We start from the raw sequence: 224,245 nt of genomic DNA, 5'->3' as shown, positions 1-224,245 counted from the left end.
CCACGGCCGCGCGGCCGCCATCTCGGTGTCGTCCTTCACCAGGAACCGCCGGTACGTGCTCGGCTTGCGGAACAGCAGGCTCTCCAGCGCGAACACCACGACATGGAACAGCCCGGCCACTGCCACGAAGATCTGTGCGATCAAACTCATCCGCGTCCTCGCTTCGCTGCGGGCGCGGCTGAGGCACGAGACGCACTGTGCTTGATGATGAATTCGCTTCGCTCATTCATGGCGGGAACGTACCGTCAAGCCCGCCAATCCGTGGCGAAGGCACGCGCTGGGTTGTCCCGGAACACCGCGTCCGCGACGTCCGCACCGAAGTACCGCGTGATCCGTGGTCGGAGGTGGGTCAGCAGGTACGGCATCCCGGGCCCTTCCCCGGTCGACGCCCGGGCGCGGGCGCTCGTGGTGTCGCCGCCGAGCAGCAGCCGGTCGGTGTACCCGGCGTCGATGAGCGCGGCCAGGCAGTCGGTCAGTCGCGGATCGGTCGCGTTGTTCGCCCGCGACGGCCCGTCGAACGCCAGCCACGCGCCACGCTGCGCCAGTTCGAGATGCACCCGATGATCCGGGAACCGGTTGAGGTGCCCGAGGATGACCGCCGCCGGATGCACCTCGAGCTCGTCGACGAGCAGATCGAGTACGGCGTCCGCCGCGGATCCGAGCTCGTGATGGACAGCGATCGGCGCGTTCGTCGCGTGGTGCGCCTCGGCCGCGGCGCGCATCACGAGCTCCGCGTGCGCGTCGAGCACGTGGAATCCGCCCGCGACCTTGATCAGCCCGGCCCGGACCGGCGTCTCGCCGATACCGGTCGTCAACTCACGGACGAAGATCTCGGCCAGCTGGTCACGGATCTCGTCGACGTGCCCCTCGGGGTAGTGCTCGCGCCGGTGCAGTCCGGTCGCCGCGACGATCGACACCCCGGTGCCGGTGGAGATCCCGGGAAGCGCCTCGGCGCCTTGGTGCAGACCGTGCGGGGTCCATTGCACGATCGCCTGGCCGCCGGCCCGCGCGAACGCCCGCACCTCGGCGACCGCGGCCGCCTCGTCGTCGAGCTCCTGACCTGGTAGGAGCGCGGAACGGAAGAACAGGTGGTCGTGCGCATCGCACACCCCGAGCGCTTCCGGCGCGAGGTCGTTCAGGACCGTTCGAATCCGCATCAGCATCCCAAGGTCAGGTCACGGCACCGCCAGTGGCACCGTAACCCAACCTCGAGATCTGGCTCAGGCCGCCTGCTTGCCCGGCGCCCGGCGGCGCCGGCCGCGACCGGCCGAGCGGCGGGACGGACCCGAGGACCGGCGACCGCCGGCCTTCGGCGTCGTCGACCGAGGTGCCGCCGGCTGCTTGGCCGCCGGGGCCGGCGGGGCGACGTACGTCCGCTCGCCCGGGGCCAGCTCGGACAGCAGCGGGTCGCCGGCGGTGAGCTTGGTGATCTTCGGCGCGATACCGGCCTTGCGGGTCAGGTCGCGGACGTCCCGGACCTGGTCGTCGGTCATCAGCGTGACGACGGTGCCTTCGGCGCCGGCGCGAGCGGTCCGGCCGGAGCGGTGCAGGTAGGCCTTGTGCTCGATCGGCGGGTCGGCGTGGATCACCAGCGTGACCCCGTCGACGTGGATGCCCCGGGCCGCGATGTCGGTCGCGACCAGCGTCCGCGCCGTACCGTCGGCGAAGGCTTCGAGGTTCCGCGTACGGGCGCCTTGGGACAGGTTCCCGTGCAACTCGACCGCGGGAACACCCTGGGCGATCAGCTTCTTCGTCAGCGCCTTCGCGCCGTACTTCGTCCTGGTGAACACGAGCGTCCGTCCGGGCGCCGCGGTCAGGTCCGTGAGCACCGGGAGCCGGGCGTCGGACTTCACGTGCAGGACGTGGTGGGTCATCTTGGCGACCGGCGAGCGGGCCGAGTCGACGCTGTGCGTCACCGGGTCGTTCATGAAGCGCCGGACCAGGACGTCGACGCCGGCGTCGAGCGTGGCGGAGAACAGCAGCCGCTGCGCGGTGGCCGGGGTCGCCTCGAGGAGCCGGCGGACGGCGGGCAGGAAGCCGAGGTCGGCCATGTGGTCGGCCTCGTCGAGCACGGTGATCTCCACCGCGCCGAGCTTCGCGTGACCCGCCTTGACGTGGTCCTCGAGCCGTCCTGGGCAGGCGACGACGATGTCGGTGCCCTTGCGCAGGCCGTTGATCTGCGGGCCGTGACCGACGCCGCCGAAGATCGTCATCGACCGCAGGCCGAGCGCGTCGGCGAGCGGCGTGATCGACGCCTGGATCTGGGTCGCGAGCTCGCGGGTCGGGGCGAGGATCAGAGCGCGCGGCTGATTCGCCCGGCGCTTACCGTTGCCGGTCGCGAGCCGCGCCAGGACGGGCAGGACGAACGCATACGTCTTGCCGGAGCCGGTCCGGCCGCGACCGAGAACGTCCTTGCCGGCCAGGGAATCCGGCAGCGTCGCCGCCTGGATCGGGAACGGCGACGACACGCCGGTCGCGGCCAGCGCCGTCACCAGCCGCTCGGGTACGCCGAGCTCCGCGAACGAGCGGTTGTCGGGGGCAACGGTCTCGGCCGGCTCCTCGAAGTTGCTGACAGCAACTTCCGGCTCCGGTGCGGTGAAGATGGCCGTCTTGGCCGGACCCTGCTGGTTGCGTCCGGCACCGGAACGGCGCCGGCGACGCGGGCGGGTGGATCCGCCGCGGGGGTCACCCTCGGCGGGCGCCGCGTTCGCGGCGGGACGACGCGGATTGCCGGTGGGCTTGCGCGTCTGGGTGGAAGGCTGGTTGTTCGTGCTTGTAGACGTGGGGCGGCGGGCCGCCATAGAAGTACTCCAAAAGTCGGGGGGTCGTCCTGCCCGGCGCGGCCGAGTGTGGCCGCGGCGCGTGGTGGTCGACTGCTGGCGCAGCGTAAGTGCGCACACCGGCCCGAGGCAGAACTGGGCGGGCCGTCTCCTGCATTCTACTGTGCCGGAGGCCACCAGCCGACGGATATTCACCGGATCCTCGTCACACCGGTAGGTTCGGCTCGTGACGACAGACCCTCGGGTGGATCCACCCACGGCGGCCGACGAGCGCGTATTGCTGCAGAGTTTTCTCGACTTCCACCGCGAGACGCTGCTGTGGAAGGTCTCCGAACTGACCGGCGAGCAACTGGTCCAGCGCGCCGTCGAACCGTCGAGTCTCTCGCTGATCGGGCTGGTCCGGCACCTGAGCGAGGTCGAGAAGTACTGGTTCCACCGCGCGCTCGCCGGTCACCCGTCGCCGCCGAAGTACTGGACCGAGGAGCACCCAGACGGCGACTTCGACCTGGCCGACCCCGCGCTGGCCGAGCAGGACGTCGAGGAGTTCCGCGAGATCGTCAAGACGTCGGACGAGCTGGCCGCGAACTACTCCCTCGACGCCACCTTCGTCCGCCCGGGCCACGAAGCGCCGTACTCCGTCCGCTATCTCTACATCCACATGATCGAGGAGTACGCCCGCCACAACGGCCACGCGGACTTCCTCCGCGAACGCGTGGACGGCACCACCGGCGAGTGAGACCTACGGCTTGATGCTGCGGATCAGGCCGACGAGGTCGTTCACCACGCCCTTGACGCCGGGGATCCGGGTGAGCCGGAGCAGCCGGTCGACGAGCGGAACCGACCGGTCGATCAGGGTCTTGGTCCGGCGAACATCGGCGCTCTGGTCGTGCACCCAGAACAGGACGATGCCCATCTGGAGGAGCCAGAGGAGCTCCGGGAGTTCGGCTCGCAGATCGGCGGGCAGCTTGAGGTCGGAGCCGTCGACCACCCGCCGGAAGATCTCCACGCTCGCATCCCGCGCCGGCCGCGACTCGTCGCTGAACGGCGACAGTGGGCTCTGCGGATCGGCCGCCGTCTTGAAGAACGTGCCGGCGAACTCGTGGTACGGCGCGGCCACCTCGAGCCACACCCGCAGTACGCCGGCCAGTCGCGGTACGAACGCCTTCTCGATAGTCAGGATCGGCTCGACGGCCTCGCGGTGCTGGTCCTGGAGCAGGTCGTAGTACGCCTGCATCAGGTGGTCCTTGGAGCCGTAGTAGTAGTACGCGTTCCCCACCGAGACTCCGGCCTCGGTGGCGATCGCGCGCATCGTGGTCTTGCCGTAGCCCTGCTCCCGGAAGAGCCGGAGCGCGGTCGACAGGATCAGCTCGCGGGTCTGTTCACCCTTCGCGGTCGCACTGTCCGTCACATCCGTCAGCGTAGTCACCTCCCGTCCGAGCCAGGCTCCGCAGCCCGGCCGCCGCCTGTACGACGGCCCTCGCCACCGGCCGCATCGCCGGACTCGCCAGCCGTACGGCGGTGTGTCTGTGTTCCCCCGTGGCCCACAGGCACACGATCCACGCGCGATCCCCGACGTACACGGAGCCGTCGTCGGCCACCACCGTCACCTCCCGGAGCGTGGCCGCATGGTCCAGCGAGGGGTAGAGCGCCCGCGCGTCCGCCGACCCCGCCGCGACGAACCGCAACCGCACCACCCCACCTCGCCCGTCCGGTGCCGGGCGCTGCGCGGCCAGCCAGTCCTTGAACCGGCGGCACAGGCCACACCCGGCGTCGTACAGCACCGTCAACTCACGCACGGCCCGGCGGCCTTCAATACCCGTACTGGGCGTTCTGCTCGGTCACCGTGAGCGGCGCCGGCGGGACGGTGTCGTTCGGCGGCACCGGCGGGTTGCTCATCATGTCGAGCCGGCTGCGGGTGCGGATCTTGTTGAAGATCCAGACGTTCGCCAGGTGCACCACGCCGAGCACCAGCATCACGACACCGAGCTTCACGCTCAGCTGCTCGAAGACCCCGCTGGCGTCCAGCACCGGGCGGTCGCCGCGCAGGAACAGCGTCACGAACCCGAGGTTGATCAGGTAGAACCCGACCACCAACAGCCGGTTCACGGCGTCGGCGAAGAACTCGTTGCCGTGGAACACGTCCACCAGGAAGATCCGCCCGTTGCGGCTCAGCGTCCGCGCCACCCAGATCGTCAGCGGCACCGCGATCGCCAGGTAGACCAGGTACGTAGTGACCGTCATGTCCATCTCGTCCCCACCTTCTTGAACACGTTCAAATCCTTGTCGATCTGAGAGTACGGCGATTTTTTGAACATGTTCAAGTCAGTGGTCGAGTGATCTGGGTCTCGGCTGAGGCAGGATGGCGCCATGACTTCCTGGGTCTTCGAGGGAACCGTCCTCCCGACCGGCGACGCCGCCCGCCTGACCTTCGGCGGGGACGCTGGACAGCACCTTCCCGGCCGGTACGCCGTACCCGGGCTGGTCGACTCGCACTGTCATCTGACGCTCGCCGCCGGGCCGAACGGGCCCGATCCGCAGGGCGCCGAGTTCGCGGCAGACCGCCTCGACGAACTGGCGAGCGCCGGTGTCAGCGCGGTCCGGGACGTCGGCGGCAACCGCGAAGTCACCCTGAAGCTCGCCCGCACCACCGACGACAGCCGCCCGCACGTCCTCGCCGCCGGCCGCTTCCTCGCCCCGAGCGGCCGCTACTTCCCGCAGGCGTACGAGCCGGTCGCCCCGGAGGATCTGCTGGCCGCGGTCGAGGCCGAGATCGCCGACGGCGCAACCTGGCTGAAGCTGGTCGGCGACTTCCCCGAGGTGGGTCCGGACGGCCCGATCCGGGGCAGCAAGATCAGCCCGACGTACGAGCTCGACCTGGTCGCGGCGATGGTCGAGCTCGCCCACTCGCGCGACGTCCGGGTCGCCGCGCACGTCAACACCGACCACGTCTCCGGCCTGATCCACGCCGGCATCGACTCGGTCGAGCACGGTACGGCGCTCACCGCGGCGTCGATCGGCGCTCAGGAGTTCCTCGGTCTGACCGGCGCGGGCAACCTGGTCACGTACGACGCGGATCCGCGCGAGGACCCCGCGGTCCTGGCGACGCCGTCCGCGGTGGTCCTGAACAACCGGAGGATCGCATGAAGGAGAAGGACCTGGACCGCTGGGTCGCGCAGTACCGGAAGGCGTGGGAGTCGAACGACCGCGAGGACATCGCCGCGCTCTGGACCACGGACGCCGCCTGGTACCGGCGGCCGGACGAAGACCCGGTGGTCGGCCAGGACGCGATCGTCGACGCCTGGCTGGAGGTCAAGGACGCGCCGGGCGAGACGACGTTCGAGTACGAGGTGCTCGGGTTCGGTGACGGCGTGGCGTTCGTCCGCGGCTGGACGACGTACCTGACGAATCCGCCGAGCGACTTCAGCAATCTCTGGGTGATCCGGATGGACAAGGACCGCGCGTACGAGTTCACCGAGTGGTGGATGGTGAAGCCGAGCTGAGGTACGGTGCCGGTAGGCGCTCAGGGTGCCACCGGTCCGCGGGAAGGGCTCAGCCCACCTGATGGATCTTTGTGATGTGGCACCAGTTCACCTCCTTTCTCGCCTGACGATGCGGACAGCAGGCTCGTAGAGAGGAGGTCGGCGATGCCGACCCGGAACCTTCCGAACGACCCGCACCTGGACCACCTGCGCAAGCAGGCCAAGACCCTGCTCAAGGACGTCCACGCCGGCAATCGCGAGGCACTCGCGCTGGCCGCTGAGTTCCATCCGGTGACGACGCTGGCGGACGCGCAGTTGGTGATCGCCCGCAGCTACGGCTTCCCGAGCTGGCCGCGGCTCGTGCGGCATCTCGAACTGGTCGACCGGTACAGCCGCTCGCCGCACCGGCAGCCGATCGGCGGCCCGCTCGACACCCCCGAGCAACGCGCCGACGAGTTCCTCCGGCTGGCGACGCTGCACTACGGCGAGGACGATCCGGCCCGGCAGCAGTCGGCCGCCGACCTGCTCGAGCGTTTCCCGGAGATTGCCCAGAGCAACATTTGCACCCAGGTCGTGACCGGCGACCTCGACGGCGTCCGCGCGAACCTCGCCCAGGCGAGCGCCGAAGGCGGACCGTACCGCTGGGAGCCGCTGCTTTACCTCACCTACAACCGCCTCGCCGCGCCCAACCAGGTGGAGATCGCGCGCCTGCTACTCGCGAACGGCGCCGACCCGAACGCCGGCTATCTCTGGCAGGGCATGCCGTCACCGTTCACCGCGATCACCGGCGTCTTCGGCCGCGGCGAAGGCGACCAACCACCGCACCCGAACCGGGTCGAGCTCGCCCGGCTCCTGCTCGCCGCCGGCGCCGATCCGAACGACAGCCAGACCATGTACAACTGCGGTCCCGGCTGTCCCCCGCCGTACGACGACGTGCATCTGGAACTGTTGCTGGAGTACGGACTGGGTCGTGGTGACGGTGGGCCGTGGCACGAGCGGATGACGACCGCGCACCCGACACCACGCCAGCTCCTCGAGGACGAACTCGTGTTCGCGTCCTCGGCCGGGCTGCTGCACCGCGTCGAGCTGGTCCTTGCCCAGGGCATCGATCCGGACGAGCGCGGGACGAAGCACCCGGGCTTCGGCGGGCATCGCGCGTACGAACTCGCGGCCGTCCAGGGACACACCGAGATCGCCGAGCTACTGCGAGCTCACGGTGCCGCCCCTCTTGACGACGTCCACGAGGTCCTCGCCGCGGCCTTCCGGGGCGAGACGCCCGTCGTCACACCGGAACTCGCCGCCCGGACCGTCGCCCGCAACCCGTACCTGCCGATCCGGGCCGCCGAGATCGGCCGGACCGAGGCGATGGAACCCCTACGAAACCTCGGCTTCGACCTCAACGTGATGTACGGCTCGGCGCCGATCCACCGGGCCGCGATCAACGGTCACTTAGACACGGTGCGGAGACTGATCGAGCTGGGCGCCGACCCGGAGCTGCGCGATCCGTCGTACAACGGGAACGCTCTGAGCTGGGCCGAGCACAATCACCAACAGGCCGTGGCGGACTACCTCAGGGGCTGACGGCGAGGAACAGGAACGCGCTGAACACCGCGAGGTGGACGGCGCCCTGCAGCAAGGTGGCCTTGCCGGTCGCGAAGGTGATGGTGGCGGTCACGACGGTCAGCGCGAACAGCACCATCTCCTTGCCGCCGAGCCCGAGGACGAGCGGCCCGGTCAGCCAGATCGAGGCGACGGCGATCGCGGGGATGGTCAGGCCGATACTCGCCAGGGCCGAGCCGAGCGCCAGGTTGACGCTGGTCTGGAGACGGTTCCGCAGTGCCGCGCGGACTGCGGCAATCGTCTCCGGCAGCAGCACCAGCAGCGCGATCACGACGCCGACGACGGGCAGCGGCAGGCCGGCCGACTCCACGGCGTGCTCGAGGTTCGGCGAGACGGTCTTGGCGAGTCCGACCACCGACACCAGGCAGACGAACAGCAGCCCGAGGCTGATCATCGCGGTCGCCGTGCGCGGGGCGGCCGCGTGGTGCTCCTCGTCCTCGTCCACGTCGCCGCTCGGGCTGTGCGGGAGGAAGTAGTCACGGTGCCGGATCGTCTGGATGAAGACGAACACGCCGTACATCACCAGCGACGTGACGCCGGCGAACGCGAGCTGCGCCGAACTGAACTGCGGCCCCGGCGCACTGGTCGTGAACGTCGGCAGCACCAAACTCAGCGTGACCAGAGCAGTCATCACCGAGAGAGCGGAGTACGACGCCTGCACGCGGAAACCCTGCACGCGATGCCTCAGCGAGCCGACAACGAGAGACAGACCGAGGATGCCGTTGCAGGTGATCATCACCGCGGCGAACACTGTGTCCCGGGCCAATGTCGCGGCCTTGTCACCGCCGGACGACATCAGCGTCACGATCAGTGCGACCTCGATGATCGTCACCGCCAGCGCGAGGATCAGCGTGCCGAACGGCTCACCGACCTTGTGCGCGACGACCTCGGCGTGGTGGACGGCCGCGAACACGGCAGCGCCCAGACCGGCACAGACCAGGATCAGCAACACCGTTCCCAGGTGCCGGTGCCAGGACAGCACGAGGTCCAGGAAGGCGAGTGCGGGCACGACGAGGGTCCAGCGCGGCAGCCCTTGGAACACGGATCTGTTCATCCCCAGCAAGCCTATCGGCAATCCCCTTGGCTTCCCGTGAAGCGCGGGTGATGCTTCTCCCACTATGACTCTTGAGATCCGTGACGCGACCGACTCCGACTGGCCGGCGATCTGGCCGTTCTACCGTGACATCGTCGTCGCACGGGAGACGTACACCTACGATCCGAACGTGACGGAGGAGGACGCGCGGGCCGGATGGATGCGGCCGTCGAGCTCACCGTTGGCGCGGACCACAGTCGCGGTCGATGCCGACGGCACCGTTCTCGGCAGCGCGAACATGTACCCGAACCGCCCCGGTCCCGGCGCGCACGTTGCCAGCGCGAGCTTCATGGTCGACGGCAAGGCCCGCGGGAAGGGCGTCGGCCGGGCGCTCTGCGAGGACATGATCGACTGGGCGCGGCGGACGGGTTTCCGGTCGATCCAGTTCAACGCCGTGGTCGAGACCAACGAACCCGCCGTGCACCTCTGGCAGGCGCTCGGCTTCCGGATCGCCGGCACTGTTCCCGGGGCCTTCGACCATCCGACGCTCGGGTACGTCGGTCTGCACGTCATGTACCGTCCGCTGCCATGAGGGACAGCCGAGCGCGCCAACTGTGGAAAACTCTCGAACCCTTCCACGCGATCACCTACTTCGCCCCGGAGACCAGGCAGGCGACCGACGTGCTCGGCCTCAAAGGCGGCTGGATGAGCTACTTCGGCTGCCGCGCGGCGCCCCTCGGCGCGGCCGGCCCGGAGCTCGTCGCCGCCGTGTTCTACAACTTCCACCCGGCGATGGTTGCTCGATCCCTCCCGGACGCCTGGACTTACGCGACTCCGGAACAGCTCCTCGACGCCCGCCTCACCGCTGTCGACGACGCCGTACGCCGTTTGGTGCGCGACGCATCGCCGAACGACACCGCATGGTCTGGTGGCGGGTTCGACCGGGCGGCTGAGCTCGGGCGCCGCGCGGCGGAACTCGCGCCGGTCGCCGGCCGGCCGCTGGCGGCGGCGAACTCAGCCCTGGAGTGGCCGACCGAGCCGCATCTCGTGCTCTGGCAGGCGACGACCATCCTGCGCGAGTCCCGAGGCGACGGCCATGTCGCGGCGCTCGTTGCCGCCGGTCTGAGTCCGTGCCAGGCGTTGGTGACGATCTCCGCGGCCGGTGGGCCGGCGAAGGAGGTCTTCCAGCTCAACCGGCGGTGGAGCGACGAGGAGTGGGCGGCCGCGTCCGACGACCTCCGGAGTCGCGGGCTGCTCGATGCGGATGGCGCTCTCACCCCTGCGGGCCAGGCGCTGCGGCAGCAGGTGGAGGACATGACGGACGCGCTCGCAGATCAGGGATGGCAGGCGTTGGGTGACGAACTCACCACCGAGTTGCACGATCTCGTGCGGCCGCTGAGCGCCGTACTGATGGCTGAAGAGTTGATCCCGGCGGACAACCCGATGGCTATGCGCTGGGACTGATCCGGTCCGCGAGTGCGCGGAGCGACTGCGCGAGCTGCTCGCCGGTCGGCGCTCCATCGGGGTCGGACATGCGCTGCGCGACGACGCCGAGGAGCATCGCCTGCAGGAGTGAGCCGATCGCCTGGGTCTCGTCGGCGTCCGCGTCGGGGGCGACGCCACCGAACAGGTGCGCCAGCCCTTCGCGGGCCTCACCCTGCATCTTCGCCAGCTCGGCGACCAGATCAGGCATGCTCGCACCGAGGCTGAGCACCTCGAACTGAGCGGCCCAGAGTGCCCGGAGCCGCGGATTCTCCAGACTCCCGGCGATCTGCTCCCACGTCGCCACGAACTGCTCACGCGGCTGGCGTACGACCGCCCGCACAGCCTGCACGTCGGCGGCTTCCGCGCCGCCGACCGCCGATGCCCACTCGTTGATCAGCAGCTCCCGGAGCGCCTCGTTCAGGAGGGTCTCCTTCGAGCCGAAGTGGTAGCCGATCGCGGACAGGCTGACCCCGGCCGCGGTCGTGCCCCCGCGTCGCGGTCGGGTGGCTACGCGGTCGACTTCCGCGGCGCGTCGATGACGGTGCTCGAGCGGATGGGCATCCTGTCCGCGGTCGAGGAACGCGCCACCCAGATGGGCGCAATGACGTACGTGAAGGGGTCCGGCAAGGTGGCCGCGAAGACCTCGACCGAGGCGTTCAGCGGTGAGCTGGAGATCCTCCGGGGCGACCTGGTCGACATCCTGTACGAGCGGACCGCGAGTACGACGGAGTACCTCTTCGACGACTCGATCGCTGCGCTGACGCAGGACGAGTCAGGGGTCGACGTGGCGTTCGAGTGCGGCGTGACCCGGCGGTTCGATCTGGTCATCGGTGCGGACGGGTTGCACTCGAACGTGCGGCGGCTGGCGTTCGGCGCGGAGTCGTCGTACCGGCACGACCTCGGGTACTACGCGTCGGTGTGCACCGTCGAGAACCACCTCGGGCTCGATCACAGCGGGCAGATCTACAACGTGCCCGGCAAGACTGTCGGGACCTACAGCGCGCGTAACAACACCGAGGCGAAGGCATTGTTCTACTTCGCGTCCGATCCGCTGACGTACGACCGCCGCGACGTACCGGCGCAGCAGGCGATCGTCGAGCAGCAGTTCGCGGGTCTCGGATGGGAGGTGCCGACGCTGCTGGACGGGATGCGGACCGCGCCGGACTTCTACTTCGACTCGATCAGCCAGATCAAGCTGGACAGCTACTCCTGCGGCCGTGTCGCGCTCTGCGGAGACGCCGGGTACTGCGCCTCTCCGCTGTCCGGGATGGGGACCAGTCTCGCGATCGTCGGTGCGTACGTCCTCGCGGGCGAGCTGCACGCGGCCGGCGGCGACCATGCGCGGGCGTTCGCGGCGTACGACGACCGGATGCGCGGGTTCGTGGCGGCGTGTCAGAAGCAGGCGGTCGACGGGGCGATGTGGTTCATCCCGGCGAGCAGGTGGTTCATGAAGCTGCGGAACCTGACCTTCCGGCTGATGCCGTACCTGCCGTGGCGGAACATGATCCGCGACATGTCGCTCAAGGTCGGGAACGCGATCGAACTCCCGGAGTACGCAGACCTTCCTCGGCGGCCCGCAGTACCGCGGCCGTGAGCGCGTCGAGGACCTCGGACCCGAGCTTCCAGTGCTGCCAGTACAACGGCACGTCGATGTATTTGCCTGGAGCAACTTCCACGAGACGGCCGGCGGCCAGCTCGGGTCCGGCCACCTGGTCCTCGATCATCCCCCAGCCGAGACCGATCCGGACCGCTTCGTGGAACGGCGCGGATGCCGGGATCGCGTGCGCCGGTGGGTCGAGCTTCCGCCTGGTGACCTTGCGGATCAGGCGATGCTGCAGAACGTCCTTCTCGTTGAACAGCACCAGCGGTGCCTCGGCGAGTGCCTCCGGCAACGACTTCCCGGCCAGCCACCGCTCGGCGTACTCCGGAGTCGCCAGCGGCAGGTACCGCATCTTCCCCAGCGGTACGACGCGACACCCCTGGACCGGTCGCGGATCAGCGGTCACCGCGGCGAGCACCGTCCCGTTCCGCAGGTACTCCGCCGAGTGCTCCTCGTCCTCCTGATGCACCAGGAACCGGGCGTTGTGGGTCCGGGACAGATCGAGCATCGCCGGCAGGAACCAGTTGTTCAGCGAGTCCGCGTTGACCGCGATCGGGATCCGCTGCGCGTCGATCGTCCCCCGGACGGCGGCGATCGCGTCGAGCTCGAGCAGCGACACCTGACGGGCCAGCCGGAGCAACGCCTCACCCGCGGCGGTCGCCCGCGCAGGCTTGCCGCGCATCACCACGACCTGACCGAGCCGGCTCTCCAGCGCCTTGATCCGTTGACTGACCGCGGACGGCGTCACCCGCAACCGCCGTGCGGCCGCGTCGAAACTGCCTTCGTCGACGACGGCCACGAAGGTCTCGAGCTGCACGGAGTCGAACTGCATGATGAAGCAATTCTAAGGGTGCTTCAGAATCTTTAGCTGGTTTGACGGTGGTCAACTCCCTACCGTCGAAGACATGCCCCTACTCGCCGGATTCGCCACGTCGATGTCCCTGATCGTCGCGATCGGCGCCCAGAACGCGTTCGTCCTCCGCCAGGGGCTGCGCCGCGAACACGTCCTCTCGGTCGTCCTCACCTGCGCGCTGTCCGACGCCCTGCTGATCTCCAGCGGCATCCTCGGCCTCGGCGCACTGATCACCCGCAGCCAACTCGCCCTGGACATCGCCAAGCTCGGCGGTGCCGCGTTCCTCTACACGTACGCGTTCCTCGCCGCCAAGCGAGCGCTCGGCCCCGGCCGCCGGATCACTCCCACCGACCACACACCCATCGCTCTGCGCAGTGTCGTCCTGACCTGCCTGGCCTTCACCTATCTCAACCCGCACGTCTACCTGGACACGGTCGTCCTGCTCGGCTCCCTCGCCAACCAACGCGGCACCGACGGCCGCTGGCTCTACGGCCTGGGCGCCGTCACCGCCAGCTTCACCTGGTTCTCCGCACTCGGCTTCTGCTCCGGCAAACTCGCCCGCCTCTTCGCCCGCCCCCGAGCCTGGCAGATCCTCGACGCCACCATCGCCACCCTGATGACCACCCTCGCCACCTGGATGCTCCTCCCCTGATATCAACAGGCCTGATTCCCCGTTGGTCGCGACCCGCGCTTCCGGATACACTGTGAGTAGCAAGACCAGCCCCTCTGCCCGCTCGGGCACGGGCTGGTCGTCTTTTCTGGGGGCTTTCGCGTGCTTTCCTACGCCAAACCACACCTGTCCTTCGATGCCCAAGTCGAACTGCTGCAAAGCAGAGGCATGGTCATCGACGATCCCGCCGCCGCAGCCGAACTCCTGGGTGCGGTCGGCTACTACCGCCTGAGCGGCTACTGGTATCCCTACCGGCGCCAAGTCGCTCCGAGACAACGCGACGATCAGTTCGTCGCCGGCACCGACTTCACCACCGTCGTTCGGCTCTACGATGCCGACCGACGGCTCAAGCTTCATGTCCTCGACGCGATCGAGCGCGTCGAGATCGCGTTGCGGGTGATGATCGGGTTCACGCTGGGGAAGCGCGGTGCCTACGCACACCTCGACCGGGCGAACCTCGACGGACAGTTCACCCGCCTGGACGGCACACGACGGAGCAAGTACGACGGCTGGATCGCCAAGGTCCGTGACGCCCAGCGCCGGTCCTCCGAGGACTTCGTCGTGCACTTCCAGACCAAGTACGACGGCCGGCTGCCGGTGTGGGTCGTGACCGAGATCCTGGACTTCGGTTCCACCGCGCACCTGTACGCCGGTCTCAAATCCGCCGATCGCAGCGTCATCGCGCAGGAACTCGACATCGTTGACCACCACGGACAGGGCAACGGACACACGTTGAGCAACTGGCTCCGAGTCCTGAACTACGTCCGCAACATCTGCGCACACCACTCCCGGCTCTGGAACCGACACATGGTCAACAAGATCGCGGCGCGACAGTTGGCGAGCATTCCGGAGTTGCAGCACCTGAGCGATCCGATGGTCTCGCACGACCGGATCTACTCGACGCTGTGTGTCCTGGCGTTCTTGATGCAGCGTGTTGGTCGGGGTCCGTGGGCCTCGGAGCTCCGGGTGTTGGTTGCGGGTGAGGTGCCGGCGTGTGGGCGGAGTCTTTCGGAGATGGGGTTTCCGCCGGAGTGGGACGGATGCTGGCCGTGGAGTGTGATGCGGGGGTGAGCCTGTGGACGTGACGGTGTTGTGTGATGCCGTGGCGGTGTTTCCGGAGGCGGTCGGGGATGCCTTGCCTGGTTGGGGTTCTGAGCAGTCGGCGTGGACCGCACGGGTGATGCCGGGGAACGTGCGTGGTGACGGGTGGCTGCTGCATTTCCACAGTTATCTGGTCACGTCGGAATCCGGCGTGGTGCTGGTGGATGCGGGCGTCGGGCCGGCTGGCGGCGAGGCCGCCGAGTGGCTGGGCGTTGCCGGGCGGTTGCCGCAGTTGCTGAGCCAGGTGGGTGTGGCCGCGTCCGAGGTGGACGCGGTCGTGTTGACGCATGTCCATCTGGACCATGTGGGGTGGGCGTCCGACGGTTCCCGACCGGCGTTTCCGCGGGCGGAGTACGTCGTACAGCGGGCTGAGCTGGAGCATGTGCGCGGCGGTACGACCTACTCGCAGCGGATCCGGCCGATCGAAGAGGCCGGGCAGTTGCGTGTGGTCGAGGGTGATGTGGCGCTGCGCGGAATGCGGTTGGTGCCCACGCCGGGGCACACGCCTGGGCATCAGTCCGTGGTGACCGAGCGGGCGGTCCTGGGTGGCGATGTGCTGGTGCATCCGGCACAGGCCCGGTGGCCAGAGCTGACCTACGTATACGAGCGGGACCCGGCGATCGCGGTGACTTCGCGACGCGAGGTACTGGCGATGGCCGCCGCGTCGGGAGTCCCGATCGCGGCGGCGCATCCCCACGGCGCACTGGCAGCCGACGCCACCGGGGCCGCTTCGACCCCGGGCGCCGGCGACGCGGTCTGCCCGCCGTACAGGCTTTAGCGATAGCCAGTGGTGTCGGCGGGTTTGCCTGGGCCTTCGACCTCGGCGATGTACCGCCACGCGTCCGGCCGGCTGCCGTCGACGTCGGTGAAACCGTAGATCTGCGCGAGCTCCCCACTCGACGTCGACTTGCCGTGCCACCGCCGTACGTCGGGATCCGCCGCGAGCGCCGCCACCGCGCGGCCGACGTACGACGGGCTCTCGGAGATCGCGAAGTGCGGGACCTGCTCGGTCGCGTCCCGCCAGTTCTCCTCGCGGACCCCGAATCCCCCGAGCATCGCCTCGGACCGCAACCACCCCGGCGTCAGCAGGACAGCGGTCGCGTCGCGCTTCTCCAGCTCGTGCGCCAGCGCGAACGCGACCCGCCCGACCGCACCCTTCGCGACGTCGTAGAAGAACGAGACGCGGTACGTCTCGGCGTTGTACTCACGCGTCCCGTCGGTCATCTCGATCACCAGACCACCCGGCGACTTCAGCAGCAACGGCAGCGCGTGGTGCGCGGTGATGATGTGCGTGTTCACGCCCAACTGCAGCAACCGCAGACCGGCGTCGAGATCGCTCTCCCACACGGTCTTCTCCCACTCGGGCTCGCCGTGCTGCCCCCAGATGTCGTTCACCAGGATGTGCAGCGCGCCCTGCTCACGCTCGATCCGCGCGACCAGATCCCGCACCTGCTCGGGATCCAGATGATCCACCGGTACGGCGATGCCGTGTCCGCCCGCCTTGTCGACCAGCTCGGCCGTGTCCTCGATCGTCTCGGGCCGGCCCATCTCGGACCGCCGGGCCCGCGTGCTCCGCCCGGTCACGTACACGGTCGCACCGGCCGCGCCGAGCTCGACCGCGATTCCCCGGCCGGCCGCCCGGGTCGCTCCCGCGACCAGCGCCACCTTCCCCGCCAACGGTTTCATCCATCCTCCTGATTCATACGTTGTACGATTATGTACCATACGGCGTATGGTTAATGTCGGCAAGCGGGCCGGACGGCCCCGCGCCGGGGAGGAACGACTGAGCCGGCAGGCGATCCTGGCGACGGCGCTGCGGATCGTCGACGACGAGGGCATCGACGCGCTCACGATGCGCCGGCTCGCGGCGACACTGCAGGTCAACCCGATGTCGCTGTACCACCACCTGCCGAACAAGGCGGCCGTGCTGGCAGGTCTCGCGGAGTTGGTGTTCGCCGGCCTGGAGCTCCCCGACCCGGGCGACACCGTGCCGTGGGACGAGCAGCTCAAACAGGCCGCGCGCGCCTATCGCGACGGCCTCCGCCAGCACCCGAATCTGGCGCTCCAGGTGCTGTCGGACGCGTCCACCGTGTCGGACGTGGTCGTGGTGACGATGGAACCGTTCTACCGGGCCCTCGATCGCGCCGGGCTCACTCCGCGGCAGATCTTCGAGGCCGCGAACACCCTGATCGACTTCATCCACGGCTTCAGCCTCGGCGAGGCGTCCGTCCGCGCGGAGACCTTCGAACTCGCGCCCGACCTGCTGACCCGGGTGCGCGCGCTGCCGGAGGGCAAGGCGCCGATCCTGAGCCGCATCGTCAACGAACTCGGCGCGGAAGGTCTCGCCTACGACTTCGACAGCGGTTTCGAGTCCGGGCTCGGCACCTTCGTCGCCGGCCTCGCGCGATAACGCGAGATCGCCACGCCGACGAGACACAGCGCGCCGCCGCCGTACGCGAGGGGTGCCGGGCTCTCGCCGAGCAGCAGCCAGCCGAGCAGGATCGTGATCGGCGGGACGAGGTACGTCGTGGCGCCCATCCTGCCGGCGGTCGTCCGGGCCAACGCGTACGCCCAGGTTGTGAACGCGATCGCGGTCGGGAACGCGCCGAGGAACACCACCCACCAGATCGTCGACGCCCGCGCTTGCCCCGCCTCGCGTACCAGCGTCGGACCGAACGGCAGACACGCGACCGCTCCGATCACACACGACAGCCACGTCACCTCGAGCGCGGGCAGCCGGGCGAGCAACGGCTTCTGGGAGACCACGCCGATCGCGTACGCCGCCGCGGCGATCAGGCAGAGCGCCACGCCCCACGTCTCGGCGCTGCCGTTCGACGACGATAGTCCGATGAGTACGACGCCACCGAACGCGACGACACTCCCGAGCACCAACTGACGCGGGAAGCCCTCGTGCAGCAGCACGCCCGCGAGCAGCGCGATCAGCAGCGGGCCGATGTTGACCAGCATCGCCGTCGTCCCGGCGTCGAGGTGCCGCTCCGCCTCGTTCAGCGCGAGGTTGTAGACACCGAACCAGAGCAGGCCGCAGAGCAGCAGGAGCTTCCAGTCCCGCTTCGCCGGCCAGCGCCGCGGCCGGGTGAATACGAAGACCCCGAGCAGCACGCTGCCGACCAGCAACCTGCCGAGCGACAACGCCCCGGCCGAGATGTCCTGCCCGACGTGGCGGATCGCGACGAACGCCGACGCCCACAACACCACAGTCACCGCCGCCGCACCCGCGGCCGCCATACCCGGTTTCCTCATGCTGATGGAACGCGTTCGCTGTTCATGATGTGAGGCTAGGTCTCGGACACTTCGGCCGCCGCCGAATCACGCGGCGCCGGCAGCGCGAACGGTACGACGAACGCGGTCAGCAGCACCGGGATCGTCAGGGCCGCGACGAGGATCGCCATTGTGAACCACACCGACCCGACCGCGAACCCGGCGTACACCGCGATCGCGGACACCTCGGAGAACAGCCCGGACACCGACGTCACGGTCGCTCGGGCCGGACCGGTGATGGCGTCCTGCAGTCGCGACTCCGACACCACGATCACCAGCTGCATCACGCCGTACCCGATCGCGATCGGCAGGAAGCCCCAGGCCGAGCCGCTCAGCGCGCCGGTTGCGATCAGCACCGCGGTCGCCGCCAGCCCGACCCCGAAGGTTGCTGCTGGCAACTTGTACGCCGGTCCGGCGAGCGCACCGCCGATCGCCTGGGCCGCCACGGCGCCCGCGATCAGCAACGGGATCACGCCGGTCGCGGCACCGGTCTCGCGGGCGAGCAACGGGAAGTACTCGTCGAAGGCGAGGAAGCCACCGAGGATCGCGACGAGGAAGACGGCACGTCGTACGACGCCACTTGTCAGCACCTCCGACACACCGGCGCGGAGCATGTGGAGATAGTTCCCGAACGCGGCGCGCGCGCCAGGCTCCTCGGACTCCCGAGCGGCCTCGACCGGGCGCGGTTCGGGCAGCGACCACGCGACCAGCGCCTGCGTCAGGCAGCTCAGCACGCTCACCACACCCGCCAGCGTGTAACCGCCGAGGGCGAAGAGCGGGGTCGCGAGCGCCGTCGCGGTCAGGTTCGCCACGAACGACGCGGACCTCGCGCGACCGAGCAGGGTCGCGAAGTGGCCGGTGCGGTTCCGCGCGGCGAGCTCGTCGTACGCGAACGCTTCGTAGGTGCCAGAGATCAGCGCGGACGACGTACCCCAGAGGACGAACCCGAGGGCGAATCCGGCGAACGTCGGGAGCGTGATCCAGGCGGCGTACCCCAGGCCGCTGAGCAGGGCGCCGAACGTCAGCAGCTTGCGGCGCGAATACGTGTCCGCCCAGGCACCGGACGGCACCTCGAGCACGAAACCGGTCGCCGACCAGATGACGAACAGCGTCGAGATCTGGGCAGCCGACAGCCCGTGGTCGGTGAAGAGCAGCTGGTACAGCGGGTAGAGCGGGATGAAGTCCTGCAGCGCCTCGAAGGCGATCAGCCGGACCGACAGCCCTCGGTCAGAGCGTCAAAGGTGCGGGCTCGGAAGTCTCATGTCCTCGACGATACGGCATAAATGAGGCGCGGATCAGCCGGAATTTCGGTCAGAGTAGGGCGATGGGACAAGTCAGCGAACGGTTCTGGGCGAAGCTCCCGGACGGCAGCCGGGACGCACTCGTCGACGGGCTGAGCCAGTCCGAACTGCAGTCCGTCCTGCTGGACGTGACGCGCGGGCGCGCCGCCAAGGTGACGCCGGCGCGGCTCCTGCAGCGCTGGCAGCAGGATCGGTTCGTGCGGCCGTCGGGCATCGATCCGCGGGAACTGGTGAAGACCCAGCACCGGCTGTGGGAGCTGCTGCCGGAGAAGTTCGACGGCGTGCAGCTCTCCCCGATCACCCCGCTCGGCACCTGCTCGACGGTCGCGACGATCAACCAGAACCAGGTGGTCAGCACGGTGCGCGGCACCGAGGTCGCCAGCGACCCGACCAACGAGCTGGCGATCGAGGCCGCCGTACGGCGTCGTGCTGGGCAGGACCGTGTGCACCTGGCGGCCTGTCAGCGCGTCGTCCGGGCGCAAACGTTCGACGGGCCCGGGATGACGGCGCACTTCGAGTTGTTCGTGCTGGTGTCGAGCGCTCGGGACTCCGGATCGTTCCGGACCGAGGCGGAGCTGCTGATCGACCACCTGAACTTCTGGCACGCCGTACTCGGGGAGAAGGCCGAGCTGACCTTCACCGCCTTCCGGGAGAACGGGCTACGCGACCGGATCGAGGACACCGTCCGTCCGGCGCTCGGGGTCGCGTTCACGGAGGACGCGGAGCGGACCAAGAGCGCGAACTACTACGCGGGCCTGGGACTCGGCATCGACCGCGGCGGCGCCGGCCTGGGCGACGGCGGCTTCACGACCTGGACCGCGGACCTGCTCGGGGACGCGAAGGAACGCTGCCTGACGTCCTGCATCTCCACCGAAGGCCTGACCGTCACCGCAGCTTGAGCAGCCCTGCGTCGGTCGGGCGGAAGCCGCAGGCGTCGAGGTAGAACGCGGTCAGGTGCGGCTCGAAGTCCACGTGCAGCCACTCGCACCCGGCCTTCCGAGCCTCCTCGGCAGCGGTCAGCACGAGCTGCTTGCCGATGCCCTGCCGACCGTGCTCCGGATGGACGGCGGTGTCCAGCACGAACGCATGCGCACCGCCGTCCCAGCACACCTGCACGAACCCGACCAGCTGATCGTTGCTGAAGGCACCGACCCAGGTCAGCGCCCACCGCTCCAACCGCTCCGCCCACGCGTGCACTTCGGGCTCGCCCTCGAACGCGGCAGCATGCAACAAGGACAACTCCCGATCATCCACCGGGAAACGTACGACGTACTTCACAGCATCCCCACCGCGGTCTCGAGACGAGCATTCCACGCCGTACCCTCACCGTCGGGCAGATCGGACAACGACAGATACCCCTGCACCATCACGGACGGCAGCACGCTGCGCAGACCGTCGACGGCGCCATACGAATCCAGCGCTTCGGGCCACGCCGTGGGCTCGACGGACGACACCAGGAACCAGGCGAGATCCAGTACGCCGGGAGCCGCCGAGACGTCCTCCCAGTCGAGGAACGCGACCTCCCCGTTCGGCCCGGTCCGCAGGTTCTGCGCGGACGCGTCACCGTGCACGAGCGTCATCGGGCCGGCGGCCGCGATGTCGCGCTCGGCGTCCTGCACCTTGCCGACGAGGCGCTCACCGAACTCCAGCACGGTCGGCGACAGGTCCGACCGCGCCGCGATCGCCGGCCACAGCTCGTCGTACAGGGCGGCGACCAAGTCGTCTCCGGCGCCGATCGGTCGGAGCCAGGGCCATTGATCCAGTTGGCCGGCCCAGCGGTCGTGAAGTTCGTGGAGCGCTCGGGCTCCGGCCTGCGGGGATGCACCCGGGGTCCAGGCGGACAGGTCTTCCAGCACCAGGAGAGTGCCGTCGGCGTTCTGCTCGGCCTGGAAGCACTCCGGCACCCGGACGCCGACGACCGGGGCGATCTCGGTGTAGAACCGGACCTCCGACTCGAACATCTTCAGGACATCCGGAATCGACCCCGGCACCGCGGGCGGCCGGCGCTTCACGTAGTTCGGCACCCGGTCAGGCTAGACACCTACCAGGCCGAACGTGACTGGTTTTTCTAGGCGACGAGCGTGAACGCCTGCGCGGAGGCGGAGTACGCGCGGGGGCCGGACGGGATGCGGTGGGTGGACCGCTCCTCGACCCGGATCGCGCTGGTCTGCAGCCGGACCGGCAGCGTCGAGCGGACCGCGGTGGTGAGGTCGAACTGCACCTCGGCCAGCAGGTCGGTGAGCTCAAGCTCGAGCGCGCGGCAGATCGCGGCGAGGATCTCCGAGGACGGCTCCTTGCGGCCGCGCTCGATCTCGGACAAGTACGGCACCGACACCTGAGCCTGCTCGGCGAGCTCGCGCAGGGTGATGCCCCGCTCGCGCCGCAACCGGCGGAAGACGTTCCCGATCACCTGGCGTAGCAACACGTCCTGGCCCTCCTCGCCTCCGGATGTCCTGTACCGAGTGTGCCATCCCGCACGGGTCCGCCGTACGAAGATCTGCCCTGAGCAGATTCCAGGCGCGGATCTGCTCACGGCGAAGTCAGCGCTCGAGGGCCGTCTGCAGGTCGGCGGTGAGGTCTTCGGGATCCTCCAGACCGAGGCTCAACCGCAGCAGCGCGTCGGAGGGCTTGGCCTCGGAGGCGACGAGGCGGTGGGTGAGCCCGGCGGGGTGCTGGATCAGGGTGTCCACGCCGCCCAGGGATACGGCGTGGGTGATGAGCTTCAGCCCGTCGGCCACCCGGGACGCCGCCTCGAAACCGCCGCTGACCGTGAACGCGAGCACCGCGCCCGGCCCCGACTGCTGACGTCCGATCAGGCCCGCTGGATCGGCGAGGCCCGGGTAGTAGACCCGCTCGACACGCGGCTGCGCCGCCAGCCAGTCGGCGACCTTGATGGCGGTTGCCTGCTGCGCCCGGACTCGCACCGGCAACGTCTGCAATCCCCTGTGCAGTTCGTACGCCGCCATCGGGTGCAGCAGGCCACCTGTCACAGCGCGGATCTGCCGGAGCCGGCCGACCCACTCCACGCCGGCCGCGACGACGCCACCCATCACGTCGCCATGACCGCCGAGGTACTTGGTGGCCGAGTGCAGGACCAGGCTCGCCCCGTGCCGGGCCGGCTGCTGCAGCACCGGCGTCGCGAAGGTGTTGTCCACCAGCACGGGTACGTCGCCGGCCGCGGTGGCGACGGCTGCGATGTCCACCAGCTCGACTGTCGGGTTCGCCGGCGTCTCGACGAGCACCAGGCCCGTGTCCGGACGGATCGACGCCGCGACCTCGGCGGGCTGTGCGTAAGTGACGGTTGTCCCCAGGAGGCCTGTGGATAACAAGTGGTCGGAACCGCCGTACAGCGGGCGGACGGCGACCACGTGGGGGCGACCGGCGGCGACCGTGGCGAGCAGGCACGCGGTGAGCGCGGCCATCCCGGAGCCGAACGCGACCGCGCCGTCGGTGTGCTCGAGTTCGGCGAGCGCGTCCTCGAACCGCGCGACGGTCGGGTTCCACAGGCGCTGGTAGACGAGGCTCCCGCCGTCCGGCCCGCGGCCCTCCGCGAGCGCGTCGTACGACGCTCCGCCGGTGTGCACGCCCGGGAGCGGATAGGTGGTGGACAGGTCGATCGGCGGGACGTGGACGCCGAGGGCGGCCAGGTCGCGGCGACCGGCGTGTACCGAGCGGGTATCGAGCTGGGTCATCAGGCGCCTCCCTGTGGATAACTGAGGTGACTGTGGAATCTTCTGCGAGATCAGCGCAAGAGTTCCGAAGAAAATTCGTCCACAGGGTCGTCCACACGCTGTGGATTCTGTGAACCCGCCCTACAGTGGTGGTATGCCGAAGGATCGTCGGAGCCCGGGACCGGCCCCGCGGCCGCTTCCCGACGGGCTCGACGACGTCGACCTGAAACTGGTCGAGCTGCTCACGGCCGACGGCCGGATGCCGAACAACGCGCTCGCCGAGGCAGTCGGCCTCGCGCCGTCGACCTGCCTGACCCGGGTGCGTTCCCTGCGCGAGCGCGGAGTGATCCGCGGCTTCCACGCCGACGTGGACCTGGCCGCGCTCGGCCGGCCGCTGCAGGCGCTGATCGCGATCCGGATCGGCGCGCACTCCCGCGACGAGATCGACCGCTTCCGCACGAAGGTGCCGCGGCTGCCTGGGGTCCTGTCGCTCTTCCATGTCAGCGGAGCCAACGACTACCTGCTGCATGTGTCAGCCGCGACTCCCGACGCGCTGCGAGAGTTCGTGCTGGATCATCTGACCGCGGATCCCGCGGTCAGCCACGCCGAGACGAGCCTGATCTTCGAGCACGTCCGCGGCGGATGAGTTCTGCCTCGGGCGGAGTTCCGCCTCGGGCTCAAGTGCTACCTCGGCTTGATGCCTACCTCGGCTTGAGGCCCCAGGCTTCGGCGAGGAGCTGGAACGACTGGCGGCGTTCGGCCGGGTCGTGGATGTTCGTGGTGATGATGAGCTCGTCGGCGCCGGCGGTGTTGGCCTTTCGCAGCAGCTCGCCGGCCACCTGGTCCGGCGTACCCACGGTGACCAGGCCGGTCCACTCCTCGACGGCGGCTTCCTCCGCGTCGCTCCACGGGTAGTCGGCCGCCTCCTCGGGAGACGGCAGCGGGCCGGGGCGGCCGGAGCGCAGGCGCAGCGTCGAGAGGGCGTTCGCGCGGGCCAGCGCCTGCGCACGCTCCTCGGTCTCGGCGACGATCGCGGCCAGCGCGAGGATCGCGTGCGGCTGACCCTCGTGCTCGAAGCGCTGGAAGTTCGTCTTGTACGCCGAGATCACGCCGGCCGGGTCGAGGGTCCCGAAGTGGCCGGCGTACGCGAAGCCGGTCCCGAGCGCGGCGGCCGCCTGCCCGCCGTACGTGCTGGAACCGAGGATCCAGATCGGCGGGAGCGGTACGTCGGTCGGTTGCGCGGTGATCGGCTCGAACGGGTGGCCCGCCGGGAAACCGTCGACGTACGCGCGGAGCTCGGCGTACTGCTCGGTGAAGTCGTCGGCGCCGAGGGCCTCCCGGCTACGGCGCAAAGCGAGCGCGGTGCGCTGGTCGGTGCCGGGCGCGCGGCCGAGACCGAGGTCGATGCGGTCCGGGTAGAGACCACCCAGGACCCGGAAGGTCTCGGCGACCTTCAGCGGCGAATGGTTCGGCAGCATGATGCCGCCGGAGCCGACCCGGATCGACGAGGTCGCGGCGGCGACCGCCGCGATCATCACCTCGGGGCTCGAACTCGCCACGCTCGGGATGTTGTGATGCTCCGCCAGCCAGAACCGGTGGTACCCGGCCGCTTCCGCGGTGCGGGCCAGCTCGAGCGTCTCGTGCAACGCCGCCGACGGCCGCGTCCCCGACGGCACCGGCGAGAGGTCAAGCACGGACAGGGGCATCGGGTCAGCGGTCACGTTCAATCGTCAACCGCCGTCCGGGTCGGCGTATTCCGGATCTCCAGCACTCATCAATCGGCCGCGCGAGCGCCGGCTGAGCGTGGAGGGGTCGGCTGAACCGCGATTGTGTAGTGCTGGGGATCCGCTCAAGCCGGGTACGGGGTCGCCGCGCGGGCATCGCGGAGGCTTCGCGCCCACCAGGCGAGTTGGTGGAGGAGCGCCGCGGCGGCCGCGGACGTGCCCGGATCGGTCGGCTCGCCGTCCGCGGTGAAGTCCTCCTCGCGGAACCCGAGGCTGTCGCGGATCGGCACCGCGTGCAGCTCGCCGAAGACCAGCCGCAACTGCTCGGCCGCTCGGAGCCCGCCGGAGCGGCCGCCGTACACCACGAACCCGACCGGCTTCGCGTACCAAGGCCGTCGTACGGCGTCGATCGCGGTCTTCACGTCACCCGGGTAGGCGTGGTTGTACTCCGCGGTGACGATCAGCACCGCATCCGCCTCGTCGATCCGCCCCGGCAACTCGGTGAGCGGCAGCACACTCAGATCGATCAGGTCGAGCTTGAACTCGTCCGCCCGCTCGACTTCCCGCGCGAACCACCGCGTCACCGCCGTCCCGAACCGCCCCACCTCGAGATTGCGCGTCAACACCACGAGCCGCAGCGGATGAACAGTCACAACAAAACACGCTAATACCTCAACAGAACTTGAGGTCAAACCGTCTCATTCACCAGCCGGCTGCTGCTCGGGTGGGAGGGAGGGTGGGGTGGAGGGCTGGAGGTCGGTGTGGGCGGCGTTCATCAAGGGGGTTTGGTCGTCGACTACTCCGACGGTTTGCCAGGCCTTGGTGACGGCGGTGAGTTGGGGGGAGCCGTCACCGTAGAGCTCGCGGGCGGTGGTTCGGGTGGCGTCGGCGAAGTCGCGGAAGGAGGCGGACTTCGGCAGGTGGCCGGAGGTCAGCGTGCCGTACCAGATCTTGCCGGCGTCGTCGTACGCGTTCCCGCCGAGCTCCGTCGCGACCAGGTAGAACGCGTGGTTCGGGATGCCCGAGTTGATGTGGACGCCGCCGTTGTCGTCCTGCGTCTCGACGTACCCGGCCATGGTGGCGGGCTGCGGGTCCTTGCCCAGCCGCGGATCGTTGTACGCCGTCCCGGGTGCCTTCATGGACCGGAGTGCGACCCCTTGCACCCCGGGGAGGAACAGTCCGGCCCCGATCAGCCAGTCGGCGTCCGCCGCGCTCTGACCCAGCGCGTACTGCTTCGCGAGCGACCCGAAGACGTCCGAGATGCTCTCGTTGAGCGCGCCGGACTGACCGTCGTACGCGAGGTTCGCCGTGTGCTGCGTGACGCCGTGGGTGAGTTCGTGGCCGGTGACATCGATCGAGGACGTGAAGTTCCCGAAGATCGCGCCGTCCCCGTCGCCGAACACCATCTGCGAGCCGTCCCAGAACGCGTTCGCGTAGCCCCGGTCGTAGTGCACCGTCGAGGTGAGCACCTGCCCGGCGTCGTCGATCGAGTCCCGCCCGTAGCACTCCTTGTAGAGCGTCCAGGTCGCGCCGGTGCCGTCGTACGCCTGGTTGACCGCCTTGTCCTGGACCGCGTCGTCGCCCTCGGAGCGCACCAGGGTGCCGGGCAGGTCGGTCCCGTTCTCGGCGTCGTACACCTTCCGTTGCCGGCCGTCGGCCGCGGCCACCCGTTGTCGATCCGCCGCGGGCCTGCCACGCAGTACGGCGTCGTGCTGCAACGACTGCCGGATCCGGGCTCGGACGCTGGGGTCACCCGCGGATCGCTCCAGCTGCTCGAGCAGGTACGGCGGGACGATCGAGTGAAACACCACTACAGGAAAACCCGGCCAGGAGATAAACTCAAGGATTTGTGGCTGCCGCGCGCAGTGTCATTTCTGCAAAGAGTGAAATGCGGCCTGAAAACCAACCGGGACGCATTTTAACACAAGGGGTAATGAATTGCCGAATCCGGTCGATGCCGAACAGGCACACCTGACTACGTTCTACGCCGCGCTGGACGCCGAGCGCGAGCGCGCCGAGGCACGCACCGACGACGAGCAGCAGCTGCTAACTCGAAACGCCCAGGCCCTGCACCAGCGGGACGGCCGCATCCGTGACCTCAAACTCCGGCTGGCGCGCCTGAACGCCGCCGAGGAGGGGCTGTACTTCGGCCGCCTGGACACCGCCGACGGCGACGTCCTGCACATCGGCCGGCTCGGCCTGCACGACGACGACTACGAACCGCTGCTCGTCGACTGGCGCGCCCCCGCGGCGCGGCCGTTCTACATCGCCACCGCGGTGGCCAACCACGGCATCGTCCGGCGCCGGCACGTGCAGACCCGGCTGCGGCGCGTCCTCGACGTCCAGGACGAGCAGCTCGACCTCGCCCGCGAGGCGGCCGACCCGTCCAAACCCGGCACCGGCGTGATCGGCGAAGCCGTGCTGATGAAGGCGCTGGAGGCCCGCCGGACCGGCCGGATGGAGTCGATCGTCCAGACGATCCAGGCCGACCAGGACCGGATCATCCGTTCCGAACTTCCGGGGATCCTCGTCGTCCAGGGCGGTCCGGGCACCGGCAAGACCGCGATTGCGCTGCACCGGGCGGCCTTTCTGCTCTACACGCACCGCGAGCAGCTGGAAAAGCGCGGAATTCTCGTCGTCGGGCCGAATGCGGCGTTCCTGCGCTTCATCGGCCAGGTGCTGCCCTCGCTCGGTGAGGACGGCGTCCGGCTCGTCACCATCGCCGAGCTCTACCCCGGCCTGAACGCGACCCGCCCGGAGTCCTCGGAGAGCGCCGAGGTGAAGGGCCGGACGGTGATGGCCGACGTGATCGCGAAGGCCGTCGCCGACCGGCAGTGGATCCCGGAGCGACCGGTGCGGGTGATGGTCGACCGGACGGAGCTCACCCTCGACCCGGAGGTGTGCGCGGCGACCCACGCCCGGGTCCGAAACCGCAACCTCACCCACAACCAAGCGCGTCCGTACGTCCTCAACGAGATCACCGACCACCTGACCAGCCAGTACGCCGACTTGATCGGCACCGACCCGCTCGACGGTGAGCAGCTGCTCGACGAGTACGACCTGGCCGAGCTGCGCAAGGAAGTGCTCGCGGAGCCCGCCGTACAGGCGCTGCTCGAACAGCTCTGGCCCCTGCTCAGTCCGCCGAAACTCCTCGAGGATCTGTACGGCGACGAGGACCGGCTCGCGTCCGCGGCGCCGCAGCTGTCCGCGCTGGATCGCGAACACCTCCTGAGGTACGGCGCCGACTGGAGCCCGGCCGACGTACCGCTGCTGGACGAGGCGGCGGAGCTGCTCGGTGACGACGGGACCGAGGCGGCGCGGGAGCGGGCCGCGCGGGCGCGGGCGGTCGCTTATGCACAAGGGGCTCTGGACGTGCTGTCCGGTTCGGGGTCGACGGACTTCGACGAGGAGGACGAGGCAGAGATCCTGACCGCGAAGGACATCCTGGACGCCGAGGCGTTCGCCGAGCGGTACGAGGCGGACGACGACCGGACGCTGGCCGATCGGGCGGCGGCCGATCGGCGCTGGACGTACGGGCATGTGATCGTCGACGAGGCGCAGGAGCTGTCACCGATGGCGTGGCGGGCGATCGCGCGCCGGTGCCCGCTGCGGTCGATGACCGTGGTCGGTGATGTGGCGCAGACGAGCTCGGTCGGCGGCGGGACGACCTGGGCGAGCGCGCTCGGTGAGACGTTCGGCGATCGCTGGCGCCTCGCTGAGCTCACGCTGAACTACCGCACCCCGGCCGAGGTGATGGAGGTCGCGAACGACGTACTGCGGGCGGTCGACCCGTCGGCGCGGGCGCCGCAGTCGGTCCGTTCGACGGGCGTGCGGCCCTGGCACCTCGACGTCCCGGCGGCCGAGCAGGCGTTGTACGTCTACAAGATGGCGACCGAGGAGACGGCGTACGGCGAGGTCGGGGTGATCACGTCGCGCAGCCGGCTGGAGCTGATCCAGGAGGCGGTCGACGGACTGTCCGGCGTCACCGTCCTCACGGCCCGCGAAGCCAAGGGCCTCGAGTTCGACTCGGTCCTCGTCGTCGATCCCGACGGCATCGTGATCGAGTCCCCGCGCGGCCTGCGCGACCTGTACGTCGCTCTCACCCGGTGCACCCAACGCCTCGGTGTCGTAGGCCAACTACCCGACGTACTCACGGACTCCGCCGCCTGGGCCCGCGATTGAACGACCACGGCTCCGAGGGTTTGTGGGGCAGGTGATCGAGCCATGGACAGCCGATAGCCGCAGAGTTTCAATGGCTAGCGGGGGGAATCATCATGGGGGAACCGTATCCACGCACGCAGTGTGATCGGCGGACCGAGCGGGGTAACGCGGTCCTGGCGGTTCTGGGGGGAATGGCGGTCGGCGTCATTCTGGTCTTGCTGGCCTGGCTCGTGGTGCTGGTGACCAAGGACCCGCCGGCCTCCCACGCAGCCGATACGCCGGCGTCGGCACCGGCTGCGCGAGCAAAGCCCGCGCCTGCCGCCCCCGTGCCGACGCGCACCGTGACGGTGACGCCGTCGGCGAAGGGAACGTCCACGCCGACCTCCGGAGACGTGCGGGAGCTGCCGGCCGGGATGTTCTGCCGGGACCTGAAGGCCCAGGGACTCGGGTACGCCGCGGCCGTCGACTACTGGTACCTGCACGGGCAGCCGAAGCAAATGGATGCCGACCGCAACGGAATTCCGTGCGAGACCGTCTACTCGCGCAGCTCCGTCGCGGCCTACTGGAACGGGCGTGAGGTCAACGGCGTCGTGAACTGGCAGGCCGGGATGTACTGCCGTGACCTCGTCGCGCGCGGAGCGTCGTACGCGGAAGCCGTCCGGTACTGGTGGTACTACGGCATGCCGGCCCGGATGGACGCCGACAAGAACGGCATTCCGTGCGAAACGGTGTACTCGAGCGCGGCGGTCAACGCATTCTGGTACCCGTGACGCGACAGGCTTGGGCCGGATTCCTCGTAGCGATGGTGGTCGTGGCTGGTGGTGGGCTGTTCGCGCTGTCGGCGGCGGGAGTGTTCGACAGCCCGAAACCCACCGCGGCCCCGTCCCCCACGCCGTCACCCAAGCCGACCACCATGCGACGCCCCCACACGACAACACCCGCCAGACCGGAGAGGCAGGCCGCCGTCCGGTATGCGTTCCCGGTAGGTGGCTGTCGGGCGGATGCCTCGCAGAGTCACCACGACTACCCGGCGTCGGACATCTTCGCGAACGTGGGCTGCCTGTTCGTCGCGCCGGTTGCCGGGCGGGTCGACGAGGTCACCCGGGTCGACGCCTGGAATCCGAAGACCAACCGAGGCGCCGACCGTGGCGGCCTGTCGGTCTCGATCGTCGGAGTGGACGGCGTCCGGTACTACGGCTCGCACCTGTCAGCCATCCAGCCAGGCATCAAGCCGGGCGTTGAGGTCAAGGCCGGGCAAACGTTGGGACATACCGGGAAGACCGGGAGCGCACGAGGAACCCCGCCCCACCTGCACTTCGGGATCAGCTGGCCCACCGGGCCCAGCAGGTGGTGGATTCGCCGCGGCGCCGTGCCGCCGCAGGCGTACCTGAACAGCTGGCACCATGGCGGACAGCTGTCACCGGTCGCATTGGTCGCGAAGACCAGGCGCCAGTACGGCGTGGATCGCGGCTGCCGCTCGTACTGCTGACAGCGACCCGTCAGCGAGCGCGACCCTCGCGCAGCATGCCCACCGACTTCTCGATGCGCCGGTCGCGCGTGGCCTCGGTCTTCGCCGACGTCACCTGCAGGACGTGCCACTGCCGGTTGCTGTAACTGAGCGTCTCCCAGAACGCCTGCGCCTTGGCATCCGCGGCGAGCGCCGTCGCCAGCGGTTCGGGGACCTCGAGCTCCCGCGGTGCCGTGTCGAGCTCGACGTCGATCTCGAGCACGTCACCGGGCGCGACCCCGGCCTCGGTACGGCGGTCCGCGCTGACTCCCAGCAGATACCGGCCGCCCATCCGCGCGATCGACGTACGGAACGTGAGTCCGTTGACCTTGACGCTGACCTTCGGCCGGCCGCCGCCACCGAGCGACTCGACGACGGACTCGGGGATCTCGAACCCGGCGGTGTTCTTGCCGGTGGCCAGCAGTTCGGCGGTGATTTTCATCGAACCTCCCTGGTGCGGTCGTCGGCCCAGTCAACCAGGTCGTGTCGAGATCCGCGCGCGAGCTCCGACGTACCGGATGTCAGTGTCAGTGGAAGGAGAGATGGTGGCGAAGCCCGTACTGAACAGCATGTTGCTCGGCAGCACCGACGCCGAGCGGCTCAAGACGTGGTACCGCGACGGCTTGCAGGCCGACGTCGACGGCTACGGGAACCTCGATCTGGGTGGGTTCGGTCTGGTGATCGAGCAGCGCGACGACGTCGCGGCGAAGAGCGCCGAGCCGGGGCGGCACATCGTGAACTTCGCGGTCGACGACATCGAGGCGGCGGCCGCGCACCTGCGCGCGCTGGACGTCGAGTGGCTGGTGCACCCGGAGGACCGCGGCATCGGCTGGTTCGCGACGCTGCTCGACCCGGACGGGAACTACGTCCAGCTCATTCAGATGAAACCGGAGTACTACGCGAAAAAGTGAAAAAAGTTCGCACCGGACCTGGGGGATCCGGTGCGAACATTCACCACGGAATTGCGTACTGCAGTCAGGCGCATTTCGGCAGGGGAGAAAATGGCGGCAAGCGAGGGGCAGAACGCCCGCACTCGCTTGCCGCCCAAACCCGGCCCTTTGATTGATCGAGGTGAGGCGACTCGATCAGGCGACGTTCCGCGTGGGTTGTCTGGTGGGTGCGGAACGCGAAAGGTACCGGAGACTTTCTCAGCGGGGTGCTACGTCCCACATGCGCTCGCCGGGCAGGGGTTCGGGGAGCTTGTCGACGGCGGGCATCGGGTCGTTGGTGACCCGAAGACCGGCGAACCGACGGCTCATGGCGTCTGCGTACCGCTCGGCCAACGCCGGCTCGGCGTTGTAGTCGGCGATGACGTGCTCACCGAACCAGACACGCACGCGTCGACGCGAAATGGTCTGGGTGGCGGTGGCGGTTGTCACTGGTCCTCCTGGCTGTACTTCGAGGGTGAACGGCCTGGAAAACGCGGGCGAGCGCGGTGCCGGTGCGCCGTGTTGTGTTCACCGTCACGTCAGATCCAACGGAGATCGGAGAGCGGAGGTCACGCCCTGTTCCCAGAATTTCTGGGCTTTTCCGGACTTTCCGGAACCGAATTCTTCGCCCGTGTGTTCGATTACTGAAACGGGCCTCGAACGGAGACGCCGCCGTCCAGCACGATCTGCTGCCCGGTGATGTACGACGCGGCGTCCGACGCCAGGTACACGACCGCGTCGGCAACCTCGGCGGACCGGCCGAACCGGCCGACCGGGATCTCCTCGACGACCTCGGCGTCGACGGTCGCGTTCGCCACGGCAGTCGCGATCGCGCCGGCCGCGGCGACGTTCATCCGGATCCCGTCCCGCGCGTACTCGGCCGCGACCGTCCGGGCCAGACTGAGGATGCCCGCTTTCATCACGCCGTACGCCGCCTGCTCGGGTGCCGCCATGAACCCGGTGACCGACCCGACGCTGACGATCGCGCCGCCGGTGCCCTGGTCCAGGAAGACCCGTAGCGCGGCCCGGACCGCGCGGGCGACGTACCGCAGGTTGACCTCGTAGATCGTGTCCCAGTCCGCGTCGGCCATCTCGTGCAGCTTCACCGCGGGCACGAACGCAACCTGCCCGCCGACGACCGTGACCAGCACGTCGAGCCCGCCGAGTTTTTCCACCGCGGCCGCGACCATCGCCTCGATGTCGCTCGCCGAACGAACGTCTCCGGACGTCGGGTACGCCGTACCGCCGCGCTCCCGCACCGCGGCAGCGGCCTCCTCGGCACGCGCCGGATCGAGATCCGCGACCAGCACCGCCGCTCCTTCGTTGCCGAAGGCCTCGGTCGTCGCCCGCCCGATCCCGCCGCCCCCGCCACCGATCACCAGAACCCGTTTCCCAGTCAGCTGCATGAGGCGGAGGCTACGGCAGGAACGTCATGAGATTCACAGGGTTTCCTCAGGAAAGACACGCCGAACCTGTCGGAACGGCTCCGTACGCTGGAGAAGTGACCATCGAAGACGCTGGAATCAGGCCGACGACCGCGGGACCCGAGGGCGAGCAGGTGGCGGCGACCGCCCTCGTGATGCCGGAGCGGGTCATCGGCGGCGTCGTGCCGTCACCGGTTCGCCGCGGACCGACAGGTATCGCGGCCGTGCAGACCGAGCACCTGATCGGCGATGTCGGCGATGCGTTGCGCTTGCTGGACGCGGTGGAGCGGGTTCGCGGTCACGCGCACCCGTTGGTCCTCGGCTTGCAGGAGGCGGTCGGGATCAAGATGCCGGCCGCGCTCGTCCTGAGCGCTATCGCGAACGGTCGCGTCACCGCCGGCGAGGTCGCGAAACAGGTCGGCATCACGACCGGTGAGGCGGAGCTGGCGATCGCCGACCTGGAAACGCTCGGCATGGTCCGGACCGACCCGGCACTGGCCGTCACGGGGATGGGCCAGGCACGGCTGTCCCAGCTCGACGGCCTGACTGTCCGGGTCCTCGACGTCATCACCGGCATCCTCGGCCCCACCGACGCCGCCCACCTGGTCCGGCTCCTGCACACCGTCGCCGACGGGCTCGAGTCCGCCTCGGTCGCGGCGGCCGTCAACGACTCCCTCCCGCAGGTTCTCCACACCTGATCGCGGATATCCCCTCGGGTGGGGGTGTCGAGAATCGCGTTGTTGTGTCGACGTTGCTGGTGTCACGTACTAGAGGAGGCATCAGATGTTGAAGGACAGCAAGGCGTTCAGTGGGTTCTCGGTCGACGACATCCCGCGGGCCAAGGAGTTCTACGGGACGACGCTCGGGATCGACGTCGGGGAAGAGCACGGCATGTTGCATCTGCGGGTCGCGGGTGGGACGCCGGTGCTGGTGTACCCGAAGGCGGACCACGTGCCGGCCGAGTACACGGTGCTCAACTTTCCGGTCACCGACATCGAGGCGACGGCGCGGGAGCTGGCCGGGCGCGGTGTCACGTTCGAGCGGTACAACGACGAGCAGGACGAGTCTGGGATCAACCGCGGGCAGGGCCCGCTGATCGCCTGGTTCAAGGATCCGGCGGGCAACGTGCTCTCGATCATTCAGTCCTGAGGGATCGCGTCGTCGTACTGACCCAGGCGGCCCCGGTAGCGGGCGCCGTTCAGGTAGGGCCAGGCGTACGCGGTGCATCCGTGGAGGCCGAGGGTCTGCTGCTGCATGACCGGCGCCGGCTGGCCGGGGCCCGGGCACAGCTCGTGGCCGCGGCCGAGGCGGTGCCCTGTCTCGTGGTTGATCATGTAGTGCCGGTACGTCGCCAGTGACGCGCCGTACCCCCGTACGCCGTGCACCCAACGCGCGACGTTCAGCACCACCTGGTCGCCGATCCGGCAACTCGTGTACCGGTCCGGCGCGGAGCCGCAGATCGAGTCCCGCGTCTGCGGCGTCACCAGCATCACTGTGAAGTCGGCCGTCTCGCCCGGACCCACCTGCTGGAAGCTCCACTGCCCGCGCGAAGCCCACCCCGCGGGCGCGCCGTACGCCGTCCGCACGAACTGCCCGAACGCGGCCTGATCGACCCCGGTGATCCCGCTCTCGATCGCGATCCGGAACCGCAGCAACCGCCCGCCACGCCCGATCACCGCGGGATTGCCAGGCAGTACGGCGTACCGCCGCGGCCCGGCCACCGGGTACGAGATCGCCTCCGGGACCGTGGCCCGCGTCGGCAGCTCCGACCGCACCGGCGACTGAGCCGACTGCGTGGACTGGGTCGACTGCGTTGACTCGGTTGACTGCGTGGACTCATCGGACCCCACCGCGGCCCGCAGCAGCCGCTCCGGGGACCCGTGCCGGGCGAACGGGCTGGCCGGCACCTCGACCACTGCCCCGATCGCGAGCGCGACCGTGATCGCGAGCCCGGTCCTCCTGACAACACTCCAGCGCCGCATCCGTTGACTCCCCACAGCCCGCCCACGGCGGGCGCGCTCACTCATCACTTGCCACTGTGCCCAGAAAACCTTCTCCGCCCACGGGTGGAGAGCAGATTTCCACCTGCTTTTTCTAACACGCCCGTGTTAGTTTAACTCGAAGAAGCACACCTGTACCAAAAAGGAGAGCCTTCGATGAACCGCTGGACCGCAGGCCTCGCCACCGCGACGCTACTGACCGCCGTCACGCCCGCGCTGACCGCCTGGGGTACGGCCCCGGCGGCGCGACTGACCGCGGACGTGAACCGAGACGGGCTGCTCACCCACGCCGACGACGCCGGCAAGGGCACCTGGACCGACTCGCGTGGCGCGATCTTCCTGCCCAACCTGGACGACGACGAACACCGCTGCACGGTCGACCCGGCCGATCTGAACGCACCCGGCCGCGCGGTCGACGACAAACTTGCCGCCTGCAACGACTCCGCCGACGACCGGATCAACGGACCACGGGACGCGGCAGACCTGGCACCACTAGCGATCGATGCCCAGCGCAACCTCTCGGACAGCGCGACCGGAAACGTCACGATCACCCCCGCGAACAAGGCTCGCGGGTTCGCCAACGGCCGCCCGGTCAGTACGCTGACCGCTCAGGACCTGCGGCGCGGCGTACGGCTGCAGCTCGAAGGGCGCGACATCGTCCGGGATCCGGCCCGGTGGGACGGCCAGATCACCGTCACGTTGTCCGTCACCGATCGCGGCCAGACCAGCACCGACGCCGTCCGGATGCGCGTCGCTCCCTTGATGCTGCAGAACGATCTCCAGCCCGCGCAGACGGTCCTCGCCGGGAAACCGGCCAAGGGGCAGGGATGGTGGGGCAAGACGCCGACGCATGAACCGGGTGAGTGGCAGCCGTTCGCGAAAACGTTGCGGCAGGCAACCATGTCAGCCGGTGCCCGGATGAAGTTCGTGCAGGGTACGCCGGAAGGCTGGCAGGACATGTGGTTGCAGGACACGTTCGAGCCCGCGACCGCGAGCATGCCGGCCGTCGGCAGCGCGCACACCATGCGCATCCTGATCCGCTCGGGCAACGTCTGGGACCTCCCGGACACCGACACCCCACGTCCCGCCGGGCGGTTGCTGTACCGCGACCTGCGCGGACCGGACGTCGGCATCGTCCAGGAGCTCGCCGACAAGGCCTCCCCCGGTCTCGACGACCTGCTGAACATGGGCGGCAACATCGAGTCGCTCCCGCCGTACGCCGGATATCCGCACGGGCGGATCGTCTACGGGTCCGGTGAGCGGCACCCCGATCCGGCGTTCATCACGATGGTGACGAGCCAGGGCTACCAGCCGCCGGTCGTGATCGACACGTCCTGGCTGATGGTCGGACACGCGGATGAGACGACGCACGTGGTGCGCGCGAACAACGCCCGCGGCTGGACACTCGCGGTCGCGGATCCGCGACTCGCATTCCGGCTGCTGCGCGATGTGCAACGGCGGGGTGGTGGCGGTCAGCACCTGTTCGCGGACACCAACTCGCCGCACAAGCCGACCGTCGACGAGGTCCTGAGTGCCGGGCAGGCCGACAACGAGGCGGCGGCGCGGCACATCGACGACCAACTCGAGATCCTGCTGAAGGCGACCGGCCTGCGTGCGGACGAGGTGGTGCGACTGCCCGTGGCCTTCAACAAGGTGCCTGGGTACGGCTTACTCACGGCGCTGACCCCCGGGCTCGTGAACGGACTGTCGCTCACCGAGCATCAGTTCGCCGCGCCGGATCCGCACGGGCCGCGGTTGAACGGGCGAGACGTCTTCCGGCAGGCCACCGAACGGGCCCTCGCGCACAACGGCGTACGGGTGCACTGGGTCGAGAACTTCGCTTGGTCGCACCTCGGTGGTGGCGAGGTGCACTGCGCCACCAACGCGCTCCGCGACACCCGCGGCGCTACGCCTTGGTGGTCCGGAACCGGAGGCTCGGGTACTTCGACTCGATGAATCCGAGGTCGCGATAGAGGTCGATGCCGTCGTCGGTCGCATGCAGCTCGATCTGGCCGACGGCGGTCTCGTCCCGGAACCAGTCCATCAGCGCCACCACGCACGCGCGCGCCAGACCACGCCGCCGGAAGTCCGGTTCGGTGCTGACGTTGTACAGGTGACCGCGAACAGTGCTCAGGTCCCGCGGGCCCGGCGGGTGCGCCCAGACATTGCCGGCCGCGCCCGCGACCACGCCGGCGCTCGGATCGTCGACGACGTACGCCGCGAACGTGTCCGGCGATGCCAGCTGTTCGGTGAACCAGTCGAGCGCGATCTTCTGCCAGGGTCCGTCGAGGTCATTGCCCATGGCAGCGAGCATCAGTCCGCGTAACCGGACCAAGGACTCCGCGTCGTCCGGCGTCGCGCGCCGTACCTGAATGTCGGTCACCTCGCCGATCATGCCAACTTTTTGCCGCGTCAGTGAATCGTAGAGGGCATGGTCCAGACCAGAGCGCGGCGTTCAGCGCGCGGCCAGCGAGCCCGCCGCGTCAGGTCCCGGCAACGATCAACGATCGCCGCGCTCGCGCTCGCGATCCTCGGCGTCCTCGTCCCGGGGACGGCGTACCTCGTCGCGCGCCGGACCCGCCTCGGGTCGGTCGTGACCGCGATCAGCCTCGCGCTCTACGGCACCGCGGCGTACGTCGGTCTGCGGCACCGCGACAGCGTGATCACCTGGGCGCTGGACTCGACCGTGCTGCTCTGGATGATCGCCGGCCTGATCGTCATCGCGCTCGCCTGGGTCGTCGTGCTCGTGACGTCGTACAAGATGCTGCGACCGCTCACCGCCGGACCGGGCATGCGCGTGCTCGGCTCGCTGGTGATCGGCGTCGTGTGTTTCGCACTCGCCATCAGTACGGCGACCGGTGCGCAGACCCTGGTGGCGCAGCGCAGCCTGGTGGACAAGGTGTTCGGCGGCGACGACACGAAGAGCCAGACCCGGCCGACGATCATCCCGAAGAAGGACATCTGGCAGCAGATCCCGCGGCTCAACGTGCTGCTGCTCGGCGCCGACGACGGCGACGGCCGGCAGGGCACGCGCACCGACTCGGTGATGGTTGCGAGCATCGACACCAAGACCGGCAACACCTCGCTGATCTCGCTGACCCGGAACTTCATGCGGATGCCGTTCCCGGCCGACTCGCCGCTGCACAAGAAGTTCCCGACCGGCTTCTGGGATCCGAGCATCGACCCCAGCAAGGAGCAGTCGGAGTTCTACCTGGACGCGATGTACCGCAACATCCCGAAGTTGTACCCCGGCATCCTCGGCCCGTCCGACAACGAGGGTGCCGACGTGCTGAAGGTGTCGGTCGGCGAGGCGCTCGGACTGAAGATCCACTACTACGTGCAGATCGACCTGGCCGGGTTCGCGCAGCTCGTCGAGGCCCTCGGCGGGATCACCGTGAACATCAACTACCCGGTCCCGGTCGGCGGCAGCGACGACGACAAGATCCCGCCGAGCCGGTACCTGCAGCCCGGACCGAACCGGCAGCTGAACGGGACGGACGCGCTCTGGTTCGCCCGCGGCCGCTACAAGGTACCGACCGCGGACCTGGCCCGGCAGGCGCGGCAGCGGTGCACGGTCAAGGCGATCGTCGAACGGGCCACCCCGCAGAACGTGCTGGTCAACTACCAGAAGATCGCGAAGGCCGGCGAGCAGCTGATCCGGACCGACATCCCGAAGGAGCTGCTCGGTCCGCTGGTCGGCCTCGGCGAGCGGGTGAAGACCGCGAAGATCACGAACGTCGACCTGGACAAGAAGAAGAACTTCCCGAACGGACGCAACCCGAACTACGCCGGGATGCGGGCGATCGTGGCCCAGGCGACCAACCCCGCAGGCCGTACGACGACAGCGCCGCGCAAGCTCACCACGGCGCCGCCGACGACCCCGACCCAACCTCGCACGACCCAGCCCCGCACGACCGCCAAGCCGGACACCGGCGACCTGGCCTTGGCGTGCGCCTACAACCCCGGAATGCCCGGATAGCGCCGATAACCTGGGTAGCCCGGTCAGCTCGTCAGGGCGTCAGGCGTCCCGGACGCGTCAGGCGTAGCGGACGCCGAGGCCGCCGTCGACGGCCCAGTTCGCGCCGGTGACGAAGGCGGCCGCGTCGGAGGCGAGGAAGCAGACCACCTCGGCGACGTTCTCCGGCGTCCCGATCCGGCCGAGCGGGTGGACGCCGAGCGCCTTCTCGCGTTCGCCCGGGATGGTGTCGAAGAACTCCTCGAGCAGGTCGGTCGAGATGTAGCCCGGGCTGACCGCGTTCACGCGGACCTCGTGCTGCGCGACGTCGAGGGCGAGCGAGCGGGTCATCCCGACCAGTCCGGACTTCGCGGCGGCGTACGGGAACATGCCGGCCGTGGTGAGCTTCGAGTGGATCGAGGCGATGTTCACGATCGCGCCGTGCCGGCTCTCGATCATCGGCGGCAGCACCTCGCGCGACATCAGGAACGCGCCCTTCAGGTCGACGTCGAACACGTCGTCCCATTCCGATACCGACATCGCGGTCGGGTCGGCGTACGAGTTCTTGCCGGCGTTGTTGACCAGCACGGTGAACGGCCCGCCGAGCTCGTCGGTGAGTCTGCCGACCGCGTCCCGTACCGACGCCTCGTCGGTGATGTCGCCGACGGCCGCGGCGACCTTCGCGCCGGACTCGGCCAGCTCCGCCGTCGTCGCGGTCAACGGGTCCGCCAGGATGTCGATGAGCCCGACCGCCGCGCCTTCCGCCGCCGCCTTCACCGCGACGGCCCGGCCGATGCCACGCGCGGCCCCGGTCACCAGCACAACCTCGTTCGCCAACCGACCAGTCACAAACGTCTCCTCACCTAGGCGTCGGTATCGACCCTAGTGGGAGCCGCAGCCCGGCCAGCACCGCTCTCGCCCTCCGGTCAACCGTCGGCTCAGCGGGCGGCGTGCAGGCTGAACTCGTTGCCGTCCGGGTCGGCGAGCTCGACAGCCCCGTCCGAACCACCGCCGAGCCGCGTGGCGCCGAGCGCGAGCAGCCGCTCGACCTCCGCCTCGACGTCGCCCTCGGTCGTGAGCTCGAACCGCAGCCGGTTCCGCGGCGCCTTCGGGGCGACCGGCGGCCCGCCCCAGCTGATCTTCGAGCCACCCTGCGGCGACTGGATCGCGGTCTCCTCGTCCTGATCCCAGACCAGCGGCCAGTCCAGCGCCTTGCTCCAGAAATACCCGACGGCCTGCGTCCCGTCGGACGACAGCGCCCCGATGAACGCGGTGTCCGCGAGGAACTTGTTCCCCGCCCCGATCACGCAGAACTCGTTGCCCTCCGGATCCGCGAGCACCACGTGCCCTTCCTCGGGCGTCTGGCCGATGTCAATGTGCCGACCGCCGTACTCGAGCGCGCGGGCGACCGTCTCCTGCTGCTCCTCGGGCGTCTGGCTGGTCAGGTCGAAGTGCACCTGGTTCGCCCGATCCTTCGGTACGTCGCTGCGCACGAACCGCACCCGGAACCCGGTGGGGTCCTTCGGCAGCAGCTCGGTCTCGGCACTGACCTCCCGGCCGAGGACGCCGGCCCAGAACCGCGCCAGCCCGGCCGGATCCTTCGCATCGAAGGACAGCGCGTAGAGGTTGACGCTCATCGTGACTCCAATCGACCGGGGCTGTCACCGTAGGTCGGCCGGACGAGCGCCCGCAAAGGATTTACACCGACGCCGCGGCGATTCGCGCGTGCTGGTCGGCGTCGGCGCGGGTCATCGGGCGACGCAGCAGGACGAGCTGGTGGTACAGCGGACCCGTCGCGGTCAGCAGGAGCTGGTGCGCGTCCGTGGCGGGCGGGATGTCGCCGCGGTCGACTGCCCGGCGTACGACGATCGCGGTGCGTTCGTAGCGGTCGATCCAGAACTGGGTGAGCGCGTCGGCGGCTTCCGGCGTACGGAAGGACGCCGCGATCACAGCCTGGGTGACCGACGGGCGGGCGGTGAGGGCAGCGTGGATCTCGCGGTTGACGGCGATCAGGTCACCTTCGAGCGAACCGGTGTCGGCCGGCTCCCAGGAGTCGTCGGCGCCGGCCTGCAGCAGGTCGACGAGCAGGCCGGCCACGGACTTCCAGCGGCGGTAGACGGTGGTCCGATGGACGCCGGACCGTGCAGCGACCGCGTCGATCGTGAGCCCGTCGTACCCGTGCTCGGCCAGCTCGGCCTCGACGGCGGCGAGCACGTCCGAGCGCACTCGGGCGGTGCGTCCACCTGGTCTGCTTGCGCGTTCGTCGTCCGGCATGGCATGATCTTAACGCAACATTCATCGCATTAAGGAGCAGCCAGTGATCTTCTGACCCGCCGTTCGCCAGCCCGAACCCGCGAGAGTCAGGAGGATCCGTATGTCTACCCAGCTGTCCCTGCACGCCGTCACCAAGTCCTACGACCACCACACGGTGCTCGATCAGGTCACCTGCGCGTTCCCACCAGGTCAGGTCAGCGGCCTGATCGGCGAGAACGGCTCCGGGAAGTCGACGCTGCTGCGCGTCGTGGCCGGTCTCGAACCGCCCACGGACGGCACGGTCACCGCGACCGGCAGCCTCGGCTATCTCGCGCAGGACAACCCGTTGCCGCTCGATCTCGACGTGAACGCGCTGGCCGACCACGCCCTCGCCGACCTGCGCCGGATCGAGTCCCGGATGCGGGAGCTCGAAGCCCTGCTCACCGACGGCCGCGTCGACGTCCTCGACGAGTACGGCGAACTGCAGACCGTCTTCGAGATCCGCGAGGGGTACGACGCGGACGCGCGGTTCGCCCGCGCGACGTACGGGCTCGGGTTGAGCACGCTGCCCGGTGATCGGCGCCTGTCCGAACTGTCCGGTGGCGAGTTGGCGCGGCTGCACCTGGCCGCCGTACTCGCGTCGTCGCCGGAGATCCTGCTGCTCGACGAGCCGACCAACCATCTGGATATACGAGCCGCGGTCTGGCTCGAGGACCACCTGCGGTCCCGGCGCGGTACGACGGTGGTGGTCTCGCACGATCGCGCGTTCCTGGAGCGGGTCGCGTCGACGCTGTTCGAGGTCGACGGCGACACCCACCGGGTAACGCGGTACGGGAGCGGTTATCAGGGTTATCTCGAGGAGAAGGCGGCCGAACGAGCGCGGGCCGAACAGACCCGCGCGCAGTGGGAGGAGGACGTCGCCGACCATCGGGTTCTGGTCCGGACGACGGCGGACCGGGTGTCGTACGGGCGACCGATGAAGGACAACAACAAGGTCGCCTACGACCGTCAGACCGGTCGCGTGAACGAGGCCGAGCGCAGCAAGATCCGCAATGCCAAAGAGCGGTTGCGGCGGCTGGAGGAGAACCCGCCGCCGGTGCCCGCCAAGCCGCTGCGGTTCACAGCATCGATCCGCACGGGCGGCGGATCCGGTGGGTTGGAGGCGGTGGGAGTCTCGGTGGCGGAGCGGTTGGCGCCGGTGTCGCTGGACGTGCCGGCCGGTGGTCGGGTGTTGATCACGGGCCCGAACGGGATCGGCAAGTCGACGCTCCTCGACGTACTCGCCGGGATGCTGACGCCCGACTCCGGGTACGTCGACCGTCGCGGCCGCATCGGGTACCTGCACCAGGAGGCGCACGAGCCGCACCCCGATGCCACGCTGCGCCAGGCACTCGCACGGCACCCGGGCGCGGCGGGACTCGGGCTGTTCCGTGCGGACCAACTGCAGACGAAGGTCAGTGCGTTGTCGACCGGTCAGCGCCGCCGGTTGGCGTTGGCACGATTGCTGACCGCGCCACACGACGTACTGCTGCTCGACGAACCCACGAACCACCTGTCGCTCGTACTGGTGGAGGAACTGGAGGCGGCGCTCGACCGGTACGCCGGTGCGCTCGTCGTCGTCACGCACGACCGCCGCTTCATCTCGCGCTGGCGCGGCACCGTTGTCGACCTGAAGGAGCACTCTCTTGTCAGTCACTGAATTCAAGGTCGGCGAAGCGACCGACGGGCCGTACGGCGTCACGGTCGCGGCCGGCGAGGTGTGGACAACCCTCGTCCACACCGGCCGGGTCGCGACGGAGTCCGGGCGGGTCATCGACCTCGACTCCCCCGGCTCCCGACCGAGCGTCATCGTCGAGGGACCGGACCAGGCGGTCTGGTTCACCCGCAACGGCGACGACCGCGTGGGCCGGATCGGGTACGACGGGGTGGTGTCGGCCGTGGAGATCGCCGGGGCGCCGTACGGGATGTGCGTCGGTCCGGACGGGGCGCTCTGGTGCACGCTGATGAGCGTCGACGCGATCGGCCGGGTCAGCGTCGACGGCGAGGTCACCACGTTTCCGATCGGTAGTACGGGAGCGTTCCCCGCGATGATCACCACGTTCGCCGGGGAGCTCTGGTTCACGCTCAACCAGGCCAACGCGATCGGCCGGATGACGGTGGACGGGGCGGTCACCACCTATCCCCTGCCGACGTCAACTGCCGGTCCGGTGGGTATCAGCGCGGGTCCTGACGCCGTGTGGTTCACGGAACTCCTGGCTGACCGGGTCGGCCGGATCACCGCCGACGGGACGATCGAGGAGTTCGCGCTCCCCGAAGGTTCGAAGCCGCACGCCGCGGCCGCGACCTCGGACGGCGGCTGCTGGCTGACCCTTTGGGCCGCCGCATCCCTCGTCCACGTAGATGCCCAAGGCAACGTCACGTCCGAGCATCCACTGGGCGAAGGCTCGGAGCCCCACGGCCTGTCCCTTGCCGAGGACAACTCGGTCTGGGTCGCACTGGAGACGGGGTCTCTCGCAAGAGTCCAGCCGTAGCCGGACGTCCGCCACTCACCAACCACCGCTGCCCCGCTCACCCGGCCGCGGTTCACGCTCGAGCTCGGCCGGCTTGCCGCGGTTGGTGAGTGGCGGACGTCCGCCCCCAGGGTGAGGAGGTTCACTCGGGCGAGGGAGGACGCACGGTCTTCGGCAGGAGGACAGTGGAGCTGTGAGCACAGCGGTGCAGGTTCGGGGTTCTGCAGCTCGAGTGCGTGACATCGTCGCGGTCGGACGACCGGCCTTCTGGGTCGTCTCGATCGTGCCGTACTACACCGGCATCCTGCTCGCGACCCGCCAACTCGTCCCACCCGTCGAGGAGTGGCCGCGCCTGATCGTCGGGGCGGTCGTGATGGGCCCGCTGGTCTGGCTGGCCGTGCTCGCGGTGAACGACGCCTACGACCTCCCGAGCGACCGGCTCAACCCGCGCAAGGCGAAGTCCCCGCTGCTCGACGGCCGCATCACGCTCCGGGCGGCCAAGCGGCTCGCGTTCGCCGCAGCGGTCGCCGCGGTCGGGTTGTCGCTCCACGTCGGCATCGTCTTCGCGCTCGGCGTACTCCTGGCCGTTCTCCTCGGCTACGCCTACTCGGTCCCGCCGGTACGCCTCAAGACCCGCGCCGGCTTCGACGTCGCCGTGAACGCCCTTGCTCTCGGCGCCTTCGGACCGCTCGCCGGCTGGGCCGCGATCAATCCCGACCTGAGCGGCTTCCCCTGGCTGATGGGCCTGCAGGGAACGCTCGCGGCGATCGGCCTCTACCTACCCACCACACTCGCCGACCTGGACGCCGACCGCGCCGCCGGCTACCACACCATCGCGGTCCGCTTCGGCGCGCGAACGACGTACCGCATCGGGTACGCCGCCTGGATCGCCGCCGCCGCGCTCTCGGTCATCCTCGCGGCAACCGGCACGATCATCCCGCGCAGCATGCTCCTGCTCGAGGTCGTCATGGTCCCGGTGCTGATCGTCGCCTACGGCAAACTCATCGGCCCCCACCAGTCGTTCAAAGGCATCATCGCCCTCTCCGCCCTTTTCCTCTTCCCCTGCGCCACCTTCGCCCTCACCTACACCGGAGTCCTCTGAGCCCATGTATCCAGACATCGAGCCCTACGACCACGGCCTCCTCGACGTCGGCGACGGGAATCACGTGTACTGGGAGACCTGCGGCAACCCCGACGGCAAACCCGCCCTCGTCGTCCACGGCGGCCCGGGGTCCGGCGCCGGCGCCTGGTGGCGGCGGTACTTCGATCCCGCGAAATACATGGTCGTGCTGGTGGATCAGCGCAACTGCGGACGCAGTACGCCGGACGCCGCCGAGCCGGAGGTCGACCTCAGCACCAGTACGACGGCGCACCTGATCGCGGACTTCGAACAGCTCCGGCACGAGCTGAACATCTCCCGATGGCTGCTCCTCGGCGCGTCCTGGGGTGCCACGCTCGGACTCGCGTACGCCGAGCAGCACCCGGAGGCGATCTCCGAGATCGTCCTGTTCAGCGTCACGAACACGACCCGCCGCGAGGTCGAGTGGATCACCCGCGACATGGGCCGGATCTTCCCCGAGGAATGGACCCGGTTCCGCGACGGCGTACCGGCGGACCAGCGCGACGGGAACCTCGCACTCGCCTACAGCCGCCTCCTCCACGACCCGGACCCGGCGGTGCGCGATCAGGCGGCGAAGGACTGGTGCGCCTGGGAGGACACCCATGTCCGCACGCATCCGGGCTGGCGGCCGGACTCGCGGTACGACGACCCGGTGTTCAGACTGCGCTTCGCGCGGCTGGTCACGCACTACTGGGGACACGCGGCTTGGCTGGAGGAGGACGCGCTGGTCCGGAACGCCGGAAAGCTGACCGGCATCCCTGGCGTCCTGATTCACGGACGGCTCGACATCAGCAGTCCGGCGGAGGTCGCCTGGCGGATGGCGCAGGCGTGGCCGGGTGCGGAGCTGCACCTCGTCGAGCAGGACGGGCACGGCGCGGGAGGTCGCAGTACCCAGGAGTTGATCGTCGAAGCGCTGGACCGTTTCGCATTACGGTCCTGACCGCTTTGGTTGGCGTTCACGTGCACGTGCACGCCGGGCAAAGATTTGATCACTGATCTTTACAGCGATGGAACGTGCAGGAACCCTTAGGTCCCATGACTCTGACCCGCCCGGAGCTGGAGACCGACTACGCCCTCAGTCGGTCCGATATCGCGCACTTCGCCGAGCACGGTTTCGTGAAGCTGAAGAACGTGCTCAGCCCCGAGACGATCGCGGAGTACGAGCCGGAGATCACCGGCAAGGTGATCGAGCTGAACACCCAGCACCTGCCACTGGAGGAGCGTGACACCTACGGGAAGGCGTTCCTGCAGGTGACGAACCTGTGGCAGGACAGCGAACGCGTCCTGGAGTTCGTGTCGTCGCCGCGGCTCGCGCGGATCGCGTCGCAACTGCTCGGCGTGCAGTCGGTGCGGCTGTACCACGACCAGGCGCTGTACAAGGAGTCCGGCGGCGGAGTCACGCCCTGGCACGCCGACCAGTACTACTGGCCGTTCGAGACCGACCGGTGCGTGACGATCTGGATCCCGCTGCAGGAGACCCCGATGGAGATGGGTCCGCTATCGTTCGCGGCCGGCAGCCACACGTTCGAGCACGGGCGCGACCTGCCGATCAGCGACGAGTCGGAGCGGATCCTGCAGCAGTCGCTGGCCGAGCAGAACTTCACCGAGGTCTCCGAGCCGTTCGAGCTCGGCGAGGTCAGCTACCACCTCGGCTGGACCTTCCACCACGCGCCGCCGAACACGACCGACATCCCGCGCCGGGTGATGACGGTGATCTACGTCGACGCCTCGATGGAGATCTCGCCGCCGGTGAACGACAACCAGATCGCCGACCTGGCCAACTGGATGCCCGGCAACCAGCCCGGTGAGACCATCTCCTCCCCGCTCAACCCGATCCTCTACTGACCGGCGCCGCCCTGTGCGGCGCCGCTTCACGCCCGCGCTCTGTACCTATTAGTATGTACGCCATGAACACACCAGAGTCCCCGATCAGCCGCGTCATCGTGCTCGACCAGCACCTGCCGGAGCCGCTCCCGGTGCAGCGCGTCGAGGCACGCCGGATCACCATCGCCCCGAACACCGCCCTCGGTGCGCACGTCCACAACGGCCCCGTGTTCGGCAACATCGTGTCCGGCTCGGCTCTCTACCAACAGGACGCCGACGACGAGCCGCAGGTCCTGCACCCCGGCGACGTGTTCTACGAGCCCGCGATCGACCGCATCTCCCGCTTCGACACCGAGGACGAGGGCGTCACGTTCCTCGCCTACTTCCCACTCACCGCAGGGCAGGAAGCGACCCTCGACCTGCTCTAGAGCGTCCGCTTCTGCGGGTAGATCGTCTCGCCGCGGCCCAGTTGGTCGACGTACTGGGCGATGCGCCGGGCGCGGGTCTCGGGTTTCTTCGCGTCGTTCACCCGGAACACGACGGCGAACCGGTTGGCGCTGGTCAGGATCTCGAACATCGCCTGAGCCTTCGGGTTCGCGGCCAGCGCCGCCGCGAGATCGTCCGGGACCTCCAGCGCGCGAGACCCGCCGTACGCCTTGTCCCAGCGTCCGTCGGCCTTCGCCCGTTCGACCTCGGCCCGGCCGGCGGGACGCATCCGGCCTTCGCGTTCCATCCGCGCGATCAGGTCGACGTTCCGCTGCGACCACATGCTCCGGACCCGCCGCGGGGTGTACCGCTGGATGAACGTCGTCTCGTCCCGGCTGCGCCGCTGCCCGTCGATCCACCCGTGACACAACGCCTCTTCGAGCGCCTCGTCGTACGTGAGGCTCGTCGGAGTCGTCACGTTCTTCTTCGCGAGCACCAGCCAGATACCGTCCGACGCGCGATGATTCGAGCCGAGCCACTCCCGCCACGCCTCGGCATCCACGACAACGAGCTCGGTGTTCACAGCGCGGCCTCCTGATAACGGGCGGCCAGTTGCGCCGCGGCATCCTTCAACTCCTGCGGTCCGACGAACTCCAGATCGCACTCGAACATCCCGAACGTCGCCGCCAGCCCGGTCCACGACCACGCGGTCAGCACCAGCCGGCAACTCGTCGGCGTCACCTCCTCGACGATCGCGCCACGACCGGCGTACTGCGCGATGACCGACGCCGGCGACTGCAGGATCGCCTCGCCCCGGAACGTGTTCTGGTCCTGCCCGCTGAACTTGCCCGAGATGTACGTCGTGATGTCCGGCGCCGGCAACTCGCGCGGGATGAACCGTGGTCCGGTCGGGATCTTCGGTGTCATCCGGTCCACCCGGAACGTCCGCCAGTCCTTCCGATCCAGATCCCAGCCGACGAGATACCAGCGCCCACCCCACGTGACCAGGTGATGCGGCTCCACCTTCCGCGGCGGCACCCACTCGTCGTCTCGCGCGCCTGGTGACGCGTAGTCGAAACGCAGTACCTCCTGGGCCCGGACCGCCATCCCGACCGCGATCAGCTGCTCGGAGTCCACCGTCGTACGCCGGTTCGCGTACCGGTCGACCGTGGTCACCTGCAGCGCATCGACGCGCTGCCGCAATCGCGCCGGCATCACTTGGCGAACCGTGGCTAGCGCTCGCAGCGCGCCTTCCTCGATCCCGGTCACCGTGGTCGTCGCGGTCTGCAGCGCGACCGCGACGGCGATCGCCTGGTCGTCGTCGAACAGCAGCGGCGGCAGGTCGGCGCCAGCGTCCAGCCGGTAGCCACCGTCGGGTCCCTTGGTGGCACGCACCGGGTAGCCGAGGTCGCGCAACCGGTCCACGTCGCGACGAACCGTCCGCGGGCTCACCTCGAGCCGGTCGGCAAGCAGGGCACCCGGCCAGTCGCGCCGGGCCTGCAGCAGCGACAGCAGCGCGAGCAGTCGAGCAGAGGTTTCGGACATGACTTCAGATTGCCACGGGTAGCGGTCAGAACCTGGCCGCTACCACTGGAAATGTCGGACCCAGAGACCGACCGAAGGAGACATCGTGATCAGCACCCGAGCACTCACCAAGGACTTCGTGGTGAGCCGTACCGAGACCGTGCACGCCGTCCGCGGCATCAGCCTCGACGTCGAACCCGGAGAACTGGTCGCTGTCCTCGGCCCGAACGGCGCCGGCAAGACCACCACGCTGCGGATGCTCACGACTCTGCTCGCCCCGACCTCGGGCACCGCGACGGTCGCCGGGTACGACGTGACCGCCCACCCCAGCCAGGTCCGCCGCCGGATCGGGTACGTCGGCCAGGGGAACGGCGCGGGTCACCACCAGCGGGTCGCCGACGAACTGGTCGGCCAGGGCGTCATCTACGGACTCGACCGGCGGGCCGCGAAGCTCCGCGCCGGCGAACTGCTCGAGGCGCTCGAACTGAAGGACCTGGCGCAACGCAAGGTGTCGGATCTGTCCGGCGGTCAGCGCCGCCGACTCGACGTCGCGATGGGTCTCGTGCACGCGCCGTCGCTGCTGTTCCTGGACGAGCCGTCGACCGGCCTCGACCCGCAGAACCGGGCGAACCTGTGGGACCACATCCTGCGAATGCGCGAGCAGTACTCGATGACGATCGTGCTCACCACGCACTACCTCGACGAGGCCGACTCGATGGCCGAGCGGGTCGTCGTGGTGGACCACGGCGAGGTGATCGCAGACGACACCGCGAACGCCCTGAAGGCGAAGCTGGCCGGCGACCGGATCGCGCTCAGTGTTGGCCCGACCAACATCAGCCGAATGAAGCAGCTCGCCGAGCGGTTGCCCGGCGCCCGCGAAGTGGTTGCCGTTGGCGACGAAATCAGCGTTCGAGTCGCGGACGGTCCGGCGACGCTCCCCGAGCTGATCGCCGCCGCGCAGCGCAGCGACGTACCGATCGCGGCCGCTCAGGTGCATCGGCCGACGCTCGACGACGTGTTCCTCAACCTCACCGGCCGCAGCCTGCGTGAGGACAACCACGGAAAGGCCGCTTGAGATGACCACCCTGACCCTCGAACCCAGCCCCGCCCTGACCACCACTCAGCCGTCCCGCAACCTGCTCCGGGACATCCGGATCGTGATGACCCGCGAACTGAAGCCCGTGCTGCGTGATCCGTTCAGCCTGCTGTTCGGGATGATCCAGCCGCTCGTCTTCCTCGCGCTCTTCGGCCCGCTGCTGTCCGGGTCGATGGGCGGCACGTTCGGCGCCGGCGTCTGGCAGTGGTTCGTGCCGTCGATCCTGGTGATGACCACCCTGTTCGGTACGTCGACCACCGGCGCCAACCTGCTGTTCGAGTTCCAGACCGGCGCTCACGAACGGATGCTGGTCACGCCGCTGTCCCGCTCCTCACTCCTGATCGGGCGTGCACTGAAGGAGATGGTGCCGCTGTTCGGGCAGGCGGTGATCGTGATCGCGGTGATGACGCCGTTCGCGTTCGAGCTGCACGTCGGTGGCGCGCTGATCGGGCTGGCGCTGCTCGCGGTGTTCGGCGTCGGCCTCGGCTCGTTCAGCTACGCGCTGGCGATCGCGGTCCGCAAGCAGGACTGGATGTTCTGGGTGGTGCAGCAGACGTTCCTGTTCCCGCTGATGATCCTGTCCGGGATGCTGCTGCCGCTCGAGACCGGCCCGGAGTGGATGCGGATCGCGTCGAAGTTCAACCCGCTGTCGTACGTCGTCGACGCCGAGCGGACCCTGTTCTCGGGCGACGTGGTCTCGACCGCGGTGCTCTGGGGCTGGATCGCGGCGATCGTCACCGCGGCGCTCGGGCTGACCGTCGGCATCCGCGCGATGCTCCGCTCGGCCGGGTGACCCAATTGGGTCAGGGGCCCCGCTGCGCCGTACTCATGGAGGAATTTCACCTACGGTAGCGCTCAGATCACCCACCGCCCCGAAGGAGATCTGATGAGGCCCCGCCCCGCCTTGTTGGCCGTACTGACGTCTGTCGCCGCCGCCGCGCTCGCTGCCTCGAGCGCGGTGGCGGCGCCGGCTCCGCCCACCGACAGCGCATCCACCGGCAGCGCACCCACCGTGGTGGCTGCGACCGATACCGACGGCGACTCGCTGCCCGACGCCTGGGAGACCAACGGGTACGACGCCAACGGTGACGGCGTCGTCGACGTGGACCTGCCCGCGATGGGCGCGAACCCGAAGAAGAAGGACCTGTTCGTCGAGATGGACTACATGTCCGGACGGCTCGCGACCACCGCGGCCCTCGACCGGATCGTCCAGGTGTTCGCGACCGCACCGGTCAGCAATCCCGACGGCAGCACCGGCATCAAGATCCACCTCGACGCGGGCGCCGCGCGCGGTGCGACGTACAACCTCGGTGGTGGCAACGAGGTCACGTACGACGCGGACCTGAACCCGTCGGCGACCCAGACCAATGCGATCAAGGCGGCCAACTTCGCGGCGGCCCGCAAGGCGGTCTTCCACTACATGATCTGGGGTGACAGCTACGACGGCGGCTGCAGCAGCGGGCAGGCGTTCAACATCCCCAACGACACGTTCATCGTGACGGTCGGACCGAAGTGCAACTGGAACGCCACCGACGACACGAACGTCGGCACGTTCGTCCACGAACTCGGACACAACATCGGCCTGAAGCACGGCGGGACCGACAACCTGAACTACAAGCCGAACTACCTGAGCGTCATGAACTACTCGTTCCAGCTCGGCGGCGTACTCAAGGCCGACGGCACCAAGTACTGGGGCTACTCGAACAGCCAGCCGACCTCGATCAACGAGGCCCGGCCGGACGAGAGGGTCGGCCTCGGCAGCCTGGGCGCCGGGTACAAGACGAGCTGGAAGTGCCCGAACGGCACCACGCGGACGACGGCCGGCGCCGCGAACCAGCCGATCGACTGGAACTGCGACGGCGACACCACCGACACCACCACGGCCGCGGACATCAACGGCGACAAGACCACGTCGATCCTGATCGCGCAGAACAACTGGGCGAACATCGTCTTCGGCGGCGGCGCCGTCGGCGGCGGTACGACGCCCCTCGCCAAGACGCCGGCGTCGGAACTGCAGGAGCTCACCCACGACGAGTGGACGGCGATGCAGCACCGCTGATCGCTGAGGTTGCCTTCGGGGAGGCGGACCGCCAGCACTCATCAATCGCACTTTCGGCGCGGCCGTCAGCGTGAACACGCGCTCTAGGTGTCAGTTGTTGAGTGCTGGCGGTCCGCCTTTCACTCGTTCCACACTCCGGTCGTCGCCGTCTCGCGCGCCCAGTCGCTGAAGTCGCGGGCCGGGCGGCCGAGCACCTTCTCCACGCCGTCCGAGACGTACTCCGAGCGGTGGTTGCGGATCACCGCGAACAGGTCGCGTACCGCGTCGGCGTCCTCCGGCGTCAGGCCCTGCTCGATCAGTTCCGCGACATGCGCTTCCGGGTCGAGGTCGACGTAGGAGATCGGGCGGCCGGTGACCTTGGTGAGTTCGTCGGCGATCTCGGTCATCGTGAGCGTGCGCGGGCCGGAGATCTCGAGGGTCTGACCGGCGTACGACTCGTCGAGCAGCGCCGCGGTCATCACGTCGCCGACGTCGTTCGTGTCGATCCACGCCTCGGCGCCGGTGCCCGCGGACAGGCGGATCTCACCGGCCAGCACGTGGTACCGCAGGAAGTCCTCGCTGAACCCCTGCGCGAACCAGGCCGGCTGCACGATCGTCCAGTCGAGACTGCTCGCCCGAACCACGCTCTCGAGTTCGAGCGAACCGTCGTACACGGCGAAGTCGCGGCCCGGACTGCCAACGCCGCGCCCGGACAACAACACGAGGCGCCGCAGCCCCTTCGCCTGCTGGACGAACTTGCCGGCCTGCGCGAGCCCGGTCGGACCGACCGGAGGCGCGAGGTACGCCGTCTCCGCGCCGCGGACCGTGTCCGCCCAGGTGCTCTCGTCGTACCAGTCGAACCGCTGCTCGCTGGACCGGGACGCGAGCCGGTACGGGACGCCCCGCGCGTCGAGCTGCGCCGCGACGCGACGGCCGGTCTTGCCCTTGCCACTGAGGATCAGAATCTCTGTCATGGCTCCAGTCCACCGGTTCACGGTGAGACAAACCATGGTCGTACGCCGCAATTCGATGTCCGGAACGCTCAACCTGACGTAGGGTCGGCGCATGGACGTTCTCGACGAACTGCTGGCCGGGACCCGCGCCCAGGACGGCGTGTTCAACCTGACGATCCTCGATCCGCCGTGGGCGCTCGAGATCCGCGACGAGGCGCCGCTAGCGCTCGCGACCCTGGTCCGCGGCGCGGGCTGGGTGACTCGCGACGGGATCACCCCGCAGCGGATGGAGGCCGGCGACGTCGCGATCTTCACCGGCACCGAGCCGTACGTCGTGGGTGACACCGCGCAGACCGCACCACAGTTGCGGATCCACCCCGGGGGGATCTGCGAACCGTTGCCCGGGGCACCGGTCGACTACTCGGCCCGGCTCGGCGTCCGCACCTACGGCAGCCGCAAGACCGGCGAAGTGATGGTTGCCAGCGGCACCTATCAGGTCGCGGGCGACGTCAGCCGCCGGCTCGTGACGGCGCTACCGCCAGTGCTCGTCGTACCGGCGGCCGAGGTGGCCGGATCGGTGATGGAGATGATCACCAGCGAGATCCAGCGGGACGCACCTGGACAGCAGAGCGTGCTGGACCGGTGGCTCGACCTGGCGCTGATCACCACGTTGCGCGCCTGGTTCGCGCGGCCGGAGTCGCACGCGCCGGGGTGGTACCAGGCGCAGACGGATCCGGTCGCGGGGTCGGCGCTGCGGTTGCTGCACGAGGATCCGTCGTACCCGTGGAATGTCACCGAACTCGCGGATCGGGTCGGGGTGTCGCGGGCCTCGCTGGCCCGGCGGTTCACGGCGGTCGTCGGCGAGGCGCCGATGAGCTACCTCACCGGCTGGCGGATCACGCTCGCCGCCGATCAGCTGCGGTCGACCCGGGACACGGTCGAGACGATCGCCCGGCGGGTCGGGTACGCGAACGCTTTCGCGTTGAGCGTTGCGTTCAAGCGAGTCCGCGGTGTCACACCTACCGACCATCGCCGGGCGGCGTGAAAGCTTCAACAACGAGGTTCAACGATACGATTGAGGCTCATGGAGATCGCTCTGAGTCTCGACGAACTGCGGGTGCTGGGCTTGTGGACAGCGGACTGCGCGGAACAGGTGCTGCCGTTGTTCGAGGCGGTAGCTCCGGACGACCGGCGGCCGCGGGACGCGATCGAGGCGGTCCGCGAGTTCGGTGCCGGAGGCAAGCGCACGAAGGCGATCCGGACGGCCGCCTGGGCGGCGTTGAAGGCGGCCGGCGAGGTGGAGGATCCGGCAGCTGACGCGGCGGCCCGTTCCGCATTGGGCGCGGCCGGATCGGCGTACCTGCATCCGTTGGCGACACCAACGCAGGTGAAGCATGTGGTGGCGTCGGCGCAGTACGCCGCCTACGCACGCGAGCTGGCCGGCGGTGATCCGGACACGATGATCCGGTGGGCCGTCGAGCGCGTGCCGCCGACGGTCCGCGACCTCCTGCAGCGTTACCCGGAAGGCACGCCCGGCCGCAGCCGGCTCGGCGACCTGCACCGAGAAATCGAAGCTGAGCTCAGGCGACCGTCGACTTCATGAACGCGAGCGCCTGCGGCCACGCCAGCCGAAACGCGTCCGCATTCACGTCCTTGTCGTGCCGGGACTTGTCCGAGAACCCGTGGTCCGCCCCTGGGAAGTACTGCGTGAACGTCGCCCCGGCCGTCCGCGCCTGCAACACCGTCTGCAAGGTCTCGAAGTCCGCATTCGGTACGGCGGCATCCGCGCTCGGGTAGCTCACCAGCACCGGCGCCGTGATCCCGGCCGCCTCGGCGATCGCGTCGTACGTGTGATGCGGCGGCCGCTGCGACGGCACGGTCGGGTGGAACGCGACGACGTTCGACACGCGGTGATCACGCGCCCCGAGCAGGAACGCGAACCGGCCGCCGAGGCACCATCCGACCACCCCGACCTTGGTGCACCCGAGCTCACTGGTCAGGTAGTCGAGCAACTCCTGCTGCTCGGCCAGCGCGGCGTCGTCGTCCATCTCCCGAAGGAGTCCGCTGAGCTCTTCCCGGGTCGTGTTGTCCGTACTGCGCCCCTTGAACGGATCCCACACGAGTGCGGTGATCCCCTCGCCGGCGAGTTCGTCGGCCCACTCCCGGATCTGCTCGCCGATCCCGGTGATCATCGGCAGCAACAGCATCCCGGCATGCCCCACCCGCGCGAGATAAGCGTCCTGCTCCCCAACCGTCACAGTCACACCCATGCGGGCATCTTATGGTCAGCTGATTCCGACGGTCTGGTGGTCCACCTCGATGACGCCGACGACGCGGTCCAGGTCGCGGGTGTAGGGCTGGCCGAGGTACTTCATCGCGATCTGGTCGACGAGCTCCCAGCCCTTGTCGCCGTTGATCCACTCGACCACACGGCCGCGCAGGATGACCGGCTCGAACGGGTTATCCACCGGCGCGATGGACAGCGCGACCCGCGGATCACGCTGCAGGTTGCGGGCCTTCTGCGAGGTCGGTCCGGTCAGGAAGATGATTTTGTCGTCCAGCGTGGCGACCCAGAGCGGGATCGAGTGCGGCGAACCATCCGGCAGCACGGTGGCCAGGTGCGCGATGGAGTTGCTCTCAACAGCGTTGCGTACGGCGGTCTTCAACATGATCTTGCTCCTTCAGCGGACGATCTCGTAGTGGAGGTGGGTCACGCCGGGCGCGGGCACGGCTTCGATCAGGTTCAGGCGAACGTGATCGGGCAGCTCCTGGAAGAACGGCCGGCCACCGCCGAGCAGCACCGGCACCTGGTGCAGGATCAACTCGTCGACGAGCCCGGCCTGCAGCGCAGACGTCACGACTCCGCCTCCCATCAGCGCGACGTCCTTCCCGTCGGCCAGTTCCCGCGCGGCCGCGATCGCATCCTCGATCGTGTGCGCAAGCGTCTGCTGCTCGCTGATCTCCGCGACCGGGCCGTGGCTCAGCACGACCGGCTTCGCCTTCGCATGCGGGCTACCGCCGCCGAAGTGACCCGAGTCGTCGTACGTCTTGTGGCCGATCACGATCGCTCCCGCCCGGCTCGCCGCGGCGTCGAACACCCGCGCGCTCGGCTCGCTGAGCTTGAACGCCTCCAGCGCCCGGCTCGGGGTGTCACCGTCGAAGTACCAGTCGAACAGCATCGGCGCGTCGCCCAGCCCGCGGTCCGGGCCGGAGCCGCGGCCGCTGATGTACCCGTCGACCGAGACTGCCAGAGCGCTGAAGACCTTGCTCATCGTTCCACCTTCCGGTTGGAGTTCCTTGAGGGAACGCTAACACATCGGAGTTCCCTGAGGGAACCCCAATTGCTATGCTGGTTCCATGCAGCGCACAGACTTCAGTGAGATGGCGTGCTCGATCGCCCGCACGCTCGACGTGATCGGCGAGCCGTGGTCGCCCCTCGTCCTGCGCGACATCTGGGTCGGGCTGTCCCGGTTCGAGCAGATCCAGGCGGATCTCGGGATCTCCCGCAAGGTCCTCACCGAGCGGCTGAACCATCTCGTCGACCGCGGCGTGGTGGAGCGCCGGCCGTACGACCATCGCCCGCGGTACGAGTACGTGCTGACCGACAAGGGCCGCGAGCTGACCGACGTACTGATGGTGATGGTTGCCTGGGGCGACAAATGGCTAGCCGGCCCCGCAGGCCCACCGGTCCTCTACCGCCACCACGCCTGCGGCAAGATCAGCCACGTAGAGCTGACTTGCGCGAACTGCGGCAAACCAATGCACTCCGAAGACATAGAAATCCTCCCCGGCCCCGGCGCCGCCGCCTAACCTGTGCGGCGCCGGCTGTAGGAATCGGCAGCTCGACAGGAGGTCTCCGCTCCTTAGGCCAAGGCCCAGGCGCGAACCGCCGGCGAATGGGCCGCAGTGGACGTATACGTACTGTCGAGCTGCCGGACCCGGGAAGAACTAGGTGCGGCAGTAGCGCTGGAAGACGGTGAGGTTGGTGTCGAGTCGGCGGATGCGGCCGAACCCCCAGGTGTCCACGCCCGGCCGATCGACGTCGTTCAGCACGCGTGCGGCCATGTCTCGGAGGCCGCGGGCGAGTAGTGCGAACTCGATGTGGTCGAGCGCCAGATCGTCGGCGCCGTACTCGTCGAGGAACTTCTCGAGCTGGTCGCCTTCGGCCGCGACCCATACGTCGTACTCCCGCGGCCCGATCACCGCGTTCTCCCAGTCGAGGATCGCCGCGACCTCACCGTGCTCGTCGAGCAGCAGGTTCAGCCCGTGGAAGTCCGTGTGACACAAGACCTTCCGCACCGGCCCGAGTCGCTCCCGGACGCCGTCCAGCCGCGCGATCGCCGCGGCAACCTCACCCGCCCGGTCCGCGATCCATGGATGCCGCAGGTTTCGCCCCAACACCTCGATCCACGGCTCACTTGTGTCCGCCTCCGGCAGCTCGAGGGTGAGCGGTACGTCGTGCACCTGCCGCAACGCCCGCGCCGCGACGCACCAGTCGGCCCATGTCGCCGTCCGTCCATCCACGTACGGGAAGACGGCGTATGCGCGGGCGCCGGTCGTCGCCGAAAGCTCGCCGCGCAGAGTCCGCACCGGCTCGATCACCGGCAGCCCGAGCGCTCGCAACTCCGCGAGCTGCTCCAGCCCGACCGGCCGCTCGCCCGCCTTCCAGCGCTTCACGAACCAGCGCCCGTCCGCCACCCACCCGTCTGTGGCGAACCCACCCGGGTGTGGTTTCAACTCGGCGACGGTCAGGCCGTAGTCCCGCTGCAGGTCCACAGCCGCATCACATCACTTGTGGGCGGCGAGCATTCGGAGTACGGCGGCGTTTACGAGGATCAGGATGAGGATGGAGAAAATCAGTAGGGCGACCTCGGCTGGGAGGAGGGCGATGCCTAGGCCGATGAGGAGGACGGGGATCACCAGGCCGGCGTACGCGATCAGGAACAGCGCGGCTAGGACCTCGCCGCGGGACGACGGGTCGGCGAGTGAGGCGGCCGTCGCGACTGCGCCGCGGAAGACCAGACCCACCCCGACTCCGGCGACGACGCCGCCGATGACGAACAGGTACAGGTTGGGGATCAGACCGCCCGCGGCGACTCCGACCAGGCCGACGGACATCGCGACGAGACCGAGCCGGAGCTGAGCCGGTCGGGCCAGGCGAACGAAGACTGCCTGACTGAGAGCGCCCGCGATGAAGACGGCGAACGTCACCCCACCTGCGAGGAGCCGCGAGGTGTGGTGCAGTACGCCGGCCAGGAACGTCGGCGCGAGCGACGTGAACAGCCCGAAGATCGCGAACGCGGCGAAGGCCCCGATCGCCGACGCGAAGAACAGCGGCCGCGCCGACGACGGCACCGCCACCCGCTGCGGCCGGTACGCCGGGCGCTCGTCCAACCGCTGCACGGTCTCCGGCACCAGCGCGATCCCGATCGCGCTGAGCACCATCAGCACGAGGAAGATCTCGTACGGGCGTTCCAGCGGCGCACCGACGTACTCGGCCAGCAGACCGCCGATCAGCGGACCGAACGCCAGCCCACCGAGGTTCACCATGCTCGAGATCAGCGCCGAGCGACTCGGGTCCTCGCCGGGCCGCGCGACCTGCCGCAGCTCGGACATGTGCGCCGTGGCGGTCGGGGTCAGCACACCGACCCCGATGCCGCAGACGAACCGCGCGACCAGCAGGCCCGGGACCGTCGACCAGGTCAGAAAGATGACCGCCGACAACACCTCCGCGAGCACCGCGACCAGTGCGACCGGCCGTCGGCCGAGCCAGTCACTGACATGCCCGGCCAGGTACAGCGACGCCATCACTCCGACCGCGTAGCTGGCGAAGATCACCGTGATCACGTACGTCGGGAACCCGTCCCGGTGCTGGTAGATCGCGTAGAGCGGAGTCGGGATCGTCGAGAAGGCCATCGTGATGAGGAAGGCCGCGGCGATCACCCAGAACCCCGGGGCAGCAGCGAGCCGGATCCGTTCACCGGCTCGCGACAACGTCATGGTGGACATGTTTCCAGCGTGCGGCCAGATCATCTATCGAGTCCAACGAAAGTTCTTGCAGGCTCTTATCGAGAACTCCGATAATTACCTGTGGACAGTCGCCAACTGGAGTACTTCGTCGCCGTCGCGGAGGAGCTGAGTTTCACCCGGGCGGCGCAACGCTTGTACACGGTCCAGTCGACGGTGTCGGCTGCCATCCGGGCGCTCGAAACCGATCTGAAGACGACGCTCTTCGACCGCTCGACCCGGCGGGTCGTGCTCTCGACTGCCGGCCAGGCACTGCTGCCCGAGGCGAAGGCCGCGCTCGAAGCCCTCGACCGAGCGCGCGCGGCGGTCGAGGAAGCCTCCACCGGGCTACGCGGCAGCATCCGGATCGGAACCCTCGCCCGGCTCAGCCTGGTCAGCATGGCCGACCTGCTCGGAGCGTTTCACCGCAAGTACCCGCTGGTCGAAGTACAGGTCGCCACCTCGGCGACCGGCTCGACCGGCCTCGCGGACGACGTACGCCACGGCCGGCTCGACGTCGCGCTGCTCGGTCTGCCGAAGCCCGAACTCAGCGGTCTCGACGTCCGCGAGATCGCGACTGTCCCGTTCGTCGCGTTGTTGCCGGCCGAGCACCGGCTGACGCGCAGGCCCGCCGTACGGCTGGAGGAGATCGCCGCCGAGCGGTTCGTGGACATGCCGACCGGGTTCGGGAACCGGAAGATGGTCGACCGCGCGTTCGAGGCGATCGGATCGCCGCGGCGGATCCAGGTCGAGGTACCGGAACTGACGACGATTCCGGATTACGTCCGGGTCGGGCTCGGCGTTGGCGTTGTACCCGATGTGCAGTTGCCCGACGAGCCCGGCGTCGCCAAGCTCCCGATCGAGAACGCCGAGCTGAGCTGGACGCTGTCGGTGGTGACCCTCGCGGGACGGCGACCGAGCAGAGCGGTGACGGCCCTGCTCGACCTGATCGGCGACTCGATCCGCCCGGAAGGCCCGTACTTCTAGGCCGCGTAGATGTCCCAGTCCGGCAGCTCGTGGTACCGGCGCAGGGCCGCAGCGCCGCTGAGCCAACCGATCCAGGCGCCGTACGGCGGGTTGTCCTCGTCGAACCCGCTGATCACGAAGGTCAGCCGGGTCTTGCCGCCCGAGTCCTCCAGCTCCCAGGTGCTGATCCCGCCGTCGCCCCAGTCCATCGACATCTTCCGGCCCTCGACCAGGTCGACGATCTCGACGCCCGGGTTCACGTCGAACCCGCCCATCGCGAACCGGCGCTTGGCCAGGTCGATGCCGACCGGATAGCCCATCCAGGCCGACGCCCGCTCCGAGTCGGTCATCGACGAGTACACGTCCGCGATCGGTGCGTCGATCAGCGCCTCGCCCTCGAAGACCGTCGAGGTGAAGTCCGGCCGGGTGGTCAGCTCGCGACCGGCCAGGTGGTCGACGAGGTTCGCCAGCGCCAGCGACCAGAAGCTCTGCAGTACGCCGCGGATGTTCGCGCCACTGATCGCGTCGGCGAAGTCGAAATGACTCTGATCGACCTTGATCACCGTGGCGGTGTCGCTCTCGGGGATCAGGGTGATCTCGGTCGTGGTCTCCTCGCCGCCGAGAGTCCACGCCAGCTTCAGCGTGTTCCCGTCGTACGCGAGCACTCGCTGGTGCGGGGCGTCGCCGTCGGGGATGTGGCGGCCCCAGAACTCGAAGGTTCCCGGCAGGTCGACGGTCGAGTACTCGCCGAGCCAGAGGTTCAGGGCCTTCGGGTCGGTGAGCGCCTGCCGGACCTCGTCGAGGCCGGCCTGGGCGCGCACTTGCACGATGAGCGGTTCAGTCATGGTCTTGGTCTCCCTTGGGGTAGCACGCGACGGCCAGCTTGAAGGCGTCACCTTCGGAACCGCCGTAGCGCGAGAACAGGTCCTGCAGCGTGCCGCGCAGGTCCTCGAAGAACTCCCGCCGCCGGTCCGGTGGAACCCGGATCTCACCGGACACCCCGATGGACGGCAGCTCCGGAGCTGACCGGTCCAACGCGGCGATGTCGGTCTGGACCTCTTCCATCAGGTCCAGGACGTAGCCGAGGCTGAGCTCGTCGCGGGCCCGGCGGAGACCGCCGATCCGGCCGACGAGCGTGGGTGACAGCCAGTACGAACGGGCCGTCGCCTGGTAGATGCCCTCGCGGATCCCGCGCACCTTGCGCTCGTCCACCAGGGTCACCAGTCCCGCCTCGACGAGGCGCTTGACGTGGTAGTAGACGCGCTGCGGGGTCTGGCCGAGCTGCTCGGCCACCTCGCCACAGGTGGCCGGCTCCGCGAGCCGCCGCAGCACCTCGATCCGTTGCGGCTTGAACAGGGCCTCGGCCTGCTCGAGCTGCTCCAGGTGCATCACGTCTCTCATCACACAAAAAAGTTTGTACGTAAAAATCCTCTTTGTCAATGTTCGTTCACGCGGGAATGTAAGTCGGCCGGGCCGCGTTCCAGCCAACAGGAGAAAGGAAGCGCGACATGGCAACTGTCTCGTTCAAGGGCGCCACGCGGACCTACCCGGGCACCGACCTTCCCGCGGTCGACCGGCTCGATCTGGACATCGAGGACGGCGAGTTCATGGTGCTCGTCGGCCCGTCCGGTTCCGGCAAGTCCACGGCACTGCGAATGCTGGCCGGACTCGAAGAAGTGAACGACGGCGCGATCTTCATCGGCGACCGGGACGTCACCAACGCCCCGCCGAAGGAACGCGATATCGCGATGGTGTTCCAGAACTATGCGCTGTACCCCCATATGTCGGTGGCCGACAACATGGGGTTCGCCCTGAAGATGCAGGGCATCCACAAGGACGAGCGGGCGCAGCGCGTGCAGGAGGCTGCAAAGCTGCTCGGTCTGGAGGAGTACCTCGACCGCAAGCCGAAGGCACTGTCCGGTGGGCAGCGGCAGCGGGTCGCGATGGGGCGCGCGATCGTGCGCAGCCCGAAGGTGTTCCTGATGGACGAGCCGCTGTCGAACCTCGACGCGAAACTGCGGGTCCAGACCCGCACCCAGATCGCCGAACTGCAGCACCGGCTCGGCGTCACCACCGTGTACGTCACCCACGACCAGGTCGAGGCCATGACCATGGGCGACCGCGTGGCCGTGCTGAAGGACGGCGTACTGCAGCAGGTGGACACGCCGCTGAACCTCTACGACAAGCCGCGGAACAAGTTCGTCGCGGGCTTCATCGGGTCGCCGGCGATGAACCTGATCACCGCGCAGATCACCGACGGCGGCGCGAAGATCGGCGACTACGTCGTCCCGATCGCCCGTGAGCTGCTGGCCAAGGCCGGCGACGACAAGACGCTGACGCTCGGCATCCGGCCGGAGGCGCTCCACCTCGCCGACGAAGGTCTGCCGGTGAAGGTCGCGGTGATCGAGGAGCTCGGCTCGGACGCGTTCCTGTACGGCAGCGCGGAGCACACCGAGAACCAGCAGATCATCGCCCGGATCGGCACCCGGCTGCACAACGACAAGGGCACGGTCGTCCACCTGGCACCGGACCCCGACAAACTGCACCTGTTCTCGACATCCACCGAGGAGCGCCTTGTAGCGTGAGCCCGTGGGTCACTGGGAGAAGGACGCACCAGGAGTGATGGAGCTGCCGTCGGGTCGGCTGGTCCGCGGACGTGGTCTGCGGCACGGCTCGGCGGCAGCGCCGTTTCCGACGTACGGCGTGTATCTGCTCGGCAAGGAACCGCCCGACGTCCCGTGGGAAACCCACTGGGTGAAGTGGCCCGACTTCCGGCTGCCGGCGGATCCGGCGTACGCGTTGACGATCTTCCGCGAGGCGCTGGAACACGCCGCGACCGGGCGGGTCGAGTTCGCCTGCGTGGGCGGCCGAGGCCGGACCGGCACCGCGCTCGCGTGTCTCGCCCTGCTCGACGGAGTACCTGCCGACCAGGCCGTCGACTACGTCCGGAAGCACTACGACAAGCGCGCGGTCGAGACGCCCTGGCAGCGGAAGTACGTGCTAAATCTGTTGACCCGGAGCTGAGAGATCACGTTGGCTCGGGACGTGACGATCGAGCGAAGCAACCCCGACGGCTTGCATGCGACGCCTGGGTACCACCACGTTACCCGCGTGCAGGCGGACACGCTGGTGTACCTGGCCGGGCAGTGCCCGTTGCGGCCGACGGGTGAGCTGGCCGAGGGCGGACTCGAAGGACAGACCGCTCAGGTGATCACGAACATCCGGACCGCCCTCGAGGCGGCGGGCGCGACTCCTGAGCACGTCGTTCGCACGGTGATCTACGTCGCCAGTCCCGATCGCGAACACCTCTCCGCCGTGTGGACGCAGCTCAACGCGTCTCCCCTGGGCCCTGCCTTCACCACGGCCAGCACGCTGCTCGGTGTAGCCCAGCTCGGCTTCCCGGGGCAGCTCGTCGAGGTCGACGTGACGGCTGCGCTGTGATCGTCCCCGCCGAGGTTGTCGAATACGACCCACAGTGGCCCGCCTGGTTCGCGGCGATCCGGGCGCGACTCACGCCGTACCTCGGCGATCTGCCGCACGTCGTCGAGCATGTCGGCAGCACGGCCGTGCCCGGTCTCGCGGCGAAGCCGATCATCGACGTCGACGTCGTCGTTCCCGCCGCCGATCTGGTACCGACCGCGATCGAGCGGCTGACCGCGGCCGGCTACGCGCACGAGGGCAACCAAGGCATCCCGGGACGGGAAGCGTTCGCACTTCCGCCGGACGCGGTGCACTACCACCACCTGTACGTCGTTGTTGACGGCAACAAAGCGCACCAGGACCACGTCGTCCTGCGCGATCACCTACGAACGAACGCTGGCGATCGCGAGCGGTACGCCGATCGCAAACGCGAGCTCGCGCACCTGCTCACGACCGACCGCACCGCCTACGTCGAGGGCAAGGGTGCACTCGTCCAGGAACTGATCGCTAGAGCGAGTGGTTCGCCCAGAGCCGACGCTGCGGGTCGTACTTCTCCCGCAGGTCAGTGAGCCGTTCGTAGACACCGGCGTCGTACGCCTGCGCCATCTCCTCGCCCGTGAGCTTCCCGAAGCTGAAGTTGAGGAACCGGCCGACCGTCGACGAGCGCCACGGCTCGAGGATCCGCTGATCCACCGCACCGTCATCCGGTCTCAGAACAATCAGCGAGTACGCCGCCTCGCGGTGACCGACCGCATTCGGGATCTCGGGCTGCTTGCTGAGTGCACCACCCAGGTGGCGAATGCCGATCACGTGCGTCCTCGGCGCGCCTGGACCGGCGAGCTCGGGCAACGTCTCGAGCGCATCGAGGTCGCTCAGCAGAACGTTGCGTGAGCTGTAGCTGCCCGGGCGGTCGGGTTCGGCGAAGATCCGGCCGGAGTCGACGTACGCCAGCTCGCCCACGGTGTCGAGCGCCGGCGCACCGATCGCGCGCAGCGGCTTGATCAGCTCTTCACCGTTGTCACCAAGAATCGCGAGCTGCACCTGCGCGACGTACTTTCCGCGCAACGGCTCCGGGACCTGTGGGATGTTCGGAATCGGCAGGATCGCGATCGCCGACGTCACCTCGTCCGGGACGGTCAGGGTCCACTCCCGCCAGACCTCGGGCACCGACGGGTGCTCGACGAGGTCGAAGTACAGGCTGCCGCCGAAGAGGGTCGGCACGTCGAAGAGGTCGACCTCGATCCCCGTCACCACACCGAAGTTCCCGCCGCCACCGCGCAGGGCCCAGAACAGTTCCGGGTCGTCTTCGGCGTTCCGGCGTACGCCGTCCGGGGTCACCACCTCGATCCGGCGGACGTGGTCGGCGGCGTACCCGAACCGACGGGCCAGCAGACCGAGACCACCACCGAGCGTGTACGAGATCGCGCCCACCCCAGGCGCACTCCCGGACAACGGCGCGAGACCGTACGGCGCTGTTGCGGTCAGCACGTCCCGCCAGGTCGCCCCGGCCTCGATCCAGGCGGTCTTCCGTTCGGCGTCGACCGTCACGCCGTTGAACCCGCCGGTCGCGATCAGCACGCCGCCGTCGAGCCCTTCGTTCAGACCGTGACCGGACGCCTGCACCGCGATCGGGAGATCGTGGACGTTCGCATACTGCACGGCTTCCTCGATCTCGGCCGCGCTGGTGACCGGGAAGATCACCGCCGGCCGATGTGGGTCCCGCCGCTGGAACCCGAGCCGCGCCTCGTCGTACCCCGTGCTTGTCGTCGTGAGCATCATGAACATCACGCTAGAAGCCCTTGCGGACACATCTTGTCCGCAAGCAATGATGGGTGGATGAGCGCCCGCAAAGACATGCCCGGCCGGATGCTCCGGCTGCTCTCGCTGCTGCAGAGCCGTCGCGAGTGGTCCGGCCACGAGCTCGCCGACCGCCTCGGCGTCACCGAGCGCACGGTACGGCGGGACGTCGACCGGCTCCGGTCGCTCGACTACCCGGTCGCCGGTACGACCGGGACCGCGGGCGGCTACCGGCTCGGGTCCGGGACCCATCTACCGCCGCTGCAGCTGGACGACGACGAAGCGATCGCGGTCGCGGTCGGGCTGGTCGGCGCGGCCGGCGGCGGGGTCAGCGGGATGGCGGAGAGTTCGATGAGTGCACTCGCGAAGTTGGAGCAGGTGCTGCCCTCGCGACTCCGGCCGCAGCTCGCTGCCGTGAGTTCGTCAGCCGAGGCGATCCCGCGTCCCGAGATACCGCAGGTGGATCCGAGCGTGCTCGCGGTCCTCGCGCGGTGCTGCCGGAACCACGAGATCGTTGCCTTCGACTACCACGGCCGGGCCCGCGGTACGACGCGCCGGCGGGTGGAGCCGCATCAGCTGCTGACGCTGGCGTGGCGGTGGTACCTGCTCGCCTTCGATCCGGAGCGCGACGACTGGCGGATCTTCCGAGTCGACCGGATCCCCGGGGTGACACCGGTGCTGCACCGGTTCACGCCGCGGGTGCTGGACGGGCCGTCGTACCTGCGGGAGTCGTTCGTGTCGGCGGAGTACCAGCACTCGGTGCACCTGACGGTCGAGGCGCCGGCGTCCGCGGTCACCTCGACCTTCGAAGGCGTCGTCCGCGGCATCGTCGAGCCGCTCGGCCCGTCCTCCTGCACCGTCCGCTTCAGCGCCGACACCCCCGCGCTATTACTGACCCAGGTCGCCGCGGTCGCGGCCCTCGGGCCGTTCACCGTCGACCAGGCAACCCCGGAAACGTCCGCTCTCATCGCCGAGGTCGGCGAGCGTCTCCGCCAAGCTTTCAGCACTTTCAGGCGGTGATCAGGCCGATTCCCAAGGTCAGGACGCCGACGGCGAGAGATGCGGCGCCGAGCCAGAGGACCCAGAGGAACTGGTTCGGTCGGTTGCGGTCCTTACCGGCCGACGAGGCGAAGAAGCCACCGGACATCAGGATCGCCGCGGCCGGGATCGCGAGGCGGGCGACCCACAGCCAGAACCCGGTCAGGCCGGTCTGGTCGACGTACAACAGGCCGACCAGGCTGAGGATTACCAGGACACCGGCGTGGCCGTGACCGGCCCGGGCGAACGACTTCTGGAACTCGGTCATCGGCACCTGACCACGAACGATCTTGGTCATGAAGTAGCCGCCGAACTGGATCGTCACGATCGTCAGCAGGATGACGCCGGCGATGGTGCGGGATGCATCGGTCATGCGAACACGCGCTCCTTGGCTGGTGTGGTGATGGTTGCCGTCCGCGCGACCCAGAGCGCGACGGCGAGGTAGAGGATCTGCTCCGGGATGCGCTGCCACAGTGGGGTCGCCTCGCCGCCGGCGAACGGCACGTGGGCGACCGCGGCGTGAATGTTCGCGGGCAGCAGTCCGACGAACAGTGCGGCCAGTGCGTAGCCGGCCGGCTTGCGGGTCGCGGTGACGACCAGGCCGACCGCACCGAGCAGTTCGAGTACGCCGGTCAGGTAGACGAGCGCACCGGCGTACGGGAGGAACGGCGGCACCATCCGCACCATGTCGGCGTGGTTCGGCATCACCGTCACGCTCGCCGGGACGAAGTGCGCGCTCGCGGTGAACAGCAGCATCACCGCCATCGCGTGCGCCGCGCTCGCCGGCCAGGTCGCGAACCGCCGGACCCCGAGCGCACCCAGCGCCCGAAACCCGAGAGTCCCCAGGATCAGCACGACGGGGATCATCAGCACTGCCTCTCTAATAGATAGTTCAGGTATCCGTTTATGGATACTGATACTATCCATCACAGACAACAGGAAGGCAAGCGATGCGAATCGGGGAACTCAGCAAGGCCACCGACGTCCCGGTGCCGACGATCAAGTACTACCTGCGCGAGGGCCTGCTCCCGGCCGGCGAACTCAGCAGCCCGAACCAGGCGTCGTACGGCGAGACGCACATCCGCCGGCTGCGCCTCATCCGCGCGCTGATCGAACTCGCCCAGGTACCCGTCGCCACCGTGAAGGAGATCCTCGAGTCCTTGGATTCCGACACCGAACCGCTGCACGAGCAGATCGGCCGCGCACACCGCGCCCTCACCCCGACCCGCCGCCTGAACGCGACCGACGAGGCCCGGACCGCAGCCGCCACTCAGGTCACCGAGCTGATCGCGGAGCGCGGTTGGTCCGTCGATCCCGCGGCTCCCGCGCTGGCCACGCTCATCGACACCGTCGCCGCCCTACGCACCCTCGGCCAGGACAACCTCGTCGCCCACCTGGACACCTACGCCGACGCCGTCGAACGCTTCACTCAGGTCGAGATCGACGCGGTCACCGCAAACCCCACCCGCGACCAGCTGGCCGAGTCGGTGGTCATCGGCACCATCCTCGGCGAAACCCTGATCGCCTCGCTCCGCCTCCTCGCCCAAGAATCCATCTCAGCCGAACGCTGGCGGTCGCGCTAGTGTCCTGAGTCGGCGGTTCGGCGAGTGATTTCGGTGGTCAGGTGCGTGCATCGCGGTGCGTGGTCAGTGGCCTCGATGCGGAGCATCGTGGGCGCTGGGCACGTGCCGTGAGGTGCGTGCCTGGGCGCCGAAAGCGCCGTCGAACCGCCGACTCAGGACACTAGCAGTCGCCGAGGAGGCCTGGGAGGAGTTTGGCCATGGCCTTCTGGAGGGCGCGGCCTTCGGACTCGGTGAGCGGGTCGAACACCAGTTTGCGGACCAGCTCGACGTGCCCGGGCGCGGCCTTCACCAGTTCCGCGTAGCCCTCGGGCGTGAGGATCGCGTTCGTGAAGCGGCCGTCGTTCGGGTCGGGCTCGCGGCGGACCAGGCCGCGGTTCTCGAGGCGGCGGACCAGGTGGGACAGGCGGGAGAGCTCGGAGTTCGCCAGTACGGCGAGGCTGCTGAGCCGCATCGTGTGCTCGGGCTGATCCGAGAGGCCGGCGAGGACGTAGTACTCGAGGAAGCTCAGATTCGAATCGCGCTGGAGCTGCTCGCCGAGCGCGGTCGTCAGCAGCGCCATCGTGAGCTGCAGGGTCTTCCAGGTATCGAGCTCGTCGGCCTTCAGCCAGCGCGGCTCCACCGCCTCCCGCGCTGCCTCAGTGCCCATGGGTGCAGCATAGCCAGCGACGCAATGACTTGAACGTTCACGTCAACCGGCCTATGGTGGCCAGTGACATGAACTTTCAAGTCATCACTACCCTGAAGGAGTCGTCGCGATGAGCGACCTGAAGATCGCGGTCATCCTCGGCAGCACCCGCCCCGGGCGGAACGGCAAGGCAGTGGCCGACTGGGTGGTCGAGCAGGCCCAGCACCGGACCGGTGCGACGTACGAGCTGATCGACCTGCTGGACTACCCGCTGCCGCACCTGGACGAGTCGCTGCCCCCGTCGATCGGCCAGTACGCGGGTGAGCACACCAAGGCGTGGGCCGAGAAGATCGCGGCGTACGACGGGTATGTGTTCGTCACGCCGGAGTACAACCACTCGACGTCCGGCGTCCTGAAGAACGCCATCGACTACCTGTACGGCGAGTGGAACAACAAGGCGGCCGCATTCGTGGCGTACGGCTCGCTCGGCGGGTCGCGCGCGATCGAGCACCTGCGCGGGATCAGCGCCGAGCTGCAGATCGCCGACGTCCGTCAGCAGCTGTCGTTCTCGCTGTTCACCGACTTCGAGAACTTCAGCAAGTTCACCCCCGGCCGGCAGTACGTCGACCAGGCGGCCGTCCTGTTCGACCAGCTCGAGTCATGGGCCGGCGCCCTCAAACCGCTCCGCGACGCCCAGCCGCTCGCCGCATGAACGTCACCGTCTGGATCGTCTCCGGACTGCTCGCCGCGATGTTCCTGATGTCCGGCGTCATGAAGGTGCCCGCGACGAAGGCCTCGCTGGCCGGCAATCCCCGGATGGGGTGGGCAGCCCCGTTCCCGATCGAACTGATCAAGGTCATCGGCATCGCCGAGATCGCCGGCGCCATCGGCCTCATCCTCCCCCGCGTCGTCGACATCGCCCCCTGGCTCGTCCCCACCGCAGCCATCGGCCTCGCCGTCGTCATGCTCGGCGCGATCATCACCCACTCCCGCCGCGCGGAGTACTCCAGCGTCGCCATCAACGCCGTACTCCTGGCCCTGTCCGTCTTCGTCGCCGTCGAACGTCTGGGTTCCCAGCCGTTCTGACGACTCAGCTGCGCGGTGGGGTCAGCAGGCTGCGGACTCGCCGCGGTGTCTGTCCCAGCTCTCGGCGCATGCTGCGGGTCAGGTGCGCCTGGTCGCTGAAGCCGAGGGAGATCGCGAGGCCGGCGAGGTCGGTCTCGCCCTCGGCGAGCCGCTGCAGCGCCCGGCTCACCCGGACGCGGTTGCGGTATCGGCTGAGGCTCATCCCCGCATGGTGGTGGAACGTGCGACTCAGGTGCGACGGCGAGGTGTCCAGCGCCTCGGCGAGGGCGATCAGGCTGGAGCTGGTCGGCTCGTCCGCGAGGATCGCATCGCGCGCACGATCCGCGAGGTCGTAGCGTCCGGGCGCCGATCGGTCGTTTGGTTCGCGGCGCAGCGCGAGCCGGACCAGAGCGACGACCGCCTCGACGAATTCGAAGTCCGGGTCGGCATCGGCGCGCAACAGCATCCGGTGAGCCAACTCGAGCCGGGCGTCCACTCGAACAGCGGGCGTCCGGCTCGCGTCGATCCCCTCGGTCAGCTGCCCTTCCGGCAGTGCGATCGACGTACAGACGTCACCACCGGCCGGGTGCGAGAACCGGCTCTCCCGCCCAGGCGCCTCTAGGTAGCCGTTGGTCGGGTCAACGGTCATCCGCCGACCTTCTGAGGACACCTGGAACCGGCCGCGCCACACCAGGACCAGGTGTGCCTCGCTTGCCTGCTCGGGCGGCGACCAGCGGACATGGTCGTCGGTGCACTCGACCTGCCGGATCACGGCGTACGGACTCGCCGCCACTGTTCTGGTCCTGCGCACACTGTGGAATCTATCGGGGCGCACGGACAATTCGACCGCTGCCGGGATCCGCATATTCGTTCAAGACCGTCGCCAAGGGTTCGGCAGAGGCTTGAGCTTGTGAGAACCGCTGCGCACCGACGCTCAATGCTTGCCGTTCTGCTCGCCGGGCAGGCCATGGCGTCCATCGACGCCTCCATCGTCTCCGTGGCGGCGCAGACCATTCGCCGCGGTCTGCAGGCCACCGACGCCGAGATCCAACTGGTCGTGTCGGGCTACCTGCTGACCACTGGCGTCCTGTTCGTCACCTGTGCACGGATCGGGGACATCATCGGTCACCGGCGGGCGTTCCTGACCGGTCTCGGCTGGTTCACCGCGGCGTCGCTGCTATGCGGAATCTCGGTGAGTCCGTCGATGCTGATCGCGTCCCGCATCGCTCAGGCCGTCGGGGCCGCCTTGCTGACTCCACAGGTCTTCTCGCTCATCCATCTCCAGTGGGAAGGGGCCTCGCGGCGCAGAGCCATCGGTCTGTACAGCATGGTGCTCGCGCTGGGCGTCGCGCTCGGCCAGATCTGCGGCGGGCTCATCGCAGGTTCCGACTTGCTCGGTCTTTCCTGGCGGCCGGTGTTCCTGATCAACGTCCCGATCGGCGTCGTCGTACTCGCCGTCGGTGTGCGGCGACTCCCCCGCTCCCCGCGAGGCGAGCCGGAGCGCCTGGATCTTGCCGGAGTGGGGCTCCTGACCGCGGCCATGACTGCGATCACACTCCCCCTGATCTTCGGCGGAGCTCACGGCTGGCCCACGTGGACCTGGCTCCTGGTGGCCGGCGGTGGCCTGCTGCTGGGCATCTTCGGCCGCTACGAAGCCAGGGCTCCGCATCCGGTCCTCGATCTCGCGGCACTGAAGCGGAGAGATCTGCAGTTCGGGCTCGTGGCCTGCTGCATCGTGATGGGCTGCTACACCGTCTTCCTGCTGACGCTGACTCTGCATCTGCAGTCGTACCTCGGCTACACGCCACTGCAGGCCGGGCTCGCCTTCATCCCTTACACCATCGGCTTCGGCGTGGTCAGTCTCAGCTGGAGCGCTTGCCCGCGATGGGTGCGTCGCGCCCTGCCGATCGTCGGCCCGCTGGTCTACGCGACCGGGATGTTCGTGCTGGTGCTCGTCTCTCGTGCGGGGTGGAACCCGCTCGGTTCCACGGCCCTCCTGCTGGCCGCCGGCGCCGGACACGCCGCCGGATACAGCCCGCTGATCGCACAGATCACGTCGCGGGTGGAACCGGCACTCGCGTCGGCCGTCTCCGCGCTGAATTCGACCGGCCCGGTGCTCGCCGAGGTCGTGGCCGTTGCTGGCCTCGGCAGCCTCTACTTCGCCGCGCCGACCTCCGCCGACGGCCTTCTCCGACTGGCGGTAGCGGTCGCCGTACTACTCGTCGTCGCAGCAGTCTGCGCAACCCTCGCGATCCTCGTCCACATCCGCCAGGACACTCGTCAGCCGTCGTGGGCCATGTCGACGAAGCGGGAGTAGTGGCCCTGGAACGCGACGACCACGTCGGCGGTGGGGCCGTTACGGTGCTTGGCCACGATGAAGTCCGCTTCACCCGGCCGCGTCGACTCCCGCTCGTAGGCGTCCTCGCGGTGCAACAGAAGGACGACGTCCGCGTCCTGTTCTAGTGATCCCGATTCGCGGAGGTCGGAGGCCATGGGGCGTTTGTCGGAGCGTTGTTCGGAGCCTCGGTTGAGCTGACAGATGGCTACGACCGGGAGCTCGAGTTCCTTGGCGAGGAGCTTGATCGAACGGGAGAACTCGGAGACTTCCAGCTGGCGGGACTCGACCTTCTTGCCGGACGTCATCAGCTGGAGGTAGTCGATGACGATCAGCTTCAGGTCGTGGCGCTGCTTGAGGCGGCGGGCCTTGGCGCGGATCTCCATCATCGTCAGGTTCGGCGAGTCGTCGATGAAGAGCGGGGCCTCGGAGACCTCGCCCATCTTGCGGGCCAGCCGGGCCCAGTCCTCGTCGGTCATCTTGCCGTTGCGCATGTGGTGCAGCGGCACCTTCGCCTCGGCGGAGAGCAGACGCATGGTGATCTCGTTACGGCTCATCTCCAGCGAGAAGATGCACGAGGTCAGGCCGTGCTTGATCGAGCAGGAGCGGGCGAAGTCCAGACCCAGGGTGGAGTTGTGGGTCGGGATCATCGTCTTGCCGGCCAGGTACAGATGCTCGGCGTTGTCGACCTCGACGCAGCGCACCGGCACGCTGTCCACCGAGTCGACCCACTCGAGGCGGCGCTCGCCTTCGCCGTGCAGCGCGGCCGGGAAGCCGTGGCCGGTGATCTGCCGGGGCGCCGACCCGGGGATCGACGGTGTCAGCCCGGGACTCGCCGACATCGCCGTGTACAGGTCGGCGGTCGTGCAGACCACCGGTCGGCCGCCGTCCTCGACGCGCCACTGGTGCTCGGCGTCGGCGACGATCGTGCTGCCGTCGGAGAACGACAGCCGGAAGCAGGGCCGGTCGACCATCACCTCGGTCGCCGCGACCACCGTGGTCGGCAGGCCGTCGGCGTCCAGCAGCAGGTCGCCGATCGCGACCTCGGCCATCGTCGTCCAGCCGGTCGGCGTCGGCAGCGGGGTGTCGAGCGCGAGCGCCTTACCCATCGCGGGGCGCGCGGCGACGATGATCATCTGGCCGGGGTGCAGGCCGTTGGTCAGCTCGTCGAGGTCGGTGAAGCCGGTCGGTACGCCGACCATCGCGTCACCGCGGGAGTCGATCGCCTCGATCTCGTCGAGGGCGCCCTCCATGATGTCCTTCAGCGGGGCGTAGTCCTCGGTCGTCCGCTTCTCGGTGACCGAGTAGATCTCCGCCTGCGCCTCGTCGACGACATCGTCGACCTCGCCCTCACCGGCGTACCCCAGCTGGACGATCTTGGTGCCGGCCTCGACGAGCCGGCGGAGGATCGCCTTCTCGCGGACGATGTGCGAGTAGTAGCTGGCGTTGGCGGCCAGCGGGACCGACGCGACCAGGGTGTGCACGTACGGCGCGCCGCCGATCCGGGCCATGTCGCCGCGCTTGGTCAGCTCGGCCGCGACGGTGATCGCGTCGGCCGGCTCGCCCCGCGCATACAGGTCCGTGATCGCGTCGAAGACGGACTCGTGCGCCGGCCGGTAGAAGTCCGTGCCGCGCAGGGTCTCGATCACGTCGGCGATCGCATCCTTGCTCAGCATCATCGCGCCGAGCACGCACTGCTCGGCCGCCAGATCCTGGGGAGGGGTGCGGTCGAAGCCCATCGCCGGACTGCGCTCTTCGCGACCGTCGTCCTGGCCCCCGCGGAACTCCGCCACGCTCACTTCGCCCGACCTCCTCGTCGCCACCGCCCGGCCGCGCGCCGGGTTCGAACACCTGCTCGAACCATAACCACGCCATCCGACAGTTTCGGCGCTGCTCCCGGCACCAGCCTCGCGACCGTACGCCGGTCCCGTCACCGATAGCCACTCAGTCGTCCACAGGGGGTGTGGAAGAACCGTGGATAACCCCGGGAAGGGCTGTGCACAGGTTGGGCACAACCCTGTGGATATCTGTGGGCAAGTACTCACAACCTGGCTCTGACCTGCGGTTTCACCAGTGCACAACTGTGGAGGAGAGAAAGTCTGAGACGAATTTCGGAAGCCGGGGTCAGGCGTGGGTAACCTCGCTCCGGTGAGACGCAGACGGTGGGTGGGTGAACAGGATCGGGAGATCCTCCGACTGGCCGTCCCGGCGTTCTTCGCGCTGGTGTCCGAGCCGCTGATGCTGCTCGCCGACTCCGCGATCGTCGGCCACCTGGGTACGCCGCAACTCGCCGCGCTCGGCGTCGCGGGCACCATCCTGCAGACCCTCGTCGGCATCTGCGTTTTCCTCGCGTACGGGACCACGTCGTCGGTCGCCCGCCGGATCGGCGCCGGCGATCACAAGGGTGCGCTGGCGCAGGGCATCGACGGCTTGTGGCTGGCGCTGCTGCTCGGCGTCGTACTGGCGCTGCTCGGGCTGGTGCTCGCACCGCAGGCGATCGCGGCGTTCGACCCGTCGCCCGAAGTCGCCGACTACGCGGTGACGTACCTGCGGATCTCCTGCTTCGGCATCCCCTCGATGCTCCTCCTGCTCGCCGCCACCGGCGTACTGCGCGGCCTGCAGGACACCAAGACCCCGATGGTCGTCGCGATCACGGCCAACCTCGCGAACATCGCGCTGAACGTCCTCCTGGTGTACGGCCTGCACCTCAACATCGCCGGCTCGGCCCTCGGGACCGCGCTCGCCCAGACCGGAGCGGGCATCGCGCTGGTTGTGGTGGTCGTCCGCGGCGCCCGGCGCGACGGGGCGAAACTGCGACCCGACCGGCCCGGCATCCTGGCGTCCGCGCAGATGGGTGTCCCGCTGATCGTCCGGACGCTCACGCTGCGCGCCGCGATCATCCTGCTGACCTTCGTCGCGACCGCCCTCGGTACGACGTCGGTCGCGGCGCACCAGGTCGCGTTCACGCTCTGGTCCTTCCTCGCGCTCGCCCTGGACGCGATCGCGATCGCCGCGCAGGCACTCACCGGGCGGGCCCTCGGCGCGGGTGACGTCGCGGGAACCCGGGCGATCACCCGCCGGATGATGTGGTGGGGCCTGTTCTCCGGGGTGATCGGTGGTCTGGCGCTCTGGGGGCTGCGCGACCTCTACGTCCCGTGGTTCACCACCGATCCCGAGGTACGGCGTACGCTCGCGGCCGTCCTGATCGTGTCGGCGCTGTGGCAACCGATCAACGGGGTCGTGTTCGTGCTGGACGGCGTACTGATCGGGGCCGGGGACGGGCGGTACCTGGCGCTCGCGGGGGTCGTGGCGCTCGCGCTGTACGTGCCGCTCGCGTTGGCGGTGTTGTGGCTCGGTGGCGGGATCGTGGCGTTGTGGTGGGCGTTCGGCGGCTACATGCTGCTGCGCTTCCTCACCCTCACCCTCCGGGAGCGCCGCGACGACTGGCTGGTCACCGGAGCTACCCGCTGACCCTGCGGTACGGCATCGTGTTGCGGGAGGAAAGGAGCGGGGCATGCCCGACACCGACGACGGCACGTCCGAGTCGCTCGAGCTCGACCAGCGCGAGCAGGGCGACGACGACACCGAGGCCGCCAGCCAGCGCCGAGCCACCAGACTGCGTACCGAGGCAGCCAACTCCCCGACCCACGACCTCGCCGAGGACGACGCCGCCGAGCGCCGCGCCGAGGAAGAGGTGCAGGCCCGTCACGACGCCGAGGACGAGGTGGCGCGTGCCGAGCAGCTGGACCTGGACGCGGCGGATGAGCAGGCGCGAGAAGAACTCCGCAACCGGACCGACGTGGTCGAGGCCCGGCGCGCCCGGGAGATCGCCTTCGCCGACGACGCGGCGGCGACGGCCGATCGGTATCGCGGCCTCGCGGCGAGTGGGCACCAGCGAGAGCTCGACCTGCAGGCCCGCGGGCAGCACAAGCAGGACGAGGCCGCCGTCAACCCGGACGCGCGTGGAGCCGCCGAACTCGGCGCCGAGGGGCGCCGTAACGTGCGCGCCAGCCAGCTCGAGGGCTACCAGGTGAACGCCGACATCGACGCCGCGCGCGCGTACGACGACCGGGCGGAACAGCACCGGGCGAACGCCCGCGAGGAGCAGGCACCCGCCGCCGGCGCGGTGCGCAACCGACCGCAGGAAGCTCCGGAGGCGCAGGCTCCGCAGGACAGCCTGCATCGCCGCGACCTGGCGCGCACCCCGCAGCAGAAGAAGAAGGCGCAGCAGCGGGTGAACATCGACCTCGACCTCTAGGTCGAGGGTAGGTTCGCGTCCAGTTTCTGGAGCTGGATGATCAGCAGGTTCGCGGCGACCACAGCGACGAAGACGACGCCGAGTAGCGGGTGGCCCAGGCTCCACAGGGCGGCGCCCGCCAGGCCGAAGACGAGGACCTTCACGGTCCAGCGCAGTACGGGCGTCGTGCGCTTGGCGGTGGGCGCCGCGAACAGGGCCCAGACGATCGCGGTCACCAGCGGGAGCCCGAGCACGAGCAGCCACCGGGTGACCGTCGTACCGCCGGTGGCCCAGCCCCACCAGGCGAAGATGCCGAGGGCAACCAGCTCGGCGGCGAAAGCGACGAGAAGGTTGCCCCACCTCCACATCGTCAGACGCTACGAATGTTCGGTTGGCGCTGGTCGAAGAACAGGCCTGCCGGCGGCTCCTGGACCGGGAGCGGCGGGATCGGGTAGTCCGTGTGCTGGTTGTTCCGGCAGGCGGCGAACGGGCCGTCCGGGTCCAGCAGCGACATCATGTGCGGGTCCGCGTGGTCGCGCCACCAGACCGACATACCGGTCGCGGGGTCGAGCCGCAGGTGCTCCCACGCGCGCCAGATCGAGTCCAGCCGGCTGAGCGCCTCCGCGTGCCGGTACCACTCGGGGCACCAGATGAACTGCTGCCCGAGCCGCCGGGTGTAGAGGTAGATCAGCCGGTCCTCGACGAACGCCGCGACGTGTGGGTAGAAGAGCTCCTGTTCACCATCCACCGCGGTTGTCTCCCTCGTTCTGCTCCCAGACCGGTCGGTCCGGACCACGCTGCGGCGCGGGCGCTTGCTGACCGCTGCCTGCCGCCACCCACGGGTTGTTGCTCGCCGGGCCGCTCGACGACGCTCCGGGATCGTACTTCGCCAGCGACGCCTTCACGACACCGGCGTCCGGCCGGGTGAACCACGGGACGGTCTTCACCAGCGTCGCCGGGATACCGGACGGGAACACCACCGCGCGCCCGGGCGGCATCGAGGCGAGGTCGGAGACCTCCATGATGTTGTGCCGCTGGACCTGCTGGCTGGTGCCGCGCTTGCCCTCGTTGTACGACACCGAGTTCGAGCTGATGTCGTAGTCGCCGATCATCTTGCTCAGGTTCTCCAGGAAGGACGCGTCGGCCGCGCCACCGCCGTACACCCGGATGTTCGCCGAACCCCACAGCTTCTGCATGCCGTGGTCGCCCCAGCACTCCTGGCCCTGCGCCCACGACTGCAGGATCGTCATCAGCACGATGCCGCGGGAACCGAAGTGCGAGTACAGGTCGGGGAGGTTCTTCCACCGGCACACGTTGGCGGCCTCGTCGAGTACGCCGACCAGCGGGCTCGGCATCCGGCCCATCGGGCAACCGCGCGCGTACTGCTCGGCCGCTTCCACGACCGCCACCGTGAGGGCGGTGACCAGCGGGCCGGCCGTACCGGCGCCTTCCTTGGAGAGGCTGTACAGGGTGCCGCCCTGGCGGACGAACTCGTGCGGGTTGAACTGAGGCCGGTTGTCGTTCTGCCCGTTCGGGATGACCCAGCGGGTGACCTTGCGGTTGACCAGGAACTGCGCGCTCTGCTGCGCCGTACCGTAGACGCCCGCGCGCTGCTTGTCGGGGGCGTTGATGACACCGGACAGCGCATCCGCCGACAGCTGCAGACCGGGGGTGTTGCGCAGGATCCGCTCCGGCTCGTCGTTGCGCTGGTCGGCCAGCCAGGAATACACCTGGGTGATCGGCCGCTTGGCGACCGCCGCGGCGAGCAGCAGACCGGCGAGCAGGTCGGTACCGGCGGCGTCGAAGAACGCGTCGGTCTGGGCGCCCACCTGGCGTTGCGAGGCGACGAAGTGCTCGGCCAGTTCACGCGCCTTGGTCTCGTCGGTGATGTAGCTGAGCGGGTTCCACCACCAGGTGTTCGGCTCCTCGCAGACCTCCTGCGGGTCGAACACCCAGACCGGGCCCTTGTCCGAGCGCGGCCCGCGGGTCGCGTCGACGATGTCCCGCTTGTTCGAGGTGGCGATCACGCAGCCGGGCGCGTCCAGGATCGCCGGCACCGCGCGCGACGTGGTCTTACCGGTACGGGGACCCCAGATGTCGACGTGCATGTCTTCCCAGTTGCCGAAGACCTCGAGGTTGTCCCGGACGGTCCGGCCGATCAGGATGCCCGGGCCCGCGTGGCCGGCGCCGAGCGAGTTCGCCTTCTCCTGCGCGCCCTCGCGGGTCAGCTTGTAGATCTCGGACCGCTTCGACATCAGCTGCGCCTGCCGGTCGACGCGACCGACCGACGCCTGCCGGTTCCGGAAGTACCAGAAGCCGGTGCCGACCAGACCGAACAGCACGACCAGCTCGAGGATCAGGACGCCGGTGGCCGCGCCGGACCAGGCGATGTGCCCCTTGATCAGGTCGACGATCGCGTTGAACGGGTTCCCGCCCACGATGGTGCCGTTGATCGCCGCTGCGACCTTCAGTGCGCCGAAGAGGGAGAACACCACCAGCGCGAGCACACCGACGGCGGCGAAGATCATGATCGACTCGGGCGACAGGCCGCCCGGTCCGGTGCTCTTCCTGCCCTGGGCCATTACTCGTCAACTCCCGTTTTGGCGACCACGCGAGTGGTCGGGTCGGGTGGCGGCAGCAGTGCCGGGTCGTCCAGGCTGTACTCGCCGACGACGGCCTCGGTGCCGTCCGGTGCGACCTCCACCTTCAGCGGCTTGCCGTCCTCGCCGGTCTTCCACAGCTTGTTGGTGTCGTTGATCTCGCGCTCGACCGTGGTCAGGCTGACGTGCACCGGGATGCCCGGGCGGCCACCGACCTTGATCAGGAAGTTGCCTCGGCCCGGAGGTGCGGCCTCCTTGCCGGTGGCCGGGTCCCACGCGGGCGGGTCCTGCCAGCCGATGAGCATGTTCTGCTCCTCGCCGGACATCGGGACGACCTCGTTCAGGTTCTCCATCTCGGCCCGCGGCAGACCGCCGAGGACCACCATGCCGGACCGCTCGACGAACCCCTTCGCCTTCATCCGGTCCTCGGGGTTCTGCAGCGCCAGCAGGTCGGACATGGTGTGCGAGATCATCGCCATCCCGACACCACGCTGCCGGTTCAGACGGGTCAGCGCGTCGACCCGGTCGACCAGGCCGCTACCGGCCCGGAGCACCCGCCACAGCTCGTCGAGGATGACGAAGTAGTGCCGGCGCGGCTCGAGGCCGGCGTCTGCCAGCGCCTGCGAGACCGCGACCGCGCCGAACCCGTACGACCAACAGGCCAGCAGTACGGCGGCCTGCAGGCTGGTCTCGGAGTCGTCGATGTTGGACACGTCGAAGACGACCGGCCGGTCCAGCTGCATCGGGTTGTCGGTCTGCTCGGAGAAGATCTCACCGAGCCGGCCACCACCGACCAGACCGATCAGCGACGCCTCGAGTCCCTCGGTGATCTGCCGGTACCGGTCCAGGCTGCCGCGGTCCAGGGCCACGTTGCGGACCCGATCCGGAGCGTCCTGGACGACCTGGAGCAGGTCGCGAAGGACCGGCGTACCTTGGAACCGCTCGTCGAGGACCTTGAGCGCCTCGTCGAGGATGGTCTCCTCGCGGTCGTTCGGCGGTGCGGACCGCATGATCGAGATCAGCGCCGAGACCATCGTCTGCCGGCGGCCGTGCGCGTCGGCCTGGATCGCCTCGCGCGCCTTGCCGGTGAGCCGCAGCGCCGCCTCCCGGGACTCGCCCGGGTCGAGCACGTTCAGGTGCCCACGGCCACGACCGAGCTGGATGACCTGGCCGCCGAGGGCCTCGATCAGATCCTTGTAGTCGGGCTTCAGGTCGCCGAGGACCAGCGGCATCACGCCGTACCCTGCCAGGCCGAGGGCCATCCGCCGGGTGATCGTCGACTTGCCCAGACCCGGCTTGCCGAGCACGAACATCGACGGGTTCGAGATCAGCTTGGCCCGCATGAACCAGCTGATCGGGTCGCAGCACATGGTCGCGCCGGACAGGATGTTCCGTCCGATCGGTACACCGACCATCGGGCTGCCGGTGCCGGCCGAGAACGGCCACATCCCGCAGACCTGGACCGTCGTACCGCGCCACTCCTGCGGCGCCTGCAGGTACGTCGAGTAGCCGCCACCCGGGCCGGGCCAGCCACGCGGCATCGGCCGCTTGCCCCGGCGAGTCGGGTCGACGGGCTTCTTCTGCTTCTTCTGGCTCACTGTGACTCCCCAGCGGTCACTGTGCTTGCTTCGGTCATAGGGACTCCCGCAGACCCGCCGGCACAGCCAGGTGGTTCTGCAGTACGACGCCCAGCGGCAAGGCGGCCACGAACGCGGAGTCCTGCGAGCCGTACGCCGGCCGGAGCAGGACGCGCGCGGTGGCGCCCAGGTTGTCGATCGCAGCGATCATGTCCGGAATCTGCTCGGCAGTCATCACCGTGCCGGTCACGACCATGCCGAAGTTCACCAGACCCGCGCCGCGGGCCTCCTCCTGCGCGGAGCGGTCGGCGGCGCGCGCCTCGGCGAGGCTACGGGCCGACGGGCGGCTCGACGTACTGGCGCGGAAGGAGGCGTTGCGCTTGTCGGCCTCCACCATCCGGGCCGCCGTACCGGCGTCCAGTGGACGGTAGAGCAGGGTGACCCGCTTGCGGTCGATGTCGACGTGCGGCGCGACCAGCTGCGAGAGCACCGACGAGAACACCTCACCACGCGGCGCCTGCGACATCTGCCACGTCACTGACCAGGCCGAGTCGTGCCGGTACTTGTCCCAGAACGACTGGGTGCCGGCCGGACCGACGTCGGTCCACTGCAGCTCGGGCGGCATGCCCTGGGCACGGGCCTCGTCGATCAGTCCGGCCGACGCCGGGTCGTACGCGATCCGGATGGCCTCGCAGAGCTCCTGCGCGGTGACCGGCCGGGCGGCACCAGCGCCGGTCGCGTTCAGGCTCTGGGTGAGAGCGGGCAGCCGGGCCGCGAGCTCGCGGCCCATGTCGTCTTCCTTACGCCGCTTGCCGCTCCGGTCGGTGCCCTTGAAGGTCAGGGCGACCCGGGCCGAGACCAGCGCCGAGCCCTCCGGGTAGGTCTGCACGACCTCGGTGAGCATCGCGCGGGCGATCGGCGGCGTACCGTCCATCATGTTGGAGCCGACCTCACGGCGCAGCCGGATACCGGTGTCCGGGGCGCTCTCCACCGTCACCGACGCGGCGACGATGCCGGGCTCGTGACCCAGCGACGCCAGCCACTGTCCCCAGTGCGCCACCCAGACGTCGACCTGCTCCTCGTCCACCAGCGAGGCGCCGTCCGGCTCCGCGTTGATCACGACCGTGAAGTGCCGCGTGCCCGGGTAGTAGAGCAGCGCGAACGGGCGCCCGTACGAATCCTGGTACTCGCTGAGCTGGGAGGAAGCGGCCAGACCGGGGAGCTGGAATTTACCCCATGCGGTCCGGCCGAGCGGACCGGAACGGTAGATGTTGTGCTTCGCCATCTTTGCTCGTTGCCATCCAATACGGGTCGAGATCCGTTGCAGCGCGGACTGGCCGTGCTTGTCCTTGCTCATCAGGAGCAGCAGCGCGACTCCGACGATCAGCAGCGTGACGACGGCGGCCTCGATACCGCCGGACATCGTCGCGATGACCACCGCCAGCAGGCCGCCCATCATGATGGCCGTGCCGAGCATGCCTAGCCCGGCGATGCCCGCCGAGGCTGGCTGCCGCCAGTTGCCGTAGGTGCGAGGTGCGCGTCGTACGTTCTCAGCCGCTGCCACTTGGTCCGTCCGGTGGTGGTGGTGACGATGGTGGTGGTTGTGGTGGGTCGTCGTTGGCGCCCTGTGGCCCCTGCGGCGGCGGCTGGTTGCCTCCGCCACCCTGTGGCTGGCCGCCCTGGTTCGGGTCGCTGCCTGACGGGTTGCCGCCACCGCCGCCACCGCCCCCACCGCCCCCACCGCCGGCATCGGGGTCGCCCATGCCCTCGTGGGAGAGCTGCTTCGCGCCGTCGTGGGCCGCCTTGCCTACCTTGTAGGCGGCCACTGCCACCGCCACTGGCGGTGCTGCAGAAGCAGCTCCGGCACCTGCACCGGCAGCCGCGCCACCACCGCCAGCGCCTGCAGCCGCGCCTTCGCCACCGGCTGCGGCAGCACCTTCACCACCCGCAGCCGCGCCTTCGCCGCCGCCGGCGGCACCCTCACCGCCGCCGCTCGGCGCCTGCTGTTGGGCGCGGCCGACGTTCTGGGCGCCGCTCGGGCCGTCATCCCCACCGCCGTCGCTGTCGCTGCCGCTGTCGCTGGCGGACTTGTTGGCCGACTGGGCCATCTTGTCCATGACCGGGGAAAGCTTCGCGGCGAGCGCACCAGCGCCGGCACCACCCGCGGTGGCCGCGACCATCGGCACGATGAACCGCATCAGGGCCGGCAGCGCGAACAGCGCGAGCACCAGCATCGTGAGACCGGTGACCACGTTCATCACCAGGCTGCCGACGTCCTCCGCGTTCGTGATGTCGAACTTCAGCGGGCCGTTGTCGTTGGCCACCAGCTTGATCGCGGTCGCATAGACGATCGCCGCCACCGGTTTGTACAGGATGAACGCGAGGATCCAGGCGATGATCCGTTTGAACCATGTTCGGCCCATCTCGGTGTTCGTCGCGGCGGCCGCCATCGGCAGCACGCCGAGCAGCAGGATCAGCATCGCGCTGCGGACGACCATCAGCACGATCTGAATCACGCCGGCGACCACGCAGAGGATGCCGACGGCAATCATGATGCCGATCAGCAGCGGCGAGCCGGCCAGCGCCGCGACCGCAGCGAAGCCGAGCACCAGCGCCATCTTCCCGCCGAACGCCTTCGCGTCGCCCGAGCCGATCTCGTCACAGTTCGGCACCCACCCCGAGTTCGAGGAGAGCGCGGAGCTGACGATGCACTGGGAGAACTTGTCACCGAGCGAGATCAGCGCCTGGGCGACGGCGATCGAGAACGCCGCCGCGACGGCGAGCGTGATCAGTGAGCGGAGCAGTTCGCGGGCCGACTCCCCGCGCTGGGTCCAGGCCATCTGCATGGCACCCACGACCAACCCGATGGCGGCGATGAACAGCGTGATGAACTGCGTGTGCGACCAGATCCAGCTGACCGAGTCGTTGGCCGGCTGACCCGGCGTACCGCCCTCGATGGACGGTGTCGGCACGTAGATCCAGAAGGTGGCGATCGTGCTCATCAGGGTGCCGACGGCCGATGAGATCGCGTCGAGAATTGGTTGGAACACGCGCTGCATCATCGCTTCCATACCGGGCACAAGGACCTTCTCGAGCGCTGTCTTCAGCAGACCCACGGCCCAATCGATTGCACCGAGCGGAATCATGTCAAGACGTCCTTGGCGAGACGAATCTGAGAATGGCCGGCAGTGCGACGACTGCCACGATCATCATCGTGACGCCCATGATGATCTTGAGGGTCTGCGGCGTGCCTTCCGGTGCACCCTTGGTGTCCGGCGTCGACATCAGGTAGAGCGCGGTGGCGTAGATCAGCGCGGCGACCGGTTTGTAGATGATGAATCCGGCCAGCCAGGCGAGGGCCCGTTTGAACCACATCATCCCCATCTCGGTGTTGGTCGCCGCCGCGGTCAACGGCAGCACACCGACGAGCAGCACGAGCATCCCGTAGCGGACGATCATCAGGCAGAGCTGGATGATCGACGTGATCACCATCAGGATCCCGACGAAGATCACCAGCACGAAGCCGAACTGCTCGCCGGGACTCTTCAGCGGATCGGTCATCGTCTCGGCCAGCGCCTTGGCGAAGTCGTGGTTGTTCGCGGCCAGCGCCTGGTCGATGATCCAGCTCGAGAACCCGTCCGCCGCCGAGATCAGCGTCCCGGCGAAGGCCGTCGCGGAGGCTGTCACGACGACCAGCGTGATCAACGACCGGAGGATCTCCTTGGCCGGCTCACCACGGTGCGAGATCGCCATCTGGACCGCGCCCACGATCACCGCGAGCGAGGCGATGAACACCATGATGAAGTTCGTGTGCTCCTGGACCCACAGGGCCGGGGTGTTCTCGGCGATGTTCGGGGTCTTGATGTAGACCCAGAGCAGGCCGACCGCCTTCAGGACCGCCTCGACGGCCGCGACGACGATGTTCGCGATCGCCTGGAAGATGAAGTCGAAGAACTTGCCGAAGGCCCATTGCAGGGCGATCTTCAGGCCGTCCCTGATGCAGTCGTCCCAGTCCCAGGGCCACTTCGAGCATCCGAGGGCGATCATGACGCACCACTGAACCTTACGTAGCCGTTCAGACTCGACAGGATGTCCGGCTCCACCGAGCCGTTGAAGGTGCCGTCCTCCTGCAGTACGGCGTACCAGTCGCCATGGGACCACTGCATCGTGATCGGCAACGCGCCGTACGCCTTGTGGTTCAGGTCGGCGACGACCTGGATGATCGCCCGGGTCGCACCCGGCGGGTAGTCGAGCACCTTGAAGCCGGCGAACTGGACCTCACCGCCCGGCGTCGGCGGCGTCTTGAGCTGCTCCTTCGCCGCCGCGATGGCTGCGTTCCGTCCCGGACCGGGCAGCACCCGGGTCCGCAGGACGTCGAGGCTGACCTCGGGGTTCTGGATCTGGCCGAGCACCACCATCGCCGCGAGCACCGCCCCCGTCGGCGAGTGCGCGAAACACGAACGCACGCCGCCCGGGCTGGTGGCCGCGGGACCGCTGGCGGCCTGGATCGGCACCAGGATCTCGCCTTCGAACTGCCAGGTGACCGCGGCCGGGGCGGCCAGGCGCGGGATGCGCTGCTCCGGGCTCCGGTCGTGACAGCCACCGGTGTGGTTGTTCGGCGGGGGCGGCGCCGTCTTGGTCGGCTGCTCGGTCGGCTCGGGCGTCGCGGGCGGGCCGGTCGGCTCGGTGGGCTGTCCGGTAGGAGCCTCGGTGCTCGGAGACTGGCTGGGGTTCGCGGTCGGGGTGTCGTCCCGGCCGGACGCCATGAACCAGACCACCAGGCAGATCAGCACCGCTCCGATGACGATTGCCGACGCGATGAAGCCACGCTCCTCGAGGAAGCTGGTCTTCTCGCCGTCGGAATCGTCATCGGAGTCCGGGTTCCTGCTGAACAGTCCCACCTGCGATCAGCCTCCCAGCAGGTTGACGCGGGTCAGGATCACTTCAGGGCGTCCACAAGGGCAGTCGCCGCGCCGATCACGATGCAGGCCGCCAGCACCCAGCCGAGGCGGGCGGCGTGCTCGCCACCTTCACCGCGGCGCTGACCGACGGCCATCATGCCGCCGGCGATCAGGATGCCGAGAGTACAAACCATGTACGCGATCCACTTGACCCAGCCGAGAACCTTGTTCAGGCCGCCTTCGACCCCGGGCGGCGCCTCGAGCGGGAGCACCGTGTTGACTTCGGTGACCAGGTGGTGAACGAACATCATGAGGGTGAAAACCTTTCAGTACGGGGCGGGGTAGTCCGCTGGGTTTGACGCGCGAAGTGCGTAGATGGATTCAAGGACTTCGAAAACCTCGTCCGGGGTGTTGTCAGGCGTCGGAGCCTCCCCTCTGCGCCACTCCTCGATCCACGGGATGTCCCAGACGCGCGGAACACCCCCACCGACGATGTCGGCGAAGTCGTCGAGGACCCGTGGCAACCGTCCCGGTGCGTCGGCGATCAGCACCAGGCCCAGGACGGCGACCCCCTGCACGACGCCGGAGGCCCACTCGATCGCGGCGCGCTGCGCGGCGCGCAGACCCGAGCCGTGGGTGCGGGCCACCAGGATCACCGGGGTCGGCACCGGCGGCGGCGGAATCGGCCACCGGTGATTGGCCGCCCGGGTGCCCGGGAGGAGTTGCGCCATCGTGGTCTCGCCGGCGCCACCGTGCACACCGACCCACCACAACGTGTCCGCCACCGGAATCGCGAATTTGGGCAGGCGCTGATCCTCCGCGGGCGCCGGCACCCCGTGCTGCGGGGCGGACGGCCCTCGCGGGGTGATGTCCGGCTGAGGTGTCGGGCCGGGTGACGGCTGTTGCGGACCCGGAGACTGGTCTCGTGTCCACGGGTTCTGCGTCATGGCCCCTCCTCTCGCGGTGCGTCACAGGCTGTCGCCCACAGTATTCTCTCGCTTTCCGGGTGTACTTTCGTGACCCATCCACAGGCGAGGATGTTTCTACCCCCTTGTCGGGGTCAGTCGAGCCGCCGGGCCCGCGCGGTTTCTGCGTGCCCGGAATCCGTGGCATGCCTCGTGCGGTGGACATGCTAGAACGAGGACGTCGGAGCCGGATGAGCGAGGGAGATCTGTGGCGGGAATGAGAGGTCATTGTGGCTGAGAAGGTCCCCTCCTGGCCAAAGGTCACGATTCGGCTGTACGACGACCACAACGCCGAGGTGAAGATCGCCGGCCGGAGCCACCCGGTCAACCACCACGACCCGCGCCAGGCCTCCATCCAGCTCGTCAGCGAGCGCGCGGCCCAGCTCGGCCGCGCCGTGAAGGCGACCGCGATCGAGTCCGACGGCGCCTCCTGGCCGCTGATCATCCACCCGGACGGGCAGGTCGAGGCCCTCGAACCCGAGGGCGGCGGCCGCGGCGGGGGCAAGAAGCCGATCTGGCCGATCGTCGTCGCGATGGTGACGGGCTGCGTGCTCGTCCTCGGCACCATCGTGTACGTCGCGGTGATCAAGCCCAACCTGCACAAGAAGCCGACCGTGACCGCGTCACCGCTGCTGCCGTCGCTGCCGGGCCCGGAGGTGCAACCGTACGAGTTCTCCCCGGGGACGGTCCCGCCGGGCTTCTCGACGCACGCCGGCTGGTCGGTCGACCTCGCCCAGGACAGCACGCCCGCGATCAAGCCGGACGGCACCGAGGTCGCGATCCTGACCAACGACCAGAAGGTCGCGGTCTTCGACAGCAACGGCAAGGTGCTGTGGCAGGACAAGGTGCCGAAGGACGCCGAAGCGCCGGTCTACACGACGATCGACAACAAGCTGGTGGTCGCGGTCGCCACGCAGGACACCCTGATCTACTGGGCCGGCGGTGGCGCGGAGCCGAAGCAGCTCAAGCTGCCCGATGGCGCGAAGGTGCAGTTCCTCGGCAAGTCCCCGCTGATCGTGCTGAGTGGCGAGGACGCCGGGTCGATGGTCGTGTCCGGCGGTGTCCTGAAGGCCGTCCAGAACCAGCTGCGGTTGTCGACGGTCCTGCTCGCCGAGGGCGATCGCGCGCTGATCGGGCTGTACAAGGGGCCGTTGTTCTGGAGTGCGCCGGACAAGCAGCTGCAGAAGGTGGAACCGCAGAAGCCGGGTGGCGCGCTGCAGATCCAGCAGGTGCTGGCAGCCAGCCCGGACTACGCCCTGGTGGCGTGGTCAACGAAGGACCCGGAGAAGATCATTCCCACGGTGCAGTCGACCGCGAGCGGCAAGGTCGTCGCGGTCTGCTCGCCGTCGAGCCTGAGCGACGTCCAGTCCTGGGACTGGGTGCCGGACCCGAACCGGAAGATCGCCGCCTGGGGTCAGTGCCTGATCAACCTGGCGAACCCCTGGGCCAAGATCCTCCAGGACTTCCACCCGCTGTCGATCACCGGCTCGCTGATCTACGGCACGATCGGCAGCAAGATGTACGCCGTGACTCCCGGCCGCACGCCGCACCCGCTGGACCCGGCGCCGACCCGTCCGTGGGGCATCGCCGGCCGGCACGCGATCGTCGTCTACGACTCGGTCCTGTACGCGCTGGACCCGGTGGCCAAGTGAAGCGCGCGACGCGGGTCCTGAGTGCGCTGGCGGCCGTCGGCGTACTGCTGGTGCCGTCCGCGCGGGCGCTGGCCGACAACAACGAGCCCGAGCCGACCGAGTGGCCGACGGTCGTGCAGCCCCAACAGGACGGTCAGTCGTCCGAGCCGGAGCCCACGGACTGGCCGACCGTCGTGCAACGGTAGGCCCCCGCCGAACGACAAGCCCTGCGAACGACAAGGCCCGCGATCCCTGACGGGACCGCGGGCCTTGGTGTTGGTGTTGCGGCGCTGAAGGTTTCTCGGCGCTGAGGTCAGCCGGCCGCGACCTCGAGGCGGACCGTGGCGGCCACCTCCGGGTGCAGCTGCACGGAGACCTGGTGCTTGCCGGTGGTCTTGATCGGCGACGCGATCGCGATCGCGCGCTTCTCGACCAGCGGGCCGCCGGCGGCCTTGATGGCACCGGCGATGTCGGCCGGGGTGACCGAACCGAACAGGCGGCCGGTGTCACCGGCCTTCACGTCCAGCGTCACGGCAAGCTGCTCGAGCTGGTTCTTGACCTCGCTCGCGTGCTCCTTGCCCTGGATCGCCCGGGCGTCACGCGCCCGCTTGATCGTCTGGATCTGCTTCTCCGCACCGCGGGTCCAGCCGATGGCCAGGCCGCGCGGGACGAGGTAATTGCGGCCGTAGCCGTCCTTGACCTCGACGATGTCGCCGGGAGCCCCGAGGCCCTCGACCTCCTGAGACAGGATGAGCTTCATGGTCCGTGCCTCCCTCAGCGAGCCGTGCTCGTGTACGGCAGCAGGGCCACCTCACGAGCGTTCTTGATAGCGGTGGCCACATCGCGCTGGTGCTGCACGCAGTTCCCGGTCACCCGGCGGGCGCGGATCTTGCCGCGGTCCGAGATGAACTTGCGCAGCAGCGCGGTGTCCTTGTAATCGACGTACGTCGCCTTGTCCTTGCAGAAGCCGCAGACCTTCTTCTTCGGCTTCCGAATGATCTTGGCCATTGTGGTGCTCTCTTCCTACTTCCAGAGCCCGGCACGGATGCCGGAATGGTCACTGACTGGTTCTTGCGGGCCGATCAGAACGGGGGCTCCTCCATCGAGCCGCCGCCCTGGCTGGCCCAGGGGTCGTTCTGCGGGGCGGACTGGCCGCCACCGCCCTGCGGGGTCGCCCAGGGGTCGTTCTGCGGGGCGCTGCCACCTTGGCCGCCGCCTCCGTAGCCCCCACCCTGGTTCTGGTTGCCACCGCCACCACCGAAGCCGCCACCGCCGCCACCGTCACCGCCGCCGGGACCGGAGCGCATCGCCCGGGTCACCTTCGCGGTGGCGCTGCGCAGGCTCGGACCGACCTCGTCCACGTCGATCTCGAAGACCGTGCGCTTGTTGCCGTCACGGTCGTCGTACGAACGGGACTTCAGCCGGCCCTGCACGATCACGCGCATACCGCGCTGCAGCGACTCGGCGACGTTCTCCGCCGCCTGCCGCCAGACGGAGCAGCTCAGGAAGAGCGACTCGCCGTCCTTCCATTCCCCGGACTGCCGGTCGTACGTCCGTGGCGTCGACGCGATTCTGAAGTTCGCGACGGCGGCACCGGACGGCGTGAACCGGAGCTCGGGATCGTCGACAAGGTTGCCGACCAGTGTGACGACGGTTTCGCCTGCCATTGCCGTTCCTCCTGCTATCGGGTGTGGCTGTGTCTACAGCTATCAGTAGCGGCTGGAACCGACAGTACCGATGGCTGCTGACGACCCCAGGTTCAGTGCTGGTCCGGCCGGATGACCTTGGTGCGCAGGATCGACTCGTTCAGCGTGAGCTGACGGTCGAGCTCCTTCACGACCGCCGGCTCGGCGGTCAGGTCGACGACGGCATAGATGCCTTCGGACTTCTTCTTCACGTCATAAGCAAGCTTGCGACGACCCCAGATGTCGAGCTTCTCGACCGTGCCACCTTCCTTGCGGACGATGTTCAGGTACTGGTCGATGGACGGCTCCACGGTGCGCTCATCGAGCTCCGGGTCGAGGATCACCATGACTTCATAACGACGCATGCGCGAACTCCACCTCCTTCGGACTTGGCGGCCACGGTCTCTCCGTGGCAGGAGGGCGATGCGGTGTGCTTCGCGCCGGCACTTGCCACCGGCGCCAAACAATGAGCCCGGTCGATGGACCGGGCCACACCCAAGAGAATACCAGCGTCCGGACGGCCACTTGACCATATCCACAGGCCTGTTGCCGCCAAGCTGCCAACGGCTGGCCGGACGCGGCCACACCGCCCGCGCGGGCGTCCGATGACCTCACCGTCGGACCTCAGGACGCCGAACCGCGCGGAGGATTGTTCAACAATGAGCCCGGAGAATGAGTACCAGCGCAAGGCCAGGCTGGACCGCGAGGCGCGGAAGAAGCAGCTGGCGAAGCTGCGGGAGCGCGAGCGCAAGGCGCTCGACCGGGCCGAGAGCATCGCGCGCGAGCGGACGGGCCCCGAGCAGCACCAGCACCTCGCCGAGGCCCGCCGGCGGATCGAGGAACGCGAAGGCCGGATCGGCCAGGAGTTGAAGCGATCGCTCGAGGACCGTATCCAGAACGGCCCGAACCAGGCGGGCAAAGGCAGCGTCCAGCGCCTGGTCACTCTGGGGAACAGGGTGTTCGGGGACGGCCGGACCGCGATCGACCTGGCCCAGACACTGATCTCGTACGGCAAGCAGCTCGAGCAGACGTGGAAAGCGTTCGGCAGTTATACGCCGCCGCAACCCGTGCGGGAGACGCGGGCGGAGGAGCGTGAGCGGCTGGCACGAGAGATCGCGGAGCGGGATCGGGAGCGCGCCGAGCGGAACATTGAGCAAGTGCAACGCATCCTGGAGGCCCACGGACCCTTTTCACCCGGCGCGAGGCTCACACCGGATCAGGTCAGGGAGCAGGAAGCACGGTCTCGCTCGCGGTCGCGGGACTCGCGTGACCTGGGTCCGCGGGAGCGAGGTCGTGGCGGCCGTGGCGACTGATCCGGACCAGGACAAGGACGAGCAGCGGTACGGCGAGCGCGAGTGAGACCGCGGCCAGGACCGGGAACCCGCCGAGTGTGAACAGCCACGGGGACGCAGCGGTGGCCAGCGCCGCGACAGTCCAGATCGACGACTCGACGCGACTCTCCAACTCAGCCGATCCGAGCTGTGCACTGCCTCCGAGATAACAGAGGTTCCACGCGTACCCGAGCAGGAACAGCGCAGGCGTGAACAACAGTCCGGTCTGCGTCATCAGTACGGCGGACGCGAGCAAACCGACCAGTCCGGCGAGCATCACGACCCGCGCCCCGAACCGGTCGATCAACCAGCCAGTCAGCGGCGACAGCGCGAACATCCCCAGGGTGTGGACAGACAGCATGACCCCGAGCACGCCAAGCCCTTCGTGGTGCTGGTGCGCGTGAACCGGTACAGCGCTCGTCAGCGACACCATCACCACGTGCCCCACGACCATCACACCCGCAGCCAGTAATACAGGTCGCTTTGCCGAGTCCTGACGCACCTGGAGCACGTCAGCGGAGTCGGTACGCCGGATGTACGTCGAAGCGACGAGTGCGGAGAACACCGCGGCCACTGCGAGCAGGAATGGCCCCGCGATCGCCGGAAGCCCGAATCCGGAGGCGAACGACTGTGACGGCGCCATCAGGAACGGTCCGCCCGCCGCACCGATCGTGCTGGCCCAGACGACGGTGCTCATCGCCCGTGCCCTCCGAGCAAGCGGTACGGCGTCTGCTGCGGCGTACCGCGACAGAAGGCTCGCTGCGTTGCCGACACCGAGCAGGAACATGCCGACGAAGAGTAGGGCGACCGGTGCGCCCACTGCGGCGAGGACGGTGAACGCTCCGCCGGCTACGCCCACGCCGTACCCGGTGCGGAGCGCTTGGGCGCGACTGAGGCGGGCTGTCCAGCGGCCGACCAGCATGGCGCCGGCGGCAGTGCCGAGGACACCGGCGGTGTTGGGGAGACCGGCGAGTGCGGGGCCGAGGTCATCGGCGATCAGGATGGCGCTGACTGCACTGGCGGCGACCATCGCGGCGTTCATCAAGGCGGCGGCGAGAACGACGGGGAACAACATGCTCACAACGCTAGAAAGGCGCGCGCCCCCGAAGAATGGTCGAAGGAAGGCGTCAGGCCTTGTGGAGTACCGATATCGAAGGTGTTCTGGGGAGATGACCTTTCAGGAGCGCGAACTGGACTCCACCGACTGGCAGATCCTGGCCGCGTTGCAGTCGGACGGCCGGCTGTCCTTCAACCAGCTCGGCAAGCGCGTCAACCTCTCCCCACCTGCCGTCGCCGACCGGGTACGACGCCTCGAAGAGGCCGGCGTCATCACCGGCTACCGCGCCGCGGTGGACCCCGCGAAGGCCGGCCAACCGCTGTCCGCCTTCGTCCAGATGCGCTGTACGACGGGGCGCTGCCTACTGAAGACGACGCGCGCGGAGGACTTCCCGGAAGTACTCGAGATCCACAAGCTCAGCGGCAATGCGTGCTCGATGCTCCGCGTCCGAGTCACCTCCATGCACCACCTGGAGGCCCTCTTCGAACGCCTCGGGGAGCACGGCGAGATGAACACCCACATCGTCCTCTCCACGGAGTTCGAGGGCCGCCCCGTCCAACCCGCCTCGAACGAACGCAAGGTCACCCGCTCCGTCGGCTGGGGACCTCAGGAGGGTTGACGCTCGCCACAGTCCGGCGGAAGGATGGCGCGCGGCGTGGCCTACGCCGAACCTCCACCGACCGGCCCCAGCCCGGTCCAGCGAGGAGGCAAAGGGGACCTCGGTCCTCGGGCTGTCATCGAGTTCCGACAGGTCTCGGGCGTGGTCGCTGGGGGTCTGTTGCTCGGGGCTCGGAAGGGTCTCATGACAGAGTTTCTGCCGCCGCGGCTAGTGGCTGGGGATCGGGTGCGGCTGGTTTCGCCGGCCAGTGCCAGCTCGTGTACGCCGTCGGCGCCGGACTCCCGAGCTTCGACGGCGCGATCCTGTTCTTCGAGTCGTTCGTCGGCGGTGGCGCCGCGATGCTTGACCGGGTGTTCTTCCAGCTGATCGAGTCGGGCGCGCTGGACGGCGTACGCGGGGTGGCGATCGGACACCTGACCGCGAACCCGCAGGCGGTCCGCGACGCCGAACCACCCGGCTGGTCCGTGGTGGAGATGCTGCAGGAACGCCTCGGGGCGCTCGGCGTACCGGTGCTCGGTGGACTCCCGCTCGGCCACGATCCCGATCCGCTGACCGTTCCCCTCGGCACGCAGGCCACGCTCGACGCGACCGCCGGCGTACTGACCGTCCAGGCGGGGGTGCGCTGATGCTCGCTCCGAAGCTGCATCCTGGCGACCGCGTCCGCCTCGTCGCGCCGGGCGGACCGCCCCCTGCCGAAGCGATCGCGCAGACCGCGGCCATGCTGACCGGCTGGGGGCTCCAACCCGAGAGTGGAGACCACCTGCTCGATCGGCATGGCTATCTCGCGGGCACTGACGACGACCGCCTCGCAGACCTGAACGATGCGTTCCGCGACCCCGGTGTCCGTGCGGTGTACGCGGTGCACGGCGGCCACGGCGCGTTCCGCATCGCCGGACGACTCGACGCCGAGGCGATCGCCCGCGACCCGAAGCCGCTGATCGGCCCGACCGAGGTGAGCCCGATCCACTTCGCCCTCTGGCGCAACTGCGGCCTCACGAGCTTCCTCGGAACCATCGCCCTTCGCGACCAACTGATGGCGCCGACCGGCCTGACCGTACGTCGCGACTCGGCGGAGATCTCGTCGCAAGCGTCGACGTCAGGCCGCGCGAGTGGCGTCCTGCTCGGCGGCATGCTGGCCGAACTGGCGTCGACGGTCGGCGTCGGGCTGCCTAACCTCGACGGCTGCATCCTGTACCTCGACGACGTCCGGACCGTCGGCATCGGAACTGTCGACCGCGGTCTGACGCAGCTCCTCAAGTCCGGCGCGCTGGACGGCGTCCGCGGCGTCGCGCTCGGCCGGTTCTCCGGGTACGGCGATTACGTCGACCGGGGCTGGACCGTCGTCGACGTACTGCGGGATCGGCTCGACCAGCTCGGCGTACCGATCCTCGGCGGCCTGCCGTTGGGCGATACCTGCGCCGTACCGCAGGGGGCCGACGCCGTCCTCGACGCGCATGCGGGCACACTCGCGATCGGACCTGGCGTCCGTTGAGGAACTTGTCCGTGGGCGGTTCTAGGGTGGTGTCATGACTGTGAAGTTGGGTGCGCACGTAGACCAGGACGACCCGTTGGCCGAGGCGGCCGATCGGGGTGCTGACCTGGTGCAGTTCTTCCTGGGGAATCCGCAGGACTACAAGGCGCCCAAGCTCGCCTACGCCGACGGCGAGGAGGCACTCAAGGAACGCGCCGCCGCCGCGGGCGTCGACCTGTACGTGCACGCGCCGTACCGGTTGAACGTGGCGAACACGAACAACCGGATCCGGATCCCGAGCCGGAAGCTGCTGCAGCAGACGCTGGACAAGGCGGCCGAGATCGACGTCAAGGGCGTGATCGTGCACGGCGGGCACGTCGGCGACGAGGACGACCCGGAGGCCGGGTTCGACAACTGGCGCAAGTGCATCGAGCGCGCGGAGCTCCCGGTGCCGCTGCTGATCGAGAACACCGCCGGCGGTGAGAACGCGATGGCCCGCCAGCTGGAGCGGATCGCCCGGCTGTGGGACGCGGTGCAGGCGTCCGGCAACGACCGGCTGGAGAACGTCGGATTCTGCCTGGACACCTGCCACTTCCACGCGGCCGGTGAGGAGCTGCCGACGGTCGTCGAGCGGGTGCTGGCGATCACCGGGCGGATCGACCTGGTGCACGCCAACGGGTCACGGGACGAGTTCGGCTCGGGCGCGGACCGGCACAGCAACTTCGAGGAGGGTCATATCGACCCGGCCGACATCGTTGCGGTCGTCCAGGCGGCCGGCGCCCCGGTCGTCGTCGAGACCCCGACCGCGAACAACGGGCAGAAGGCCGACCTCGACTACCTTCGGACGCACCTCAGCTAGGCGGAACCTCAGCTAGGCCGCGCCTCGCTCTTCACGCGGTCCAGGCCGTGCATCCAGTACGTCAAGGCCCACGGGAGGAGCAGCGCCAGCGCCGACGAGTTGGTGGCCGGGACGAGCAGGCCGCAGATGACGGCGATCGCCACGACCAGCGTGCTCACCTGGAACACGTCGATGCGGCCGAGGACGGGGGTCCGCAGGGTGATCGTGGTCCGCGCGCAAGCGACGTACCCGGCGATGAGCGCGAGCAGGCAGAGGACGACCACGACTGCGCCGAGGGTGGCGAGGGCGCTGTAGCTCCGGTAGCTCTGGGCCATGCCGGAGATCAGGAAGACGCCGGCCAGGACGGTCAGCCAGGCGCAGGACCACAGGAAGCGGGCCACCGTGGCACGCTGCTTGGCTTCCGCCTCTTCCGCGAGCTCTGCCTCGGTCTTCGGCTCGGTTTTCGGCTCGGGCGTCGCTTCGGCGGCGGCGTCGTTCCCGGATTCCGCGTCAGAGCCGGTCTCGGACGTGGTCACAGGATCGGTGTCCGGGGCGGGCTCGGGGTCTGACTGCGGCATGCCTGTGACGGTAGCGCAGAATGAGGCTATGCAGCCCTGGTCGGACCGGTTCCCCGAACTGTTCACCTCCGGCTACTGGGAGTGGGGCGACCTCGACGTTCGGTACACGCTCGAGGAACCGCAGGACGAGCTGATCAGCAACGTCCACGTCGTCTGCCGGACCGCCGGCGGAATCGTTGTGTGCGCCAACGACCTCGGCTGGCGTTTCCTCCCCGGCGGGACCCGCGAACCCGGTGAGACGATCGAGCAGCTCGTCGAGCGTGAGCTGCTCGAGGAGGCCGGCGCCCGCTTGACCGGGCCGATGACCTGGCTGGGTGCGCACCGCGCCGACCACCGCCGCCCCGCGCCGTACCGTCCGCACCTGCCGCATCCGGTCTCGTACTGGGCGAACTTCGTCGCAGACGCCGTGATCGAGCAGGAGCCGACCAACCCCGAGGACGGCGAGCAGGTGACCGACGTCCTGGTGCTGCCTCCGGACGAGGCGGCGACGTACCTCGAAGGTCAGCCCGACGGGGTGATGGGCCCGATCGTCAGGCTGGCTCAGGCAATGCAGCTGGTTTAGCAGCGCGCCAAGGCAGCAGTACGGCGCTCAGCGCGCAGGCGATCCCCGCGACCCAGAGGGCGCCACGCGTCCCGACCAGCGTCGCGAGCACGCCACCGAGCGCGATGAACGCGGGCTGCACGCACCGCGAACTGATCGACCACGAACCCACGACTCGCGCCATGAACGCGTCCTCGGTCACCTCCATCCGGTACGTCGCGAACGACGGGTTGAACGCTCCGGCGCCGACCAGCAGTGCCGTCTCGGCCAGCGTCAGCAGGACGAACCCACCCCACCCGTGCGGCGCCAGCGGGAGCAGCAGTAGCCAGGGCGCCCGCAGTACGCCGAACACCAGCAGCATCCAGTGCAGCCCGTACCGCTTGGTGAGCCGCGGCGCCATCCGCGCGCCGATCACCCCACCGATGCAGGAGATACCGAGGAACACGCCGTAGCTCCACGCGGCGAGTCCGAGGTCGCGCAGCATGAAGACGGCCAGCAACGGCGAGATCATCATCGCCGGCCCACCGAACAGCTGCGAGTTCCAGAACAGGGCGCGCAAGCCCCGATGGCGCAGGATGTAGCGCCAGCCGGCGGTGAAGTCGGCGCGGCCCTCGCGCTTCACCGGCTCGGGCTCGGGCGCCTGGATCCGCCGGATGCCGAGCGCCGACCCGAGGAACGACACCGCGTCGACCGCCAGCGTGATCGTTGCACCGACCAGGCTGACCAGTGCGCCGCCGACCGCCGGACCGATACTCAGCGAGATCCAGTTGGTCTGCTCGAACCGGCTGTTGGCCTCGGCCCGTCCCTCGGCCGGCACCAGCGCCTTCAGGTGCGCGCCACTCGCCGACTGGAACGCGATCGTCCCGGCCGCCTGCAGCACCCCCGCCACGCACAGCAGTAGATAAGTCAGTACGCCGAACGCGGCCGCGATCGGCACCGAGGCCAGCGCGGCGAACCGCACAAGGTCCGCCGCGATCATCACCGGCCGCTTCCGGCGCTGCTCGATGAAGTCCCCCATCGGCAACGCGAGCGCGGCGCCGGCCACCGCGGAGATCGCGGCGAGCATCGAGACCTGCAGGGTGCTCGAGTCGAGCGCCAGGACGGCGACCAGTGGCAAGGCGCCGAGACCAACCGCCGATCCGAAGGCACTGACCGTGAACGCGAACCACAACCGACGGAAGTCTCGACCCAAAGACATCCCGCGATCGTAGAAGCCGCCGCCGACAGAATCAGCGCAGGTTCAGGCCGCCGTCGAGCAGGATCACTTCACCGGTCAGATAGGAGTTGTGGACAACTGCCGAAATCAGGTCGGCGACGTCCGCCGGCTGCGCCGCGCGACGCATCGGGCTCGTGGTTTTCCACAGGTCCTGGGCCTCGGTCCACGACTCGGTGAGCGGTGTGTCGACGAGGCCTGGGGCGATCGCATTGACTCGGACGTCGGGCCCGAGAGCGGCAGCGAGCAACTTGGTCATGTGGTTCAGCGCGGCCTTCGATGCGGCGTACGCGACTGAGCTGCCCTTTGGGCGGACGCCGGCGTGACTGGTCACGTTGACGATGCAGCCGCCCGACTCCCGCAGTACAGGCAGGGCCGCAGTACAGAGCAGCCACGGGGCGATCAGGTTGACGTCGAGCAGGCGGCGCCAGTCGGTCGCGGTCAGGCCGTCGAGGTCCGCGTGCGGGACCGGCCAGCTGATCCCTGCGTTGTTCACGAGTACGTCGAGGCGCCCGTGCGCGGCGACCACTTCGGGCACCAGCGCCTGCGCCGCCGCGTCGTCGGCGAGGTCAGCCTGGTGGTACGAACCGCCCAGCTCCGCGGCCAGCGCCTCCCCCGCGTCCCGGCTGGATCGCGAGTGCACCGCGACGGTCATCCCGTCCGCGGCGAACCGCCGTACCGTTGCCGCTCCGATGCCTGAGGCGGACCCCGTGACCAGGGCCACCTTCCGTCTCACGCGCCGTACCGCAGACCGTCGAGCAGCAGGTCCAGGAGACGGTCGGCCTGCTCCCGCCGACCGCTCGCGGCCAGGCCGACACCGCTCAGGCTTAGTAGTACGTCGTCAGCCGTCACGTCGGACCGCAGGTCACCGGACGCGGCGCCGGCGTCGAGGATCGGCTTGATCGCGCCGACCAGCAGGTCGCGACTGTGCGCGTACGGGTCGGCGCCCGAGGCGATCACGGCGCGCAGCGCGTCGGCCATGCCCAGCTTGCGGGCCATGTAGTCGATGAAGCGGTCCATCCAGGCCCGCAGTGCCTCCGCCGGCGGCAGCTCCGAGAGCAGTTCGGGCGCCGCGTCGCAGACGGACGCGAGCTCCTTGCGGTACGCCGCTTCGATCAGCGCCTCCCGCGTCGGGAAGTGCCGGTAGAGGGTGCCGATGCCGACGCCGGCGTCCTTCGCGATGCCTTCGAGGGTCGCCTCGAGGCCGCACTTCGTGAACGCCTGCGAGGCCGCGGTCAGGATCTGGCCGCGGTTGCGCTGAGCGTCCGCGCGCAGCGGTCGCTCGCTCGTGCTGCTCATGTCCCCTCCCCTCCCGGACCACCAAACCTAGCCGAACTTGAGAACCGGAGCCTCCTCCGGTTAACTGGCTTTACCGGAGGCTCCTCCGGTTAAGCCTAGCTCGCAGAACAGGACTGACGCTGATGAGCAGATTCACCACCCCCTTCGGCTACGACTCCACCGCCGCCGAGGTGATCGCCGGAGTCGACCTGAGCGGCCGGCGCGCGGTCGTCACCGGCGGCGCGTCCGGGATCGGGGTCGAGACCGTCCGCGCCCTCGCCGCGGCAGGCGCCGAGGTGACGCTGGCCGTCCGGAACACCGCCGCCGGCGAGCGCGTCGCCGGTCAGATCATCGAGAGCACCGGCAACAACCACGTCTTCGTCGCGCCGATCGAGCTCGCCGACCGCGCCTCGGTGCGCGCGTTCGCCGAGAGCTGGAGCGGCCCCCTGCACATCCTGGTCAACAACGCCGGCGTAATGGCCGAGCCGCTGAACCGCACACCCGAGGGCTGGGAGCACCAGTTCGCGACCAACCACCTCGGCCACTTCGGACTCACCCTCGGCCTGTACGACGCACTCGCGGCCGCCGGTGACGCGCGCGTCGTGTCGGTCAGCTCGAGCGCGCACCTGCGCTCGGACGTGGACCTCGACGACCCACACTTTGAGAACCGTGAGTACGAACCGTGGGCGGCGTACGGACAGTCGAAGACCGCCAACATCTTGTTCGCGATCGAAGGGGCGAAGCGCTGGGCCTCGGACGGGATCGTGGTCAACGCACTGATGCCCGGCGGGATCCGGACCGCGCTCCAGCGATATGTACCGGAGGACGTGCAACAGCAGTGGGACCAGTTCCGCTGGAAGACGGTCGAGCAGGGTGCCGCGACCTCGGTACTGCTGGCCGCCTCGCCGCTGGTCCAGGGCGTGACGGGCAAGTACTTCGAGGACAACAACGAGGCGCTGCCCAACGTCCCGGGCGAGAACACCGGAGTCGCGCCGTACGCCCTGGATCCGGAGTCGGCCACTCGGTTGTGGGACCTGTCCGCGACGCTGCTCGCACAGGTGTGATCAGACACCGGCTCAGCTACGGTTCCCGCGGCTGGGCCGGTACTGTGACCACCCGTGAGTGACTTGAGCATTCGGACCATCTCGGCCGACGAGCACGCCGCCTACATCGCGGCGCAGCCGGCGGCGAGCTTCCTGCAGACCCCTGGGTGGGCGGCGGTGAAGAGTGAATGGAAGGCGGAGTCACTCGGCTGGTACGACCCGGCGACCCCGGCCGAACTGGTCGGCGTCGGCCTGGTGCTGTACCGGCAGATGCCGAGGGTGAAGCGGTACCTCGCCTACCTGCCGGAAGGTCCGGTGATCGACTGGGATGCGATCGACCTCGGCCGCTACCTGCGTCCGCTGGCCGCGCACCTGGCCGAGCGCGGCGCGTTCGGCATCCGGATGGGTCCGCCGGTCGCCACCCGGCGCTGGACCGCGAAGACCATCAAGGACGCGATCGCCGCCGGCCAGCAGCCGAAGCTCGGCGACGTCCGGCCGGACGTGATCGAGCCGTCCGGCGCGACCGTCACCGAGCAGCTGCGCAAACTCGGCTGGAAGGCGCCCCGGCTCGCGGAGGGGTTCGCGGCCGGACAACCGCAGTACGTCTTCCAGGTTCCGCTCGGCGGCCGCAGCTCGGACGACCTGCTGAAGGGCATGAACCAGCTGTGGCGGCGGAACATCAAGAAGGCCGACAAGGCCGGCGTCGAGGTGACGCAGGGCGGGCCGGAGGACATCAAGGCCTTCCACGCCCTGTACGTCGAGACCGCCCACCGCGACCACTTCACTCCCCGGCCGCTGCCGTACTTCGAGAAGATGTACGCCGCGATGGCGAACCAGCCGGCCGATTGCTGTGACTTCCGGATCTACAACGCCCACCACGAGGGCGACCTGGTCGCGTCGACGATCTGGGTCCGGGTCGGCGGTCATTCCTGGTACTCCTACGGGGCCAGCTCGACCGCCAAACGCGACGTGCGCGGATCGAACGCGGTCCAGTGGCGCATGATGTCGGACGCACTCGCGGCGGGTGCGTCCGTGTACGACCTACGGGGCATCACCGACACCTTGGACCCGAACGACCCGCACGTCGGGTTGATCCAGTTCAAGACCGGGACCGGCGGCGAGGCCGTCGAGTACGTCGGTGAGTGGGATCTGCCGTTGAACAAGGCGCTCTACACCGCATTCGACCTCTACATGAGACGGCGTTGACACCATGCCCCTAGTCCTGCACGTCGATTCCGATCGCTGGCGTGATCACCTGCGTTCCACGTGGAACCCCGACATCGTCCCGGTCGCCAAGGGCAACGGGTACGGGTTCGGCAACCAGCGCCTGCTCGCGGAATCCCGCGCGCTCGGCGCCCGGACGGTCGCGGTCGGCACGTACTTCGAGGTTCCCGCGGATCCCCGCGAGGACATCGTGGTGCTGTCGCCGTGGCGGCCGTTCCTCGAGGTGCCGCAGAGCCGGAACGTGATCCACACGGTCAGCCGGCTGGCCGACCTGGTGTCGATCCCGGCCGGCAGCCGGGTGCTGATCGAGGTGATGACCTCGATGCGCCGGCACGGCATCGGCGCCCGCGAACTGCGGCACACGATGCTGCTGAACGCGCTCGACCGGATCCGCTTCGAGGGCTGGTCGCTGCACTTCCCGATGGGCGCGGGCGGTACGTCGGCGAACCTCCGCGAGGCGCAGCAGCTGGCGAAGGCGGCCCTCGACGTACGGAAGAGCCCGCTGTGGGTGTCGCACGTCCCGGCGCAGAAGCTCGGTGACATCGGCGACGACGTGAAGCTCCGGATGGGCACCGGGCTGTGGCTCGGTGACCGCGGCGCGCTGTCCGTCCGAGCAACCGTTCTGGACGTGCACTCGGTACGGCGCGGCGAACGCGTCGGCTACCGGCAGCGCCGGGTCAGCGGCGACGGCCACATCCTGATCGTCTCCGGCGGTACGGCGCACGGCGTCGGACTGGAGGCCCCGACGGCGGCCGCGACCGTCCGGCAGCGCGCGATCGCGATGGCGAAGGGCAGCCTGGACGCGGCCGGGATGGCGTTGTCGCCGTTCAGCATCGACGGCAAGCAGCGCTGGTTCGCCGAGCCGCCGCACATGCAGGCGAGCATGCTGTTCCTGCCGTCCTCGGTGGCCCCGCCGGCGGTCGGCGACGAGGTCACGGTCGACGTCCGGTACACGACGACGGACTTCGACAAGGTGTCGATGGATTGACTTCAGGTCCACCTGAAGTTGCAGCGTGGACCGTATGAGCTTTCTGGAGCAGATCGAGGAACGTCCCGGGGCGGCGGAGTTGCGCGCTGCGTCGTACCGGGTGCTGGGGCTGAAACGCGGTGCGAGCTGCGTCGATGTGGCGTGCGGCGCGGGGCACGCGGTGGCGGAGTTGGCCAAGAAGGGCCTGAAGGTGACCGGGGTGGACGCCGATCCCGAAGCGGTCGAGGCCGCGCGTCGGCGGGCGCCTAGTGCAATGTTTCACGTGGCACATTCCGACGACCTGCCCCTCGAGGACGAGTCGATGGACGGGTACCGCGCGCTGCGGCTCTTCCACCTGCTCGAGGACCCGGCGCCGACGATCGCCGAGGCCCATCGGGTACTCCGTCCCGGCGGACGGATCGCGGTGGGCGGACAGGACTACGGTTTCCTGTTGATCGACAGCTCCGACCAGGACCTGACGGACGTGATCTGCCTCGGCCTCGAGTCGCGCACGGTTTCGCCGCGCGCTACCCGAATGCTGCGCGACCTGCTCCTCGACGCGGGATTCCACGACGTCAAGGTCACCGTCCACACGGAGGCCGTCACCGACCACAAGCAGCTGGCGCCGCAGCTCAAATCAGCCGCCGCAGCGGCAGTCGAGAAAGCGCTGATCACCCAGGAAGACGCCGACAGTTGGCTCGCGGAGCAGTCCCGCCGCGGCCGCCGCGACCGTTTCCTGGCCGTATTACCGACGCTGCTCGTTGGAGCCCACCGCTGAACGGTGGGCTCCAACGCCAGGCTCACTGCTTGAGGTGACCCTTCCAGCGGACGGTCGGGAGGAGGGCGGCCGGGTCGACGCGGTCCTTGTTGGCCGACACGATGTCGAACATCGACTCGATCAGGGTCTCCGACAGCAGGTGCGGCTGGAGACCGAGCCCGACCAGGCCGGTGTGTTTGACGTTGTAATAGTGCTCAGCCTGCTCGACCCGCGGATTCTCCAGGTGCTCGACCTGGACCGGGCCGGGGAAGCACTCAGCGACCAGATCGGCGAGCTGCGACACCGAGTAGCTCTCGGTCATCTGGTTGAAGACCCGGAACTCACCGGCGTCCGCCGGGTTCTCCACCGCGAGCCGGATGCACTCCACGGTGTCCCGGATGTCGAGGAAGCCTCGCGTCTGACCGCCGGCGCCGTACACCGTCAGCGGCTCGCCGAGCACGGCCTGGATGCAGAACCGGTTGAGCACGGTGCCGAACACGGCGTCGTAGTCGAACCGCGTCGCCAGCCGGGCGTCCCGCACGGTCTGGTCGGTCTGCTGCCCGTACACCACGCCCTGGTTGAGGTCGGTGACGCGCATTCCCCAGATCCGGCAGCCGAACTCGAGGTTGTGCGAGTCGTGCACCTTGCTGAGGTGGTAGAACGAGCCGGGCTTCTTCGGGTAGAGCATCCGGTCCTTGCGCCCGTTGTGCTCGACCTCCAGCCAGCCTTCCTCGATGTCGATGTTCGGCGTGCCGTACTCGCCCATCGTGCCGAGCTTCACCAGGTGGATGTCCGGGTTCGTCTCGGCGATGGCGTACATCAGGTTCAGCGTGCCGACCACGTTGTTGTGCTGCGTGTACACAGCGTGTTCGCGGTCGATCATCGAGTACGGTGCGGCGCGCTGCTCGGCGAAGTGCACGATCGCGTCCGGCTGGAACTCACGCAGTACCCGGTAGACGAAGTCGGCGTCGAGCAGATCACCGGTGTACGCCGGGATCTCCTGACCGGAGACCTCCTTCCAGGCCGCCACCCGGGCATCGAGATCCTCGATCGGGACCAGGCTCTGGACGCCCAGCTCACGGTCGTAACCGCGGCGGGCCATGTTGTCGAGCACGGCCGTGTGGTGGCCGCGGTCGGAGAGGTGCAGGGCTGTCGGCCACCCTAAGTAGCCGTCACCGCCCAGGACGAGTACGCGCACGGCTCGGCCGCCTTCCGTCGGGGAAAGTCGTCACAGTCCTTCCTATCCCGAGTACCCGCTCCAGTAACGTGACCGGCCCCACCTATTCGCTGGTAATCGGCTGAGAATCTTCGGCGGACTGCCGTCCATCGGTGCGGGGGTGCAGAATAGGCCCCGATGCGTGCTCTCACCAAGGTCAAGCCCACTCGTGCCCGATTGTCGCTCTGGGCGAAGTACTCGGCGTCCTCCGTGGTCGCCACCGTGGTGAGTCAGTTGGCGTTCGCTCTCTGTTACTGGTTCGGTACGGCGGCCCTCGTCGCGACCCTGGTCGCCTGGCTGGCCGGCGCGGTCCCGAACTACGTCCTGAACCGCCGGTGGACCTGGGGCCGGAGCGGTCAGAAGCTGCCGTACACGCTGATCGTGATCGGTTCGGCCGTGACCGCCGCGCTCGTCACCTCGCTGACCGACCACTTGGTGCGGGGCCTCGACTCCCACGTCTGGAAGACACTCTGGGTGACCGGCTCGTACTTCGCGACCTATGCGCTGCTGTTCATCGTGAAGTTCGTACTGTTCGATCGGCTGGTTTTCGCCAAGCCCGAGACCGCTTCTTCCGAGCCCGGCCCAGCGCGTACTCCCGTAGCCACGTAGTCGTCATCACCCGCCCGTAGTTGGCGCCGTACACGACGCCCGGGCCCTTCTTGCTGCTCCCGTCACCGCGGCGGCGCATCGTCATCGGCAGCTCGACGACGCGTGCGCCGAGCGCCAGCGCACCGAGCAGCAGCTCCGACGACTGGTACTGCGGTTCACGCAGCGTGACCGCGGTCGCCAGCTCGGCCCGCATCGCGCGGAACCCGAACGACGTGTCGGTGAGCTTCCGCCGGGTCAGGACCGACGCGAGGACCGCGAACACCCGGACGCCGACCCAGCGCAGCCGGCTGTCCGCGTCCTCGGCCCCGAGCCGCCGCGACCCGGTGACGAAGTCGGCCCGGTCGAGCAGGATCGGCTCCATCAGCGTCTCGAGCTCGTCGTTGTCGTACTGCCCGTCCGCGTCGGTCGTGGCGACGTACTCCGCTCCGCCCGCGGCCGCCAGGTGGTACCCGAGCCGGAGCGCCGCACCCTGACCACGGTTGCTCGGAGCAACGCAGACGTAGGCACCGTGTTCGCGCGCGATCTCAGCGGTGTTGTCGGTGGCGCCGTCGACCACGACCAGGACATCGACCGGCAGGCCGGCGCACGTCCGAGGCATGTTGGTCAGCACCGGACCGATCCCGCCGGCCTCGTTGTACGCCGCGATGACGACGACCACCGGCGCGAACTCGTGCTCGCCGAAGTCCTTCGCCGCTTCGGAATCCACGGCATCCGGGTAGTCCGCCATCGCAGGCCGGGCCTGGTCCTTGCCGAGGATCGCGCGGAGACCGATCGCACCTGCGAGTGGGAAGAAGACCAGTCCCGGCAGTTGGTAGCGCCAGGAGAACTCAAACGCTGCTGAGCCGAGCAGAAGGAGCACGCCGGCCGCTGCGGGGAACAGTGCAGCCGAGCGGAGACGTGACTGCTTTGCGCGCCCCAGCCCAGCGACTGCGGCCAGTGCGATCAGCACACACAGACCGAGGAACGTGCCAGACGTGTAGCCGCCGTGTAGCTGGTAGCCGCGCAGGATGACCGCAGGTCCGTGGGAGACCTGCGGCTCGGACCCTCCCCATTTGACTGCCGCTTTCGCGGTGTTGGGGTCCTTGAGGTTCGGATAGGTCAGTTGGAACTGCCAACGACCCAGCGGTACGTCGTCGGGTGAGCTGGTGCGTGTCGGGGCGAAACCCTTCGCGAAGTCCTTCAGAGCAGCCCATGTCACGTCGAGCGGCTGGTGCGTGATGACGAGATGCGCGAACTCGGTGGCCAGCTGACGCTTCGTCGTACCGGGTGGCAGCGGGCCTGGCCAGTTCGGGTCGCCGTAGTGGTTGTGGGCGTAGTTGTCGACGCCGAGGCGCTGGCCGAGCGGCTCCTTCGGGCAGAACAGTCTGGTGCCCTCGTTGAGCGGGAGGGTCTCGCAGTTCGCGACCGTTGCGGTCCGGCCGTACAGGATCTGGTTCTCGGCACCCGTGAAACCCCAGCGACCCGTGTCAGCGCGGTAGTAGCCGGCGTACGCCACGAAGACGACAGCGAAGCCCGCCACGGCGGCAGCGGTACGGCGTACCACGTCCATGCGGCGCTTGCGCCAGGCGTTGCCGACGACAACGAGATAGAGGACCACCGGGATCAGGAGCACCAGGCCGATCGCGCGGACCGCGAACGCGGCGCCGACGAGCAGACCGACGAAGGCCGCGCGACGCCAGCCCGGCACGCCCTTGGCGAGCAGCAGCCAGAGGATCGCCACCAGGATCACGTCGAACGTGGTCTCGGCCATGATGTTCTGCTCGATCTGCACCTGGTAGGCGTCGAGCAGGATCGGCGCGGCGGCGACCGCGGCCAGCCAGCGGTAGACGGTGAGTCTGCGGGCCAGTGCGTAGATCACGACGCCGAGCAGGAGTCCGACGACGTGCTGGACGATGACGACGAAGGTGAGGCCGCCGATCCAGACCAGTGGGCCGAGCACGAAGTCGTACCCGATCGGGTTCAGCTGATCGGGGCTCAGCTTGCCCATGTTCGTCAGGTACTGGATGGAGTCGGTGTAGACGATCGCCGGGCGGTACGCGACGGTTGCGAGGACTCGCAGAAAGATGCCCGCCACCAGGAAGATGGCGAGCAACCAGTGCTTCCTCAGTGTTGCTTTGAGTCTCACTGCTGTTGGAAGTACTGCCACGTCCGCGCCAGGCCGTCCTCCAACGAGACCGCCGGCTGGTAGCCGAGATCGTTGGTGATGTCCACGACCACCGCCGGCATCTCACCGGCCGGTGCTTCGACGTGCTCGGCCGGCACCGGACAGTCCGTCACCTTGCGAACCGTCTCGATCATCTCGAGCACACTGATCGAGCGGCCGGACCCGATGATCGCGCGACCGTCGTACCGGGTGTCGAGCGCGAGCAAGATCCCGCTCACCACGTCGTCGATGAAGACCAGGTCGCGCCGCTGTTCGCCGTCGCCGTACACCCGGACGCCGGTCCCGCTCAGCGCGGCCCGCATCATCCGCGGTACGAAGCTGTCCTTGTGCGACATGCCCGGCCCGTACACGTTCGTGAACCGCAGCGCGGCAGTCGCGAGGCCGTAGCTTCCCGAGTACGCCGAGAGCAGCATCTCGCACGCCGCCTTCGTCGCGCCGTACGGCGTCAACGGGCGCAGCGGCAGGTCCGCGGTGATGGTCGACGTACCCACATCACCCACGACCGCGTTGGTCGAGGCGAGCACGAACCGGTCCACGCCGCTTCCGCGCGACAACTCCAGCAGCACCTGAGTGATCGTCACGTTCTGCGCGAACGTCTGCATCGGCGCATCCACCGACCGCAGTACCGACGTCAACGCCGCGAGGTGCACCACGCTGGTCGGCCGCGTCTCGAACGCCGCCACACAGGTCTCCTGCTCCGCAAGATCCCCCGTCACCACGTGCACCCCGTCGTCCCACGAAGAATCCGGCGGCTCCCGATCCACCGCAGTCACCGCCACCCCCCGCCCCCGCAAGGCAGCCACCACACCCCGCCCAATAAACCCCGAGGCCCCAGTGACCAACACACGCTCGTCCATGCCCCTCAACCTACCCACACCCATCCACCCGCGACCACGCCTCCACCGCACCGACGACCGCCCGCACACACCTCGTCACTCAGCGCCCGTACCATCCGGAGCCGGCACCGCCTCCTCCGGATAAAGCTCATGCCACAACCAAGCGAGGAACTCATCGTCGGTGTCCCAGTCGTCGTACGCCGCCGCGACGTCGATCGCACCCGGCCGCAAACCGTCGCGATGCCCCTGCAGCAACTGCACGAACTCCTTCTTGAACGTCGCCATCTCGAGGTCGTCCGGACGGTTCCGCTGCGCTCGCCGACTCATCATCGCGAAGTTCTCGTTGCGGACCTCGGGGTGGTAGTACGCCTGCAACACCCCCAGAAACACCGCGAACGGAACGCTCTTGTCGTCCAGCCAGTACATGTCGGTGCCCGACATCGGCGACTCCTCTACCTTGCTGATCAGGATGGCTGTTGCTCGGGCGGTTTGGGGTACAGAGTGGTGATCTCGTACTGCCTCGCGGCACGGTTGTTGCGGAACGCGACGACGATCGTGCCGCCTTCGAATGTCGCTATCCGGTCGGCCACCGGCTCCGGGAGATTCGTGAGATCCGCTCCCGCGGCTCGGGCTTGGACCCATTCCTTACGAGTCTTCTTGGCGTCCGGCCACTCTCCTGCCAGACGATAGCCCGAGCACGATTCGTGGCCGTCAGCCCCTAGAACCTCGGCGATCGGAACAGCGACCGGCCGGGGGGCCGAGTCCTCGTCCCAATCCGCGTCGAGCACCTCGCGAACGTCAGGATGCCTGACCGCGCCGGCGAAGGCAGCGACAAACGCTTCGGCGTCATGGATCCTTGTCGATTCCTGGGCGCAGTAATGCAACTTGCTCTCGTCGAATCCGTCGATGCTCGCTTCGCGCTTGGTGACGTCTGTCTGTGCTGGGTCCTCGAGGCGAGCGACTCGGTCGGCGTAGAGTTGGTCGTCGCCCATTGGGCCGTGGCGGATGTGGGCGTGGCCGGAGCCTTGGTCGATGGCGGAGAAGATGCGTTGGACGGCCGGCGAGGCATCGGTTGCGGGTTCGAGCCACGGATGATCGTCTTTGTTCTTGGCGATGTACTCCTCGGCGCCCTCGTACTCGAGACCGCGTCTGGTGTCGGGGTCCATCGAGTCGACGGCGTCCGTGTCGAGCGATTGAGCGGACTCCGGCAGCGGACCGGGTGGCAATCCGGCCTCAGACGTATCCCACCGCTTGTCCAGCTCGGCCAGCCGGGCTGCGACGTCGGGTTCGGCAACTGACTCGGGCTCGTCGGCGCCGTCGGGGTGCTGAGCAACATCTGGCTCATCGGTTCCGGCAGTCTCAGTGTCGCCAGCTTCAACAGTCACAGCTTCTGCCTCGCCCGAAGGTGCGGTGGGCGGGTCGACTCGGGGGTGCGATGGCTCGTCTGTCGCTGGTGTCGTCTGCTGAGCGTCGACGACTGGTTCCGGTTCCTGCTTACTGACGTACTGGAGACGGGACAGCGTGTCGTCGTGGTGCATGTGGGCGCGGAGCTCGGGCGGGTACGACGCGAACGGATCTTCCTGCTCTACACGGGAGTCAGCCGTTCGATCAGTCGATGAGGAGTTCGACTCCACTGCTTGCTCCGATGCGCGATCCTCGTACGCCGGCCGCTCGGACCGGTCCGGCTCGGGCTCAGGGCGTGGGCGGTCTGGCTCCGAGCGTGTTGCCTCGGGGAGGCCAGGCGTCTCGTCCCGGACCGATGCGGTGTCATGGTCCGGCGTGCTGGTGATCGCCTCCGGAGGAGGCGGGGAGGCGACGTCGGACTGCTCGACGTTGCGATGGCCTGGCCTATCCATGGCGGTTGGTCGCCTTCTCGAGTACGTCGATCGCGTGGGCGTACTTGGCGCGCAGTCGTTGCTGGGTCGCCTCGTCGAGTTGGCCGAGGCGCTCCGGGCTGCTGTTGTGCTGGATGTCCGCGCGTTTGACGAGCACGGCGCTCGGAGTCTGAACGAGCCGGGTCAGGTAGGCGTCGTGGGACTCGTCGGGCCGGCGCGTGAGCGCATCCACCATTCCCACGACGGACTCCGGCACGCCCAGGTCGTCGAGCTGAGCGAGCGTGCAGTCGGTGTCTTCGACCGTGTCGTGAAGCAGCGCCGCGATCTGCTGGTGTGGAGTTGCACCGTTGGCACGGGCAATGGCAGCAGCACCGCGGACATGAGCGACATATGGTGAGCCGCTCTTGTCGACCTGCTCGCGATGGAGAGCCGCCGCGAGCTTGTCTGCGGTCTCGATCGTCTCGACGGGACCACCAAGATAGGAGTAGGCGTCTGCCCAGGCGGTGAACAGCGCCCCGAGCCGATCGTCCACAGGCGCCAGCGGCACGAAGTGCTCAACCGTCTCTGCGTGGTACGAGCGCTGTTTCGCGACGCGCGGATGCGTGTGCAGTCGCTGGACATTGCTGTAACGATCCGAGAGCTTCAACAGCAGTACGTCGGGCGACGCGTGCGCGAGCCTGCCGAGGTACGCCGTACGCACGGCATCCTTCGATTCGCCCGTACCGACCTCTGGAATCGTGACCGCGTCGACCAATCTCGCCGTACTTTCACCGAACCGCGCCACCAGATCAGCCCGGCCCCCAGCGGTGTCCTCCACCACGTCGTGCAACAGCCCAGCCCGCAGCAGGTCGACGTCCTTCACCTCGAGCCCGGTCGCCAGCACCTGGAGAACCTGCAGCAGATGCTGCCAGTAGGGCTCGCCGGCCTGCACTGTCCGTCGTGCCACTCGACCGCGGCCGCGAACGCCACACCGAGCTCGCTGACGGCCTCCTCGGGTAGGCGTTCCAACAGATCGGTCTCGGCAGCTGTCCAATCGCTCCATCCGGGAAAGACCCGCACGCCGGTCATGAAAGTGGACCGTCTGCTGTGGTTGCCAGCCGAAAGATGTGGTGATGCCAGTTGTCGGGGACACGCAGGAAACGGGCGGCATCGACGAGTCCCGTGAGCGGGTCGGCCGCACCGGAAAGACTTTCGATCGCTGCCGCCAGCCGGCCTCCGCCCCACAGAAGGTCTGCCGCCGGCAGCCGGCTGCTCGGACGAAGCGCGTAGCTCAAGAGTTGCTCCTGGATCGTCGAGCCGGTCAGCGCGAGACCGCGATCGCGCCACGAAGTAGTCAGTGGGTGCGGTCGGTCGCGTGGACCGGACCAAGAGTGGAGAGTCTCTGCGATGTCAGCGAAGCGGTAGCGGCCTGCCTGCCACCGCGTCTCCGAGGCGACCGAACAGGCCGGAGCGTCCCCCACCAGGGATCGTGTGACGACGGGCGCAAGATGCTCCGCCAACGTCTGCGGTGCATAGTCCGCCCGGATGAGATGAGACCGACCAGCGACCGCCTGTGTGACGGCCTCAGCGACGACACACCCGCGGACACGCGCGGGCAGATCGGCCGGGAGACTAGCGGCGATGGGCACCGGGCGGGCCAGTCCCGCGACGTGGGCGATCGTCAGCAGTTCGACGTACACCGTCAATCGGGGGTTGTTGCTCAGCACGGCGGCAGCGGAGCCGATCTCGCGAATGCTGCAGGGCGTCTCCCGGCACGACGGTCCGCAGGCGGGGGTGCGGGTGGTTGTGGTGGCGATGGTTGGGGGGTGTGGGGCGCGGCGTTCTTTGGGTTCGCCGTGGGGGATTTTGAGGAGGATGGGGCGGTCCATGCCGTCGGTGAAGGTGGCGGCTTGGCCGGGTGGGAGGGAGACGACGGCTCGGGACTGGGGGTCGTCGAGGTTCATGGTGGCGCCGACGGTTTCGCGGTCGTCGGCGGCGGGGAGGCGGTGCAGGATCTTCAGGGCGGAGTTCTTGACGACGTCGGGGATGACCTTGCTGGGGATCTGTTCGGCGATCACCAGGCCCTCGCCGTACGCGCGGATCTCGGCGAGCAGCCCGGCGAACATCTCCACGGCGTGGCCGGCGGTGCCGTCGGTGGTTGCCTTGAGCAAGCGGTGGGCCTCTTCGACGACCGTGACGTGGCGCAGACCGGTCGGCGTCGTACGGCGGACGCGGAGGTGTTCGATCAGGCGGATCAGGACGACGCCCATGCAGAACGCCTTGTCCTGGTCGTCGCCGACGTCTTCGAGTTCGAGGACGACGTTCCGGCTGAGGAGGTCGCCGACGTCCAGCGGGTGTCCGCCGCCGAGGAAGCGGCCGGGTGTCCCGAGGAGGAGCGAGGTGAGGCGGACGTCGACGAAGCCGCGGACGTCAGCGGCGAGCTCGGCGCCGTACCCGATGTCGTCGACCACTGCGCGCGCGGTGGTTTGCAGGTCGGCGAGCGTCGGGTACTGCGGGGCGCCTGCCGGCTCGCTCAACGCCAGGTCCCAGCCGTACGACGTGTAGCACCGGGTCAGCGCCTGACTCAGCACTTGCGGGAACGGCTCGTTGGCCTCGAAGGCGGCGAGGAACAGTGCGCGGACGAGATCCAGATGCGTCTGCAGCGGGAAGCCGGGCTCGGGTTCGAGCGGGTTCAGGCTGAGCGGTACGGCGTCCGGGTCGCCCAGGCGGATGACCGCGACCGATGAATCGCTGCCGAGGCGGCCGGCCATTCCGGCGTACTCCGCCTTCGCCGGCTCGATCACCAGCCAGGGCACCGACGCCGCGGACAGACCTTCGAGGAGGTGCCGGATCGTTTGCGACTTGCCTGAGCCGGTGGCGCCGGCGACGAACGCGTGCCGGTTCAGCGTGTCGGTCGAGACCGTCATCGTGGACACGACCCGGCCGGCGGTGTCGATGACGTCGCCGAGCGGGATGCCGTCAGCAGGTGTCTCCGGCGTCAGATCGAAGCGCACTTGCTCAACAGCACGAACGCCGGCGATCTCGCGCACGGGGGGCCGAGCGATCGCCGCCAACACCTCACCGGTCGCCGGGAAGGATGCGGTCGGCTGGGTGGTGATTGCAGTCAGGTTGTACGGCGTGGAGTCCAGGTCAGCTGCACCGGCAAGGGTCTGTGCAACCAACCGCGCTGTGGAGTCGTCGAGGCCACCGGCGAGAATCTCAACTGTCCACAGGCCGCCCTGGGCTGTGGAGAAGTCGCGGTAACGCGCTCGGTTGCGTTCGAGTTCGAGGGCCTCGCGGCCGGAGATCTTCTCGCGGTCGAGCCCGATCGTCATCCGCAAATGCAGATCGTCGAGCAGCTCCGCCTGCTCCTCGCCGACGACCGGCGCGGCCCGGATCAGCCACGCGAACGGGGCATCCGGCAAGACCTCGACCAGATCCTCCAGCGTTCCGGCCGGCTCGATCTCCGCCTCGGGGAGGGCACTGAGTACGTCGTGCGCGCCGTCGACCGCCACCCAATTCGAGAACTCGGCGTCTGGCGCAGCGACCGCTCGAGCCCCGGCTGGATAGGCGACCCCGCCCGTCGCGTCCGGCTCGATCCCCACCCGTATCTCGATCGGCCCGTTCGCGACCGTGCGCGTCCAGCAACAACTGAACGGCCGGCCCGCCGACGCCTGCAACCTCAGGGTCGGCAGCAGCCCGCGCCGCAGTCCGGTCAGCCGTTGGGTCACCTCTGAACCGATGAGCGGTACTTCGGTGATCCGCCAGCGCGGGATCATGAAGCGCCCAGGCGCGGGTCGCAATCGCCGAGTCGAGGGCTGGCCGGGTCGAGCGGGTCCACCATCACGAACGCGGTCGGCGACAACCCTTGCAGGACCGTCGGCTCGACCGAGAACTCGTATGTGCGCTGGTACCCGACCGAGGTGCTCTCGTTGGTCCCCGTGGACGTCGAGGTCGACGTCGACTCGGACCACGACGTACCGCCGGTGGTGCTCGACGAGTAGTTCTCGCCGCTGCTCTTGCTGCCGCCTCGGTGCCGTCGGCTGAAGAGCAATCCGAAGGTGGCCTGCCGGCTGTCCGACGTTTGCGTGCCGAGGGACTCGCTCGTCGAGGCGTTGTTGCTGCGGCTCGTGCTGTCGGAAGTCGAATCCGACGTGTTCGTCCCGTGCGAATACGTGAACTGGCTCGCCACCAGCCGATGCTGCCGCCCGATGAAGGTCGCGGCCTGCTCGGCCTCCTTCGCGTTGCCGAGCCGCATGAACAGTACGGCGTCCCCGCCGCCGAGCAACTCGACCGCGCTGTCCCGCAGATGCGCGAACAGCAGCACCAGCCGCAGACCGTTCCGCCGGCAGAGACTGTCGAAACGCTCGAGCTCCGGTCGCGCCAGCGCATCCGCACCCGCGATCAGCACGATCCGCTCGCCGCGCCCGGACAGCTCGCCACGCTGAATCCGGACCATCGTGATCTGGAACAACAGGTGCCGCAGCAACGATGCGGTCAGCTCGGACTCACGATGCGACAGCTGCACTACCCGCAACGAGATGTCCGGCCCGTCCATCGCGAGATCACCGCTGACGGACGCCAACCGCTTCACGCCCGCGGCCAGCCGGAACAACCGCGCCTCCGCGGACCGGCGCGCCGACTCGCTCAACAGATCGGTCGACGCCGCGAACTCGCCCCGCGACAGCTCCCCGCGCTGATCCGGCGTGAGCTGACGCTGCAGAACCTGGAACGCCAGATGCAGCCGCGAGAACGTCACCGGCGCGTCCGTCAGACACTCCACGACCTGCTGCACCAACGCCGCATCCACACCGCGCGACTCGGACTGCTCGGGCTCGGCTCCACGCAGCCCTTCCGCGATCACCACACCGATCTCGTCAGCGCTCAGACCGTCGAGCAGGTTCGGCGACGTGTCCGTGGACGGCACCACGGTCGCCTGGATCGGTGCGCCGTACTCCTCGGCCATGCGACGCAGCGGCTCCACCACCGCGTCCTGCGTGAGGTCGAGGACGGTCAGCCGCCCGCCGGCGCTCATCAGCGAGCTGCCCATCGCCAGCACCGCGGCTCGCCAACCTGCGGCGGTCCCGCCGTACAGATCGACGCGCTCCTTGGTCGCCGGACCGACAGGCACCCACGGACGCGTCGCGGCGACCTGGGAGGTCTTGGTCCGCTCCTGCTCGCTCCGTTCGAACTGCCAGGCCTGTACGTCGTGCTCGAACTCGTCCATCGTGTCGATGCATTCTTCGAGCCACCGTTGATGCTCAGCAGCCGCCGCCCGCCGCAACTGCTCCGGCCACCCCCACCGCAGCCAGGCAAGCCCGAGCGTGACCGCCGCGGGTACCAGCGCCAACAGCGGCTGTACGACGACGCCCACCACAACCGTCAGTACGGCGCCCCCGACCACCGCCCACACCAGGACCGGGCTGAGCCGCGTCACCGTCGCCCGCCGGCTCTCGAGCTTGGCGAGCTCCGACGGCGGCGGTACGGCGGGAACAGGCGGCTCCTGGTGCTCGACGACCACGACCTCCCGGCCCCGGTACTCCCAGCCCCACTGCTCGGTCTGCCGCGTCGCGACCCTCGTCTCAGTCATGCGATGTCGTTCCGTACGCCGTTCAGCCGCTCGAGCATCACGCCGCGCGCGAGGTCCGCCAGCGCGGCCTCAGCCTCGTCTGCGATCGCACCGGCGCGCTCCGCACTCGTGTCCCGGAGCGCGTCGTCGGCGGAGGTGAACCGACGACGGCAGCCCGCGCAGTGCGTCGCGGACATGTCAGACCACGACCCGCAGTTCGCGCACCGGCGTGCCTCCAGCAACTGCTGCGCACGGGTCAGCCGCTGCCGCTCTGCCAGCGCCCGCTGCCAGCGCTGTTGAGCCTGCGGCAGGTACTCCACCAGTTGCTGATCCGTGAAGGTCTTGCCGCCGCTGCCCAGGACCGCTGACGTCAGCCGGGCCATCGCGTCACGGTGCACGGCCAGGGTCTTCCCGACCGGCCCGGCGGTCACCAGCAGCGGGAACCACCCGAGCGTCTGCAACCGCAGAACGGCGAGCCCCTTGGTCCACTGCAACGACAGCGTCGACGGCGGCTCCTCGTCCCGGATCCATCCGGCCGGGCGGAGCGCCATCTCGAACAAGGCACGCTGCGGGTTGTCGAGCGCGGCGTGCGGCAGCAGGAGGTGGGTGTGCTGCCGACGGACGAGCTTGGCTCGTTCCACAGCCACACATCCTCCCGAGATCGCGACGTGGCGGCGCCGGGACCGGCACCGCGCAAGGTAACTGTAGTTACCGCCTGTGCCTGTCGCACCACGATCGCGTTGCCACTTGTGGAAAACTCCCGGCCACGAGGCGAACCGACTGCGACGAGGTCTTGACCCGGAGTGATCGGCGGGAGACGATCACGGCCGGGCGCGGGCTGACAACCTTGTCATCGGGGCCGCGGACCCACACCGGCGGACGGGGGCGTCCCGTGGTGCCGGCCGTGTGCAAGGAGCGTAGATGGATCTCCGCCGCCCCCTGGGGCTCGTCGCGTCTCTCGGGTTAGTTGTGACAATGTCGTCTGCCATGACGCCAGCACATGCCGTCCCCTCCTCCGCGCAGGAGGTCGTCAGCGGCTCGTCGTACTTCACCTCGTTCGAGCCCGGGCAGCCGCAGCCGGGTTACACCGACGCGGTCGAGACCGGACCGGACGGGAAGCCGCGCACCGACGGTGTCCGCGGCCCGACGCCGACCGGGATCGGCGGCAGCGAGATGGACAAGGTCACCAAGGTGACCGCCAGCGGTGAGAACACCGGCGGCGGCGAGATCGCCAGCAACGCCGCGGACGGTGACAAGTTCACCAAGTGGCTGGTGTTCCAGCCGACCGGCTGGCTGGTCTACCAGACCTCGGCCCCGGTGGTGATCAAGAAGTACGCGCTGACCTCGGCGAACGACGCCGACGGTCGCGACCCGAAGAACTGGACCGTGTCCGGCTCGAACGACGGCACCACCTGGACCACGCTGGACACCCAGACGAACCAGAGCTTCGAGAACCGCTTCCAGACCAGGGAGTACAGCTTCGCCAACACCACGGCGTACACGTACTTCAAGCTGGACGTCACGCTGAACCACGGCGAGAACATCGTCCAGCTCGCCGACTGGTACCTCTCGAACGGCGACCCGCTGCCGCCGCCCGGACCGGTCGCGGAGTCGCGGCTGGACTCCGGCCCGACCAGCGCCTACAACGCCCGCGCCCGCGTCGGCTTCACCGGCGTCAAGTCCTTCCGGTACGCCGGTCATCAGGACAGCAAGGGTCGTGGTTACACCTGGAACAAGATCTCCGACGTCGACCTGTTGGTGGGTAAGGACACCCGTCTCTCGTACACGATCTTCCCCGAGCACGTCGAAGGCGACCTGAGCTATCCGAGCACGTACGCCGCGCTCGACCTCGCGTTCTCCGACGGCACCTATCTGAGCGACCTGAAGGCGAAGGACCACCACGGGTTCGAGCTCAGCCCGCGCGGCCAGGGCGACTCGAAGGCGCTGTCCACGAACCAGTGGAACAACGTCGAGGCCGACCTCGGCGCGGTGGCCGCCGGCAAGACGATCACCCGGATCCTGGTCGGGTACGACAAGCCGTCCGGCCCCGCCGACTTCCGCGGCTGGCTCGACGACATCCGGATCGCCGCCGCGATCAACCCGGACCGCGCCGCCCAGAAGACCGCGGCCAAGCACCCGTCGGACCTGGCGCTGACCACCCGCGGGACGAACGCCACCGGCGGTTTCTCGCGCGGCAACAACTTCCCGGCGACCGCCGTACCGCACGGCTTCAACTTCTGGACGCCGGTCACGAACGCCGGCTCGACCTCCTGGCTGTACGACTACGCCAAGGGCAACAACGAGGCGAACAAGCCGACGATGCAGGCGTTGTCGATCAGCCACGAGCCGAGCCCGTGGATGGGTGACCGGCAGACGTTCCAGGTGATGCCGTCGACGGCCGACACCCCGACCGCGGATCGCAAGGCCCGCGCCTGGTCGTTCAGCCACGACAACGAGATCGCCCGGCCGTACTACTACGGCGTCACGTTCGACAACGGCAACGCGGCCGAGATCGCGCCGACCGACCACGCGGCGATGCTGCGGTTCAGCTTCCCGGCCGGGAAGGCGTCGCTGGTCTTCGACAACGTCAACAACAGCGGCGGTCTGACCCTCGACGCCGCGACCGGCGTGGTCACCGGGTACTCCGACATCAAGAGCGGACTGTCCACCGGCGCCGGCCGCCTGTTCGTGTACGGCGTCGTCGACCAGAAGGTCCTTGCCTCGGGCAAACTGTCCAACGGTGGTGGCGCGAACGTCGGCGGCTACTTCATGTTCGACGCCAAGACCACGCAGGTGCAGCTGCGGATCGCAACCTCGCTGATCGGTACCGCGCAGGCCCGCAAGAACCTGGAGCTGGAGCTTCCCGAGGGCTCGAAGTTCAACCAGGTCAAGGACGCCGCGCAGGAGCAGTGGGACAAGAAGCTCAGCACGATCGAGGTCGAGGGCGCGACGGCCGACCAGCTGACCACGCTGTACTCGAACCTCTACCGGCTGTTCCTCTACCCGAACAACGGTTCCGAGAACACCGGTACGGCGTCGAAGCCGGTGATCACGTACGCGTCGCCGACCTCCCCCAAGGTCGGCACCGACACACCGACCACCACCGGCTCGAAGATCGTGGCCGGCCAGACCTACGTGAACAACGGGTTCTGGGACACCTATCGCACCGTCTGGCCGGCGTACTCGCTGTTCTCCCAGGACGACGCGGCGAGTCTGGTCAACGGGTTCGTCCAGCAGTACAAGGACGGCGGCTGGATCTCCCGCTGGTCGTCACCGGGGTACGCGAACCTGATGGTCGGTACGTCGTCCGACGTCGCCTTCGCGGACGCGTACCTGAAGGGGATCAAGGGCATCGACGTCCAGGCGATGTACGACGCGGCGGTGAAGAACGCGTCCGTCGTACCACCGTCGCAGAACGTCGGCCGCAAGGGCATGGACCTGTCCACGTTCAACGGCTACACGGCCAACACCACCGGTGAGGGCTTCAGCTGGTCAATGGACGGCTACATCAACGACTACGGCATCGCGAACCTGTCGAAGGCGCTTTACGACCAGGCGAAGCGGAACGACCCACGCAAGCAGGAGTACCTGGACAACTACAAGTACTTCCTGAACCGGGCCCGGAACTACGTCACGCTGTTCGACCCGACGGTCGGCTTCTTCCAGGGCAAGGGCCCGGACGGAGTCTGGGGCAACTCGCCGACCACGTTCGACCCGCAGGACTGGGGTCACGACTACACCGAGACGAACGCGTGGAACATGGCGTTCTCGACACCGCAGGACGGGGCCGGTCTGGCCGCGATCTACGGCGGCCGGGACGGTCTGGCGAAGAAGCTCGACGAGTTCTTCAGCACCCCCGAGGACGCGCTGCACCCCGGCGGGTACGGCGGCACGATCCACGAGATGCTCGAGGCCCGCGACGTCCGGATGGGTCAGTACGGGCACAGCAACCAGCCGTCGCACCACATCACCTACATGTACGACGTGGCCGGGCAGCCGTGGAAGACGCAGGAGAAGGTGCGTGAGGTGCTGTCCCGGTTGTACCTCGGGTCCGAGATCGGCCAGGGGTACCCGGGCGACGAGGACAACGGCGAGATGTCGTCGTGGTTCCTGTTCAGCTCGCTCGGCTTCTACCCGTTGCAGGTCGGTTCACCGTCGTACGCGATCGGTTCGCCGCTGTTCACCAAGGCGACGATCCGACTGGCCGGCGGCAAGAAGCTGGTGGTCAGCGCGCCGCAGAACTCCGCGAAGAACATCTACGTGAAGAGCGTCAAGGTCAACGGCAAGAACTGGACCTCGACCGCGCTGCCGCACGACCTGATCGCGAACGGCGGCAAGATCGAGTTCGAGATGACCGACCAGCCGACCAAGTGGGGCACCGGACGCAACGACGCCCCGCCGTCGATCACCACTCCGGGCGAGGACCCGATGACGTGGCGGGACTCCACCTCCGACACCGGCGCGGTGATCGGTGCGGGCGGTACGGACGTCTCGACGCTGATCGACAACGACTCGAAGACGCAGGTCACGCTGCCCGGCGCGCAGCCGACCGTCACGGTCGCCCTGCCGCAGGGCCGCCCGGTCGGCATGTACACGCTGACCAGCGGCGCAACCGGTACGGCGCCGTCCGCCTGGACGCTGGAAGGATCCAACGACGGTACGACGTGGACGACGGTGGACCGGCGTACCGATCAGAAATGGGCGTGGGCGTCGTACACCAGGTCCTTCAGTGTCGCGTCTCCCAAGGCGTACACGCAGTACCGCCTGGTGCTGACCCCGGCGGCGGGCGCTGACGGCGTCACGCTGTCCGAGATCGAGCTCCTGGGCACGCTGAAGGGCGTCGAGACCGGGACGCACCCGAGCGACAAGCGGGTCGCGGCGACCAAGCCGAGCCCGACCCCGTCCCAGTCGATCGACCGCAACTGGGGCTGACAGACGACGCGAGGGCGACGGCTGCTGCCGTCGCCCTCGATCGTGTCGCCGTGGAGCCTGCCCCTGAGAGGCTCCGCCGGATTCTTGGCGAATGAGGGGTGGCGGTCCCCGCCCGGACTGCCACCCCTTCTTCCCTATCGACGTCCGAACCCTCCCGAGGGTTGCCTTCGCCCAGAACTGTCCACATGCCGGACAAAGGCGGGCTCCAGGCCCCGGTTCTCCTCAGCCGGACCAGCGGCCGGTGAAGAAGGCGGCCGCCCAGATCGCGGCCAGTGGGATCGCCACGCCCAGGTACAGCCGGCCGAGCCACGGTTTGCGTCTGGACAGGACGGCCAGCCCGATCCACAGCGGCCACATCAGCAGGGTGGCGCGGGTGAGCGAGTAGATCCAGAACGACGTACAGAAGGCGCCCAGCGTGGCGGCGACCCAGGCCGCCTCGCCCCAGGAGCGGCGCCAGAACAGCCAGACCAGGAGGATCAGCCCGACGAAGAGGGCGACCAGCTCGGCGCGGAACATCCAGGTCCAGTCGCTGCGGTCCGCCGGGAAGTGGCCCGTGCTGGCGGCCTGAACGGTGTGCATCAGCGAGGTCCACGGCCAGGTGAACTCGCGCGCCCAGCCCTTCTCCTGCGCCTGCTGCCAGGCGAACCAGGACCCGTGAATCTGCTTCAGGTACGCCATGAAGCCGAGCACCGGTACGGCGGGCAACGCCAGCCAGGGCAGTGACAGCCAGTCCCGCTTCTTCGAGGTCAGGAACTCGACCAGCAACGCGAAGATCAGGAAGAGCCCGGACACCCGCACGGTCGACGCCAGCGCGACGAAGATCGCGGCGCGGGCCCAGCGCCCCTGCCGAGCGGCCAGCCAGCCCGGGAAGGCGAACGCACAGAACAGTGCCTCGGTGTACCCCGCGGCGAGAAACACCCCGACCGGAGCGCAGTACCAGATGACCGCGGCGTTCGGCCCGATACCTTTCAGCTCCGGGAACTCGTACTGCGCCAGTCGCGCGAGATAGACACCCGCGACCGCGCTGGCGACCGCCGACACCACGATGCCCGCGGCGACGTACCCGATGCCGGTGTAGCTGACCAGCCGCATCAGCGACGGGAACCCCGGGAAGAACGCGGCCAGCGGCGCACCGGACGGCTCGCCATGGTTGTAGCCGAACTCGGCGACCGCCTTCAGGTGCCAAACGTCCCACTGCAACCAGGCGCGCCAGACGTTCGGGTAATCACTGCCACGGTTGAACAGCAACGGCGCCGAAATCGACAGTAAGAACAGCCCGATCCGGGTGACCAGCCACCACCCGAGCACCTCCCGGGCCTGCGCGGTCGGCATCCACCGCTTCCAGCCGACCCCGTCCACCCGAGCCCGCCGAGCCCGCCCGGGCCTGGGCTCACCGACGGCCAAGCGCTCAAACACGCCCACACCACCGCACACCACAGTCCACCCGAGTCACACCTCTATCGTCCCTCATCGGGGGATGTGTCAGTGGCGCAGCCTGTCACCTGCCCAGCCAGCGACGGCTACTGCGCGTCCTTCTTCCAATAGTTGTATTGATCGCTGCAGTACTTGAACATCGTCGATACCTCGTATTCGCAGAGCGTCACTCGTATGCGATCGATGCCGCCCACCAGATTGGGGTCACCGATCGTGAACGCCCCGAAATCAAGCACGTTGGCTGGCTCCAGAACCGTCCGAGTCTGAGTCTCGATCTTGGTGGATCCCTTGAAGGCATCGAAGACGGCCTGTGTCATTTGGCCAGTGTGGCCGGAGTGTTCCACATCGCCATCGATGCCCGCAGTCCGGCTGTACCAGTAGATGTACCCACCCGTATGCACGGAGCTCGATGCGCCAAAGACCCCGAACTTCGACCTTGGATAGTCGACCGGCAGTGCCTCGGCGGGCGCCGTCGACGCAAGCAGTGACAGGCTCACTATGGCTGCGATCGAGGTTAGGACTCGGTGGCGCATGGGCTTACCCCCAAGGGAGAACGCGGGAATCTATCCAGGACGGTGGACCACTCCCAGCGAGCCTACTGATGCTATTGGCCTCCGCCGGGTGTTCGCGGAGTGTCGGTGGGTTTGGTCGTCGCCCCGCCGGTCGGTAGTGACGGGAAGACCGGGGTCGTCGTCGGCTTCGTCGGCTTCGTCTTGGTCGGCTTGTCCGTCGGCGTGTTCGGGGGCGGCGTGTTGGGCGGCGGCGTGTTGGGCGGCGGCGTGCTCGGGGGCGGCGTGCTGGGCGGCGGGGTGCTCGTCGGCGTGTTCGTCGGCGGCGTGAAGGTCGGGGTCGACGTGTCCTTGATCTGATCCTTGTCCGGCTCCGTGAAGTCGGCGTCGGGCACGCCCTCCAGTGCGGGCTTCATGAACGCCAGCCAGGTCTTCAGCGGCCAGTTGCCACCGAAGAACGCCGGGTCGTCGCTGTACGGGTCCAGGTCCGATTCACCAGTGGCGCCGGCTCGGTACAGCACTGAGGTGGACTCCTGCGGCGTGTAGCCCGTCCACCACGAGGTCAGCGTCGCGGAGCCGTCCTTACAGCCGTCGCACGCCTTGTTCTTGGCACGGTCCTCGACCGCCACGCCACCCGCCGTACCGGTCTTGCCGGCGACCGCACGGTCCAGGTCCTTGGCGCTCTTGCCGGTGCCCTTCTGGACCACGTTCTGCAGGGCGTAGTTGACCAGGTGGGCGATCTCCGGCTCGAAGGCCTTCTTCTGCTGCTTCATGACCTGCGCGTCCGACCACAGCACCTTGCCGTCCGGTCCGCGGACTTCCTTGATCACGTGCAGCGGCGTGTACTTGCCGTCGGCAGCGAACGTCGCGTAGGCGTTCGCCATGTCGACCGGGGACGCGTACGCGTCCGGACCGAGCACCGTCGCCGGGGCCTGCCGGTCCTTCTCCAGTGTCTTCGATTTCGGGATGCCCGCCGCCTCGGCGGCGTCGACGACCTTGGAGGGACCGTCCTCCATGGCGTTGTCGACCAGATCGTAGAAGGCGGTGTTGATCGACTGCTCCGTCGCCTTCATCAGCGTGACGTCGCCGTAGTCGGTGCTGAGCTCGTTACCGAACTTCTGCCCCTGGACCACGATCGGGCTGTCACCCTGGTAGACGTCCCAGAGCGACTTCCCCTGTTCGAGTGCCGCGGCCAGCGCGAACGGCTTGAACGACGAACCTGGTCTCGCCTTCGTCGTCGCCCAGTTCAACTGACTCTTCAGGTAGTCCGGTCCGCCGTACATCGCCAGCAAGTTGCCGGTGCCGGGCTGCACCGCGGCCATCCCGATGTGCAGGCCCGCGTTCTTCTTCGGGAGTTCCTTGGCGGCAGCGAGCATCTTGTTCTGCTGGGTGTAGTTGAAGGTGGTGGTCACCTTCAGGCCACCGCCGGTGATCGCGTCCTCGTCGAAGCCGCGTTGCACCAGTTCCTTGCGCGCCATGTCGAGCAGGAAGCCGTTCGGACCCGCGTACCGGCTGCTCTTCTTCCGCATGTTCTCGAGGCTCGGCAGCGAGTTGCCGTATTGCTTCTCCTGGGCCGCGGTGATCGTGCCCATCTGCTGCATGCCGCTCAGAACGTAGTGGTAGCGGTCGATGATCCGCTTCTTCGTCCGCGGATCCGGGTCGGTGACGTCGAACAGCGTCGGGTTGTTCAGCACGGTCGCCAACAGGGCCGTCTGCGGGACGCTCAACCGTTTCGGGTCCTTCACGCTGAAGTAGGCGTCACCCGCGGCGGCGACGCCGTACGCGCCCTGACCGAAGTAGACCGTGTTCAGGTAGCCCTCGAGCGTTTTGCTCTTGTCCTGCTGCCGGCCGAGCTTGGTGGCGATGAACAGTTCCTTGAACTTCCGGGAGACCGTCCGCTCCTGGGTCAGGTACATGACCTTCACGTACTGCTGGGTGATCGTCGAACCACCCTGCAACTGGTCCCCGCGAGCGATGTTCACGCCGGCCCGGACCATGCCGGACGGGGAGATGCCGGGGTTCGTCCAGAACGTCCGGTCCTCGGCGGCGATGACCGAGTCCTGCACCCACTTCGGGATCTGCGCCAGCGGCACGGTGTGCCGGTTCTGCTCGTAGAACGATCCCAGCGGGTTCCGCTGGTCGGCGTACGTCACCGTGGTGGTGTTGGTGGCGAACTCCTTGTTCGGGTCCGGGATCTTCGTCGACTGGTACATGATGAAGAACGCCGCGCAGCCCGCGATGACGCCGAGAAAGAGGAGTGCGGTCAGCCAACCGAGAACCCGCAGCGCCCAGTGCTTCTTGCGCCGGCGGGTCGGTGCGGCCTTTCTACGAGCTTCACTCACAGTGCAATCCTCGACGATCTCGCGGAAGTCATTGCCCCACAGACTACGGTGGGTGTGGTAACGGGCCCGAATCCGCTCCGGATCGTAGCAACGCCGGGTCTCCCAAGCGAAAAGTGGTCTACGGGCACCGGAGTACTGACCCTTTACAACGTTGCAAGGTTGGCCTTGGCTGACGACTGTGATCCGCCTCTCACTGCTCGCCGCCGGCCTCAGTCTGCTGGCCACGTCCGTCACCCACGCCGCGCATGTGACCCACGCCGCGGCCCCGCCGGCCACCGGCTACGCCAACCCCGTCACCGCCGGGTACTCGGCCGACTTCCCGGACCCGTCGATGATCAAGGGCCGGGACGGCTGGTGGTACGCGTACTCGACCGGCGGTCCGTACGCGAAGGACGGGCACGACGGCGACTCGTACAAGATCGCCCGCTCCCGCGACCTGACGCACTGGGAGAAGGTGGGCTCGGTGTTCGGCGCGGACAACCGGCCGACCTGGGCCGACCCGACCAGCGGGTTCTGGGCTCCTGACATCCGCTACATCGACGGGAAGTACGTGCTGTACTTCACCGTCCACAACACCACGACCACGCCGGACAACTGGGACTACGCGATCGGTGCGGCGACCGCCCCGACGCCAGCAGGCCCGTGGGCCGACTCCGGCGCACCTGTTGTCGCGCCACGGCCAGCGTCCGGTGGTGGATTCCAGTGGACCATCGACCCGGCCGAGTTCACGGACACGGACGGTACGCGGTACCTGTACTGGGGCAGTTACAACGGCGGCATCCACGCCGTACGGCTGACCGCTGACGGACTGCGGACCGTCGGTGCCGTCACCGACGTGGCCCGCGACCGCTTCGAGGGTCCGTACGTCGTGAAGCGCGACGGGTACTACTACTTGTTCGGCTCCTCCTCGAACTGCTGCGCCGGCCCGACCACCGGGTACGCCGTCTTCGCCGGCCGATCCCGTAGTCCACTCGGGCCGTTCGTGGATCGACTCGGCAACGACCTGAACGCGTCTCGCACCGGAGGTACGCCGGTGGTCGCGTCGAACGGGAACCGCTGGGTCGGTACGGGGCACTCGTCGATCGTCACGGACCTGAGCGGTCAGCAGTGGTTCGCGTACCACGCGGTCGACCGGACGGACCCGTTCGTGACCAACTCCAACGGGTGGCTGCTCCGACCGATGCTGCTGGACCGCCTCGACTGGATCGACGGCTGGCCTGCCGTCAACGCCGGCGCCGGCCCGAGCGAGTCGAGCAAGGCCTCCCCAGTCACCACGTCGAGCGCCGTACCAGGCGACGTACGCGCTGAGGTTGACGTGACGGGATCCGGCCAAGGTGTGACCGCAGGCGGCGCGACTGCGGTCATCGACAACGGCCAGCTCCGACTGACGACAGCTACCGGTTTCACGCGGACCGCGCGTCTTCCACTGAATGTCCCAGGCACTGTCTCCTTGGAGGTCCGCGGTCACCAGGCGACAGCCGAGTTCAGCGAGGACCGACTCGGCGATGCCCTGTCCACCATCTCCGTTCCGGTCGCGCGGACCGGCGGTACTGCGAGCCCGGTCGGTGCAGCCGGCAACTTCTCGGTCGCACCTCTGTACAAGCCGGTCACGCGTGCTGCACCCACTCCTCGCATCGGTCAGGTCGACCAGCGGTACTCCGACGAGTTCACGCGCGGACTGGGCTCTGGCTGGACCTGGCGGAACACCAGTGCGGACGCCACGGTCAGCAACGGCGAACTGCAGTGGAAGACCGAGACGAACGACCTGACTGACAACAACACAGCAGCCAAGGCGTCTCTGCTGCTGCGTGATCAGCCGACTGGCGACTTCGTCGTGGAGACCAAGCTGAAGCTCGACGTCGGCACCGACACCGTGCGGAACTACCAGCAGGCCGGTCTGCTGGTCTATGTGGACGACGAGAACTGGATGCGGCTCGACCACGTTGCCGGTGGCACCGGCCGTTTCGTCGAGTTCGGCAAGCGGATGCGGTTCACTCCGGTCGGCGCTCCGTCTGTCGTCACGTTCGGCGGCGCGATGATCGGTCCGCCGGCCGAGACGACCTGGTTGCGGCTCGCGCACGACGTCGTACCGCAGACCGGTGAGCACCGGTACCGCGCTGCGTCCAGCACCGACAGGAAGAACTGGGTGTGGGGTGCGGCCTGGACGCTGCCCGCCGGTACGACGCCTCGGATCGGACTGGTGTCGCAGGGATCGTCAACGCAGACAGAAGCGCAGTACGGCAAGGCGACCGCGCAGTTCGACTACTTCCGGGTCATGAGGTGATGTGCGGCGCCAGTAGCGTCACGGCGATCAGTGCGGCGGGGAAGCAGGCCAGGAACATCGTGAACGTGTAGCCCATGATGTCCCCCGCCTTCAGGCCGAGGATGGCGAGCGTCGGCAGCATCCAGAACGGTTGCAGCAGATTGGCGCTCGCCTCCCCGAGGTCGTACACGACGACCATCCAGCCCGCGTCGACCTTGAGCTCGTTGGCAGCCTGCAGCACGTACGGCGCCTCGATGACCCACTTGCTGCCGCCACTCGGGACGAAGATGCCGAGCACGCACGAATAGATCGCGACGAGTGGCGGGAACAGGAACTGGTTGCTCGCGTGCACCAACCAGCCGGCCAGTCGCGCGGAGATCCCCGTGTAGGCGATCATCCCGAAGATCCCGCCGTACAAGGGGAACTGGAGCAGTACGCCGGCTGCCGCGGGAGCACCGTCACGCACCGCGCGCGCCATCCGCCACGGCCGCCAATGCAGCAGCAGTGCGAGCAGGAACAGGATCAGGTTGACCGTGTTGAGGTCCAGTGCGTTGAAGAAACTCTTCCCACTGAAGTAGCGGACCAGATAGACCGCACCGAGCAGAACGATCAGCAGACTGAACAGTGGTGAATGCTCCAACCAGTCACCAGGCCTCCGCGTCTCGCCCTCCTCCCGCCGACCGTTGTACGCCGACCCGCGGCCGATCAGCGGCCTGAGTTCGATCCCGATGTCGTCCGCGGTCCGCGCAGTGCCTTCGCCTGGCGCGATGAACCACGCCATCCCGACGCCGACGACGTACACGATCAGCGTCGCGACGAGTGCCTGCCAGGTGAAGATCGTGTCGCTGAGCGGGATCAGTCCGCTCGCGTGACCGCTTGCCTTGATGACTTCCTGCACCGGCGGCGGACTGCTGCTCGCACTCGCCACCTGCAACGCCGCCGAGCCGGACAGCCCCTGCGCCCAGACAGTCCCGAGCCCCAGGAACGCCATCGCGCCCAGCGCCCGGTAGTCCGCCTTCGGTACGTTCCGCGCCACTTCACGCGCCAGGATCGCAGCGAAGATCAAACTGAAAGCCCAGTTCAGGTACGACGCCAGCATCGCGACCGCGGCGACGAACGCGACCGCGCTCCGCGGGCTCTTCGGGATCCGCGCCAGCCTGGTGATCAGCCGCGCCACGGGTCCGCTGGTCGCGACGGCGTACCCACCGATGATGATCATCGCCATCTGCAGGGTGAACGTGATCAGCGACCAGAACCCGATGCCCCAGGCGTCGACCAGCCCGAAGCCCTTGGTCGCGGCCGGGTCGTCGGGGCGCTTCAGCAGCGGTTCGCCGGTGAGCAGGCCGAACGCCAGCACCACGAACGTGCCGACCAGGACGAATCCGAACGCGTCCGGCAGCCATTTCTCGGTGAAGGCGGTGAACCGCAGCGCCAGCCGGGCGAGCGCCCCGTCGGTCTCGACATCGGACTTGGCGTGCTTGGCATGGACGTCGGCCATGACCCTCCGCTCCTGGACCACGACTCTGGGTTGTCATTCGATTAACGCAGATCGGCGCCTGACGTAACAGGTTTCTGGGCGCGGCGGCCCTTATAGCTGACAAACGCGGACTTTGTTAGGGCTTGTCCACAGGCCTGGCGTCTGCTTACAGTGGCGGTGCGATGTATCGAACCGATACATCAGGTCATGACAAACTAGGACCGAGGGAGGTGAGTCATGGGAAACCGCGGTGGTGTCCTGGAGCTCGCCGTACTCGGTCTGCTGCACGAAGCGCCGATGCACGGCTACGAGCTCCGCAAGCGCGTCAACGCCCAGTTCGGGTGGGGACGCGTGCTGTCGTTCGGTTCGCTCTACCCGTGCCTGAAAGCGATGCTTCGCAACGGGCTGATCACGGCCGACCCCGGGACGCCGGAGTCGGGTCGCAGGCCCAAGATCGTGTACACGACCACCGCCGACGGCAAGGACTACTTCGCGCACGCGATGCACGAGGCCGGCCCGTCGGCCTGGGAGGACGACACCTTCGGCGTCCGCTTCTCGTTCTTCGGCCGGACCGATCCGGCCACCCGGTTGCGCATCCTCGAGGGCCGCAAGGCCCGGATGGAGGAGCGGCTGGCCAACTTCCGGGCGGCGATGAGCCGGACGGCGGAGCGCGTCGATGCCTACACCCTCGAGCTGCAACGGCACGGCCTGGAGTCGGCCGAGCGCGAGGTCCGCTGGCTGTCCGAGTTGATCGACGGCGAGCGGCGGCACCAGCGGCCCCCTGACAAGCACCACCCGCCTACTCAAGGAGATTCCAGATGACCTCGATCCGCGTAGCGATCGTCGGCGTCGGCAACTGCGCAAGCTCGCTCGTCCAGGGCGTGCACTACTACCGCGACGCCAAGCCCGAGGAGCGCGTCCCGGGTCTGATGCACGTCCAGTTCGGCGACTACCACGTCCGCGACGTGCAGTTCGTGGCCGCGTTCGACGTCGACGGCAAGAAGGTCGGCCTGGACCTCGCCGACGCGATCGGTGCCAGCGAGAACAACACGATCAAGATCTGCGACGTGCCGCCGACCGGCGTCACCGTCCAGCGTGGTCACACCCTCGACGGCCTCGGCAAGTACTACCGGGAGACCATCACCGAGTCCGACGCGGACCCTGTCGACGTCGTCGCGGCGCTGCGCGAGGCGCAGGTCGACGTCCTGGTCTGCTACCTGCCGGTGGGTTCGGAGCAGGCGGCCAAGTTCTACGCGCAGTGCGCGATCGACGCGGGTGTCGCGTTCGTGAACGCGCTGCCGGTGTTCATCGCCGGCACCAAGGAGTGGGCGGACAAGTTCACCGCGGCCGGCGTGCCGATCGTCGGCGACGACATCAAGTCGCAGATCGGTGCCACCATCACGCACCGCGTGCTGACCAAGCTGTTCGAGGACCGCGGTGTCACCGTGGACCGCACGTACCAGCTGAACGTCGGCGGCAACATGGACTTCAAGAACATGCTCGAGCGCGAGCGCCTGGAGTCCAAGAAGATCAGCAAGACGCAGTCGGTCACCTCGCAGCTGCGCGACGAGATCGAGCCCCGCAACGTGCACATCGGCCCGTCGGACTACGTGGCCTGGCTGGACGACCGCAAGTGGGCGTTCATCCGGCTCGAGGGCCGCAACTTCGGCGACGTCCCGCTGTCGCTGGAGTACAAGCTCGAGGTCTGGGACTCGCCGAACTCGGCCGGCATCATCATCGACGCCATCCGCGCGGTCAAGATCGCCAAGGACCGCGGCATCGGCGGCCCGATCCTCTCCGCCTCTTCGTACTTCATGAAGTCGCCGCCGGAGCAGTACGCCGACGACGTCTGCCGCGACCTGGTGGAGAAGTTCATCCGCGGCGAGGTCGAGCGCTGACCTCGTTCTGACAGCACGCCGCCCCGCACCCCTCCCGGGTCGCGGGGCAGCGTGCCATCATGGCGCCGGATGACCGAGATCCGTGCGTACCGCGACTCCGACGCCGACAGCTGGCTACGCTGCCGCCTGCTCGGCTTCTTCGGCACCGAGTACTTCGACGACGTCGTGGTCGACCGCCCCACGTTCGAGAACCCCGCGTATCGCCTCGTCGCGGCCGAGGACGACACGGTCGTCGGGCTGATGGACGTCGAGATCTTCGAGGACCGGGCAACGATCGACGTGCTCGCCGTCCATCCGGATCATCAGCGGCGCGGGTTGGCGTCTCAGATGCTCGAGGCGGTGCTGCCTCGGCTGAAGGTCGGCGTACTGGATGCGTGGACGCGTGGGGATGCGTCGGCGAACGCTTGGTACCAGCGGTCGGGGTTCGTGGAGAGCTTCCGGTATCTGCATGTCTACAAGTCGTGGCAGGACGACTCGGACGGCTTTGAGGCGCCCGACGGGGTGGACAAAGTGGTGTCTGCGTTCATGCATGCGCCGATGTCGGCCGAGGCCTCGATGCGGGAGCGGTTCGAGCGGGTGCAGGTCTGCCGGCAGTACGTCCGGGCGCTGTGACCATGCCGCTTCACGTCGGTTGTGCGCAGTGGACGCATCCCGCCTGGCCGCAGCCGGCTCGGGAGAAGCTGCGGTCGTACGCCTCGTGGTGCAACGCGGTCGAGAGCAACACCACGTTCTATGCGACGCCGTCGGTGTCCTCGGTGGCTTCCTGGGCTGCGCAGACACCGCCGGACTTCCGTTTCGTGGTGAAGTTGCCGCAGGTCATCAGCCATGAGCGACGGCTGACCAACGTCGACGCGGAGCTCCGCGAGTTCGTGAGCGCCGTCGAACCGCTCGGCCCGCGCAACCATGCCCTGTGGATCCAACTGCCGGCCGCGTTCTCCCCCACCGACCTCGGCACCCTCGCCGCCTTCCTGCACCACGCGCCCCGCGAGTTCCGGTACGCCGTCGAGGTCCGCCACCGTGCGTTCTTCGAGGACCCGGGCGCCGCCGCCAACCTGGAACGCGTGCTGGCCCGCGCGAACGCAGAATGGGTGCCGTTCGACACGGGCACGCTGTTCGGTCGCCGCCCGACGAGCCTCGCCGAGCGCGACGCCTGGATGAAGAAGCCGCGGGTCGCCCGGCGGACTCGTGCGCTCACCGGCCACCCGATCGTGCGCTACATCGGCCGGGACTCTGTCCACGAAACCGTCGAAGGCTGGGCGTACCTCGTCGAACTCGTCGTGACCTGGCTGTCCGAAGGGCGCTCCCCGACGATCTTCCTGCACACCCCGGACAACGACGAGGCCCTCAACCTCGCGCGCCGCTTCCACGCGACTGTCGCCGCAGCGGTGCCCACACTGGCGCCGCTCCCCGAACCGGTCGCCACCGAGCCGCCGACGCTCTTCTAGTTATCCACAGCTCCAGAATCGGCCGCTGATTTCGTGGTCGATCTCCGTATGTTCTCCGCCGACTTCACACCTCGGGAGGACATCACATGGAGCACCCCAGCGGTACGACGCCATACGCACCTGCCGGATCTGTCGCGACGGCCGCATCTGCCGCATCGGCCGGATCTGGCGCGCCTGTCGCCGCAGTCGCCGCAGTCGCGTCGGTCGCGCCCGTCGACGAGCGGCAGGCTCGGGCCGACTGGCTGATCACCGAGCTCGGGCGGCTCGCGGCCGACGCCGACGATCCGCACGACCAGGCCCGCTTCCGACGCACTGCCGACTCGCTCGTCCGGCTCGCGATCGCGTTCCGCTCGTGACCACCGCGACGACCGCACCCAGCCCTACCGTCCCGACCTCCGCCGCTGAACTCCTCGCCGCCAGCGGCGAGACCGCTCGCGTTCTTGCCGGGGCCGACCAGTCGGCGTGGAACGGGCGGATCGCCGAGGCACCCGCCGGTGTGCTCGGGCTCGCGCACTGGGACGGCACGCTCTATCTCGACCGCGAATCCATCCTCGATCCCATCCACCACCTGTACGAGCACGCCGGTGAGGATCACGCCATCCCCACCCTTGCCAGCTACCGGGAGTCCCTGGCCACACTGCTCCACGAACACGCCCACTTCCTCGGTCCGTCCGGCTCCACCCAGGAGTCGGCCCGCGAAGCCTTCCTCAAACCCGGCAGCCGGCAACTGGAGGAAGGCGTCACCGAAGCCTGGGCGCACGATCATCTCGACGAGTACATCCACCGACTAGGCATCGACAGAGTTGCTCCCGGCATCAACTCCGTCCAGGCGCCGGGGTACTACGCCGCGTTCGTGCCCGCCATTCGCAAAATCAGCGCCGACCTGGAGACCCGCAACGGCCTCCGCCGCGGCGAGGTCCTCGATCTCCTCAACCGTCAGACCGCTGACGGTCAGTTCCCCCTGCTGGTCGATCTCGTCTACAACTCCACCCGCCTCCCCGACCTGGAGCTGCCGCCTGGTGTCATCACCCGATCCCGCCTGGAAACCACCCTGCGTTCCGGCCTCACGCACCTCGAGGCCTACGAGCTCACCGCCCCCAGCTTCGCCACCGCCAAGTCCCTGTCCACCGCCGACCACATCCTCGACCACCTCGACCACGAGATCCGCTCCGCCGAATCCGCAGCCCTGTTCGGCCCAGACCCAAATGCTCTAGCTTTCCCACCACCCACGCGCCAGATGCTGACGCCCACTCGTCAAACCCCACCATCAGCTGAGCAGGTGCCACCCTCCGCCGGACACATCCCACCACCACACCACGCGGCCCTCACCGGCATCGCACCACCCACGGCAGCCCGCCCGGCCAACACCAACCTCCACCCCGCCCACAGCAACCCTCACGCCACGAGAGGAGGACTCCACCGAATCGCGTAGACCGCCCACGCCCACAGTCATCGCCGCTCGGACATGGCGAGCACGGTGACCGACGCGCGGCGGACGTGTGGCAGGCGGGGCGGACGCGTGGCCGACGCGCGGTGAAGGCGGTGGCAGAGGCCTGGGTGAGGACAGTGGTGGGTGCTTGGTGGGTGATGGGGCGGGTGGCTGGGCTTGGGCGTGGGTACGGTGGCGGCGCGGGGTGATGGAAGGAGTGCTGGATGGATTTGGTGAGTGAGAGTCGGGAGCTCCACGCAGGGCTTGTGGCGTTGCGGCGGGAGCTGCATCGCGAGCCCGAGGTCGGACTGGTGTTACCGCAGACTCAGGCGAAGGTGATGGACGCAATAGCCGGCCTGCCGCTGGAGGTGACCACCGGGAACGAGGTGACCTCGGTGGTCGGGGTACTGCGCGGTGGTGCGCCCGGGCCGACGGTGTTGTTGCGCGGCGACATGGACGCGCTGCCTGTAGTCGAGGAGACCGGCCTCGAGTACGCCGCCGAGAACGGGAACATGCATGCCTGCGGCCACGATCTGCACACCACGGGTCTCGTCGGCGCCGCGCGGCTGCTGAGTGCGCATCGCGAGGAACTGCGCGGGAACGTGATCTTCATGTTCCAGCCAGGCGAGGAAGGGCTCGGCGGCGCCGGGTACATGCTGCGCGAAGGCCTGCTGGAAGCCACAGGTGACAAGCCGATCGCGGCGTACGCGCTGCATGTCTGGGCGCAGGCGGCGAAAGGCACGTTCCAGCTGCGACCTGGCACGATGATGGCCAGCTCGAACCAGCTGCACATCACCGTGCGTGGGAAGGGCGGCCACGGGTCGATGCCGGCGACAACGGTGGACCCAGTGCCTGTGGTGGCCGAGCTGGTGCTCGCGTTGCAGGCGTATGCGACCCGGCGGGTGAGCGTGTTCGACCCGGTCGTGATCACGGTGACGCAGTTGGAGGCCGGGGTCGCGATCAACGTCATCCCGAACACTGCCCGCCTCGGGGCGACCGTGCGCACGCTGTCCGACGCGATGCTCGACCAGCTGACCCGGGAGTTGCCGGTGCTGGCGGAGCAGATCGCGGCGGCGCACGGATGCACGGTCGACGCGCGACTCGACCCGCAGTACCCGGTGACCGTGAACGACGCGGGGCGGACGGAGGAGACCATCCAGTCGCTGTCCGGGCTGTTCGGAGCGGATCGGGTGGAGCGGTTGGCGAACCCGTTGATGGGTGCCGAGGACTTCTCGATGGTGCTGCGGAAGGTGCCGGGCACGTTCGCGATGTTCGGTGCACGTCCGGACGACGTTTCCGCAGCGGAGGCGCCGTCGAATCACTCCAGCATCGTCCGATTCGACGACGCGGTCCTGGCCGATCAGGCAGCCGCACTGGCACACCTCGCCACGGGGCACTTGCTGCCGACCTGAGCTGGTGCACGCAGCACGACGCTGAGCTAGTGGGGGCGCAGCACGACGGCTGCGCCCGCAAAGGATGAGCCTGTGGCTGGTCGGTCCGCCAGAGACCGACCAGCCACAGGGGTCAGGAGGGCGAGATGCCGAGGGTGTAGGCGCCGCGACTGCCGTACGTCGAGTAGCCGGTGTTCAGCGGGTCGCCGTAGCCCACGTTGTCGATCCGCAGGTAGTACGTACCCGGCTGAAGGCTGCCGCTAACACTCGCGCCGAGGCCCGTCGGCGTACCGGCGTCGCTCTGTCCGGAGGCCGGGTCGTTGGAGGCGACTACGGCGCCAGAGCTGTCCAGTAGGTCCAGCTTGATGTCCAGGTTGCCACCGGTCGCGGCCGGGCTCGCCGTCGCGGTGTAGTTGCCAGCGGCACTGACATCGACGCGGTACACATCGGTGTCGTTCTCGGCGGCGATGATCCCCGACACCGGCGTACCGACGGTCAGCGCCGCAGCGTCGCCGACCGTGTCACCAGCCTCGTCAGCACGCAGTGCGAGACCGTGCGAGCCGACAACTGCGTAGTCGTCTTCCTTGTTGTTCGCGTCGGCGTACTCACCCTTGCTCCACTGGCTGATGCCGCGGTAGTACCCGACGCCCATGATCGGCGCCCAGGCGCCGTGCCCCTGGTAGTACCCGACCGTGGAGGTCCCGTCGTGACTGAGCCCAACGTTGTGGCCGGCTTCGTGCGATGCAGCCTCGGCGAGGTTCTTCGCACCAGTCCCGACACCCTTGGTGAACACCAACGCCGGCTGGTAGTAGTCGTGCTGGCTGGTGCTGTCGTAGACCCCGACATACGCGACGCCGCCACAACCACACCCGGACTGGTACCAGGTGTCCGGGTCGATCACCACGCGCGTTCCGTACTGCTCGTCCGACGCACCCGACCGGTCGATCGCGGACTGCGGCGGCTCCTGCGTCGTCACGTCCACGTCGAACGTCGCGTAGTCCTCCGCGACTCGCGCCCACACCTCGCGGACCACGTCCTGCTCGGCGGTGCTGAAGTTCGCCGGGTCACCATCGGTGTCGTACGCCGAGACGTTGACCGGGTCGACGCCCTTCGACGCGTTCCACGCAGTACCGGTGATGGTGTGACCGTTGAAGTCCAAGTAGATGACGCGGTTCGAGCCGGGTTTGCTGTGCAGCTCGAACGCCGGACCGGTGGCGCCGTCGACCGCGGAGCGCGCCCAGCGCGGCGAGACCTCGGGCGCCTTCTGCGCGGTGGTCAGACCGGGCTCGCGGAAGAACAGCTTGCTGTCGGCATCGAGCCACGCCGTCTTGTCGGTGGCCAGGATCTGTCGCAACTGGTCGCTCGGCAGGCCGTTGTGCGCGGCCACCTCGGCCAGCCGCGACTGGACCTTGCCGAGCGCCTGGCCACCGGCCAACGGCTGGGCCAGCAACTGGTCGATCGGCGTCTGCTGGGCATCGGCCTGGCCGCCGAGCGCGACGGCCAGCCCTCCGAAAACGACAGCACCAGCACACGCGAGTGCGCCGGTGCGGCGGAATGTGATCATTCGGGTTCCTCCTCACGTCCCCCCGCGGGCGGGTCCCCCCAAAGACCCGGGGCCGTCGATCTCGGTGGGATCGACGGCCCCGGGTGGCTCGGTGTCAGGCGGTGGTGACGCGCACCGTGTAGGCGCCGCGACTGCCGTACGTGGAGTAGCCGGTGTTGAGCGGATCGCCGTACCCGGTGTTCACGACCTTCAGGTAGTAGCGGCCGGCCGCGACCTGGCGGCTGATGCTCGCGCTCAACCCGGTCGCCGTCGCGGCGCTGGACTGCCCGGCCGCCGGGTTGGCCGTGGCGACGACGGCCCCGGAGGAGTTCAGCAACTGGAGCTTGATGTCCAGGTCGGCTCCCGTCGCCGCCGCGTTCGCCGCGAACTTGAACGTGCCGGCCTTCAGATCGATACGGAACACGTCGACGTCGGCGTCGCTCGCGTAGATGCCCTTCACGCTCGTGCCCAGCGTGAGCGCGGTCGCCGTACCGGTGCCGTTGCCGTGGTCGTCGGCCCGCAGCGCCAGCCCGTTCTGGCCGATCACCGCGATGTCGTCTTCCTTGTTGTTGGCACCCGAGTACTCGCCCTTGCTCCACTGGCTGATCGCCTTGGAGTAGCCGACGCCCATGATCGGCGCCCAGGCTCCGTGTCCGGCGTAGTACCCGACCGACGCCGTACCGTCGTGGCTGAGGCCGACGTTGTGGCCGGCCTCATGTGACGCGGCCTCGGCGAGGTTCTTCGCGCCGGTACCCACGCCCTTCGTGAAGACGAGCGCCGGCTGGTAGTACGAGTGCTTGCTGGTGTTGTCGTAGACGCCGACGTACGCGACCCCGCCGCATCCACAGCCCGACTGGTACCAGGTGCCCGGGTCGATCACCACGCGCGTCCCGTACTGCTGGTCGGTCGAGCCGCTCCGGTCGATCGCCGCGGCCGCCGGCTCCTGCGTGGTCACGTCCACGTCGAACGGCGCATAGTCCTCGGCCACCCGCGCCCAGACATCGTGTACGACGTCCTGCTCGGCCGTGCTCCAGTTACTGGTGTTCCCGTCGGTGTCGTACGCCGCGACCTTGACCGTGGCCGGCTTGCCGTTGGTGTTCCACGCCGTACCGGTGATCGTGTGGCCGGTGAAGTCGAGGTAGATGACCCGGTTGGAGCCGGGCTTGCTGTGCAGCTCGAAGGCGGGCCCGGTCGCGGCGGCGAGGGATTGCGTCGCCCAGCGCGGGGACGCCACGGCGGCGGACTTCAGCTCGCTGCCGGTGGCGACCGGCTCGCGGTAGAAGAGCTTGCCGGCCCGGTCCAGCCAGGCGGTCCGGTCGGTGGCCAGAATCTGGCGCAGGTTGTCGGCGGACAGCCGGTTCTGGTCGGCGACCTCGGCGATCCGGGACTGGACCCGGCCGAGCGCGGCCTGGCCCTGCAACTCCTGGCCGAGCAACTGGTCGATCGGAAGCGGAGCGGGCTGCTGGGCGTCGGCCTGGTTGCCGACGACCACGGCCAGCGCTCCGAGAGCGGCGACACCGGCGGCGGCGAGCGCGCCGATCCGGCGGGGGCGGGTGCGCATTTTTGGGGTCCTCCTCAGGGACTCCGGGAACTGACCTCACATCTCGTGCGTGGGCACGCACCCTCGGTAGCCTGCCGGAAAGTCCCTGCCGCTGTATAGATTCGTCTCGGGATTTAACGCCGACTTGGGAGGGGCTCCCGATGCGCTTCATGATGATCTTCAAGGCCAATGACGTCTCCGAATCCGGCGGGCTCCCGTCCGAGGAGAGCCTGACCGCGATGGGTCTGGTGATGGCCGAGATGGCGGAGAAGGGTGTTCTGCTCGCGGGCGACGGGCTGCTGCCGAGTTCGCACGGTTTCCGGATCCAGCTGGACGAGGGCAAGCGCCGGGTGGTCGACGGCCCGTTCACCGAGACCAAGGAGCTGATCGCCGGGTTCTGCCTGATCGAGGTGGCGTCCCGCGCGGAGGCGATGGAGTGGGGATGGCGCTGCATCGCGGCGGACGCGCTCGGCGCCGGCGACCGCGACTCGTCCGGGCTGCTGGAGATCCGGCCGGTGCCCACCGCCGACTACTTCGGTGACAACTACACCGCCGAGGCGCGCGACCGCAACGAGGACACGTTCCGGAGGGCCGCCGAGAACCTGGAGCAGTCTCAGAAGAGCAGCACCTGACGGATCGACGTACCGGCGGCGAGGTCGTCGAAGGCCCGGTTCAGGTCGTCGAGGCCGACCGTCGCGGTCAACAGGCGGTCGACCGGGAGCCGACCGGCCTGGTAGAGGGCGACGTACCGCGGGATGTCGCGGGACGGCACCGCCGAGCCGAGGTACGAGCCCTTCACGGTGCGCTCCTCCGCGACCAGGCTGACCGCGGGGATGCTGAACTCCTGCGACGGATGCGGCAGCCCGACCGTGACGGTGGTGCCGCCGCGGCGCGTCGCGGCGTACGCCTGCTCGAGCACCTTCGCGCTCCCGACGGTCTCGAAGGCATAGTCCGCCCCGCCCGCGGTCGCGTCCCGAATCTGCTCCACCGCGTCGGCGTCCCGCGCGTCGACGACGACAGTCGCACCCAACTCGCGGGCCAGTGCGAGCTTCGACGGTACGACGTCCACCGCGACGATCGGATGCGCTCCGACGAGAACAGCGCCGAGCAACGCCGACAGCCCGACACCACCGAGGCCGAAGACCACCGCACTACGCCCGGCCCGGACCTGCGCCGTGTTCACCACGGCGCCGACGCCTGTCATCACGGCGCATCCGAAGAGCGCAGCGATCTCCGGTGGCAACGACGGATCGATCCTCACGGCCGACTGCGCTGAGACGACGGCGTGATCCGCAAACCCGGACACCCCGAGGTGATGGTGGACAACACCGGAAGCGCCTCCCGCGCGGAGGCGGCCGGCGCCCGACAGCAACGTCCCGGACGCGTTCGCGGCAGCGCCGGGCTCGCACAACGCCGCCCGCCCCTCGGCGCACGGCGCACACCCGCCGCAGGCCGGGACGAAAGCGCACGCGATCACGTCACCCGGCGCGAACCCGGGCGCGGCCGACTCCACGACCTCGCCCGTCGCCTCGTGACCGAGCAGCATCGGCATCACTCGCGGCCGCGACCCGTCGATCACCGACAGGTCCGAATGACACAGTCCCGCCGCCCGGATCCGGACCAGCAACTCCCCCGGCCCCGGCGGCGCCAGCTCCACCTCTTCGACCCGCAGCGGCCGCGAGTCGGCGTACGGCGCCGGCAGGCCCATCTCCCGGAGTACGGCGCCGCGCACGATCATCCCGTGATCCCTTCGAGTGCCTCGCGGATCCGGTCCGGGACCGGCACCGGGCGGCGATCGTGCCGCCCGACGAAGACGTGCACGAACCGGCCGCTCGCGGCGGGCTCGTCGGAGCCCTTGCGGAACAGGCCGATCTCGTACCGCACGCTGGAGTTACCCAGCTGACCGCAGCGCAGGCCGGCGTCGACGACGCCGGGGAACTCGAGCGGCTGCTTGAACGTGCACTGCGAGTCGACGCACAACCCGATCACCTCGCCCCGGTGGATGTCGAGCCCACCGAGGCGGATCAGGAAGTCGTTGATGACCGTGTCGAAGAAGCTGTAGTACTCGACGTTGTTGACATGCCCGTAGACGTCGTTGTCCTTCCACCGCAACGTGATCGGCAGGTGGTGCGGATACGCGCTCCGGTCCATCCCGACAAACTACGGCTTGCGGCCGACACCGACCCAGAGGCTGCACATGATGTCGGTGAACTCACCCTTGTCGACCAGCTGCTGGGTCTCGTCGTCGGGGTACCAGCGGAACGGCGACACGACGCCGGGCTCGACCAGCTCGGTGCCGTCGAAGAAGCGGGTGACCTCTTCCTTGCTGCGCACCTGCGCGTCGCCACCGTCGGCCTTGTAGACGACCATCGCCCGCTCCCACAGCTCCGGCGCGAAGTCCGGCGTACAGTGCGAGAAGATCAGCAGCGAGCCTGGCGCGAGCGGCTCGACGAGCTGACGGACCAGGTCGTAGGGCTCTAGGGCGTCCGGCAGGTAGTGGAAGACGCCGACGATGCTGAGCGCGACCGGCTTGCTGAAGTCGATGAGCTGCTTGACCTCCTCGGAGCCGAGGATCGCCTGCGGGTCGGTGACGTCGGCCTCGAGGTAGGCGGTCTTGCCCTCGGGCTTGCTGACCAGGAGCGCGCGTGAGTGCGCGAGCACGATCGGGTCGTTGTCGGCGTACACCACGTGCGCCGCCGGAGTGATCTCCTGGACGACCTCGTGCAGGTTCGGGCTGGTGGGGATGCCGGTACCGACGTCGAGGAACTGGGTGATGCCCTGCTTGGCCGCGTACTTCGCGGCGCGGTGCATCCACATCCGGTTCGACTGGGCGGCGGTGCGGAAGCCCGGGAACGCCTGCAGCAGGTGCTCGGCCGCCTGCCGGTCCATCGCGAAGTTGTCCTTGCCGCCCAGGAAGTAGTCGTACACCCGGGCGCCGTGCGGGCGATCCAGCTTCAGCTGCTCGTACATCCGCGGGTCGACGTCGGCATCCTGCGATTCAGCCATGAATATCCCATCCGCGCTGCGGCTCAGAACTGAACAGTCATCGTAACCGGTGTGCAACGCACGGTGACACCGGCAGTTCGACACTACCGCTCCACGGAGCCACTGCCCTCAGCTCCGGCGCGTCTTCCGATGGCCTTTACAGAGGATTGAATTCAGCATGCGTTTCGTCCTGATCCCCGGCGCCGCGAGCACGTCCTGGCACTGGCATCCGGTCACCGACGAGCTCCGCGCCCGCGGGCACGAAGTGATCCCGGTCGACCTGCCCTGCGACGATCCGTCGGCCGGTCTGACGGAGTACGTCGACGCGGTTGTCAACGCCGTACCGGACGGCGAGGACGTCGTACTGGCGGCGCATTCGCTGGGCGGGTTCACGGGGACGCTGGTGTGCGAACGGCTGCCGGTACGAGAGTTCGTGCTGGTGGCCGCGATGGTTCCGGCGCCGGGTGAGCGGATCAGTCAGTGGTGGGAGAACACCGGCCACGCCTCGATCGAGGACGACGTCGACACGTTCTTCCACGACCTGCCGCCCGAGTTCGCGGCCGAGGCGCGACGGCAGCTCCGGGCTCAGTCCGACGGGCCGATGAATGATCCGTGTGGGTTCGAGGCGTGGCCGGACGTTCCGACGAGGGCGGTGATCGCGACCGACGACCTGCTGTTCCCGGCGGACTTCCTACGGCGGGTGACGCGTGAGCGGCTCGGGTTCGCGCCGGACGAAGTACCGGGGGCGCATTTTCCGATGCTCGGTCAGCCTCGCGCCGTGGTGGACTGTCTGCTAAACGCGAGGGGGCGACATGGGTGACGTGATCCAGGGGCGGCAGACGGCGGCGTACGACGGTGAGGTGGTCGTGTTCCTGATCGGGATGCGGGTCAACTCGGTGTTCAAGCCGCGCGAGTGGTTGCCGGTGCTGCGGGCGATGGGCCCGATGCTGCGGGAACTGATGAAGGACAAGGGCAGCGGACTGCTCGGGTTCCGGTCGCTGCCGACGTGGCGGGGTGTCACGCTTATCCAGTACTGGGAGTCGGTGGAGAAGCTGCAAGCGTTCGCGAACGACAACGGACGGACGCACCGGCCGGCCTGGGTCGAGTACTTCCGCAACTCCTTCAAGGGCGGCGCGGTCGGGATCTGGCACGAGACGTACGTCGTCCCCGCCGGCCACACCGAGACGATCTACGGCAACATGCCGCTCCTCGGACTCGGCAAGGCGCGCGGTGTCGAGCCGGTCAGCAAACGCGGCGAGTCCGCGGCCCAACGCCTCCAGCACACCGACTAGTCGCGGATCTCCAGGCCATCACAACACCCGCAGAGCGGCCCGGCCACGCGGGACGGCGTCGCACCGCGGGGATTGTGATGGTCTGGGCGTCCGGGCCTGCGGTTACAGTGCAGGCGTGCGGTTCATCCGGGACTTGTGGACGCTGCTGCAGCGGCGCGATTTCCGGCGGCTGTTCGCGGTACGGCTGACGTCGCAGTGTGGTGACGGGGTCTTCCAGGTCGCGCTGGCGTCGTACGTGCTGTTCTCACCGGAACGGGCGCCGGACGCGGCCGCGATCGCTGGTCTGTTCGCGGTCTCTCTGCTGCCGTACTCGATCCTCGGACCGTTCACCGGCGTACTGCTTGACCGCTGGTCCCGGCGCCAGATCCTGTTCGCCGCGAACCTGACCCGCGCCGCCCTGGTCATCGGGGTCGGCGCGCTGGTGGCGGTCGACAACGCGGGGGTGCCGTTCTACCTCGCCGTACTGCTCACTCTCGGCGTCAACCGGTTCCTGCTGTCCGGACTGTCCGCCGGGCTCCCCCACGTGGTCGAGCGCGACGAGCTGGTGATGGCCAACGCGGTCACGCCCACATCCGGTACGGCGCTCTTCCTCGTGGGCGGCGGGATCGGCGCAGGGGTGAAGCTGCTCGCCGACTCGGACCTGCTCGTCCTCGGCCTGACCGTCGTCATCTACACGGCCGCCGCGCTGCTCGCCCTCCGGCTGCGGCGTGACCAGCTCGGCCCGGACCTGAAGGGCGACGAGCCCGGCATTACCGAGGCGCTTCGGAGCATCGCGACCGGGCTGGTGGACGGCGCCCGGCATCTGCGCGAGCGCCGGCAGGCCGCGCTCGGTCTGGCCGCCATCGGCTCGCTGCGGTTCTTCTTCGGGCTGATGACGGTCTCGATGATCCTGCTGTACCGCAACTACTTCTACGGGGCCGGTCAGCTGGATCAAGCGTTCGGTGCACTCGCGATCGCGACCGGTGCGGTCGGCGCCGGGCTGTTCGTCGCCGCGCTCGTCACGCCGTGGGGCACTCGGGTGATGCAGCTGCGCCAGTGGATCACGGTGCTGTTCGTGGCCGCGGCGGTGGTGACCGCCGTACCGATCGGGCTGTACACCCAGCCCGCGCTGGTGATCGGTGGGTTCCTGGTCGGGTTCTGTGCGCAGGGCGTCAAGATCAGCGTCGACACCCTCGTGCAGACGGGTGTCGACGACGTGTACCGCGGCCGGGTGTTCGCGCTCTACGACATGATCTACAACGTCGGGCAGGTCTCCGCGGCTGCGATCGGCGCGGCGATCCTGCCCGACAACGGGAAGTCCTACCCGGCACTGGCGTTCATCGTGCTCGGTTTCGCAACCACCGCCCTGGTGTACGGGCGGCTCAGTTCACGTGCCGCGCAGCGCGGTGATGGGCTGGATGGCGGAGGCCTTCCAGGCGGGGTACGTGCCGGCGACCAGACCGATGAACGCACCCAGCAGGGGTGAACCGAACGCGAGGCGGTTGTCGAGGATCGGCGTCCAGTCCCGGATCCACGACACCCCGACGGTGAGCAGGACGCCGACCGCCGTACCGAGAAGTCCGCCGAGGAATCCGACGATCACGCTCTCCACCAGGAACTGGACGGCGATGTGTCTTCGGGCCGCGCCGAGTGCGCGGCGCAGGCCGATCTCCGAGATGCGTTCCAGCACGGACAGCAGCGTGACGTTGGCGATGCCGAGACCGCCGACCAGGAGCGCGACGGCGCCGAGCAGCAGGAACAGCGCGTTCAGGTCGGACTCGACACCCTTGCGTACGGCGCCCTGCTTCGGTGGCGCGTCGACGCGCAGCGTGCTCGGGTTGTTCGGCTGAATCGCGATCGGGGCCTGCTGGGCGATCAACTGCGCGGCGCCGACCGCGGTCCGGACCTCGACCGCGTCCGGCGACTCGAGGTCGTACGCCTGACGCGCCGTACCGTTCGGCATGATCACCGCGTCGTTGAGTTCGGCGCGACCGCTGACCGAGTCGAGGATGCCGATCACCGTGTACGGCTCGTCGCCGATGAACACGGCCGGCTGCGAGTCGACCCGGTTGATCCCGAGGCGCTCGGCCGCATGCTTGCCGAGGACAACCACTTTGTCGGCGCGCTGGTCGTGACCGTCGTCGAAGAACCGCCCGGTCTTCAGCTGCGCGCGGACGGCGTCCCACAGTCCGGCTGAACCCGCCATCACCTGAAGCGCCTTTCCTGCACCGCTGTCCAGGCCCGTCACGTTCTGGACCAGGTCGTCGCCCACCTCCAGGTTGCTGACCGTGCCGACTGCCTCCACGCCGTTCAGGCGCTTGATCCGGTCCGGCGCATCCCACGGCAACTGCGTGGCCGCTTCTCCTTCCTGCCCGCCCTTGTCGTCCGGCTGCACGACCACCCGGGTCGCCGCTGCCAGGTCGAACCGCTGCGTGATCTGCCCGGCCGCGGTCTGCCCCAGCCCGACCGTCCCCACCAGCGCGGCAACGCCCAATACGGTGCCGAGCGTGGTGAGGATCAGTCGGGTGGGACGCGCGGCGACGCCCGCCAGCGCCTCGTCCAGCAAGTCCCGCACTGCGGGCCGGGATCTCCGGCGCAGCCCGGGGTGCGGGGACCGGCGGACGAGTCGGCGGCGCAGACCGCGCCGGGACGTGGACGGCCCGCCGGCGGGATCCGGGGGGCCTGCTTGGGTTACCACTGGAGAGTCCCGTCGACGATCCGGACCTGCCGCTGCGCCCGGCGGCTGACGTGAGCGTCGTGGGTGATGACGGCGAGCGTCATACCCTCGCCATGCAGTTCGTCGAACACTTGCAGGATCGCCTCCGCGTTGGCACTGTCCAGGTTGCCGGTCGGCTCGTCGGCGAGCAGCAGACTCGGTTCGGCGACCAGCGCCCGCGCGATCGCGACCCGCTGCCGTTCACCGCCCGAGAGCGTGGTCGGCCCGAACTCCATCCGGTGCGCCAGCCCGACCCGCTCCAGTGCGACCCGTGCCCGCGCCATCCGCTCGCGCCGCGGAATCCCGACGTACACCATCGACAGTGCGACGTTCTCCAGGACGGTGCGGTGGTCGAGCAGGTGGAACGACTGGAAGACGAACCCGATCCGTTCCCCGCGCAGTACGGCGCGCCGCCGCTCGCGCAGGCTCATTGTGTCCACCCCGTCGAGCCGGTAGATCCCGTCGGTCGGGTTGTCGAGCAACCCGAGCAGATGCAGCAGCGTCGACTTCCCGGACCCGGACGGCCCCACGATCGACAGGTATTCCCCCTGCCCGATCGTCAGGTCGACCCCTTTGATCGCCCGTACTTCGGGCGGTCCCGGGAAGAACCGTCGGACGCCGATCATCTCGACCACCGGCGCGGGCAGCGCCACCGCGGTCGCGGTCATCGTCCGACCACCACTTGGTCGCCCTCGGACAGTTTCGCGTCGCCCTTCGGCGTGACCTGCGCGAACCCGTCGGCGGACAGCCCGACCGTGACCGGGACCAGCTCCACCTTCCCGTTCCGCAGTACCTCGACCCGCGACCCACCGTCCGACCCGGACGACACGGCAGCCACCGGTACGGCGAGGACCTTGCCGCTCGTGCTCTTCACCGGGATCGTCACGCGGACGTTCGCGTCCCGAAGCAGCGCCAACTGACTCGCGGTCAACGCGTTCGGTGCGACCACCACGTCGTACTGGTTCCCGTTCTTGGTGATCCGGAGGACCTTCGCGGCGATCGCGGTACCGTCGAGGTCGAGTGACGCCACCAGGCCGGCCTTCAGCCGCTGCGCGGTCTCCGCGTCGACCTTCAGTACGACGACCAGGGACGCGCCGCTCGCCGACATCACCACGCCGTTGACGGTGCCGCCGCGCTCGACCTTCACGTCGTCGACACGGCGCGGCAGCGTCTTCACGTAGACGATCTCGGACACCGGAAGCGGGGTGCCGGCCTTGGTCTCGGCCTCGCCGCGCGCGTCCTGAGCTTCGGACAGGTTCTCCTTGGCGTCGTCCACCGCACCTTGCTGCACCGAGGTGTCCTTCGCCTTGGCGTCCTTGGCCGCCTTCAGCTGGGACTGCGCCTGCCGGAGCTGCTTCTTCGCCGCGTCGACCTGCTTCTTCGCGTGGTCGACGGCTTGTTTCAGCTGCGGGTCCGCTTCCGGAGCGTCGTACCCGGCCTTCTCGTAGAGCTGCTCGACCGCGGCCGAGGTGTTGAGGTCGTACTCGTCGTCGACGTCGCCCGGGTCGAACCCGAGCCGGTCAAGCGTCTGCTCCAGCTGCAGCACATCGGGCCCTTTGCTGCCCGGGGACAGCGTTCGGTACATCGGGAGTACGCCGGCCAGTCCGATCACCGGTCGACCGGTGATCTCCAGCAGCGCCTTGCCCTCGGTGATCGTCGACCCGACCGCCGGCACCTTCCCGGTCACGACCGGCGGTGTCGTCAACCCGCTGGTCTCGACGCGGATGTTCACCGCGCCGTCGAACGACGCGTCACCCCGCCCGACCACCTTGCTCGACAGCGCCTTCCTCGCCACCGGCACGGTGATCTGGGACGCCTTCGGTGCCGCGGTCTTCGCGGCCGCGTCCTCGGGCGAGGTGATCCGGCTGCCGGCGGCGACGCCGATCCCGAGCGAGACGGTCGCCACCGCGGACACCCCGACCAGCACCCGGCGACGGGACTTGGGCGAAGCGGTCACCGGTTCGCCATCTCGTCGCGGTACGCCTCGAGCTCGGCCTTGTGCTGGTCGACGAACTCCTTCTCGGCGTCGTACTGCACCTTCTTGTACGCCTCGTCGTACCCCGTGGCCTTGCACTTCTGATCGGCGGTGGCGAGGTCGATCTCGAACTTGCGCAGCTCGGACAGCTTCGCCGAGTCGACCTTGTCGAACGACGGCGGGCCGGTGACCGTCTTGCTCGGGCCACTGCCCTTCGCCGGCGGCTGGTTGCCGGTCAGCGCGTCCAGCTTCTGCTGCACCTGCTGGCGGGGGTCCTCGGGCTTTTTGAAGCCCGAGTGGCCGGCGTCGGCGAGACAGTCCGACCATGCACTGGTTGCGTCGACGACGCGCTGGTCGGAGTCGATCCGCTTCTGCAACGCCTGGATGTCCTTGAACAGGCTGTCGAACTTCTTGAAGGCCGCCTGCCGGTCCTCGCCCTTGCCGTAGACCTCCTCGACCGCCTTGCCGCGACAGCCGAGGTCCATCTGGCCGCTCGAGCTCGGGCCGCTCCCCTGGACCACCACTGCACCGTTGCCGGTCGCGTTCGGTCCGTTGAGCGCCTTGTCGTACGCCTTCTGCGCGGTCGGCGACAGCGCGTTGCGGATCTTGGCGTTCGGGTTCGAGTCGTCGTCACCGGCCTTCGACCAGTCGATCGTGCTGATGCCGTACCCGTACTGCTCGGCGAACTTGTCAGCCGGCAGGTTGAACGCGTCGCTGAACTTGCTCTTCGCGTTCTGCTCCGGCGGTACGGCGACGTACTCGAAGCCGGCCGTCTTCATACAGGCGGCGGTGGCGTCCTCGACCTTGCGCTGCTTGGCGAGCTCCTCGTCGCTCGGCTGCTGCGCACCGCCGGCCCGCATCGCGACCCGGAACCCGGAACCGCCGGACGCACTGACGAAGCCGTCCCCCATGTACTCCGCGAGCGGGCTCTTGTCGCTCTTCTGGTCCCCGGACGCGACCGGCGCCTTGTCGTTGCCGCACCCGGCCAGCGTCAGGACGGCCAGTACGGCGAGAGTTGTTGCGGTTCGTGACGTCTTCATGGTGGTGGAGCGTGCCGTCGGCGCCGTGAAGAACCTGTGAAGGACCGGTTTGCACTTGATGCTCTCAGGCGATCTTCACAGGATTCTCATTCTCTTCAGGGACATTGAGGGCTATGCCAGCACGGATCCTCGTCGCCGAAGACGACCTGAAGCAGGCGGAGCTGATCCGGCGGTACCTCGAGCGGGAGGGGCACCTGACTGTCGTCGTGCACGACGGGCGGGCCGCGATCGACGAGGCCCGCCGGCGGAGCCCGGACCTGCTGGTTCTCGACGTGATGATGCCCAAGGTCGACGGTCTGGACGTCTGCCGGGTACTGCGGGCCGACCCGGACAACGGTCTCGAGGTCCCGATCATCATGCTGACCGCCCGCTCCACCGAGGAAGACCTGTTGCTCGGGCTCGACCTAGGCGCGGACGACTATCTGACCAAGCCGTACAACCCCCGCGAACTGGTCGCCCGGGTCCGGACGGTCCTGCGCCGGACCCGGATCCGCGCCGAGGGCGAGGTCTACCGGGTCGGCGAACTGGAGATCGACCCGGGCCGGCACGAGGTCCGGCTGGCCGGGACGCTGATCGAGCTGACCCCGGCCGAGTTCAAGATTCTCGCCTGCCTGGCCGCCTCTCCCGGCCGGGCGTTCTCGCGGCAACAATTGCTCGAGCACGCGTTCGGCTTCGACCACTACGTGTTCGACCGGACGATCGACGTCCATGTGATGAACCTGCGCAAGAAGATCGAGCCGTCACCAGGCGCACCGGCGTACCTCAAGACCGTGTACGGCGTGGGGTACAAGCTCGCGGACAAGGTGGTGGCGCGCAATGCGTCGTAGCGTGCTGGTCCGGTTCCTCGGACTGTCGCTCGCGGTCGCGCTCGGGGCCGTCATCGCGACCGCGGTGATCGCGACGTACAGCACCTCGGAGAAACTGCAGGGCGAGATCGACGCGAATACCGGCCAGCTGCAGGTCGACGGCGAGATCTACGGCGAGTTGTCGCGATACGCCTCGGACCATCCGACCTGGTCGGGAGTCGACAAACTGGTGCACGACCTGGCCGACAAGCTCGGACGCCGGGTCGCGGTGCGGACCGACGACGGTTCGGTGATCGCGGACTCGGCGCGGATGCTCGGCGCCGCACCCGACCTCCCGTCGGTGCCCGCGGCAACCATCGACGCGCGCAGCTCGGGCGTCTCGAAACTCGCCGGGTTGTCCGGCACGATGGCCGTGTACTCGGCGCGGAAGACCGTCGCGGCCGGTGCCGCGGGAGGGTTCGTCTCGACCGCCTCGGCGGCTCCGCCGTTCATCGCCTACCCCGGTTGGGGGATGACCGACAAGGAACAGAAGGAGCGCGAGGCCCTCGCCCAGCAAGCCGTGACCTGCTACGGAGCGAAGGGCAAGTCCGCGAGCCTCGCGCAGGCCGGCGGGAACGTCCCGCAGGTGATGATCGAGTCGACGCAGTCGCTGGCCGGCGTCCGCGTGCTGGAGAAGTCCGGCTCCGCCGCGAAGGACGACGCCTGCGTTCCGGCCGGTCTGTACGCCCCGAGCGCCAAGGCCAAGATCGTCAACGACGACGAGGTACGCCGGTCGACGGCCTGCCTGGACGCGGCGAACCTGAAGTACCAGATCAGCGACTTCGAGGGCCTGAAGTCGGTCGAGCCCAAGACCAAGGACGACCTCACCGACAAGTTCAACGACTGCACCACACAGGCCCGCGTCCAGGCGTTGACGCCGTACGTCGCTCCGCCCGCGAAGCTGTACCTCGGGGCGAAGAGCACGTTCAACGTGTTCTCGGGTGAGGGCCTGCTGCGGACGGCGGCGACCGCACTCGGCGTACTGCTGATCGCCGCGCTGGTGATGCTCTTCGCCGGACGGCGGCTCGTGCGGCCGATCGTGGCGTTGACCGGTGCGGCGCAGCGGATGCGCAACGGGGACCATGCGGCGCGGGTACCGGTGAGTGGCAAGGACGAGGTCGCGCGGCTCGGGCACGCGTTCAACGACATGGCGGAAGCGATCCAGCGGCACGACTTCCAGCGGAAGGCGATGGTCAGCGACGTCGCGCATGAGCTGCGGACACCGCTCGCCAACATCAAGGGCTATCTGGTCGCGTCCGAGGACGGCGTCGTACCGCTGGACCACGAACTCGTCACGTCGCTTCTCGAAGAGACGGGTCTGCTCGAGCACCTGGTCGCCGACCTCCAGGACCTCGCGCTCGCGGACGCCGGCATGCTTCGCCTGCATCCCGCCCCGCGTGACCTGGCCGAGGTCGCGCAGCAGGTCGTCTCCGCTCATCGCCCTGCGGCCGAGGCCGCGGCGGTCACGCTCGCTGCCGACGTACCCGAACGGGCGCCTGCGTCCGTCGACAGCGCCCGGATTCGTCAGGCGCTCGGAAATCTCGTGTCGAACGCGATCCGGTACACGCCGCCTGGTGGGCAGGTTGTTGTCGGCGTACGGCGGGTGGACGACGGCTACAGACTGACGGTCACCGACAACGGCACGGGGATCGCGGAGGAGCACCTGCCGCATCTGTTCGATCGGTTCTACCGCGCCGAGCACTCACGCAACCGCAGTACCGGTGGCAGTGGTCTCGGCCTCGCGATCACGAAGCATCTGGCCGAGGCGCACGGCGGTCACATCAGCGTCACCAGCCGCCTGGGTTCCGGGTCGACGTTCACCTTGTGGATCCCTGCGGCTGCCACACTGACCCCGTGACGCAGCCACCGAACTCCTCTTACGGCCCACCGAACGGTGGCTGGCAGCAACAACCCCCGACCTACCCCCAGCCTGGCCCGCCGTCCTATGGCCCGGGCTACGGTCCTGGCGGTCCTGGCGGTCCTGGTTATCGTCCTCCGCGCCCACGTCGCACCCTGCTGTACGTCGTGATCGCGGTCATCGCCGTACTGCTACTGCTCGGCGCCGGTCTCGTCGTCGCCACCAGCCTGACCGGCAACGACGACGACCAGAGCGGCGGCCCCACCCAGCCCTCCACCGCCCCGAGCCGACCGTCAGCGGAACCAACGTCTGCGCCGACCGGCGGTCCGACTACGCCGGGCACGACTGCCCCGCGGCTGACCGAAGCCACCGCGCTCGCCACCAGGTTCCTCGCGTACGTCAACGCGAGCGACCAGAAGCACGCGCTCGCTCTCGGCTGCGCGGACAGCCGACAGATCCTCGCCGGCCTGCTGGTCTTCATGATCGATCCACCGACCAAGCTGACGGTCAGCGGCCAGCCTGTCGCGATGCAGTCCTACTACCCCAAGATCTCGGTCCCGTTCTCCGGCACCACAAAGGGCCCCGTCCCGAGAACCGGTACCGTCGACATCATGGACCAGCCGTCGACCCCGCTCTGCGTGCGCCTCACGACGATGAACTGACCGGGTTCCCCGACGTGACTGCGCGGAAGGCCCGGCTCGCCGACGTCCACGAGATCGCGTCGGCGATGCCACACGTCACCAAGTGGGAGCGCGACGACGGCACCGACCGCCCTGTCTACCAGGTCGGCGGCAAGTCCTTCGTCTTCTTCCGTACGCCGCGCCCGGACGCGACCGATCCGGACACCGGCGAGAAGTACGACGACGTGATCATGATCTGGGTCGAGTCCGAAGCCGAGAAACTAGCCCTGCTCGCCGCCGACCCCACCCCGTTCTTCACGACCCCGCACTTCGACGGCCACCCCTCAGTCCTGATCCGCGCGAGTCACTTGGGCGAAATCTCCCACCAAGAACTCACCGAAATCATCCAAGAAGCCTGGCTAACCCGAGCCAGCCCCCGCCGAGCCACCACCTGGCTAGAAGCCCACCGCCTGCAGTAAGCCGAACAAGCGGTCTACTTGCCGTTGGTGTAGAACTCGGCGAGGCGTTGGACGGCTTCCTGCTTGGTCATGGCTCGTACTTCGGGTTCGGGGATGTGGGCCTCGGCGATGAGAGTTCTGACCACTCCGGCGGGTATGGACTCGGTCCGGGCTTGGGGACCTTGGCGGTCCGGGAGCACCTTGTCGTCGACACAGGCCCAGAACTCCCCTGCCGTGACAACGAGCTGGTCGCGGAGGATATGGGCCCAGATGGACGGGCCGTAGTCGGTGCGGTCGACCGGGTGGCTGATCCGGGTGCAAAGGATGCGGCCGTCGGTCAGCGCCAGTTCGTAGTTGACGTAGTGGGTGCCGCGCTTGCTGGTCGCGCGCAGGCGCTCGGCCCAGCCTTCGATGACGCAGAAGTTCTGGTGATCCGTTCGGGTGGCCGGCGGGCGTCGTTCGATCACGTCGTACCTCAGGCCAGCAGCCAGGCGTGGAGCTGTTCGTCCGTGGCGAGCGCGACGATCTGCACCAGGCCCCAGTTCTCCGCGTGGTTCGGGGCGAGGCGTAGGTGGTCGGCCCACGCGTCGGCGTACTCGCGGAGTGCGTCGACCATTTCGTCGGCCGCCTCGTCGAGCGTCGCACCGTCCGCGGCGACCGGGAGGCCTGGGATGAAGATCGACCAGCCGTCGTTCTCCGCGACGACCTGTGCGCCGGAGGGACGAACGCTGGTCAGGAAGTGCACCAGCCGATCGGCGTCGACGGCCGCCACCCGCCGCGCGTCCCGCGTGACCGTCGCGGGCCGCCCGTCATCAGCAGCATCCAAGATGTCCTTGAAATGCTCCCGCGCCTCCCGAGCGCTGCCGTACTCGACCTGCGGACTCACGACGACCTCCACTCCCAACCGTGTACACAGCGTACACCGTGCACACGCCCCGCCCGCGCCGACGTTTTAGGAGGGGGCCAGGGCTCGGGCGGTTGCGAGGGGGTTGGTGGGTGTGGGGAGGGTGGCGATGATGAGGGTGTCGAGGCCGTTCTCGAGGTAGCGGTTGATGTGGGCTCGGCATTGGTCGGGGGTGCCGTGGACGATCAGGTCGTCGATGAGGTCGACGGGTACGGCGGCCATCGCGGCGTTGCGGTCGCCGGCGGACCAGGCGTCGCGCAGTGGTTTCATCGCCTCGCCGCGGCCGAGCCAGTCGTGGAAGGCGGCGTAGCCGGGGACCGTGAGGTACGTCGCGATCAGGTAGCGGCCGATGTTGCGGGCCATGTCGGCGTCTTCGGTGACGCAGACGAAGATGCGGGCGGCGAGTTCCTTGTCGGGCCCGAGTTCGGCGCGGACCCGGCGGACGTCGTCCGCGGAGAGCCAGTTGGTGATCGCCCCGTCGGCCTCGCGGGCGGCGAGGCGGAGCATCTGTGGGCGGAGCGCCGCGAGCATGATCGCGGGCGGTACGTCGGGCGCCTTCTCCAGCCGGAACCGGTTGATGGTGAAACTGTCGAACTCCCCGTCGACCTTCTCCCCCGCGAACGCCTGCCGCAGGAACCGCAGGACGTCGCGGGTCCGCGCCAGCGGCGGGTCGTACGCGATCCCGTTCCACCCGGTCACGATCGTCTCGGACGACGCCCCGATCCCGAGCACGAACCGCCCGGGCGCGAGGTCCGCCAACGCCGCGGCACTCATCGCGAGCGCCGCCGGCCCCCGCGTGTGCACCGGTACGACGGCCGTCCCCAACCGCAACCGTGCGTCCCACTCGGACGCGAGCACCAGCGGCGTGAACGCGTCCGCACCCGCCACCTCCGCCGACCACAGATCGGTGTACCCCAGCGAGAACAGCTCAGAGATCAGATCCCGGTGCTCCCGCAGCGGTACGCCGGTCAGCGGGACCGTCAGCCCCCAGCGCAATCAGATCAGCTTCTTCAGCAGCGGCAGCGGCGCGAACCGCATCACCTGGGCCAGCGGAACCCACGGCCACGCCGGGACGTACGCCTTCGCCTTCTCCGCCTCGATCGCGGCCACCATCGCCCGTACCCCAGGCTCGGTGTCGACGATGAACGGTGTGTTCTTCACCCGCTCGTTCATCTCCGACCGGATGTAGCCGGGGTAGATCGTGCTGACCTTGATCGGTTTCCCGAGCAGCTCCAGTCTCAGCCCTTCACCGAGTGACGCGAGCCCGGCCTTCGTGGCGGCGTACGTCGTGACTGTCTTGGGGAACCCGCGCAGCCCGGAGACCGACGCGATCAGTACGAGGTGTCCGGCGTTCCGCGCCCGGAACAGCTCCATCGCCGCCTCGACCTGTGCGAGCGCGCCGACGAAGTTGGTCAGCGCGGTCTCCCGGTTCGCGTCGAACCGGCCGGTGCCGAGTGGTGCGCCCTTGCCGAGGCCGGCGTTCACGATGATCCGGTCCAGGGGCAGTTCGGCGTCGATCGCCCGGAACACCTCGAACACCTGGTCGTGATCGGTCACGTCCAGGCTGTGGATAACGATCTTGATCTGTGGATAACGCTCGGTCAGTTCGGCCTCGAGCGCCTTCAGCCGCTCGGTCCGGCGCGCGGTCAGCGCCAGGTCGTGGCCCTTCGCCGCGAACTGCCGGGCCATCTCCGCACCGAGGCCGGAGCTGGCTCCGGTGATCAGGATGTTCCGTCGCATCGGGAGTCCTTATCTGTACGTGAGCAGGTCGGCGCCGAGGTGGACGTGTTCGTTGTAGCTCACCACAGTCAGCCCGCCGCGCCCCGACACCACCTTGGTGATCGCGGTGTTGATCGTCACCGGGTTCAGCTTGGCCCACAGCCCGTCGCCGCCGGACAGCAGCCGGCTCACCACCGCGGCGATCGGCCCGCCGGACGTGAACACGAGCGCGGTCTCGCCCTTCCCGAGCCGTTCCGCGGTACGCCGTACCGCGGACTCGGACCGCTCGCAGAACGCGGTGAACGACTCGGTGTACCCGTCACCACCGTCGATCCAGCGCTGCGTCGCCGCGGTGAACATTTCCTGGAACGCCCGCTGGGGACGACCACCCTTCGCCAGGTCGGCCACCATCACGGCGTGCCGCTTGTACGCCGGTTTGTGCGCCACGATCACCTCCTGGTGATCGAACTCGTCGTACGCCGGATCGACCTCCGCGGTGAAACCGGCCAGCGACGCGGTCTGCTGATGCCGGCGCATCGAGCCTGACACGACAAGATCCGCCTGCACGTCCGCCAACGTCTGCCCCAGCCGCTCAGCCTGTTGCTCGCCGACAGCAGAGAGCTTGTCGTAGTCGCGCGCGCCGAACGACGCCTGGGCGTGCCGGACCAGATAGATGACGGCCACTCACGCCTGCCGGATGATCTTGCGGCAGCGCCGCTCGAGCAGGTTGACCGGGAGCCAGAAGTTCTTGAACCGCGGGTTCCCGGTCTGCTTGTGGTGGTAGCGGTAGTAGATCTGCTGCGCGATCACCGCCAGCCGGAACAACCCGAACACCTCGTAGAACGCCCAGTTGCCAGGCTCGATCCCCGACCGCTTCGTGTGGTACTCCACGATCTCGGCTCTGGTCAGCATCCCCGGCACATCCGACGGCTGCAGCCGGAACCGGCGGAACGCCCAGTCGTCATCGGCCTGCACCCAGTACGCGAGCGCACTACCGAGATCCATCAACGGATCGCCGAGCGTGGCCAGCTCCCAATCCAGTACGCCGACCACGCGCAGCGGATCGTCCGGCGCGAGGACGACGTTGTCGAGCCGGAAGTCGTTGTGGATCACGCAGGTCCGGACGTCGGCCGGCTGATGCGCGGCGAGCCACGCCATCACGCGTTCGTAGCTCGGCACGTTCCAGGTCTTGGCCTTGCGGTAGCGATCGGACCAGCCGGTGACCTGGCGTTCGACGTACCCGGCGCCCCGGCCGAGGTCGGACAGACCGGCCGCCTCGGGATCGACCGCGTGCAGTTCGGCGAGGGTGTCGATCAGCGTGAAGCCGAGTTGGCGGGTCTGCTCCGCGGTCAGGTCGACGCCCAGCGCGTGATGCCCCGGGATGGTGCCGACGACCCGCTCCATCACGTAGAACTCGGAACCGATCACCGCGTCGTCGTTGCAGTGCGCAACCATCTCGGGGACGTACCGGAAGACCGGCTTCAGGCCCTTCTGGATGCGGAACTCACGACCCATGTCGTGCGCGCTCTTCGCCTTCGTCCCGGCCGGCGGGCGCCGCAGGATCAGCTCGTGGCCGTCGTACCGCAGTAGGTAGGTCAGGTTGGAGGCGCCACCGGAGAACTGCTTGACCTCGGGAAGTCCGGCCGGCAGTTCGGTCCGGGCACGCAGCCAGGTGTCCATCGCGGGCACGTCGAACGCGTCCTCCGCGCGGACCTCCCGCGCGCCATCACCCATCCTGACCCTCGGCGCGCTGCCGGGCCCGCTCGGCGATCTTCCGCATCTGCCGGTCGTACAGCGGCCGCGCGAACTGCTTCGTCCGCCAGGCGATCTGTGCCGGCCGGTCCGGGATGATCAGCCGCTTCTTCTTCTTGATCCCGGCGAGTACGGCGGCCGCGATGTCGTCCGCCGACCGTGGCGACTTCTCGATCAGCTGCCGCGCGGTGGCACCCATCGCGGTGTCCGCGCCGCGGATCGAGTCGGCGAGATTGGTCCGGAAGAACGACGGGCAGACCACCGAGACCGTCACGCCGTACGGCGAGAGCTCGTGCGACAGCGTCTCGGACAGCGCGACCACGCCGGCCTTGACCGTGTTGTACGAGCTCATCATCGGTGGGTGGACCAACCCTGCCGCGGAGGCGGTGTTCACGATGTGTCCGGAGCGCTGCCGTTTGAACAGCGGGGTGAACGCGCGACAGCCGCGGACCACACCCATCAGGTTGATGTCGACGATCCGGTCCCACTCGTCCAGGGTCTCGACGTCGATCCGGCCGCCGGACGCGATGCCCGCGTTGTTCACCAGGATGTCCAGGCCACCCCAGTTCTGCTCGCACCAGGCGACCGCGGCATCCCAGTCCTCCGGCTGACGGACGTCGAGCTTCAGGTACGCCGTACCGCTGTCCGGGCCGTCCGCGGACACGTCGGTGCACAACACTTGGTGGCCCTCAGCAACGAACTGGGCGGCCAGCGCGGCACCGAGCCCACTGGCCGCACCCGTGACGAGGACCCGACTCACTTGCTCTCCTGCGCTGCGGCGAGATACGACGCCAACTCGATCTTGGCGATGACTCCACGATGCACCTCGTCGGGGCCGTCGGCCAGGCGCAACGCGCGGGCGCTCGTCCAGGCGGCCGCCAGCGGGAAGTCGTCCGACAGCCCGCCGCCACCGTGCAACTGGATCGCCATGTCGATGACGTCCTGCGCCATCCGCGGTACGGCGACCTTGATCTGACTGACCTCGCTCAACGCGCCCGCGAGCCCTTGCGTGTCCAGCAGGTACGCCGTCTGCAGGACCAGCAGCCGCGCCTGGTTGATCGCGATCCGTGCGTCCGCGATCCGCTCGCGGTTGCCACCGAGGTTGACCAACGGCTTGCCGAACGCCGACCGGCTGGTACCGCGCTCCAGCGCGAGCTCGAGGGCCTTCTCCGCCAGGCCGACCAGGCGCATGCAGTGGTGCACCCGCCCCGGTCCGAGCCGGCCCTGTGCGATCTCGAACGCCCGTCCCGGTCCGACCAGGATGTTCGCGGCGGGCACCCGGACGTCGGTGAACGAAACCTCGCCGTGGCCGTGCGGCTCGTCGTACCGGTGCATCGCGGGGAGCAGCCGCTCGACCTTCACGCCTGGGGTGTCGCGCGGGACGAGGACCATCGTGTGCCGCTCGTACCGGTGCGCGTCAGGATTGGTGAGACCCATGAAAATCAGGAGCTCGCAGTCGGGGTGACCGACGCCGGTGCTCCACCACTTGCGGCCGTTCACCACGACCTCGTCACCGTCGACGACCGCGGTCGCCTCCATGTTGGTGGCGTCCGACGAGGCGACATCCGGTTCGGTCATGCAGAACGCGGAGCGGATCGTGCCGTCCAGCAGCGGTTCCAGCCACTGCTTGCGCTGCTCGTCGTTGCCGTAGCGGAGCAGCACCTCCATGTTCCCGGTGTCCGGCGCGTTGCAGTTGAAGATGTACGGCGCGATGAACGACCGGCCGGTGAGTTCCGCGATCGGGGCGTAGTCGAGGTTGCTCAGACCTTCGGCGTACTGCTCGTTGCCCGGCTCGGCGGGCGGCAGGAACAGGTTCCACAGGCCGGCCGCACGGGCCTTCGTCTGCAGTTCCTTGATCATCGGCTGCGGCTGCCAGGGGTCACCGGCGGCCCGGATCGCACTGTGCAGCTCTGCCTCGACCGGCTCGATTTCGTTGCGCAGGAAGGCTTCTACGCGCACGATCAGGTCCTGAGCCCGGGCCGAAGGTTCGAACCCCATCAAGACTCCTCTCCCTCGCCTTGACCGTAGCTCAGCGTCTAAGCAATGCTCAATAGCATGGATCACCGACTGTCAGCGGAGGACCGCAAGAAGCAGCTGGTCAAAATCGGCCTGATGATGCTTCGTGACAAGCCGATCCATGAGCTGTCGATCGACGCGATCGCCTCGGAGGCGGGGATCTCCCGCGGCCTGCTCTTCCACTATTTCCCGAGCAAGCGCGATTACTACGTCGCGGTGATCTCCGCGGCCGGTCGGCGCCTGCTGCGGGTCACCAAGCCGGACGAGGAGCTCGCCCCCGAGCAGCAGTTGCGCGAGATGCTGATCCAGTTCGTCGCGTTCATCGCGCGCCGGCGTCCGGCGTACATCTCCTTCGTCCGCGGTGCCGCCGGCGGCGACGACTTCGCCGTCAAGGTGTACGACGAGACGCGCGCGGGCCTCACCAAGCGCGTCCTCACCTACATCGGCACCCCCGAGGTCGCCGACGAGCCGACGTCCCGCGAGTACCTCCGGATCCACGCCTGGCTGTCGTACGCCGAGGACCTCGCGATCGAGTGGTCAGGCCTCCCCGAGGACGACCGCCCGTACACCGCCGAATACCTGATCGATCACTCGATCGAGGCCCTCCACCTCCTCCGCAAGCTGTAGCTCCCGCGTCAGTTACCCGAGGCGGGCAGAAGTTCAGGCGTCAGGTCCGGGTCCGCCATGTCGGGGTCGAACGGGAACAACGGGCGCAGTACGCCGTGGTGGCCCAGGCGGAGCAGGTCCTGGTCCACGCCGCCGGGGGTCAGCGCCAGCAGCCAGTCGGCCGCGAGGTTGTAGAGCTCGGGCTCCAGGTACCCGATCTTCACGATGACGAGATCCGTCGACGCGGGGTCGAGGCCGAGCAGCGTGAAGTCGGCGATGTGGTGGTACGGCTTGCGGCGGCTGGTGAGGATCGAGTGCAGGCCGCCGACCTGGACGACGGCGGTCGTTCCGCCGACCGGGTCCTCGGAGATCGAGAAGACGGTGCCGGACATCTCGGCGGGGCCTGCCGGTCCGGAGTCGACCTTGCCGCCGGCGGCGACCTGTACGGGATTGCCGACGCCCGCCGCGACACACGCGGCGACGGCTTCGGCGTCGACGATGCTCGCGTGGATGGCAGTCGCCTTACCGGAGGTGAGCTCCTCGATCGTGAGCAGCTCGGCCAGAGTCCAGGACGTGTCGTCGGCGCCCCCGGCGGTCGGGTTGTCGCCGGAGTCGCTGATCAGGAACGGACGCGCCGTGCTCGCGAGACCCGCCTCGACGCACTCGTGCAAGGTTCCAGTGGGCGCGACGAATTCGAACCCGTCGCGAGCCTCCCAGTACAGACGGGCCAGCTCGTTGGCGCGCTCGGTGATCAGCGCCTCGTCGTCACCGGTGACGACGACGGCGGCCCGGCACCGCGGCTCGTCGGCCCACGCATACCCGACCCACACGGCAGCATCCAGTACGCCGGGCTCGTCCGCGATCTCGCCGACGCGGTGATAAATCGACTTCGCCGGCTCCAACCGCGTTGACGTCTTCTCGCCGGGCAGCAGCACCGGCACCTGGATCCACGCCTTCCCCGGCTTCCCCAGCCCCGACCGCAGCCGCTCGACCAGGTTCCGCAGCGCGCGCTCGCGACTCTCCATCGCGTCCTCGTGCGGCGCCATCCGGTAACAGGTGATCAGGTCGACCGCCGTACCGAGCTCGCGGGAGACGTTCCCGTGCAGATCCATCGACGCCGACATCAGGACGTCGGGGCCGAGCACCGTCCGGATCCGGGTGGCGAGGTCCGCCTCGGCGTCCTGGCGGTCGACCACGCTCATCGCGCCGTGGATGTCGAAGAAGAACCCGTCCAGGTCACCGGCGCCCTCGAGGCGAGTGATGATCTCGGCCGAGAGGTCGTCGTACACCTCCGGGAGCACCGCGCCGCCGGGCAGCGACCGCGCGTGCAGCAGCGGGACCCACTCGATGCCCTGCGCCCAGTCCTTCGCGAGGAACTCGTACCGCTCCAGCAGATGGTCCCCACGCCGTACGTCGAAATCCGCGAGGCCGGCGCGGTGCGGCGAGAACGTACTGGACTCGATGGCGATCCCGGCGATGCCAATCCGAAGGTTCATGTCTAAAAGCTGCCACAACCGAGCCGTTTCGCGCACTGCCTTCGGTTCAAATCTGGACAAAGCCAGCTGTCGAAACCCGCCTTCCAGCTTCGAGGTAGCAGCAACCAGAGAGGAAGGAACGGACATGACGAACGAACTGCAGCGACTCGGCCGCCTGGTCGGCACCTGGGAGGTCTCCGGCGGCGCGAGCGGTACGACGACCTTCGAGTGGATGGACGGCGGGCACTTCCTGGTCCAGCGTGGACGGCTCGACCACGACGGTCACGAGGTCCGGATGACCGAGATCATCGGGTACGAGCACCCGTTCGGTGGCGAGCGTGGCACCGAGGTGAAGTCGCGGGTGTACGACGCCGACGGGAACACGCTCGACTACGTGTACGAGCTGTCCGGTGACGAGCTCACCATCTGGGGCGGGTTCAAGGGCTCGCCGGGCCACTTCAAGGGGAGCTTCTCCGCGGACGGCGACCGGCTCACCGGAGACTGGGTGTACCCAGGTGGCGGGTACCACGCAACGATGGTCCGCAGCGCGGCCTGAGGGAGGAGACCGACATGAAGTACCTGATGCTGGCCTACGGGGACCAGTCGGGCTGGGACACGGTGGACGTGAACAGTCCGGAGTTCATCGCGGCGTGCAAGTTCTACGAGGACCTGGCGGCCGAGCTCACCGCGAGCGGGGAGTTGCTCGGGACGGAAGGTCTGGCGCATCCCGCCCTGAGCCGGACGGTACGCCGTACCGACGCCGGGCCCGTCGCGAGTGAGGGACCGTTCGCGGAGTCGAAGGAAGTGCTCGCGAGCTTCGCGATCGTGGACTGCGACAGTCACGACCGGGCGATGGCGATCGCCCACCGGATCGTCGAGGCGGTCGGGGACACGGTCGAGGTCCGGCCGATCATGGCCGGCCCCGAGGACCTGCGGCCGGACAACTGAGCATGGAGGAGCTGTGGCGCAGCCTGACGCCGCAGGTCCTCGGCGCGCTGGTCCGTCGGTACGGGCACTTCGAGACCTGCGAGGACGCGGTCCAGGAAGCGCTGCTGGTCGCGGCAGAGCAGTGGCCGGCGAACGGCGTCCCGGACGAGCCGCGCACATGGCTCATCCGGGTCGCCTCACGCCGGCTGATCGACCTGCTCCGCAACGAGGAGGCGCGACGCCGGCGCGAGGACGTCGTCCGTACGCCGGACCTCGCGCCCGAACCGGTCAGTGGGTACGACGACTCGCTGACCGTCCTGTCCCTGTGCTGCCATCCCGCGCTCCCGGTCGGGTCGCAGATCCCGTTGACGCTGCGGGCCGTCGGCGGTCTGACGACGAGCGAGATCGCGGCGGCGCTGCTCACGCCCGAGGCGACGATCGGGCAGCGGATCAGCCGCGCGAAGCAGAAGCTGCGCGGCCAGCCGTTCCGGCGAGCGGAGCCTGACGGCTGGGATTCGGTCTTGCAGGTTCTGTACCTGATCTTCAACGAGGGGTACACGAGTACCGCGGGTGCGGAGCTCGGCCGGGTGGAACTGGCCCGCGAGGCGATCCGGCTCACGCGGATGCTGCGCGAGCAGTTGCCGGAGGACGGTGAGGTCGCGGGGTTGCTCGCGCTGATGCTGCTGACCGACGCCCGGCGGACGGCGCGGACTACGAGCGACGGCGCGCTGGTTCCGTTGGACGAGCAGAACCGATCGCTGTGGGACCAGGCAGCGATTGCCGAGGGCACCGAGCTGGTCACTTGGGCGATGCGTACGACGCCACTCGGGCCATATCAGTTGCAGGCAGCGATCGCCGCGGTCCACAGCGAGGCACCGACTGCGGCAGACACCGACTGGCGACAGATCCTTGCCCTGTACAACTTGCTGGAGCCGCTGCTCGAGGGTCCGGTCGTCCGCCTGAACCGTGCCGTCGCGACCGCGATGGTCCACGGGCCCGCGGCCGGCCTGTCACTGCTGGACACGCTTTCGGCCGATCCCAGGGCCACTCGTCAGCACCGCTATCACGCCGTCCGAGCCCATCTGCTCGAGCTCCGAGGCGATCACGACGAGGCCGTGGCGACCTACCTGACAGCGGCCAAGCTGACCACCAACACACCTGAGCAGCGCTACCTCCGCAGCCGCGCTAACCGCCTGCGCGCGAACTGACAGGACCTGTCGAGCCGCGGAGTACCAGCAGGCGGGATCTAGCGCTGAGCCTCGATCCAGCACGTCACCGCGGCCGCTTGTTCGTTGCTCGCAGCAATGACCTGGAGACCCACCGGAAGGCTGTCAGCCGGAATCGGCAGGCTGACGGCCGCGTGCCGGGTGAGGTTCGCCAGGCGCGTGTTGTTCAGCAGCTGCTTGCGTACCTCCAGCCCGCCGTCCGCGGTGTCGGCGGCAGTAATAAGGGGTGCGGTAGCAAGGACGGTCGGCAGGAGTACGGCGTCGACCTGCTGCAGCACAGCATCCACTTCCGCGGTGATGGCTACCGCATGATGCTTCGCGAGCTCGTAGTCGGCCGGCTGCACCTGTGCAGCCTCACGCAGCCGCTGCCGCACATCAGGTTGGTAGCGATCCAGAGAGCGGCCACGGTGGTTGGCCGCTGCCTCCGGACCTTGCACATTGGCGGCGGTGACGAAGCTGTCCGACCAGTCGGGCAACTGCACCTCGACGACGTCAAGGCTCTCTATGAGGGCCGACCACGCACGGCTGACCTCAGGAGTGAGCTGCAGGTACTCCGGGTTCGCTACAACACCCAGGCGGGGCTCCCGAACCTCAAACGCCCCCAGCCCGCCCAGCGCGCTCAGCGCATAGGCCGCATCAGCTGCGGTCCGCGTGAGCACGCCGACGTGGTCAAGGCTCTGCGACAGCGGAAACACCCTGTCGACCGGCAGCGCGTCGTACGTCGGTTTGAACCCGACAACCCCGCACAACGCCGCAGGGATGCGCACCGACCCCGCAGTGTCCGTACCGATCGCCAACGGCACCACACCGGCCGCCACTGCAGCCGCAGACCCCGAACTCGAGCCACCAGTCATCCGCGACGGGTCATGCGGGTTCCGGCACGGTCCGACGCGGTTGGACGTACCGGTGCAGCCGTAGGCGAACTCGTGGGTGTGCGACAGCCCGATCACGATCGCTCCGGCCGCGCGCAGGCGACGTACCACCTCGGCGTCCTGTTGGCCGGTCTCGTCCATCGACGCGGAGCCGCAGCGGTACGGGAGGCCTTCGACCTCGACGATCTCCTTCACGAGCACGGGTACGCCGGCCAGCGCACCGCTCCGGTCATGAGCGGCCGCAGCCTTGCGTGCACCCTCCACATCGAGGTGTACGACGGCATTCAGCGCGGCAGCGTCACACGCCCGTGCCAACGCATCCTCGACCAGTTCGACCGGGTCGAGTGCACCGGCCCGGACACCTGCGGCGACTGCTTCGAGCGACCTCACGCGCCCATCAGACCATGGATCTCACGCCTCCCCCAGGCGCGAGAGGAAACGGAAACAGGAGCGTCATGCCGTGTTGCTACCGTCCGACGGCATGGTGATCGAGGGAGTGGAACTGCGCACGGCGCCGCCGACCGACCCGGACGTCCTGGCCTTGACCACCGCGCAGCAGGCCGAGCTCGCGGCGATGTACGGCGCGGACCAGCCGCTCGTCGCTCTGCACCCGGACATCGCGTTCACGCTGCTGGCCCTGGACGGAGCGCCGGTCGGCTGTGTCGGCCTGCAACCGGTCGCGCCCGGACTCGGTGAGATCAAACGGATGTATGTCACCCCGTCCGCCCGCGGTTGGGGGCTGTCGCGGGTGCTGCTGGACGCGGTCGAGGCGGCGGCGCGAACGGGCGGGATGACCCGGCTGCGGCTCGAGACCGGGACGAAGCAGGTCGAGGCGATCGCGCTCTACACGAACCACGGGTACGGCCCAACGCCGCCGTACCCGCCGTTCGAGAACGAGGTCGCCTCGCTCTGCTACGCCAAAGACCTCTAGAGGTTCAGGACCAAGTCGTCGCCGTCGCGGTGGAAGCCGAGGTTCTTCAGGTACGGCGTGGACTCGCGCATCCGGGGTGGCGCGAGGACCTGCCGGAAGCCCTGGTCGGTGAACACCTCGCTGCGCCGGTACACGAACTCGCCAGGCGTGAAGTCGCGGTACTTCGGCACCACGTAGTCGAGATCGATCTGCGCCCGGCCGGCGCCCGCGTCGTGCGCGAGGACGACGCCGACGGTGCGGTCACCGTGCTGGACCAGGAACGCGTACGGGCTCGCACCGGCCGTGAAGCCGGGGTTGAACCGCGTGATGTCCTTCTGATGCTGCTCGAGGACATAGCTCAGGTACGCGTCGGACTCGTGCACCGGCAGCACCAGGTACTCCGCCGCGTCGTGCCGGTGCCGCAGCAGCCGCCAGAGGTGCACGACGTTGATGACCGCCAGCACCGCGTTCATGCCGACCATCGGCCAGACGCCGACGGCGGCGTTGAAACCGACCAGGATCACGCAACCGATCAGGTTCAGCACCCGCAACCGCAGGATCCGGGTCTGCAGCAACGACACCACGACCAGCGCGGATCCACCCCACCCGATGATGCTCCACACGTCCACGGCGCGAGACTAGTGCTCGTGGACGACTTCCTGTTGCTCGACGGGGCCTTGTTGCGAACTGTCGATCCGGTGTTGCTGCGTGCAACCAGTTTCGGCCATTTCACCTCGCTGCAGGTCCGCGACGGTCAGGTCGACGGCCTCGACCTGCACTTCGAGCGTCTGGACCGCAGTACCCGAGAGGTCTTCGGCGAACCGCTGCCGGCCGAGCGCGTCCGCGCCGATCTCAGGGCCGCGCTGGACCAGGCGCAGTCCGGCGACCTGTCCATCCGCGTCAACGTCTTCGCCACTCATCGGCTCCACCTGCTCACCCGCGTGGGCGCACCGGTCACCCCGGGCACCCGACCGCTCCGGCTGCGCACCTTCCAGCATGAGCGCGCCGTCCCCCACCTCAAGCACACCGGCACGTTCGACCTCACCTACTACGCGCGCCGGGCCGCACACGAGGGGTACGACGACGCGCTCTTCACGACGAAATCCGTCGAGATCTCCGAGGGCTCGATCTGGAACATCTGCTTCGCCCGCGGCCCGCACATCGTCTTCCCGTCGGCTCCCGCGCTCCCCGGCATCCGCCAACAGGTGCTGCAACGCGGCCTGGATTCCTTCGAGACCGTCCCGGTCCCACTCGCCGAGCTCACGACGTACGACGCGGCGTACCTGACGAACTCGATCGACCCGGCGCTACCGGTCGCGTCGATCGACAGCGTGTCGTACGCCGATCACCGCGAGTCGGCCGAGGTGATCGCGAAGGCCTACGCGTCCCAGACCCCTCAAGAGATCTAGGAGCGCTCGGACCACCAGCGGAGCAGTGCCTCGCGGGCTCGCTCCTCGCCCAGCGGTCCTTCGTCGAGGCGCAGGTCCATCAGGAACTTGTACGCCTGGCCGACCTCGCGCCCCGGCGGGATGCCGAGGATCTCCATGATCTGGTTGCCGTCCAGGTCGGGGCGGAGCGCGTCGAGCTCCTCCTGCTCCTGCAACCGCGCGATCCGGGCCTCGAGGTCGTCGTACGCGACCCGCAGCGACTCGGCCTTCCGCCGGTTCCGGGTGGTGCAGTCGGCGCGGGTGAGGACGTGCAGGCGCTCCAGCTGGTCGCCGGCGTCCCGGACGTAGCGGCGTACGGCGGAATCGGTCCACTCGCCGTCGCCGTACCCGTGGAAGCGCAGGTGCAGCTCGATCAGTTTGCTGACCTGGTCGATCTGCTCGTTGCTGAACCGCAGCGCCTTCATCCGCTTCCGGGCCAGCTTCGCGCCGACCACGTCGTGGTGGTGGAACGTCACCTTCCGTTCACCCTCGAACTTCCGCGTCTTCGGTTTCCCGATGTCGTGGATGAGCGCGGCGAACCGAACGACGAAATCGGGCGTCGGAACAGACAGACGTGTTTCGAGATCGATCGCCTGGTCGAGGACGGTGAGTGAGTGCTGGTACACATCCTTGTGCCGATGGTGCTCGTCCTCCGCGTCCCGCAGCGCGGGCAGCTCCGGCAGCACGTGCTTGGCGAGTCCGGTCGAGACCAGCAGGTCGAGCCCGACCCGCGGGTGGTCGGCGCTGATCAGCTTCTCCAGCTCGTCGCGGACCCGCTCGGCGGACACGATCGTGATCCGGTCGGCCATCGCCTTCATCGCCGTCACCACCGCGGGATCCGGCGTGAACCCGAGCTGCGCCGCGAACCGGGCCGCACGCATCATCCGCAGCGGGTCGTCGGAGAACGAGTCCTCTGGGGTCCCCGGCGTGCGGATCCTCCGGTGCGCGACGTCCTCGATACCGCCGTACAGGTCGACGAACTGCCGCGACGGCAAGCGCACCGCCATCGCGTTCATCGCGAAGTCCCGGCGGGCCAGATCGCCCTCCAGGCTGTCGCCGTAGGCCACCTCCGGTTTGCGCGAGGTGGGATCGTAGGTTTCCGACCTGTAGGTCGTGATTTCCAGGACCCACTCACCCTTACGACAACCGATGGTGCCGAACGCCTTGCCGATGTCCCAGACATGGTCCGCCCAGCCGGACAGCAACCGCTCGATCACGTCCGGGTGCGCTGACGTGGTGAAGTCCAGATCCTTGCTCCCCCGGCCGAGCAGAATGTCCCGGACAGGACCGCCGACCAGGGCGATCTCGTGGCCGGCGTCGGCGAACCGGTGGCCGAGCTCGTCGACCACCGGGGCAAGTTCCAGCAACGCCTGGACGGCTCGCCGCTGCACAGCGGGCAACGATCCGGCGGAGGCTGACTGGTCGGCAAAGGGTGACACGGGGAACTAGGTTACGGTGACGGCGTGTTCAGACGGCGACTGAGGCTCCCCGCGGTGGCGGGCGCCTCCTTGCTGGTTGCTGCTTCGGCAGCGACTCTCGGTGTTCCGGCGAGTGCGGCGCCGGTCGACGAGCCGACCGTCCAGGTCACCATCGACTCGTTCGGACCGGTCGCCCCGAAGCCGAACGACACGGTCACGATCAAGGGCCGGGTGACGAACACCAGTTCGGTGACGTTCGACGACCCGCAAGCGCTTGCCTGTATCGACCGGACCCGGCTGGCCAGCACGGCGGCCATCGACGCGGTCTCCGCCGAGCAGAACATCCCGCTGAACGACCGGGACAGCTGCAAGAACCTGACCAACGACCCGCAGACTTTCCGGCCCTTCGAGCAGCCGCTCGCCCCCAAGCAAACGGTCGAGTTCACGCTCACCGTGCCGTGGAAGGAATGGCGGATCGCCGACGACACCGGCGCGTACGTCGTCGGCGTCACGTTCCGCGGCAAGCCGTCGAACAGCGATCGCGTGATGGCCGGTCGCGCCCGCACGTTGATGCCGGTGCTCGGCCCGCAACCGCTGAAGCGCACGGTCAACACCGCCCTCGTCGTACCGCTGCGGCACCGGCCGACGCAGCTCGGCGGCCAGAACTTCGCGAACGACTCGCTGGCCAGCTCGCTCGGACCGAACGGCTCGCTGGGCCGGCTGCTCGCGCTCGGCAAGCAGAGCAAGGTGACCTGGCTGGTCGATCCGGCGATGCTCAACGAGGTCCGCCAGATGGCGAAGGGGTACGTCGTCGTCGGCGACAACGGCCAGACCAAGCCGGGCAGCGGACAGGCGACCGCGACCGCCTGGCTGAAGGAGTTCGACGCGAGCCGGACCCGCAACCAGGTCGTACTGCTGCCGTTCGGCGACCCCGACGTGGCCGGACTGCTGGACACCGGCGAACCGCTGCGGCGACTCGTCGCGGAGGCCCGCAAGACCACCTCCGGCTATTTCCTGCCGCCCAGCTTCACCAACGGCCTGTGGCTCGAGGGCGGCGCCGCCGCCAGCCGCTACCTGTCCGAGGCGTCCGGCGGCTTCGCCGGCGTCAGCGACAACGACCTGAACCTGGTCAGCAGCTCCTCCTGGTCCGCCGCCACCCGCCCGGTCCTGACGTCGAACCCGGTGTACGACGTGCTGACGCCAGGAGGCACCAAGAGCGCGGTCCGGACGGTCATCGCGGACTCGTCCCTCACCAACGGCGGCCCGGACCCGGACACCGCCACCAGCCCGCTCCAGGTCCGCCAGCGGTTCGCGGCCGAGACCGCCCTGATCGCCGCGAGCGGCACGGGGAACGCGTCGGTCGTCGTACTCCCGCCGCGCGGCTGGGACAGTGACGGGACGGCCACCGCGGAGCTGGCGCACGACCTGGCGCTGCCGTGGATCAAGGCCACCGACGTCGCCGCGGTCGTGGCGGCCACCCCGAAGCCGCCGACCACCAAGGCGCCGACGGCTCCGCGCAGCAACGGCGTACTCACCGACAACCAGCTGGACGGGATCCGGCAGCTCGACGAGGCGACCAGCACCATGCAGAACCTGCTGGTCGACGAGAACTCGCTGCCGGAAGTGATGACCTACGCCCGGCTGCGCTCGGTGTCGCTGGGCTGGAACGGGTATCCGGAAGAGGCCCGGCACTTCACCGCGATCGAGCTCGGTTCGGTCAACCAGCAGCTCGGCAAGGTGCATTTGGTGAACGCCAGCGTGGACAACGGGCTCCGCAAGGAGATCAAGGTCAACCTGGCGGGCAGCAAGGGCACGTTCCCGCTGACGATCACCAACGACACCGACAAGTCGATCCGGGTCGGCATCGCGGTCACCGCGGCGAACCGGTCCGACCTGAAGATCAAGCAGCTCCCGACCGCGGTCCTCGCGCCGGGACAGAAGTGGACCCCGCGGATCACCGCGAGCGCCGAGCAGAACGGTCTGATCCGGGCCAACGCCCAGGTGATCACCGCGGGCGGCAAGCCGGTCGGCAGGTCCCAGGAGCTGCTGATCCAGGCCAGCCAGTACGGCAGCGTCGGCTGGATCCTGGTCGGCGCCGCCTGCGCCCTGCTGTTCGGTACGTCGCTGGTCCGTATCTACCGCCGGATCCGCAGCGAGCGCCGCAACCCGACCACAGAGACCGCAGAGACCGCAGCCGGTGGAGACACCGCCGAGGGCGAGGACGCTCCCGAGACGGCGGAGGCGGCCGGGGACGGTGTACCCGAAGCCACCGCGCCGGAGGCGGCAGCGGCCGAGGACACCACCTTGAAAGAAGGAGTCGGTTCGAAGGATGGCTGACCGCACCCTGCGATCCGCGGCGGTGATGGCAGCCGGAACGGTGCTGTCCCGCCTGCTCGGATTCATCCGGATCGCCCTGCTCGCGGCCGCCATCGGCACCGCGCTGCGCGGCGACATCTTCACCGCCGCGAACACGATCCCGAACAGCCTCTACATCCTGCTGGCCGGTGGCGTCTTCAACACCGTGCTGGTCCCGCAGCTGGTGCGCGCGATCAAGAACCACGACGACGGCGGCCAGGACTTCACCAACCGGGTGCTCACCTTCGGCTTCGTCGTCCTCGCGACCGTGACGGTCGCCTGCGTGCTGCTCGCGCCGGCGATCGCGGAGCTGTACCTGCCGAAGGAGCTGCACGACCCGTCCCGGGTGACCGAGAAGGCGAACATGGTGATGTTCGTCCGGCTCTGCCTGCCACAGATCTTCTTCTACGGCGCGTTCGTGCTGGTCGGTCAGGTGCTGAACGCGCGCCGCCGGTTCGGCCCGATGATGTGGGCGCCGATCGCGAACAACATCGTCGCCTGCGCGTCGATCGTGATCTTCCTGCTGATCTACCGGGTCGGCGACAACCCCCCGACGTACAGCCACGGCGAGGAACTGCTGCTCGGTCTCGGGCACACGCTCGGGATCGCGATCCAGCTGCTCGTGCTGCTGCCGTACCTGCGGATGAGCGGTCACCGGTACCGGATGAAGTTCGGCCTCCGCGGTACCGGTCTGGGACACACTGCCCGATTGGGCCTCTGGACCGTTCTCTTCGTCGCGGTGAACCAGGTGACGCTGGTCGTCGTCACGCAGCTGGCGATCGCCGGTAGCGCCTCGGACGACCCCGGCGCGAAGGCAGGTCTGTTCGCGTACAGCACCGCGATGCTGATCATCCTGGTGCCGCACGGCATCGTCACGGTCTCGCTGGCGACCGCCGCGCTGCCGCAGATGTCGGCCCTCGCGGCCGACGGCGACACCGCCGAGGTGGGCCGGATGTCCGCCCGGTCGATCCGCCAGACGCTGGCGATCGTGGTCCCGGCGGCGGCCGCGATGATCGCCTTCGCCTACCCGATCGTGACGCTGATCGCCGGGTACGGCTCGGGTAAGAACAACCTGACGCTGATGTCGTACACGCTGATGACGCTGGCGCTCGGCATCGTCCCGTTCACCATCCAGTACTTCCAGCTCCGCACGTTCTACGCCTTCGAGGACACCCGGACGCCGTTCTTCCTGCAGTGCGTGATCGCGGCGACGAACATCGCGGCGGCCGTGATCGGGGTCCGGGTCCTGCTCGACGAGGCACACCTGCGGTTCAGCGGCGTGATGCTCGGCGCGGCGTACGCACTGGCGTACCTGGTCGCCGTCCTGATCTCCCGGCCGGTACTGCGCCGCAGGGTCCCGCGCGTGCCGGGTGCCGGGATCGGTCTGCCGCTGCTCGCGATGGTGATCGCGGCGGTGGCCGGCGCCGGCGCGGGCCGGGTGGTGATCTGGGTGTTGAGCCTGGCGATCGACTGGTCCGGACCGATCGGCGCGCTCCTCGAACTCGTCGTCGCGGCCGTCGTGATGCTGCCGGTGTACGCCGCCGTGTCGCGGGTACTCCGTATCCACGAAGTCAACGACGTGGTGTCCATGGTCACATCGAAGCTGCCGATCGGGCGCTGATCCTGGACGCTTGTGCATTCGTGCACCACTTGTCAGGTCAGGGGGGCATGTGTCTCGTCATGAGACGCTCAGCACGCTCAGCGTTTCTTGACGAGGCACTAGCATGGGGGCTGCGATCAGGCCGCTGGGGCATCTAGGAGGGCGAAAGACACCGTGTCGAACCAGACCGTGAGCCCTGGTGCCTTACTGGCCGGGCGCTACCGGATCGCCGAGTTGCTGGCGGAGATCGACGGTGCCCGGGTGTGGCGAGCCGTGGACGAGGTCCTCAGCCGGGCCGTCGTCGTCGACGTGCTGCCGGTCGGCGATCCGCGGACCAACCAGCTCTTCGATGCCGCCCGCCGGGCCGCCGCGGCGAACGATCCGCGCTTCCTCCGGGTGCTCGACTGCGACATGCACGACGGCGTGACGTACTGCGTCCGCGAATGGGCCGGCGGCCGGACCTTGGAGCGAATGCTCGGCAGCGGGCCGCTGACCGGCCAGCAGGCGGGCTGGCTGGCGCGTGAGGTGTCCGAAGCCCTCGAGAACCTGCACCGCACCGGCTTCGCGCACGGCGCGATCAGCCCGGCGACCGTCGTGGTCACCGACGCCGGCGCGATCAAGGTGGTCGGCGTCGCCACCGAGGCGGCGCTGCGCTCGTCCGGCGCGGGTTCACCCGAGGAGGACGTGCACTCGCTCGGCGAGCTGCTGTTCGCGTCGCTGACCGGCCGCTGGCCGGGCCCGGCGCCGGTCTGGGGGCTCCAGCCCGCGCCCGTCGAGCACGGTCGCCTGCTGAGCCCGCGGCAGGTGCGCGCCGGCGTACCACGCTCGCTGGACGACATCTGCGACCGGCTGCTCGGCGACCCGCCGCGGCACCACGCGCCGCCGATCACGAGCGCCGCCGGCCTGTCCGCGGCGCTGTCCGGTGTCGTCGGCAGCTCGCACGAGCCGCCGAACCAGATGGACGAGACCGTTCAGGGCCGGCAGAACGGCAGCATCGACGACGCCACCCAGGTGGTGCCGCAGGCCGCGCCGCCGGCGCTCGACCCGACGCCGCAGCCGGGGTACGACTCGGAGCCGAACGGGTACCGTCCGCCGCAGCCGGCGTACGAACCGTCGACCGACACCCGTCCGGTCCGCCGCCAGTCGGCGCCGCCGAACGGCAACGGCCGGCGCCGCGACGAGCCGAAGCAGAAGGGCGGCTGGGGCGGCCGGATCCTGATCCTGCTCGCCATCCTGGCGCTGCTGTCGGTGATCGCGATGGCGCAGTTCCTGCTCAAGGGCGCGATGAACAACGACCAGGGCAGTGGCGACAGCGGCACCAAGTCGAGCGCACCGCCGCAGACCAGCACCACCCCGTCGGCGACCACCGGCGGCAAGGCGACGATCGCGGGCGCCAAGGACTTCGACCCGGACGGCGACAAGACCGAGCACCCGAAGGACGTCTCGAACACCTACGACGGCGACCCCAGCACGACCTGGACGACGATGTCGTACAGCCGGCCGAACCTGGGTGGCCTGAAGCCGGGCGTCGGGATCATCTACAACCTCGGCGCGAAGACGCCGGTGTCGAGCGTGGCGGTCGGGTTGCAGGGTGACGGCACGAGCGTGCAGCTGATGGTCCCGGTGGGTGACGCGACCAAGTCGCCGAGCACGATCGACGACTGGAAGGCGGTCGCGACCAAGGAGGACCAGCCCGAGGGTACGGTGACCCTTACCCCCTCGGCAGGCACCGAGACGCAGTACGTGCTGGTGTGGCTGACGAAGCTGCCGAAGGACGACGGTGGCAAGTACCGGGGCACCATCTCGGAGGTCACGATCCAGAAATGACCGCTCACGTGGACTCGGGCAATCCGCCGCCCCGGCCGGACGTCCCGCGCATCGGCGCGGACGAACCGGTACCGGGCGCGACGCAGCCTGCCCAGAGCGGTCCGGCCAGCTACGACGAGCTGGACGACCACGAGCTGCTCCGGATGCACGTGGCCGGCAACCCGGACTCGTTCGGGTTCCTGGTCAAGCGGCACCGGGACCGGATGTGGGCGGTCGCGATCCGCACCCTCGGCGAGCCCGAGGAGGCGGCCGACGCGCTGCAGGAGGCGTTCATCTCGGCGTTCCGGCGGGCGGACTCGTTCCGCGGCGACGCCAAGGTGACCACCTGGCTGCACCGGATCGTGGTGAACGCCTGTCTGGACCGGATCCGCCGTCGCCAGGTGCGTGCCGCCGACCCGCTGCCGGAGGACGAGGACCGGGCCGCCGAGCTGGCCGGACCGACCGAGGACGACCCGGCCGAGGTCCGGGAGCGCCGGCTGGACGTGCTGAACGCGCTGAAGCAGATCAACGAGGACCAGCGGGCCGCGCTGGTCCTGGTCGACATGGAGGGCTACTCGATCGAGGAAGCCGCCTCGATCCTGGACTGCGCCCCCGGCACGGTGAAGTCGCGTTGTGCCCGGGGCCGGGCCAAACTGCTCCCGTTGCTGCGCCACTGGCAGACCACCCGAGCGTCCGACGTACCGGAAAAGTCCGCCGCGGAAGCGGTGGGAACCGAATGAGCGGGTACACCGTCGAAGCGAAGTCGCCTGCCTCTGGCGACCGAGAGACTGATGCCTTCGACCGGAGTTCTCTTATGACCACGCTGCTACGGCCGCGCACCCAGCGACGGGAGGCGAGCCCCCGATGACCGAATCCGGTCTGCCGACCAGTGAGCACCTCGAGCACCTGGACACGGACACGATCGCCGACCTGATCGAGAACCTGCTGCCCGCCACCGAGGCGCACAGCGCTCGTGAGCATGTGAAGGCATGCCCCGAGTGCCAGCAGACGTACGACGCGCTGCTGCAACTGTCCTCCGACCTCGCCGAGGAGGGCCGCGAGGACATCCCGATGCCGGCCGACGTCGCCGAGCACCTGGACGCCGTACTGGTGTCGGAGTCGGTGTTGCGCGCGTCCACGGTCGGTGTGCACTCGCTGGCCCAGATCCGCGAGGAGCCACGCCGGCACCTGCCGAAGCTGCTCGGTGCCGCGGCCGGTGTCGTGCTGGTCGCCGCGATCGGCGTCGGCGTCGTGTTCGCCACCAAGGACCAGGCGAACGAGGGCGCCGCGAACACCGACCAGAGCACCCCGCCGACGGACGCGGTGACGACCACCACCGGCAACCTGGCTCAGCAGACGCAGAAGTGGCTCGACCACACGCCGGGCGCGATCCTGCACGGTTCGGCCGGCGAGCAGGCCTGCGCCAACGCGTTCGCCGCCACCCGGGGGAACGCGAGCGTCCGGCTGGTCCAGCCCGCCAAGATCGACGGCCGGCGGGCCACGATCGTCGGCCTGCAGGGCGGGTCGCCCCGCGAGATCCAGATCTTCGCGGTCACCGGATGTGACCAGCCGAGCGGCGTCGCGTCGTCGTTCTACGACACCTCGGTGACCCTGCGCAACCGCTGACACCAGATGCGGTACGGCGGCCCTCTCCTGGGTACCGTGGGAATGGTCGGCCTCTAGGATCCGTTGAGTACGACGTCACTGTCTCGACGACACGAGGAACGCCTGAATGAGCGACTCCACCACAGTTCGCAACGTCATCATCGTCGGCTCCGGCCCGGCGGGTTACACGGCCGCGGTGTACGCCGCGCGCGCCGCGCTGGAGCCGTTGGTCTTCGAAGGCTCCGTCACCGCCGGTGGCGCGCTGATGAACACCACCGAGGTGGAGAACTTCCCCGGCTTCTCGCAGGGCATCATGGGCCCGGCGCTGATGGACGAGATGCGCACCCAGGCCGAGCGGTTCGGCGCCGAACTGGTCCCGGACGACATCGTCAAGGTCGACCTGACCGGCGACATCAAGGTGGTCACCGACTCGGCCGGCACCGAGCACCGCGCCAAGGCCGTGATCCTGGCCATGGGTTCGGGGTACCGCAAGCTCGGCCTGCCGGACGAGGAGCGGATGTCCGGGCACGGTGTGTCCTGGTGTGCGACCTGTGACGGCTTCTTCTTCCGCGACCAGGAGATCGCGGTCGTCGGCGGTGGCGACTCCGCCGTCGAGGAGGCGACCTTCCTGACCAAGTTCGCGAAGAAGGTGCACCTGGTGCACCGCCGCGACGAGCTGCGTGCCTCGAAGATCATGGCGGACCGCGCGTTCGCCAACGACAAGCTGGAGTTCCAGTGGAACTCGGCGGTCGACACGATCCACGGCGAGGACAAGCTGACCCACCTGACGCTGAAGGACACCGTCACCGGCGAGACCCGCGAGCTGCCGGCCACCGGCCTGTTCATCGCGATCGGCCACGACCCGCGCTCGGAGCTGGTCAAGGGCCAGGTCGACCTGGACGACGAGGGCTACGTGCTGGTCAAGCAGGACAGCACCGAGACCAACCTGCGCGGCGTGTTCGCCGCCGGCGACCTGGTGGACCACACCTACCGGCAGGCGATCACCGCGGCCGGCACCGGCTGTGCGGCGGCGCTGGACGCCGAGCGTTACCTGGCCACGCTGGAGGACGCCGCGCACGCGACGGCCGCCGCGGCCACCGAGCCCGTCTCTGTCTGAACCTCACACATCACTGAAGGAGATACGCCCGTGGGCGAGAAGATGAACGCCGTCACCGACGCCGAGTTCGACCAGACCGTGCTGAAGAGCGACAAGCCGGTCCTGGTGGACTTCTGGGCCGAGTGGTGCGGCCCGTGCCGCCAGGTGTCCCCGATCCTCGAGGAGCTGGCGCAGGACCACGGCGACAAGATCACGTTCCTGAAGATGAACGTGGACGAGAACCCGGTCACCCCGAGCAACTACCGGGTCACCGGTATCCCTACCATCAACGTCTACGTGAACGGTGAGCTGGCCAAGTCCATCGTCGGCGCCAAGCCGAAGGCGGCGCTGCTCAAGGAGCTGGCTGACTTCACCGCCTGAGTTGCCTGAGTTGTCAGCCACACCCGCAAGGAGCAAGTCCTGATGGAAACCCCGCACGGCCTGTACCGGATCGGCGACAGCGGTGAGGCGGTCGCCGAGATCGTCGGCAAGCTGCAGAGACTCGGGCTGCTGACCGGCGGTCACGACGTCTACGACGAAGCGACGGCGCATGCTGTCCGGGGGTTCCAACAGCAACGCGGACTGATGATCGACGGGATCGTCGGCCCGCAGACGTACCGTGCGATCGACGACGCGCGCTGGCGGCTGGGTGACCGGCTGCTGACGTACGTCCCGACGCATCCGCTGAGCGGTGACGACGTACTCAGCCTGCAAGCCAAGCTGCAGGAGCTCGGGTTCGCGGTCGCCCGGATCGACGGCATCTTCGCCGCCGACACTCAGCGTGCAGTCACCGAGTTCCAGCGCAACATGGGCCTCCCGGCGGACGGCACCTGCGGCCCGTCGACGTTCAAGGCGCTGCAGCGGATCCGCCCGATGGCGACCGGCGGACGGCCGGACGCGCTGCGGGCCCGCGAGGCCGTGCGCGCCGCCGGACCGCGGCTGTCCGGCAAGACCGTGGTGATCGACCCGGGCCACGGTGGTTTCGACTACGGCTGGGAGGGCTACGGCCTGCGCGAGTCCGACATCGCGTACGACCTGGCCGCCCGGATCGAGGGCCGGCTCGGCGCCACCGGCGTACGGGCGTATCTCTCGCGCGGACGGGATCAGGGGCCGGACGAGCTGGCGCGGGCCGCGTTCGCGAACGAGACCGACGCGAACCTGTGCGTCTCGCTGCACGCCGACGGTTCGATGAACCCGGAGGCGCAGGGCGTCGCGACGTACTTCTACGGCAACGACCTACACGGCGCCTCGTCGAGTGTCGGCGAGCAGTTCGCCGGTCTGGTGCAGCGCGAGATCGTCGCCCGCACCGACCTGCTGAACTGCCGCACCCACGCCAAGACCTGGGACCTGCTGCGCCGGACCAAGATGCCCGCGGTGCGGCTGGAGATCGGGTACGTCACCAACCCGCACGACTCGGCACGTCTGGCCGACCCGGCGTTCCGGGACGTCATCGCGGAGGCGATCGTCGTCGCCATCCAGCGCGTCTACCTCCCGCCGGAGCAGGACGCCGCCACCGGCATGCTCCGCTTCGGCCAACTCACCGTCTGAGTAGTCAATCAGTAACACCTCGCCTACCCTGGGTTGTGAGAATCCAACCTGGGGGTGGCGATGATCCGGTGGCTCAGCTGTCTCGGTCTGTTGGCAGTGCTCCTCACACCGGCACCGGCTGAGGCCGCCGAAGCCGGTCGGCTGGTCGCCATCACCGACCAGGACTACGACAATCCGTCGGCGGCCCGGATCCGGTTGCTCGATCCGGCGGTCGCCAACTGGAACACCGCGGCCGCCCAGAAGTGGACCTGGTCCCCCACCAGCAGCAACGGCTTCTCCGGGCTGACGAGTGCCTGGGGATTGCCGTCGGATGTGAAGCTGCGGATGAAGGGCGGCGCGTACGTCGCTCTGGTGACGGACTCCCGTGGTCTCGCCGGGTTGATCAGCTATCCGGCCGGGAAGCAGCTGTGGGCCACCAACGTTGGCTCGGCCAACAACCCGCACAGCATCGAGCTGCTCCCCGACGGCAACGTGGCTGTTGCCGCGAGCAACGGTGGGTTCGTCCGGATCTACACCGCGTCGCAGGGCACGGCGTCGTACGTCGACTATCCGCTGCCCGATGCGCACGGAGTCCAGTGGGACCCGGCGCGACAACTGCTGTGGGTCCTCGGCGGCACAAAGCTCGCCGGCCTGAAGATCAGCGGTACGCCGGCCAAGCCCGTGATCACCGAAGGACCTGTCGTCACGCTGCCCACCGGCGGCGGCCACGACCTGACCCCGGTGCTCGAGAACCACGACTTGCTGTGGGTCTCGACCGGCTCGAAGGTCTACCAGGTGAGCAAGTCCGCCGCCGCGATCGTCGCGACGTTCGACCAGGCGGGCATCAAGAGCATCAACAGCATGCCGAACGCGCAGCAGGTCCGGACCAGCCCGAAGGCGGGCTGCCGGACCAGCTGGTGCACCGACACGGTCGCCTTCGCCGTACCGGCGGCGACACGGACCTTGACCGGATCGGAGATCTACAAGGCCCGCGTCTGGAGTTCGCGCTACGAGTGATCCTCGAGCTTGATCTTCGGAAGCACGCGGTCGAGTCCGCGTGGTAGCCACCACGCTCGCTCACCGAGCACCCGCAGTACCGCTGGGACGATGACGCAGCGGATCAGCAGAGCGTCCAGGAGCACGGCGGTCGCGAGACCGAGACCGAATTGCTTGAGCATCCGGTCCGGGCTCAACAGGAACGCGCCGAACACCACGATCATGATCGCGGCCGCCGCGGTGATCACGCTGCCCGTGGTCGCGAGCCCTTCCCGCACAGCGGCCCGGGCGTCCCCGGTACGCCGCCACTCCTCGTGGATCCGCGCCACCAGGAACACCTCATAGTCCATCGACAACCCGAACACGATCGCGAAGATCATCACCGGCACGAACGCCTCGATCGGTCCCGCCTGCGCACCGAACCAGCCCTGCTGAAACACCAGCGTGATCACCCCGAGCGAGGCGCCGATGCTCAGCAGATTGAGGAGGGCGGCCTTCACCGGGATCAGCACCGACCGGAACACCGCCATCAGCAGCAACGCCGATAGCCCGACGACCACGAGGACGAAGATCGGCAGCCGCTTGCTCACCGCCGCCGCGAAGTCGTCGGCCGCGGCGGTCGATCCACCGACCAGGTACGTCGCCTTGGTCGGCGACTCCAGCCTCGGCAGAGTGTCGTCCCGCAACCGCTGCACCAGATCGCTCGTCGCCGCGTCCTGCGGTGCCGACTTCGGGAACGCGAGCACCGTGGCGACCTTGCCGTCCGGAGTGATCTGTGGCGGCGTCACCGCGGCGATCCCCGGATCCGCGGCCAACGTCTGCCCCAACAACTGGGCCGCCGTCTGCCCGCCCTCGGTCACCACCACCAGCGGACCGTTGAACCCGGGCCCGAAACCGTCGGCCAACAGGTCGTAAGCGTTCCGGCTGGTCTTCGCGGGATCGTCCGTCCCGGCGTCCGCGAACCCGAGCCGCATCCCGAACGCCGGCAACGACAACGCCACCAACGCGAGAACCCCGAGCACCAAGGGGATCCACGGCGCGCGCTGCACCGCACTCGCGAGCTTCCGCCACCCGTCCCCCGGCGTACGGCGTTGTTTCGCGGCATGCTTGCGGACACTCCGCTCGATCCGCTTGCCGAACAGCGTGAGCAGCGCCGGCAACAGCGTCACCGCGGCGAGCATCGTCATCAGCACGGTCAAGGTGACGCCGAGTGCGACGCCTTGCAGGGAGCCGAGTCCCAACGCCAGCAGGCCGAGCAACGCGATCACGACAGTGCATCCAGCGAACATCACCGAGCGGCCCGCGGTGTCCAGGGCGACGACCTTCGCGTCCGCCTCGCCCTTCAGCAACTCGTGCCGGTAGCGCGAGAAGATCAGCAGCGCATAGTCGATGCCGACGCCGAGCCCGACGAGCAGCATCACTGGCGTCGTGTACTCCGGCACCGTGAACAGATGCGACGCGAGCATCAGCAATCCGACCGTACTGCCGACCGCGAACACCGCCGTCAGCAGCGGAAGTGTTGCTGCGAGCAACGATCCGAAGAGGAACACCAGGATCACCAGCGCGGCGAGGAGTCCGACACCTTCGGAAGCACCACCCGAACTCTCCGCGGCGTTCCGCGCCAGATCCCCACCGACCTCGACCTGCACTCCCGGCCGGCCGAAGTCCTGTGCGCGATGGATGATCGTCCGCACATCGTCGACCGGCATGTCGGCGACCGCGACATCCAGGCTCACCGTCGCGTACGCCGTACGTCGATCTGTCGACATAGCGCCAGGGGAACTGAACGGATCGCTCACCGATGCGACGTGCGGAAGGCCGCGGACGACCGCCAGCATCGACGTCACCCGGGACTTCTCCGCCGCGAGCCCGCCGTCGGCCCGGACGACGATCTGCACTGAGGCCGTGTCGCCCTTCGGCTGGTGTGCCTGGAAGAGGTCGGCCACCCGCTGGGAGTCGGTACCCGGCAGCGAGTTGTCGTTCTTGTAACTGGCGCCCACCACCGTCGCCGCGGCGGTGACGGCGGCGAGCACGAGCACCCAGAGCAGAAGCGCCAGGCCGGCGCGCCGCATGGCCCACCCGGACACCCGGTGCAGCAGGCCGGGCGGCGTCGACCGTCGGATCGGAGTGTCCACTGTCATGACGAGTCCTCTATAAGTAGATCGGCTACATGTTGCCTCTCGACATTAACACCCATATGAGTAGACTGGCTACATGAAGGCAGACGCGCTGCGAGGACACCTCGACCCGATGATCCTGGCGGTCGTCGAGCGCGAGCCGCTGCACGGCTACGCGATCATGGAGGCGCTGCTGGAGCGCAGCGGCGGCGAGCTCGACCTGCCGACCGGCACGCTCTACCCCGCGCTCCGGCGACTCGAGCGGGCCGGCTACCTGGCCAGCGAGTGGAGCACGGTGGCCGGCCGGAAGCGCCGGACCTACCAGCTCACCAGCTCGGGCACGAAGATGCTGGCCGCGGGCAAGCAGGACTGGCTGACGTTCCGGGCCGTGGTCGAAGGAGTGCTACGCCCGGGACAGGCGTAGGCAGCGCTCGGCCTGGATGCTGACCAGGACCAACGGCAGGACCACGAAGGTCCCGACCACGCCGAAGGCGGGGATGCCCGGCGTGTGCGAACTGGTGGCCGCCATCAACACACCGATCGCGGCGATCAACCCCGACCCGACCAGCGCGAAGAGTGCCGTGACCCGGCTCAGATGCTCGCGGACCACGGGATAGCGAACCCCGATCCCGGTGCCGAGAACCGCGAGTACGGCGCCGGCGATCGCGAACGTGCCGATCGCGCGAACCACGGTCTGCAGTACGTCGTTCAAAGCGCTCGCCTGCTCGGGCTCCTGCGTCCAGATCCACGCCCCGCCCTGCCAGACGATCGGCTGGATCAGCAACGCGAGCAACAGCATCATCGCCGTACGACGGCTTTGGCTGATCGCGAGTTCGGACCGGTACCCGGGCACGACGTCGCCCAGCTCCCCGAAATCCGCGACCGCTTCCCGCTCCGCGTCGTACCGCTGGAGGCCGTCGGACTCGAAGGCCTCGGTCGCGTCGGTCAGGTGGTCGCGTGCCTCGGCCAGCAGGTCCGCCTTGCGGCGCCGCGGCCCACTGAGCTGCTTGCTCAGCGCAGCCAGGTAGTCGTCGACCGGCGTACTGGGACTGGACACCCCTCCAGTATGGGGAGGACGCGCGGCCGTCACGTCCGGGGTCCCACTGACTCACCCCTGACCTTGGCCTTGCGCCGATGCCGCAGCACGAAGAACCCGGCGTACGAGATCAGCACCAGCGTGAAACCGACCACTTCCACGATCGGTGTCGTGCCTTCGGGCCAGAGGCGGCCCTCGAGGTAGTGGTGGATGTACCCGGACGAGTAGACACTCTCGCCCCCGAGCCGGCGGAAGTACTTCTCGGACGTGGTGACGGGGCAGTCGAAGCCGATCACCACGATTGCCAGGTTCCACACCACGATGGGCAGTTGTGCCCAGATCAGCCGCGGCCAGCGCCAGGCGAGGAAGCCGCCGATCAGGAAGAACAGCAGCAGTGCCGCGTGCACGACCGCAATGACATCGGCCAGCACACGCCAGATCACGGGACTACTCCGGTCCTGACCTGAGGGCGTCGCGGACCGTCGCCGGGGCCGGCGGCGAGTGCTCCGGTCGGATCGCGCCCATCAGCCGCTCGACGGCCGCCTCCATCTCGCTGCGCCAGGTGATCGTGGAACGCAGGTCGAGCCGGAGCCGCGGGTTCCGCGGGTGATCGCGGACGACCCCGAAGCCGACGGCCTGGAGGAAGTCGGTCGGCCAGACACAGCCCGGGCCGTCCCACCGCGAGTCCCCGAAGGCCTCGACGGCGCGGAAGCCACGCTTCATGACGTCCTTCGCGACCGCCTGGACGAGGATCTTGCCCAGCCCGAGCCCGAGGTACCGCGGCTGGATCCGGCCGGTCGCCAGCACCACCGCGTCCGGGCTCACCGGCGCGGTCGGGAACGCCTGGATCCGCGGCAGGTACGTCGAGGGCGCGTACACGGCGTACCCGGCGGGGCCGTCGTCGACGTACAGCACGATGCCCGCGGGACCCCAGTCGAGCAGCACCTGGGAGAGCCAGGCCTCCTTCTCCAGGCCGTTGTCGCCGTTCCGGTTCGCCTGGCGGGCGGCCACCGGGTCGAGCTCCCAGAACACACAGTCACGGCAGGGCGCCGGCAACTCGTCGAGGTTGTCGAGTGTCAGCGGTTCCAGCCGTCGGGCCATCAGTGCGTCCGGTCAGCGGTGCGGTGCGGCGGATGGCCTGTTAGCTTCGTCACGGTGCGTGTCGACCCGCCGATCATCGCGCGGCGGGCTCGGCCGCCGGTTCGGGGACGCGGGACGGGGTCCGCGCGTCCGGAGTGCGGGTCGCCCGGGGGGCGACGTACCGCTGTTCGACCTGCACGGAGGATTGCCGGCGGAACAGTTCCGCGGCGAATCCGGCTAGCACACCTAGCAACAGTCCACCGAGCGTCCAGCCGGCGGTCTTGCCCACGCTCATCCGAAATCCTGCCTTCCGGTTCCACCCTGCGGGCCACACCAGTCCGGCCGGCTGTCTCAACAGCCAGATTCCGGCATGGTCGAACCTGCCCCTATAGGGCATGGTAGTGAGAGGTCACGCCGATCCCCAGCCCCGCGCGGGGGTCTGCGTCGTAACCTGGTGACTTCCCCCTCGATCACCGTTGGAGTGGCCCTCGTGAGTGCTGACGTGCCCGATGTCCGGCAGACCCGTCTCGACAACTACGTCGAGGCGTACGCAGCCCGGACCAAGGGCATGACCGCATCGGAGATCCGTGCCCTGTTCTCGGTCGCCAGCCGGCCCGAGGTGGTCTCACTGGCCGGCGGGATGCCGAACATCGGCGGCCTGCCGCTCGACGTGGTCGGCGGTGCGGTCCGCGACCTGGTGATCGACAACGGCGCCACCGCGATGCAGTACGGCTCCGGTCAGGGCGACCCGACGCTGCGCGACCAGATCTGCGACATCATGCGGCTCGAGGGCATCGAGGCGCACCCGGACGACGTCGTGGTCACGGTCGGCAGCCAGCAGGCCGTCGACCTGGTCACCCGGGTCTTCTGCGACCCCGGCGACGTGGTGATCTGCGAGGCCCCGTCGTACGTCGGTGCGCTCGGGGTCTTCCGTGCCTACCAGTGCGAGGTCGTGCACGTCGCGATGGACGACGACGGTGTGGTCCCGGAGGCGCTGGAGCAGGCGATCGCGTCGGTGCGGGCCGCCGGCAAGCGGATCAAGTTCTTCTACACGATTCCGAACTTCCACAACCCGGCCGGTGTCTCGCTGTCCGACGAGCGGCGCCGGCGGGTGCTGGAGATCTGTCAGCGCGCCGAGCTGCTGATCCTGGAGGACAACCCGTACGGGTTGCTCGGGTTCGACGGTGAGCCGCAGCGGGCGTTGCGGGCGGACGACCGCGAAGGCGTGATCTACCTCGGCTCGTTCTCCAAGACGTTCGCCCCGGGGTTTCGCGTCGGCTGGGCGGTCGCGCCGCACGCCGTACGCGAGAAGCTCGTGCTGGCGCAGGAGTCCGCGACGCTGTGCCCACCCGTGTTCAGTCAGCTGGCGATCTCGTCGTACCTGAAGAGGCATGACTGGATGGGGCAGGTGAAGCAGTTCCGGGAGATGTACCGCGAGCGCCGGGACGCGATGCTCGCGGCGCTCACCGAAAAGATGCCGGCGGCAACGACCTGGACACGGCCGCGCGGTGGCTTCTACGTCTGGCTGACGTTGCCGGAAGGCCTCGACGCGAAGGCGATGCTCCCCCGAGCCGTCACCGCGCGGGTCGCGTACGTGCCCGGTACGGCGTTCTTCGCCGACGGTTTCGGCTCGCAGTGCATGCGGCTGTCGTACTGTCATCCGACGCCGGAACGGATCACCGAAGGCGTCGGCAGGCTGGCCGCGGTGATCCACGAGGAGCTCGAGCTCCGCGAGACGTTCGGCCCGCTGCCACCCGGCGCAGGCCGTGAGTACGACGCTCCCGGGCCGGAGCTCAGTTAGACCAACAGCGCAAAGGTTGCGCAATGGATCTGCGGGCGGCCGTGGGTCCCTGACACGCTAGCGGTACCGTTCCAGTGGGCCTCGGGACCGGCGACCGTGCCGGAGTCGCCCACGAGTGATCGGGATATTTGTGATGAGTGATCTGGGTCGAGTGCTGGTACTGGCCGGTGGACTGTCGCACGAGCGCGACGTCTCGCTGCGGTCCGGCCGGCGGGTGGCGGACGCCCTGCGCAGTGTCGGCGTAGAGGTCGAGCAGCGGGATGTCGATGCCTCCCTGGTCGATCGGCTGCGCAACGATCCGCCGGACGCGGTCTTCCCCGTGCTGCACGGCGTCACGGGTGAGGACGGCGCACTCCGCCAGGTCCTCGACCTGTACGGCGTTCCGTACGTCGGCGCCGACGCGGCGGCCTGCCGCACGGCCTTCGACAAGCCGGTCGCTGCGACCGTCGTCGGCGCCGCGGGGCTGCGCACGCCGGAGTCCGTCGTGCTCGGGCACGACACGTTCCGCGAATTGGGCGCCGCGTCGCTGATGGAGGCGGTGATCAAGCAGATCGGTCTGCCGCTGGTCGTGAAGCCGGCTCGTGGTGGATCCGCGCTCGGCGCGTCGATCGTGCGGACGGCCGAAGAGCTCCCGTCCGCGATGGTGAACTGCTACGCCTACGGGCCGGTGGCGTTGATCGAGCAGTACATCGACGGCACCGAGGTGGCCGTCACGGTGGTCGACACCGGTGACGGACCGCGGGCGTTGCCGGCGGTCGAGATCCGCCCGGATTCGGGGTTCTACGACTACGAGGCGCGGTACACGGCGGGTGCGACCCAGTTCGTCGTACCTGCTCGGCTGGAGCCTGAGGTGGCCGGTGCGTGCGCTGCTGCCGCCGTCCAGGCGCACCAGGCGCTGGGCCTGCGTGACCTCTCCCGGTCGGACCTGGTCGTGGACGCGGCCGGTGTGCCGTGGTTCCTCGAGGTGAACGTGGCGCCGGGGATGACGGAGACGTCGTTGGTCCCGCTCGCGGCCGAGGCCGCCGGGATCGAGCTCGGTGTGCTCTGCCGCGATCTGCTCGCCACTGCTGCAGCCCGCTGAAGGTTGTGATGGCGGAGCAACCACTGTGGCGGACCGTGGCGACGCCGCGGTGGTTGGGTCTGTTGCTGCTGGCACTGGTGCTCGCCGGTGTGATGTCGGTGATGGGCGTGTGGCAGTTGGGCGTCTATCAGTCCAAGACCGACGCCGCGACCGCCAAGCGCGCTGAGGCGGCTCCGGTCGCACTGCAGTCGTTGTTCTCCATCGACGAAGGCCTGCCGGCGAAGGCTGTCGGCCGCCGGGTGACCATCGACGGGACCTGGGGTCCGGCGGCCGACCAGGTACTCATCGCGGACCGCTCGCAGAACGGGCGGAACGGGTTCTGGGTGGTTTCGCCGCTGAAGGTCTCCGGCGACGGAGCGGTGATGGTGGTCCGCGGCTGGGTTGCGACGGTGTCCGATCCGGCCGCGAAAGCGCCGTCGGGTCCTGCGCGACTGACCGGGTCCGTGGTGGCGTCCGAGGCCGAGGACTCGTCGGGCGACGCGGCCAAGGGTCGGGTGCTGTCGTCGCTGCGGATCCCGACGATCGTGCACCTGGTGAACTACCGGGTGTACGACGCGTTCGTCGTACAGACCGCGGTGGACTCCGGCGTCGTACCGTCGCCTGCGCCGCAAGCCGTCGTACCGCCTCCGCCGCCGACGGACCATGCCGGGTTGCGGAACATCGCCTACGCGTTCCAGTGGTGGATCTTCGCGGCGTTCACGCTGTGGATGTGGGTGCGGATGGTGCTGGACGCACACCGGTCCCCCGACGAGGACGAACCGGACGGTGAGGACCCCGCGGCGGATGGCCCTGCGGGCGACCAGGCCGGGGCGGCTGTGGAGTCAAGCGGTACCGTTTCAGCGTGACTTCTCCTGCCGATCCCGCCACCTCCGCCGGCTCCCAGCCGCTGACCCCGGCCGTCCGCGGCGCACTGATGCGCTACCGCGTGATCGCCTACGTGGTCGGTGTGATGCTGCTGCTCCTGGTCTTCGTCGCGATGCCGCTCAAGTACTTCGCAGACAGCCAAGGCGCGATGGACGTGATCGGACCGGCGCACGGGTTCCTGTACATGGTCTACCTGCTCGCCACCTTCGACCTGTTCCGCCGGGTGCGCTGGTCGTTCCCGCGCCTGGTGCTGATGGCGCTGGCCGGCACGATCCCGTTCCTGTCGTTCTACGCCGAGCGGAAGACCTCGCACGAGCTCCTCGGTCACTGAACCAGCAATGTTTCATGTGAAACATCGCCCCTGAGTCTTCAAGTGTCTTTGTCGACAAATCGCCCTACCGATCTCTCGCCAAGGCACGACCCGTCAGGTCCCCAGGATTCCTCTGTCAGCGGCATCCTCAGCGGGAAGAGACACAGTGACGGACTTCGACGAACGGCTCGTGCTCAGGGAGAGCTTCACGTCGGACGACATGGACTTCGTCTCCATGCAGCGCGGCTGGGTGCTGCGCCAGGCCCGGATGCCGGAGGCCGGCGCCTTCGTCGACGTCTGGGTCACGCTGGACGGCCGCGCCGAGATCCACCTCGTCGACGACGAGCCGATCGGCGTCCGGTATGTGACCGTCCGCGGGCCTGGCAGCAGCGAGGTCAGCGACCAGGTTCGCAGCGACTGCGCTCTCTGGACGACCACCGAAGCTCTCCAGGCGCTCACCGCTGCGTCCGACTCCCCCGGCACCATCACCGCGGGGTACGTCGCCGCGCTCTCAGCGACGCCGGACGAAGCGGATGCGGTCGCGCAGGCGCTGCTTCCACTGGCCGAGCACCCCGATCCGGCCGTACGTCGCGCCTTCGTCGTCGCAACCGCGTACTTCTCGCACCCCACGCTCGTGGAACGCGTCAGCCGACTCGCGTCCAGCGAGTCGGCTGATCAAGTGCGTACCGACGCCCAGCTCGTACTCGAGGGCCTCGCCCAGGAGCAGTAGCGCGCTCGAAGGCCTCGTTCTGGAGCAGTAGCGTCAGTCGTTGTTCATCTTGTTCGGGTCCATCAGGGTGACGATCCGCTCGAGGTCGTCCAGTGATGCGAACTCGACGGTGATCTTGCCCTTGGTCTTGCCGAGGTCGACCTTGACGCGCGTCTCGAAGCGGTCCGAGAGGCGATCGGCCAGGTCGACGAGCCGCGGCGCGACCGGCTTGTTCCGCCGGCGCGGTGCCGGGGTGTCGTCACCGTTCATGTCGCCGAGGGCAACGATCTCCTCGACGGTCCGGACCGAGAGGCCCTCCGCCACGATCCGCTGCGCGAGTCGCTCGATGGCGTCACCACTCGGGAGCCCCAGCAGCGCGCGAGCGTGCCCGGCCGACAGCACACCGGCCGCGACCCGCCGCTGCACCGAAGCCGGCAGCTTCAGCAGCCGCAGCGTGTTGGAGATCTGCGGACGCGACCGACCGATGCGCGTCGCGAGGACTTCCTGGGTGCACCCGAAGTCGTCCAGCATCTGCTGGTACGCCGCGGCCTCTTCCAGCGGGTTCAGCTGACTCCGGTGCAGGTTCTCCAGGAGCGCGTCCCGCAGCATCGCGTCGTCCTGCGTGTCCCGAACGATCGCCGGAATCGTCGTCAGGCCCGCCGCCTGCGTCGCCCGCCAGCGGCGCTCACCCATCACCAGCTCGTACTTGTCGTCCTCGAGCCGCCGGACGACGATCGGCTGCAGCAGCCCGATCTCCTTGACCGAGTGGACGAGCTCCTCCATCGCCTCCTCGTCGAAGACGCTGCGCGGCTGCTTCGCGTTCGGGGAGATCTTCTCGACCTCGATCTCCGCGAACGACGCGCCCGGAACCGCGGCCAGCTCCGGCTCCGTCGACGCCGGCGCCCCCTGCGGCTCCGACGCAGGAGCAGCCGGCGGCGCGCCCGGGATCGAGCTCGACTTGCTGCCGAGCGTCGTGGTGCCGGGTGCCGGCGAGCTGGGGATCAGCGCGCCAAGTCCGCGTCCGAGTCGGGTGTTCATCGCGCTCCCTCGAAGTCGACATCCTGCTGAGCTACTGCTGACCTACCACATCGCCATCCGGACCCCGTCGCGCTGCGACCGGCCCCCGTGTCCCGTTTCACGTGAAACGGTGCCACACCGCGCTGCGTGTTCAGGCGTTGTTCCGCATCGCGATCTCGCGGGACGCCTCGAGGTACGAGAGCGCACCGGCCGACGCCGGATCGTACGCGAGCACGGTCTGCCCGTGGCTCGGCGCCTCCGAGATCCGCACCGAGCGCGGCACCGCGGTCCGCAGTACGGCGTCCTTGAAGTGGCCCCGCACCTCGGCCGCGACCTCGCCGGCCAGCTTGGTGCGGGCGTCGTACATGGTCAGCAGGATGGTCGACACGTCGAGACCGGGGTTCAGGTGCGACTTCACCATGTCGATGTGCCGCAGCAGCTGCGACAGGCCCTCGAGCGCGTAGTACTCGCTCTGGATGGGGACCAGCACCTCGCGCGCGGCGGTCAGGGCGTTCACCGTCAGCAGGCCGAGGGACGGCGGGCAGTCGATGAAGACGTAGTCGTACTTCTCCCCCGCGGTCTCGGTCTCGGCCAGGTAGGCCTCGAGCACACTCTTCAGCCGGCTCTCCCGAGCCACCAGGCTGACGAGCTCGATCTCCGCGCCGGCCAGGTCGATGGTCGCCGGGATCACCTGGATGCCGGGGTGCTCGGCACACGGCTGGATCAGCTTGCTGAGCGGCTCGCCCTCGATGATCGCCTCGTAGACGCCCGGCGTACCTTCGGCATGATCGATGCCGAGCGCCGTCGACGCGTTGCCCTGCGGGTCGAGGTCGATGACGAGAATCTTCGCGCCGTAGAGCGCGAGGCCGGCGGCGACGTTCACCGTCGTGGTGGTCTTGCCGACGCCACCCTTCTGGTTGGCGACGACGAACACTCGGGTCTGGGCGGGCAGCGGGAACTCGCGGCCCATCGTGCGTCCTTCATTCACCAGCAAGGTCCGTTCGGTCGCGGCGGCGATCGGAGTCTCGAGAAGTCGTCGCTGAAGCTCGTCCGACGTGGCCCGCGCGGCGATCTGTGCGGCAGTCATAGCGCCCATTCCAATAGGTGCGGGACTTGGCCCGAAGAGGATGTCTGTAGGGGTCGGGGCGGGTCTACCCCCAGCTCCATCCACAGGCTTCTGTGGACGAATTCCCGTGTGCAGGGGCAGTTTCATGCGGTGGTCATCCACAGGCGGTGGAGACTCCGAAAGGTCCGGCTCGACGTCCACCAGTGACGCCGAATCGGGCCCGGAACCATCATCCCGCATGTCCGCCGTTTCACGTGAAACGGCGGACGGGTCGGACGCGGTTGGTCCGTCGAGACCGGCCGCTGCGGCCGCTCGGAGCCCCGAGGTGTCGATCGGCGGAGTGATCACGACCGGCTTCGAGGGCTGGACAGGAGAAGAAGTCTGGACCGGGGGCGCCGGCGCGGGGGCGGTGTTGGGAGCCGGTTCCTGGGTGACCACGCGAACAGCGGAGTCCGATTCGGTCGGCCAGCCGATGCCCTGCGACGGTCTCGGCTCTCCACTGCTCTTCTCGGGCCATCCGAGGGCACGACTCACCAACCCGCTCACCTCCCGTGTCTTCCGTGCCGGGATCCCCCTGCAGCACGTCCGGCAACAATACTCACCACCGTCGTCGGATGAGCCAGTTCATCGCCGCCGAGTTGGTGAATATGACAAAGCTCTGCGCCGAGCTTCGCCAGTGCGCGTTCTGACGAGTCCAGTTCCTCCTCCGCGGAGGACCCCTTCATCGCCAGCATCAGTCCGCCTTCGACACACAACGGCAGACACCAACGCGCCAGCTTCTCCAAGGGAGCGACGGCCCGAGAGGTCACCACGTCGTACGACGCCGGCGGGAGATCCTCGGCCCGGGCACGGACCACGGTCGCGTTGTCGAGCTCGAGGGACGCGACCGCTTCTTCGAGGAAGGTGGTGCGTCGCAGCAACGGCTCGACCAGCGCCACGTCGAGGTCGGGACGAACGATAGCGAGCACGATCCCCGGCAGGCCGGCGCCGGTGCCGACATCGGCGACCGTTGCCTCTTCGGGAATCAGTTGCTCGACCACAGCACAGTTCAGCAGGTGCCGATCCCACAACCGCGGTACCTCGCGCGGCCCGATCAGTCCCCGGAGCGTGCCCTCGGTCGCGAGCAGATCGGCGTACGCCGAAAGCCGGACCGCCGCCCGTGGAAACAACTTCTCCACGAGCGGCGGCGGCGTTTCACGTGAAACCTTGTCGGTCACGGGCGGACGATCATGGCTGCACCACCACGCGGCGGCGGGGCTCCTCGCCCTCGGACTCGGACGTCAGGCCGGCGGCAGCGACGACATCGTGCACGACCTTCCGCTCGAACGGCGTCATCGGGTCCAGCCGCACCGGCGTACCGGTGGCCTTCGCCTCCTCAACCGCCTTGCGACCGACCTCTTCGAGCTCGGCCTTCCGGTTGGCCCGGTAGTTCGACACGTCCAGCATCAGCCGCGACCGCTCACCGGTCTCCCGATAGACCGCCAGCCGGGTCAACTCCTGGAGCGCCTCCAGGACCTTGCCGTTCTCACCGACCAGGTTGTTCAGCTCGGCGCCCACGATCGAGACCGCGGCCCGGTCGCCGTCCACGTCCATATCGATGTCGCCGTCGAGATCGGCGATGTCCAGCAACTCCTCGAGGTAGTCGGCCGCGATGTCGCTCTCGGCCTCGAGCGCCTTCAGCCGGTCCGCAGCGGAGTTCTTCGGACCGGCAGACTCCTCCGCCGCCTCGGTGTTCTGCATGCCGTCGGTCACGGCGACTCCTTCACACTGTCCTTCGCGATGTCGAGATCCGCCCCACGGGGACCTCGTAGTTCAAAATCAGGTTCCTGCACAAGCACGAGCCGAACCGGTGCGCGCTGCGTCAGCGCGAACCACCGGAACGCTTCTGCGCCGCCTTCTTCTGCGCGGCCGACTTCGCCGCGGGCTGGCGCTTCGTTCCCGAGCCCTTCTTGCCGGCCGGCTGCTTCTTGGCAGCGCCGGCCTGAGTCTTCTTGGGTGCGTCCTGCTTCTGCGGAGCGTCCTGCACGGAGTCGGAGTCGGAGTCGGACGACGTCTGCCCGTTGCTCGTCGCGGTGGAGCCGCTCGTCGCGGGGCCGGTCTTCCGGTCGCTCCGGGACTGCCGCTTCGGCTGCTGGCGCTGGGCCGGCCGGCGGTCGGTGGTCTCGGTGTCCGTCGCGGCACCCGCCGTGCCCGGAACGTTCTCGTCGGCCGGACGGCCGTGGCGCAGGTTGTGCTCCCGCTTGCGGGCCTGCATCGAGTCGTACGCCGGCGTACCCGGAGCCGGGTTGCGGCGGATCACGTAGAACTGCTGGCCCATCGTCCACAGGTTCGAGACGAACCAGTAGATCAGTACACCGATCGGGAAGTTGAAGCCACCGATGAGGAAGAAGATCGGGAAGACGTACAGCATGATCTTCTGCATCTGCGCGGCCTGGCCGGTGAGGGCCTCCTTCGGCATGTTCTTCCGCATCAGCTGCAGCTGCGTGGTGAACATCGTCGCCGTCATCAGGATGATCAGGACGATCGCGACGACCTTGACGTTCGCCGCGCCCGGGCCGCTGGCCTTCAGGAAGGTCTGCGAGATCTCCGCGCCGAAGATCTTCGCGTGCTGCAGCGAGGAGACGTACGGCTGCATGATCGGGCTGTGTGCCTGGCCCTTGGCCGCGTAGTCGAGCACCCGGAACAGCGCCAGGAAGATCGGCGACTGCAGCAGCAGCGGCAGGCACGAGGAGAACGGGTTGGTCCCGGTCTCCTTGTACAGCTTCATCATTTCCTGACCGAGCTTCTCCCGGTCATGGCCGTACTTCTTCTGCAGCTCCTTCATCTTCGGCTGCAGCAACTGCATGTTCCGGCTGGAGCGGATCTGCCGGACGAACAGCGGGATCAGGATGGTCCGGATGACGATGGTCAGACCGGCGATCGACAGCGCCCAGACCCAACCGCCGTTCGGATCCAGCACGTGGCTGAGCAGCCAGTGCCACCCGACCAGCAATGCCGAAACGGCCCAGTACAGCGGCGTCATGACAGTGTTGAACAGGTCTACGATCCCGTCCCACACCGCGAGCCCGGGGATGGCCAGAAGAGTCACTCACACACCTCGCTGCACAGGCCCGGCGTCGGCCGACGATCCGGGCTGGTTGGCGGAGATCGAATCTCCGCGCTGGTCGACATCTCTGGGTGGAACGGGGTCGTAGCCGCCGGGGTTCCACGGGTGGCAGCGGAGGAGTCGCCTCACCGCCAGCCAGCTACCGCGCACCGCACCGTGGCGTTCGACCGCTTCCAAGGCATACGCCGAACAACTCGGGTAGAACCTGCAGACCTGCCCGTACAGCGGGCTGATCAGCAGGCGGTACAGCTTCAGAAAACCGATGATCCCGCTCCGCACGGGATTGAACCGCATCATGACTTCAGCAACCGGCGCAGCGCACCGTCGACGTCCGCGACCAACTCGTCGTACGACGCCGCGGCGGACGACGGGAGAGCTCGGACGACCGTCAGGCTGCCGGCCGGCAGATCGGGGAGCCGCGTGGCCAGGACAGCACGCAGACGGCGGTGGACCCGGTTCCGCAGAACCGCGTTGCCCACCGCCTTGTTCACAACGAATCCGACCCGAGGCGGGTCGACGTGGTCGACCTGGTCGCCCTGCGCCAGCACATGCAGGACCACCGCGCGCCGCGCTGCGCGCCGCCCGGACCGGACGGCGCGACGAAAGTCATCGGACCGGCGCAGCCGGTTCGATGCAGGCAACACGAGGTGGTCACCGTCGAAAAGGTCGCTCAGGCCGCGAGGCGCTGACGACCCTTGCCACGGCGGGCGGCGATGATCGCGCGACCCGCACGGGTACGCATCCGAAGACGGAAGCCGTGCTTCTTGTGCCGACGACGGTTGTTCGGCTGGAACGTCCGCTTGCTCACTGGAATGACTCCGGTTACTCGAGATCACAAATTTGTCGACAAATCCACTGATCAGGATCTGCCCGTTGGTGCAGTCCTGCACACCGTCGGAGAACCAGCTGAGGATTCCGCAGGGAGCGCAGCACGAAACGGCCGGCTCAACACCGACCGATCCACGGTACGTGGCCGCCTGTGGACAGGTCAAACCAGGTGTCCCCAGACTTTTCCACAGGCTTGTGGACAGGATAGTGGGTAACTGGTGGACACCGTACTCGTCACTGTCCGGACCGGGCCGCGACGGAGAGCGATCACGCACCATGACTACGCTCCGGCGTCCACCCGACACGCCGCAGGTTGCCCCCATTTTGCTGTTCATAGCCTGTGGATGACGGCTTGAAGCTGTGTGGGCGGACTTGTTAGCGTCACTTCCTCACACCAGAGGTCCTACATCCCGCAATCGGTAACCAACGGGCCACAGCAGTCGTTCACATCTGTGGACAACCATGTGGACACTGTGGATGCCGAGTGCGGACACAGCTACCGCGCTGAGCCAACAGCACAACGACTCACCGGCCGCACGGTGTCGGGGTCGAACGGTCGCACCGCCCGGGTCCTCACCTGGAACGCGCCGGCCACCGCAGCGATAGATTCGGGGAGCAACGCGTGGTCGAGGACCATTCCGCCAGTGCGGAATCCACACCGGCGGACTACACGCCAGCTGACTACCGGACGGATCGCTCCGTCGGCGGACAGCACGACCTGCGGCCCGAGCCCGACGCCGGCATCCGCCCGGAGCCCGAGGCGAACTTCCGGACCGAGGTCCCGCCCGCTCCCGAGCCGCAGCCCCGCACCGAGGCGCGACCGGAAGCTCCCCAGCAACTGCCGGAGGGGCTGCGTCGCGAGCCGCAGCCCCCGGCGCCGCGGTTCGACCCAGGCGACTACCTGGCCCCCTCGCTCCCGATCCCGATGCCCGAGCCCCCGGCCGCCGGCTACCGGCCCGCGCCGCCCCCGGGTCCGTACGGCTACCGCTCCGAGCTCGAGCGCGCCGCCACCGATCTCCCGTCCGGCCCACCACAGTCCCCCGCCGGTACGTCGTACTTCGGTGCGGCGCCGACTGTCGGGAACTACCGCCACCCCGGTGAAAACAACAGAGTGTGGGGTGGACCCCCGGAACGGGGTACTGGGAACAGTGTGAGCCCCGGACCGAACGAGGGTGATGCACGTGTGGACAACGCAGCCACGGACCAGTGGTCGACCGATCACCGCCAGTCGGTTCCACAGAGCGCGGCCGAGCACACCGCCCCGGAGAGCACCACGCCGGAGCAGCAGTCCACCGAAAACCCTCAGCCCGAGCCCACAGCAGCCCCTGAGCACCAGACTCCAGAGCAGCACGCTCCCGAGCAACACACCGCTGAGCAGCACGCCCCTGAGCAGCACGCCTCGCAACCGCACGCCTCGCAACCGCACGCTCCGGAGCAGCACGCAGAACAACCGCACGCCCCTGAGCAGCACACGCCGCAACACCAGCCTGCGCAGCAGCACACTCCGCAGCAGAACGCGCCTGAGCAGCACGTCGCCGAGCAGCTCTTCCCCGAGCAGCACCAGCCGGCTCCCGAGCACACAGCCCAGCAGGCTCCCCAGCAGGCTCCCCAGCAGCCGTCCGAGCAGCACGTGCCTGAGCAGCCGCCGCAGCAGCAGGTGCCCGAGCAGCCCGCTCCGCAGCAGCAGTCAGCTGCCCCTCAGCAGCAGGCGCCTGAGGAACACGCTCCGCAGCAGCAGGCACCGGCCCCTCACCAGCAGCCCGTCCAGCAGGAGCCGCCGGTCCAGCAGCAGCCGGTCCAGCACCACGTGCCTCAGCAGTCTGCTCACCACTATCCGGCTGCCCAGCAGTCGGCTCCCCAGCAACCCGCGCCCCCGCGACCGGTCCAGCACCTGTCGCTCCCGGACCAGCCGCTCCAGAGTCAGCCGCTCCAGCACCACGCTCCTCAACAGCCGGCTCCTCAACAGCCGACCCACCAACAGCGCGCTCCCCAGCAGCACGTGCCTCAGCAACCGTCGTACCAGCAGCCCTCACACGAGCAGCCGTCGCACCAGCAGCCGTCGCACCAGCCGGCCGCTCAGCAGATCCCACAGCAGCAGATGCCCCAGCAGCACCTGCCTCAGCAAGCGCCGCAGCAGCACACCCCCCAGCAGCATGTGCCTCAGCAGGTGCAGCAGCAGCCGGTGGCTGAGGTGGTAGCGCCGGTGACGGATCTGGGTGACGCGTGGAGCCGTGTCCTCGGCGGTCTCCCGCCGAACCAGCGCGCCTGGCTCACCAACTCGCGTCCGGTCACGCTCCACGAGAGCACCGCGATCGTCGCCGTACCGGACGACTTCACCCGTGGTCAGCTCGAGACGCGGCTGCGTCCGGACCTGGAGCGGATCCTCACCGAGAGCTTCGGCCGGGACATCCGGATCGCCGTCACCGTCGACCCGTCCCTCGACCCCGAGGTCCGCGAGCAGGCCGCGCCGCAACCGCCGCAGCAACGCCAGCAGCCCCAACAGCCCCAACAGCCGCAGCAGTACGCGCAGCCCCCGGTACAGCAGCAGCCGCCGCAGATGCAGCAGATGCCGCAACACCATGTACAGCAGCCGGTTCAGCAGCAGCCACCGGCCGTACGCGAGCCGTTGCGCACCGACGGCGCGTACCAGCCGACGATCCAGTCCGCGCTGACCGATCCGGACAACGGACCGCAGTACAGCCAACCCCCGGCGCCACAGCACTACGAGCAGCCGGCTCCGCAGCAGCAGGCCCCGTTCGGTCAGCCGCTCGGCTCGGTCGCCCCGCCGCCGAACGGTTCCGCGCCGACCCAGTCGGCGACCGAAGCGCAGGGCGAGGCCCGGCTGAACCCGAAGTACACGTTCGAGACCTTCGTCATCGGTAGCTCGAACCGGTTCGCGCACGCGGCCGCGGTCGCGGTCGCCGAGGCGCCGGGCAAGGCGTACAACCCGCAGCTCATCTACGGCGACTCCGGTCTGGGCAAGACCCACCTGCTGCACGCCATCGGGCACTACGTCCGCAGTCTCTACACCGGGGCGCGCGTCCGGTACGTCTCCAGCGAAGAGTTCACCAACGACTTCATCAACGCGATCCGCGACGACAAGGCGTCCCAGTTCCAGCGCCGGTACCGCGACGTCGACGTCCTGCTGATCGACGACATCCAGTTCCTGGAAGGCAAGATCCAGACCCAGGAAGAGTTCTTCCACACCTTCAACACGCTGCACAACGCGAACAAGCAGATCGTGATCAGCTCCGACCGCGCACCGAAGCGGCTGGAGGCACTGGAGGACCGGCTGCGGAACCGGTTCGAGTGGGGTCTGATCACCGACATCCAGCCGCCGGACCTCGAGACCAGGATCGCGATCCTGCGGAAGAAGGCAGCCACCGAGCGGCTGACCGCGCCGCCGGAGGTGCTGGAGTTCATCGCGTCGAAGGTGCAGACGAACATCCGTGAGCTCGAGGGCGCGCTGATCCGGGTGACGGCGTTCGCCAGCCTGAACCGGCAGCCGGTCGACCTGAGCCTGGCCGAGATCGTGCTGAAGGACCTGATCCCCGAGGGCAGCAAGCCCGAGGTGACCGCGAGCATGATCATGGGCCAGACGGCGTCGTACTTCGGTCTGTCGATCGACGACCTGTGCGGTTCGAGCCGCAGCCGCGTCCTGGTCACCGCCCGCCAGATCGCGATGTATCTGTGCCGGGAGCTGACCGATCTCTCGCTGCCGAAGATCGGTCAGCAGTTCGGCGGCCGCGACCACACCACGGTGATGCACGCCGAACGGAAGATCCGGCAACTGATGTCGGAGCGGCGCAGCGTCTTCAATCAGGTCACCGAATTGACCAACCGGATCAAGCACCAAGCGAAGCAGCAGTAGCCACACAGGCTGGGGACACAGCTGTGGAAAACTGGGGGTATTGCCGTGGATACCTCGGTCTGTCGTGTGGATTGGCTGTGGGGACAGAATTCTTCGTCCACGGTCGTCCTCAGACGAAGCGGTGGCCGTCCACACGCCGTCCACATGGCAATTCGGCCTCTGACCTGGGAAGACGCCGCTTTTCCACACTATCCACCGGTGCTAAGAACCCTATGGAATCTGTAGAGAGTTCCCAGTCCACAAAACGAACGAGCGGCTCGATCTGGGGAAAACCCCGGCCTCGCGCCCGCTTGCGGGACCTGTCAGGCTGTCTCTGGAAGGTCGTGAGCAGCAGCCCACGGCCGGACCGGTACGACGCCGACGCGACCCGCCCGAAGCGCCACGTCAGGCCCGAATGGCGCAGAGCACACTTGTCCGTGGCAGGATCTGCCTGGCACACAGCCGAATCAGGAGGCACCCAGCGGTGAAGTTTCGCGTCGAGCGCGACGTACTGGCCGAGTCGGTGGCCTGGGCCGCGCGCAGCTTGCCCAGTCGCCCCAGCGTCCCGATCCTTGCCGGCCTTCTGGTCGAGGCCGAGGACGGGCAGATCACCCTGTCCGGCTTCGACTACGAGACCTCGGTCCGGGTGACCGTGCCCGCGCAGGTCGCGGACGCCGGTAAGTGCCTGATCTCCGGCCGGCTGGTCGCTGATATCTCCAAGAGCCTTCCGAACCAGCCGGTGGACGTCGCCGTGGACGGAGCGAAGGCCCAGGTCACCTGTGGCAGCTCGCGGTTCACGCTCCAGACGCTTCCCACAGAGGAATATCCGGCTCTGCCCGAGCTTCCGGCCGCCAGCGGGACGGTCAAGGCCGACGTCTTCGCCCAGGCCGTCTCCCAGGTCGTGACCGCGGCCGGGCGGGAGGACACCCTTCCGGTGCTGACCGGCGTCCGGGTCGAGATCGAGGGCTCCACGATCGCCCTGCTGGCCACCGACCGCTACCGGCTGGCGATCCGCGAGCTGGAGTGGAACCCGCAGTCCCCCGACGCGTCCGCGGCCGCGCTGGTGCCGGCCCGGGTGCTGTCCGAGACCGCGAAGGCGATGACCGGCTCGGACGTGATCGTCTCGCTGGCCGCGCCCGGTACCGGTGACGGCATCGTCGGCTTCGAGGGCCAGGTGTCCGGCGGCAACCGGCGCGCCACCACCCGGCTGCTGGACGGTGAGTTCCCGAAGGTCCGCGGCATCATCCCGACCGACGCGGCGATCGCCACCCGGGTGCGGATCGACACCGCGACCCTGGTCGAGGCGGTCAAGCGCGTCGCCCTGGTCGCGGAGCGGAACGCCCCGGTCCGGCTGACCTTCGACGACGACAGCGTGACGCTCGACGCCGGCAGCGGCGACGAGGCCCAGGCGTCCGAGTCGCTCGAGGCCCGGGTCACCGGTGACCCGGTGACGGTCGGGTTCAACCCGACGTACCTGCTCGACGGTCTCGGTGCGATCGGTACGCCGGTCGCGCACCTGGCCTTCACGCAGGCGACGAAGCCGGCCGAACTGACCGGTGTGCGGGACTTCGACGGCGATCCGATCAGCGAGTTCCGCTACGTGCTGATGCCGGTCCGCCTGAACAGCTGAACACCAACAGAACAAGGGGATTCACGATGGAGCTCGGCCTTGTCGGTCTCGGCAAGATGGGCGGCAACATGCGCCAGCGGATCCGCAACGCCGGCCACACCGTGGTCGGGTTCGATCACAACCAGGACATCTCCGATTCCAAGGACCTGGCCGACATGGTCGGCAAGCTCACCGCGGCCGACCAGCCGAAGGTGGTCTGGATCATGGTCCCGGTGCAGGCCATCGACCCGGTCGTCACCGAGCTGGCCGAGCTGCTGTCCCCCGGCGACATCGTGATCGACGGCGGCAACAGCCGCTGGACCGACGACACCCGCCGGGCCGCGCAGCTCGCCGAGAAGGGCATCCAGTTCGTCGACTGCGGTGTCTCCGGCGGTGTCTGGGGCCTGGAGAACGGCTACGCGCTGATGTGCGGCGGTGACAAGGCGACCGTCGACGTGGTGATGCCGATCTTCGAGGCGCTGAAGCCGGAGAGCGAGTTCGGCTTCGTGCACGCCGGCAAGGTCGGCGCCGGGCACTTCTCGAAGATGGTCCACAACGGCATCGAGTACGGGATCATGCAGGCGTACGCCGAGGGCTACGAGCTGCTCGAGGCCGCGGACATCGTGGAGAACGTCCCGGAGGCCTTCGAGTCCTGGCGCGAGGGCACCGTGATCCGGTCCTGGCTGCTCGACCTGCTGGTCGCCTCGCTCAAGGACGACAGCCACCTGGCCAAGATCCGCGGGTACGCCGACGACTCGGGCGAGGGCCGCTGGACCGTCGAGGCCGCGATCGACCACGCCGTACCGATGCCGGCGATCTCGGCCGCGCTGTTCGCGCGGTTCGCGTCCCGGCAGGAGGACTCGCCGGCGATGAAGGCGATCGCCGCGATGCGGAACCAGTTCGGCGGGCACGCCGTGAAGGGTGCCGAGGCCGCCGACCCGTCGTACGCGACCCCGCCCAAGAACTGAGGTGTACGTCACCGCCCTGGGTCTGCTCGACTTCCGGTCCTATCAGCAGGCGGAGGTCCAGCTCGCCCCGGGCGTGACGGCCTTCGTCGGGCCGAACGGGCAGGGCAAGACCAACCTGGTCGAGGCGATCCACTACACCGCGACGCTCGGTTCGCACCGGGTGGCGACCGACGCACCGCTCGTGCGTGCCGGTGCCACCCGCGCGATCGTGCGGACGGAGATCCGCAGCCAGTACGACCGGGACGTGGTCGTCGAGCTGGAAATCAATCCTGGGAAGGCAAATCGGGCCCGGATCAACCGTTCGCCGGTCCCCCGGCCACGGGAAGTGCTCGGTCTGCTGCGGACCGTGCTGTTCGCGCCGGAGGATCTCGCCCTGGTGAAGGGCGACCCGTCCGAGCGACGCCGGTTCCTCGACGAGCTGCTGACGCTGCGGGCGCCGCGGATGGCCGGCGTGCGGCAGGACTACGACCGGGTGCTGAAGCAACGGAACTCGTTGCTGCGGAGCGCCTCGCAGGCCCGCCGCCAGAACCGCACGAGTGCCGCCGAGGGGCAGTTGCGCACCCTCGAGGTCTGGGACTCGCACCTGGCCCGCTCCGGGGCCGAACTGTTGGCGACCCGCCTGGAGCTGCTCGAAGCGATGCGTCCACTGGTCTCGAGTGCGTACGACGCCGTTGCCCGAGGCAAGGGTGACGCGCGGCTGGAGTACAAGTCGTCGGTGCTGCTCGAGCCCGGTGTCGCGTCCCGGGAGCAGCTGGAGGAGATCCTGCTCGAAGCGGTCCGGGAGAAGCGATCGGACGAGCTGGACCGCGGGGTCTCGCTGGTCGGTCCGCACCGCGACGATCTGGTTCTCGGGCTCGGGGACTTGCCTGCGAAGGGGTACGCGAGTCACGGTGAGTCCTGGTCGTTCGCGCTCGCGCTGCGACTGGCGTCGTACGAACTGCTGCGGGCGGACGGGGGTGAACCGGTGCTGATCCTCGACGACGTGTTCGCCGAGCTCGACTCGCAACGCCGGGACCGGCTGGCGGAGCTGGTCGCGCCGGCCGAGCAGGTGCTGGTGACCGCGGCGGTCGGCGCTGACGTGCCCGCTGAGCTCAGCGGTGCGCGCTTCGAGGTGGGTGAGGGGGTCGTTCAGCGTGTCTGAACCCCCAGATTCCTCTCAGAGCGGCCCGGAGAGCGAGCTCCCCGTCGAGGAGGAGCACGACAAGCAGGGGCTGGACCTGGCGAAGTCGTTGGCCGGACGACTCAAGCAGCAGGCCGCGGCCGGCGGCATCAAGCCCGTCAAGCGCCGTCGTCGGCCGCGGATCGACGGCGCGCAGATCAGCAGCGCGCGCCCCGACGACCGCGACCCGCAGAAGCTGACCAACACGCTCGGCCGGCTGATGCGCGACCAGGGCTGGGAGGTCGACGTCGCGGTCCACGGCGTGATGGCCCGCTGGCCGTCGATCGTCGGCCCCGAGATGGCCGAGCACTGCACCCCGGAGTCGTACGAGAACAACGTCCTCAGCGTCCGTACGTCGTCCACCGCGTGGGCCACGCAGCTCAAACTGCTCGCCCCCGACCTGGTCCGCCGCCTGAACGCCGAACTCGGCGAAGGCACCGTCACCAGCGTCAAGGTCCAGGGCCCGCACGCCCCCTCCTGGCGCAAGGGCCCCCGCACCGTCCGCGGCGGCCGCGGCCCCCGCGACACCTACGGCTGAGGCGAGTCCGGGATCGAGTCCGGGATCGAGTTAGGTCGCGACCCGGCCCTCCCCTAGGATCAGGCGCGATGCGCACGCTCGTTGACGGCTTTCGCGAGATGGTCCACCTGATCGGGGATACGTTCCGGCTCTGGTGGAAGAACCTCCTGCCCATGACCATCTGGTGGGTCGCCGGTTTCACGGGGTTCACGGTGTGTTCCCAGGGCGCGATCTGGCTGGCCCAGCACGCACACTCCAGTCTCGGTACGGGTCTGTTCGCGGTCGGCGTACTGCTGCAGATCACCGCCGCCGTCGGCATGATCCGGACGTGTGCGATGTCGCTGTATCGCTGGCGTGACGCGGCGAGCAGCGAGGCCGAGGAGACTTCCGACCCGACGCAGCGCGGGCTCCTGGAGTTGCTGGCCGTCACGCTGCTGCCGCTGGTCGCCGTGTGGTCGGCGTGGGGATTCTTCGACGACCAGGTCAACCAGCTGAGTGCGACGTACCTGGTGCAGAACGGCCTCCAGCCGGGCTCCGGGTTCTTCAAGGTGGGAATCCACAGCTGGCACAACTACCTGCCCGCCCTCATCATCCTGCTGGTGCTCCGCCGCGTGCTGCAGGCGGTCGACGACCGGTGGCCGAGCCGGCCGGTGAAGTTCACCCAGGTCTGGGCCGAGTCGTTCTTCGTGCTGCTGACCTTCGTGATCACGCCGTACGCGATCGCCGAGGGCAAGGTGTGGTTTCAGAAGCGCAGCTTCTGGTACTGGTCGGTGGACTGGTGGGACGGCGTGAAGGGCTTCTTCGCGAACATCCACATCCCGATTCCGGCCGGTATCGAGTTCCTGTGGGGTTTCTTCTGGGATTCGCTCTGGCCGCTGTTCAAGTTGGGCGTCGCCGAGCCGTTGACCTGGCTGGCCATCACCACGGTCGTCTTCGGGCACCGCGTGCTCTCCAGCGGTGGCGTCTTCCGCGGTACCCGGATCGAGCGCCGGCTCGGTGGACAAGCCGAACAAGAGGCCGCTCCGCGTGGCCGGATCGTCGAGCTGACGTACAAGGCGCCGGACCTGTTGCTCGCCGGTGTGCGGGAGAAGTTCTACCCGGCGATCAACGCGTTCCGGCTGCTGGTTCGCGTCGGGCCGGTGTTCCTCGGCGTCGTCTGCATGGTTTACACCCTTTGGGTTCTCGGCGACGCCTGGGCGTTCGTCGGCATCCAGCGGCTGATCGGCATCCACGGCGAGACGTGGGGCCTGATGAACCAGGAGATCGCCACGACGATCGAGCGCCTGCTCTTCGAGCCGCTCCGGATCGCCCTGCTGGCGGCCGCGTTCGACCTGTGCATCTCGGTTGGCACGGAGCGCCGCGCCGAGGCCTCCGCCGCGGCGGAGGCCAAGACCGCGGAAGCCGCCAAGCAGCCGGCGCCCGCGACCGCCTGAGCGTTCAGCTCACGGGGTGATCAGTACCCGCCGGTGCTCGCTGAAGTCCTCTACGGTCACACCGGTCAGATTCGGTACGGCGGACTTCGGCACGATGAAGACCTGCGCGATCTGCTGCGACTTGTTCATCGTGAACGGGTGGTCGTCATCGCTGCAGTACGTCGGCAACGGGTAACCGTACGCCTGCTCGTTGTCCCACGTGTTGCCCTTGGTATCCCGGAGTACCGCGTCGCAGCTGAAACCCTTGTCCTTCAGGAAGATGCCGTCGCGCGGTGTCACGGTCATCGTCGCCACGACCGCGATCGAGCCGGCCGGGCCGCCGAGCTCGATCGCCTCGCCCTCGTCGTTCAGCAGCGTGGCGTACGCCTTCAACGAGTCGAGCTTCCACTCGACGTGCGCGACCGTCACCGGTCCCTGGCTGATGACTGTGTCGATCCGGCCCTGCTTGTAGATGCTCTCGTCGTCGTCCAGGTAGGGCTTCAGCATCACGAACGAGCCGACGCCGGCCAGCGACACCAGCAGCGAGACCTGGACGGCCAGCCGGGACACCCGGCCCGTGAGCTTCACGATGCCACCCGGGTCTCGGACTTGCCGACGACGTACTGCGGCTCGGCGCCGTCCACCATCTGCTGGGCGATCCCGTCGGTCGGAATGCCGAGGTCGACCCGCACCTCGGAGCTGTAGACGTTGAAGAACAGTGACGGGCGGATCCTCAGGGTGAGGTTGGTCATGTCGGCCGGGTTCACCTCGAACACGAGCGTGCCGGTGCGCGCGAAGCCGGCGTCCGGGAAGCCGAAGTCGCTGCTGTCCACGCCCTCGACCGGTACGTAGATGCTGCCGCCGTCCGTGGTCAGGGTCTCGTCGAACCCGCCGGGCTTCTGCACTCCGCGGACCGTGTCCCACTCGATCGCGACGAAGACACCGTTGGTCTCGACGGCCTTCTTGTCGTCGGTGTCATTGCTGTCCAGCAGCGACCGGGCGAACTTGATCCGGTTCACCTTCACGGTCGACCCGCTACCGGCGTACTCGAGGGACTCGCCGATCGTTCCGTGCACGATCTTGAGGTTCTGCTCCTCGTACACGTTCTCCGGGGCGGCCAAGCGGGTGATTCCGCCGATCAGAACGAAGAGCAGGCCGACCAGGATGGTCGCGGGGCGGTACAGCTTCACTTGTCGCCCCCCTTGTCGACGATGACCTCGGGCTTCATCCGGACGACGGCGGCCGCGTCCTCCGAGTGCCAGTACGGATCGTCGTTCGCACCCAGCGCCGCGTTGTCGCCCACGAAGTGCTCTTGCAGTACGCCGATCTCGATCTCGTCGGCGGTGAAGTCCGGTTCGACCTTGAACTTCACCGTGCACGACTCCGGCGGCAACCCGTAGACCAGGCGCCAGCCGATCCGGTCGTCCTTGCAGGTCGCGCTGTCGGCCTCCACGAGGTCGGCGCCACCGCCCGGGACGAGCCGGAAGAGAGACGGGTCGATCCGGGTGCTCTCCTGCTTCTCGGAGTCGATGTTCTTCGCGTCCAGGGAGAGCTGCAGCGTGGTCTCGGCGTCGGAGTACTCGCCCTTCGGTTTCCGGACGATGACGGCCTTGGTGATGTTGTATTCGAAGCGGCCGGCGGTGACCGTTGCCGGCGCGGTGAGAGTCGGAACCGTACGGCCCTTCTTCTCCTTCCAGCCGCCGGTGGCGAGGACGATCAGCGCGGCCACTACGACGAGGGCGATCACCAGCAACCAGATCCGCCGGTGCCGGTGGATCACCCGGTCGGCGATCATCGCATCGATGACCTCGTCGAGACTTTCCACGGCAGCGATCCTAGAGGTCGGTGGGTGCGCGCCGGGCACCGCTCGTCCCCGGGCCGTCGGGAGGCCTGTTCAGCGGTCTGGACCGGTCGGTGACGGAAAGGGTCAGCCGCGAAACACCCGAAGGCCACTGAGAGGCCGTGAGCGCTTTTCGGCCCCCCACCCGCGAGAGGGGACATGGCGATGAGGGAGAAAAGACGCCCTGACCCGAGTTTCAGGCGCCTGGTGGCAGGTTCTGCTTCGGTCGACGGGTAGAATGAACGGTGTAGAGCGAGCCGCGCCTTTGCAATCACCGTAGAGGGCGGCTCTACTGTGCCGCGATGCCTCGCGAACGCGGGGTCCGAGGAGGACAACCACCGGTGACCGACGAGCCGATCGAGATCGACGCCAACCAGTCCGCCGACCCCATCGGCCCCAGCGATACCCCCGCACCCGACCTGGACGCGATTCCGTCGTCGGTCGTCGAGCGGGAGTACGACGCGAGCGCCATCCAGGTCCTGGAGGGTCTGGACGCGGTCCGCAAGCGACCGGGCATGTACATCGGGTCCACCGGTGAGCGGGGTCTGCACCACCTGGTCACCGAGGTGGTCGACAACGCGGTCGACGAGGCGATGGCCGGGTACGGCGACAGCATCGTCGTGACGCTGCTCGCCGACGGCGGGGTCCGGGTCGAGGACAACGGCCGTGGTATCCCGGTCGGCATCGTCGAGTCCGAGGGCAAGCCGGCCGTCACGGTCGTGCTGACCGTGCTGCACGCCGGCGGCAAGTTCGGCGGCGGCGGTTACAAGGTGTCCGGCGGTCTGCACGGCGTCGGCGTCTCGGTCGTGAACGCGCTGTCCACCCGGCTCCAGGTCGACGTCAAGACCGGCGGCAAGCTGTACACGCAGACGTTCACGATGGGTAACCCGGACGAGGACCTGGCCGAGATCGGCACCTCGGACTCGAACGGTACGACGATCACGTTCTGGGCCAGCCCGGACGTGTTCGAGACCACGACGTACTCCTACGAGACGCTGGCCACCCGCTTCCGCGAGTACGCGTTCCTGAACAAGGGCCTCGAGCTGGTGATCCGGGACGAGCGCCCCGACCACCTCGACGAGGACGGCAACCCGCTGGAGCAGTCCTTCCGGTACGCCGACGGTCTGGTCGACTACGTGAAGTACCTGACCGGGATCCGCGAGACCGTGCACCGGGACGTGATCTCGTTCGAGGCGGCCACCGCCGACGACAGCATGAGTCTCGAGGTCGCGCTGCAGTGGAGCGGCTCGTTCCAGGAGTCCGTGCACACCTTCGCGAACGCGATCAACACCCACGAGGGCGGCACCCACGAGGAGGGCTTCCGGGCCGCGCTGACCTCGCTGGTGAACGGGTTCGGCGAGGACCAGGGGATGATCAAGAAGAAGGAGGACAGGCTTACCGGTGACGACATCCGGGAGGGCCTGACCGCGATCATCTCGGTCAAGCTGGCCGAGCCGCAGTTCGAGGGCCAGACCAAGACCAAGCTCGGCAACACCGAGGTCAAGGGTTTCGTCCAGCGGGTCGTCAACGACAAGCTCGGCGCCTGGTTCGAGCAGAACCCGGCCGAGGGCCGGGAGATCATCCGCAAGGCGTCCGCCGCGGCGAGCGCCCGGATCGCGGCCCGCAAGGCCCGCGACCTGGCCCGCAACCGCAAGGGTCTGCTCGGTGGCGGCGGCCTCCCCGGCAAGCTGGCCGACTGCCAGTCGACCAACCCGGAGGAGTGCGAGGTCTACATCGTCGAGGGTGACTCGGCCGGTGGCTCCGCGAAGGGCGGCCGGGACCCGAAGTTCCAGGCCATCCTGCCGATCCGGGGCAAGATCCTGAACGTCGAGAAGGCCCGGATCGACAAGGTCCTGCAGAACAACGAGGTCCAGGCGATCATCTCCGCGCTCGGTACCGGTATCCACGAGGACTTCGACGAGGAGAAGCTGCGGTACCACAAGATCGTGATCATGGCCGACGCCGACGTCGACGGCCAGCACATCCGGACCCTGCTGCTGACCCTGTTGTTCCGGTTCATGCGGCCGCTGATCGAGCGCGGGCACGTGTACGCCGCGCAGCCGCCGCTGTACAAGATCCGCTGGAGCAACCAGCCCGACGAGCTCGCGTACACCGATCGGGAGCGCGACGGTCTGCTCGAGGCCGGCCACGAGGCGGGCAAGAAGCTACCCAAGGAGAACCCGATCCAGCGCTACAAGGGTCTGGGCGAGATGAACGCGAACGAGCTGTGGGACACCACGATGGACCCGGCCAACCGGGTGCTGCTGCAGATCACCCTCGACGACGCGATCCGCGCGGACGAGACGTTCCAGACACTGATGGGCGACGACATCGAGGCACGGCGCAGCTTCATCCAGCGCAACGCCAAGGACGTCCGCTTCCTCGACATCTAGAGCCGGCTCGACATCTGATCTCGCTGCTCACCGACGTACTGATCTGAACGGGACTTTTTCATGACCGAGACCCCCACCTCGCCGGGCCACGACCGGGTCGAGCCACTCGACCTGCAGACTGAGATGCAGCAGTCGTACCTCGACTACGCGATGGCCGTCATCGTCGGCCGCGCGCTGCCCGAGGTCCGCGACGGCCTGAAGCCGGTGCACCGCCGCATCCTCTACGCGATGTACGACGGCGGGTACCGGCCGGACCGCGGTTTCAACAAGTGTTCCCGCGTCGTCGGTGACGTCATGGGTCAGTACCACCCGCACGGCGACTCGGCGATCTACGACACCCTGGTCCGGCTCGCGCAGCCGTGGGTGATGCGGGCGCCACTGATCCAGGGCCAGGGCAACTTCGGTTCTCCCGGTAACGACCCGGCGGCCGCGATGCGGTACACCGAGTGCCGGATGGCGCCGCTGGCGATGGAGATGGTCCGCGACATCGACCAGGAGACCGTCGACTTCCGGCCGAACTACGACGGCAAGTCGCAGGAGCCGGTGATCCTGCCGGCCCGCTTCCCGAACCTGCTGGTGAACGGCTCGTCCGGGATCGCGGTCGGGATGGCGACGAACATCCCGCCGCACAACCTGCGTGAGGTCGCGGCCGCGGTCGACTGGGCGCTCGAGCACCCGGACGCGAGCCGCGAGGAGCTGCTCGAGGCCTGCCTGCAGAACATCAAGGGCCCCGACTTCCCGAACGGCGCGCTGATCGTCGGCTACAAGGGCATCGACGACGCGTACCGCACCGGTCGGGGCTCGGTCACGATGCGCGCGGTCGTCGACATCGAGGAGGACGCCAAGGGCCGCACCAGCCTGGTCGTCACCCAGCTGCCGTACATGGTCAACCCGGACAACCTGGCGCTGAAGATCGCCGAGCTGGTCAACACCGGCAAGATGAGCGGCATCGCCGACATCCGCGACGACAGCTCGTCCCGGACCGGTCAGCGCCTGGTGGTCGTCCTGAAGCGGGACGCTCAGCCGCGTGTCGTACTGAACAACCTCTACAAGCACACGCCGCTGCAGGACACCTTCGGGTGCAACATGCTCGCGCTCGTCGACGGTGTACCGCGGACGCTGAGCGTTGACCTGTTCATCAAGCACTGGATCGACCACCAGATCGAGGTCGTCCAGCGGCGGACCCGCTACCGCCTGCGTGAGGCCGAGAAGAACGCGCACATCTACCGCGGGTACGTGAAGGCGCTGGACGCCCTCGACGAGGTGATCGCGCTGATCCGGCGCAGCCCCGACGTGGACGAGGCGCGCACCGGCCTGATCCAGCTGCTCGACATCGACGAGATCCAGGCGCAGGCGATCCTGGACATGCAGCTGCGCCGGCTGGCCGCCCTGGAGCGGCAGAAGATCATCGAGCGCTTGCAGGAGCTCGAGGCGATCATCGCCGACCTCGAGGACATCCTGGCCAGCCCGGAGCGGCAGCGGACGATCGTCAAGGACGAGCTCAGCGAGATCGTCGAGCGGTACGGCGACGAGCGGCGTACCGAGATCATCGCGGCCGACGGCGACCTCTCGGTGCAGGACCTGGTGCCGGACGAGGAGGTCGTGGTCACGATCTCGCGGGGCGGGTACGCGAAGCGGACCAAGACCGACCTCTACCGGACGCAGAACCGCGGCGGCAAGGGTGTCCGCGGCGCCCAGCTCCGGGCCGAGGACGAGATCAACCACTTCTTCGCCACCACGAACCACCACTGGATGCTGTTCTTCACCACCAAGGGCCGGGTCTACCGGGCCAAGGTGTGGCAGCTGCCCGAGTCCGCCCGGGACGCCAAGGGCTCGCATGTCGCCGGCCTGCTCTCGTTCCAGCCGGACGAGGAGATCGCGCAGGTCCTGACGCTGCGCGACTACGACCAGTCCGACTACCTGGTGCTCGCCACCAAGAAGGGCCTGGTCAAGAAGACGGCGCTGCGCGACTACGACTCGGCGCGGCAGAGCGGCATCATCGCCGTCAACTTCCGCGAGGAGGACGACGAGCTGATCGGCGCTGACCTGGCCACCGCCGAGGACGACCTGCTGCTGGTGTCCCGCAAGGGCCAGTCGATCCGCTTCACCGCGAACGACGACCAGCTGCGGCCGATGGGCCGGGCCACCTCGGGCGTAACCGGGATGAAGTTCCGCTCCGGTGACGAGCTGCTGTCGATGTCGGTGATCCGGGCCGGCGCGGACGAGGACACCCAGTTCGTCTTCACCGTGACCGATGCCGGGTACGCGAAGCGTTCGCGAGTCTCGGAGTACCGGCAGCAGGGCCGTGGCGGTCTCGGCATCAAGGCGGTGAAGCTGAACGACGAGCGCGGCTCGCTGGTCGGCGCGATCATCGTCGTCGACGAGGACCAGGTGCTCGCGATCAAGGCCAGCGGCCAGGTCGTCCGCAGCCGGGTCGACAGCGTCCCGGTCAAGGGCCGCGACACGATGGGCGTCCGGTTCGCCGGCGTCGGCGAGTCCGACGCGGTGGTCGCGATCGCCCGGAACACCGATCTGACCGTCGTCGGCGAGGAAGTAGCCGCCGAGGAGGAATCAGAGGCGGCCGAGGCGGGTACTGTCGCGAATGGTGCCCACAATGTGGACGGACCGACAACCGAATCCACCTCTGAGAGCGTCCAGAATGATGAGCAACGTTCGACGGACGTGGACGGCGCGGCTACCGTCGAAAGCGACGATGCCGGCCAGGAGGGTGACTGATGACCAACCGCGCGAGGCCGACATGGCCTGAAGGTGCGGCCGACGGCTCCAACCCCCAGCGCACCGCGCCGGGTGGGAAGCCGTCTGCCGCCCCGGCCAACCCGGCTTCCAACGGTCGTTCCAATGGCGTGCCCAACGCCAACGGCCAGCAGAGGTCCGGTACGCCGAACGGCCAACGGCCGTCCGAGTACCGCCCACAGCCGCGCCCGGGCACCCCAGGAGCTGGCGCCCCGGCCCGCCAGCAGCCCGGCGGCCGCCCGGCCCCGAGTACCCCTGGCCGGCCGGAGCAGCCGTGGTCACCCGGAGCCGCCCCCGCGGCCGCCGCAGCACCGGCGGCCGGAGCAGCGGCGTACGGCGAGACCGAATCGAAGACCGAGTCGCTCGGTGACCGGATGAACGCGGCCCGTCAGGCGGTGCTTGACAAGGCCAACGCGGTCAAGGCCTCCAAGCCCGACAAGTCCGAGCGGAACGAGGCCAAGCAGGCCCGGGTCGCCGAGAAGGACGCCAAGGCCGAGAAGGACGCCAAGGCCTCCAGCCGGCACCAGACCCGCAAGGCGCGCCTGCGGATGTCCCGGATCGACCCGTGGTCGGTGATGAAGACGGCGTTCCTGCTGTCCATCGCCTTCGGGATCGTCACCTGGGTCGCGGTCTTCATCGTCTGGTCCGCGATCGGCGCCGCGGGCGTCTTCGACAACATCAACTCGACGGTCCAGGAAGTCCTCGGTACGCCGACCGGCGAGCCGTTCCGGGTCGAGAACTACATCAACACCGGCAAGGTGATGGGATTCACCACCCTGCTCGCCTGCGCCGACGTGCTGATCATCACGGCGCTCGCGACCCTCGGATCCTTCCTCTACAACATCGCCGCCACGCTCCTCGGCGGCCTCGAAGTCACGCTGGCGTCGGAGGACTGACCTGGCATTTCCTGGTCCGGCCGGGCCTCTCGCGGGTCCGGCCGGAACCGGTTTGGGAGTAGGGCACTTGGTGCGGTAATCTCTCCCGGGTTCGACACCGCAGTATGCGGGCCTATAGCTCAGACGGTTAGAGCGCTGCCCTGATAAGGCAGAGGTCACTGGTTCAAGTCCAGTTAGGCCCACCCTCACAGAAGTGTGAAGTCCGATCCGAGGAGTCTCCAGTGCTGAGAAAGATCCTGCTGGTGCTGCTGGCCGGCATCGGTGGATACTTCGCCTACAAGAAGACCCAGCAGTCCCGCGCCGACAAGGACCTCTGGGCCGAGGCCGTCGACTCGGTCACCCCGGGTCGCTGACCCTCACGGGGGCGTAGCTCAACTGGCAGAGCACTGCCTTTGCAAGGCAGGGGTTAGGGGTTCAAGTCCCCTCGTCTCCACCAAAGCGTTCACGCAGGTCAGAGCGCGATTCCCGGCCCACGTCGCCCGCCGACGCCCCGCCGGTGGACGCACCGCCCCCGCCGATGTTCGTTCTGTGCCCCGCACCGACTCGGAGCGCGTCGCGTCAGGACAGCCGGATATCCACTGGTGTTGGGGGTTATCCGGCGCTTCGACCCGATGTGGGTCTGGGAGTGAACGGGAGCGGGTGGTTGGCCGGCGTGCCGCTGGCCGGGCTCTCCGTGGGGTGAAGAGTCTGCAGGCGGACAGGTAGTGCACCCGCGAGACGCCGTACGCGCAGACTGGTTCACGCTCGACTGCACTACCCCCTGGCCGGCACCTCCTGTCGAGCTGCAGATCGCACCGCGCCACTCTGCTTCGGAAGTTGGAAGGGCTTGACGAGGAGGCGCCGGCGGGCCGGCGATGATCAGGAGGCGGAGTTTCGTGTTGGCCCCGATGAGACGGCCGACGCACGGGTCGGGCAGTATGACCGCGCGGCACAACGGTCACGCCGACATCATCCGAGAGGCGATCGAAGCCACTACCGGCCATTGACCTTGTTTCACAGCGCCGACGGACGGCGTGGTCACGTGGGAAATATCAGAGAAGGCCGAGGTCGCGGGCTCGGCGGACTGCGTCGCGGCGGTTGTGGACTGCGAGTTTGCGGTAGACGGAGTGGGCGTGGGCCTTCACCGTGTTGACCGAGACGAACAGTTCGCCGGCGATCTCCTTGGCGGTGTCGAGGGTCGCGAGGTGGCTGAGGACGACGTGCTCGCGATCCGTCAGGGGCTCGTCGAGCGGCGGTGGGCCGGTGGCGGCGTGGTTGGCCGAGCCGGTGTCCTCTAGCAGGGCGTCGACGAAGTCGCGGTCGGCCGGCTCCCGCTCGCCCCCGAGCTGTCGCCGGTGCCGGAGAAGAGTCTGTGGCCGGCCACTGCCGAGTGCGACGAACGGGCGTCGGATGTCCTCGGGCTCGGCGATGGTCAATGCGTGGTCGACAGCGACGAGAGCTCGATGGTCCATCCGCTGGCTGTCTGCCACCACGGCGGTGACGAGCCACGCGTGGGCCTTGATGACCTTGTTCGGGCTTCGCTCTCGCAGCGGCGACAGGATCTCCTCGGCTGCTGTCAGATGGCCGAGTTCGTGCTCGGCCCGCGCCAGGCAAAGCCTGGCCTCGTCAAGACCCGCGGAGCCTGAGTGATGGTGCGCGGCCAGGCCGTCGATCGCGTCCGGAACGGCGAGCAGTGAGTGCAGGCGCCTCTCGGCGAGATCCGGGCGTCGCTGGGCCAGCTCGATCTCGGCCCGAATCACCGTGGCCCACCGTCCGGCGAGCGGTGCCATCGCATCGTCCTGGAACTCGGAGCCCAAGGCAGCCATCAGATCCTCGGCCTGATCGACCTGCCCGGCCGCGAGCCGCAAACGCGCCTCGGTAGCGCGCAGCGCGGGGTACGGCGTGCGGTCCGGATCGTTGCGCTCGGCGGCCAGGCCTGCGTTGATGAACGCCTCCGCGGTCTCCGGGTGGTTTCGTTCCAACTCGATCCGGGACAGCACCAGATAGACGACGATGGCTTGGGCGAGTTCGGTCCAGCCCCGCTGCTCGATGATCTCCAGAGCCTGAGCGGCCGCCGCGTGCGCGGCCCGCAGATTTCCCCGCTCCCACTCGATGAGCGCCAGATAACCAAGGCTGTTCACTCCGGTGAGATCGGTTCTCGTGGTGGCGGCCATGCCCAGCGACTCCCGCAGCGCCTGCTCCGCATCGTCGACGTTGGCCGACCAGACAAGCCCCACTCCGAAATTGCTCAACGCCGGCGCCTCGTACATCGACGCGGCAGGCAAGCGCGCCATCTCGTTGTCGGACAGCCACCACAGCAGCTGCCCGGAGGCCGCGATCAAGTCCCGGGCGCTGCCCTGAACGCGGCTCAGCACGAGGTCGGCCACGCAAAGGAACAGTTCGACCGATCTGCGGGCGTCCTCGTCGCACTCGTTCAGCAAGGCTCGCGCGTGCGCGACGTGACTGCCGAATCCGGCGTAGTCACGGGCGATGAAGCAGGCAATCGCGGCGCTTACCCGCAGCTCCGCGCTGGTGTGCAGCTCCGCGACGGGGATCTGCGCCAGGAGCGCCGCGAACGCCTGCCGTTCCGCCGACAGCGCACGCATGGCGGCGCCGTTCACCATCAGCTCTCCGACCAATTGCCAGTCGTGCACCCGAACCGCGTGCCGGACAGCCTCGATCGCCTCTCCGTGGCCCGCGAACCACCGTGCGGCACGTCGGTGCAGCTCGCCGGCCAGCTCCGGCTCGTCCAGGAGCAGTCGATGACGCAGCAGGTCGACGAGCAGCCGGTGGTACCGGAACCAGTGACGGTCCGCTCCGAGGGCCATCACGAACGCGTTCGATTCTTCCAAGCCTTCGAGTTCTCGCTGACTTCCCGTGCGGCCACTGAGCAGATCGGCCAGATCGGCGCAGAGGCGGTCCGCGACGCTGGTTCGCAGCAGGAAGCGGCGGCGCTCCTCGGGCACGGCTGCGAGGACTTCGTCGAAGAGGTACTCCGCGACGCTCGCCTCGGTCCCGGTGAACTCCTCGAGGTGATCGGCCTCTGCTCGGGTGGCCGCGAACATCGCCGCCAGCCGAAGTCCGGCCGCCCATCCTTCGGTCCGATCCAGGATGCGGCTGCTCAGCGCGGGCGGCAGGTCCACTCCCGCGCGCGCCAGGAGTTCGGCGGATTCGGACTCCGTGAACGCCAGATCCTCCGCGCGTACCTCGTTGAGGACGCTGTCGAGGCGGAGCCGGTTCAGGTGCAGGCGCGGATCGTAGCGAGTGATGACCACCAGGTGGAGCGGCAAGGGATGGCGTAGTAGGTCGGCGATACCGTTCAGAATTTCCGGATTGCGGATCTCGCCGAAGTCATCGAGGACGAGGGTCAATGGGCGCCGTAGCTGTGACAGCTCCAGGATGATGCGTCGCAGGACGTCAGGACCGACCGGCGGTCTGATCATCAGCGCTCCGAGCGCCTCGCTCTGGGCCGCGCCACTGCCGTGAACCGCCGCGGCGACGTACGACCAGAACAGGACCGGGTCGTTGTCGAACGAATCCAGCGACAACCAGGCCACTCGCTGCGCCGCAGATCGCGTCGCGGCCCAGCTGGCGACAAGGCTCGTCTTTCCCCAGCCGGCTCCCGCGCTCACGAGTGTGATGCGCCCGGTGGTCCCTTCCTCCAGCCTGTCCACAAGCCGTGGGCGGACCACCAGGCCGGACGGCAACTGGGGCATTGCAAGCTTGCTGCCCAACAAGTCCACCGACGGCAGCGGTGTCGCTGGGCGATCGACCGGCCTCTGCGCACTAGACGGCTCTTGCGTTGCGCCCTCGGCACTCATCGCAGAGGTCACCCCCCGCATCGGTTCCGAACTCTGAAGTGTTCACTTCAGCCCCCCACCTCCGGCCGCCCCCACGGCCGTTCTTACCTCAGACTACGCGCAACGTGGCTGCGTACTCTTTGACGGACCCGACTATCCGATGTAGATGATGTGCGTGCTGCGGAGCGCCACGACGCTGGAACAGAAGAGAGCTCCGACAGCCGAGGTGGCAGGTATGACCAGTTGGGTCTACGAGGTCCGGGTCGTCGGCCGGCTGAGTGACACCATCCGGTCCGAACTCGACGCCGAGGTCGGCAGAGTCTTCACGACGACCGAGCCGATCTCCACGCTGATCCGGGCGAACACTCCGGATCAGTCCGCGTTGGTGGGGCTGCTGGACGTTCTCAACGCCCTTGGTGTCAAGGTGGTCGAGGTGCGCCGGAGGGCGACCGATACGGACGGAAGCCGCGAAGAAGGGGACGTCCTTCCGCGGCCGTGAGCGCGAGATCGGAGCCCGACCTCGCGCTCGGCCAGAACCTGTTCGTCAGCCGTCCTCTTCGGCGGCGGCCATCTTCTGCTGGGCGTCGGCCAACGCAGCCTTGAGAGCCTTGACGTGGTGGCCCTCGGCCTCGCCGACGACGTGCTTGATCGCTCGTGTCACCACGGGTTCGACCACGCCCGCGGCCTTGTGCGGGTAGGCGAGAATCAGACCAGCGCCACCGATGGGGATCGTGTCACCGGCCTGCTGTTCGAGCTTGCTGTTCGTCCTCTTGTGCAGGGCCTTTCCACCGACCGCTCCGACGGCGCCTCCGATCGCGGTCGCCGCGAGCAGGGGTGGCGCGAACAGTCCGACCGCGAATCCCACGGCGGCAAGCCCGGCGGCACCCTCCTTGACCATGTGGTCGGTCTGCTCGACCGACACCTTGCCCTCGAGGTCCTTGCTCACCACGACAGCGCCCCACAGACGCTCGCCGCAGTTCAAAGCCGCCTCGTAATCCTCCTGCGCGGCATCGACGGACAGATACCCGCCGATGAGTACGTCGGTGGTCTCGTGATCAAGCCCCATCGCGATCTCCTCCTCTGGCACAGTCCCGCGCGTCACCCGGACAGGCCGTGCGCGGTCTGTCCGCGTTGCTCGGAAGCGTGGATGGTCATCTCGTCGTCGGCGGTCGGGTGCGGTTTGACGTCGAAGACAACCTTCTTGACCGTCCCGGTGAACGGGAACGGCTTCTGGCTCTCGTAGCTGAGGTCGACCACGCCGCCGTTGTCGCGGCCGATGTCCAGGCCCGCATAGCCGGAGAACCGGATCGGCACGGTGTGGTCCATGCGGCCCTTGCCGACCGGGCGATCGTCGACGAACAGGGTGACATCGCCGCCGGTCGCCGGCTTGGCCTCGTCGGCGTCGAACTCCATCCGGACCGTCACCGCACCGGTGGGCAACGCTTCGTCGGCGACCTGCTTGAACAAGAACACGCCCATCATCGAATAGCTGTGCGTCAGCCGGCCGTCCTTGACATACAGCGAGAATCCACCGAGGTGGTCGCCCTCGGCAACGATCACGCCTTCGGCGCCACCCTCGGGGACGACCAGGTCGGCCTGGATCGCGTAGGAACGGTTGTAGATCCGCGGGATCATCCCGGACATCACGTTCTGTACGTCGCCCCGGAACTCGAACTTCGTCTGCTCAGGCAGTGGCGGCAGCATGCCGAAGAACGTCGACAGCGTGGCGAGCAGCGGCAGGACCTTGTACTGCTCGGCCTCGTGCCAGAACAGCTCCTTGAGGTCTTTCACCTTGTCCGGATGGTCGGCAGCCACGTCCTTTGCCTGGGTGAAGTCGTCAGGCAGGTAATACAGCTCGCTCGGGCCGGCGTCCGGGTCCCATACGCCAGGCGCGTAGGGCTTGAGCGCCTCGGGAGTGACCACCCACGGGATCCGTTCGGTCTTCATCGCCAGCCACCAGCCGTCCTTGTACATCGCCCGGTTGCCGATGGTTTCGAAGTATTGCTGGGTTCGGTGTTCGGCTGCGGACTCATCGGTGAGCGATGCCGCGAACGACGTACCGTGCATGGGCTCCTGCTCGATCCCGTCGACGGTCCTTGGCTCGGGGATCCCGGTCACGTCGAGGATCAGCGGGGCGATGTCGATCACGTGAGTGAACTGCGAGCGAAGGCCGTCGCCGGTGATGCGGTCCGGCCAGTGCATCACCATCGGGTTGCGCGTCCCGCCGAGATGCGAGCCGACCTGCTTGCCCCACTGGAACGGGGTATTCCCCGCCCACGCCCAGGCTGCCCCGTAGTGCGGTGCCATCATCGGCGTGCTCCACGCGGCGACACCCCCGTACCGCTCGGAGAGCTGCACCTGCATCTCGTCGCTGAGCGGGATGCCGTTCTGCATCGTCAGCTCGTTGAACGAGCCGGTGACGGTCCCTTCCATGCTGGCGCCGTTGTCACCCCAGATCCAGATGATCAACGTGTTGTCGAGCTCGCCCAGTTCATCGACCGCGTCGATCACCCGCCCGACGTTGTGGTCGGCGTTTTCCGAGTAACCGGCGTACACCTCCATCTGGCGGGCGTAGAACGGCTTCAGCTTGTCGGGTACGTCGTCCCACGCCGGGAACGCCGGATCTCGGGGAGTCAGGACGGCGTCTGCCGGGATGACTCCCAGTTCCTTCTGCCGCGCGAAAGTCTCCTCGCGCAAGCGGTCCCAGCCCTGGTCGAACTGGCCCTTGTAGCGATCCGCCCATTCCTGCTGGACGTGATGCGGGGCATGACTGCAACCCGTCGAGAAGTAGGCGAAGAAGGGCTTCTCGGCATCCTGGCCGCGGACGGCGTGCAGCCACTCGATGGTCTTGTCGGCCATCGCGTCGGGGAAGTAGTACGGATTCTCCTCGTCGTAGAACTCGTTGGGGACACCGATGATCTTCTGGTTCTCGGTCAGACACGGGTCCCACTGGCTCGAGCCCCCGCCAAGGAATCCGTAGAAGTAGTCGAAACCCCAGCCGTTCGGCCACCGGTCGAGCGGGCCGGCCGGTCCTTGCTGCCCGTCCGGCGTCAGGTGCCACTTGCCGAAGGCCGCCGTACTGTAACCGTTGTCCCGAAGGATTCGTGGCAACGGCGCGCAGTCACGAGGCAAGGTCGCCGAGTAACCGGGGAAGCCACCGGCGAACTCGCCGACCGAGCCGAACCCGACCGCATGGTTGTTCCGCCCGGTCAGCAGGGCCGCCCTGGTCGGCGAGCACAGCGCCGTGACGTGCATCCGGTTGTAGCGCAGACCGCCGTTCGCGATCCGCGTGTAGTTCGGTGTCTGGATCGGACCGCCGAACGTGCTCGGATTGCCGAACCCGGCATCATCGATCAGCACGAGTAGGACGTTCGGGGCGCCGTCGGGGGCGGCCGCGTGCCCGATCAGGTTCCAGTCCGGCTCGGAGCCGGCCAAAGTCCGATTGGCCACCCCCGCGAACGTTGTACGCCTGATCGGAAGGCTGGTTCGATCTACCTCGGCCAACATTCTCGCCCCCTCGTTCGTGTCCCATCGGACCCGCCTATGACGTGACCCTTGGCACGGTAACTGCGGCTGTTTCAGGCGACATGCTCCTCTGCGGGTAGTCGCGGCGTACCCGTCTGCACCGCTCCGCGTTGTGACATCTACCGCGTGTGACCAGCGACTGACCCACCTTGCGGCATCGGGCTCAACTACCCCTTCAGGACGAGGCGGCGCGACCGGCGGCGCCCGCACGCTGGATCAAGGGTTCTGTTGTGCAGGGGGTCAGCCATGGCGTACTCGTCTGATGTCGATCAACGTTGCCTTCCTGGCGGCGTTCCCGGTGTGGTCCGCCTTGATGGTGGTTCTCGACATCGTCGTCATCTGGGCCGTCATCGTGCATGGCCGCGAGATGAAGACTAGGTCCAAGGAGACGTGATGGCTGCAAAAGAGCATCTGACGGTCGACGAACGCCGCATCCGTGGCAAGGAGGCAGGCATCCACGCCCCGGTGTCGAGCCACGAAGGATGGAAACCGGCTACCGACCGGCCGGACCCCGTCGCCCTGCTGGAGGAGCAGAACCGCACCCGTGAACCGGACCTGGTTCCGGTCCGCCACGGACGGATGATGGTCTCGCCGTTCACCTTCTACCGCGGCGCCGCCAAGGTCATGGCCGCAGACCTGAAGGACACCCCGACGGCGGGCCTGACCGTCCAGCTGTGCGGTGACGCCCACCTGTCGAACTTCGGCGGGTTCGCCTCGCCCGAGCGGACCCTGCTGTTCGACCTGAACGACTTCGACGAGACGCTGCCCGGCCCGTTCGAGTACGACGTCGAGCGGATGGCCGCGAGCTTCACGATCGCCGCGCAGAACAACGGCTTCGCGAAGTCGGAGGTGAAGACGATCACGATGGCGAACGTCGCGGCGTACCGGCAGGCGATGGCCGAGTTCGCGCAGATGCGCACTCTGGACATCTGGTACGCCCGCCTCGATGCGGATGACATCCTCACGACCGAGCGGGCCAAGGCCAAGATGAAGAAGGACGCCAAGGAGATCAAGCGCAGCAAGAAGGTCATGGCGAAGGCGCGGACGCGCGACAGCTTGCAGGCGCTGTCCAAACTCGGCGAGTTGGCCGACGGCCAGTACCGCATCGTGAGCCAGCCGCCCATCGTGGTACCGCTCCGCGACATTCCCGCGACGTACGGACTGAAGCAGGACCAGATCGAGGCTGCCGTCCAAGACCAGTTCCGCGCATACCGCGCCACGCTGCAGGAGGACCGGCGTCACCTCCTCGAGCAGTACCGCATCATCGACATGGCGCGCAAGGTGGTCGGTGTCGGCAGCGTCGGAACCCGTGCCTTCATTGTTCTGCTGCAGGGCCGCGACGAAGACGATCCGCTGTTCCTGCAGGTCAAGGAGGCCAGCGCCTCGGTCCTCGAGGACCACCTGCCGGCGAGCCGCTTCAAGCAACAGCACGGCGAACGGGTGGTCGCTGGGCAACGGATGATGCAGGCCGCCAGCGATATCTTCCTCGGCTGGACACGCGGTCTCGACAAGAACCGGCACTTCTACTGGCGCCAGTTGCGCGACATGAAGGCCTCCGCGCTCGTCGAGGAAATGACCCCGCGAGGGCTCACGTTCTACGGTCAGCTATGTGGGTGGACGTTGGCCCGGGCCCACGCCCGCTCCGGCGACGCGGTCAGCATCAGCGAGTACCTCGGCGACGGCGACGCCTTCGACCGCGCGATCACCGACTTCTCCCGGCGCTACGCGGCCCAGAACGAGCGCGACTACGAAGAATTCACCAACGCCGTGAAATCCGGCAAACTCGAGGCCAAACGGGGCGTCTGACGGGCGTACGCCGCTCCGGCCGCCGTACCTGGTTGCGAGCAATCGTGCGGATGCCGGCCAGCGTGTTGCTGATGAGCGCGACGTTCGCCCGCGCGGCCGGCTGCTCGCGGCGGCTTCTTCTCCACATGGGGTAATAATCCAGCGCGGGAGCCGGGAATGGTTCGTATGGTTGGAGGATGGCGTCGGTCAGGCAGTTTCAGGTTACGTTCGACTGTGCGGAGCCGGAGCGGGTTGCTCGGTTCTGGTGTGAGGTGTTGGGGTACGTCGTTCCGCCTGCGCCGGCGGGGTTTGCGAACTGGGCGGAGTTCGATCGCTCGTTGCCGGCCGAGCAGCAAGGGTCGGCGTACGCGTGTGTTGATCCCACCGGTGTGGGCCCGCGGTTGTTCTTCCAGCGGGTGCCTGAGGGCAAGGTGGTGAAGAACCGCGTGCATCTCGACGTGCGGGTCGGCACCGGGCTGGTGGGTGCGGAGCGGCTGGCCGCGCTCGAGGCCGAATGCGCGCGCCTGATCCCGCTCGGTGCGTCCCGGGTGCAGCTGCTGGTCGCCGACGAGTTCAACGAGTCGTGCCTGGTCATGCAGGATGTCGAGGGCAACGAGTTCTGCCTCGACTGACCTCGCGCCGCCGGCCCGGTGCGAGACGCCGCGGTGTTGTGGCGGTCGTAGAGTTCGCTGATCGCGACCGCACGTGCCTGACGGGCTGCAAGAGCCATGCCGGCAGAGCCTATCCGCGGACCTGACGTACGACGCGATCGTGACCGCCGCTCCCCCGCGGGCGAGACTATGGGGCATGACTGACCAGGCTGGCTTTGACTTCGCTGCGTATCAGCAGGCGGCGGCGCGTACGGGTGCGCCGATCGCGACCGACCATCCGATCGTCTACCCCACGCTGGGGTTGGTGAACGAAGCCGGGGAAGTCGCAGGGAAGGTGAAGAAGATCTTCCGCGACCGGAACGGCGTGATCACCGACGCGGACCGGCAAGCGCTGACGGGCGAACTGGGCGACGTCCTCTGGTACCTGTCCGAGCTGTGCACGCGACTCGAGATCCGCCTCGAAGACGTTGCCACCCACAACATCACCAAACTCGCCGACCGCGCAGCCCGAGGAGTCCTCGGAGGCGACGGCGACCTCCGCTGAGGCGTCGTACCCCAGCTCTTCAGCCGGGGCGATCCATCCGAAACGCGTCAGCGGCCTGCTGCACCTCGACCTTCCGGTCACGCCAGAACTGATCATTCGCGGATGCGGCGTTCCCGATGCGGCCGTCCAGTTGCTCGCGGAGGATGTCGGCGTGACCGGCGTGCTGGGTCGTGTCGACGAGCACCCGGATGAGCAGGACACCCAACGTCGTTTCACGCTGACCTTCTGGCCAGTGGGCGACGTACCCGGGGGTGCCGAGGTCGAGCTCGGTCACGGTCGCATCGGAGTGGGCGCAGGCCTGTTGATAGACGCTCACGATGTACGCCGCGGATTCGCCGGGCGTGGCCCACATGTCGATCTCGGTGTACGGGTCGTCCCGGAACCACGACGGCCGCTGAACCGGCGACCGACCGAAGCACTCGCCGAGATAGCCGTACTCAATCCCCGCGAGGTGCTTCACCAGCCCGAGAAGATTCGTACCAGTCGGAGTCATCGGCCGCCGTACGTCGTACTCCGACAAGCCCTCCAGCTTCCCCAGCATCGTCGCCCGACCGCCACGCAACCCCCGAAGCAGTTCACCCTTGACGTCCATCACCGGACCCTACCGGGGTTGATCTGGCTCAGGTGGTGAGTGTCTGGCGGGTTTCGTCGAGGGTAGCGCGGGCTGACCCGAGCACAGCCGCGTCCGGCGCGGCCCAAACTCTCTCGAGCCGGATATCCCTTGGTGGTGGGGGTTCTTCGTTGGTGTACCAGCCGAGAACCCCCTGTTCGAGGGGATAGCCCCTCGAACAGACGGCGCCGGGGACGGAGTCGGCGCGGATGGGCAGTTGGGGCCGAGGGTGCCGGTGCGGTACGGCGAGGGTGCGGCGGGCTACTCGCCTGTTGTGCCGTCGATGGATTCGCGGAGGAGGTCCGCGTGGCCTACGTGGCGGGCGTATTCCTCGATGACGTGGGTGAGGATGAAGCGTACGTCGGTGTCGCCGTACTCCGGGTTTGGTTCGATGCGGGCGACGTCGCCGGTGCTGCGGGAGAAGACCGCACGGGAGTCGTCACACGCGGCCAGGTAGTCGGCGTACACCTCTTTCGCTGCAGTCGGATCAGACTCGTCGAACCATCCGTCGCCATCGGTGGTCAGGTACGGGAAGAAGCGCGGCGTCGTACCTGCGAGCCGGTGTTGCAGCCAGTACCGCTCGACGCCCTGCAGATGGCGCATGAGGTCGAGCAGGCTCAACGACGACGGCGGTACCGAGCGTTGCCGTAGCTGCGTCTCCGTCAGACCCGCGCATTTCCACAGGAAGGTCGCGCGGTGATAGTCGAGGTTCGACGCGATGACCTCCACCCACGAACCCGCGACCGCCCGCGTCGGCCTGACGATGTTCTCGATCACGACGTCGTTCACGCTGTCGTCCTCTCTCGGTCCACTTACCTGTCCGATGCCTGAACCTCACGCAGATCGACAACGGCGTCAATATTCGATGAGCCCGCCCGCTTGGACCGGTGGGACGTGGCCGGTGGGCGGTGTGGATAAACCGAGCGCGATCCCGATGTCGACCAGCGCCGCGCGGCGCAACGTGGGGACAACGTCGAGCGGCGTCCACACAGACTCGGCGGTCTCGCCGTTCGGCTCCGGGCGGGTGGTGCCGGCGGTGATGCGGACGGCGTAGAAGATCCCGATGTTCTGGTGATCCTCGTCGCCGGGGATGCGGCGCTGGGCGGCGGGAATCACGCGCGAGTCGACACCGATCAGGCGTTCGACGACAGATTCGTACCCCGTCTCCTCGGCGACCTCGCGCGTCACGGTGTCGAACGGGTCCTCGCCCGGCTCGACGCCTCCACCTGGCAACGTCCACAAGGTGACGTCGCCGTACGGCGAGACGTACCGCGCCAGCAGCACTCGCTCGCCCTCAAGACACACCGCATAAGCAGCCACCCGTCGACTCATCCCCGGACCCTAACCCGCGCCGGACACGCTCCGGGAGAGAGAGCCGTACTGCCAGTGGACCCGAGTTTTCCCCACTATGCACACCCTGGCTGTGGATAAAGTCGAACTTTTCGAGCGCGGATGCCTCTCGACACCTGAGCCCGGTTGCCCGGAGCAACTGAAGGAACCTCACCTGTGGACGGAACCTGCCAGCGATTGGCCTGATGTTCGCGCTTGATCCGGCTGTGATGAGCCGTCAGTAGCGTCGGCGGCGTGTGGTCAACAGGCCGCACGAGGGGCACTACTCGGGAGGATCTCGATGAAGAAACTCGCGGCCTTGCTGGCCGGTCTGGTCGTCGCGGCCGGTGGCGTGTACGCCATCGCGGCGCCGGCGCAGGCGGACGACTGCGGCGGTACCTACACGATCGTTGTCGGCGGCACCGGTGACAACAACTCGAACGCGCCGTACTGGACGGGCAACATCAGCCAGCGCGTCGGGTACCCGGCCCAGCCGATCGGCGTCAACGCGCGGCAGGGTGTGAACGAGCTCAACCGGCTGATCCGTGATCACCGGAACGCCTGCCCAGGCCAGCATGTGAAGGCGGTCGGGTTCTCACTCGGTGCCGCGGTCGTCCACACCTGGGTCACGGAGAACTGGCAGACCTTCGACAACGTCAACGCGGTCCTGATCGCGGACCCCAAGCGGAAAGCCGGTCCCGGTAACGCCGGCGCCGCGGCGCACCCGCTGGTCGCTCCGGTCGTCGGTGCACCACTCGCCGGCGCGGACGACTTCTTCGGGAACGTCCCGGTGCTGACGCTCTGCACCAACGACATCATCTGCGACATCAACGCGAGCTCCGGCCTGCCCGGCTACCTGTGGGAGAACCGGCACGGCAACTACAACTTCAACGTGGACGTCTACACCGACGACGCCCGCGGCCAGTGGTTCAACGGCGTCTACATTCCCTGACGAAACGTCGCGGTACTGCGGGCATCAGCACGATGTCCGCAGTACCCCGGTCAGGACGCCGCCGCGCGGAAGCCTTCGAGTACCGCGGCCGCGTCCGACCGCAACTTCGCCGACGAATCGTTGCCAGCAGCAAACTCCAGGAGCGGCACGTACTGCGGCCAGGCGGAGTACGCCGTCGCCCAGATCGCGGCCTCGCGCACCCAGTCCTCCGGACTACTGAAGGCATCCCGAATCCGGGTGAAGAACTCCTCGTCGAACTCGTCCGGAGCCCCGAGCCCCGCGCAGATCACCGACCGTGCGACGGCCAACGGCGTACTGGAGTTGTCGATCGTCCGCAACATCGCGATCCGCTGGAACGGCATCAGCTCGTACTCGATGAGTTCCAGCGCCTTGTCGTACGTCGCCTGATCCGCGCTCGCGAGGACGACGTACGCATTGTGCGACACCGGATCCTCGGTGTAGGTCAGGCTCGTCCCCGGCCCGACCGCCCACAGCACCTGCCGGGCCCCGTCCGCGACAACATCCTCAACCGCCGACCATCCCTCGTCCTCGGCAAGCTCCACCACCGACTCGTCCTGCGGCGACCGCCCCAACACCAACCGACCCGACCGATACACAACTCCACCTCCACCAGTCCGCGAGAGGCTACTGCGGCAACGGGTCGTGATCGATGCTCAAGGCACCATCAGCCAGGGGGCGCCCCACTTGATGCCGGCGGATTCGACGGCGCTCCACAAGCGGGCGCAGAGGTCGGGAGCTCAGTCGGGTCGGTACCGAGCCTCTCAAAGGTCGTAGGCCTCGAGGTAGACCTGGGGACGGGACGGGTTGGTGGTGTCGACGACGAGGGTTCGAGCGTCCGACGTGGACATCCGGAGCTGGTGGGCGATGAGCGGCCCGGGGCAGTCGGCGGGAGCTGGTACTGCGGAGGCCTCGACGGGTGTCGGGGTGGTGAAGCCGCTGGTAGTGGTGAGGGTCCGGAGGCCGGCTGGTGTGGTTTCGAGGCGCAGTTGGAGGTTGTACTCGCCGAGCATCGGGTTGAAGTCGGCCGAGAACCGAACACCGGTCGCATCCGCCGGCAGGGCGATCCCGAAATGCTCCGCGACGTCGGTGAGTTCCGCCGTGCTGTGCTGGCAGGCTCGACTGTCGTCGATGTCCGCGGGCATGGCGGGAACGCTGAAAAGCACGGGTACGGCGACGACGGAGGCTCCGATGGCGCCGGCGACGCCGAGCAGGATGGCCGTCGAGTGCGCGCGCCACCAGTTCACGGGGCAAACCTACCGGCGGTGGAATAGGGCGGACAGGGGTGGAGGTTGCGGTGGGTATGACGGTTGAGATCGGGGTGATTCTGCCGACGTCGTCGCCGGAGGCTGGGCGGGCGATTTTGGGGGATGTGCGGGAGAGTGCGCGGTACGCCGAGGAGGTCGGGCTGGACTCGGTGTGGTCGACGGATCATCTGGTGGCGAGTGCGCCGATGTTGGACAGTTCCGTCGTACTGGCGACTGCGGCCGCGGTGACCGAGCGGGTCACGGTGGGGTACAACGTGATGTTGCTGGCGTTGCGGCCGGTTGCGTGGGCGGCGAAGCAGATCAATACGTTGCAACTGGTGTCGAACGACCGTCTCGTGCTCGGGATCGGCACCGGGAACCCGGCGCACGGTGATGCCGGGTGGCGGGCGGCCGGCGTGGAGTTCTCCGAGCGCGGACGGCTCACGGACGAGGCTCTCGCCGTACTGCCGGATCTGATCGCCGGGAAGCCCACGACAGTCGGTCCCGACCTCGAGGTGACGCTCTCCCCCGGATCCAAGGTCCCGCCGATCTTCGTCGCCGGCAGTGGAGCGCGCGCTCATCGCCGGACCGCGCGGTACGCCGATGGTTGGGCAACGATCGCGCTGTCGCCGGACGAGGTCCGGGCGAACCTCGCGAGCATCAACGAACTCGCCGACGGCAAAACCCTCAAGGCAACGGTCGTCGCACCACAGCTCGACGGAGACCCGCTCGGGCAGCTGGCCGCCTACGAGGAAGCCGGCGTCGAACGCGTCATCCTCCCGCCGACCGGCGATTGGCGCCGCGACTACGACCAGGCAGCCGAACTCCGCGCCAAGTACCACAGCTGACACCAAGTACCACAGCTGACGCCAAGCACCACAGCTGACACCAAGTACCACAGCTGACACCAAGTACCACAGCTGACACCAAGTACCACAGCTGACACCAAGTACCACAGCTGACACCAAGTACCACAGCTGACACCAAGCACCACAGCTGACACCAGCCGGCGAGTGGCTCGGCAGAACGCAGGCTGAATGGCCCTGTCCTTCACGCGCCCGCACTGGGGACACTGGACGAGACGCGATCTGAGGATGTGAGCGATGTACGTGCCAGCGCACTTCGCCGCTGACGACACGGCGGTTCACGAGCTGCTCAAGCAGCACGGCGCCGCAGACTTGGTGACGATGACACCCGACGGTCTGATGGCGACCATGCTGCCGTTCATCTACGACCCCGAGCGAAACGTGTTATTGGGCCACCTGGCGCGGAACAACGAGCATTGGCAGCAGCCCGTCGTCGGCGAAGCATTGGTCATTATGCGAGGCCCCGACGCCTACGTGTCGCCGACC

Annotated in this window: 235 protein-coding genes and 2 tRNA genes (2 of these 237 cut by a window edge); 117 read left to right on the top strand and 120 right to left on the bottom strand. The window is 68.5% G+C overall.

What is annotated here, in order from left to right:
- The 3 genes from AC0662_RS23580 to AC0662_RS23570 form a co-directional block, all read right to left on the bottom strand.
- Positions 1-150 carry the 5' portion of a DUF1304 domain-containing protein gene (locus tag AC0662_RS23580; protein ID WP_478303216.1) on the bottom strand. The gene continues 219 nt to the left of window position 1, outside the view, so the window shows 150 of its 369 coding nt (coding positions 1-150); the start codon lies at positions 148-150; its stop codon lies off the left edge, out of view.
- A 95-nt stretch (positions 151-245) separates the two neighbouring features.
- Positions 246-1,157 carry a phosphotriesterase family protein gene (locus tag AC0662_RS23575; RefSeq protein WP_478303214.1) on the bottom strand — a complete coding sequence of 304 codons (912 nt, stop codon included), beginning with the start codon at positions 1,155-1,157 and terminating at the stop codon, positions 246-248.
- A gap of 63 nt (positions 1,158-1,220) precedes the next feature.
- The gene (locus AC0662_RS23570) at positions 1,221-2,801 is read right to left on the bottom strand and encodes a DEAD/DEAH box helicase (RefSeq protein WP_478303212.1); all 1,581 of its coding nucleotides are present in this window, start codon (positions 2,799-2,801) and stop codon (positions 1,221-1,223) included.
- A 205-nt stretch (positions 2,802-3,006) separates the two neighbouring features.
- Between AC0662_RS23570 and AC0662_RS23565 the strand changes: the two genes are divergently transcribed.
- Positions 3,007-3,516, top strand: coding sequence for a DinB family protein (locus tag AC0662_RS23565; RefSeq protein ID WP_478303210.1), 510 nt, complete (start codon positions 3,007-3,009; stop codon positions 3,514-3,516).
- A gap of 3 nt (positions 3,517-3,519) precedes the next feature.
- On the opposite strand, the gene AC0662_RS23560 is transcribed toward AC0662_RS23565, so the two are convergent.
- From AC0662_RS23560 to AC0662_RS23550, 3 genes are read right to left on the bottom strand one after another with little or no spacing between them, the layout of a single operon-like run.
- Positions 3,520-4,188, bottom strand: coding sequence for a TetR family transcriptional regulator (locus AC0662_RS23560; protein WP_452196165.1), 669 nt, complete (start codon positions 4,186-4,188; stop codon positions 3,520-3,522).
- Positions 4,160-4,576 carry a thiol-disulfide oxidoreductase DCC family protein gene (locus AC0662_RS23555; RefSeq protein ID WP_452196166.1) on the bottom strand — a complete coding sequence of 139 codons (417 nt, stop codon included), beginning with the start codon at positions 4,574-4,576 and terminating at the stop codon, positions 4,160-4,162. The genes AC0662_RS23560 and AC0662_RS23555 overlap by 29 nt, the downstream gene beginning before the upstream one ends.
- Positions 4,577-4,589: 13 nt before the next feature.
- The gene (locus AC0662_RS23550; RefSeq protein ID WP_452196167.1) at positions 4,590-5,021 is read right to left on the bottom strand and encodes a hypothetical protein; all 432 of its coding nucleotides are present in this window, start codon (positions 5,019-5,021) and stop codon (positions 4,590-4,592) included.
- Positions 5,022-5,147: 126 nt separating this feature from the next.
- Here AC0662_RS23550 and AC0662_RS23545 point away from each other — a divergent pair, with 126 nt between their 5' ends.
- The 3 genes from AC0662_RS23545 to AC0662_RS23535 all read left to right on the top strand — a co-directional run bounded on the left by AC0662_RS23545 (position 5,148) and on the right by AC0662_RS23535 (position 7,840).
- Positions 5,148-5,924, top strand: a complete 777-nt coding sequence (locus AC0662_RS23545; protein WP_478303208.1) for an amidohydrolase family protein — start codon at positions 5,148-5,150, stop codon at positions 5,922-5,924.
- Positions 5,921-6,280: a YybH family protein gene (locus AC0662_RS23540; RefSeq protein ID WP_452196169.1), complete on the top strand. Its 360-nt coding sequence runs from the start codon at positions 5,921-5,923 to the stop codon at positions 6,278-6,280. Before AC0662_RS23545 ends, AC0662_RS23540 begins: the two co-directional genes overlap by 4 nt.
- A gap of 144 nt (positions 6,281-6,424) precedes the next feature.
- Positions 6,425-7,840 carry an ankyrin repeat domain-containing protein gene (locus AC0662_RS23535; RefSeq protein ID WP_452196170.1) on the top strand — a complete coding sequence of 472 codons (1,416 nt, stop codon included), beginning with the start codon at positions 6,425-6,427 and terminating at the stop codon, positions 7,838-7,840.
- On the opposite strand, the gene AC0662_RS23530 is transcribed toward AC0662_RS23535, so the two are convergent.
- Entirely contained in the window at positions 7,830-8,933 is a 1,104-nt protein-coding gene (locus tag AC0662_RS23530; RefSeq protein WP_452196171.1) for a calcium:cation antiporter, read from the bottom strand. The two genes, AC0662_RS23535 and AC0662_RS23530, sit on opposite strands and share 11 nt — an antisense overlap.
- A gap of 64 nt (positions 8,934-8,997) precedes the next feature.
- On the opposite strand from AC0662_RS23530, the gene AC0662_RS23525 reads away from it, so the two are divergent.
- Positions 8,998-9,504, top strand: a complete 507-nt coding sequence (locus AC0662_RS23525; protein ID WP_478303206.1) for an N-acetyltransferase family protein — start codon at positions 8,998-9,000, stop codon at positions 9,502-9,504.
- Positions 9,501-10,376 carry an SCO6745 family protein gene (locus AC0662_RS23520; RefSeq protein ID WP_478303204.1) on the top strand — a complete coding sequence of 292 codons (876 nt, stop codon included), beginning with the start codon at positions 9,501-9,503 and terminating at the stop codon, positions 10,374-10,376. The genes AC0662_RS23525 and AC0662_RS23520 overlap by 4 nt, the downstream gene beginning before the upstream one ends.
- Here the strand turns inward: AC0662_RS23520 and AC0662_RS23515 are convergent.
- Entirely contained in the window at positions 10,360-10,746 is a 387-nt protein-coding gene (locus tag AC0662_RS23515) for a TetR family transcriptional regulator C-terminal domain-containing protein (protein WP_452196174.1), read from the bottom strand. The two genes, AC0662_RS23520 and AC0662_RS23515, sit on opposite strands and share 17 nt — an antisense overlap.
- A 186-nt stretch (positions 10,747-10,932) precedes the next feature.
- Here AC0662_RS23515 and AC0662_RS23510 point away from each other — a divergent pair, with 186 nt between their 5' ends.
- A complete protein-coding gene (locus tag AC0662_RS23510) occupies positions 10,933-11,991 on the top strand; it encodes an FAD-dependent monooxygenase (RefSeq protein ID WP_478303202.1) in 1,059 nt (352 codons plus the stop codon).
- Here AC0662_RS23510 and AC0662_RS23505 read toward each other — a convergent pair.
- Entirely contained in the window at positions 11,918-12,829 is a 912-nt protein-coding gene (locus AC0662_RS23505; RefSeq protein WP_452196176.1) for a LysR family transcriptional regulator ArgP, read from the bottom strand. The genes AC0662_RS23510 and AC0662_RS23505 overlap by 74 nt on opposite strands.
- A 73-nt stretch (positions 12,830-12,902) precedes the next feature.
- Between AC0662_RS23505 and AC0662_RS23500 the strand changes: the two genes are divergently transcribed.
- From AC0662_RS23500 to AC0662_RS23490, 3 genes are all read left to right on the top strand, one after another.
- Positions 12,903-13,502: a LysE/ArgO family amino acid transporter gene (locus AC0662_RS23500; protein WP_478303200.1), complete on the top strand. Its 600-nt coding sequence runs from the start codon at positions 12,903-12,905 to the stop codon at positions 13,500-13,502.
- A gap of 186 nt (positions 13,503-13,688) precedes the next feature.
- A complete protein-coding gene (locus AC0662_RS23495) occupies positions 13,689-14,591 on the top strand; it encodes an Abi family protein (protein WP_478303198.1) in 903 nt (300 codons plus the stop codon).
- A gap of 4 nt (positions 14,592-14,595) precedes the next feature.
- A complete protein-coding gene (locus AC0662_RS23490; RefSeq protein WP_452196179.1) occupies positions 14,596-15,399 on the top strand; it encodes an MBL fold metallo-hydrolase in 804 nt (267 codons plus the stop codon).
- On the opposite strand, the gene AC0662_RS23485 is transcribed toward AC0662_RS23490, so the two are convergent.
- Positions 15,396-16,307 carry an SDR family oxidoreductase gene (locus tag AC0662_RS23485; RefSeq protein WP_478303196.1) on the bottom strand — a complete coding sequence of 304 codons (912 nt, stop codon included), beginning with the start codon at positions 16,305-16,307 and terminating at the stop codon, positions 15,396-15,398. The two genes, AC0662_RS23490 and AC0662_RS23485, sit on opposite strands and share 4 nt — an antisense overlap.
- Positions 16,308-16,353: 46 nt before the next feature.
- Here AC0662_RS23485 and AC0662_RS23480 point away from each other — a divergent pair, with 46 nt between their 5' ends.
- On the top strand, positions 16,354-17,031 hold the full coding sequence (locus AC0662_RS23480) for a TetR/AcrR family transcriptional regulator (RefSeq protein WP_478303194.1): 678 nt from the start codon (positions 16,354-16,356) through the stop codon (positions 17,029-17,031).
- Here the strand turns inward: AC0662_RS23480 and AC0662_RS23475 are convergent.
- Both AC0662_RS23475 and AC0662_RS23470 read right to left on the bottom strand, forming a co-directional pair.
- Positions 16,968-17,867 (bottom strand): DMT family transporter, encoded by a 900-nt coding sequence (locus AC0662_RS23475; RefSeq protein WP_478303192.1) that lies wholly within the window; start codon positions 17,865-17,867, stop codon positions 16,968-16,970. The two genes, AC0662_RS23480 and AC0662_RS23475, sit on opposite strands and share 64 nt — an antisense overlap.
- 50 nt (positions 17,868-17,917) lie before the next feature.
- The gene (locus tag AC0662_RS23470; RefSeq protein WP_478303431.1) at positions 17,918-19,063 is read right to left on the bottom strand and encodes an MFS transporter; all 1,146 of its coding nucleotides are present in this window, start codon (positions 19,061-19,063) and stop codon (positions 17,918-17,920) included.
- A gap of 161 nt (positions 19,064-19,224) precedes the next feature.
- Between AC0662_RS23470 and AC0662_RS23465 the strand changes: the two genes are divergently transcribed.
- On the top strand, positions 19,225-20,100 hold the full coding sequence (locus AC0662_RS23465) for a hypothetical protein (protein WP_478303190.1): 876 nt from the start codon (positions 19,225-19,227) through the stop codon (positions 20,098-20,100).
- Here the strand turns inward: AC0662_RS23465 and AC0662_RS23460 are convergent.
- The 4 genes from AC0662_RS23460 to AC0662_RS23445 all read right to left on the bottom strand — a co-directional run bounded on the left by AC0662_RS23460 (position 20,087) and on the right by AC0662_RS23445 (position 22,893).
- A complete protein-coding gene (locus AC0662_RS23460) occupies positions 20,087-20,455 on the bottom strand; it encodes a GNAT family N-acetyltransferase (protein WP_478303188.1) in 369 nt (122 codons plus the stop codon). The two genes, AC0662_RS23465 and AC0662_RS23460, sit on opposite strands and share 14 nt — an antisense overlap.
- A gap of 20 nt (positions 20,456-20,475) precedes the next feature.
- Positions 20,476-21,225 (bottom strand): phosphotransferase family protein, encoded by a 750-nt coding sequence (locus AC0662_RS23455; protein ID WP_478303186.1) that lies wholly within the window; start codon positions 21,223-21,225, stop codon positions 20,476-20,478.
- 44 nt (positions 21,226-21,269) lie between these two features.
- Entirely contained in the window at positions 21,270-21,626 is a 357-nt protein-coding gene (locus tag AC0662_RS23450; protein WP_452196186.1) for a helix-turn-helix domain-containing protein, read from the bottom strand.
- Positions 21,627-21,741: 115 nt separating this feature from the next.
- On the bottom strand, positions 21,742-22,893 hold the full coding sequence (locus AC0662_RS23445) for a trans-sulfuration enzyme family protein (RefSeq protein ID WP_452196187.1): 1,152 nt from the start codon (positions 22,891-22,893) through the stop codon (positions 21,742-21,744).
- 133 nt (positions 22,894-23,026) lie between these two features.
- Here AC0662_RS23445 and AC0662_RS23440 point away from each other — a divergent pair, with 133 nt between their 5' ends.
- A complete protein-coding gene (locus tag AC0662_RS23440) occupies positions 23,027-23,518 on the top strand; it encodes an Lrp/AsnC family transcriptional regulator (protein ID WP_452196188.1) in 492 nt (163 codons plus the stop codon).
- A gap of 55 nt (positions 23,519-23,573) precedes the next feature.
- Here the strand turns inward: AC0662_RS23440 and AC0662_RS23435 are convergent, their stop codons facing one another.
- From AC0662_RS23435 to AC0662_RS23425, 3 genes are all read right to left on the bottom strand, one after another.
- Positions 23,574-24,593 carry an LLM class flavin-dependent oxidoreductase gene (locus AC0662_RS23435; RefSeq protein WP_452196189.1) on the bottom strand — a complete coding sequence of 340 codons (1,020 nt, stop codon included), beginning with the start codon at positions 24,591-24,593 and terminating at the stop codon, positions 23,574-23,576.
- A gap of 128 nt (positions 24,594-24,721) precedes the next feature.
- Entirely contained in the window at positions 24,722-25,249 is a 528-nt protein-coding gene (locus AC0662_RS23430) for an NADPH-dependent FMN reductase (protein WP_452196190.1), read from the bottom strand.
- A 45-nt stretch (positions 25,250-25,294) separates the two neighbouring features.
- Complete coding sequence (locus AC0662_RS23425) at positions 25,295-26,404, bottom strand: M4 family metallopeptidase (RefSeq protein ID WP_478303183.1); 1,110 nt, start codon at positions 26,402-26,404, stop codon at positions 25,295-25,297.
- Between the two features lie 130 nt (positions 26,405-26,534).
- Here AC0662_RS23425 and AC0662_RS23420 point away from each other — a divergent pair, with 130 nt between their 5' ends.
- The 3 genes from AC0662_RS23420 (at position 26,535) to AC0662_RS23410 (ending at position 30,246) form a co-directional block, all read left to right on the top strand.
- The gene (locus tag AC0662_RS23420; RefSeq protein WP_452196192.1) at positions 26,535-28,778 is read left to right on the top strand and encodes a HelD family protein; all 2,244 of its coding nucleotides are present in this window, start codon (positions 26,535-26,537) and stop codon (positions 28,776-28,778) included.
- 92 nt (positions 28,779-28,870) lie between these two features.
- Entirely contained in the window at positions 28,871-29,527 is a 657-nt protein-coding gene (locus AC0662_RS23415) for an excalibur calcium-binding domain-containing protein (protein ID WP_478303181.1), read from the top strand.
- The gene (locus AC0662_RS23410; RefSeq protein ID WP_452196194.1) at positions 29,524-30,246 is read left to right on the top strand and encodes a M23 family metallopeptidase; all 723 of its coding nucleotides are present in this window, start codon (positions 29,524-29,526) and stop codon (positions 30,244-30,246) included. Before AC0662_RS23415 ends, AC0662_RS23410 begins: the two co-directional genes overlap by 4 nt.
- 10 nt (positions 30,247-30,256) lie before the next feature.
- Here the strand turns inward: AC0662_RS23410 and AC0662_RS23405 are convergent, their stop codons facing one another.
- Positions 30,257-30,706, bottom strand: coding sequence for a YdeI/OmpD-associated family protein (locus AC0662_RS23405; protein ID WP_452196195.1), 450 nt, complete (start codon positions 30,704-30,706; stop codon positions 30,257-30,259).
- Between the two features lie 100 nt (positions 30,707-30,806).
- On the opposite strand from AC0662_RS23405, the gene AC0662_RS23400 reads away from it, so the two are divergent.
- Entirely contained in the window at positions 30,807-31,175 is a 369-nt protein-coding gene (locus AC0662_RS23400; protein WP_478303178.1) for a VOC family protein, read from the top strand.
- 237 nt (positions 31,176-31,412) lie between these two features.
- Here the strand turns inward: AC0662_RS23400 and AC0662_RS23395 are convergent, their stop codons facing one another.
- Together AC0662_RS23395 and AC0662_RS23390 are read right to left on the bottom strand one after the other, a co-directional pair.
- Positions 31,413-31,601, bottom strand: coding sequence for a hypothetical protein (locus tag AC0662_RS23395; RefSeq protein WP_452196197.1), 189 nt, complete (start codon positions 31,599-31,601; stop codon positions 31,413-31,415).
- A 233-nt stretch (positions 31,602-31,834) separates the two neighbouring features.
- Positions 31,835-32,599, bottom strand: coding sequence for an SDR family NAD(P)-dependent oxidoreductase (locus AC0662_RS23390; protein WP_478303176.1), 765 nt, complete (start codon positions 32,597-32,599; stop codon positions 31,835-31,837).
- A 95-nt stretch (positions 32,600-32,694) separates the two neighbouring features.
- Here AC0662_RS23390 and AC0662_RS23385 point away from each other — a divergent pair, with 95 nt between their 5' ends.
- Both AC0662_RS23385 and AC0662_RS23380 read left to right on the top strand, forming a co-directional pair.
- Positions 32,695-33,315: a MarR family transcriptional regulator gene (locus tag AC0662_RS23385; RefSeq protein WP_452196199.1), complete on the top strand. Its 621-nt coding sequence runs from the start codon at positions 32,695-32,697 to the stop codon at positions 33,313-33,315.
- An 85-nt stretch (positions 33,316-33,400) separates the two neighbouring features.
- Positions 33,401-33,766, top strand: a complete 366-nt coding sequence (locus tag AC0662_RS23380) for a VOC family protein (RefSeq protein ID WP_452196200.1) — start codon at positions 33,401-33,403, stop codon at positions 33,764-33,766.
- Here the strand turns inward: AC0662_RS23380 and AC0662_RS23375 are convergent.
- Positions 33,757-34,599, bottom strand: coding sequence for a DUF3152 domain-containing protein (locus AC0662_RS23375; protein ID WP_478303174.1), 843 nt, complete (start codon positions 34,597-34,599; stop codon positions 33,757-33,759). The two genes, AC0662_RS23380 and AC0662_RS23375, sit on opposite strands and share 10 nt — an antisense overlap.
- A 174-nt stretch (positions 34,600-34,773) precedes the next feature.
- Between AC0662_RS23375 and AC0662_RS23370 the strand changes: the two genes are divergently transcribed.
- Positions 34,774-36,573: a protein-arginine deiminase family protein gene (locus AC0662_RS23370; protein ID WP_478303172.1), complete on the top strand. Its 1,800-nt coding sequence runs from the start codon at positions 34,774-34,776 to the stop codon at positions 36,571-36,573.
- Here the strand turns inward: AC0662_RS23370 and AC0662_RS23365 are convergent.
- Positions 36,524-37,000, bottom strand: a complete 477-nt coding sequence (locus AC0662_RS23365) for a GNAT family N-acetyltransferase (protein WP_452196203.1) — start codon at positions 36,998-37,000, stop codon at positions 36,524-36,526. The genes AC0662_RS23370 and AC0662_RS23365 overlap by 50 nt on opposite strands.
- A 48-nt stretch (positions 37,001-37,048) precedes the next feature.
- Here AC0662_RS23365 and AC0662_RS23360 point away from each other — a divergent pair, with 48 nt between their 5' ends.
- The gene (locus AC0662_RS23360; protein WP_478303170.1) at positions 37,049-38,596 is read left to right on the top strand and encodes an LCP family protein; all 1,548 of its coding nucleotides are present in this window, start codon (positions 37,049-37,051) and stop codon (positions 38,594-38,596) included.
- A gap of 57 nt (positions 38,597-38,653) precedes the next feature.
- On the opposite strand, the gene AC0662_RS23355 is transcribed toward AC0662_RS23360, so the two are convergent.
- The 3 genes from AC0662_RS23355 to AC0662_RS23345 form a co-directional block, all read right to left on the bottom strand.
- Positions 38,654-39,421 (bottom strand): SDR family NAD(P)-dependent oxidoreductase, encoded by a 768-nt coding sequence (locus tag AC0662_RS23355; RefSeq protein WP_452196205.1) that lies wholly within the window; start codon positions 39,419-39,421, stop codon positions 38,654-38,656.
- A gap of 89 nt (positions 39,422-39,510) precedes the next feature.
- Positions 39,511-40,209: a VOC family protein gene (locus AC0662_RS23350; protein WP_478303167.1), complete on the bottom strand. Its 699-nt coding sequence runs from the start codon at positions 40,207-40,209 to the stop codon at positions 39,511-39,513.
- 61 nt (positions 40,210-40,270) lie between these two features.
- Positions 40,271-40,846: a TetR/AcrR family transcriptional regulator gene (locus AC0662_RS23345; protein ID WP_478303165.1), complete on the bottom strand. Its 576-nt coding sequence runs from the start codon at positions 40,844-40,846 to the stop codon at positions 40,271-40,273.
- Positions 40,847-40,946: 100 nt separating this feature from the next.
- Here AC0662_RS23345 and AC0662_RS23340 point away from each other — a divergent pair, with 100 nt between their 5' ends.
- The 6 genes from AC0662_RS23340 (at position 40,947) to AC0662_RS23315 (ending at position 46,707) form a co-directional block, all read left to right on the top strand.
- Positions 40,947-42,524, top strand: coding sequence for an ABC-F family ATP-binding cassette domain-containing protein (locus tag AC0662_RS23340; protein WP_478303163.1), 1,578 nt, complete (start codon positions 40,947-40,949; stop codon positions 42,522-42,524).
- Positions 42,511-43,356, top strand: coding sequence for a Vgb family protein (locus AC0662_RS23335; protein ID WP_478303161.1), 846 nt, complete (start codon positions 42,511-42,513; stop codon positions 43,354-43,356). The genes AC0662_RS23340 and AC0662_RS23335 overlap by 14 nt, the downstream gene beginning before the upstream one ends.
- 172 nt (positions 43,357-43,528) lie before the next feature.
- A complete protein-coding gene (locus AC0662_RS23330; RefSeq protein WP_478303159.1) occupies positions 43,529-44,437 on the top strand; it encodes a UbiA prenyltransferase family protein in 909 nt (302 codons plus the stop codon).
- Positions 44,438-44,441: 4 nt separating this feature from the next.
- Positions 44,442-45,395 (top strand): prolyl aminopeptidase, encoded by a 954-nt coding sequence (gene pip / locus AC0662_RS23325; RefSeq protein WP_478303157.1) that lies wholly within the window; start codon positions 44,442-44,444, stop codon positions 45,393-45,395.
- 95 nt (positions 45,396-45,490) lie between these two features.
- Positions 45,491-46,300, top strand: coding sequence for a phytanoyl-CoA dioxygenase family protein (locus AC0662_RS23320; protein WP_452196212.1), 810 nt, complete (start codon positions 45,491-45,493; stop codon positions 46,298-46,300).
- Between the two features lie 62 nt (positions 46,301-46,362).
- On the top strand, positions 46,363-46,707 hold the full coding sequence (locus AC0662_RS23315; protein WP_452196213.1) for a cupin domain-containing protein: 345 nt from the start codon (positions 46,363-46,365) through the stop codon (positions 46,705-46,707).
- On the opposite strand, the gene AC0662_RS23310 is transcribed toward AC0662_RS23315, so the two are convergent.
- Positions 46,704-47,288 (bottom strand): YdeI/OmpD-associated family protein, encoded by a 585-nt coding sequence (locus AC0662_RS23310; protein WP_452196214.1) that lies wholly within the window; start codon positions 47,286-47,288, stop codon positions 46,704-46,706. The two genes, AC0662_RS23315 and AC0662_RS23310, sit on opposite strands and share 4 nt — an antisense overlap.
- Positions 47,285-48,250: a helix-turn-helix transcriptional regulator gene (locus AC0662_RS23305; RefSeq protein WP_478303154.1), complete on the bottom strand. Its 966-nt coding sequence runs from the start codon at positions 48,248-48,250 to the stop codon at positions 47,285-47,287. The genes AC0662_RS23310 and AC0662_RS23305 overlap by 4 nt, the downstream gene beginning before the upstream one ends.
- Before the next feature lie 85 nt (positions 48,251-48,335).
- On the opposite strand from AC0662_RS23305, the gene AC0662_RS23300 reads away from it, so the two are divergent.
- The 3 genes from AC0662_RS23300 to AC0662_RS23290 all read left to right on the top strand — a co-directional run bounded on the left by AC0662_RS23300 (position 48,336) and on the right by AC0662_RS23290 (position 51,384).
- A complete protein-coding gene (locus AC0662_RS23300) occupies positions 48,336-49,304 on the top strand; it encodes an ATP-binding cassette domain-containing protein (RefSeq protein ID WP_478303152.1) in 969 nt (322 codons plus the stop codon).
- A 1-nt stretch (position 49,305) separates the two neighbouring features.
- On the top strand, positions 49,306-50,118 hold the full coding sequence (locus AC0662_RS23295; protein ID WP_478303150.1) for an ABC transporter permease: 813 nt from the start codon (positions 49,306-49,308) through the stop codon (positions 50,116-50,118).
- A 93-nt stretch (positions 50,119-50,211) separates the two neighbouring features.
- On the top strand, positions 50,212-51,384 hold the full coding sequence (locus AC0662_RS23290; RefSeq protein ID WP_478303148.1) for a hypothetical protein: 1,173 nt from the start codon (positions 50,212-50,214) through the stop codon (positions 51,382-51,384).
- A 119-nt stretch (positions 51,385-51,503) separates the two neighbouring features.
- Here the strand turns inward: AC0662_RS23290 and AC0662_RS23285 are convergent, their stop codons facing one another.
- Positions 51,504-52,337 carry an NAD(P)H-binding protein gene (locus AC0662_RS23285; RefSeq protein ID WP_478303146.1) on the bottom strand — a complete coding sequence of 278 codons (834 nt, stop codon included), beginning with the start codon at positions 52,335-52,337 and terminating at the stop codon, positions 51,504-51,506.
- Positions 52,338-52,428: 91 nt separating this feature from the next.
- Here AC0662_RS23285 and AC0662_RS23280 point away from each other — a divergent pair, with 91 nt between their 5' ends.
- Both AC0662_RS23280 and AC0662_RS23275 read left to right on the top strand, forming a co-directional pair.
- Entirely contained in the window at positions 52,429-53,361 is a 933-nt protein-coding gene (locus AC0662_RS23280; protein ID WP_478303144.1) for an AraC family transcriptional regulator, read from the top strand.
- 39 nt (positions 53,362-53,400) lie between these two features.
- The gene (locus AC0662_RS23275) at positions 53,401-53,919 is read left to right on the top strand and encodes a putative immunity protein (protein WP_452196221.1); all 519 of its coding nucleotides are present in this window, start codon (positions 53,401-53,403) and stop codon (positions 53,917-53,919) included.
- Here the strand turns inward: AC0662_RS23275 and AC0662_RS23270 are convergent.
- From AC0662_RS23270 to AC0662_RS23260, 3 genes are read right to left on the bottom strand one after another with little or no spacing between them, the layout of a single operon-like run.
- Entirely contained in the window at positions 53,897-54,586 is a 690-nt protein-coding gene (locus tag AC0662_RS23270) for a dienelactone hydrolase family protein (RefSeq protein ID WP_478303141.1), read from the bottom strand. The two genes, AC0662_RS23275 and AC0662_RS23270, sit on opposite strands and share 23 nt — an antisense overlap.
- A 15-nt stretch (positions 54,587-54,601) precedes the next feature.
- Positions 54,602-54,985, bottom strand: coding sequence for a pyridoxamine 5'-phosphate oxidase family protein (locus AC0662_RS23265; protein ID WP_452196223.1), 384 nt, complete (start codon positions 54,983-54,985; stop codon positions 54,602-54,604).
- 12 nt (positions 54,986-54,997) lie between these two features.
- Positions 54,998-55,588: a dihydrofolate reductase family protein gene (locus AC0662_RS23260; protein WP_478303139.1), complete on the bottom strand. Its 591-nt coding sequence runs from the start codon at positions 55,586-55,588 to the stop codon at positions 54,998-55,000.
- A gap of 85 nt (positions 55,589-55,673) precedes the next feature.
- Between AC0662_RS23260 and AC0662_RS23255 the strand changes: the two genes are divergently transcribed.
- Positions 55,674-56,126 carry a winged helix-turn-helix transcriptional regulator gene (locus AC0662_RS23255; protein ID WP_452196225.1) on the top strand — a complete coding sequence of 151 codons (453 nt, stop codon included), beginning with the start codon at positions 55,674-55,676 and terminating at the stop codon, positions 56,124-56,126.
- 138 nt (positions 56,127-56,264) lie between these two features.
- Here the strand turns inward: AC0662_RS23255 and AC0662_RS23250 are convergent, their stop codons facing one another.
- A complete protein-coding gene (locus tag AC0662_RS23250) occupies positions 56,265-57,092 on the bottom strand; it encodes a phosphotransferase enzyme family protein (RefSeq protein ID WP_478303137.1) in 828 nt (275 codons plus the stop codon).
- A gap of 12 nt (positions 57,093-57,104) precedes the next feature.
- Complete coding sequence (locus tag AC0662_RS23245; RefSeq protein ID WP_452196227.1) at positions 57,105-58,325, bottom strand: MFS transporter; 1,221 nt, start codon at positions 58,323-58,325, stop codon at positions 57,105-57,107.
- Positions 58,326-58,406: 81 nt separating this feature from the next.
- On the opposite strand from AC0662_RS23245, the gene AC0662_RS23240 reads away from it, so the two are divergent.
- Positions 58,407-59,309 (top strand): LysR family transcriptional regulator, encoded by a 903-nt coding sequence (locus tag AC0662_RS23240; RefSeq protein WP_452196228.1) that lies wholly within the window; start codon positions 58,407-58,409, stop codon positions 59,307-59,309.
- Here AC0662_RS23240 and AC0662_RS23235 read toward each other — a convergent pair.
- Together AC0662_RS23235 and AC0662_RS23230 are read right to left on the bottom strand one after the other, a co-directional pair.
- Positions 59,306-60,133 carry an SRPBCC family protein gene (locus AC0662_RS23235; RefSeq protein WP_478303135.1) on the bottom strand — a complete coding sequence of 276 codons (828 nt, stop codon included), beginning with the start codon at positions 60,131-60,133 and terminating at the stop codon, positions 59,306-59,308. The genes AC0662_RS23240 and AC0662_RS23235 overlap by 4 nt on opposite strands.
- Positions 60,126-60,689 (bottom strand): ArsR/SmtB family transcription factor, encoded by a 564-nt coding sequence (locus tag AC0662_RS23230; protein WP_452196230.1) that lies wholly within the window; start codon positions 60,687-60,689, stop codon positions 60,126-60,128. The genes AC0662_RS23235 and AC0662_RS23230 overlap by 8 nt, the downstream gene beginning before the upstream one ends.
- 107 nt (positions 60,690-60,796) lie before the next feature.
- Here AC0662_RS23230 and AC0662_RS23225 point away from each other — a divergent pair, with 107 nt between their 5' ends.
- Genes AC0662_RS23225 through AC0662_RS23210 form a run of 4 tightly spaced genes read left to right on the top strand, consistent with a single transcriptional unit; the run spans position 60,797 to position 63,277 of the window.
- A complete protein-coding gene (locus tag AC0662_RS23225; RefSeq protein ID WP_452196231.1) occupies positions 60,797-61,873 on the top strand; it encodes an ABC transporter ATP-binding protein in 1,077 nt (358 codons plus the stop codon).
- Between the two features lie 4 nt (positions 61,874-61,877).
- Entirely contained in the window at positions 61,878-62,312 is a 435-nt protein-coding gene (locus tag AC0662_RS23220; protein ID WP_478303132.1) for a protein-tyrosine phosphatase family protein, read from the top strand.
- Positions 62,313-62,333: 21 nt separating this feature from the next.
- Positions 62,334-62,729: a RidA family protein gene (locus tag AC0662_RS23215; protein WP_452196233.1), complete on the top strand. Its 396-nt coding sequence runs from the start codon at positions 62,334-62,336 to the stop codon at positions 62,727-62,729.
- Positions 62,726-63,277 (top strand): GrpB family protein, encoded by a 552-nt coding sequence (locus AC0662_RS23210; protein WP_478303130.1) that lies wholly within the window; start codon positions 62,726-62,728, stop codon positions 63,275-63,277. Before AC0662_RS23215 ends, AC0662_RS23210 begins: the two co-directional genes overlap by 4 nt.
- Here AC0662_RS23210 and AC0662_RS23205 read toward each other — a convergent pair.
- On the bottom strand, positions 63,216-64,487 hold the full coding sequence (locus AC0662_RS23205) for an FAD-binding oxidoreductase (RefSeq protein ID WP_478303128.1): 1,272 nt from the start codon (positions 64,485-64,487) through the stop codon (positions 63,216-63,218). The two genes, AC0662_RS23210 and AC0662_RS23205, sit on opposite strands and share 62 nt — an antisense overlap.
- A 57-nt stretch (positions 64,488-64,544) precedes the next feature.
- Between AC0662_RS23205 and AC0662_RS23200 the strand changes: the two genes are divergently transcribed.
- Positions 64,545-65,525 (top strand): helix-turn-helix transcriptional regulator, encoded by a 981-nt coding sequence (locus AC0662_RS23200; RefSeq protein WP_478303126.1) that lies wholly within the window; start codon positions 64,545-64,547, stop codon positions 65,523-65,525.
- On the opposite strand, the gene AC0662_RS23195 is transcribed toward AC0662_RS23200, so the two are convergent.
- A complete protein-coding gene (locus tag AC0662_RS23195) occupies positions 65,515-65,916 on the bottom strand; it encodes a hypothetical protein (RefSeq protein ID WP_452196237.1) in 402 nt (133 codons plus the stop codon). The two genes, AC0662_RS23200 and AC0662_RS23195, sit on opposite strands and share 11 nt — an antisense overlap.
- Positions 65,913-66,410, bottom strand: a complete 498-nt coding sequence (locus AC0662_RS23190; RefSeq protein WP_452196238.1) for a DoxX family protein — start codon at positions 66,408-66,410, stop codon at positions 65,913-65,915. The genes AC0662_RS23195 and AC0662_RS23190 overlap by 4 nt, the downstream gene beginning before the upstream one ends.
- Before the next feature lie 83 nt (positions 66,411-66,493).
- Here AC0662_RS23190 and AC0662_RS23185 point away from each other — a divergent pair, with 83 nt between their 5' ends.
- A complete protein-coding gene (locus tag AC0662_RS23185; RefSeq protein ID WP_452196239.1) occupies positions 66,494-67,126 on the top strand; it encodes a MerR family transcriptional regulator in 633 nt (210 codons plus the stop codon).
- 160 nt (positions 67,127-67,286) lie between these two features.
- On the opposite strand, the gene AC0662_RS23180 is transcribed toward AC0662_RS23185, so the two are convergent.
- Positions 67,287-67,772, bottom strand: coding sequence for a MarR family winged helix-turn-helix transcriptional regulator (locus AC0662_RS23180; RefSeq protein ID WP_452196240.1), 486 nt, complete (start codon positions 67,770-67,772; stop codon positions 67,287-67,289).
- 109 nt (positions 67,773-67,881) lie between these two features.
- Here AC0662_RS23180 and AC0662_RS23175 point away from each other — a divergent pair, with 109 nt between their 5' ends.
- Together AC0662_RS23175 and AC0662_RS23170 are read left to right on the top strand one after the other, a co-directional pair.
- Complete coding sequence (locus AC0662_RS23175) at positions 67,882-68,463, top strand: NADPH-dependent FMN reductase (RefSeq protein WP_478303123.1); 582 nt, start codon at positions 67,882-67,884, stop codon at positions 68,461-68,463.
- Positions 68,460-68,837 (top strand): DoxX family protein, encoded by a 378-nt coding sequence (locus AC0662_RS23170; protein ID WP_452196242.1) that lies wholly within the window; start codon positions 68,460-68,462, stop codon positions 68,835-68,837. Before AC0662_RS23175 ends, AC0662_RS23170 begins: the two co-directional genes overlap by 4 nt.
- Positions 68,838-68,841: 4 nt before the next feature.
- Here AC0662_RS23170 and AC0662_RS23165 read toward each other — a convergent pair whose 3' ends face one another.
- A complete protein-coding gene (locus AC0662_RS23165; protein WP_452196243.1) occupies positions 68,842-69,627 on the bottom strand; it encodes a helix-turn-helix domain-containing protein in 786 nt (261 codons plus the stop codon).
- A 126-nt stretch (positions 69,628-69,753) separates the two neighbouring features.
- On the opposite strand from AC0662_RS23165, the gene AC0662_RS23160 reads away from it, so the two are divergent.
- Positions 69,754-71,133 (top strand): MFS transporter, encoded by a 1,380-nt coding sequence (locus tag AC0662_RS23160; RefSeq protein WP_478303121.1) that lies wholly within the window; start codon positions 69,754-69,756, stop codon positions 71,131-71,133.
- Here the strand turns inward: AC0662_RS23160 and dnaB are convergent.
- The gene (gene dnaB, locus AC0662_RS23155) at positions 71,097-72,950 is read right to left on the bottom strand and encodes a replicative DNA helicase (RefSeq protein ID WP_478303119.1); all 1,854 of its coding nucleotides are present in this window, start codon (positions 72,948-72,950) and stop codon (positions 71,097-71,099) included. The two genes, AC0662_RS23160 and dnaB, sit on opposite strands and share 37 nt — an antisense overlap.
- A gap of 349 nt (positions 72,951-73,299) precedes the next feature.
- On the opposite strand from dnaB, the gene AC0662_RS23150 reads away from it, so the two are divergent.
- Positions 73,300-74,622, top strand: coding sequence for an MATE family efflux transporter (locus tag AC0662_RS23150; RefSeq protein WP_478303117.1), 1,323 nt, complete (start codon positions 73,300-73,302; stop codon positions 74,620-74,622).
- Between the two features lie 43 nt (positions 74,623-74,665).
- On the top strand, positions 74,666-75,409 hold the full coding sequence (locus AC0662_RS23145; protein WP_478303115.1) for a hypothetical protein: 744 nt from the start codon (positions 74,666-74,668) through the stop codon (positions 75,407-75,409).
- Here the strand turns inward: AC0662_RS23145 and AC0662_RS23140 are convergent.
- The 10 genes from AC0662_RS23140 to AC0662_RS23095 are packed head-to-tail and all read right to left on the bottom strand — an operon-like array spanning position 75,406 to position 85,413.
- Positions 75,406-75,756 (bottom strand): YrdB family protein, encoded by a 351-nt coding sequence (locus AC0662_RS23140; protein WP_478303113.1) that lies wholly within the window; start codon positions 75,754-75,756, stop codon positions 75,406-75,408. The two genes, AC0662_RS23145 and AC0662_RS23140, sit on opposite strands and share 4 nt — an antisense overlap.
- Before the next feature lie 2 nt (positions 75,757-75,758).
- Positions 75,759-76,136, bottom strand: coding sequence for a DUF4913 domain-containing protein (locus AC0662_RS23135; protein WP_387768755.1), 378 nt, complete (start codon positions 76,134-76,136; stop codon positions 75,759-75,761).
- Complete coding sequence (locus AC0662_RS23130; protein ID WP_478303110.1) at positions 76,126-77,970, bottom strand: type IV secretory system conjugative DNA transfer family protein; 1,845 nt, start codon at positions 77,968-77,970, stop codon at positions 76,126-76,128. The genes AC0662_RS23135 and AC0662_RS23130 overlap by 11 nt, the downstream gene beginning before the upstream one ends.
- Positions 77,970-79,586: an ATP/GTP-binding protein gene (locus AC0662_RS23125; protein ID WP_452196249.1), complete on the bottom strand. Its 1,617-nt coding sequence runs from the start codon at positions 79,584-79,586 to the stop codon at positions 77,970-77,972. Before AC0662_RS23125 ends, AC0662_RS23130 begins: the two co-directional genes overlap by 1 nt.
- A 34-nt stretch (positions 79,587-79,620) precedes the next feature.
- Entirely contained in the window at positions 79,621-81,129 is a 1,509-nt protein-coding gene (locus tag AC0662_RS23120) for an SCO6880 family protein (protein ID WP_452196250.1), read from the bottom strand.
- Positions 81,116-82,711, bottom strand: coding sequence for a TrbL/VirB6 family protein (locus tag AC0662_RS23115; RefSeq protein WP_478303108.1), 1,596 nt, complete (start codon positions 82,709-82,711; stop codon positions 81,116-81,118). The genes AC0662_RS23120 and AC0662_RS23115 overlap by 14 nt, the downstream gene beginning before the upstream one ends.
- Before the next feature lies 1 nt (position 82,712).
- Positions 82,713-83,612 (bottom strand): hypothetical protein, encoded by a 900-nt coding sequence (locus AC0662_RS23110; protein WP_452196252.1) that lies wholly within the window; start codon positions 83,610-83,612, stop codon positions 82,713-82,715.
- Positions 83,609-84,466 (bottom strand): DUF8175 domain-containg protein, encoded by an 858-nt coding sequence (locus AC0662_RS23105; RefSeq protein ID WP_452196253.1) that lies wholly within the window; start codon positions 84,464-84,466, stop codon positions 83,609-83,611. The genes AC0662_RS23110 and AC0662_RS23105 overlap by 4 nt, the downstream gene beginning before the upstream one ends.
- 38 nt (positions 84,467-84,504) lie before the next feature.
- Positions 84,505-84,777 carry a TrbC/VirB2 family protein gene (locus tag AC0662_RS23100; RefSeq protein WP_478303105.1) on the bottom strand — a complete coding sequence of 91 codons (273 nt, stop codon included), beginning with the start codon at positions 84,775-84,777 and terminating at the stop codon, positions 84,505-84,507.
- A 15-nt stretch (positions 84,778-84,792) separates the two neighbouring features.
- Complete coding sequence (locus tag AC0662_RS23095; RefSeq protein WP_452196255.1) at positions 84,793-85,413, bottom strand: DUF6668 family protein; 621 nt, start codon at positions 85,411-85,413, stop codon at positions 84,793-84,795.
- Between the two features lie 248 nt (positions 85,414-85,661).
- On the opposite strand from AC0662_RS23095, the gene AC0662_RS23090 reads away from it, so the two are divergent.
- Positions 85,662-87,083 carry a PQQ-binding-like beta-propeller repeat protein gene (locus AC0662_RS23090; protein WP_452196256.1) on the top strand — a complete coding sequence of 474 codons (1,422 nt, stop codon included), beginning with the start codon at positions 85,662-85,664 and terminating at the stop codon, positions 87,081-87,083.
- Positions 87,080-87,268, top strand: coding sequence for a hypothetical protein (locus AC0662_RS23085; RefSeq protein ID WP_452196257.1), 189 nt, complete (start codon positions 87,080-87,082; stop codon positions 87,266-87,268). Before AC0662_RS23090 ends, AC0662_RS23085 begins: the two co-directional genes overlap by 4 nt.
- Positions 87,269-87,375: 107 nt before the next feature.
- On the opposite strand, the gene rplI is transcribed toward AC0662_RS23085, so the two are convergent.
- The 4 genes from rplI to rpsF form a co-directional block, all read right to left on the bottom strand.
- Positions 87,376-87,822, bottom strand: a complete 447-nt coding sequence (rplI, locus tag AC0662_RS23080; protein WP_387768723.1) for a 50S ribosomal protein L9 — start codon at positions 87,820-87,822, stop codon at positions 87,376-87,378.
- A 14-nt stretch (positions 87,823-87,836) separates the two neighbouring features.
- Positions 87,837-88,070 carry a 30S ribosomal protein S18 gene (rpsR, locus tag AC0662_RS23075; RefSeq protein WP_012924539.1) on the bottom strand — a complete coding sequence of 78 codons (234 nt, stop codon included), beginning with the start codon at positions 88,068-88,070 and terminating at the stop codon, positions 87,837-87,839.
- 74 nt (positions 88,071-88,144) lie between these two features.
- Positions 88,145-88,729, bottom strand: coding sequence for a single-stranded DNA-binding protein (locus tag AC0662_RS23070; protein WP_452196258.1), 585 nt, complete (start codon positions 88,727-88,729; stop codon positions 88,145-88,147).
- Between the two features lie 92 nt (positions 88,730-88,821).
- Entirely contained in the window at positions 88,822-89,112 is a 291-nt protein-coding gene (gene rpsF, locus AC0662_RS23065; RefSeq protein ID WP_130386399.1) for a 30S ribosomal protein S6, read from the bottom strand.
- Positions 89,113-89,406: 294 nt separating this feature from the next.
- On the opposite strand from rpsF, the gene AC0662_RS23060 reads away from it, so the two are divergent.
- On the top strand, positions 89,407-90,060 hold the full coding sequence (locus AC0662_RS23060; RefSeq protein WP_478303098.1) for a hypothetical protein: 654 nt from the start codon (positions 89,407-89,409) through the stop codon (positions 90,058-90,060).
- On the opposite strand, the gene AC0662_RS23055 is transcribed toward AC0662_RS23060, so the two are convergent.
- Entirely contained in the window at positions 89,969-91,153 is a 1,185-nt protein-coding gene (locus tag AC0662_RS23055; protein WP_478303096.1) for an MFS transporter, read from the bottom strand. The genes AC0662_RS23060 and AC0662_RS23055 overlap by 92 nt on opposite strands.
- Before the next feature lie 94 nt (positions 91,154-91,247).
- On the opposite strand from AC0662_RS23055, the gene AC0662_RS23050 reads away from it, so the two are divergent.
- From AC0662_RS23050 to AC0662_RS23035, 4 genes are all read left to right on the top strand, one after another.
- Positions 91,248-91,754: an Lrp/AsnC family transcriptional regulator gene (locus tag AC0662_RS23050; RefSeq protein ID WP_478303094.1), complete on the top strand. Its 507-nt coding sequence runs from the start codon at positions 91,248-91,250 to the stop codon at positions 91,752-91,754.
- 257 nt (positions 91,755-92,011) lie between these two features.
- The gene (locus AC0662_RS23045) at positions 92,012-92,380 is read left to right on the top strand and encodes a hypothetical protein (RefSeq protein WP_478303092.1); all 369 of its coding nucleotides are present in this window, start codon (positions 92,012-92,014) and stop codon (positions 92,378-92,380) included.
- The gene (locus AC0662_RS23040) at positions 92,380-93,246 is read left to right on the top strand and encodes a S66 peptidase family protein (protein WP_478303089.1); all 867 of its coding nucleotides are present in this window, start codon (positions 92,380-92,382) and stop codon (positions 93,244-93,246) included. Before AC0662_RS23045 ends, AC0662_RS23040 begins: the two co-directional genes overlap by 1 nt.
- Positions 93,247-93,280: 34 nt before the next feature.
- Positions 93,281-94,084 (top strand): deoxyribonuclease IV, encoded by an 804-nt coding sequence (locus AC0662_RS23035; RefSeq protein ID WP_452196262.1) that lies wholly within the window; start codon positions 93,281-93,283, stop codon positions 94,082-94,084.
- An 8-nt stretch (positions 94,085-94,092) separates the two neighbouring features.
- Here AC0662_RS23035 and AC0662_RS23030 read toward each other — a convergent pair whose 3' ends face one another.
- Positions 94,093-94,641: a hypothetical protein gene (locus AC0662_RS23030; protein ID WP_478303087.1), complete on the bottom strand. Its 549-nt coding sequence runs from the start codon at positions 94,639-94,641 to the stop codon at positions 94,093-94,095.
- Positions 94,642-94,669: 28 nt separating this feature from the next.
- On the opposite strand from AC0662_RS23030, the gene AC0662_RS23025 reads away from it, so the two are divergent.
- Positions 94,670-95,203, top strand: coding sequence for an NUDIX domain-containing protein (locus tag AC0662_RS23025; protein ID WP_478303085.1), 534 nt, complete (start codon positions 94,670-94,672; stop codon positions 95,201-95,203).
- On the opposite strand, the gene AC0662_RS23020 is transcribed toward AC0662_RS23025, so the two are convergent.
- Genes AC0662_RS23020 through AC0662_RS23010 form a run of 3 tightly spaced genes read right to left on the bottom strand, consistent with a single transcriptional unit; the run spans position 95,172 to position 97,694 of the window.
- Positions 95,172-96,380: an MFS transporter gene (locus AC0662_RS23020; protein ID WP_478303082.1), complete on the bottom strand. Its 1,209-nt coding sequence runs from the start codon at positions 96,378-96,380 to the stop codon at positions 95,172-95,174. The genes AC0662_RS23025 and AC0662_RS23020 overlap by 32 nt on opposite strands.
- Before the next feature lie 31 nt (positions 96,381-96,411).
- A complete protein-coding gene (locus AC0662_RS23015; protein WP_478303080.1) occupies positions 96,412-97,131 on the bottom strand; it encodes an SDR family NAD(P)-dependent oxidoreductase in 720 nt (239 codons plus the stop codon).
- The gene (locus AC0662_RS23010) at positions 97,128-97,694 is read right to left on the bottom strand and encodes a TetR/AcrR family transcriptional regulator (protein ID WP_452196267.1); all 567 of its coding nucleotides are present in this window, start codon (positions 97,692-97,694) and stop codon (positions 97,128-97,130) included. The genes AC0662_RS23015 and AC0662_RS23010 overlap by 4 nt, the downstream gene beginning before the upstream one ends.
- 122 nt (positions 97,695-97,816) lie before the next feature.
- Here AC0662_RS23010 and AC0662_RS23005 point away from each other — a divergent pair, with 122 nt between their 5' ends.
- Genes AC0662_RS23005 through AC0662_RS22990 form a run of 4 tightly spaced genes read left to right on the top strand, consistent with a single transcriptional unit; the run spans position 97,817 to position 101,685 of the window.
- Positions 97,817-98,737 (top strand): SDR family NAD(P)-dependent oxidoreductase, encoded by a 921-nt coding sequence (locus tag AC0662_RS23005; protein ID WP_478303078.1) that lies wholly within the window; start codon positions 97,817-97,819, stop codon positions 98,735-98,737.
- Between the two features lie 54 nt (positions 98,738-98,791).
- Entirely contained in the window at positions 98,792-99,922 is a 1,131-nt protein-coding gene (locus tag AC0662_RS23000; protein WP_478303076.1) for a lipid II:glycine glycyltransferase FemX, read from the top strand.
- Positions 99,923-99,926: 4 nt separating this feature from the next.
- Positions 99,927-100,928 carry an alanine racemase gene (locus tag AC0662_RS22995; RefSeq protein ID WP_452196270.1) on the top strand — a complete coding sequence of 334 codons (1,002 nt, stop codon included), beginning with the start codon at positions 99,927-99,929 and terminating at the stop codon, positions 100,926-100,928.
- Positions 100,929-100,962: 34 nt separating this feature from the next.
- On the top strand, positions 100,963-101,685 hold the full coding sequence (locus tag AC0662_RS22990; protein ID WP_452196271.1) for a methyltransferase domain-containing protein: 723 nt from the start codon (positions 100,963-100,965) through the stop codon (positions 101,683-101,685).
- A 22-nt stretch (positions 101,686-101,707) separates the two neighbouring features.
- On the opposite strand, the gene AC0662_RS22985 is transcribed toward AC0662_RS22990, so the two are convergent.
- The gene (locus AC0662_RS22985; RefSeq protein ID WP_452196272.1) at positions 101,708-102,862 is read right to left on the bottom strand and encodes an NAD-dependent epimerase/dehydratase family protein; all 1,155 of its coding nucleotides are present in this window, start codon (positions 102,860-102,862) and stop codon (positions 101,708-101,710) included.
- A 156-nt stretch (positions 102,863-103,018) separates the two neighbouring features.
- On the opposite strand from AC0662_RS22985, the gene AC0662_RS22980 reads away from it, so the two are divergent.
- A complete protein-coding gene (locus AC0662_RS22980) occupies positions 103,019-103,489 on the top strand; it encodes a GtrA family protein (protein ID WP_452196273.1) in 471 nt (156 codons plus the stop codon).
- Here AC0662_RS22980 and AC0662_RS22975 read toward each other — a convergent pair.
- The 4 genes from AC0662_RS22975 to AC0662_RS22960 all read right to left on the bottom strand — a co-directional run bounded on the left by AC0662_RS22975 (position 103,392) and on the right by AC0662_RS22960 (position 107,874).
- Positions 103,392-105,581 (bottom strand): glycosyltransferase, encoded by a 2,190-nt coding sequence (locus AC0662_RS22975; RefSeq protein WP_478303072.1) that lies wholly within the window; start codon positions 105,579-105,581, stop codon positions 103,392-103,394. The two genes, AC0662_RS22980 and AC0662_RS22975, sit on opposite strands and share 98 nt — an antisense overlap.
- Positions 105,582-105,610: 29 nt before the next feature.
- Entirely contained in the window at positions 105,611-106,510 is a 900-nt protein-coding gene (locus AC0662_RS22970; RefSeq protein WP_478303070.1) for an NAD-dependent epimerase/dehydratase family protein, read from the bottom strand.
- A gap of 75 nt (positions 106,511-106,585) precedes the next feature.
- Complete coding sequence (locus AC0662_RS22965; RefSeq protein WP_478303068.1) at positions 106,586-106,930, bottom strand: hypothetical protein; 345 nt, start codon at positions 106,928-106,930, stop codon at positions 106,586-106,588.
- A gap of 23 nt (positions 106,931-106,953) precedes the next feature.
- Positions 106,954-107,874: a hypothetical protein gene (locus AC0662_RS22960; protein ID WP_478303066.1), complete on the bottom strand. Its 921-nt coding sequence runs from the start codon at positions 107,872-107,874 to the stop codon at positions 106,954-106,956.
- 45 nt (positions 107,875-107,919) lie between these two features.
- Between AC0662_RS22960 and AC0662_RS22955 the strand changes: the two genes are divergently transcribed.
- Complete coding sequence (locus tag AC0662_RS22955; protein WP_452196278.1) at positions 107,920-108,108, top strand: hypothetical protein; 189 nt, start codon at positions 107,920-107,922, stop codon at positions 108,106-108,108.
- A 229-nt stretch (positions 108,109-108,337) separates the two neighbouring features.
- Here AC0662_RS22955 and AC0662_RS22950 read toward each other — a convergent pair whose 3' ends face one another.
- The 4 genes from AC0662_RS22950 to AC0662_RS22935 all read right to left on the bottom strand — a co-directional run bounded on the left by AC0662_RS22950 (position 108,338) and on the right by AC0662_RS22935 (position 114,519).
- Positions 108,338-109,270, bottom strand: coding sequence for an HD domain-containing protein (locus tag AC0662_RS22950; protein ID WP_478303064.1), 933 nt, complete (start codon positions 109,268-109,270; stop codon positions 108,338-108,340).
- Positions 109,271-109,388: 118 nt separating this feature from the next.
- Entirely contained in the window at positions 109,389-112,082 is a 2,694-nt protein-coding gene (locus tag AC0662_RS22945) for an ATP-binding protein (RefSeq protein ID WP_478303062.1), read from the bottom strand.
- Complete coding sequence (locus AC0662_RS22940) at positions 112,079-113,893, bottom strand: hypothetical protein (protein ID WP_478303060.1); 1,815 nt, start codon at positions 113,891-113,893, stop codon at positions 112,079-112,081. The genes AC0662_RS22945 and AC0662_RS22940 overlap by 4 nt, the downstream gene beginning before the upstream one ends.
- A complete protein-coding gene (locus AC0662_RS22935; RefSeq protein ID WP_452196282.1) occupies positions 113,890-114,519 on the bottom strand; it encodes a hypothetical protein in 630 nt (209 codons plus the stop codon). Before AC0662_RS22935 ends, AC0662_RS22940 begins: the two co-directional genes overlap by 4 nt.
- Before the next feature lie 340 nt (positions 114,520-114,859).
- Here AC0662_RS22935 and AC0662_RS22930 point away from each other — a divergent pair, with 340 nt between their 5' ends.
- A complete protein-coding gene (locus AC0662_RS22930; RefSeq protein WP_478303058.1) occupies positions 114,860-118,804 on the top strand; it encodes a GH92 family glycosyl hydrolase in 3,945 nt (1,314 codons plus the stop codon).
- 222 nt (positions 118,805-119,026) lie between these two features.
- Here AC0662_RS22930 and AC0662_RS22925 read toward each other — a convergent pair whose 3' ends face one another.
- The 3 genes from AC0662_RS22925 to AC0662_RS22915 all read right to left on the bottom strand — a co-directional run bounded on the left by AC0662_RS22925 (position 119,027) and on the right by AC0662_RS22915 (position 123,089).
- A complete protein-coding gene (locus AC0662_RS22925; RefSeq protein WP_452196284.1) occupies positions 119,027-120,220 on the bottom strand; it encodes a mannosyltransferase family protein in 1,194 nt (397 codons plus the stop codon).
- A 104-nt stretch (positions 120,221-120,324) separates the two neighbouring features.
- Positions 120,325-120,735, bottom strand: coding sequence for a hypothetical protein (locus tag AC0662_RS22920; RefSeq protein WP_478303055.1), 411 nt, complete (start codon positions 120,733-120,735; stop codon positions 120,325-120,327).
- Positions 120,736-120,842: 107 nt separating this feature from the next.
- Positions 120,843-123,089, bottom strand: a complete 2,247-nt coding sequence (locus AC0662_RS22915) for a transglycosylase domain-containing protein (protein ID WP_478303053.1) — start codon at positions 123,087-123,089, stop codon at positions 120,843-120,845.
- A gap of 178 nt (positions 123,090-123,267) precedes the next feature.
- Between AC0662_RS22915 and AC0662_RS22910 the strand changes: the two genes are divergently transcribed.
- A complete protein-coding gene (locus AC0662_RS22910; RefSeq protein ID WP_478303051.1) occupies positions 123,268-125,373 on the top strand; it encodes a glycoside hydrolase family 43 protein in 2,106 nt (701 codons plus the stop codon).
- Here the strand turns inward: AC0662_RS22910 and AC0662_RS22905 are convergent.
- The gene (locus tag AC0662_RS22905) at positions 125,363-126,850 is read right to left on the bottom strand and encodes a short-chain fatty acid transporter (protein ID WP_478303049.1); all 1,488 of its coding nucleotides are present in this window, start codon (positions 126,848-126,850) and stop codon (positions 125,363-125,365) included. The two genes, AC0662_RS22910 and AC0662_RS22905, sit on opposite strands and share 11 nt — an antisense overlap.
- Before the next feature lie 216 nt (positions 126,851-127,066).
- On the opposite strand from AC0662_RS22905, the gene AC0662_RS22900 reads away from it, so the two are divergent.
- From AC0662_RS22900 to AC0662_RS22870, 7 genes are all read left to right on the top strand, one after another.
- The gene (locus AC0662_RS22900) at positions 127,067-127,651 is read left to right on the top strand and encodes a PadR family transcriptional regulator (RefSeq protein ID WP_478303047.1); all 585 of its coding nucleotides are present in this window, start codon (positions 127,067-127,069) and stop codon (positions 127,649-127,651) included.
- Positions 127,648-128,727 carry an inositol-3-phosphate synthase gene (locus AC0662_RS22895; RefSeq protein ID WP_452196289.1) on the top strand — a complete coding sequence of 360 codons (1,080 nt, stop codon included), beginning with the start codon at positions 127,648-127,650 and terminating at the stop codon, positions 128,725-128,727. The genes AC0662_RS22900 and AC0662_RS22895 overlap by 4 nt, the downstream gene beginning before the upstream one ends.
- Before the next feature lie 69 nt (positions 128,728-128,796).
- A complete protein-coding gene (locus tag AC0662_RS22890) occupies positions 128,797-129,339 on the top strand; it encodes a GNAT family N-acetyltransferase (protein WP_478303045.1) in 543 nt (180 codons plus the stop codon).
- Between the two features lie 2 nt (positions 129,340-129,341).
- On the top strand, positions 129,342-130,172 hold the full coding sequence (locus tag AC0662_RS22885; RefSeq protein ID WP_452196465.1) for a DUF72 domain-containing protein: 831 nt from the start codon (positions 129,342-129,344) through the stop codon (positions 130,170-130,172).
- Between the two features lie 86 nt (positions 130,173-130,258).
- Positions 130,259-130,528, top strand: a complete 270-nt coding sequence (locus AC0662_RS22880) for a hypothetical protein (RefSeq protein WP_452196291.1) — start codon at positions 130,259-130,261, stop codon at positions 130,526-130,528.
- Positions 130,525-131,604 carry a hypothetical protein gene (locus AC0662_RS22875; RefSeq protein WP_478303042.1) on the top strand — a complete coding sequence of 360 codons (1,080 nt, stop codon included), beginning with the start codon at positions 130,525-130,527 and terminating at the stop codon, positions 131,602-131,604. Before AC0662_RS22880 ends, AC0662_RS22875 begins: the two co-directional genes overlap by 4 nt.
- A 221-nt stretch (positions 131,605-131,825) precedes the next feature.
- Entirely contained in the window at positions 131,826-133,013 is a 1,188-nt protein-coding gene (locus AC0662_RS22870) for a M20 metallopeptidase family protein (RefSeq protein ID WP_452196293.1), read from the top strand.
- 112 nt (positions 133,014-133,125) lie between these two features.
- Here the strand turns inward: AC0662_RS22870 and AC0662_RS22865 are convergent, their stop codons facing one another.
- Both AC0662_RS22865 and AC0662_RS22860 read right to left on the bottom strand, forming a co-directional pair.
- Positions 133,126-134,556 (bottom strand): pre-peptidase C-terminal domain-containing protein, encoded by a 1,431-nt coding sequence (locus tag AC0662_RS22865; protein ID WP_452196294.1) that lies wholly within the window; start codon positions 134,554-134,556, stop codon positions 133,126-133,128.
- A gap of 94 nt (positions 134,557-134,650) precedes the next feature.
- Positions 134,651-136,096, bottom strand: a complete 1,446-nt coding sequence (locus tag AC0662_RS22860) for a zinc-dependent metalloprotease family protein (RefSeq protein ID WP_452196295.1) — start codon at positions 136,094-136,096, stop codon at positions 134,651-134,653.
- A gap of 140 nt (positions 136,097-136,236) precedes the next feature.
- On the opposite strand from AC0662_RS22860, the gene AC0662_RS22855 reads away from it, so the two are divergent.
- A complete protein-coding gene (locus tag AC0662_RS22855) occupies positions 136,237-136,707 on the top strand; it encodes a YciI family protein (protein ID WP_452196296.1) in 471 nt (156 codons plus the stop codon).
- Here AC0662_RS22855 and AC0662_RS22850 read toward each other — a convergent pair.
- The 3 genes from AC0662_RS22850 to AC0662_RS22840 are packed head-to-tail and all read right to left on the bottom strand — an operon-like array spanning position 136,689 to position 139,081.
- The gene (locus AC0662_RS22850) at positions 136,689-137,813 is read right to left on the bottom strand and encodes a zinc-dependent alcohol dehydrogenase family protein (RefSeq protein ID WP_478303040.1); all 1,125 of its coding nucleotides are present in this window, start codon (positions 137,811-137,813) and stop codon (positions 136,689-136,691) included. The genes AC0662_RS22855 and AC0662_RS22850 overlap by 19 nt on opposite strands.
- Entirely contained in the window at positions 137,810-138,226 is a 417-nt protein-coding gene (locus AC0662_RS22845) for an acyl-CoA thioesterase (RefSeq protein WP_478303038.1), read from the bottom strand. Before AC0662_RS22845 ends, AC0662_RS22850 begins: the two co-directional genes overlap by 4 nt.
- Before the next feature lie 9 nt (positions 138,227-138,235).
- Positions 138,236-139,081 (bottom strand): SAM-dependent methyltransferase, encoded by an 846-nt coding sequence (locus AC0662_RS22840; protein ID WP_478303036.1) that lies wholly within the window; start codon positions 139,079-139,081, stop codon positions 138,236-138,238.
- Positions 139,082-139,238: 157 nt separating this feature from the next.
- Between AC0662_RS22840 and AC0662_RS22835 the strand changes: the two genes are divergently transcribed.
- The 3 genes from AC0662_RS22835 to AC0662_RS22825 all read left to right on the top strand — a co-directional run bounded on the left by AC0662_RS22835 (position 139,239) and on the right by AC0662_RS22825 (position 141,817).
- Positions 139,239-139,880: an alpha/beta fold hydrolase gene (locus tag AC0662_RS22835; protein ID WP_478303034.1), complete on the top strand. Its 642-nt coding sequence runs from the start codon at positions 139,239-139,241 to the stop codon at positions 139,878-139,880.
- Positions 139,873-140,352, top strand: a complete 480-nt coding sequence (locus AC0662_RS22830; protein ID WP_478303032.1) for a DUF4188 domain-containing protein — start codon at positions 139,873-139,875, stop codon at positions 140,350-140,352. Before AC0662_RS22835 ends, AC0662_RS22830 begins: the two co-directional genes overlap by 8 nt.
- 115 nt (positions 140,353-140,467) lie before the next feature.
- The gene (locus AC0662_RS22825; RefSeq protein WP_478303030.1) at positions 140,468-141,817 is read left to right on the top strand and encodes an MFS transporter; all 1,350 of its coding nucleotides are present in this window, start codon (positions 140,468-140,470) and stop codon (positions 141,815-141,817) included.
- Here AC0662_RS22825 and AC0662_RS22820 read toward each other — a convergent pair.
- From AC0662_RS22820 to AC0662_RS22805, 4 genes are all read right to left on the bottom strand, one after another.
- On the bottom strand, positions 141,719-142,906 hold the full coding sequence (locus AC0662_RS22820) for an ABC transporter permease (protein ID WP_478303028.1): 1,188 nt from the start codon (positions 142,904-142,906) through the stop codon (positions 141,719-141,721). The two genes, AC0662_RS22825 and AC0662_RS22820, sit on opposite strands and share 99 nt — an antisense overlap.
- Positions 142,907-143,022: 116 nt before the next feature.
- A complete protein-coding gene (locus AC0662_RS22815) occupies positions 143,023-143,715 on the bottom strand; it encodes an ABC transporter ATP-binding protein (RefSeq protein WP_452196303.1) in 693 nt (230 codons plus the stop codon).
- Positions 143,712-145,004 carry a peptidoglycan-binding protein gene (locus AC0662_RS22810; RefSeq protein WP_452196304.1) on the bottom strand — a complete coding sequence of 431 codons (1,293 nt, stop codon included), beginning with the start codon at positions 145,002-145,004 and terminating at the stop codon, positions 143,712-143,714. Before AC0662_RS22810 ends, AC0662_RS22815 begins: the two co-directional genes overlap by 4 nt.
- A complete protein-coding gene (locus AC0662_RS22805) occupies positions 145,001-146,062 on the bottom strand; it encodes a hypothetical protein (protein WP_478303026.1) in 1,062 nt (353 codons plus the stop codon). Before AC0662_RS22805 ends, AC0662_RS22810 begins: the two co-directional genes overlap by 4 nt.
- A 113-nt stretch (positions 146,063-146,175) precedes the next feature.
- Between AC0662_RS22805 and AC0662_RS22800 the strand changes: the two genes are divergently transcribed.
- From AC0662_RS22800 to AC0662_RS22785, 4 genes are all read left to right on the top strand, one after another.
- Positions 146,176-146,889, top strand: a complete 714-nt coding sequence (locus AC0662_RS22800) for a response regulator transcription factor (RefSeq protein WP_452196306.1) — start codon at positions 146,176-146,178, stop codon at positions 146,887-146,889.
- Positions 146,879-148,765, top strand: coding sequence for a sensor histidine kinase (locus AC0662_RS22795; protein ID WP_478303024.1), 1,887 nt, complete (start codon positions 146,879-146,881; stop codon positions 148,763-148,765). Before AC0662_RS22800 ends, AC0662_RS22795 begins: the two co-directional genes overlap by 11 nt.
- Positions 148,766-148,932: 167 nt before the next feature.
- Positions 148,933-149,427, top strand: coding sequence for a hypothetical protein (locus AC0662_RS22790; protein ID WP_478303022.1), 495 nt, complete (start codon positions 148,933-148,935; stop codon positions 149,425-149,427).
- A 14-nt stretch (positions 149,428-149,441) separates the two neighbouring features.
- The gene (locus tag AC0662_RS22785; protein ID WP_478303020.1) at positions 149,442-149,864 is read left to right on the top strand and encodes an MmcQ/YjbR family DNA-binding protein; all 423 of its coding nucleotides are present in this window, start codon (positions 149,442-149,444) and stop codon (positions 149,862-149,864) included.
- 14 nt (positions 149,865-149,878) lie between these two features.
- On the opposite strand, the gene AC0662_RS22780 is transcribed toward AC0662_RS22785, so the two are convergent.
- The 8 genes from AC0662_RS22780 to AC0662_RS22745 form a co-directional block, all read right to left on the bottom strand.
- Positions 149,879-150,310 carry a hypothetical protein gene (locus tag AC0662_RS22780; protein ID WP_478303018.1) on the bottom strand — a complete coding sequence of 144 codons (432 nt, stop codon included), beginning with the start codon at positions 150,308-150,310 and terminating at the stop codon, positions 149,879-149,881.
- Positions 150,311-150,318: 8 nt separating this feature from the next.
- Positions 150,319-150,729 carry a type II toxin-antitoxin system prevent-host-death family antitoxin gene (locus AC0662_RS22775; protein WP_452196311.1) on the bottom strand — a complete coding sequence of 137 codons (411 nt, stop codon included), beginning with the start codon at positions 150,727-150,729 and terminating at the stop codon, positions 150,319-150,321.
- A gap of 66 nt (positions 150,730-150,795) precedes the next feature.
- Positions 150,796-151,743 (bottom strand): LLM class F420-dependent oxidoreductase, encoded by a 948-nt coding sequence (locus tag AC0662_RS22770; protein ID WP_478303016.1) that lies wholly within the window; start codon positions 151,741-151,743, stop codon positions 150,796-150,798.
- Positions 151,744-152,487: an SDR family oxidoreductase gene (locus AC0662_RS22765; RefSeq protein WP_452196313.1), complete on the bottom strand. Its 744-nt coding sequence runs from the start codon at positions 152,485-152,487 to the stop codon at positions 151,744-151,746. It lies immediately after the preceding gene.
- A gap of 9 nt (positions 152,488-152,496) precedes the next feature.
- Positions 152,497-153,150 (bottom strand): histidine phosphatase family protein, encoded by a 654-nt coding sequence (locus AC0662_RS22760; RefSeq protein WP_478303014.1) that lies wholly within the window; start codon positions 153,148-153,150, stop codon positions 152,497-152,499.
- Complete coding sequence (locus tag AC0662_RS22755; RefSeq protein ID WP_478303012.1) at positions 153,151-154,200, bottom strand: phosphotransferase family protein; 1,050 nt, start codon at positions 154,198-154,200, stop codon at positions 153,151-153,153.
- Positions 154,193-154,978, bottom strand: a complete 786-nt coding sequence (locus AC0662_RS22750; protein WP_478303010.1) for an SDR family oxidoreductase — start codon at positions 154,976-154,978, stop codon at positions 154,193-154,195. The genes AC0662_RS22755 and AC0662_RS22750 overlap by 8 nt, the downstream gene beginning before the upstream one ends.
- Positions 154,975-156,216 (bottom strand): acyl-CoA dehydrogenase family protein, encoded by a 1,242-nt coding sequence (locus tag AC0662_RS22745; protein ID WP_478303008.1) that lies wholly within the window; start codon positions 156,214-156,216, stop codon positions 154,975-154,977. The genes AC0662_RS22750 and AC0662_RS22745 overlap by 4 nt, the downstream gene beginning before the upstream one ends.
- A gap of 57 nt (positions 156,217-156,273) precedes the next feature.
- Here AC0662_RS22745 and AC0662_RS22740 point away from each other — a divergent pair, with 57 nt between their 5' ends.
- Positions 156,274-156,861 carry a TetR/AcrR family transcriptional regulator gene (locus AC0662_RS22740; RefSeq protein ID WP_478303006.1) on the top strand — a complete coding sequence of 196 codons (588 nt, stop codon included), beginning with the start codon at positions 156,274-156,276 and terminating at the stop codon, positions 156,859-156,861.
- Positions 156,862-156,869: 8 nt separating this feature from the next.
- Here AC0662_RS22740 and AC0662_RS22735 read toward each other — a convergent pair whose 3' ends face one another.
- The gene (locus AC0662_RS22735) at positions 156,870-158,336 is read right to left on the bottom strand and encodes a M81 family metallopeptidase (RefSeq protein ID WP_452196319.1); all 1,467 of its coding nucleotides are present in this window, start codon (positions 158,334-158,336) and stop codon (positions 156,870-156,872) included.
- Positions 158,337-158,460: 124 nt separating this feature from the next.
- On the opposite strand from AC0662_RS22735, the gene AC0662_RS22730 reads away from it, so the two are divergent.
- From AC0662_RS22730 to AC0662_RS22720, 3 genes are read left to right on the top strand one after another with little or no spacing between them, the layout of a single operon-like run.
- A complete protein-coding gene (locus tag AC0662_RS22730; protein ID WP_452196320.1) occupies positions 158,461-158,871 on the top strand; it encodes a hypothetical protein in 411 nt (136 codons plus the stop codon).
- A gap of 14 nt (positions 158,872-158,885) precedes the next feature.
- Positions 158,886-159,263 (top strand): YciI family protein, encoded by a 378-nt coding sequence (locus AC0662_RS22725; protein ID WP_452196321.1) that lies wholly within the window; start codon positions 158,886-158,888, stop codon positions 159,261-159,263.
- A 2-nt stretch (positions 159,264-159,265) separates the two neighbouring features.
- Positions 159,266-160,450 carry an RNA polymerase sigma factor gene (locus tag AC0662_RS22720; protein WP_478303004.1) on the top strand — a complete coding sequence of 395 codons (1,185 nt, stop codon included), beginning with the start codon at positions 159,266-159,268 and terminating at the stop codon, positions 160,448-160,450.
- 38 nt (positions 160,451-160,488) lie between these two features.
- On the opposite strand, the gene AC0662_RS22715 is transcribed toward AC0662_RS22720, so the two are convergent.
- The gene (locus AC0662_RS22715; RefSeq protein WP_478303002.1) at positions 160,489-161,730 is read right to left on the bottom strand and encodes an amidase; all 1,242 of its coding nucleotides are present in this window, start codon (positions 161,728-161,730) and stop codon (positions 160,489-160,491) included.
- A gap of 91 nt (positions 161,731-161,821) precedes the next feature.
- Here AC0662_RS22715 and AC0662_RS22710 point away from each other — a divergent pair, with 91 nt between their 5' ends.
- On the top strand, positions 161,822-162,271 hold the full coding sequence (locus AC0662_RS22710) for a GNAT family N-acetyltransferase (protein WP_478303000.1): 450 nt from the start codon (positions 161,822-161,824) through the stop codon (positions 162,269-162,271).
- Here the strand turns inward: AC0662_RS22710 and AC0662_RS22705 are convergent.
- Positions 162,268-162,879: a hypothetical protein gene (locus tag AC0662_RS22705; protein ID WP_452196325.1), complete on the bottom strand. Its 612-nt coding sequence runs from the start codon at positions 162,877-162,879 to the stop codon at positions 162,268-162,270. The genes AC0662_RS22710 and AC0662_RS22705 overlap by 4 nt on opposite strands.
- Before the next feature lie 18 nt (positions 162,880-162,897).
- Between AC0662_RS22705 and AC0662_RS22700 the strand changes: the two genes are divergently transcribed.
- A complete protein-coding gene (locus tag AC0662_RS22700) occupies positions 162,898-163,659 on the top strand; it encodes an aminotransferase class IV (protein ID WP_478302998.1) in 762 nt (253 codons plus the stop codon).
- On the opposite strand, the gene AC0662_RS22695 is transcribed toward AC0662_RS22700, so the two are convergent.
- Complete coding sequence (locus AC0662_RS22695) at positions 163,656-165,116, bottom strand: CCA tRNA nucleotidyltransferase (RefSeq protein ID WP_478302996.1); 1,461 nt, start codon at positions 165,114-165,116, stop codon at positions 163,656-163,658. The two genes, AC0662_RS22700 and AC0662_RS22695, sit on opposite strands and share 4 nt — an antisense overlap.
- A gap of 24 nt (positions 165,117-165,140) precedes the next feature.
- On the opposite strand from AC0662_RS22695, the gene AC0662_RS22690 reads away from it, so the two are divergent.
- The 9 genes from AC0662_RS22690 (at position 165,141) to AC0662_RS22650 (ending at position 176,101) form a co-directional block, all read left to right on the top strand.
- Positions 165,141-167,432, top strand: a complete 2,292-nt coding sequence (locus AC0662_RS22690) for a hypothetical protein (RefSeq protein WP_478302994.1) — start codon at positions 165,141-165,143, stop codon at positions 167,430-167,432.
- Positions 167,425-169,071, top strand: a complete 1,647-nt coding sequence (murJ, locus tag AC0662_RS22685) for a murein biosynthesis integral membrane protein MurJ (protein ID WP_478302992.1) — start codon at positions 167,425-167,427, stop codon at positions 169,069-169,071. The genes AC0662_RS22690 and murJ overlap by 8 nt, the downstream gene beginning before the upstream one ends.
- A gap of 168 nt (positions 169,072-169,239) precedes the next feature.
- Positions 169,240-170,877, top strand: a complete 1,638-nt coding sequence (locus tag AC0662_RS22680; protein WP_478302990.1) for a protein kinase family protein — start codon at positions 169,240-169,242, stop codon at positions 170,875-170,877.
- Positions 170,874-171,596: an RNA polymerase sigma factor SigM gene (gene sigM, locus AC0662_RS22675; RefSeq protein ID WP_452196331.1), complete on the top strand. Its 723-nt coding sequence runs from the start codon at positions 170,874-170,876 to the stop codon at positions 171,594-171,596. The genes AC0662_RS22680 and sigM overlap by 4 nt, the downstream gene beginning before the upstream one ends.
- Positions 171,597-171,720: 124 nt before the next feature.
- Positions 171,721-172,482 (top strand): anti-sigma factor family protein, encoded by a 762-nt coding sequence (locus AC0662_RS22670; RefSeq protein WP_452196332.1) that lies wholly within the window; start codon positions 171,721-171,723, stop codon positions 172,480-172,482.
- 106 nt (positions 172,483-172,588) lie between these two features.
- Positions 172,589-173,578 carry a thioredoxin-disulfide reductase gene (gene trxB / locus AC0662_RS22665; RefSeq protein WP_478302988.1) on the top strand — a complete coding sequence of 330 codons (990 nt, stop codon included), beginning with the start codon at positions 172,589-172,591 and terminating at the stop codon, positions 173,576-173,578.
- Between the two features lie 42 nt (positions 173,579-173,620).
- Positions 173,621-173,938, top strand: a complete 318-nt coding sequence (gene trxA / locus AC0662_RS22660; RefSeq protein WP_452196466.1) for a thioredoxin — start codon at positions 173,621-173,623, stop codon at positions 173,936-173,938.
- A 42-nt stretch (positions 173,939-173,980) separates the two neighbouring features.
- A complete protein-coding gene (locus AC0662_RS22655; protein WP_478302986.1) occupies positions 173,981-175,105 on the top strand; it encodes an N-acetylmuramoyl-L-alanine amidase in 1,125 nt (374 codons plus the stop codon).
- Positions 175,106-175,165: 60 nt separating this feature from the next.
- On the top strand, positions 175,166-176,101 hold the full coding sequence (locus AC0662_RS22650; protein WP_478302984.1) for a DUF6528 family protein: 936 nt from the start codon (positions 175,166-175,168) through the stop codon (positions 176,099-176,101).
- On the opposite strand, the gene AC0662_RS22645 is transcribed toward AC0662_RS22650, so the two are convergent.
- The gene (locus tag AC0662_RS22645; protein WP_478302982.1) at positions 176,092-178,221 is read right to left on the bottom strand and encodes an MMPL family transporter; all 2,130 of its coding nucleotides are present in this window, start codon (positions 178,219-178,221) and stop codon (positions 176,092-176,094) included. The two genes, AC0662_RS22650 and AC0662_RS22645, sit on opposite strands and share 10 nt — an antisense overlap.
- 73 nt (positions 178,222-178,294) lie before the next feature.
- On the opposite strand from AC0662_RS22645, the gene AC0662_RS22640 reads away from it, so the two are divergent.
- Positions 178,295-178,621, top strand: a complete 327-nt coding sequence (locus AC0662_RS22640) for a PadR family transcriptional regulator (protein WP_478302980.1) — start codon at positions 178,295-178,297, stop codon at positions 178,619-178,621.
- Here AC0662_RS22640 and AC0662_RS22635 read toward each other — a convergent pair.
- The 4 genes from AC0662_RS22635 to AC0662_RS22620 all read right to left on the bottom strand — a co-directional run bounded on the left by AC0662_RS22635 (position 178,601) and on the right by AC0662_RS22620 (position 180,608).
- Positions 178,601-179,254: a permease prefix domain 1-containing protein gene (locus AC0662_RS22635; RefSeq protein WP_452196338.1), complete on the bottom strand. Its 654-nt coding sequence runs from the start codon at positions 179,252-179,254 to the stop codon at positions 178,601-178,603. The two genes, AC0662_RS22640 and AC0662_RS22635, sit on opposite strands and share 21 nt — an antisense overlap.
- A 29-nt stretch (positions 179,255-179,283) precedes the next feature.
- Positions 179,284-179,676: a DUF2784 domain-containing protein gene (locus AC0662_RS22630; protein WP_452196339.1), complete on the bottom strand. Its 393-nt coding sequence runs from the start codon at positions 179,674-179,676 to the stop codon at positions 179,284-179,286.
- 4 nt (positions 179,677-179,680) lie between these two features.
- Positions 179,681-180,334 (bottom strand): GNAT family N-acetyltransferase, encoded by a 654-nt coding sequence (locus tag AC0662_RS22625; RefSeq protein ID WP_478302978.1) that lies wholly within the window; start codon positions 180,332-180,334, stop codon positions 179,681-179,683.
- A 73-nt stretch (positions 180,335-180,407) separates the two neighbouring features.
- Positions 180,408-180,608, bottom strand: coding sequence for a hypothetical protein (locus AC0662_RS22620; protein WP_478302976.1), 201 nt, complete (start codon positions 180,606-180,608; stop codon positions 180,408-180,410).
- Positions 180,609-180,803: 195 nt separating this feature from the next.
- Here AC0662_RS22620 and AC0662_RS22615 point away from each other — a divergent pair, with 195 nt between their 5' ends.
- The 5 genes from AC0662_RS22615 to AC0662_RS22595 all read left to right on the top strand — a co-directional run bounded on the left by AC0662_RS22615 (position 180,804) and on the right by AC0662_RS22595 (position 185,099).
- Positions 180,804-182,114, top strand: coding sequence for an aminotransferase-like domain-containing protein (locus AC0662_RS22615; RefSeq protein ID WP_478302974.1), 1,311 nt, complete (start codon positions 180,804-180,806; stop codon positions 182,112-182,114).
- Between the two features lie 133 nt (positions 182,115-182,247).
- Positions 182,248-183,195 carry a D-alanine--D-alanine ligase family protein gene (locus AC0662_RS22610; RefSeq protein ID WP_452196343.1) on the top strand — a complete coding sequence of 316 codons (948 nt, stop codon included), beginning with the start codon at positions 182,248-182,250 and terminating at the stop codon, positions 183,193-183,195.
- A gap of 8 nt (positions 183,196-183,203) precedes the next feature.
- Complete coding sequence (locus tag AC0662_RS22605) at positions 183,204-184,040, top strand: SURF1 family protein (RefSeq protein WP_478302972.1); 837 nt, start codon at positions 183,204-183,206, stop codon at positions 184,038-184,040.
- Positions 184,037-184,390 (top strand): DUF3817 domain-containing protein, encoded by a 354-nt coding sequence (locus tag AC0662_RS22600; protein ID WP_478302970.1) that lies wholly within the window; start codon positions 184,037-184,039, stop codon positions 184,388-184,390. The genes AC0662_RS22605 and AC0662_RS22600 overlap by 4 nt, the downstream gene beginning before the upstream one ends.
- Positions 184,391-184,535: 145 nt before the next feature.
- Entirely contained in the window at positions 184,536-185,099 is a 564-nt protein-coding gene (locus AC0662_RS22595; protein ID WP_478302968.1) for a hypothetical protein, read from the top strand.
- A 33-nt stretch (positions 185,100-185,132) separates the two neighbouring features.
- On the opposite strand, the gene AC0662_RS22590 is transcribed toward AC0662_RS22595, so the two are convergent.
- The 8 genes from AC0662_RS22590 to rpmH form a co-directional block, all read right to left on the bottom strand.
- A complete protein-coding gene (locus AC0662_RS22590) occupies positions 185,133-186,116 on the bottom strand; it encodes a ParB/RepB/Spo0J family partition protein (RefSeq protein WP_478302966.1) in 984 nt (327 codons plus the stop codon).
- 130 nt (positions 186,117-186,246) lie between these two features.
- Positions 186,247-187,182 carry a ParA family protein gene (locus AC0662_RS22585; protein WP_452196348.1) on the bottom strand — a complete coding sequence of 312 codons (936 nt, stop codon included), beginning with the start codon at positions 187,180-187,182 and terminating at the stop codon, positions 186,247-186,249.
- A 521-nt stretch (positions 187,183-187,703) separates the two neighbouring features.
- On the bottom strand, positions 187,704-188,378 hold the full coding sequence (gene rsmG / locus AC0662_RS22580; protein WP_478302964.1) for a 16S rRNA (guanine(527)-N(7))-methyltransferase RsmG: 675 nt from the start codon (positions 188,376-188,378) through the stop codon (positions 187,704-187,706).
- 10 nt (positions 188,379-188,388) lie between these two features.
- Positions 188,389-188,913, bottom strand: coding sequence for a Jag family protein (locus AC0662_RS22575; protein ID WP_478302962.1), 525 nt, complete (start codon positions 188,911-188,913; stop codon positions 188,389-188,391).
- A gap of 109 nt (positions 188,914-189,022) precedes the next feature.
- Complete coding sequence (yidC, locus tag AC0662_RS22570) at positions 189,023-190,249, bottom strand: membrane protein insertase YidC (RefSeq protein WP_452196351.1); 1,227 nt, start codon at positions 190,247-190,249, stop codon at positions 189,023-189,025.
- The gene (gene yidD, locus AC0662_RS22565) at positions 190,250-190,561 is read right to left on the bottom strand and encodes a membrane protein insertion efficiency factor YidD (RefSeq protein ID WP_387771718.1); all 312 of its coding nucleotides are present in this window, start codon (positions 190,559-190,561) and stop codon (positions 190,250-190,252) included.
- Positions 190,561-190,911, bottom strand: coding sequence for a ribonuclease P protein component (gene rnpA / locus AC0662_RS22560; RefSeq protein WP_452196353.1), 351 nt, complete (start codon positions 190,909-190,911; stop codon positions 190,561-190,563). Before rnpA ends, yidD begins: the two co-directional genes overlap by 1 nt.
- Positions 190,912-190,937: 26 nt before the next feature.
- Positions 190,938-191,075: a 50S ribosomal protein L34 gene (gene rpmH / locus AC0662_RS22555; RefSeq protein ID WP_130386492.1), complete on the bottom strand. Its 138-nt coding sequence runs from the start codon at positions 191,073-191,075 to the stop codon at positions 190,938-190,940.
- A 2,187-nt stretch (positions 191,076-193,262) separates the two neighbouring features.
- Between rpmH and dnaA the strand changes: the two genes are divergently transcribed.
- The 6 genes from dnaA (at position 193,263) to AC0662_RS22525 (ending at position 200,631) form a co-directional block, all read left to right on the top strand.
- Positions 193,263-194,966, top strand: coding sequence for a chromosomal replication initiator protein DnaA (gene dnaA, locus AC0662_RS22550; RefSeq protein WP_478303429.1), 1,704 nt, complete (start codon positions 193,263-193,265; stop codon positions 194,964-194,966).
- A gap of 463 nt (positions 194,967-195,429) precedes the next feature.
- Positions 195,430-196,575 (top strand): DNA polymerase III subunit beta, encoded by a 1,146-nt coding sequence (dnaN, locus tag AC0662_RS22545; RefSeq protein ID WP_478302959.1) that lies wholly within the window; start codon positions 195,430-195,432, stop codon positions 196,573-196,575.
- A gap of 26 nt (positions 196,576-196,601) precedes the next feature.
- On the top strand, positions 196,602-197,522 hold the full coding sequence (gene gnd, locus AC0662_RS22540) for a phosphogluconate dehydrogenase (NAD(+)-dependent, decarboxylating) (protein WP_452196355.1): 921 nt from the start codon (positions 196,602-196,604) through the stop codon (positions 197,520-197,522).
- Position 197,523: 1 nt separating this feature from the next.
- Positions 197,524-198,663 carry a DNA replication/repair protein RecF gene (gene recF, locus AC0662_RS22535; protein WP_452196356.1) on the top strand — a complete coding sequence of 380 codons (1,140 nt, stop codon included), beginning with the start codon at positions 197,524-197,526 and terminating at the stop codon, positions 198,661-198,663.
- Positions 198,656-199,219, top strand: a complete 564-nt coding sequence (locus AC0662_RS22530; protein WP_478302957.1) for a DciA family protein — start codon at positions 198,656-198,658, stop codon at positions 199,217-199,219. Before recF ends, AC0662_RS22530 begins: the two co-directional genes overlap by 8 nt.
- Before the next feature lie 68 nt (positions 199,220-199,287).
- On the top strand, positions 199,288-200,631 hold the full coding sequence (locus AC0662_RS22525) for a hypothetical protein (protein WP_478302955.1): 1,344 nt from the start codon (positions 199,288-199,290) through the stop codon (positions 200,629-200,631).
- 9 nt (positions 200,632-200,640) lie between these two features.
- On the opposite strand, the gene AC0662_RS22520 is transcribed toward AC0662_RS22525, so the two are convergent.
- Genes AC0662_RS22520 through AC0662_RS22510 form a run of 3 tightly spaced genes read right to left on the bottom strand, consistent with a single transcriptional unit; the run spans position 200,641 to position 202,435 of the window.
- Positions 200,641-201,198, bottom strand: coding sequence for a hypothetical protein (locus AC0662_RS22520; protein WP_452196359.1), 558 nt, complete (start codon positions 201,196-201,198; stop codon positions 200,641-200,643).
- Entirely contained in the window at positions 201,195-201,800 is a 606-nt protein-coding gene (locus AC0662_RS22515) for a hypothetical protein (RefSeq protein WP_452196360.1), read from the bottom strand. Before AC0662_RS22515 ends, AC0662_RS22520 begins: the two co-directional genes overlap by 4 nt.
- Positions 201,797-202,435 carry a hypothetical protein gene (locus AC0662_RS22510; protein ID WP_452196361.1) on the bottom strand — a complete coding sequence of 213 codons (639 nt, stop codon included), beginning with the start codon at positions 202,433-202,435 and terminating at the stop codon, positions 201,797-201,799. The genes AC0662_RS22515 and AC0662_RS22510 overlap by 4 nt, the downstream gene beginning before the upstream one ends.
- A 317-nt stretch (positions 202,436-202,752) precedes the next feature.
- Here AC0662_RS22510 and gyrB point away from each other — a divergent pair, with 317 nt between their 5' ends.
- The 6 genes from gyrB (at position 202,753) to AC0662_RS22480 (ending at position 208,929) form a co-directional block, all read left to right on the top strand.
- A complete protein-coding gene (gyrB, locus tag AC0662_RS22505; protein WP_452196362.1) occupies positions 202,753-204,843 on the top strand; it encodes a DNA topoisomerase (ATP-hydrolyzing) subunit B in 2,091 nt (696 codons plus the stop codon).
- Between the two features lie 123 nt (positions 204,844-204,966).
- Positions 204,967-207,579, top strand: a complete 2,613-nt coding sequence (gyrA, locus tag AC0662_RS22500) for a DNA gyrase subunit A (RefSeq protein ID WP_478303427.1) — start codon at positions 204,967-204,969, stop codon at positions 207,577-207,579.
- 128 nt (positions 207,580-207,707) lie between these two features.
- Positions 207,708-208,493 carry a DUF3566 domain-containing protein gene (locus tag AC0662_RS22495; protein ID WP_478302952.1) on the top strand — a complete coding sequence of 262 codons (786 nt, stop codon included), beginning with the start codon at positions 207,708-207,710 and terminating at the stop codon, positions 208,491-208,493.
- Positions 208,494-208,601: 108 nt separating this feature from the next.
- Positions 208,602-208,675: transfer RNA gene (locus AC0662_RS22490), tRNA-Ile, on the top strand.
- Between the two features lie 39 nt (positions 208,676-208,714).
- The gene (locus AC0662_RS22485; protein ID WP_387768425.1) at positions 208,715-208,846 is read left to right on the top strand and encodes a DLW-39 family protein; all 132 of its coding nucleotides are present in this window, start codon (positions 208,715-208,717) and stop codon (positions 208,844-208,846) included.
- A gap of 7 nt (positions 208,847-208,853) precedes the next feature.
- Positions 208,854-208,929, top strand: a tRNA-Ala gene (locus AC0662_RS22480).
- Between the two features lie 595 nt (positions 208,930-209,524).
- Here AC0662_RS22480 and AC0662_RS22475 read toward each other — a convergent pair.
- Positions 209,525-212,188 carry a winged helix-turn-helix domain-containing protein gene (locus AC0662_RS22475; protein ID WP_478302950.1) on the bottom strand — a complete coding sequence of 888 codons (2,664 nt, stop codon included), beginning with the start codon at positions 212,186-212,188 and terminating at the stop codon, positions 209,525-209,527.
- Positions 212,189-212,507: 319 nt separating this feature from the next.
- Between AC0662_RS22475 and AC0662_RS22470 the strand changes: the two genes are divergently transcribed.
- Positions 212,508-212,771: a hypothetical protein gene (locus AC0662_RS22470; protein ID WP_452196365.1), complete on the top strand. Its 264-nt coding sequence runs from the start codon at positions 212,508-212,510 to the stop codon at positions 212,769-212,771.
- 45 nt (positions 212,772-212,816) lie between these two features.
- On the opposite strand, the gene AC0662_RS22465 is transcribed toward AC0662_RS22470, so the two are convergent.
- Both AC0662_RS22465 and AC0662_RS22460 read right to left on the bottom strand, forming a co-directional pair.
- Complete coding sequence (locus AC0662_RS22465) at positions 212,817-213,338, bottom strand: hypothetical protein (protein WP_478302948.1); 522 nt, start codon at positions 213,336-213,338, stop codon at positions 212,817-212,819.
- Between the two features lie 32 nt (positions 213,339-213,370).
- Positions 213,371-215,722, bottom strand: a complete 2,352-nt coding sequence (locus tag AC0662_RS22460; protein WP_478302946.1) for an arylsulfatase — start codon at positions 215,720-215,722, stop codon at positions 213,371-213,373.
- A gap of 337 nt (positions 215,723-216,059) precedes the next feature.
- Here AC0662_RS22460 and AC0662_RS22455 point away from each other — a divergent pair, with 337 nt between their 5' ends.
- The 4 genes from AC0662_RS22455 to AC0662_RS22440 all read left to right on the top strand — a co-directional run bounded on the left by AC0662_RS22455 (position 216,060) and on the right by AC0662_RS22440 (position 218,737).
- Complete coding sequence (locus tag AC0662_RS22455; protein ID WP_478302944.1) at positions 216,060-216,191, top strand: DUF7144 family membrane protein; 132 nt, start codon at positions 216,060-216,062, stop codon at positions 216,189-216,191.
- On the top strand, positions 216,191-217,603 hold the full coding sequence (locus tag AC0662_RS22450; protein ID WP_478302942.1) for a DUF2252 domain-containing protein: 1,413 nt from the start codon (positions 216,191-216,193) through the stop codon (positions 217,601-217,603). Before AC0662_RS22455 ends, AC0662_RS22450 begins: the two co-directional genes overlap by 1 nt.
- A 176-nt stretch (positions 217,604-217,779) precedes the next feature.
- On the top strand, positions 217,780-218,214 hold the full coding sequence (locus AC0662_RS22445; RefSeq protein ID WP_452196369.1) for a VOC family protein: 435 nt from the start codon (positions 217,780-217,782) through the stop codon (positions 218,212-218,214).
- A 175-nt stretch (positions 218,215-218,389) separates the two neighbouring features.
- Entirely contained in the window at positions 218,390-218,737 is a 348-nt protein-coding gene (locus AC0662_RS22440; RefSeq protein WP_478302940.1) for a nucleoside triphosphate pyrophosphohydrolase family protein, read from the top strand.
- 19 nt (positions 218,738-218,756) lie between these two features.
- Here the strand turns inward: AC0662_RS22440 and AC0662_RS22435 are convergent, their stop codons facing one another.
- The 3 genes from AC0662_RS22435 to AC0662_RS22425 form a co-directional block, all read right to left on the bottom strand.
- On the bottom strand, positions 218,757-219,329 hold the full coding sequence (locus AC0662_RS22435) for a DinB family protein (RefSeq protein ID WP_478302938.1): 573 nt from the start codon (positions 219,327-219,329) through the stop codon (positions 218,757-218,759).
- A 279-nt stretch (positions 219,330-219,608) separates the two neighbouring features.
- Positions 219,609-220,136: a DinB family protein gene (locus AC0662_RS22430; protein WP_478302936.1), complete on the bottom strand. Its 528-nt coding sequence runs from the start codon at positions 220,134-220,136 to the stop codon at positions 219,609-219,611.
- 66 nt (positions 220,137-220,202) lie between these two features.
- Positions 220,203-220,679: an NUDIX hydrolase gene (locus AC0662_RS22425; protein WP_478302934.1), complete on the bottom strand. Its 477-nt coding sequence runs from the start codon at positions 220,677-220,679 to the stop codon at positions 220,203-220,205.
- 298 nt (positions 220,680-220,977) lie between these two features.
- Here AC0662_RS22425 and AC0662_RS22420 point away from each other — a divergent pair, with 298 nt between their 5' ends.
- Positions 220,978-221,628: a cutinase family protein gene (locus tag AC0662_RS22420; RefSeq protein WP_452196374.1), complete on the top strand. Its 651-nt coding sequence runs from the start codon at positions 220,978-220,980 to the stop codon at positions 221,626-221,628.
- Between the two features lie 50 nt (positions 221,629-221,678).
- On the opposite strand, the gene AC0662_RS22415 is transcribed toward AC0662_RS22420, so the two are convergent.
- Both AC0662_RS22415 and AC0662_RS22410 read right to left on the bottom strand, forming a co-directional pair.
- Positions 221,679-222,245, bottom strand: coding sequence for a hypothetical protein (locus AC0662_RS22415; RefSeq protein WP_478302932.1), 567 nt, complete (start codon positions 222,243-222,245; stop codon positions 221,679-221,681).
- Positions 222,246-222,410: 165 nt separating this feature from the next.
- Entirely contained in the window at positions 222,411-222,893 is a 483-nt protein-coding gene (locus AC0662_RS22410; protein ID WP_478302930.1) for a hypothetical protein, read from the bottom strand.
- A gap of 56 nt (positions 222,894-222,949) precedes the next feature.
- On the opposite strand from AC0662_RS22410, the gene AC0662_RS22405 reads away from it, so the two are divergent.
- Together AC0662_RS22405 and AC0662_RS22400 are read left to right on the top strand one after the other, a co-directional pair.
- Positions 222,950-223,741 (top strand): LLM class flavin-dependent oxidoreductase, encoded by a 792-nt coding sequence (locus tag AC0662_RS22405; protein ID WP_478302928.1) that lies wholly within the window; start codon positions 222,950-222,952, stop codon positions 223,739-223,741.
- Between the two features lie 255 nt (positions 223,742-223,996).
- Positions 223,997-224,245, top strand: the start of a protein-coding gene (locus tag AC0662_RS22400; protein WP_478302926.1) for an FMN-binding negative transcriptional regulator. Its footprint extends 363 nt past the window's final position; the window shows 249 of its 612 coding nt (coding positions 1-249); the start codon lies at positions 223,997-223,999; the stop codon falls past the right edge of the window.

The organism is Kribbella sp. NPDC043289 (assembly GCF_056436705.1).
Note: the sequence above shows the minus strand (reverse complement) of the source record. Positions and strands in the feature narration are given on the sequence as shown.

Excerpts from the sequence above, each read along its gene's own strand:
- AC0662_RS23345 (WP_478303165.1), bottom strand. The coding sequence starts at position 40,846 with ATGCCGGACGACGAACGCGCAAGCAGACCAGGTGGACGCACCGCCCGA.
- AC0662_RS22470 (WP_452196365.1), top strand. The coding sequence starts at position 212,508 with ATGACCAGTTGGGTCTACGAGGTCCGGGTCGTCGGCCGGCTGAGTGAC.
- AC0662_RS22860 (WP_452196295.1), bottom strand. The coding sequence starts at position 136,096 with ATGCGCACCCGCCCCCGCCGGATCGGCGCGCTCGCCGCCGCCGGTGTC.
- AC0662_RS23575 (WP_478303214.1), bottom strand. The coding sequence starts at position 1,157 with ATGCGGATTCGAACGGTCCTGAACGACCTCGCGCCGGAAGCGCTCGGG.
- AC0662_RS23175 (WP_478303123.1), top strand. The coding sequence starts at position 67,882 with ATGAGCGACCTGAAGATCGCGGTCATCCTCGGCAGCACCCGCCCCGGG.
- AC0662_RS22625 (WP_478302978.1), bottom strand. The coding sequence starts at position 180,334 with ATGGCCCGACGGCTGGAACCGCTGACACTCGACAACCTCGACGAGTTG.
- AC0662_RS23375 (WP_478303174.1), bottom strand. The coding sequence starts at position 34,599 with ATGCGGCGCTGGAGTGTTGTCAGGAGGACCGGGCTCGCGATCACGGTC.
- AC0662_RS23570 (WP_478303212.1), bottom strand. The coding sequence starts at position 2,801 with ATGGCGGCCCGCCGCCCCACGTCTACAAGCACGAACAACCAGCCTTCC.
- AC0662_RS22850 (WP_478303040.1), bottom strand. The coding sequence starts at position 137,813 with ATGATCGTGCGCGGCGCCGTACTCCGGGAGATGGGCCTGCCGGCGCCG.
- AC0662_RS22605 (WP_478302972.1), top strand. The coding sequence starts at position 183,204 with ATGGCGGAGCAACCACTGTGGCGGACCGTGGCGACGCCGCGGTGGTTG.
- AC0662_RS23495 (WP_478303198.1), top strand. The coding sequence starts at position 13,689 with ATGGTCATCGACGATCCCGCCGCCGCAGCCGAACTCCTGGGTGCGGTC.
- AC0662_RS22995 (WP_452196270.1), top strand. The coding sequence starts at position 99,927 with ATGCCCCTAGTCCTGCACGTCGATTCCGATCGCTGGCGTGATCACCTG.
- AC0662_RS23295 (WP_478303150.1), top strand. The coding sequence starts at position 49,306 with ATGACCACCCTGACCCTCGAACCCAGCCCCGCCCTGACCACCACTCAG.
- AC0662_RS23130 (WP_478303110.1), bottom strand. The coding sequence starts at position 77,970 with ATGGCCCAGGGCAGGAAGAGCACCGGACCGGGCGGCCTGTCGCCCGAG.
- AC0662_RS22655 (WP_478302986.1), top strand. The coding sequence starts at position 173,981 with ATGGAAACCCCGCACGGCCTGTACCGGATCGGCGACAGCGGTGAGGCG.
- AC0662_RS22980 (WP_452196273.1), top strand. The coding sequence starts at position 103,019 with ATGCGTGCTCTCACCAAGGTCAAGCCCACTCGTGCCCGATTGTCGCTC.
- AC0662_RS22445 (WP_452196369.1), top strand. The coding sequence starts at position 217,780 with ATGGCGTCGGTCAGGCAGTTTCAGGTTACGTTCGACTGTGCGGAGCCG.
- AC0662_RS22865 (WP_452196294.1), bottom strand. The coding sequence starts at position 134,556 with ATGATCACATTCCGCCGCACCGGCGCACTCGCGTGTGCTGGTGCTGTC.
- AC0662_RS23320 (WP_452196212.1), top strand. The coding sequence starts at position 45,491 with ATGACTCTGACCCGCCCGGAGCTGGAGACCGACTACGCCCTCAGTCGG.
- AC0662_RS22640 (WP_478302980.1), top strand. The coding sequence starts at position 178,295 with ATGAAGGCAGACGCGCTGCGAGGACACCTCGACCCGATGATCCTGGCG.
- AC0662_RS23140 (WP_478303113.1), bottom strand. The coding sequence starts at position 75,756 with ATGTGGAGGTGGGGCAACCTTCTCGTCGCTTTCGCCGCCGAGCTGGTT.
- AC0662_RS22945 (WP_478303062.1), bottom strand. The coding sequence starts at position 112,082 with ATGATCCCGCGCTGGCGGATCACCGAAGTACCGCTCATCGGTTCAGAG.
- AC0662_RS22990 (WP_452196271.1), top strand. The coding sequence starts at position 100,963 with ATGAGCTTTCTGGAGCAGATCGAGGAACGTCCCGGGGCGGCGGAGTTG.
- AC0662_RS23265 (WP_452196223.1), bottom strand. The coding sequence starts at position 54,985 with ATGTTGAAGACCGCCGTACGCAACGCTGTTGAGAGCAACTCCATCGCG.
- AC0662_RS22855 (WP_452196296.1), top strand. The coding sequence starts at position 136,237 with ATGCGCTTCATGATGATCTTCAAGGCCAATGACGTCTCCGAATCCGGC.
- AC0662_RS23230 (WP_452196230.1), bottom strand. The coding sequence starts at position 60,689 with ATGAGAGACGTGATGCACCTGGAGCAGCTCGAGCAGGCCGAGGCCCTG.
- AC0662_RS23445 (WP_452196187.1), bottom strand. The coding sequence starts at position 22,893 with ATGACCCAGCTCGATACCCGCTCGGTACACGCCGGTCGCCGCGACCTG.
- AC0662_RS22805 (WP_478303026.1), bottom strand. The coding sequence starts at position 146,062 with ATGAAGACGTCACGAACCGCAACAACTCTCGCCGTACTGGCCGTCCTG.
- AC0662_RS23480 (WP_478303194.1), top strand. The coding sequence starts at position 16,354 with ATGGTTAATGTCGGCAAGCGGGCCGGACGGCCCCGCGCCGGGGAGGAA.
- AC0662_RS23545 (WP_478303208.1), top strand. The coding sequence starts at position 5,148 with ATGACTTCCTGGGTCTTCGAGGGAACCGTCCTCCCGACCGGCGACGCC.
- AC0662_RS23005 (WP_478303078.1), top strand. The coding sequence starts at position 97,817 with ATGAGCAGATTCACCACCCCCTTCGGCTACGACTCCACCGCCGCCGAG.
- AC0662_RS22455 (WP_478302944.1), top strand. The coding sequence starts at position 216,060 with ATGTCGATCAACGTTGCCTTCCTGGCGGCGTTCCCGGTGTGGTCCGCC.
- gyrB (WP_452196362.1), top strand. The coding sequence starts at position 202,753 with ATGCCTCGCGAACGCGGGGTCCGAGGAGGACAACCACCGGTGACCGAC.
- AC0662_RS23235 (WP_478303135.1), bottom strand. The coding sequence starts at position 60,133 with ATGACTGAACCGCTCATCGTGCAAGTGCGCGCCCAGGCCGGCCTCGAC.
- AC0662_RS22965 (WP_478303068.1), bottom strand. The coding sequence starts at position 106,930 with ATGTCGGGCACCGACATGTACTGGCTGGACGACAAGAGCGTTCCGTTC.
- AC0662_RS23200 (WP_478303126.1), top strand. The coding sequence starts at position 64,545 with ATGAGCGCCCGCAAAGACATGCCCGGCCGGATGCTCCGGCTGCTCTCG.
- AC0662_RS23520 (WP_478303204.1), top strand. The coding sequence starts at position 9,501 with ATGAGGGACAGCCGAGCGCGCCAACTGTGGAAAACTCTCGAACCCTTC.
- AC0662_RS23380 (WP_452196200.1), top strand. The coding sequence starts at position 33,401 with ATGTTGAAGGACAGCAAGGCGTTCAGTGGGTTCTCGGTCGACGACATC.
- AC0662_RS22720 (WP_478303004.1), top strand. The coding sequence starts at position 159,266 with ATGGAGGAGCTGTGGCGCAGCCTGACGCCGCAGGTCCTCGGCGCGCTG.
- AC0662_RS23305 (WP_478303154.1), bottom strand. The coding sequence starts at position 48,250 with ATGTCCGAAACCTCTGCTCGACTGCTCGCGCTGCTGTCGCTGCTGCAG.
- AC0662_RS23500 (WP_478303200.1), top strand. The coding sequence starts at position 12,903 with ATGCCCCTACTCGCCGGATTCGCCACGTCGATGTCCCTGATCGTCGCG.
- yidD (WP_387771718.1), bottom strand. The coding sequence starts at position 190,561 with ATGCGGTTCAATCCCGTGCGGAGCGGGATCATCGGTTTTCTGAAGCTG.
- AC0662_RS23110 (WP_452196252.1), bottom strand. The coding sequence starts at position 83,612 with ATGATCGCCCTCGGATGCTCGAAGTGGCCCTGGGACTGGGACGACTGC.
- AC0662_RS23115 (WP_478303108.1), bottom strand. The coding sequence starts at position 82,711 with ATGATTCCGCTCGGTGCAATCGATTGGGCCGTGGGTCTGCTGAAGACA.
- AC0662_RS22725 (WP_452196321.1), top strand. The coding sequence starts at position 158,886 with ATGAAGTACCTGATGCTGGCCTACGGGGACCAGTCGGGCTGGGACACG.
- AC0662_RS22590 (WP_478302966.1), bottom strand. The coding sequence starts at position 186,116 with ATGAACACCCGACTCGGACGCGGACTTGGCGCGCTGATCCCCAGCTCG.
- AC0662_RS22885 (WP_452196465.1), top strand. The coding sequence starts at position 129,342 with ATGCCGCTTCACGTCGGTTGTGCGCAGTGGACGCATCCCGCCTGGCCG.
- AC0662_RS23340 (WP_478303163.1), top strand. The coding sequence starts at position 40,947 with ATGTCTACCCAGCTGTCCCTGCACGCCGTCACCAAGTCCTACGACCAC.
- AC0662_RS23405 (WP_452196195.1), bottom strand. The coding sequence starts at position 30,706 with ATGAAAATCACCGCCGAACTGCTGGCCACCGGCAAGAACACCGCCGGG.
- sigM (WP_452196331.1), top strand. The coding sequence starts at position 170,874 with ATGACCGCTCACGTGGACTCGGGCAATCCGCCGCCCCGGCCGGACGTC.
- AC0662_RS23280 (WP_478303144.1), top strand. The coding sequence starts at position 52,429 with ATGGACGTTCTCGACGAACTGCTGGCCGGGACCCGCGCCCAGGACGGC.
- AC0662_RS23510 (WP_478303202.1), top strand. The coding sequence starts at position 10,933 with ATGACGGTGCTCGAGCGGATGGGCATCCTGTCCGCGGTCGAGGAACGC.
- AC0662_RS23225 (WP_452196231.1), top strand. The coding sequence starts at position 60,797 with ATGGCAACTGTCTCGTTCAAGGGCGCCACGCGGACCTACCCGGGCACC.
- AC0662_RS22650 (WP_478302984.1), top strand. The coding sequence starts at position 175,166 with ATGATCCGGTGGCTCAGCTGTCTCGGTCTGTTGGCAGTGCTCCTCACA.
- rpsF (WP_130386399.1), bottom strand. The coding sequence starts at position 89,112 with ATGCGTCGTTATGAAGTCATGGTGATCCTCGACCCGGAGCTCGATGAG.
- AC0662_RS23370 (WP_478303172.1), top strand. The coding sequence starts at position 34,774 with ATGAACCGCTGGACCGCAGGCCTCGCCACCGCGACGCTACTGACCGCC.
- AC0662_RS22730 (WP_452196320.1), top strand. The coding sequence starts at position 158,461 with ATGACGAACGAACTGCAGCGACTCGGCCGCCTGGTCGGCACCTGGGAG.
- AC0662_RS23095 (WP_452196255.1), bottom strand. The coding sequence starts at position 85,413 with ATGACGCAGAACCCGTGGACACGAGACCAGTCTCCGGGTCCGCAACAG.
- AC0662_RS22830 (WP_478303032.1), top strand. The coding sequence starts at position 139,873 with ATGGGTGACGTGATCCAGGGGCGGCAGACGGCGGCGTACGACGGTGAG.
- AC0662_RS22585 (WP_452196348.1), bottom strand. The coding sequence starts at position 187,182 with ATGACTGCCGCACAGATCGCCGCGCGGGCCACGTCGGACGAGCTTCAG.
- trxB (WP_478302988.1), top strand. The coding sequence starts at position 172,589 with ATGAGCGACTCCACCACAGTTCGCAACGTCATCATCGTCGGCTCCGGC.
- AC0662_RS22905 (WP_478303049.1), bottom strand. The coding sequence starts at position 126,850 with ATGGCCGACGTCCATGCCAAGCACGCCAAGTCCGATGTCGAGACCGAC.
- AC0662_RS23160 (WP_478303121.1), top strand. The coding sequence starts at position 69,754 with ATGCTTGCCGTTCTGCTCGCCGGGCAGGCCATGGCGTCCATCGACGCC.
- AC0662_RS23145 (WP_478303115.1), top strand. The coding sequence starts at position 74,666 with ATGCCCGACACCGACGACGGCACGTCCGAGTCGCTCGAGCTCGACCAG.
- AC0662_RS23535 (WP_452196170.1), top strand. The coding sequence starts at position 6,425 with ATGCCGACCCGGAACCTTCCGAACGACCCGCACCTGGACCACCTGCGC.
- AC0662_RS22930 (WP_478303058.1), top strand. The coding sequence starts at position 114,860 with ATGACGCCAGCACATGCCGTCCCCTCCTCCGCGCAGGAGGTCGTCAGC.
- AC0662_RS22835 (WP_478303034.1), top strand. The coding sequence starts at position 139,239 with ATGCGTTTCGTCCTGATCCCCGGCGCCGCGAGCACGTCCTGGCACTGG.
- AC0662_RS22970 (WP_478303070.1), bottom strand. The coding sequence starts at position 106,510 with ATGGACGAGCGTGTGTTGGTCACTGGGGCCTCGGGGTTTATTGGGCGG.
- AC0662_RS23030 (WP_478303087.1), bottom strand. The coding sequence starts at position 94,641 with ATGCCGCAGTCAGACCCCGAGCCCGCCCCGGACACCGATCCTGTGACC.
- rplI (WP_387768723.1), bottom strand. The coding sequence starts at position 87,822 with ATGAAGCTCATCCTGTCTCAGGAGGTCGAGGGCCTCGGGGCTCCCGGC.
- AC0662_RS22840 (WP_478303036.1), bottom strand. The coding sequence starts at position 139,081 with ATGGCTGAATCGCAGGATGCCGACGTCGACCCGCGGATGTACGAGCAG.
- AC0662_RS23100 (WP_478303105.1), bottom strand. The coding sequence starts at position 84,777 with ATGATGTTCGTTCACCACCTGGTCACCGAAGTCAACACGGTGCTCCCG.
- AC0662_RS23055 (WP_478303096.1), bottom strand. The coding sequence starts at position 91,153 with ATGTTGTTCCCCGTCGTTCTCGCCGCCGCCTTGATGAACGCCGCGATG.
- murJ (WP_478302992.1), top strand. The coding sequence starts at position 167,425 with ATGGCTGACCGCACCCTGCGATCCGCGGCGGTGATGGCAGCCGGAACG.
- rpsR (WP_012924539.1), bottom strand. The coding sequence starts at position 88,070 with ATGGCCAAGATCATTCGGAAGCCGAAGAAGAAGGTCTGCGGCTTCTGC.
- AC0662_RS22795 (WP_478303024.1), top strand. The coding sequence starts at position 146,879 with ATGCGTCGTAGCGTGCTGGTCCGGTTCCTCGGACTGTCGCTCGCGGTC.
- AC0662_RS22900 (WP_478303047.1), top strand. The coding sequence starts at position 127,067 with ATGGGAAACCGCGGTGGTGTCCTGGAGCTCGCCGTACTCGGTCTGCTG.
- AC0662_RS23070 (WP_452196258.1), bottom strand. The coding sequence starts at position 88,729 with ATGGCAGGCGAAACCGTCGTCACACTGGTCGGCAACCTTGTCGACGAT.
- AC0662_RS22870 (WP_452196293.1), top strand. The coding sequence starts at position 131,826 with ATGGATTTGGTGAGTGAGAGTCGGGAGCTCCACGCAGGGCTTGTGGCG.
- AC0662_RS23400 (WP_478303178.1), top strand. The coding sequence starts at position 30,807 with ATGGTGGCGAAGCCCGTACTGAACAGCATGTTGCTCGGCAGCACCGAC.
- AC0662_RS22440 (WP_478302940.1), top strand. The coding sequence starts at position 218,390 with ATGACTGACCAGGCTGGCTTTGACTTCGCTGCGTATCAGCAGGCGGCG.
- AC0662_RS22940 (WP_478303060.1), bottom strand. The coding sequence starts at position 113,893 with ATGACTGAGACGAGGGTCGCGACGCGGCAGACCGAGCAGTGGGGCTGG.
- AC0662_RS23530 (WP_452196171.1), bottom strand. The coding sequence starts at position 8,933 with ATGAACAGATCCGTGTTCCAAGGGCTGCCGCGCTGGACCCTCGTCGTG.
- AC0662_RS22435 (WP_478302938.1), bottom strand. The coding sequence starts at position 219,329 with ATGGACGTCAAGGGTGAACTGCTTCGGGGGTTGCGTGGCGGTCGGGCG.
- AC0662_RS22740 (WP_478303006.1), top strand. The coding sequence starts at position 156,274 with ATGGATCACCGACTGTCAGCGGAGGACCGCAAGAAGCAGCTGGTCAAA.
- AC0662_RS23255 (WP_452196225.1), top strand. The coding sequence starts at position 55,674 with ATGCAGCGCACAGACTTCAGTGAGATGGCGTGCTCGATCGCCCGCACG.
- AC0662_RS22800 (WP_452196306.1), top strand. The coding sequence starts at position 146,176 with ATGCCAGCACGGATCCTCGTCGCCGAAGACGACCTGAAGCAGGCGGAG.
- AC0662_RS23185 (WP_452196239.1), top strand. The coding sequence starts at position 66,494 with ATGCGAATCGGGGAACTCAGCAAGGCCACCGACGTCCCGGTGCCGACG.
- AC0662_RS23525 (WP_478303206.1), top strand. The coding sequence starts at position 8,998 with ATGACTCTTGAGATCCGTGACGCGACCGACTCCGACTGGCCGGCGATC.
- AC0662_RS23060 (WP_478303098.1), top strand. The coding sequence starts at position 89,407 with ATGAGCCCGGAGAATGAGTACCAGCGCAAGGCCAGGCTGGACCGCGAG.
- AC0662_RS23050 (WP_478303094.1), top strand. The coding sequence starts at position 91,248 with ATGACCTTTCAGGAGCGCGAACTGGACTCCACCGACTGGCAGATCCTG.
- AC0662_RS23170 (WP_452196242.1), top strand. The coding sequence starts at position 68,460 with ATGAACGTCACCGTCTGGATCGTCTCCGGACTGCTCGCCGCGATGTTC.
- AC0662_RS23035 (WP_452196262.1), top strand. The coding sequence starts at position 93,281 with ATGACTGTGAAGTTGGGTGCGCACGTAGACCAGGACGACCCGTTGGCC.
- AC0662_RS23415 (WP_478303181.1), top strand. The coding sequence starts at position 28,871 with ATGGGGGAACCGTATCCACGCACGCAGTGTGATCGGCGGACCGAGCGG.
- AC0662_RS22405 (WP_478302928.1), top strand. The coding sequence starts at position 222,950 with ATGACGGTTGAGATCGGGGTGATTCTGCCGACGTCGTCGCCGGAGGCT.
- AC0662_RS23475 (WP_478303192.1), bottom strand. The coding sequence starts at position 17,867 with ATGGCGGCCGCGGGTGCGGCGGCGGTGACTGTGGTGTTGTGGGCGTCG.
- AC0662_RS22895 (WP_452196289.1), top strand. The coding sequence starts at position 127,648 with ATGACCTCGATCCGCGTAGCGATCGTCGGCGTCGGCAACTGCGCAAGC.
- AC0662_RS22890 (WP_478303045.1), top strand. The coding sequence starts at position 128,797 with ATGACCGAGATCCGTGCGTACCGCGACTCCGACGCCGACAGCTGGCTA.
- AC0662_RS22880 (WP_452196291.1), top strand. The coding sequence starts at position 130,259 with ATGGAGCACCCCAGCGGTACGACGCCATACGCACCTGCCGGATCTGTC.
- AC0662_RS23195 (WP_452196237.1), bottom strand. The coding sequence starts at position 65,916 with ATGACCGATGCATCCCGCACCATCGCCGGCGTCATCCTGCTGACGATC.
- gyrA (WP_478303427.1), top strand. The coding sequence starts at position 204,967 with ATGCAGCAGTCGTACCTCGACTACGCGATGGCCGTCATCGTCGGCCGC.
- AC0662_RS22755 (WP_478303012.1), bottom strand. The coding sequence starts at position 154,200 with ATGGGTGATGGCGCGCGGGAGGTCCGCGCGGAGGACGCGTTCGACGTG.
- AC0662_RS23040 (WP_478303089.1), top strand. The coding sequence starts at position 92,380 with ATGCTCGCTCCGAAGCTGCATCCTGGCGACCGCGTCCGCCTCGTCGCG.
- AC0662_RS22710 (WP_478303000.1), top strand. The coding sequence starts at position 161,822 with ATGGTGATCGAGGGAGTGGAACTGCGCACGGCGCCGCCGACCGACCCG.
- AC0662_RS22420 (WP_452196374.1), top strand. The coding sequence starts at position 220,978 with ATGAAGAAACTCGCGGCCTTGCTGGCCGGTCTGGTCGTCGCGGCCGGT.
- AC0662_RS23390 (WP_478303176.1), bottom strand. The coding sequence starts at position 32,599 with ATGCAGCTGACTGGGAAACGGGTTCTGGTGATCGGTGGCGGGGGCGGC.
- AC0662_RS23180 (WP_452196240.1), bottom strand. The coding sequence starts at position 67,772 with ATGGGCACTGAGGCAGCGCGGGAGGCGGTGGAGCCGCGCTGGCTGAAG.
- AC0662_RS22525 (WP_478302955.1), top strand. The coding sequence starts at position 199,288 with ATGCGCACGCTCGTTGACGGCTTTCGCGAGATGGTCCACCTGATCGGG.
- AC0662_RS23020 (WP_478303082.1), bottom strand. The coding sequence starts at position 96,380 with ATGTCTTTGGGTCGAGACTTCCGTCGGTTGTGGTTCGCGTTCACGGTC.
- AC0662_RS22450 (WP_478302942.1), top strand. The coding sequence starts at position 216,191 with ATGGCTGCAAAAGAGCATCTGACGGTCGACGAACGCCGCATCCGTGGC.
- AC0662_RS23190 (WP_452196238.1), bottom strand. The coding sequence starts at position 66,410 with ATGATCCCCGTCGTGCTGATCCTGGGGACTCTCGGGTTTCGGGCGCTG.
- AC0662_RS22765 (WP_452196313.1), bottom strand. The coding sequence starts at position 152,487 with ATGCGACGGAACATCCTGATCACCGGAGCCAGCTCCGGCCTCGGTGCG.
- AC0662_RS22610 (WP_452196343.1), top strand. The coding sequence starts at position 182,248 with ATGAGTGATCTGGGTCGAGTGCTGGTACTGGCCGGTGGACTGTCGCAC.
- AC0662_RS23275 (WP_452196221.1), top strand. The coding sequence starts at position 53,401 with ATGGAGATCGCTCTGAGTCTCGACGAACTGCGGGTGCTGGGCTTGTGG.
- AC0662_RS23010 (WP_452196267.1), bottom strand. The coding sequence starts at position 97,694 with ATGAGCAGCACGAGCGAGCGACCGCTGCGCGCGGACGCTCAGCGCAAC.
- AC0662_RS23465 (WP_478303190.1), top strand. The coding sequence starts at position 19,225 with ATGGGACAAGTCAGCGAACGGTTCTGGGCGAAGCTCCCGGACGGCAGC.
- AC0662_RS22475 (WP_478302950.1), bottom strand. The coding sequence starts at position 212,188 with ATGCCCCAGTTGCCGTCCGGCCTGGTGGTCCGCCCACGGCTTGTGGAC.
- AC0662_RS22815 (WP_452196303.1), bottom strand. The coding sequence starts at position 143,715 with ATGACCGCGACCGCGGTGGCGCTGCCCGCGCCGGTGGTCGAGATGATC.
- AC0662_RS23315 (WP_452196213.1), top strand. The coding sequence starts at position 46,363 with ATGAACACACCAGAGTCCCCGATCAGCCGCGTCATCGTGCTCGACCAG.
- AC0662_RS23245 (WP_452196227.1), bottom strand. The coding sequence starts at position 58,325 with ATGTCCACCATGACGTTGTCGCGAGCCGGTGAACGGATCCGGCTCGCT.
- AC0662_RS23440 (WP_452196188.1), top strand. The coding sequence starts at position 23,027 with ATGCCGAAGGATCGTCGGAGCCCGGGACCGGCCCCGCGGCCGCTTCCC.
- AC0662_RS23360 (WP_478303170.1), top strand. The coding sequence starts at position 37,049 with ATGGTCCAGACCAGAGCGCGGCGTTCAGCGCGCGGCCAGCGAGCCCGC.
- AC0662_RS23505 (WP_452196176.1), bottom strand. The coding sequence starts at position 12,829 with ATGCAGTTCGACTCCGTGCAGCTCGAGACCTTCGTGGCCGTCGTCGAC.
- AC0662_RS22845 (WP_478303038.1), bottom strand. The coding sequence starts at position 138,226 with ATGGACCGGAGCGCGTATCCGCACCACCTGCCGATCACGTTGCGGTGG.
- AC0662_RS22670 (WP_452196332.1), top strand. The coding sequence starts at position 171,721 with ATGACCGAATCCGGTCTGCCGACCAGTGAGCACCTCGAGCACCTGGAC.
- AC0662_RS23540 (WP_452196169.1), top strand. The coding sequence starts at position 5,921 with ATGAAGGAGAAGGACCTGGACCGCTGGGTCGCGCAGTACCGGAAGGCG.
- AC0662_RS22425 (WP_478302934.1), bottom strand. The coding sequence starts at position 220,679 with ATGAGTCGACGGGTGGCTGCTTATGCGGTGTGTCTTGAGGGCGAGCGA.
- trxA (WP_452196466.1), top strand. The coding sequence starts at position 173,621 with ATGAACGCCGTCACCGACGCCGAGTTCGACCAGACCGTGCTGAAGAGC.
- AC0662_RS22645 (WP_478302982.1), bottom strand. The coding sequence starts at position 178,221 with ATGACAGTGGACACTCCGATCCGACGGTCGACGCCGCCCGGCCTGCTG.
- gnd (WP_452196355.1), top strand. The coding sequence starts at position 196,602 with ATGGAGCTCGGCCTTGTCGGTCTCGGCAAGATGGGCGGCAACATGCGC.
- AC0662_RS22465 (WP_478302948.1), bottom strand. The coding sequence starts at position 213,338 with ATGGGGCTTGATCACGAGACCACCGACGTACTCATCGGCGGGTATCTG.
- AC0662_RS22620 (WP_478302976.1), bottom strand. The coding sequence starts at position 180,608 with ATGAGCGTGGGCAAGACCGCCGGCTGGACGCTCGGTGGACTGTTGCTA.
- AC0662_RS23025 (WP_478303085.1), top strand. The coding sequence starts at position 94,670 with ATGCAGCCCTGGTCGGACCGGTTCCCCGAACTGTTCACCTCCGGCTAC.
- AC0662_RS22745 (WP_478303008.1), bottom strand. The coding sequence starts at position 156,216 with ATGGGGTTCGAACCTTCGGCCCGGGCTCAGGACCTGATCGTGCGCGTA.
- AC0662_RS23285 (WP_478303146.1), bottom strand. The coding sequence starts at position 52,337 with ATGACAGAGATTCTGATCCTCAGTGGCAAGGGCAAGACCGGCCGTCGC.
- AC0662_RS23485 (WP_478303196.1), bottom strand. The coding sequence starts at position 16,307 with ATGAAACCGTTGGCGGGGAAGGTGGCGCTGGTCGCGGGAGCGACCCGG.
- AC0662_RS23550 (WP_452196167.1), bottom strand. The coding sequence starts at position 5,021 with ATGACGGTCACTACGTACCTGGTCTACCTGGCGATCGCGGTGCCGCTG.
- AC0662_RS23260 (WP_478303139.1), bottom strand. The coding sequence starts at position 55,588 with ATGAGCAAGGTCTTCAGCGCTCTGGCAGTCTCGGTCGACGGGTACATC.
- AC0662_RS23270 (WP_478303141.1), bottom strand. The coding sequence starts at position 54,586 with ATGGGTGTGACTGTGACGGTTGGGGAGCAGGACGCTTATCTCGCGCGG.
- AC0662_RS23205 (WP_478303128.1), bottom strand. The coding sequence starts at position 64,487 with ATGATGCTCACGACGACAAGCACGGGGTACGACGAGGCGCGGCTCGGG.
- AC0662_RS23290 (WP_478303148.1), top strand. The coding sequence starts at position 50,212 with ATGAGGCCCCGCCCCGCCTTGTTGGCCGTACTGACGTCTGTCGCCGCC.
- AC0662_RS22735 (WP_452196319.1), bottom strand. The coding sequence starts at position 158,336 with ATGAACCTTCGGATTGGCATCGCCGGGATCGCCATCGAGTCCAGTACG.
- AC0662_RS23350 (WP_478303167.1), bottom strand. The coding sequence starts at position 40,209 with ATGAGCGTCAACCTCTACGCGCTGTCCTTCGATGCGAAGGATCCGGCC.
- pip (WP_478303157.1), top strand. The coding sequence starts at position 44,442 with ATGTATCCAGACATCGAGCCCTACGACCACGGCCTCCTCGACGTCGGC.